This is a genomic window from Campylobacter sp. BCW_6460 (genome assembly GCF_001762705.1).
Classification (GTDB): Bacteria; Campylobacterota; Campylobacteria; order Campylobacterales; family Campylobacteraceae; genus Campylobacter_D; species Campylobacter_D jejuni.
The window spans coordinates 1-208,325 of the sequence record NZ_MJXI01000003.1; the positions used below are offsets into that span (position 1 = coordinate 1).

191 protein-coding genes, 2 tRNA genes, 1 other RNA gene and 8 pseudogenes are annotated in these 208,325 nt (G+C 30.0%); 71 read left to right on the forward strand and 131 right to left on the reverse strand.

Translation table 11 applies throughout. The features are described 5' to 3' along the window. The 9 genes and pseudogenes from AJ881_RS01865 to AJ881_RS01905 all read right to left on the reverse strand — a co-directional run. A pseudogene (locus AJ881_RS01865) lies at positions 1-362 on the reverse strand (motility associated factor glycosyltransferase family protein); the annotation flags it as partial. A gap of 9 nt (positions 363-371) precedes the next feature. Beyond that, on the reverse strand, positions 372-1,613 hold the full coding sequence (locus AJ881_RS01870) for a DUF2920 family protein (RefSeq protein ID WP_070285334.1): 1,242 nt from the start codon (positions 1,611-1,613) through the stop codon (positions 372-374). Next, positions 1,613-2,128, reverse strand: a complete 516-nt coding sequence (locus AJ881_RS01875; RefSeq protein WP_070283218.1) for a type II secretion system protein — start codon at positions 2,126-2,128, stop codon at positions 1,613-1,615. The genes AJ881_RS01870 and AJ881_RS01875 overlap by 1 nt, the downstream gene beginning before the upstream one ends. After that, a complete protein-coding gene (gene tsaD / locus AJ881_RS01880; RefSeq protein WP_070283217.1) occupies positions 2,129-3,136 on the reverse strand; it encodes a tRNA (adenosine(37)-N6)-threonylcarbamoyltransferase complex transferase subunit TsaD in 1,008 nt (335 codons plus the stop codon). Next, positions 3,133-4,527 carry a M99 family carboxypeptidase catalytic domain-containing protein gene (locus AJ881_RS01885; RefSeq protein ID WP_070283216.1) on the reverse strand — a complete coding sequence of 465 codons (1,395 nt, stop codon included), beginning with the start codon at positions 4,525-4,527 and terminating at the stop codon, positions 3,133-3,135. The genes tsaD and AJ881_RS01885 overlap by 4 nt, the downstream gene beginning before the upstream one ends. 1 nt (position 4,528) lies before the next feature. Then, positions 4,529-5,599, reverse strand: coding sequence for a 1-deoxy-D-xylulose-5-phosphate reductoisomerase (gene dxr / locus AJ881_RS01890; protein WP_070274852.1), 1,071 nt, complete (start codon positions 5,597-5,599; stop codon positions 4,529-4,531). Then, positions 5,596-6,321 (reverse strand): phosphatidate cytidylyltransferase, encoded by a 726-nt coding sequence (locus AJ881_RS01895; RefSeq protein ID WP_070283215.1) that lies wholly within the window; start codon positions 6,319-6,321, stop codon positions 5,596-5,598. Before AJ881_RS01895 ends, dxr begins: the two co-directional genes overlap by 4 nt. Before the next feature lie 8 nt (positions 6,322-6,329). Beyond that, positions 6,330-6,668, reverse strand: a complete 339-nt coding sequence (locus tag AJ881_RS01900; protein ID WP_002855905.1) for a hypothetical protein — start codon at positions 6,666-6,668, stop codon at positions 6,330-6,332. A gap of 1 nt (position 6,669) precedes the next feature. Beyond that, positions 6,670-7,977, reverse strand: coding sequence for an NFACT RNA binding domain-containing protein (locus AJ881_RS01905; RefSeq protein WP_070283214.1), 1,308 nt, complete (start codon positions 7,975-7,977; stop codon positions 6,670-6,672). Positions 7,978-8,038: 61 nt separating this feature from the next. On the opposite strand from AJ881_RS01905, the gene AJ881_RS01910 reads away from it, so the two are divergent. The 6 genes from AJ881_RS01910 (at position 8,039) to ceuB (ending at position 13,342) form a co-directional block, all read left to right on the forward strand. Beyond that, positions 8,039-8,614 (forward strand): molybdenum cofactor guanylyltransferase, encoded by a 576-nt coding sequence (locus AJ881_RS01910; RefSeq protein ID WP_052778358.1) that lies wholly within the window; start codon positions 8,039-8,041, stop codon positions 8,612-8,614. Further along, on the forward strand, positions 8,611-9,600 hold the full coding sequence (locus tag AJ881_RS01915; RefSeq protein ID WP_070209793.1) for a phospholipase A: 990 nt from the start codon (positions 8,611-8,613) through the stop codon (positions 9,598-9,600). The genes AJ881_RS01910 and AJ881_RS01915 overlap by 4 nt, the downstream gene beginning before the upstream one ends. An 85-nt stretch (positions 9,601-9,685) precedes the next feature. Then, positions 9,686-10,654, forward strand: coding sequence for an ABC transporter permease (locus AJ881_RS01920; protein WP_070252630.1), 969 nt, complete (start codon positions 9,686-9,688; stop codon positions 10,652-10,654). Further along, complete coding sequence (locus tag AJ881_RS01925; protein ID WP_070252631.1) at positions 10,647-11,585, forward strand: iron chelate uptake ABC transporter family permease subunit; 939 nt, start codon at positions 10,647-10,649, stop codon at positions 11,583-11,585. The genes AJ881_RS01920 and AJ881_RS01925 overlap by 8 nt, the downstream gene beginning before the upstream one ends. After that, positions 11,582-12,337: an ABC transporter ATP-binding protein gene (locus AJ881_RS01930; RefSeq protein WP_044780298.1), complete on the forward strand. Its 756-nt coding sequence runs from the start codon at positions 11,582-11,584 to the stop codon at positions 12,335-12,337. The genes AJ881_RS01925 and AJ881_RS01930 overlap by 4 nt, the downstream gene beginning before the upstream one ends. A gap of 12 nt (positions 12,338-12,349) precedes the next feature. After that, positions 12,350-13,342 carry an enterochelin ABC transporter substrate-binding protein CeuB gene (gene ceuB / locus AJ881_RS01935; protein WP_053872858.1) on the forward strand — a complete coding sequence of 331 codons (993 nt, stop codon included), beginning with the start codon at positions 12,350-12,352 and terminating at the stop codon, positions 13,340-13,342. A gap of 72 nt (positions 13,343-13,414) precedes the next feature. On the opposite strand, the gene AJ881_RS01940 is transcribed toward ceuB, so the two are convergent. The 4 genes from AJ881_RS01940 to nrfH form a co-directional block, all read right to left on the reverse strand. Beyond that, a tRNA-Ser gene (locus tag AJ881_RS01940) sits at positions 13,415-13,504 on the reverse strand. A 64-nt stretch (positions 13,505-13,568) separates the two neighbouring features. Next, positions 13,569-14,123, reverse strand: coding sequence for a hypothetical protein (locus tag AJ881_RS01945; RefSeq protein WP_070283213.1), 555 nt, complete (start codon positions 14,121-14,123; stop codon positions 13,569-13,571). 136 nt (positions 14,124-14,259) lie between these two features. After that, a complete protein-coding gene (locus AJ881_RS01950; protein WP_070283212.1) occupies positions 14,260-16,092 on the reverse strand; it encodes an ammonia-forming cytochrome c nitrite reductase subunit c552 in 1,833 nt (610 codons plus the stop codon). Between the two features lie 14 nt (positions 16,093-16,106). Then, positions 16,107-16,622, reverse strand: a complete 516-nt coding sequence (gene nrfH / locus AJ881_RS01955; protein WP_070283211.1) for a cytochrome c nitrite reductase small subunit — start codon at positions 16,620-16,622, stop codon at positions 16,107-16,109. Between the two features lie 188 nt (positions 16,623-16,810). On the opposite strand from nrfH, the gene AJ881_RS01960 reads away from it, so the two are divergent. After that, complete coding sequence (locus AJ881_RS01960; protein WP_070283210.1) at positions 16,811-18,895, forward strand: RNA degradosome polyphosphate kinase; 2,085 nt, start codon at positions 16,811-16,813, stop codon at positions 18,893-18,895. 141 nt (positions 18,896-19,036) lie between these two features. Here AJ881_RS01960 and AJ881_RS01965 read toward each other — a convergent pair whose 3' ends face one another. The 3 genes from AJ881_RS01965 to AJ881_RS01975 all read right to left on the reverse strand — a co-directional run bounded on the left by AJ881_RS01965 (position 19,037) and on the right by AJ881_RS01975 (position 22,275). After that, on the reverse strand, positions 19,037-21,304 hold the full coding sequence (locus AJ881_RS01965; RefSeq protein WP_070283209.1) for an autotransporter outer membrane beta-barrel domain-containing protein: 2,268 nt from the start codon (positions 21,302-21,304) through the stop codon (positions 19,037-19,039). Positions 21,305-21,505: 201 nt separating this feature from the next. Continuing rightward, positions 21,506-21,864, reverse strand: a transfer-messenger RNA (tmRNA) gene (gene ssrA / locus AJ881_RS01970). Next, positions 21,865-22,275, reverse strand: a complete 411-nt coding sequence (locus tag AJ881_RS01975; RefSeq protein ID WP_002783915.1) for a hypothetical protein — start codon at positions 22,273-22,275, stop codon at positions 21,865-21,867. Positions 22,276-22,365: 90 nt separating this feature from the next. Here AJ881_RS01975 and ruvB point away from each other — a divergent pair, with 90 nt between their 5' ends. Beyond that, positions 22,366-23,373 carry a Holliday junction branch migration DNA helicase RuvB gene (ruvB, locus tag AJ881_RS01980; protein WP_070277615.1) on the forward strand — a complete coding sequence of 336 codons (1,008 nt, stop codon included), beginning with the start codon at positions 22,366-22,368 and terminating at the stop codon, positions 23,371-23,373. 3 nt (positions 23,374-23,376) lie between these two features. Beyond that, positions 23,377-24,420 (forward strand): AI-2E family transporter, encoded by a 1,044-nt coding sequence (locus tag AJ881_RS01985; protein ID WP_070243123.1) that lies wholly within the window; start codon positions 23,377-23,379, stop codon positions 24,418-24,420. A 28-nt stretch (positions 24,421-24,448) separates the two neighbouring features. On the opposite strand, the gene fumC is transcribed toward AJ881_RS01985, so the two are convergent. Genes fumC through AJ881_RS02005 form a run of 4 tightly spaced genes read right to left on the reverse strand, consistent with a single transcriptional unit; the run spans position 24,449 to position 33,173 of the window. Beyond that, positions 24,449-25,840 (reverse strand): class II fumarate hydratase, encoded by a 1,392-nt coding sequence (gene fumC / locus AJ881_RS01990; protein WP_070283208.1) that lies wholly within the window; start codon positions 25,838-25,840, stop codon positions 24,449-24,451. 56 nt (positions 25,841-25,896) lie between these two features. Beyond that, positions 25,897-29,022: a S8 family serine peptidase gene (locus tag AJ881_RS01995; RefSeq protein ID WP_070274169.1), complete on the reverse strand. Its 3,126-nt coding sequence runs from the start codon at positions 29,020-29,022 to the stop codon at positions 25,897-25,899. A 2-nt stretch (positions 29,023-29,024) separates the two neighbouring features. Next, the gene (gene glmS, locus AJ881_RS02000; protein ID WP_070283207.1) at positions 29,025-30,821 is read right to left on the reverse strand and encodes a glutamine--fructose-6-phosphate transaminase (isomerizing); all 1,797 of its coding nucleotides are present in this window, start codon (positions 30,819-30,821) and stop codon (positions 29,025-29,027) included. Between the two features lie 3 nt (positions 30,822-30,824). Next, positions 30,825-33,173 carry a hypothetical protein gene (locus tag AJ881_RS02005; protein WP_002862041.1) on the reverse strand — a complete coding sequence of 783 codons (2,349 nt, stop codon included), beginning with the start codon at positions 33,171-33,173 and terminating at the stop codon, positions 30,825-30,827. 142 nt (positions 33,174-33,315) lie between these two features. On the opposite strand from AJ881_RS02005, the gene mqnE reads away from it, so the two are divergent. Genes mqnE through AJ881_RS02035 form a run of 6 tightly spaced genes read left to right on the forward strand, consistent with a single transcriptional unit; the run spans position 33,316 to position 39,960 of the window. Then, positions 33,316-34,380 carry an aminofutalosine synthase MqnE gene (mqnE, locus tag AJ881_RS02010; RefSeq protein ID WP_002862042.1) on the forward strand — a complete coding sequence of 355 codons (1,065 nt, stop codon included), beginning with the start codon at positions 33,316-33,318 and terminating at the stop codon, positions 34,378-34,380. A gap of 9 nt (positions 34,381-34,389) precedes the next feature. After that, entirely contained in the window at positions 34,390-35,709 is a 1,320-nt protein-coding gene (locus AJ881_RS02015; RefSeq protein WP_070283206.1) for an NCS2 family permease, read from the forward strand. Positions 35,710-35,723: 14 nt separating this feature from the next. Beyond that, positions 35,724-36,167, forward strand: a complete 444-nt coding sequence (locus tag AJ881_RS02020; RefSeq protein ID WP_002853580.1) for a phosphoribosyltransferase — start codon at positions 35,724-35,726, stop codon at positions 36,165-36,167. 44 nt (positions 36,168-36,211) lie between these two features. Then, positions 36,212-36,910 (forward strand): VacJ family lipoprotein, encoded by a 699-nt coding sequence (locus AJ881_RS02025; protein ID WP_070283205.1) that lies wholly within the window; start codon positions 36,212-36,214, stop codon positions 36,908-36,910. A 9-nt stretch (positions 36,911-36,919) separates the two neighbouring features. Further along, a complete protein-coding gene (locus tag AJ881_RS02030) occupies positions 36,920-37,489 on the forward strand; it encodes an ABC transporter substrate-binding protein (protein ID WP_002893960.1) in 570 nt (189 codons plus the stop codon). After that, the gene (locus tag AJ881_RS02035) at positions 37,489-39,960 is read left to right on the forward strand and encodes an efflux RND transporter permease subunit (RefSeq protein ID WP_070283204.1); all 2,472 of its coding nucleotides are present in this window, start codon (positions 37,489-37,491) and stop codon (positions 39,958-39,960) included. Before AJ881_RS02030 ends, AJ881_RS02035 begins: the two co-directional genes overlap by 1 nt. A 24-nt stretch (positions 39,961-39,984) precedes the next feature. Here AJ881_RS02035 and rdgB read toward each other — a convergent pair whose 3' ends face one another. Beyond that, positions 39,985-40,593, reverse strand: coding sequence for an RdgB/HAM1 family non-canonical purine NTP pyrophosphatase (gene rdgB / locus AJ881_RS02040; protein WP_070283203.1), 609 nt, complete (start codon positions 40,591-40,593; stop codon positions 39,985-39,987). A gap of 166 nt (positions 40,594-40,759) precedes the next feature. Here rdgB and AJ881_RS02045 point away from each other — a divergent pair, with 166 nt between their 5' ends. Beyond that, the gene (locus AJ881_RS02045) at positions 40,760-42,061 is read left to right on the forward strand and encodes an MFS transporter (protein ID WP_070283202.1); all 1,302 of its coding nucleotides are present in this window, start codon (positions 40,760-40,762) and stop codon (positions 42,059-42,061) included. 2 nt (positions 42,062-42,063) lie between these two features. On the opposite strand, the gene AJ881_RS02050 is transcribed toward AJ881_RS02045, so the two are convergent. Then, positions 42,064-43,737, reverse strand: a complete 1,674-nt coding sequence (locus tag AJ881_RS02050; RefSeq protein WP_070283201.1) for a 4Fe-4S dicluster domain-containing protein — start codon at positions 43,735-43,737, stop codon at positions 42,064-42,066. Positions 43,738-43,814: 77 nt separating this feature from the next. Here AJ881_RS02050 and selA point away from each other — a divergent pair, with 77 nt between their 5' ends. From selA to AJ881_RS02070, 4 genes are read left to right on the forward strand one after another with little or no spacing between them, the layout of a single operon-like run. Beyond that, positions 43,815-45,137 carry an L-seryl-tRNA(Sec) selenium transferase gene (gene selA, locus AJ881_RS02055; RefSeq protein WP_070283200.1) on the forward strand — a complete coding sequence of 441 codons (1,323 nt, stop codon included), beginning with the start codon at positions 43,815-43,817 and terminating at the stop codon, positions 45,135-45,137. Continuing rightward, the gene (selB, locus tag AJ881_RS02060) at positions 45,134-46,939 is read left to right on the forward strand and encodes a selenocysteine-specific translation elongation factor (protein ID WP_070283199.1); all 1,806 of its coding nucleotides are present in this window, start codon (positions 45,134-45,136) and stop codon (positions 46,937-46,939) included. The genes selA and selB overlap by 4 nt, the downstream gene beginning before the upstream one ends. A 48-nt stretch (positions 46,940-46,987) precedes the next feature. After that, positions 46,988-47,698 carry a thioredoxin fold domain-containing protein gene (locus tag AJ881_RS02065; protein ID WP_002855861.1) on the forward strand — a complete coding sequence of 237 codons (711 nt, stop codon included), beginning with the start codon at positions 46,988-46,990 and terminating at the stop codon, positions 47,696-47,698. Positions 47,699-47,703: 5 nt separating this feature from the next. Continuing rightward, positions 47,704-48,234: a hypothetical protein gene (locus AJ881_RS02070; RefSeq protein WP_002930951.1), complete on the forward strand. Its 531-nt coding sequence runs from the start codon at positions 47,704-47,706 to the stop codon at positions 48,232-48,234. A 44-nt stretch (positions 48,235-48,278) separates the two neighbouring features. Here the strand turns inward: AJ881_RS02070 and fldA are convergent, their stop codons facing one another. The 3 genes and pseudogenes from fldA to AJ881_RS02085 all read right to left on the reverse strand — a co-directional run bounded on the left by fldA (position 48,279) and on the right by AJ881_RS02085 (position 49,783). Beyond that, positions 48,279-48,770: a flavodoxin FldA gene (fldA, locus tag AJ881_RS02075; protein WP_002871975.1), complete on the reverse strand. Its 492-nt coding sequence runs from the start codon at positions 48,768-48,770 to the stop codon at positions 48,279-48,281. Continuing rightward, positions 48,770-49,466: pseudogene (locus tag AJ881_RS02080) on the reverse strand (hypothetical protein). Before AJ881_RS02080 ends, fldA begins: the two are co-directional and overlap by 1 nt. Positions 49,467-49,468: 2 nt before the next feature. Further along, positions 49,469-49,783 carry a DUF2325 domain-containing protein gene (locus tag AJ881_RS02085; protein WP_002870622.1) on the reverse strand — a complete coding sequence of 105 codons (315 nt, stop codon included), beginning with the start codon at positions 49,781-49,783 and terminating at the stop codon, positions 49,469-49,471. A gap of 170 nt (positions 49,784-49,953) precedes the next feature. Here AJ881_RS02085 and AJ881_RS02090 point away from each other — a divergent pair, with 170 nt between their 5' ends. Together AJ881_RS02090 and AJ881_RS02095 are read left to right on the forward strand one after the other, a co-directional pair. Then, a complete protein-coding gene (locus tag AJ881_RS02090; protein ID WP_052950116.1) occupies positions 49,954-51,378 on the forward strand; it encodes a catalase in 1,425 nt (474 codons plus the stop codon). A gap of 56 nt (positions 51,379-51,434) precedes the next feature. Next, positions 51,435-51,905: a Cj1386 family hemin-binding protein gene (locus tag AJ881_RS02095; protein ID WP_002862058.1), complete on the forward strand. Its 471-nt coding sequence runs from the start codon at positions 51,435-51,437 to the stop codon at positions 51,903-51,905. On the opposite strand, the gene AJ881_RS02100 is transcribed toward AJ881_RS02095, so the two are convergent. Beyond that, complete coding sequence (locus tag AJ881_RS02100) at positions 51,902-52,561, reverse strand: transcriptional regulator (RefSeq protein WP_002862059.1); 660 nt, start codon at positions 52,559-52,561, stop codon at positions 51,902-51,904. The genes AJ881_RS02095 and AJ881_RS02100 overlap by 4 nt on opposite strands. 166 nt (positions 52,562-52,727) lie before the next feature. Between AJ881_RS02100 and AJ881_RS02105 the strand changes: the two genes are divergently transcribed. From AJ881_RS02105 to feoB, 7 genes are all read left to right on the forward strand, one after another. Continuing rightward, positions 52,728-53,090 (forward strand): RidA family protein, encoded by a 363-nt coding sequence (locus tag AJ881_RS02105; RefSeq protein ID WP_002862060.1) that lies wholly within the window; start codon positions 52,728-52,730, stop codon positions 53,088-53,090. 3 nt (positions 53,091-53,093) lie between these two features. Continuing rightward, complete coding sequence (gene dcuC / locus AJ881_RS02110; protein WP_070252642.1) at positions 53,094-54,533, forward strand: C4-dicarboxylate transporter DcuC; 1,440 nt, start codon at positions 53,094-53,096, stop codon at positions 54,531-54,533. 12 nt (positions 54,534-54,545) lie between these two features. Then, positions 54,546-55,709, forward strand: a complete 1,164-nt coding sequence (gene metC / locus AJ881_RS02115) for a cystathionine beta-lyase (protein ID WP_070283198.1) — start codon at positions 54,546-54,548, stop codon at positions 55,707-55,709. A gap of 9 nt (positions 55,710-55,718) precedes the next feature. Then, a complete protein-coding gene (purB, locus tag AJ881_RS02120; RefSeq protein WP_070285335.1) occupies positions 55,719-57,086 on the forward strand; it encodes an adenylosuccinate lyase in 1,368 nt (455 codons plus the stop codon). A gap of 8 nt (positions 57,087-57,094) precedes the next feature. Further along, positions 57,095-58,435, forward strand: coding sequence for an MmgE/PrpD family protein (locus tag AJ881_RS02125; RefSeq protein WP_070283196.1), 1,341 nt, complete (start codon positions 57,095-57,097; stop codon positions 58,433-58,435). Positions 58,436-58,515: 80 nt separating this feature from the next. Beyond that, positions 58,516-58,740 carry a ferrous iron transport protein A gene (locus AJ881_RS02130; RefSeq protein ID WP_002779147.1) on the forward strand — a complete coding sequence of 75 codons (225 nt, stop codon included), beginning with the start codon at positions 58,516-58,518 and terminating at the stop codon, positions 58,738-58,740. Continuing rightward, positions 58,737-60,578: a ferrous iron transport protein B gene (gene feoB, locus AJ881_RS02135; RefSeq protein WP_070261100.1), complete on the forward strand. Its 1,842-nt coding sequence runs from the start codon at positions 58,737-58,739 to the stop codon at positions 60,576-60,578. Before AJ881_RS02130 ends, feoB begins: the two co-directional genes overlap by 4 nt. On the opposite strand, the gene AJ881_RS02140 is transcribed toward feoB, so the two are convergent. Genes AJ881_RS02140 through gap form a run of 5 tightly spaced genes read right to left on the reverse strand, consistent with a single transcriptional unit; the run spans position 60,575 to position 65,771 of the window. After that, entirely contained in the window at positions 60,575-62,068 is a 1,494-nt protein-coding gene (locus tag AJ881_RS02140; RefSeq protein ID WP_070283195.1) for a hydrogenase small subunit, read from the reverse strand. The genes feoB and AJ881_RS02140 overlap by 4 nt on opposite strands. A 3-nt stretch (positions 62,069-62,071) precedes the next feature. Next, entirely contained in the window at positions 62,072-62,896 is an 825-nt protein-coding gene (fabI, locus tag AJ881_RS02145) for an enoyl-ACP reductase FabI (RefSeq protein ID WP_070283194.1), read from the reverse strand. A gap of 3 nt (positions 62,897-62,899) precedes the next feature. Further along, positions 62,900-63,571: a triose-phosphate isomerase gene (locus AJ881_RS02150; RefSeq protein ID WP_070283193.1), complete on the reverse strand. Its 672-nt coding sequence runs from the start codon at positions 63,569-63,571 to the stop codon at positions 62,900-62,902. Further along, positions 63,568-64,770, reverse strand: coding sequence for a phosphoglycerate kinase (locus tag AJ881_RS02155; RefSeq protein WP_070283192.1), 1,203 nt, complete (start codon positions 64,768-64,770; stop codon positions 63,568-63,570). The genes AJ881_RS02150 and AJ881_RS02155 overlap by 4 nt, the downstream gene beginning before the upstream one ends. A 2-nt stretch (positions 64,771-64,772) precedes the next feature. Then, positions 64,773-65,771 (reverse strand): type I glyceraldehyde-3-phosphate dehydrogenase, encoded by a 999-nt coding sequence (gene gap, locus AJ881_RS02160; protein WP_002866687.1) that lies wholly within the window; start codon positions 65,769-65,771, stop codon positions 64,773-64,775. Positions 65,772-65,830: 59 nt separating this feature from the next. On the opposite strand from gap, the gene nadD reads away from it, so the two are divergent. Together nadD and rsfS are read left to right on the forward strand one after the other, a co-directional pair. Continuing rightward, the gene (gene nadD, locus AJ881_RS02165) at positions 65,831-66,376 is read left to right on the forward strand and encodes a nicotinate (nicotinamide) nucleotide adenylyltransferase (protein WP_002862071.1); all 546 of its coding nucleotides are present in this window, start codon (positions 65,831-65,833) and stop codon (positions 66,374-66,376) included. A gap of 27 nt (positions 66,377-66,403) precedes the next feature. Further along, positions 66,404-66,730 carry a ribosome silencing factor gene (gene rsfS, locus AJ881_RS02170; protein WP_070283191.1) on the forward strand — a complete coding sequence of 109 codons (327 nt, stop codon included), beginning with the start codon at positions 66,404-66,406 and terminating at the stop codon, positions 66,728-66,730. 30 nt (positions 66,731-66,760) lie between these two features. Here the strand turns inward: rsfS and AJ881_RS02175 are convergent, their stop codons facing one another. Then, positions 66,761-67,138, reverse strand: a complete 378-nt coding sequence (locus AJ881_RS02175; RefSeq protein ID WP_002932559.1) for a DUF1090 family protein — start codon at positions 67,136-67,138, stop codon at positions 66,761-66,763. 47 nt (positions 67,139-67,185) lie between these two features. Then, a pseudogene (pgmL, locus tag AJ881_RS02180) lies at positions 67,186-68,575 on the reverse strand (phosphoglucosamine mutase PgmL). Positions 68,576-68,677: 102 nt separating this feature from the next. On the opposite strand from pgmL, the gene fliL reads away from it, so the two are divergent. Then, positions 68,678-69,214 carry a flagellar basal body-associated protein FliL gene (gene fliL, locus AJ881_RS02185; RefSeq protein ID WP_002855429.1) on the forward strand — a complete coding sequence of 179 codons (537 nt, stop codon included), beginning with the start codon at positions 68,678-68,680 and terminating at the stop codon, positions 69,212-69,214. Next, positions 69,215-69,562, forward strand: a complete 348-nt coding sequence (gene acpS / locus AJ881_RS02190; RefSeq protein ID WP_002866684.1) for a holo-ACP synthase — start codon at positions 69,215-69,217, stop codon at positions 69,560-69,562. It begins immediately after the preceding gene. Here the strand turns inward: acpS and AJ881_RS02195 are convergent, their stop codons facing one another. From AJ881_RS02195 to AJ881_RS02350, 32 genes are all read right to left on the reverse strand, one after another. Next, positions 69,563-69,982 carry a hypothetical protein gene (locus AJ881_RS02195; RefSeq protein WP_002862076.1) on the reverse strand — a complete coding sequence of 140 codons (420 nt, stop codon included), beginning with the start codon at positions 69,980-69,982 and terminating at the stop codon, positions 69,563-69,565. It lies immediately after the preceding gene. Then, a complete protein-coding gene (locus tag AJ881_RS02200; protein WP_070283189.1) occupies positions 69,979-71,340 on the reverse strand; it encodes a cytochrome P450 in 1,362 nt (453 codons plus the stop codon). The genes AJ881_RS02195 and AJ881_RS02200 overlap by 4 nt, the downstream gene beginning before the upstream one ends. Next, on the reverse strand, positions 71,337-72,458 hold the full coding sequence (locus tag AJ881_RS02205; RefSeq protein ID WP_052794922.1) for a hypothetical protein: 1,122 nt from the start codon (positions 72,456-72,458) through the stop codon (positions 71,337-71,339). Before AJ881_RS02205 ends, AJ881_RS02200 begins: the two co-directional genes overlap by 4 nt. 71 nt (positions 72,459-72,529) lie before the next feature. Next, positions 72,530-73,714: a capsule polysaccharide modification protein KpsS gene (gene kpsS / locus AJ881_RS02210; RefSeq protein ID WP_022552397.1), complete on the reverse strand. Its 1,185-nt coding sequence runs from the start codon at positions 73,712-73,714 to the stop codon at positions 72,530-72,532. Then, positions 73,711-75,780, reverse strand: a complete 2,070-nt coding sequence (locus tag AJ881_RS02215; RefSeq protein WP_070283188.1) for a capsular polysaccharide biosynthesis protein — start codon at positions 75,778-75,780, stop codon at positions 73,711-73,713. Before AJ881_RS02215 ends, kpsS begins: the two co-directional genes overlap by 4 nt. Positions 75,781-75,857: 77 nt before the next feature. Then, positions 75,858-77,111 (reverse strand): cation:proton antiporter, encoded by a 1,254-nt coding sequence (locus tag AJ881_RS02220; protein WP_070278635.1) that lies wholly within the window; start codon positions 77,109-77,111, stop codon positions 75,858-75,860. A 9-nt stretch (positions 77,112-77,120) separates the two neighbouring features. Then, on the reverse strand, positions 77,121-78,080 hold the full coding sequence (locus AJ881_RS02225) for a pyruvate kinase (protein WP_032590092.1): 960 nt from the start codon (positions 78,078-78,080) through the stop codon (positions 77,121-77,123). Between the two features lie 10 nt (positions 78,081-78,090). Continuing rightward, positions 78,091-79,137, reverse strand: a complete 1,047-nt coding sequence (locus AJ881_RS02230; RefSeq protein WP_070278637.1) for a sulfate adenylyltransferase — start codon at positions 79,135-79,137, stop codon at positions 78,091-78,093. Continuing rightward, positions 79,138-79,671, reverse strand: a complete 534-nt coding sequence (locus tag AJ881_RS02235; protein WP_070283187.1) for an adenylyl-sulfate kinase — start codon at positions 79,669-79,671, stop codon at positions 79,138-79,140. After that, positions 79,661-81,475, reverse strand: coding sequence for a DUF2972 domain-containing protein (locus tag AJ881_RS02240; RefSeq protein WP_070283186.1), 1,815 nt, complete (start codon positions 81,473-81,475; stop codon positions 79,661-79,663). Before AJ881_RS02240 ends, AJ881_RS02235 begins: the two co-directional genes overlap by 11 nt. A gap of 12 nt (positions 81,476-81,487) precedes the next feature. Continuing rightward, on the reverse strand, positions 81,488-82,162 hold the full coding sequence (locus AJ881_RS02245; protein ID WP_070283185.1) for a nucleotidyltransferase family protein: 675 nt from the start codon (positions 82,160-82,162) through the stop codon (positions 81,488-81,490). Next, entirely contained in the window at positions 82,150-82,755 is a 606-nt protein-coding gene (gene gmhA2 / locus AJ881_RS02250; protein WP_070283184.1) for a D-sedoheptulose 7-phosphate isomerase, read from the reverse strand. Before gmhA2 ends, AJ881_RS02245 begins: the two co-directional genes overlap by 13 nt. After that, on the reverse strand, positions 82,743-83,762 hold the full coding sequence (gene hddA, locus AJ881_RS02255) for a D-glycero-D-manno-heptose 7-phosphate kinase (RefSeq protein ID WP_070283183.1): 1,020 nt from the start codon (positions 83,760-83,762) through the stop codon (positions 82,743-82,745). The genes gmhA2 and hddA overlap by 13 nt, the downstream gene beginning before the upstream one ends. After that, positions 83,759-84,790, reverse strand: coding sequence for a GDP-mannose 4,6-dehydratase (locus AJ881_RS02260; protein ID WP_070283182.1), 1,032 nt, complete (start codon positions 84,788-84,790; stop codon positions 83,759-83,761). Before AJ881_RS02260 ends, hddA begins: the two co-directional genes overlap by 4 nt. Next, the gene (locus tag AJ881_RS02265; RefSeq protein ID WP_070283181.1) at positions 84,787-85,950 is read right to left on the reverse strand and encodes a DegT/DnrJ/EryC1/StrS family aminotransferase; all 1,164 of its coding nucleotides are present in this window, start codon (positions 85,948-85,950) and stop codon (positions 84,787-84,789) included. Before AJ881_RS02265 ends, AJ881_RS02260 begins: the two co-directional genes overlap by 4 nt. Then, positions 85,951-86,997, reverse strand: coding sequence for a GDP-L-fucose synthase family protein (locus tag AJ881_RS02270; protein WP_070283180.1), 1,047 nt, complete (start codon positions 86,995-86,997; stop codon positions 85,951-85,953). Next, a complete protein-coding gene (locus AJ881_RS02275; protein WP_070283179.1) occupies positions 86,997-87,557 on the reverse strand; it encodes a dTDP-4-dehydrorhamnose 3,5-epimerase family protein in 561 nt (186 codons plus the stop codon). Before AJ881_RS02275 ends, AJ881_RS02270 begins: the two co-directional genes overlap by 1 nt. After that, positions 87,541-89,451 (reverse strand): hypothetical protein, encoded by a 1,911-nt coding sequence (locus tag AJ881_RS09530; protein WP_261660171.1) that lies wholly within the window; start codon positions 89,449-89,451, stop codon positions 87,541-87,543. The genes AJ881_RS02275 and AJ881_RS09530 overlap by 17 nt, the downstream gene beginning before the upstream one ends. A 137-nt stretch (positions 89,452-89,588) precedes the next feature. Next, positions 89,589-90,725, reverse strand: a complete 1,137-nt coding sequence (glf, locus tag AJ881_RS02285) for a UDP-galactopyranose mutase (RefSeq protein ID WP_070283178.1) — start codon at positions 90,723-90,725, stop codon at positions 89,589-89,591. Between the two features lies 1 nt (position 90,726). Continuing rightward, complete coding sequence (locus AJ881_RS02290) at positions 90,727-91,611, reverse strand: NAD-dependent epimerase/dehydratase family protein (protein WP_070283177.1); 885 nt, start codon at positions 91,609-91,611, stop codon at positions 90,727-90,729. Beyond that, on the reverse strand, positions 91,608-92,231 hold the full coding sequence (gene rfbC / locus AJ881_RS02295; RefSeq protein WP_070283176.1) for a dTDP-4-dehydrorhamnose 3,5-epimerase: 624 nt from the start codon (positions 92,229-92,231) through the stop codon (positions 91,608-91,610). The genes AJ881_RS02290 and rfbC overlap by 4 nt, the downstream gene beginning before the upstream one ends. Before the next feature lie 2 nt (positions 92,232-92,233). Next, a complete protein-coding gene (gene rfbG / locus AJ881_RS02300; RefSeq protein WP_070283175.1) occupies positions 92,234-93,304 on the reverse strand; it encodes a CDP-glucose 4,6-dehydratase in 1,071 nt (356 codons plus the stop codon). Positions 93,305-93,316: 12 nt separating this feature from the next. After that, positions 93,317-94,117 carry a glucose-1-phosphate cytidylyltransferase gene (rfbF, locus tag AJ881_RS02305; protein WP_070283174.1) on the reverse strand — a complete coding sequence of 267 codons (801 nt, stop codon included), beginning with the start codon at positions 94,115-94,117 and terminating at the stop codon, positions 93,317-93,319. Between the two features lie 12 nt (positions 94,118-94,129). Continuing rightward, a complete protein-coding gene (locus AJ881_RS02310) occupies positions 94,130-95,974 on the reverse strand; it encodes a DUF4422 domain-containing protein (protein ID WP_070283173.1) in 1,845 nt (614 codons plus the stop codon). Next, complete coding sequence (locus AJ881_RS02315; RefSeq protein WP_148123007.1) at positions 95,961-97,763, reverse strand: DUF4422 domain-containing protein; 1,803 nt, start codon at positions 97,761-97,763, stop codon at positions 95,961-95,963. The genes AJ881_RS02310 and AJ881_RS02315 overlap by 14 nt, the downstream gene beginning before the upstream one ends. Then, positions 97,751-98,737 carry a galactosyltransferase-related protein gene (locus tag AJ881_RS02320; RefSeq protein WP_070283171.1) on the reverse strand — a complete coding sequence of 329 codons (987 nt, stop codon included), beginning with the start codon at positions 98,735-98,737 and terminating at the stop codon, positions 97,751-97,753. The genes AJ881_RS02315 and AJ881_RS02320 overlap by 13 nt, the downstream gene beginning before the upstream one ends. Then, complete coding sequence (locus AJ881_RS02325) at positions 98,734-99,681, reverse strand: SIS domain-containing protein (protein WP_070283170.1); 948 nt, start codon at positions 99,679-99,681, stop codon at positions 98,734-98,736. Before AJ881_RS02325 ends, AJ881_RS02320 begins: the two co-directional genes overlap by 4 nt. A gap of 9 nt (positions 99,682-99,690) precedes the next feature. After that, positions 99,691-101,349, reverse strand: a complete 1,659-nt coding sequence (locus tag AJ881_RS02330; protein ID WP_070283169.1) for a polysaccharide biosynthesis/export family protein — start codon at positions 101,347-101,349, stop codon at positions 99,691-99,693. A gap of 1 nt (position 101,350) precedes the next feature. Further along, complete coding sequence (locus tag AJ881_RS02335) at positions 101,351-102,469, reverse strand: capsule biosynthesis protein (protein WP_070283168.1); 1,119 nt, start codon at positions 102,467-102,469, stop codon at positions 101,351-101,353. Then, positions 102,469-103,131 carry an ABC transporter ATP-binding protein gene (locus AJ881_RS02340; protein WP_070283167.1) on the reverse strand — a complete coding sequence of 221 codons (663 nt, stop codon included), beginning with the start codon at positions 103,129-103,131 and terminating at the stop codon, positions 102,469-102,471. The genes AJ881_RS02335 and AJ881_RS02340 overlap by 1 nt, the downstream gene beginning before the upstream one ends. After that, positions 103,128-103,910 carry a capsule polysaccharide transporter KpsM gene (kpsM, locus tag AJ881_RS02345; protein ID WP_002871866.1) on the reverse strand — a complete coding sequence of 261 codons (783 nt, stop codon included), beginning with the start codon at positions 103,908-103,910 and terminating at the stop codon, positions 103,128-103,130. The genes AJ881_RS02340 and kpsM overlap by 4 nt, the downstream gene beginning before the upstream one ends. Positions 103,911-103,981: 71 nt before the next feature. Then, entirely contained in the window at positions 103,982-104,389 is a 408-nt protein-coding gene (locus AJ881_RS02350) for a hypothetical protein (protein ID WP_002877416.1), read from the reverse strand. A gap of 74 nt (positions 104,390-104,463) precedes the next feature. On the opposite strand from AJ881_RS02350, the gene ciaI reads away from it, so the two are divergent. The 3 genes from ciaI to AJ881_RS02365 are packed head-to-tail and all read left to right on the forward strand — an operon-like array spanning position 104,464 to position 106,467. Beyond that, the gene (ciaI, locus tag AJ881_RS02355; protein ID WP_070283166.1) at positions 104,464-105,027 is read left to right on the forward strand and encodes an intracellular survival protein CiaI; all 564 of its coding nucleotides are present in this window, start codon (positions 104,464-104,466) and stop codon (positions 105,025-105,027) included. A 35-nt stretch (positions 105,028-105,062) separates the two neighbouring features. After that, positions 105,063-105,752 (forward strand): dUTP diphosphatase, encoded by a 690-nt coding sequence (locus tag AJ881_RS02360; RefSeq protein ID WP_070278671.1) that lies wholly within the window; start codon positions 105,063-105,065, stop codon positions 105,750-105,752. Position 105,753: 1 nt separating this feature from the next. Next, a complete protein-coding gene (locus AJ881_RS02365; protein ID WP_070283165.1) occupies positions 105,754-106,467 on the forward strand; it encodes an EI24 domain-containing protein in 714 nt (237 codons plus the stop codon). On the opposite strand, the gene tilS is transcribed toward AJ881_RS02365, so the two are convergent. Both tilS and rimO read right to left on the reverse strand, forming a co-directional pair. Beyond that, on the reverse strand, positions 106,450-107,415 hold the full coding sequence (gene tilS / locus AJ881_RS02370; protein WP_070278673.1) for a tRNA lysidine(34) synthetase TilS: 966 nt from the start codon (positions 107,413-107,415) through the stop codon (positions 106,450-106,452). The two genes, AJ881_RS02365 and tilS, sit on opposite strands and share 18 nt — an antisense overlap. After that, a complete protein-coding gene (gene rimO / locus AJ881_RS02375) occupies positions 107,405-108,724 on the reverse strand; it encodes a 30S ribosomal protein S12 methylthiotransferase RimO (protein ID WP_070278674.1) in 1,320 nt (439 codons plus the stop codon). Before rimO ends, tilS begins: the two co-directional genes overlap by 11 nt. Before the next feature lie 73 nt (positions 108,725-108,797). Here rimO and prfB point away from each other — a divergent pair, with 73 nt between their 5' ends. The 7 genes and pseudogenes from prfB (at position 108,798) to AJ881_RS09535 (ending at position 116,731) form a co-directional block, all read left to right on the forward strand. Further along, positions 108,798-109,895, forward strand: a complete 1,098-nt coding sequence (gene prfB, locus AJ881_RS02380; RefSeq protein WP_070283164.1) for a peptide chain release factor 2 — start codon at positions 108,798-108,800, stop codon at positions 109,893-109,895. A 13-nt stretch (positions 109,896-109,908) separates the two neighbouring features. Next, positions 109,909-110,814, forward strand: a complete 906-nt coding sequence (gene cysD, locus AJ881_RS02385; protein WP_070283163.1) for a sulfate adenylyltransferase subunit CysD — start codon at positions 109,909-109,911, stop codon at positions 110,812-110,814. Then, positions 110,814-112,229: a sulfate adenylyltransferase subunit CysN gene (gene cysN, locus AJ881_RS02390; protein ID WP_070283162.1), complete on the forward strand. Its 1,416-nt coding sequence runs from the start codon at positions 110,814-110,816 to the stop codon at positions 112,227-112,229. Before cysD ends, cysN begins: the two co-directional genes overlap by 1 nt. Continuing rightward, positions 112,226-113,938, forward strand: coding sequence for an SLC13 family permease (locus AJ881_RS02395; protein WP_070283161.1), 1,713 nt, complete (start codon positions 112,226-112,228; stop codon positions 113,936-113,938). The genes cysN and AJ881_RS02395 overlap by 4 nt, the downstream gene beginning before the upstream one ends. Positions 113,939-113,945: 7 nt before the next feature. Continuing rightward, positions 113,946-114,545, forward strand: a complete 600-nt coding sequence (gene cysC, locus AJ881_RS02400) for an adenylyl-sulfate kinase (protein WP_070283160.1) — start codon at positions 113,946-113,948, stop codon at positions 114,543-114,545. Continuing rightward, positions 114,538-115,268: pseudogene (gene cysQ, locus AJ881_RS02405) on the forward strand (3'(2'),5'-bisphosphate nucleotidase CysQ). The gene cysC and the pseudogene cysQ overlap by 8 nt, the downstream one beginning before the upstream one ends. A 2-nt stretch (positions 115,269-115,270) precedes the next feature. After that, positions 115,271-116,731 (forward strand): hypothetical protein, encoded by a 1,461-nt coding sequence (locus tag AJ881_RS09535; RefSeq protein ID WP_261660173.1) that lies wholly within the window; start codon positions 115,271-115,273, stop codon positions 116,729-116,731. A gap of 46 nt (positions 116,732-116,777) precedes the next feature. Here AJ881_RS09535 and truD read toward each other — a convergent pair whose 3' ends face one another. Further along, on the reverse strand, positions 116,778-117,896 hold the full coding sequence (gene truD / locus AJ881_RS02415; RefSeq protein WP_002862113.1) for a tRNA pseudouridine(13) synthase TruD: 1,119 nt from the start codon (positions 117,894-117,896) through the stop codon (positions 116,778-116,780). Next, positions 117,865-118,686, reverse strand: coding sequence for a thiamine-phosphate kinase (locus AJ881_RS02420; protein WP_070283159.1), 822 nt, complete (start codon positions 118,684-118,686; stop codon positions 117,865-117,867). The genes truD and AJ881_RS02420 overlap by 32 nt, the downstream gene beginning before the upstream one ends. Before the next feature lie 86 nt (positions 118,687-118,772). Between AJ881_RS02420 and AJ881_RS02425 the strand changes: the two genes are divergently transcribed. From AJ881_RS02425 to AJ881_RS02470, 10 genes are all read left to right on the forward strand, one after another. Beyond that, positions 118,773-119,846 (forward strand): DUF5644 domain-containing protein, encoded by a 1,074-nt coding sequence (locus tag AJ881_RS02425; protein WP_070283158.1) that lies wholly within the window; start codon positions 118,773-118,775, stop codon positions 119,844-119,846. Beyond that, positions 119,843-120,226, forward strand: a complete 384-nt coding sequence (locus AJ881_RS02430; protein WP_070278682.1) for an ornithine carbamoyltransferase — start codon at positions 119,843-119,845, stop codon at positions 120,224-120,226. Before AJ881_RS02425 ends, AJ881_RS02430 begins: the two co-directional genes overlap by 4 nt. Continuing rightward, the gene (rsmD, locus tag AJ881_RS02435; RefSeq protein WP_070283157.1) at positions 120,219-120,902 is read left to right on the forward strand and encodes a 16S rRNA (guanine(966)-N(2))-methyltransferase RsmD; all 684 of its coding nucleotides are present in this window, start codon (positions 120,219-120,221) and stop codon (positions 120,900-120,902) included. Before AJ881_RS02430 ends, rsmD begins: the two co-directional genes overlap by 8 nt. A 58-nt stretch (positions 120,903-120,960) precedes the next feature. Then, positions 120,961-122,007, forward strand: coding sequence for a flagellar basal body P-ring protein FlgI (locus AJ881_RS02440; protein WP_070278683.1), 1,047 nt, complete (start codon positions 120,961-120,963; stop codon positions 122,005-122,007). Next, entirely contained in the window at positions 122,007-122,348 is a 342-nt protein-coding gene (locus tag AJ881_RS02445; protein ID WP_002862122.1) for a hypothetical protein, read from the forward strand. Before AJ881_RS02440 ends, AJ881_RS02445 begins: the two co-directional genes overlap by 1 nt. 62 nt (positions 122,349-122,410) lie before the next feature. Continuing rightward, a complete protein-coding gene (gene flgM, locus AJ881_RS02450; RefSeq protein WP_002792053.1) occupies positions 122,411-122,608 on the forward strand; it encodes a flagellar biosynthesis anti-sigma factor FlgM in 198 nt (65 codons plus the stop codon). Positions 122,609-122,649: 41 nt separating this feature from the next. Continuing rightward, complete coding sequence (locus AJ881_RS02455) at positions 122,650-123,084, forward strand: flagellar protein FlgN (protein ID WP_070283156.1); 435 nt, start codon at positions 122,650-122,652, stop codon at positions 123,082-123,084. Positions 123,085-123,093: 9 nt separating this feature from the next. Further along, the gene (gene flgK / locus AJ881_RS02460) at positions 123,094-124,920 is read left to right on the forward strand and encodes a flagellar hook-associated protein FlgK (protein ID WP_002870892.1); all 1,827 of its coding nucleotides are present in this window, start codon (positions 123,094-123,096) and stop codon (positions 124,918-124,920) included. Between the two features lie 16 nt (positions 124,921-124,936). Continuing rightward, complete coding sequence (locus AJ881_RS02465) at positions 124,937-125,701, forward strand: TIGR02757 family protein (protein ID WP_044778882.1); 765 nt, start codon at positions 124,937-124,939, stop codon at positions 125,699-125,701. Positions 125,702-125,704: 3 nt separating this feature from the next. Beyond that, a complete protein-coding gene (locus AJ881_RS02470; protein ID WP_070283155.1) occupies positions 125,705-126,469 on the forward strand; it encodes a TSUP family transporter in 765 nt (254 codons plus the stop codon). On the opposite strand, the gene AJ881_RS02475 is transcribed toward AJ881_RS02470, so the two are convergent. From AJ881_RS02475 to AJ881_RS02620, 30 genes are all read right to left on the reverse strand, one after another. Next, entirely contained in the window at positions 126,462-127,643 is a 1,182-nt protein-coding gene (locus AJ881_RS02475; protein WP_070283154.1) for a type II secretion system F family protein, read from the reverse strand. The genes AJ881_RS02470 and AJ881_RS02475 overlap by 8 nt on opposite strands. Next, entirely contained in the window at positions 127,640-129,199 is a 1,560-nt protein-coding gene (locus AJ881_RS02480) for a GspE/PulE family protein (RefSeq protein WP_070283153.1), read from the reverse strand. Before AJ881_RS02480 ends, AJ881_RS02475 begins: the two co-directional genes overlap by 4 nt. Continuing rightward, positions 129,189-129,776 carry a hypothetical protein gene (locus AJ881_RS02485; protein ID WP_002870888.1) on the reverse strand — a complete coding sequence of 196 codons (588 nt, stop codon included), beginning with the start codon at positions 129,774-129,776 and terminating at the stop codon, positions 129,189-129,191. The genes AJ881_RS02480 and AJ881_RS02485 overlap by 11 nt, the downstream gene beginning before the upstream one ends. 3 nt (positions 129,777-129,779) lie before the next feature. Beyond that, the gene (locus tag AJ881_RS02490) at positions 129,780-130,388 is read right to left on the reverse strand and encodes an ATP-binding protein (RefSeq protein ID WP_002862129.1); all 609 of its coding nucleotides are present in this window, start codon (positions 130,386-130,388) and stop codon (positions 129,780-129,782) included. Further along, entirely contained in the window at positions 130,381-131,793 is a 1,413-nt protein-coding gene (gene mshL, locus AJ881_RS02495) for a pilus (MSHA type) biogenesis protein MshL (RefSeq protein ID WP_070283152.1), read from the reverse strand. The genes AJ881_RS02490 and mshL overlap by 8 nt, the downstream gene beginning before the upstream one ends. Next, a complete protein-coding gene (locus AJ881_RS02500; RefSeq protein WP_002862131.1) occupies positions 131,771-132,082 on the reverse strand; it encodes a hypothetical protein in 312 nt (103 codons plus the stop codon). The genes mshL and AJ881_RS02500 overlap by 23 nt, the downstream gene beginning before the upstream one ends. A 23-nt stretch (positions 132,083-132,105) precedes the next feature. Beyond that, positions 132,106-135,666, reverse strand: a complete 3,561-nt coding sequence (gene nifJ / locus AJ881_RS02505; protein ID WP_070283151.1) for a pyruvate:ferredoxin (flavodoxin) oxidoreductase — start codon at positions 135,664-135,666, stop codon at positions 132,106-132,108. Between the two features lie 92 nt (positions 135,667-135,758). Next, the gene (locus tag AJ881_RS02510; protein ID WP_053872338.1) at positions 135,759-136,400 is read right to left on the reverse strand and encodes an HAD family hydrolase; all 642 of its coding nucleotides are present in this window, start codon (positions 136,398-136,400) and stop codon (positions 135,759-135,761) included. Then, positions 136,400-137,359, reverse strand: a complete 960-nt coding sequence (cadF, locus tag AJ881_RS02515; protein ID WP_002921288.1) for a fibronectin-binding outer membrane protein CadF — start codon at positions 137,357-137,359, stop codon at positions 136,400-136,402. The genes AJ881_RS02510 and cadF overlap by 1 nt, the downstream gene beginning before the upstream one ends. Positions 137,360-137,484: 125 nt before the next feature. Then, entirely contained in the window at positions 137,485-137,874 is a 390-nt protein-coding gene (rpsI, locus tag AJ881_RS02520; protein WP_002851459.1) for a 30S ribosomal protein S9, read from the reverse strand. Positions 137,875-137,876: 2 nt separating this feature from the next. Next, positions 137,877-138,302, reverse strand: a complete 426-nt coding sequence (gene rplM, locus AJ881_RS02525; RefSeq protein ID WP_002779321.1) for a 50S ribosomal protein L13 — start codon at positions 138,300-138,302, stop codon at positions 137,877-137,879. Between the two features lie 83 nt (positions 138,303-138,385). After that, positions 138,386-141,151 carry a RecB-like helicase gene (locus tag AJ881_RS02530; protein ID WP_070283149.1) on the reverse strand — a complete coding sequence of 922 codons (2,766 nt, stop codon included), beginning with the start codon at positions 141,149-141,151 and terminating at the stop codon, positions 138,386-138,388. Beyond that, positions 141,148-143,514: a PD-(D/E)XK nuclease family protein gene (locus AJ881_RS02535; RefSeq protein ID WP_070283148.1), complete on the reverse strand. Its 2,367-nt coding sequence runs from the start codon at positions 143,512-143,514 to the stop codon at positions 141,148-141,150. The genes AJ881_RS02530 and AJ881_RS02535 overlap by 4 nt, the downstream gene beginning before the upstream one ends. Then, entirely contained in the window at positions 143,511-144,032 is a 522-nt protein-coding gene (locus tag AJ881_RS02540; protein WP_002862138.1) for a FixH family protein, read from the reverse strand. Before AJ881_RS02540 ends, AJ881_RS02535 begins: the two co-directional genes overlap by 4 nt. Then, positions 144,019-144,621: a hypothetical protein gene (locus AJ881_RS02545; RefSeq protein WP_070283147.1), complete on the reverse strand. Its 603-nt coding sequence runs from the start codon at positions 144,619-144,621 to the stop codon at positions 144,019-144,021. The genes AJ881_RS02540 and AJ881_RS02545 overlap by 14 nt, the downstream gene beginning before the upstream one ends. Further along, positions 144,618-144,719: a hypothetical protein gene (locus AJ881_RS02550; RefSeq protein ID WP_002858872.1), complete on the reverse strand. Its 102-nt coding sequence runs from the start codon at positions 144,717-144,719 to the stop codon at positions 144,618-144,620. The genes AJ881_RS02545 and AJ881_RS02550 overlap by 4 nt, the downstream gene beginning before the upstream one ends. Beyond that, positions 144,716-144,937, reverse strand: a complete 222-nt coding sequence (locus tag AJ881_RS02555; RefSeq protein WP_072223679.1) for a DUF4006 family protein — start codon at positions 144,935-144,937, stop codon at positions 144,716-144,718. Before AJ881_RS02555 ends, AJ881_RS02550 begins: the two co-directional genes overlap by 4 nt. Then, positions 144,934-145,797, reverse strand: a complete 864-nt coding sequence (locus AJ881_RS02560) for a cbb3-type cytochrome c oxidase N-terminal domain-containing protein (RefSeq protein ID WP_002870877.1) — start codon at positions 145,795-145,797, stop codon at positions 144,934-144,936. Before AJ881_RS02560 ends, AJ881_RS02555 begins: the two co-directional genes overlap by 4 nt. Further along, the gene (locus AJ881_RS02565) at positions 145,797-146,060 is read right to left on the reverse strand and encodes a cytochrome c oxidase, cbb3-type, CcoQ subunit (protein WP_002851307.1); all 264 of its coding nucleotides are present in this window, start codon (positions 146,058-146,060) and stop codon (positions 145,797-145,799) included. Before AJ881_RS02565 ends, AJ881_RS02560 begins: the two co-directional genes overlap by 1 nt. 4 nt (positions 146,061-146,064) lie before the next feature. Beyond that, positions 146,065-146,730 carry a cytochrome-c oxidase, cbb3-type subunit II gene (gene ccoO, locus AJ881_RS02570; RefSeq protein ID WP_002870875.1) on the reverse strand — a complete coding sequence of 222 codons (666 nt, stop codon included), beginning with the start codon at positions 146,728-146,730 and terminating at the stop codon, positions 146,065-146,067. Positions 146,731-146,742: 12 nt separating this feature from the next. Next, a complete protein-coding gene (ccoN, locus tag AJ881_RS02575) occupies positions 146,743-148,209 on the reverse strand; it encodes a cytochrome-c oxidase, cbb3-type subunit I (RefSeq protein ID WP_002862142.1) in 1,467 nt (488 codons plus the stop codon). A 125-nt stretch (positions 148,210-148,334) separates the two neighbouring features. Next, a complete protein-coding gene (gene bumR / locus AJ881_RS02580; protein ID WP_002862143.1) occupies positions 148,335-149,015 on the reverse strand; it encodes a butyrate response regulator transcription factor BumR in 681 nt (226 codons plus the stop codon). Positions 149,016-149,017: 2 nt separating this feature from the next. Next, entirely contained in the window at positions 149,018-150,229 is a 1,212-nt protein-coding gene (bumS, locus tag AJ881_RS02585) for a butyrate sensor histidiine kinase-like phosphatase BumS (RefSeq protein WP_002862144.1), read from the reverse strand. Further along, positions 150,226-150,885, reverse strand: a complete 660-nt coding sequence (locus AJ881_RS02590) for a sulfite exporter TauE/SafE family protein (RefSeq protein ID WP_002870873.1) — start codon at positions 150,883-150,885, stop codon at positions 150,226-150,228. The genes bumS and AJ881_RS02590 overlap by 4 nt, the downstream gene beginning before the upstream one ends. Continuing rightward, a complete protein-coding gene (gene carA / locus AJ881_RS02595; RefSeq protein WP_070283146.1) occupies positions 150,882-152,000 on the reverse strand; it encodes a glutamine-hydrolyzing carbamoyl-phosphate synthase small subunit in 1,119 nt (372 codons plus the stop codon). Before carA ends, AJ881_RS02590 begins: the two co-directional genes overlap by 4 nt. Next, positions 152,000-152,551 carry a DUF507 family protein gene (locus AJ881_RS02600; RefSeq protein WP_002851269.1) on the reverse strand — a complete coding sequence of 184 codons (552 nt, stop codon included), beginning with the start codon at positions 152,549-152,551 and terminating at the stop codon, positions 152,000-152,002. The genes carA and AJ881_RS02600 overlap by 1 nt, the downstream gene beginning before the upstream one ends. Positions 152,552-152,643: 92 nt before the next feature. Next, a complete protein-coding gene (locus AJ881_RS02605) occupies positions 152,644-153,162 on the reverse strand; it encodes a MotE family protein (protein ID WP_002851265.1) in 519 nt (172 codons plus the stop codon). Further along, a complete protein-coding gene (locus AJ881_RS02610) occupies positions 153,155-153,583 on the reverse strand; it encodes a flagellar export protein FliJ (RefSeq protein WP_070283145.1) in 429 nt (142 codons plus the stop codon). The genes AJ881_RS02605 and AJ881_RS02610 overlap by 8 nt, the downstream gene beginning before the upstream one ends. Beyond that, positions 153,580-154,830: an adenylosuccinate synthase gene (locus AJ881_RS02615; protein WP_002855302.1), complete on the reverse strand. Its 1,251-nt coding sequence runs from the start codon at positions 154,828-154,830 to the stop codon at positions 153,580-153,582. Before AJ881_RS02615 ends, AJ881_RS02610 begins: the two co-directional genes overlap by 4 nt. Positions 154,831-154,858: 28 nt before the next feature. Further along, positions 154,859-154,956: transfer RNA gene (locus tag AJ881_RS02620), tRNA-Sec, on the reverse strand. A gap of 139 nt (positions 154,957-155,095) precedes the next feature. Between AJ881_RS02620 and yedE the strand changes: the two genes are divergently transcribed. Continuing rightward, positions 155,096-156,304 (forward strand): selenium metabolism membrane protein YedE/FdhT, encoded by a 1,209-nt coding sequence (yedE, locus tag AJ881_RS02625; RefSeq protein ID WP_070283144.1) that lies wholly within the window; start codon positions 155,096-155,098, stop codon positions 156,302-156,304. A 3-nt stretch (positions 156,305-156,307) separates the two neighbouring features. Continuing rightward, the gene (gene yedF / locus AJ881_RS02630; protein WP_002867050.1) at positions 156,308-156,535 is read left to right on the forward strand and encodes a sulfurtransferase-like selenium metabolism protein YedF; all 228 of its coding nucleotides are present in this window, start codon (positions 156,308-156,310) and stop codon (positions 156,533-156,535) included. A 15-nt stretch (positions 156,536-156,550) separates the two neighbouring features. Here yedF (AJ881_RS02630) and putP read toward each other — a convergent pair whose 3' ends face one another. The 13 genes from putP to nspC form a co-directional block, all read right to left on the reverse strand. Next, complete coding sequence (putP, locus tag AJ881_RS02635) at positions 156,551-158,020, reverse strand: sodium/proline symporter PutP (protein ID WP_070283143.1); 1,470 nt, start codon at positions 158,018-158,020, stop codon at positions 156,551-156,553. A 17-nt stretch (positions 158,021-158,037) separates the two neighbouring features. Continuing rightward, positions 158,038-161,526: a proline dehydrogenase family protein gene (locus AJ881_RS02640; RefSeq protein WP_070283142.1), complete on the reverse strand. Its 3,489-nt coding sequence runs from the start codon at positions 161,524-161,526 to the stop codon at positions 158,038-158,040. Positions 161,527-161,656: 130 nt separating this feature from the next. Next, complete coding sequence (gene selD / locus AJ881_RS02645) at positions 161,657-162,679, reverse strand: selenide, water dikinase SelD (RefSeq protein ID WP_079264256.1); 1,023 nt, start codon at positions 162,677-162,679, stop codon at positions 161,657-161,659. A gap of 10 nt (positions 162,680-162,689) precedes the next feature. Further along, a complete protein-coding gene (gene yedF / locus AJ881_RS02650) occupies positions 162,690-163,262 on the reverse strand; it encodes a sulfurtransferase-like selenium metabolism protein YedF (RefSeq protein WP_002870867.1) in 573 nt (190 codons plus the stop codon). A gap of 110 nt (positions 163,263-163,372) precedes the next feature. After that, positions 163,373-165,475, reverse strand: coding sequence for an aspartate chemotaxis receptor CcaA (ccaA, locus tag AJ881_RS02655; RefSeq protein ID WP_052794949.1), 2,103 nt, complete (start codon positions 165,473-165,475; stop codon positions 163,373-163,375). A gap of 113 nt (positions 165,476-165,588) precedes the next feature. After that, the gene (locus tag AJ881_RS02660; RefSeq protein ID WP_002870865.1) at positions 165,589-166,326 is read right to left on the reverse strand and encodes a winged helix-turn-helix domain-containing protein; all 738 of its coding nucleotides are present in this window, start codon (positions 166,324-166,326) and stop codon (positions 165,589-165,591) included. After that, entirely contained in the window at positions 166,319-167,101 is a 783-nt protein-coding gene (gene fdhD / locus AJ881_RS02665; protein WP_053872807.1) for a formate dehydrogenase accessory sulfurtransferase FdhD, read from the reverse strand. Before fdhD ends, AJ881_RS02660 begins: the two co-directional genes overlap by 8 nt. Positions 167,102-167,273: 172 nt before the next feature. Continuing rightward, positions 167,274-168,206 (reverse strand): formate dehydrogenase subunit gamma, encoded by a 933-nt coding sequence (locus AJ881_RS02670; RefSeq protein ID WP_070243195.1) that lies wholly within the window; start codon positions 168,204-168,206, stop codon positions 167,274-167,276. Then, complete coding sequence (gene fdh3B, locus AJ881_RS02675; RefSeq protein ID WP_002851264.1) at positions 168,203-168,844, reverse strand: formate dehydrogenase FDH3 subunit beta; 642 nt, start codon at positions 168,842-168,844, stop codon at positions 168,203-168,205. The genes AJ881_RS02670 and fdh3B overlap by 4 nt, the downstream gene beginning before the upstream one ends. Then, positions 168,841-171,645, reverse strand: a complete 2,805-nt coding sequence (locus tag AJ881_RS02680) for a formate dehydrogenase subunit alpha (protein ID WP_079254195.1) — start codon at positions 171,643-171,645, stop codon at positions 168,841-168,843. Before AJ881_RS02680 ends, fdh3B begins: the two co-directional genes overlap by 4 nt. Beyond that, complete coding sequence (locus AJ881_RS02690; protein ID WP_002851537.1) at positions 171,645-171,836, reverse strand: twin-arginine translocation signal domain-containing protein; 192 nt, start codon at positions 171,834-171,836, stop codon at positions 171,645-171,647. Before AJ881_RS02690 ends, AJ881_RS02680 begins: the two co-directional genes overlap by 1 nt. After that, positions 171,811-172,524, reverse strand: coding sequence for a molecular chaperone (locus AJ881_RS02695; protein WP_024088174.1), 714 nt, complete (start codon positions 172,522-172,524; stop codon positions 171,811-171,813). Before AJ881_RS02695 ends, AJ881_RS02690 begins: the two co-directional genes overlap by 26 nt. A gap of 303 nt (positions 172,525-172,827) precedes the next feature. Continuing rightward, the gene (nspC, locus tag AJ881_RS02700; RefSeq protein WP_070283141.1) at positions 172,828-173,976 is read right to left on the reverse strand and encodes a carboxynorspermidine decarboxylase; all 1,149 of its coding nucleotides are present in this window, start codon (positions 173,974-173,976) and stop codon (positions 172,828-172,830) included. Between the two features lie 123 nt (positions 173,977-174,099). Here nspC and cueO point away from each other — a divergent pair, with 123 nt between their 5' ends. Genes cueO through AJ881_RS02720 form a run of 4 tightly spaced genes read left to right on the forward strand, consistent with a single transcriptional unit; the run spans position 174,100 to position 177,505 of the window. Next, positions 174,100-175,641 carry a multicopper oxidase CueO gene (cueO, locus tag AJ881_RS02705; RefSeq protein ID WP_070285336.1) on the forward strand — a complete coding sequence of 514 codons (1,542 nt, stop codon included), beginning with the start codon at positions 174,100-174,102 and terminating at the stop codon, positions 175,639-175,641. 1 nt (position 175,642) lies between these two features. Beyond that, positions 175,643-175,864 (forward strand): MoaD/ThiS family protein, encoded by a 222-nt coding sequence (locus tag AJ881_RS02710; protein WP_002779488.1) that lies wholly within the window; start codon positions 175,643-175,645, stop codon positions 175,862-175,864. Continuing rightward, positions 175,865-176,311 (forward strand): molybdopterin synthase catalytic subunit, encoded by a 447-nt coding sequence (locus tag AJ881_RS02715; protein WP_002862166.1) that lies wholly within the window; start codon positions 175,865-175,867, stop codon positions 176,309-176,311. A gap of 3 nt (positions 176,312-176,314) precedes the next feature. Further along, entirely contained in the window at positions 176,315-177,505 is a 1,191-nt protein-coding gene (locus AJ881_RS02720) for a molybdopterin molybdotransferase MoeA (protein WP_070283140.1), read from the forward strand. 368 nt (positions 177,506-177,873) lie between these two features. On the opposite strand, the gene cas2 is transcribed toward AJ881_RS02720, so the two are convergent. The 3 genes and pseudogenes from cas2 to cas9 all read right to left on the reverse strand — a co-directional run bounded on the left by cas2 (position 177,874) and on the right by cas9 (position 182,123). Beyond that, on the reverse strand, positions 177,874-178,281 hold the full coding sequence (gene cas2 / locus AJ881_RS02725) for a CRISPR-associated endonuclease Cas2 (RefSeq protein ID WP_070285337.1): 408 nt from the start codon (positions 178,279-178,281) through the stop codon (positions 177,874-177,876). Further along, positions 178,274-179,164, reverse strand: coding sequence for a type II CRISPR-associated endonuclease Cas1 (cas1, locus tag AJ881_RS02730; protein ID WP_044780406.1), 891 nt, complete (start codon positions 179,162-179,164; stop codon positions 178,274-178,276). Before cas1 ends, cas2 begins: the two co-directional genes overlap by 8 nt. Then, positions 179,161-182,123, reverse strand: a pseudogene (gene cas9 / locus AJ881_RS02735) (type II CRISPR RNA-guided endonuclease Cas9). The gene cas1 and the pseudogene cas9 overlap by 4 nt, the downstream one beginning before the upstream one ends. 205 nt (positions 182,124-182,328) lie before the next feature. Between cas9 and dcuC (AJ881_RS02740) the strand changes: the two are divergent. Next, a pseudogene (dcuC, locus tag AJ881_RS02740) lies at positions 182,329-183,814 on the forward strand (C4-dicarboxylate transporter DcuC). A gap of 20 nt (positions 183,815-183,834) precedes the next feature. Here the strand turns inward: dcuC (AJ881_RS02740) and purM are convergent. Beyond that, positions 183,835-184,824, reverse strand: a complete 990-nt coding sequence (gene purM, locus AJ881_RS02745; RefSeq protein WP_070283139.1) for a phosphoribosylformylglycinamidine cyclo-ligase — start codon at positions 184,822-184,824, stop codon at positions 183,835-183,837. Positions 184,825-184,884: 60 nt separating this feature from the next. Between purM and coaE the strand changes: the two genes are divergently transcribed. Genes coaE through AJ881_RS02760 form a run of 3 tightly spaced genes read left to right on the forward strand, consistent with a single transcriptional unit; the run spans position 184,885 to position 186,942 of the window. Beyond that, positions 184,885-185,490 (forward strand): dephospho-CoA kinase, encoded by a 606-nt coding sequence (gene coaE, locus AJ881_RS02750; RefSeq protein WP_002826882.1) that lies wholly within the window; start codon positions 184,885-184,887, stop codon positions 185,488-185,490. Continuing rightward, entirely contained in the window at positions 185,487-186,236 is a 750-nt protein-coding gene (gene dapF / locus AJ881_RS02755) for a diaminopimelate epimerase (RefSeq protein WP_002855997.1), read from the forward strand. Before coaE ends, dapF begins: the two co-directional genes overlap by 4 nt. Further along, a complete protein-coding gene (locus AJ881_RS02760) occupies positions 186,211-186,942 on the forward strand; it encodes a glucosaminidase domain-containing protein (protein WP_070283138.1) in 732 nt (243 codons plus the stop codon). Before dapF ends, AJ881_RS02760 begins: the two co-directional genes overlap by 26 nt. On the opposite strand, the gene AJ881_RS02765 is transcribed toward AJ881_RS02760, so the two are convergent. The 7 genes from AJ881_RS02765 to tupB all read right to left on the reverse strand — a co-directional run bounded on the left by AJ881_RS02765 (position 186,939) and on the right by tupB (position 194,531). Next, entirely contained in the window at positions 186,939-187,976 is a 1,038-nt protein-coding gene (locus AJ881_RS02765; protein ID WP_070283137.1) for a DUF4143 domain-containing protein, read from the reverse strand. The two genes, AJ881_RS02760 and AJ881_RS02765, sit on opposite strands and share 4 nt — an antisense overlap. Positions 187,977-188,040: 64 nt before the next feature. Further along, complete coding sequence (locus tag AJ881_RS02770) at positions 188,041-188,490, reverse strand: Dps family protein (protein WP_002871127.1); 450 nt, start codon at positions 188,488-188,490, stop codon at positions 188,041-188,043. A gap of 127 nt (positions 188,491-188,617) precedes the next feature. Beyond that, positions 188,618-189,838, reverse strand: coding sequence for a glucose-6-phosphate isomerase (locus tag AJ881_RS02775; protein ID WP_044780403.1), 1,221 nt, complete (start codon positions 189,836-189,838; stop codon positions 188,618-188,620). Further along, entirely contained in the window at positions 189,832-190,656 is an 825-nt protein-coding gene (gene galU, locus AJ881_RS02780) for a UTP--glucose-1-phosphate uridylyltransferase GalU (protein WP_070283136.1), read from the reverse strand. The genes AJ881_RS02775 and galU overlap by 7 nt, the downstream gene beginning before the upstream one ends. Positions 190,657-190,736: 80 nt before the next feature. Then, positions 190,737-192,710: an acetate--CoA ligase gene (gene acs / locus AJ881_RS02785; RefSeq protein WP_070283135.1), complete on the reverse strand. Its 1,974-nt coding sequence runs from the start codon at positions 192,708-192,710 to the stop codon at positions 190,737-190,739. 137 nt (positions 192,711-192,847) lie between these two features. After that, positions 192,848-193,843: a tungstate ABC transporter ATP-binding protein TupC gene (tupC, locus tag AJ881_RS02790; RefSeq protein ID WP_044780401.1), complete on the reverse strand. Its 996-nt coding sequence runs from the start codon at positions 193,841-193,843 to the stop codon at positions 192,848-192,850. 1 nt (position 193,844) lies between these two features. Continuing rightward, entirely contained in the window at positions 193,845-194,531 is a 687-nt protein-coding gene (gene tupB, locus AJ881_RS02795) for a tungstate ABC transporter permease TupB (RefSeq protein WP_070274650.1), read from the reverse strand. A 78-nt stretch (positions 194,532-194,609) separates the two neighbouring features. Between tupB and tupA the strand changes: the two genes are divergently transcribed. From tupA to AJ881_RS02815, 4 genes are all read left to right on the forward strand, one after another. Beyond that, a complete protein-coding gene (tupA, locus tag AJ881_RS02800; protein ID WP_044778915.1) occupies positions 194,610-195,419 on the forward strand; it encodes a tungstate ABC transporter substrate-binding protein TupA in 810 nt (269 codons plus the stop codon). A gap of 139 nt (positions 195,420-195,558) precedes the next feature. Further along, a complete protein-coding gene (locus tag AJ881_RS02805; RefSeq protein WP_002882426.1) occupies positions 195,559-196,326 on the forward strand; it encodes a LamB/YcsF family protein in 768 nt (255 codons plus the stop codon). Positions 196,327-196,335: 9 nt separating this feature from the next. After that, a complete protein-coding gene (pxpB, locus tag AJ881_RS02810) occupies positions 196,336-197,076 on the forward strand; it encodes a 5-oxoprolinase subunit PxpB (RefSeq protein ID WP_070283134.1) in 741 nt (246 codons plus the stop codon). Continuing rightward, a complete protein-coding gene (locus tag AJ881_RS02815; RefSeq protein ID WP_070283133.1) occupies positions 197,057-198,022 on the forward strand; it encodes a biotin-dependent carboxyltransferase family protein in 966 nt (321 codons plus the stop codon). Before pxpB ends, AJ881_RS02815 begins: the two co-directional genes overlap by 20 nt. Here the strand turns inward: AJ881_RS02815 and AJ881_RS02820 are convergent. After that, positions 198,019-198,915, reverse strand: a complete 897-nt coding sequence (locus tag AJ881_RS02820) for a DMT family transporter (protein WP_002921812.1) — start codon at positions 198,913-198,915, stop codon at positions 198,019-198,021. The genes AJ881_RS02815 and AJ881_RS02820 overlap by 4 nt on opposite strands. Before the next feature lie 32 nt (positions 198,916-198,947). Further along, positions 198,948-199,526 (reverse strand): NAD(P)H-dependent oxidoreductase, encoded by a 579-nt coding sequence (locus AJ881_RS02825; RefSeq protein WP_002867872.1) that lies wholly within the window; start codon positions 199,524-199,526, stop codon positions 198,948-198,950. 99 nt (positions 199,527-199,625) lie between these two features. Between AJ881_RS02825 and rrpA the strand changes: the two are divergent. After that, positions 199,626-199,972, forward strand: a pseudogene (gene rrpA / locus AJ881_RS02830) (MarR family transcription factor RrpA). Then, positions 199,960-200,409 carry a lipocalin family protein gene (locus tag AJ881_RS02835; protein WP_070283132.1) on the forward strand — a complete coding sequence of 150 codons (450 nt, stop codon included), beginning with the start codon at positions 199,960-199,962 and terminating at the stop codon, positions 200,407-200,409. Before rrpA ends, AJ881_RS02835 begins: the two are co-directional and overlap by 13 nt. Position 200,410: 1 nt before the next feature. Here AJ881_RS02835 and AJ881_RS02840 read toward each other — a convergent pair whose 3' ends face one another. Then, entirely contained in the window at positions 200,411-201,487 is a 1,077-nt protein-coding gene (locus AJ881_RS02840; RefSeq protein ID WP_070283131.1) for an NAD(P)-dependent alcohol dehydrogenase, read from the reverse strand. Between the two features lie 441 nt (positions 201,488-201,928). On the opposite strand from AJ881_RS02840, the gene AJ881_RS02845 reads away from it, so the two are divergent. Then, entirely contained in the window at positions 201,929-202,774 is an 846-nt protein-coding gene (locus AJ881_RS02845; protein ID WP_261660178.1) for an aminoglycoside 6-adenylyltransferase, read from the forward strand. Positions 202,775-202,954: 180 nt separating this feature from the next. Here AJ881_RS02845 and AJ881_RS02850 read toward each other — a convergent pair whose 3' ends face one another. The 5 genes and pseudogenes from AJ881_RS02850 to AJ881_RS02870 form a co-directional block, all read right to left on the reverse strand. Then, positions 202,955-204,232 (reverse strand): hypothetical protein, encoded by a 1,278-nt coding sequence (locus AJ881_RS02850; RefSeq protein ID WP_070283130.1) that lies wholly within the window; start codon positions 204,230-204,232, stop codon positions 202,955-202,957. A gap of 54 nt (positions 204,233-204,286) precedes the next feature. Then, positions 204,287-205,041 (reverse strand): annotated as a pseudogene (locus AJ881_RS02855) (carboxymuconolactone decarboxylase family protein). Between the two features lie 109 nt (positions 205,042-205,150). Then, positions 205,151-205,570 (reverse strand): cupin domain-containing protein, encoded by a 420-nt coding sequence (locus AJ881_RS02860; protein ID WP_070283129.1) that lies wholly within the window; start codon positions 205,568-205,570, stop codon positions 205,151-205,153. Positions 205,571-205,628: 58 nt separating this feature from the next. After that, positions 205,629-206,606, reverse strand: a complete 978-nt coding sequence (locus AJ881_RS02865; protein ID WP_070283128.1) for an aldo/keto reductase — start codon at positions 206,604-206,606, stop codon at positions 205,629-205,631. A gap of 129 nt (positions 206,607-206,735) precedes the next feature. Continuing rightward, positions 206,736-207,161 carry a MerR family transcriptional regulator gene (locus tag AJ881_RS02870; protein ID WP_052858453.1) on the reverse strand — a complete coding sequence of 142 codons (426 nt, stop codon included), beginning with the start codon at positions 207,159-207,161 and terminating at the stop codon, positions 206,736-206,738. 214 nt (positions 207,162-207,375) lie between these two features. On the opposite strand from AJ881_RS02870, the gene AJ881_RS02875 reads away from it, so the two are divergent. Further along, on the forward strand, positions 207,376-208,325 hold a 950-nt coding region (locus AJ881_RS02875), incomplete at its 3' end, for a cache domain-containing protein (RefSeq protein ID WP_222550988.1).

Consider the following 208,325-nt stretch of genomic DNA (forward strand, 5'->3'; position numbering starts at 1 on the left):
AGCTCTTCACTCAAATCCAATGCACTTAAAGCTAGGATAAAAAGTTCTATTTCGCTTTCAAATACAAAAAGATGTTTATAGTGTTTAGCTAAATTTTTAATAAGCAAGGCATTGCCTATACCATAAATACATACGAAAGGATATCTAGGAGTTTTTTCTAAAATACTTTGATAGAAAAAATTTAATTCTTCTTCTAAATTTTCATACATAAAAACATTATGAGTTTTATCATAGATATTTAAATTTTCATCTATATTAAAACGAGAACAAGTTTTATTTTGTATGAAATTTAAAAGTTTATTTCCTAAGGGTTCATTTACCCCACTTAATAAAGCTTGTATGTTTTTTTCTAATATAGTCATGAAATTTCCTTAAATTTTATCTATTTTGAGTGATATTTTGTCATCTTTTTCACTAAATTGATACAACAAATCCTCACAAGGATAAGAGATGCATTTTTCTTTACAATCTTTTTTTGGATTTTGTTTTATTTTTTCTAGCATTAAAGGAAGTTCTTTCTTAATCAAAAGTTTTACTGGAATTCCCATGCCGTGATTTAAGTTTTTAATAAATTTTCCATCAACTTGAGATTCTTTAGTAATAGAACACAAAGTTGCATCAAAACCAAGTTTCTCAAGTTCTTCATAAAGCATGGTTTTTTCTTTTAAAGAAACATACTCATCATATAATGAATGATAACTTATAAAGCAAGTTTTTAAACATTTTGATTGTTCTAAAAGATGATCTTCTTCTAAAAGATTTCGAATTTTTCTTCTTGCGGGAGAAAAAAAATGAGGCGATGAAGAATTACTTGTCCAAAAAGTTTTTGTCGAACAATGTGTTTTAATATGACGAAAAAAATCAAAAGTAGAAAATTCGCTATACTGCATAAAATCTATTTCCTTTCCAAAACCTACAACTCTCCATAAAAACTTAGCACCACTAGAATTATCTATCACTCCATCTACCAACCAAGGTGCAATCTTAGCGGCTAAATGTGCCAAATATCCCCCATGAGAACCCCCTATCATGATAACTGGTATACCCCCCCCCATAGTATCAAAAGGAGCATGTTTTTTAAGATAAAGTGCAACATTTAAAAGATCTTGAGCTTGCATGATTCCAAAATTTTGATATTCATTTTTTGTAGGTTGCAAACTTACATGTAAATTTAAAAAATAATTTGGTGTAAAATTACCTTTTTGCTTGCCTTCAACTATTTGATTATTTACAAAATGAAAAATTTCACTCATTTGTTCATAGTCTTGAATTTTATCAACATCACAAGAAAGCTTGATATCTGCAGCTTCACAACTTACTTTTAAAATAAGCTTGTCTATATCATCTAAATAAAAAGTTGATCCAGTTTGAGGACGATTACCAATACAATGATAATTTACTCCAACTACAGCAGTATTAAATTGCCTTACCATATAATCGCCAACATATTGGATTGATGATATATCATCGCCCATACCTTGCACCACAAATACTAAGGTTTCAGGTGTTTTTTCATCATCATACCAAAGCTTAAATTCAAGCTTTGATTCTCTTTTTATACCAAGTTCTACATCATCACAAGAGTCAATCTCATAAGTTTTACTCACTATCATTACATTCCCCCTATTAAAAGATAAGTTTTACTCGCTAGATTTTTAAAATTTTCATTCTTACTTAAGATCACGCAAGCTTTATTGCTTGAAGAGCTTGTAAAGTCTATATTTTCTAAATCTTCATGAGTCTGATTGGCTGCGTTGATGATAGCATTTTTACTTGCTTCATTGCTTGAAATTCCCATGAGTATAAAATCAGCTTTATTTATAAAAACAAGTTTTAAGCATTCTTTATCATCGCCTACGCGAAAATTTACTTCTTTTGTGCCGTTAAAATTACCAAGATCAGCATTTTCAACCCCGCTTACATTACTCATCGTTTTCATAAAACTTAAATGGTCATTTTTTAAAGTATAAATGCTTATATCATTGATCAAAGTTTTAAGGTTATTTAAAGACTTACTAACTTCAGCTTCATCCTTGCTTGAACTCATTTTTGGTAAAGCAATAGCAGCTAAAATTCCCAAAATAACGATCACAAAAACAAGTTCTAATATAGTAAAAGCTTTTCTCATCTATATCCTTGAAAAATTTTTATTTTTAGGGCTTAAAATATCTTCTTCTATGCTTACAAATTCCTTTTTTTCATAAGCATCAACTGCAGCTCTTGCTATCATCAAAGCATTATCGGAGCAGAATTTTAAAGGAGCTAGTTTTAAATTTGCATTATATTTTTGACATAAATTTTGCAAACGCGAACGCAAGTTAAGATTTGCACTAGCTCCGCCTACAACGCCAAAATTTTTAAATTTATAAAGATTAAAAATTTTTTCTAATTTATCCATGATATGATCACAAGCCGTATTTTCAAAGGCATAAGCTATTTCAGCTTTTATCTCATCGCTTAAATTTTCATGCTTTAAAATTTCTAAACGCACTGCATTTTTAAGCCCTGAAAAACTGAAAGCAAGTTCTTTAGAATGCTTTAAAGGTATATTAAAAGAGATATTTTTAAGTTTGGCATTTTTTGCTAAATTTTCTATGATGACCCCACCAGGATAACCTAAATTCATCATTTTAGCCACTTTATCAAAACTTTCTCCAAAACTATCATCATTTGTGCTTGCTAAAAGCTCTAAGTTTGCATCATCTTTAAGATAAATCACCATAGTATGCCCACCACTAACAAGCAAAATTCCCATATCTAAAGAAATTTTTTCTTCTAAAAAAAGACTATAAATATGACCTTTAAGATGATTTATAGGGATTAAGGGTAAATTTAGAGCACTTGCTAAGGTTTTTGCCATGGAAATTCCACTGAGCAAAGAAACGCTAAGCCCGGGTTCATTTGTCACAGCTATGGCACAAAGATTTTTAAAATGCTCTTTGCATTGCTTAAGTATCTTTGGTAAAGCCTCGCTATGAAGTCTTGCAGCAAGTTCAGGTACCACTCCCCCATAGATACTATGATCTAATTCTTGGGAAATTTTTTTATGAAATTTACATTCTAAGGTATTTTTATCAATGATAGCTATAGAACTATCATCACAAGAACTTTCTATAGCTAGGATAAGATTTTTCATTCAAATTCCACTAAAATAGAACCTAAGAATTTATCTTTTGATCTTGCCATTTTAAGAGTGTTTAAATCCAAATTTTTAGCATTTTTGATCAACTTGCTATTGGTATTTGCCTCTAAAAGTTGTTGCAAATTTGCTCCTCTTAACTCATAAAATTCCACTCTATAAATTTTACCTGCCATATCTAAAGAGTATTGTGTTTGCATATTTTTTTTATGAACTAAAATATCACTTTCATCTTTTCCATGATCAAAGCCTATGATATTTACGCGCACATTAGCTATCTTTGGGATAAGAAAATTCTCTTTTACTTTCACCTTGGTTCCAAAAGGAACGGTGGTTTCATTGCCATCAACTTGAAAAGTTACCTCATTAAAAGCATCACTAAATTCTAAATACTCAGGATATAATCTTGTTTGAAAACGATTGCCATACTGGATATAAAAAGAATTTCCTTCTGCGATAACAGCGGTAAGTTCATTGCTTGTATTATAATTTAACTCTTTATTTACTGGAAAAGGCACATAATTGATAACCTTTCTTGGATTTTTTAAAGAAAGTAAAATTCTATCATTAAAAAGTTTCACTTCAAGCTCTTTATTTATGGCTTTATCAACCCCTTGTGGGGTAAGTTCAAAATCTCTACTAAATTCAATTCCTGCGGTTTTTAGATAATTTTCAATTGCCAAAAGATGATAATAAGCTCTTAAATTTACAGGCAGATTTTTACTCGCTTCATTTGCAAAAGCAGCTTTGTGATTTGAAATCACAAAATAAGTTAAAGCTTTAAGCATTTCCGTATCACCAAGCTCTTGGGTTTTGGTGTTTTTAAGATGATAAGCATGCTTTGGATCAGCAAGTGAAGAATTGACACTATTTACGGTTTGAGTAGCGATATTTTCAAGATCAGGGTATTTGCTTGCATTGATTTCGCTTGTGTCAATCACGCTTGAATTTCCCCAACGCTTAGGATTTTGCATCGCATCGATATAAGTAGGTTTATAAAAACCCCAACCATCGTGAAGATTGATCACCATACTAACTTCAGGAAGTAAAATAAGCTCTTTAATGCGTTGAACTCTTTTATAATCAGGATCCTTTGGGCTAATACTTGCAAATTTACGGTTTAAATCCCCATTATTCCCACGCGAACGCTTGATAATGCTATCAAAAGCTAAATTTGGAGCCACTATAATCTTACCCTTAGTAATATTATAATCACTCAAAAGCAAACTTGCCGCATGAAATCCACCAGGCTCATCGCCTTGAATTCCACCAAAAATCAAAACTGTATTATTATCATCTAGGCTTTTTCCATTTTCTCCTACGCTAAAGTCTAGTTCTAAAGCAAAAATACTTGTTATAAAAAATAAAATTGTTAAAAAAAATTTCATTTTAACTCCTTAAATACTCTCTTGTTTTAAAATCATACTCAAAAACTTCTTCTATGCTTGAAATTTTAGGTACTCCAAAGTGATCAAGAGCTTTAAAAATGTATTTAGCAATGTCTAAAAATCTACTTTTATTTTCTAAAAAATTATAAACACCAACTTCATTAGCAGCATTGATGATAACACCTAAATTTGGCTCTTTTAAAAATGTATTTTTAAGCTTAAAAATAGGATATTTTTTTGTGCTAATTTTATGAAATTTTAAAGCGGGCATTTTGCTAAAATCAACAGCCTCTAAAATAGGTGTATCTTGTTTTTCAAATATAGCATCTGAAATAGCTAGTTTCATATCTGCTTTTGAAAAATACGCCGTGCTAGCTCCATTTTTAAATTCACACATTGCATGCACTAAAGATCTTGGTTCTATTAAAGCATCAATTTCTTTAAAATCATATAAATGATAAGCCTCTATAATCTCAAAAAGCTTATTTGCCATAGTCGCACTATCTATAGTGATCTTTGCTCCCATGTTCCAATTAGGATGTTTTAAAGCATCTTTGACACTAACTTGATTTAAATCTTTGATTTTGTACTTATAAAAAGCTCCACCACTTGCTGTGATATAAAGTTTTGCTATATTTTTTTTACCTTCGAGTAAAAATTTTAAAGCCGCATGCTCACTATCAACGGGTAAAAATTTAGCCCCTTTTAAAAAACTCCCAGCCACCACAAGACTTTCTTTGTTAGCTAAGGCTATGTTTTTGCCAAGTTCTTTAGCCTTTAAAGTGCTTTTAAGTCCTGCAAAACCTACAATAGCATTGAGCAAAAGTTTGTCTTGGCATTCTGTTAAAATTCGCTCTAAACCTTCTTGCCCTATAAAAACTCTATCGTGTTTAACTAAATGCTTATTTTTTGAATCTTTTATGGCAACAAATTTAGGCTTAAACCTTGCGATTTGTTCATTTAAAAGAGCGATGTTATCTCCACAAGCTAAAGCAGAAATACGAATGTTTTTTAAAGCAGCAAGTTTAAGAGCATTTACTCCTATACTACCCGTACTTCCAAAAAGTATCATAAAAGAGCAACCATCACAAAAGCAGCAATGATCACCGCATCGATCCTATCAAGCACACCCCCATGACTAGGGATAAGATCTCCACTATCTTTTACACCTGCTTCTCTTTTAAAATAACTCTCAAGCAAATCCCCAATCACTGCAAAAATCGCTACAAAAAACGAACAAAGCAAAGAAAGCCAAAAACTATAAACAAAAACTCCCAAAATAGTTCCAATAACACTCGCACAAATCAAGCCACCTATAACACCTTCTAAGGTTTTGTTTGGACTTGTTGGAGAAAAAGGAGTTTTACCCATAAGTTTTCCGATAAAATACGCCCCACTATCACAAGCTGCAACGATAATGATAAGCCAAAAAAGCGCAAACATACCCTGATCTAAATACACTTGCCAAAGTGCTAAAATAGGCAAACTAGGATACATATAAATAAGAGCTGGTTTTAAGGAAGCCTTTTTATAAACCAAATATCCAACAACTAATAACAAAGCTAAAATCCCAAAAAACAAAGCTTTATGCGATAAACTTCCCAAAATAAAAACTATAACCAAAGGGATAATAGAAATATTTTCTAAAGCAAAAAGTTTTTTTGCTTCACTAAAAGATAAATACAATAAAACCGCAAAAACGATAAAATTGATAAAAAATTGATCAATCAACGCGATAATAATAATAGCCCCTATCATCACAAGAGCTGAAATAATTCTAGTTGTATTAAACATATTTTTCCTTATATACTAATATCTAAGCGATGAATGCTTTGTGCGTCTTTAAAATTTGGATCTTTAGACTCATCTTCTTCATTTTTCTCATCATCGCTAGTTTTAGCCTCTTGATTGTGTTTTTTCTTTTTTTCTTCTTGTTCGGCTTTCTCTTTGATCTCTTCTTTGATTTCATGAGTCTCATTGACTTTTTCAAGCTTGTTTAAAGTTTTTTCTTTTTCATTAAATTCAGCCATATTTAGCGTAGCTGCAAAACCTTCTTTTGCAAGCTCATTGCTTGCTTGTGTAGCTGGATAAGCCATATTTTGATTTATATAATTGACATTTCCTAATGGGCTAACTGGCATTTTAATCCTTCGTGATATTAATACTTTTAAAATTTGTATAATTTACAAACGCCTTTTGCTGAACCTTAACAAAATTTTTTAAGGTATAATCGACCCAATACGAACCTTTCTTTAACTTAGAAAAGCTTACACAAAGCCTTGCAGCAAATTCTATCACATCAAGGCTGATTTTTTGCTTGTTTGATACAATCAAAGTATGTGCACTAGGAATATCCCTTACATGAAGCCACAAATCATCTTTTTTAGCATTTTTAAGTAAAAATTCATTGCCTTTTTCATTTTTACCCACGCAAATTTTAAACTCATTAAAATAAAAATTTGCCACAAGATCTTCTTGTTTATGATCTTGATTTTTTTTGCTATTTTTTTTAGGTAGTAAAATTTCAAGCTCTATCTCGCTCTTAGCTTGAAGCAATAATTCTTTCAAACTCAAGGTAAAATCTAATTTTTCTTTTAAATTTTGCCTTTGTATGTTTAAATTTTTAGCTTTTTGTTCTAATTTTTTAGCATTTTTATAATATAAATTAGCACTTTGCTTAGGACTAAATTCAAGCTTAAATTCAAGCTCTTTGCCTTCAAAATCATCAAGCTTAAATTCCCTTTCATAACCTTTTAAAATACTCAAATTTGCAAACAATACATCAGCCCTTTTTCTGTATTCTAAAGCTTTTAAGAGTAAAGAATTTTCTTCATCTAAACTAGAAAAAAGTTCTTGTAAATTTTGTATTTTTTTATCCACTTGTGCAAGTTTTAAATTTTTTATTTGTTTGATTTTACTCTCATAAATGCTTATAAATTTACAAGAAAAATAATCTGCAAAGTCTTTAATTTCCTCAAAACTTTCATCCATTTTATAAGGCTTTAAAGACTCTAAAATCACATTAGGTTTTACAACACGATAACTTTTATCAATGTGCCTTAAAGCCTCTATGATCAAATCTTTTTCATCTGTAAGAATAACATTAGTATTTTTACCCGTAAATTCAAAATAAATCTTGCTCTCATAGCTTTTATAAGCCTTATTAGCTTTTACACTAAAACATAAAATACGATTGCCTTCAAGGACTTTAACTTCCTTTATAAAAGCATTACTAAAATACTTTTTAAGCATAAAATCAAAAGGTGCATTATAATTTTTTGCATTAAATTTAGCTGTATAAATCGCACTCATTGCACGAGTGAGATCAAAAATAAATCTTTCTTTATCAAAACTTAATTCCAAAATATTGTCATTAATACGCTTGATAAAATCGATTTTTTTAAACTGAGAAAAAAAAGTTTGCAATTGTAAAAGTTCTGTGTATTTCATAAAAGAAATTATAAAATATTTTAGCGAATTTGTGGTAGAATTACATTAAAAAAGGAAATTTATGCAGCTTAATGAGCTAAATTGCGTGATTTTATGTGGTGGCAAATCTAGTCGTATGGGACAAGATAAAAGCAAATTGATTCTTAAAAATCAAAATTTAACTCAATTTCAAGTAGATAAATTTTCTAAAATTTTTAAAAATGTCTATGTGAGTGCAAAAGAAGACAAATTTGAAAACCATTTTAGCTTGATAAAAGATTCTTTAGAATTTGAAGTTTACTCTCCTATGCTTGCACTTTATTCTATACTTTCAAATTTTAAAAATGAATTTGTTTTTGTTTTAAGTGTAGATAGTCCTAAAGTAGGTGAAAATGAACTTTTAAAAATGCTTCCTTTTTTAGAGCAAAACTATAAAATAATCATAGCCAAAACCCCTTTACATAAACATCCCTTGTGCGGCTTTTATCACAGCTCTTTAGCTCAAACTTGTAAAAATTTCTTAGAAAAAAATGAACAAAAAATAGGACTTTTATTTTCTGAGATTAAAACCAAATTTGTGGAATTTGAAGATGAAGATGCTTTTTTAAATCTTAATTTTTATGAAGAATATGAAAAATTTAAAAGTGAGTTAAAATGAGAAAAATTGCTTTATTTTTAAGCTTATGTGTTCTTATATGGGCTAGTGATTTGCAACAAGCTTTAGAGTATGAAAAACAAGGCGATTATAAAAAAGCTATGGAAATTTACAAAAAACTCGCTTTAAAAAATTCACCTGTTTTAATTTCTCAAGAACAAAATAAAACTAAACAAACTACTCAAAATGAAAAATCTATTATTGCAGCCAAAGAAGAAAGACAAGATTTTGCTCGTCTTGCCTTGGCAAATTATCTTGAAGAAGATGAATACTTTAACCCTCTTGGCATTAGTGCTTATAAAATGAATTATTTTCTACCTTTGGCTTATAGTTTTAACTCTCTGGAAGAAAATCACAATAAAAGTGAAGCTAAATTTCAACTTAGCATTAAAAAAAGACTTTTTGAAAATTTACTAGGACTAGATGAAAAATATTATATAGCCTATACCCAAACTTCTTGGTGGCAAATTTATGAGCATTCTTCTCCTTTTAGAGAAACCAACTATCAACCAGAATTTTTTATAGATTTTCCTTTGTATCTTAAAGATTATGAATTTTTTAACAACCTACGCGTAGGTATATTACATGAAAGCAATGGCAAGGGAGATGAGAATTTGCAATCTCGCTCATGGAATAGAATTTATGTATCTACAGCTATTTTATATAATAAATTTTTATTTGTTCCACGCCTTTGGTATAGAATTCCTGAAAGCAAAAAAGATGATGATAATCCTGCCATCTTGCATTATATGGGAAATTTTGATGTGAATTTAGCGTATTTAGGCGATGATTATTTTATCAATCTTATGCTAAGAAACAATCTTAAATTCCACGATAACAAAGGCGCTATACAAGTTGATCTAGGATATGATATTTTTAACAATGGAATTTATTGGTATTTACAATACTTTAATGGCTATGGAGAAAGCCTTATAGACTATAACAAACACTTGCAAAGACTTTCCACTGGATTTTTGATTTCTTACTAAAATATCCTTTGTAGTTTTATCATTTCTTAAAACAAATTTCATTACAATTTCATTTTTGATAATTATTATTACTATAAGGAAAGATTTGTTTTTTAAGCATATATTGAGTTTAAAAGTGCTTATAGCTTTACTTTTATTCTTTGGAATGATAAGTTTATTTATAGGAGTTATCAGTATCAATGTAAAAGATATTCTTAATCTTGACTCCACTCAACTAGAAATCATAACTCTCACAAGAATTCCTAGACTTATAGCGATTTTACTCACGGGAATGAGTCTTGGTATATGCGGGCTTATCATGCAACAACTCACGCAAAATAAATTCGTTTCCCCAACTACAGCAGGAACTATGGATTGTGCTAAATTTGGCATACTTGTTTCTTTAATATTTTTTGCTGGAGCGTCTTTTTTCACTCAAGCTATCATTGCATCTGTATTTGCGCTTTTGGGTTCTTTTATATTTATCCAAATTTTAAGAAAAATCAAACTCAAAGATGTGATTTTTGTACCTTTGATAGGCTTGATGTTTGGAGGCATTATTAGTGCTATAACCACTTTTTTTGCCTATGCTTTAAATTATATACAAAATATCCAAGGCTGGTTACAAGGCAGTATGGCAAATGTTATGCAGGGAAATTATGAATTGCTCTACATTTCTTTACCACTTTTTATACTTGCTTATTTTTTAGCTCATAAAATCACCATAATTGGCATGGGCGAAGATATAGCTTTAAATCTTGGAATCTCTTATAATGGTATATTATTTTTAGGCTTGATGATTGTAAGCATTATCACTAGTTTAGTGATTGTAAGCGTTGGGATTATCCCTTTTTTAGGGCTAATTATCCCAAATTTAGTAGCTCTTTATCTAGGTGATAATCTTAGAAAAAATCTTATCTATATAGCACTTTGTGGAGCTCTGTTTTTACTTGTTTGCGATATCATTTCAAGACTTGTCATCTTTCCTTTTGAAATGCCTTTAAGTATCACTACAGGTGTTTTAGGATCTTTAATCTTTATCTTTCTTTTGCTAAAAAGGAAAGTTTATGCGTAAAAAAATGCTGATTTTAAGCTTTTTAACACTTGGTATGACAGGGATTTTTATACTTGTGGGTTTAAATGGCTTTGATGAGTATGCCTTAAAAAGTCGTTTTTTACAAATTGCAGCTATTATCATAGTAGCTATTTGTATCGCTGTTTCAACAGTAATCTTTCAAACTTTATGCAACAACAAAATTCTAACCCCTGCTATCATAGGATTAGATTCTTTATATATGTTGCTTCAAAGTGCTCTTATCTTTTCTTTTGGTGCGGCTAATTTAAGTGTTTATAAAAACGATATTAATTTTTTAATCACTCTGGTTTGTATGGTAGTTTTTTCACTAGGACTTTATAAAATTTTATTTAGTAGCGACAGAAGCATTTATCTTATCATGCTTTTAGGCTTAGTTTTTGGAACACTTTTTAGTACTTTAAGCTCTTTTTTTGAAGTATTAATCGACCCTGATGAATTCATGGTAATACAAGGAAGAATGTTTGCTAGCTTTGATAATATTGCTTTTGATGTTTTAATTCTTGCTTATATTATTAGCTTTTTAAGTTTTATATGGATTTTTCGCTATATGAAATTTTTAGATCCTTTAAATTTAGGCAAAGATTTAGCGATAAATTTAGGGATAAATTATCAAAAAATTTCAAAACAATTGATGATTATCATAGCTATTTTAACTTCTATTAGCACCGCACTTGTAGGTCCTATAACCTTTTTAGGACTTTTGGTAGTAAATATCACTTATGAGCTATTTAAAACTGCAAAGCATAGTATTTTGCTAAGTGCTTGTATACTCATTAGCATTTTAGCTTTGCTTGGAGGGGTATTTTTTGTCTCTAGAGTTTTTGATTATAATGCCACTATAAGCGTGGTTATTAATTTCTTAGGTGGGATATATTTTATCTATCTTGTATTAAAGGGTAATAAATTATGATTAAACTAAAAAATATCACCAAATTTTATGACAATAAAGCCATTATTTCAGATCTTAGCCTTGATTTTCATAAAGGCAAAATCACTTCTATAATAGGAGCCAACGGTGCTGGAAAATCCACTCTTTTAGCTCTAGCAAGTCGTTTGATAAAACCTAGTAGCGGAGAAATTTATATCGATGGAATGAATTTAAAAGACTATAAAGAGCAAATCTTAGCACAAAAAATTTCCATTCTCAAACAACAAAACAATATCAATTTAAGATTAAAAGTTGAAGAATTAGTCGCTTTTGGGCGTTTTCCGCATTCTCAAGGAAGACTTAATGCAAACGATAAAATCAAAATCAATGAAGCTTTAGAATACATGGGGCTTAGTAACTTAAGAAATGAATTTTTAGATACATTAAGCGGCGGACAAAAACAAAGAACTTTTATAGCCATGATCATCGCTCAAGATACTGAATTTATAATGTTTGATGAACCTTTAAACAATCTTGATATGAAGCATAGCGTACAAATCATGCAACTAATGAAAAATTTAGTCAAAGACTTTAACAAAAGTATAGCTGTTGTATTGCATGATATTAATTTTGCTTCGATTTATTCTGATGAAATCATAGCCTTAAAAGATGGGAAGCTTTTAAAACAAGGTTCAAAAGATGAAATCATCAATCAAGAAAATTTAAAACAAATTTATGATATGGATATACCCGTAAGTCAAATTGATGGTAAGAAAATTTGTATTTATTTTTAAAAAGGAGACAATATGAAAAAATCTTTAGTTTTTGCATTTTTTGCATTTTTTTTAAGTCTATTCTTAACTGCTTGTAATTCAAACTCAAATGAAAACAACGCAAGCTCTACAACAAAAACCAACACTGCTACGGTGAAAATTTTGCCTATCAGCATGAGCGATGAAGGTGATAGTTTTTTAGTAAAGGATAGCCTAGGAGAAAATAAAATCCCTAAAAATCCTTCTAAGGTAGTGATCTTGGATCTTGGAATTTTAGATACTTTTGATGCTTTAAAATTAAACGATAAAGTCGCAGGCGTTCCTGCTAAAAATTTACCAAAATACCTACAACAATTTAAAAACAAACCTAGTGTAGGTGGAGTGCAACAAGTTGATTTTGAAGCCATTAATGCTTTAAAACCTGATCTTATCATCATTTCTGGACGCCAAAGTAAATTTTATGATAAGTTAAAAGAAATAGCTCCAACTTTATTTGTAGGTCTTGATAATGCAAATTTTTTAAGCTCTTTTGAAAATAATGTCTTAAGCATTGCAAAACTTTATGGTTTAGAAAAAGAAGCTTTAGAAAAAATTTCAGATATTAAAAATGAAATTGAAAAAGCCAAAAGCATAGTTAATGAAGATAAAAAAGCTCTTATCATTCTTACAAATTCTAACAAAATTTCAGCCTTTGGTCCTCAATCTCGCTTTGGGATTATTCACGATGTTTTAGGGATTAACGCAGTAGATGAGAATATAAAAGTAGGCACACATGGCAAAAGTATCAATTCTGAATTTATACTAGAAAAAAATCCTGATTATATTTTTGTTGTTGATAGAAATATCATTGTAGGCAACAAAGAACGCGCTCAAGGCATACTCGATAATGCGCTTGTCGCTAAAACCAAAGCAGCACAAAACAAAAAAATCATCTATCTTGATCCAGAATACTGGTATTTAGCAAGTGGAAATGGACTAGAGTCTTTAAAAACTATGATTTTAGAAATCAAAAACGCTGTAAAATAATACAATCTCGCAAGAGCTAGTCTCTTGCTTTAATACTTAATAAAATACTTGGAATTTTCAAGAAAGTTTTAGTGGCGGACAGAGAGGGATTTGAACCCTCGAGACCCGTTAAGATCTGCACCCTTAGCAGGGGTGTGGTTTCAGCCGCTCACCCATCTGTCCAATAAAAGTAAAGTATGATTATACAAAAAAATAAATAATACCTAGCTTAAAAAGCTAGGAAAAATCAAAGGCTAAGATAAGCCAAAAGCAAAGTTACAACAACCCCTACTCCAAGAACTGCAAATTGTTTACTTCTATCTTTTTTATTTACAAACAAAGTAATCATAAGCCCTGAAATATAAAGCATAAATAAAGTAATACCAAAGCCTACGCTAAGCACAGAAAAATACCAAGCACCCTTATCTTTATGAAGCATAATCATATCTCCAAGTAAAGATCTTGTTTTTAAGGTAATGTTGTATTCATTAGTAGAATTTTGAGTTATATTAGCACTATAATGAGTTCCGCCTATTGTTATGCCTTTATCTTTACTTTTAATGATATCTGTATTAGATGGCACTTTTAAACCATTTGTTTTTAAGTACTCTATTAAAGCTTCTCTTTCTTTACCACTTTCTATAACTTTTGACAATTGATACTGCTCAACTTTCAAACCCACATCTTGATTAATACCAAAAATATACGCTATACCTGTTAAAGCAAAAAGCAAGGCGCAAGGCAAGAAGAACAAACTAAGATAGATATGAACCTGTCTAAACAATTTATTTTTATTGATCATTTTAAATCCTTTTTGATTATCAAAATTTGTGATATTTTGACAAAACAAAGTGAAGTAAAAGTGAACTTCAAATAAAAAGTTTATATTTTTTAAAACAAATAAAAGAAAAAGCCCTATGATTTATAGGGCTTAAGAATTATTTTTTATCAATCACTTGATAATTATAAGGAGCAAGCTCTTTATCATGCTCTAAAAGTTCTTTTGGAGGATTACCATTAACATCTTTTTCATCTGCATAGTAACGCTCTCCAGCTTTATGGCCATTAACATCTACTTTATAGTAAAGCTCTCCTGGATTAAATTTTTGAATATCTTCAAAACCTAAATTTGAAGTTTTAAAATCTTTAATTCCGTTTGCTGTCGCAATTTCTACAAGTTTAGTTTGTCCCATTCTTGCCATATCAACAGCTTGCAATAACATTCTTGAAGCTTCGCGAGGATTATGGAAACCAGTTGAGTTTTCAGCATTAACAAAATCCGCTCTCATTTGGGCTTTACGATGAAGTTCTAAAACTTCTTTTAGTTCTTCGCTAATTTTTTTTACATCAGCTTTTCCATCGCTTTGGAATTTTTCCATATTGCCTAATTCATCGCGTAGTTTTTTAGTATCCATAATCAAACTAACAATTGCGTACTCTGCAGTTCTTTGATCATGTGCAACGCTATTTTGTATGTCAAGTACTTGAGCTTTTAAATAATCTTCGCTTTGTTTATGACAAGACTTACAAGCAGAGTTAATATCTCTTAAAGGAGAAGTGATATTGTGTTGAGTAACCTTTTTAGCCCCTTCTCTAACATAAGGCATATGACAATCCACGCAACTTACTCCATTTGCAGCATGCACACCGCCACTATAAAGTTCACTTTCTGGGTGTTGAATTTTAATAATTTGTGCCCCTGTTAATTTATGAGTAAAATCAGCTCCAAATACTCCACGAACTTTATCATAATAATCATCTAGCATTTCAATTCTAAATGGTTGTCCTTTTTTCCACTCACTCCAAGGAAAAGTTAAAACTATACCATCGGTTTCAATCTCTTTAGCTTTATTTCCATCTCTCCAAAATTCATACTCATCATAATTTTTCTGAGTTCCATTCCACCATTTTTTAGAACTATCATCTACAATAGTTTCACCCATTACTTTTACTTTTTCCCCTGTTGGTTTAAAATAGTATTCAACATGGCATTGAGAGCAAACTAAAGTTCTCATTTCCTCCCTTGTAGCTTTTACACCTTGTACTGGATCTTTTTCATATCCCCTAGAAACTAAAGCATTAATAGCTGCTGGACGAGTAAGTCTTAAACTCATATCATTTGGATTGTGACAATCTGCACAAGTTACGCCCATTCTTTTACCACCATGTGGGCCTGCATGTTCAGGTGAATTTTCTACTATACCATCAACAGCTGGGATATTTTTAATCATAGTCCAATAATTTGTAGAATTAAAAGTAGTAAAATCCCCTTTAGCAACATTTTTTATAAGCCATGGAGTCCATCCACTATGACAATTCATACAAGCTGCAGGTTGACCTTTAAAAGCAGCAAGTCCATGGGCATTAAGAAAATCTTTGTTGTTTCTTGCTGTTTTCATTTGATCTACTTGAACCCAAAAATGCCCTCTTTCTTCATTGAAATCAAGACTAAAAGGATATCCTGCCCAAAGTATGGTTAATTGAGGAAAGCGAATTAATTTTGAATAAGCTAAATTACCACCAAATTCAGTAGCTTTAGGCTCTTCTTTTTCAACTGTTAAATACATTTTTAGCTGCTCTGGAAAAACCTTACCCCATTTTTCAAAATTTGGATCATCATCACTAAGCAAAGAAAAATCAGCATTTGCTGCAATAGCATTTTTATTTGCTTCATCTTCTTTTTTTTGATTGATATCATTATTTAGCCATAAAACTCCCGCTATAAGTAAAACCAAAACAACAATACCCAAGCGTAAAATATTTTTTTTCATTCATCTTCTCCTTATTAAATTCCGTGTTTATGTCCAACATCTTTATGACAAGAAGCACAATTTAATGACTTGTCTGCATGTGGATTTGTTGTAGCATTGATAGCTGTTTGAACAAAATCTGCATGACAGCGTATGCAGTTTTCTTGCACCATTTTTCTGCTTTTTTCAGTCGCACTCAAATTTGTAGGCAACTCATCAAGTTTAAAAGTAAAAGCATAAGCATGCCCTAAACCACTTTGAGCTTTAGCTATCCACTTAGCTACAAAATTATGTGGCAAATGGCAATCCACGCAAGTTGCCCTAGGTTCGCCTTTGACTTTTTGAGAGTGCGGCCCTGCCATGTATTCATTATAAACTTCATTCATAATATGGCAGTTATTACAAGATTCGCTTGCATTGCTTAAATAAGATGTGCCCTTAGCGTTATAAAAAGTATAAAACCCAACCGCAAAGAAAACAAAAAGCAAAACAAGAAAAATAGTAAAAAGATTCGAAGTTTTCTTCAAAATTTTCCTCCTTAAAATTATCATTTCTTAAAATCTTCAATGAAACAACAATGTCACAGAATTTCCCAGAAATAAATTTTGTGATTCTAACATAGATGAATTTAATATAATTTTAAAGATATATTTACTCTTAATTAACCTAAAAAATTTTAAAACTTTTATTCAATAATTTCAAAATAAATGATAAAATATAACAAAAAAAGGAAAAATTAATGCAAACAAGTCCTGATATGTTTATCAATCGCGAACTTTCTTGGCTTCGCTTTAATTCTCGTGTTTTAGACCAATGTTCTAAAAATTTACCCTTGTTAGAAAAATTAAAATTTATAGCTATATATTGCACTAATTTAGATGAATTTTATATGATACGCGTCGCAGGCTTAAAACAACTTTTTTCAGCTGGAGTTAATGCAAGCAGTAGCGATGAAATGACCCCGTTACAACAATTAAAAGCCATACGCAAATATTTACACCAAGAAAAAGAACTTTTGGAGCGTTATTTTAATGAAATCACAAGTGAATTAGAAAAAGAAAATCTTTTCATAAAACATTATGAGAATTTAGATGAAAATTTAAAACAAAAATGTGATGAGTATTTTTTCTCTAATATTTTTCCTGTTATTGTTCCAATAGCTGTTGATGCTACTCACCCTTTTCCGCATTTAAACAACTTATCTTTTTCACTAGCGGTTAAAATTTGCGATAAAGCGCATCCTGAACTTGTAAAATTTGGAATGATTAGAATTCCAAGAGTTTTACCTCGTTTTTATGAAGTAAGTGCAAATATTTATGTTCCTATAGAAAGTATAGTCCATCAACACGCAGAAGAAATTTTTCCAGGCTATAAACTCTTAGCTTCAGCAGCATTTAGAGTGACTAGAAATGCAGATATGGTAATAGAAGAGGAAGAAGCTGATGATTTTATGATGATTTTAGAACAAGGCTTAAAACTTCGTAGAAAAGGAGCTTTTGTAAGATTACAAATTCAAAAAGATGCAGATGAGCAAATCGTAGAATTTCTTAATACTCACATGAAAATTTTTCATAAAGATGTTTATGAATATTCTATTTTACTCAATCTCCCTAGCCTTTGGCAAATCGCAGGAAATAAAACCTTTACGCATCTTTTAAGCCCACTTTACACACCTAAAACTTTACCACCTTTTGATGAGAATTTATCTATTTTTGATGCTGTAGAAAAAGAAGATATACTCATCATACAACCTTTTGAAAGTTTTGATCCAGTTTATAAATTTATCAAAGAAGCAAGCAAAGATCCTGAAGTAATTTCCATAAGAATGACACTTTATAGAGTTGAAAAAAATTCCAATATAGTTCAAGCTTTAATTGATGCTGCAAGTGATGGAAAACAAGTAACTGTGATGGTAGAATTAAAAGCGCGCTTTGATGAAGAAAATAATCTTCATTGGGCGAAAGCTTTAGAAAATGCCGGAGCTCATGTTATTTATGGCATTACAGGTTTTAAAGTCCACGCTAAGGTTTCTCAAGTCATACGCAAACAAGGAGATAAACTTAAATTTTATATGCATTTAAGCACAGGAAATTACAATGCAAGCAGTGCTAAAATCTATACTGATGTGAGTTATTTTACAAGCAAAGTAGAATTTGCAAGAGATACGACAAGCTTTTTTCACATCTTATCGGGCTTTAGTAAAAATCGTCGCCTTCAAACTCTTTCAATGAGCCCAAATCAAATCAAAGAAAAAGTTTTAGAAATGATACGCATTGAAACAAGCAAGAAAAATGAAGGTGTGATTGTAGCTAAAATGAACTCTCTTGTGGATAGTGATATCATACAAGCGCTTTATGAAGCAAGTATGGAAGGAGTGCAAATCGATCTTATCATACGCGGAATTTGTTGCTTAAAACCTGATGAAGAATACAGCAAAAACATACGCGTTAGAAGCATCATAGGAAAATACTTAGAACATGCTAGAGTATTTTATTTTAAACATAGTGAACCAAATTATTTTATATCGAGTGCAGATTGGATGCCAAGAAATTTAGAGCGTCGCTTAGAACTTATGACTCCTATATATGACGAAAGAAGCAAAGCTAAATTAGCTCAATTTTTACGCTTGCAACTTAGCGATAATGTTTTAGCTTATGAGCTTAAAAATAATGGAGAATATGAAAAAATTCCTTCTTCTGAAAAAATCATAGATTCTCAACAAACCTTAGAAGAATATGTAAGTAAAATTTATAAAACACTTAAAAAAGATACAGATCAAAGTCGTGCAACGCACTTAGCTTCCAAACTTTTCAAAGAAAACTAAAAGTTTTTAGGGTTTTTACTCTAAAGACTTATTTACTTGTTTGTTATAAAAAAGGGCTTTAAGATAAAGCCCTAGGAGATTTCCCATAGAAATAAACAATCATTTCTAAACTATAAAAAGATTTAGAAATGATTTTTAAGATTAAAATTTATACTTAAGTCCTACTTGACCACTTAAGTAAGTTTCATTTTTATTATCTACTTTACCTGCTAGTATTTGTTTAGCACCAAAGCCAAGATTCATACTGAGTTGATTTGTAAAATCCACATTACCCCCTACGATAATTTGTCCGTATGTTTTTTTCTTGTTGTTAGCTTCTACACTAGTAAAGAAAGCATTATTTACAGCTAGGTTAGCTGTGTAATCATCACCACTATTGATAACAAATTGTTCTATTTTTGGAGTTACAAAAATATAAGAGTTTTCATTCATATATTTTCTAAATTCAACACCCACTTCAACACTTACAGAATTGTTTTTCATAGAATCAATATCTTTAGCAATAGCACCATTTTCTGTATGAGATGGAGTATAACTAAAATAATAATTTATCCCTGCAAAAGGTTTAATAAATAAAGTATTATCACTAAAGTCAAACACACGACCTACATTAGCACTAAATCCTAAGAATTTGCTTGTATAATCTGAGTTGTATGCACCATCTGTTTGAATATTGTCTTGTTTAGTTGGAGAAACTTGAGCATAAGCTTTAAGATTAAGTTCCCATTGTGGAGCTATATTGATAGTAGAATACATACCTAATTGGAAGTTATCGCTTTTTTGTTCTAAATTATTGTCTTTGATTTTAGCATTTGCATAAGTAAAATAAGCACCCCATAAAACATTATCATTAGCTTGTTTATCTACCCCTACGGTAGCACCATACATTGCACCACTATCTCCATCGATAATGTTAGCACCACCAAAAGCATTAGCCCAAATACTATTGGTATATTCATTTACATAGCTTGGTCTCATATCACTATCTAAAGCAGCAAATTTAAGGCCATTCATTTTAGAAGCATAAGTTCCAAAAGGATTGTTTAGCATTGCTACACGAGAACCTATAGAAACATCATTAGAAATATTCATAGTGGTATTTACTGCACTAGAAGCTGAATTGAGATTGGATACAGATTTACCTGTATTGTCTGTGTCTTTTTTGATTTGTAGGGCTAGTTTTACACCTTCTCTACTTGCTAAATCTGCTCCTATACTTCCTAATTGTTCTGTAATAGAACGAAGTGCTAGGATAGAAGCTTTATCATTAGCACTAAGATTTAAATTTGAATTTTTATTTACTAAATCAATGTATTTTTCATCATCGATTTTACCACCGTTTTTCTCAGCTTCTTGTTTGAGTTGTTCAAGTTCAGTTTTTTGTTTTTCAAGGGCTTCTTTGGCTTTTGTCCATTCTTCATCTTGATCGGAATCAAATTCATTTTTAAGTAATTTATCGATAGTATCTATATCTACTTGAAGTTGAACTAGCTTATCTTTAGCTGCTGCAGTAGCACCTCCATTAACTACCAAGCATTTATTGCCACCGCAGTTTTGAACGCTAAGTTTATAATCTACTAAACCTCCGCTATATTTGTCATCAGTGATATCCAGTACAGTTCCTGCTTCCAAAGGATCTTTGCCTTGAACATTGGTTGAGATATAATCACTTGCGAATTTTAAAAGTAATGCACCCGCGTTATTATTTGATTTTTCTTCTAAGATATCTTTGTTAAAATCTTTAGCTTGAACCATTACTACATTATTTGCTTCTAAGTCTGTATAAGAGCGCTTCATAAGTCCAAAATTTGAATTTGTAAGATTTGCAGTTCCATTTACCTTAACAAAATTTCCATAAGTAGCAAAAAGGGTTTTATCGGCGGTAAAATTTCCATTTATAGTTAAACTACCATTAGCACTTTTTCCTTCAACTGTTCCATTATAAAGAATTATACCCGAGCCTTTTTTTTCATCCTCGGTAATGGCTTCATCTAGTGAACTAGTCATAGTTAAATCTCCATTAATCACCGAAGGTGCAAAAGCTTGTAAAACTATATCTGTTGTTTTAACCTCTTTAGCAGTAGCGTTTAGATTTGTTACATAAGCAGGATGTTCGCCATTATTGTGTTTGAAGCTTAAAGTATTGTTTTTGCCGATATCAATATTAAATCGATAATCAGCGCTATCATAATCATCGTTTGGTAAATCCCAAACACCCATTGTGATACTTAAATCTTGCCCTTTGTAATTATCAGGATTTTTGAGATTGATATCCTTACCATTTTCTTCAAAATAATTTCCTATATCTGAAGACTCTGTAAGATTGATTTCTTGTGCAAAAGCACCCGAATAAAGCAAAGTTGCTGCACCTAAGCTTAGCAATATCTTGCTCGAAGCATTTTTCTTCATAAGTTTCTCCTTCAATAAATTTAAACTAAAGAAGAAATTATACCCCCCTAAAAATAAGCTTAAAAATAAAACTATAATTTTTAATGAAAAATTATAAAACTTAATATATCAAAGTTTTAAGGGTAATAAATCGATCTTAACTTCATATAAAAAATTCTAAAAATTTGAAATAAACTTATGATTTACTTAACATTAGCGTGATGGTGGAAGCGAGGGGAATCGAACCCCTGTCCAAAAATAATCCCACAAAGATCTCTACATGCTTAGCAAAGATGACTACTTCACCCTACTTCGCTCATCTTCCAAAACTCAAAAGCAAGGCTAAGACTTTATTTCACCTCAACGCTTGTCAAACGCAAGGCTACACTATCAAAAATGACCGAAAATTAAGCTAGATAGTATGACTTAAATTTCAGGCTCGACTGAACTTACGCAGCTTTAGCGTAAGCAGGAGCGAATTTAACGTTGTTTGCGTTTAATTTTATTTGGGCTTTTTACGCTTTGCCCAAAGCGACATGCCATCTAAGCAGACTTACTCCTGTCGAAGCCAAGTCGCTCCCTTATTTAGAAATAATATTTGGAACATTAACAATTAAAGGATTAAAAACCGCTAAAACAGAATCATCATTTTCATATGAACGACAATATTTTTCAAACTGATCACTCATCAAAAGCATCCAATCCGTAAATTCATCACTAGCAGGCCCGTTAAAGCGATTTGCTTGTGCCATCATCTCTTCGCAAAATACGCAAAAATCAGTCACTTCTTCAAGATTTAAACGTCTTGCTGCCCAAGCGGTATTGTGTGCTAAAGTTTCAAGCTCTTTTATAGCTTCTTTATAACGCACACTATCGCTTCCAAGCTTGATGATTAAAGGTTCAAACCTATCACACATGGTTCTAAAAAATTGTAAAAATTTTTCTATATCGTCAATTTCATAATCTAATTCTAATTTTGTTAAAATTCCCATTTTTAAACCATAATCATTAAAGTTTAATATAAATTCTAGCAAATTTTAGCTAAAATCTTATTTTAATTTTTCCAAAATATAAGCAAAGATATGGATAGAATAGTAGAAATAGAAAAATACTCCTTTGATGAAACTTACGAAACTTCGTTGCGTCCTTCAAATTTTGATGGTTATATAGGTCAAGAAAGCATTAAAAAAAATTTAAATGTCTTTATAGCTGCAGCTAAAAAACGTAATGAATGTTTAGATCATATACTTTTTAGTGGTCCTGCAGGACTTGGAAAAACAACACTAGCTAATATCATCTCCTATGAAATGGGTGCAAATATCAAAACAACCGCCGCTCCTATGATAGAAAAAAGCGGGGATTTAGCCGCTATTTTAACCAATCTTAGCGAAGGAGATATACTTTTTATCGATGAAATTCATCGTTTAAGCCCTGCTATCGAAGAAGTACTTTACCCTGCGATGGAGGATTATCGCCTTGATATTATCATAGGTAGTGGTCCAGCTGCTCAAACCATAAAAATCGATTTACCAAAATTTACTCTTATAGGGGCTACAACGCGTGCAGGTATGCTTAGCAATCCTTTGCGCGATCGTTTTGGTATGCAATTTAGATTAGAATTTTACAAAGATAGTGAACTTGCTCTCATCTTGCAAAAAGCAACTTTAAAACTTAATAAAACTTGCGAAGAAAAAGCCGCACTTGAGATCGCTAAAAGAAGTCGTTCAACCCCTAGAATAGCTCTAAGGCTTTTAAAAAGAGTTAGAGATTTTGCCGATGTTAATGATGAAGAGATTATCACAGAAAAAAGAGCTAATGAAGCCTTAAATTCTTTAGGAGTTAATGAGCTTGGTTTTGATGCGATGGATTTAAGATATCTTGAACTTTTAACCGCTGCTAAGCAAAAACCTATCGGGCTTGCAAGTATTGCTGCGGCTTTAAGCGAAGATGAAAATACCATAGAAGATGTAATCGAGCCTTATTTGCTTGCTAATGGCTATATAGAACGCACTGCAAAAGGGCGTATAGCTAGCACAAAAAGCTATAGTGCTTTAAAATTAAACTATGAAAAAACTTTATTTGAGGAGTAAATTTTGCAAAATGGAAAAATCTTTCTTATAAGCTTTATTTTAGTTATTTTATTTCTTTTGCTTTATCTTTTTAAAGGTTTTTTACTTGTGATTATCATAGCTAGTTTAATGGCGGTAGCTACCTCAAACATCAATGCAAAATTTTTAAATCTTACTAAAGGACATAAATTTTTAGCTTCCATTCTTACAACAGCTTGCATGGTTTTGCTTTTCTTTGCACCTTTTGTTTATGCCATGATAGAACTTGCCAAAGCTTTAAAGAATTTTGATATTAATTTAATTACACAAACACTTGATTATGTCAAAAACTATCAATTTACCTTGCCTGAAAGCTTTAATTTTTTAGAACCTAAAATCAAAGAATTTTTAGCTTCTATAGATTTAAATAGCATTTCTAAACAAATTCTAAGTTATGCTTCAAGTTTTACAAAATCAGGAGCTAAATTTCTTATAGATATGGTTTTAATTTGTGTGTTTTACTTCTTTGCAAATTTATATGGAACAGAACTTGTTATCTATCTTAAATCCATCATTCCTATTGATAAAAAAGAACTCGATGATGTTTTAAGTGAAGTGGGTAATGTTATGGCTGTTGTGCTTTACTCTATGGTGATTGTAGCGATATTTCAAGGTGCACTTTTTGGTTTAATCACAATGTTTTATGGTTATGATGGAATTTTAATGGGAGTAATTTTTGCTGTAAGTTCTCTCATACCTGCTATAGGAGGAGCTTTAATTTATGTGCCTGTAAGTCTTTATGAATTTGCCTCAAACAATCTTAACTCAGCTCTTGTTATTTTTATTTATTCTGTAATTGTAATTTCTTTTATAGCAGATACTTTAATCAAACCTTTAATCATCAAATGGATCAACAAAAAACTTGTAAAAACCCCAACCAAAATCAACGAACTTTTAATTTTCTTGGCTATGATAGCAGGAATTTCTACCTTTGGTTTTTGGGGTATTATACTAGGTCCTGCAATTTTAACCTTTTTTGTATCAACTTTAAGAATGTATGTGATTTTAAAAGATAAGAATTTAATTTAACTTGCCTTAAAAAGGCAAGTTTTATGTTTTAAGCTTTTGGGCCTATCATTTTAGTAGGATCAACAAATTTATTGAAATCTTCTTCGCTAACCAAACCAAGCTCCATTGCACTTTCTTTTAAAGAAATACCTTTTTTATGGGCATTTTTGGCTACTTTAGCAGCATTTTCATAACCTATGTGTGGATTTAGAGCGGTAACTAGCATTAAAGAATTATGAAGATTATGATCGATTTTTGCACGATTTGGTTCTATACCTACAGCACAATGGATATTGAATGAATGCATAGAATCAGCCAACAAATCAAGACTTTGCAAGAAATTATAAATAATCACAGGCTTAAACACATTAAGTTCAAAATTTCCTTGACTTGCTGCAAATCCAATAGCTGCATCATTTCCCATCACTTGTACAGCAACCATAGTAACAGCTTCGCACTGGGTAGGATTTACCTTACCCGGCATAATCGAACTTCCTGGCTCATTTTCAGGGATGATAAGCTCACCAAGACCGCATCTTGGGCCTGAAGCTAACCATCTTATATCATTTGCAATTTTCATTAAATTTGCAGCCAAACCTTTCATAGCTCCATGAGTAAAATTGATCGCATCATGACTTGTTAAAGCATGAAATTTATTTGGACTTGAAACAAATTTCGTACCTATAAGTTGAGTTAGTTCTTCGCTTACTTTTTGACTTAATTCTGGATGCGCATTAAGCCCTGTTCCTACTGCGGTTCCTCCTATGGCAAGTTCTCTTAAAGTTGGTAAAGAAGCGATGATTTGCTCTTTTGAATGCAAAAGCATAGAAAGATATCCACTAAATTCTTGTGCTAGAGTAAGTGGCGTAGCATCTTGTAAATGCGTGCGTCCTATCTTGATAATACCATCAAATTCTTTTACTTTTTTTTCAAAAGTTGCAATAAGCTCATCAAGCGCAGGGATGAGCTTTTTCTCTACTTGCTCAACCGCAACAATACTCATAGCAGTTGGAAAAGTATCATTTGAACTTTGACTCATATTAACATGATCATTTGGATGTACAAGCTTTTCTTTGCGAAAATCCCCGCCCATGATTTCAGTGGCACGATTTGCAATAACTTCATTCATATTCATATTGCTTTGCGTACCTGAACCTGTTTGCCAAATCGCAAGTGGAAAATTATCATCAAATTTACCTGCGATAATCTCATCACAAGCTTGAACTATAGCATTTTTTTTAGCATCATCAAGTTTGCCAAGTTTGTTATTGACTAAAGCTAAAGATTTTTTAAGATTTGCAAAAGCATAGATTAAAACCTTTGGCATTTTCTCACAACCGATTTTGAAATTTTCAAAACTTCTTTCAGTTTGCGCTCCCCAATATTTGTCATTTTGGACCTTAACTTCACCCATGGTATCATGTTCAACTCTGTATTCCATAATTTTTTTCCTTTGATTAAAATTTTATTTATTATAAGCTAAAAAAATAAATACTTTCAAAAACGTTTTCCTATTGAACTCATTAAATGCAATTCATAGGCATTATGAGAAAATCTATTCATTAACATAAACTGCCAAAATACATTGTTTTTATATAAAAATTCTGAATTAAAACCTTGACTTAAAATATTATCTTTTAATTTATATTTTTGAATAAAAGCAATAGGAAAATCAACAAAACTAGCCTTATTTTCTAAAGTTCTTCCATAAATTCTTTTTTCAAAAATTACAAAACTAGAAAAAGAAGCTTGATAATCATCTTGCTCTATATTTTTAGCAAGATTAAAACCTAAATTTGCATTTATGCTATGATGTTTTAAACTTTCGTAATTTTTAGCAAAAGGACTTTTATTTTCTTTAAAATCTTCTTGATAAAAAAAACTATGTGTAAAATACATTAAAGGATTAAAAATAAAATCTTGACCTAAAATAATATCTTTAGTTACACCAAGCTGGGCTGAAGTTTGCAATGTTTTATACTTGCCTTCAATTGGCTGTTCTACTACAAAACGATTAAGAGTATTAAATCCTACACCTATACCTAATCCACTTAATATTTTTATAAAATCTAAATCATGGTTATAATTAAACAATAAGTCCATATTATAACTCTTCAAATCACTACCATTATTAAAATTAAATCTAGCGCTAGAAAGAGATAAAGCATAAGCTAAAAAGCCTGATGAGAAATTTTCTCCTAAAGAGATATTAGCACCTGTTTTTTGACCTGAAAAATCTTTATCTTTATAGTATTTATAGCTTGGAGTAAGGTGCCAAAAATATTCTTCATTACTAAAAATTCTAGGTAAATAAGCACTAGCAAGTAACATATTATTGTTTTGTGCAAAATTATTAATATTAAGAGGATGAAGAGTAAACAATATGTTATTTTGTATCAAATTAGATTGATTATGATTACTAAAAGTGCTTAAATACTCTGAACCTTCTATTCTATTTAATTTAGTCTTTACATCTATTCCATTATCTAAAGAAGCAAAAAATTCCTGATAAGTCCGACTCAAGTCTGCTCTAGATCGCAATTGTCTTAAAGCATTTCCCAAGCTTGTATTAGGAATTTCATAAGCATTGGGTTTTAAATTAGGTTTTATTAAGGTTTTATTAATACTCACTAAATCATCACTTAAAACAAAGTCAAAATTTAAAGCATAAGTATTTTGCACCAAAACATGATTAAAAGATGATAAACTTTTTTCCAAATCTCCTAAATTAATTTTCACTGGCTTATTTAAGATATAGTATTTAGGTAAAGGAATATATTCTAAATTCCCGCTCTTAATATCATAAGTTTTTGCAATCAGTTTAGAATTTTTATAATTACCAAAATCAAGTTGTAATTTAGAGTCAACTCCTTCTTGAGTATAAGTTCCTTGCACGGTTAAATCACTCAAATCTTCATTTCCAGGTCTAACTATGCCTTTATTGTTTAAATTTTGCCCTACAATACCATTACCGCTTAGCATTGCTTCTTGTTCTACATAAGCATTATTTTTAACTTTTCCTTTGAGCTTTAATTCTCCTTGTTTGATTAAAGTTGCACCCTCATAAGTATTTTGACCACTGATAATCAAAATACCTTCACCTTCTTTAGATAATCCTATGTTAAGATTAGCTAAATGTGTAGGTTTATTAATAGCGCTTGATAAATGAGTACTTTCATCCCATTTTCTTTGACTAATATCATTAGAAAATTCAGCATCATAACCTGCAGTATTTATAGTATAATAAGCTGTATTAGGTTCTTGATCATATTTTAATACATCCTGGTCACTGAGTCTGTTTGCATCTAAAATACTCAGTCCTTTTAACGCCTTTTGTGCATCTAAAATTCCTTGTCCAAATAATTCTTCTTTTTCAACCCTAACTACTCCATTAATAGAACTAATAGTGGAAGTATTAAGTTTTTGCGACTGCGCACTATCTCTATTATCCCAAATATAATCACTATAATCAATCCATTGTCCATTAACTTGAACTTGCATTCCATTGTAAAGCTGTTTTAAATCCCGTTTTATTTCATCTTCTATCTTAGGTGGATCTTGCGAAATATACACAATAAGAAATTTAGGTTGATTTGTTCCATCGGTTACTTGTTTAACAGTAAATTTTGGAGCCTTATAATTTTTATTTGCTGTACTTAACAGTATATCAGCAATTTGCTTACCATCCAAAAAGGGGAAATTTTGCTTGACCAGTGCCGCTGTTCCACTCACCATAGGTGCTGCCATAGAAGTTCCACTTTTTTTTGTAAAGTTATCATTAGTGCTTGAATCAACATTATTAATATTTACTCCAGCAGCAACTAAAGAAAAATTCGTAGCTCCCTTAAAACCATTACTAAAATCGGCCAAACCTTGACTTTTAATTGTTAAAGTCCCATCTGATTCTAAAGTAATCTCATTTGCATCCAAAGCTCCAACAGCCAACCAAGCTCTTAAAGATTCATCATAACTTGGTAAAATCGCATGCAAAGCAGGGCTAAGAATTCCTTCATTACCAGCAGCAAATACATTTAATACTCCCTTATCCTTGCTAAGCCTCATCATATCATTAGCAACTTTATCTGCTTTCATAACATACTCCAAAGGAGTATTACAGATATTATAGCTTTTCCCTTGATTAGTTTGAGTACAATCTACTAATCCAGAATTTGAAGCCCTAAGATTAAAATAAGGATAAAATTTAATACCCCAGCTATTATTAATAATACTCACATTTTTGAAAAAATTATAAATATTAGGATTTTGAGTGTAAGAGCCATTTGGAAACACCCCAGCTCCATAAAATTTTGCCCCATAAGCCACTCCATAAGGTTTACTATCGTCTATCTTTGCTCCAACAGCTATACCTGCTACATGACTTCCGTGTGTTGATTTTTGCAAATCAGGTATAAGCTGTTTCCCAGCTGTATCAGTAGGATAAGTAGACTTTAAAATCTTATCCTTTAAACTAATATGATCTTGATTAAAAGCATCATCGGCTACACCTATTATAATAGTATCTCCACTATACCCTAGCTTATGTACTTTATCAATATGATGAAGTTCAAATTCACTTAAAGCAAAAAGTTTGCAAACGAAAGTTAAACAAAAAAATTTTTTCATTTCTATTCTACCGTTACGCTTTTAGCCAAATTTCTTGGCATATCCACATCATTACCAAGTCTTATAGAAATTTCCATTGCTAAAAGTTGAGTAATTATCATCATTTCAAAAAATTCACACATATAGTGATCTTGCTCATTGGTTTTTATAAAATCATCACTCAAATCAAATTCTAAAGGCGAAATGCTAAGCACTGTAGAATCCCTAGCTATAAGCTCTTCAACATTTGATTTTGTTTTTTCATAAAGCATATGCTTTGGCATTAAAGCTATAGTATAAAGTTTAGAATCAGCCAGAGCAATAGGGCCATGTTTCATCTCTCCTGCAGGATAACCCTCAGCGTGAAGATAAGATAATTCTTTAAGTTTTAAAGCTCCTTCTAAGGCCAAAGGATAAAACACATCTCTACCTATAAAGAAAAAGCCATGTCCATCTAAATAACGCTTGGATAAACGATGAATTTTTTCATGTAAAGCCTGTTTTACACTCACACAATTTGGAGTATGTAAAAGCGCTTTAATTTCAGCAGAAACATTTAAATTTCTTTTTTGCGCCATAAAAATAGCAAGCATCCAAAGTGTTAAAACCTGAGTGGCAAAAGCTTTAGTTGAAGCAACTCCTTTTTCTATGCCCGCACGAGTTAAAAGACTTAGGTGTGCTAAACGTACTATATTAGAATTATCCACATTACAAATTGCAAAAGTCTTAGCGCCCTGCTCTTTTGCAATCTTTAAAGCCTCTAAAGTGTCTGCTGTTTCTCCACTTTGAGAAATAACGATAAATAAAGAATCTTTTTTTATAATTGCTTCACGGTATCGAAATTCACTTGCAATTTCTACTTTAGCTTTAACTTTAGCAATTCTTTCAAACAAATAAGCACTTGCCATTGCAGCATGATAGCTTGTTCCACAAGCACAAAGCGTGATTTCATCTACTTGACTTAAATCTTCATTGCTTAGCTCATCAAAAACGACTTCATCGCCTTGAATACGTCCCATTAAAACTTCACTCATCACGCGACTTTGTTCATAAATTTCTTTTTCCATAAAAAAACGAAAGCCGTCTTTTTTTGCATAAGCCTTATCGCCTGAAAGCTTAGAAAAACAAAGTGATTTTAAAACATCATTTTCATAAACAACAAGCTCATCTTTACTCGCGTATCCCAAGCTTAAATCTTCAAGATACATTACCTCATCACAACTTCCTATCAAAGGTGCATCACCTGAAGAAAAATACCATTCTTTATTTGCATTTTTACCGATAATCAAAGGAGCAGCATTTTTTGCAAAATACACATGATTGGGATCTTTTTTTGTTACTAACAAAGTAGCAAAAGCACCGCGAAGTTCTTTGATGGTTTTTTGCCAAGCTTCAAAAACTCCCAAATTTCTTGCGTAAAATTCAAAAAGCTGGACAATAACTTCAGTATCGGTTTGACTTAAAAAACTCACGCCTTCTTTTTCAAGTTTATCTTTGATTTCTTTATAATTTTCTATAATACCATTGTGAATCACACAAGAATACTGTCCTAAATGAGGATGTGCATTGATTTCAGTAGGCTTACCATGAGTTGCCCATCTTGTATGACCTATAGCAAAACCATAACCTTGACTTTCAAAATCCGTGCATTTATTCGCCAAATTTTCAAGTTTTCCTACAGCTTTAAAAAAACTAAGCTCTCCTTCTTGCATCACTGCCATACCCGCACTATCATAGCCACGGTATTCTAATTCTTTAAGTCCATTTAGTATAATTTGTTTTTTTTCATTATTTCCTATATAGCCTACAATTCCACACATTTTTTACTCACTTATTAATAAATTAACTAACTTTTGCTCGCTATGTTCTAATTTTTCATTCTTTTGAAAAATAAAAATATTACGCGTCCTTTGTCTTATGGTTTGAATTTTTGCTGCACATAAAACAAGTTCAAGTTCATTAAAAACATTCATCAAATACGCCATTAAACCTTGCTGATCTTTGGTATTAAGACCTAATTTGGCATACATTTTAGAATAGTTTAAGTCTAATTTTAACTCATCTTTTTTAATGACTGGCTTTTTAATTTTTTTCAAATTAAAACCAGAAAGATTTGAATTTAAAAGCTCGCAAAGTTTTAGTTTTTGCTCATCGCTGATAATATTATCATATTCAAATCTTAAATAAATTTTATCATCAAAAAGTTCAAAAAAATTCATGAAAATAAGATTTAAATTTGTTAAAGAACTTAAAATAATGGCAATATTAAAATGAAGTGGTGCAACAATTTGCAAACTAAGATTTGTTTCATTACTAAACCAAAATTTAAAATCATTTTCTTTGGCTAATTTAGAAATCATAACAATATCTTCAAAAGTATTTTTTATAATAAAAAGATTTGATTTGATATGTATGATTTTATCTTGCAAAATTTCATCTTGCTCTAAAAAAATCTTACTTCTTTTAAGTGTTAATTCTTTTTTTACTCTTCTTGCACTTTCTTCAAGTAGATTTTCATCTTCAAAACCTTGTTTTGCATTTTCTAAAAGTTTATCAAGAACTCTAAAATAAAAAGCATTGTAATTTAAAGCCTTAGCCTTTAGCCAAGTTAAAGTGTATAAAAGCTCTAAATTTTTTAAATTTTCTAGTTTAGAAACCAAGCTACTTACAACAATAGGATTATATATATCTTCTTTTTCTACAAGATCTTTTAAGGCATTATTGTTTTTAAATATTTTAAGACCCCATTCTAAAATTTCATTCTTTAAATCAAATTTGGAGCAATACGCTCTATATATGCCTGCTAAAGAAATTTCATTTTCACTTTCTATAGCGCTTAAAAGTATCACAAGCTTTAAAATCATTTTTTCATCGGTTTTAAGTTTTTGGAGTATCTCAAGCTCATCTTCGTATTTTTCAAATTCACTTAACATAAGAAAAACTTGCTCATCAAAACTATAATTTCCTTCTTCATCACTTAAAAAACGAACTGTCCAAAAAGGCTTGCATAAATCTTTTAAAATTCCACTATCAAGCAAAAGCTTTAAAACACAAAAACTATGCCTTTTATAAAAAATTTTCTCAAAAAGCATTAAAGCTTTTTCTATATCTTTTTTACCGTATTTCAATCTTCTTAGGGCAAAAACCAAGTTAAGATCGAAAATAACCTGTTTATCTTCAAGTTTTAATAAGTATTCTAAAACTTCCACAAGAGTTTTAAATTTATATTCTTGTTTAAGAGTATGATTTAATCCATCTTGAATTTGCTTTGCTAGAAAGTGTGTATAAAAACCTATAGTATGCATACTTTGCAAAGCCTTTTGAACCAACAACTCATTTGCTCCAAAATGTTTTTTAGCTTTTTTATACATTAATTCACTCAAGTCATGAACATTAATAAGTAAAAACTCATCCTCATCTTTAGCACTTAATAAATTCATCGCTGATTTTAAAGAAAGTAAAAAGTCTCCAGCTAAACGTAACTCGCTTAAATTTTTTTCATCTATAAAATTTAAAGCATAATTTTTTGGAGAAGTCTTAAAAAGAACAAGCAAACCCTCTAAGGATCTTAAATGATTTAATCCGCCAAAATCTTTTAAGATATTAAATTCTTGCTTTATAAATGGAATATCAAATTCTTTAAAATTTTCTAGCAAAAGCTTGGCAAAATCATTTTTATTTTCTTTTAAAATACTCTCAAATTTTGTCTTAATCCCTTTAAATAAAATCCTAGAACCACATATGAAACGAGTTTGTATTATAGAAGTCTTAAGCTCATTGCTAGCATTATAAAGTCCATTAAATTCTAAGACAACCGAATTAATTTGCAAATGCGCATCATTTAAAATTTCGATAAAAGCCTTAATCATAGGTTTTAAATGAAAAGCCTTAATATCTTTATAAACAAAAATCAAAGAAATACTTTCATTAAAACAAAGACTATTGTTTGCATATGCTTTGCTTGCTAAAACACAAAAAGGGATATTATCACTTGGAGGTGAAAAATCATCAAAATAATCTTTAAGAACTATATCATAAGCTTTTTTTATGAAATTATCCATATTTTTAGAATGATATAAGCTAAACGCCCCTTGCTTAAGAAAAAATTTTCTACAACTTTGGGTATAGGAACTAAGATTTTTTTTAAAAATTTCTAATTCTTTATTTAACAAAATTTCCACTCTCTTTAAATTTTAATATTTTAATAATAATCTTAACAAAAATATCTTTTATTTTGGCTTTTTCTATAAACTCTTTTTCAGTAAGCAAAAATTATAATGCTTTATTTAAAAACAGCAAAAGAGTAAAATTAAAATGAAAAATTTAATTACCAAACTAGAAAATGAAGAAAGATTAAACCAAGAAGAAGCCAATGCACTTTGGGATTTAGATCTTTTTACCCTAGGCAAATACGCTCACAAAAAACGCACTAAACTTCATGGAAAAAAAGTCTATTTTAATATTAATCGCCATATCAATCCAACTAATATCTGTGCAGATACCTGTAAATTTTGTGCCTTTTCAGCACACCGAAAAAATCCTAATCCTTATTTGATGACTCATGAAGAAATCATGAAAATTGTTGATGAAACCGTAAAACGAGAAACTAAAGAAGTGCATATCGTTTCAGCTCACAACAAAGATACAACTTGGCAGTGGTATTTAGAAATTTTTAAAATGATAAAAGAAAAATATCCCAATCTTCATGTGAAAGCTATGACTGCTGCCGAGATTGATTTTTTACATCGCCGTTTTAAAATGAGCTATGAAGAAGTGATAGAAAAAATGCTTGAATACGGCGTTGATTCTATGCCTGGGGGTGGAGCTGAAATTTTTGATGAAGAAGTGCGTAAGAAAATTTGTCATGGAAAAGTTAGCAGTGAAAATTGGCTTAAAATTCATAAACTTTGGCATGAAAAAGGCAAACAAAGTAATGCTACCATGCTTTTTGGGCATATAGAAGAAAGACATCATAGGATCGATCATATGTTAAGACTGCGTGATCTTCAAGATCAAACCGGTGGATTTAATGCTTTTATCCCTCTAGTTTGGCAAAGGGATAATAGCTTTATACAAACTGATAAAATCATGGATAGTGAAGAAATTTTAAAAACCATTGCCATTGCTCGTTTAGTGCTTGATAATATTAAAAATATCAAAGCTTACTGGGCAACAATGACTTTAAATTTAGCCATGGTAGCACAAGAATTTGGAGCTAATGATTTAGACGGTACCATAGAAAAAGAAAGCATACAGAGTGCAGGTGGTGCAAAATCTGCTAAAGGCACAAGTTTAAAAACTTTTATCGATATGATAAAAACTTCAAATCTTATTCCTGTAGAACGCGATAGTTTATATAACGAGCTAAAAACCTACTAAGGAGAAAAAATGGACTTTTTTAAACTCAAAGAAAACAATACGAGTTTTAAAGCCGAAGTTATAGCAGGGCTTACTACTTTTTTGGCTATGGTTTACATTATCCCTGTAAATTCTAGCATAGTAGGAAATACAGGAATGCCTATAGAAGCTTTAATCACCGCAACAGCTTTAATCACCATAGTTGCAAGTGCTTTTAATGCTTTTTTTGCCAATACTCCTGTAGCTATGAGTGTTGGAATGGGTTTAAATGCTTATTTTACCTTTGCAGTTTGTTTAGGTCAAAACATAGCTTGGCAAAGCGCCTTAGGAGCTGTTTTTATTTCAAGTATTATTTTTCTCATACTTTCCTTTACGCATTTTCGCCTTTGGGTAATCCGCAATATCCCAAAAGATTTACGTCTTGCAATTTGTGCCGGTATAGGTTGTTTTATTGCATTTTTAGGCTTAAGTCAAATGGGTGTGATAATGCATAATAAAGATACTTTAGTCAGCATAGGAAATTTCAAAATCCCCCATGTGTTTTTTGGAATTTTTACTCTAGCTTTAATCATCTTTTTTTGGGCTATAAAACTTCGCGGAGCTTTTATTTTGGGGGTATTAGCAAGCTCTATTATCGCTTGGATTTTTCATTTAGATAATGCAAGTTTTCCTGTGCAAATCTTTTCTTTGCCAAATTTTAGCATGGAAAATGGTTTAGGAGCCATCTTTTTACAACTTGATATCAAAAGTGCCTTAAATATTACTATGATACCTATAATTCTTACTTTTTTTATCACTCAACTTTTTGATAGTATAGGAACTATCACAGGTGTGGGTGAAAGAGGAAAGATTTTTAATGATCCCAAAAATGGAGAAAAAAAACTAAGCAAAACCTTAATGGCAGATGCAACAGGATCAGCCTTAGGAGCTATGACAGGTACTTCTACAGTTACTGCTTTTGTAGAAAGCACTACAGGGGTTGAAAGCGGAGGAAGAACGGGGCTTGCAGCTTTAGTTGTAGCTATTTGTTTTGCTTTTACACTTTTTTTACTGCCACTTTTTAAAGCCATTCCTGCAAACGCAATATACCCCGTACTTGTAATGGTTGGAATTTTAATGTTTATGGAAGTTAAAAATATAGATTTTAAAGATAGTGCTATAGCTGTAGCAAGCTTTTTTACTATTATCATGATGCCTTTTACTTACTCCATTACCACAGGTTTTGCTTTTGGTTTTCTTTCTTATTTGCTTGTAAGAATTTTTAAACGCGAATGGGATAAAATCAATCTTGGCATTATAGTTTTAAGTTTATTATCTTTGGGTAATTTTTTACTTATGGCACTACAATAAATTAAGGATATATAATGATATTTTACTCCTATGAAGAATTTAAAGAAGATGTAAAAATTCTTGCTAAAGAAATTAAAAAAGATTTTAACCCCGATGCACTTTTAGCTATAGCAAGAGGAGGGATGAGTTTAGGACACTCTTTAGCAGTGGCTTTAAAAACACGTCAGCTTTTTGCTTTAAACTCAATTCATTACGATAATACAAAAAAACTTGATACTATTGAAATTTTTAACATTCCTGATTTAAGCAAGCACAAAAAAATTCTACTCATTGATGATATAGTAGATAGTGGAGAAAGTTTAGCAGAAATAAAAAAAGTTTTGCTTGAAAAATTTCCTCATATAGAACTTAAAATTGCAACCATTTTTTATAAAAAAACTGCTCTTTTGGAGCCTGATTTTAAAGTAAAAGAGGCTACTGAATGGGTGGATTTTTACTGGGATATAAATCTTGATTAAAAATTTGCTATAATCTTACTTTTAAAATTTTTAGGAGTTTTTGCTTGAGAATAAAATTTATATCTTTTATTTTAATTTTTTTTACTATTTTTGCTTTTGCTAAAGAACAAAATTTAGATGATTTTGAACAAGAATACCAAAACTATCAAGTAAACGATCCACTTTCAGGATATAACAAAGCTATGACAAGCTTTAATGTGGCTTTGTATGATTATGGTTTGCGTCCCGTTCTTAAGGGCTATAACGCCATGACCCCTGAATTTATAAGATTAGGAGTAAGAAATTTCTTTAATAATTTACTTGCTCCTTTGCGTTTTGTAGGCAATGTTTTGCAGTTTAAATTTGAAGAAGCTGGAGAAGAATTTAAAAGATTTACCGCCAATACCATCATGGGTTTTGGTGGACTTATGGATGTGGCATCAAAAATGGGTCTTAAAAAACATCCCTCGGACTTAGGAAGTGTTTTAGCTCACTGGGGTGTAGGAAGCGGTTTTCATATTGTCTTACCTATACTCGGCCCTAGTAATCTTAGAGATACTCTTGCTTTACCTGCAACTTGGTATGCAACTTTTACTGCTTACATTGATCCTACTTGGGCAAGTATAGCTATAAGTGCTTATGGATTTGGTAATGAATTTAGTTTTAGACTTGATGAAATTGATGAAATTTATCACAACACGCCTAATTTATATCCATTCTTGCGTGATGCTTACGAGCAAAGACGCAATGAACTTAGCAAATAAAGGAAAATAATGAAAAAAATATTTTTAATCTTGGCTTTATTTTTTAATGCTTTTGCCTTACAACTAGATGAAATTTCTAGTACTATGCAAAAAAACATTGATGCAAGCTTAAAACTTTTACAAGATAGCAAAGAAGACAAAAAACAAGCTGCTGATGGAATTTTTAAACTTTTTGATAGCATAATAGATTATAAACTCATGGCAAAACTCAGTCTTTCGAAAAATTATTCTAAATTAACCCCAAAAGAACAAGAAAAATTTACCACAGCCTTTGAAACAAGTCTTAAAAAAAGTTTTACCGATAAACTCAGTCTTTATAAAGATCAGGTTTTAAAGGTCAAAAATGGTGAGTTAAAAAATGAAAAACGCTATTTTTTAACTACTTCTATGGTAGTAGATGGGGAAGAAAAAAATATCATTTTCAAATTTTACAATGATAATAACAACTGGCTTATTTATGATGTAGATGTTTTAGGCGTGAGTATAGTACAAACTTATAGATCACAATTTGGAGATATTTTAGCCAACCAAGGCTTTGATGCCCTGCTTCAAAAACTTGAAAGTATTGTCATAGAATAATGTTTGCAAAGCTTTTAAAGTTTTTTATTTCTCGTCCAAAAAGTACTTTTTTTGGAACCTTGTTTATATGCCTGTTTTTAAGCTTTTTTGCTTTTAAGCTTAGTGTAGATGCAAGTGCTGAAAGTTTACTTTTAGAAGATGATGCAGATTTAAAAACTTTTAGAGAAATTTCAAAACATTATAAAAGTGATAATTTTTTACTTTTAGCCTTCAAACCCTATGATGAAAAACCTTTTTCAAATGAAAATTTAGCCAAATTAAAAAAACTTCATGAAGAATTAGAAAAGGCTCCTTTAGTAGAACGCGTTTTTAGTATCATCAATGCCCCTTTGCTTCAAAGTTCGCAAAATACGGATTTAAAAGAACTTTTAAAAAATATCCCAAATATAGAAAGCCTAGACATAAACCGCACAAAAGCCCAAAATGAAATTTTAAATAGTCCCTTTTATAAAAATAATATCATCTCAAAAGATGGAAAAGTAACAGGGCTTATTATTTACTTAAAGCCTGATACAGTTTATAATAATCTTATAGAAAAACGCGATCTTGCTACCGATGAAAAAGAAAAAGATCAAATTCGTCTTGCCATAAAAGAACATCAAGACAAGCAAAAAGTTATCACGAAACAAAGTCTAGATACTATTAAAAGCATAGTTCGCACTTATGAAAAAAATAAAGATACGCTCTACCTTGGTGGTGTAAGCATGATCGCTGATGATATGATAGCTTATATAAAATCTGATCTTGTGCTTTATGGTGTTTCTCTTGTATTTTTACTAGGACTTGCACTTTATTATTTTTTCCGTTCATGGCGTTTTGTTTTTTTACCTCTTTTTATTTGTTTTATAAGCTTAAGTGCGGCTAGTGGAGTTTTTGCACTTTTAAATTTTCAAATCACAGTTATTTCATCAAATTACGTTGCTTTAGTTTTAATTATCACCTTAAGTGTAGTTGTTCATTTGATCACGCATTTTATCGAAAGCACCCAAAATCATCCCAAAGCTAAAGTTGAGCGCATAGTGCTTGAAACCTTACTAGCCAAAGCAAATCCTAGCCTTTATGCCATTGTTACAACGATGATAGGATTTTTTTCTTTAATCCTATCAAATATCGAACCTATCATAAAACTTGGCATTATGATGAGTATAGGTATAGGTTTAGCTCTTATCTTTAGTTATTTGTTTTTAGCAAGTATCTTAGTTCTTTTAAAACCAAAAAATTATCATAAAAAAGAGTTTAAATTTAATCTTTTAGCCTTTTGTGCCAAAACCGCTCTTGATCCTAAAAAGCGTCGCATGATTTATGGAATTTCAGTTCTTGCTATAATCTTAGCTTTAATAGGCATTTCAAAACTCAGAGTTGAAAATTCTTTTGTCAATTATTTCAAAGATGGTAGTGAAATCAAAAAAGGACTTTTGGTTATTGATAAAAATCTAGGTGGAACCTTGCCTTTAGAAGTGATCATTCGTTTTCCAAATAATAAAAACGATCAAAACACAAGTGATACTCTTGATAGTTTTGAAAGTGAATTTGAAAATTTAGCCACACAAGAAACTTATTGGTTTGACTCTAAAAAAACACGTATTGCAAAAAAAGTTCATGAATTTTTAGAAAACAAAAAATTTGTAGGCTCGGTTTTAAGTCTTAATAGTCTTTTAACCCTAGGGAAAAATATCAACGATGGAAAAGAGTTAGATGATTTTGCCCTTGCGTTTTTAAATGAGAATTTACCTGCTAAATTTAAACAAGACTTGCTTTCACCTTTTGTAAGCATAGAAAATAACGAGTTAAGATTTAGCATGCGTATTGTTGATTCTGATCCGAATTTAAGACGTAATGAGTTTTTAATAGATCTTAAAAAACAGCTCAACGAGCTTGTAAAAAATGATGGAGTAGAAGTTCAAATCACAGGCATAATGGTGCTTTATAATAATATGCTTCAAAGTCTTTTTTCATCGCAATTTGATACTCTTATATTTGTAATTTTAGCTATTTTTATACTTTTTATCATTGTTTTTAGAGATTTAAAATTTTCAGTTGCGGCTATATTGGTAAATGTTATTCCTTTAAGTGTGGTTTTTGCTCTTATGGGGCTTTTAGGTATTCCTTTGGATATGATGAGTATTACTATAGCTGCTATTGCTATAGGTATAGGCGTTGATGATGCCCTGCACTATATTTATCGTTTTGGGGAAGAAATTAAAAACAAAAGCCTAGAAGAAGCCATTATGATTTCTCACCTTAGTATAGGTTCGGCACTTTATTATACCACCATTAGCATAGTTTTAGGTTTTAGTGTTATGATGAGTAGCAATTTCATTCCAACAATTTATTTTGGAATTTTAACCGTTTTTGTAATGATTTTGCTTTTAAGTGGAAGTTTGTTCTTATTACCAAGCTTTTTAATTACTATTTATTCTAAGAAAACCAAGCTTCTAAACCAACATAAAGAGCATATATTAAAACAATAATAGCTATATATTTTAAAAAATTTTTCATTTTTTATCCTTTATTAAAATCTTTAAAATGATTTTTGCAAGCTCTAAGGCTTTAAAACGATGAGAGATGTTATTCTTCTCATTCACGCTAAGCTGAGCCAAGGTTTTATCAAAACCCTTTGGAATAAAAAGGCTATCATAACCAAAACCATTTTCACCTTTTTCTATATCTATTACTTTTCCATGCATGGTTCCATGCGTGCTAAATTCCCCCATCAAACCTACCATAGCAATAGCAGCAACATAATGTGCCTTACTTTGTTTAAAACCTTTTTTTACCATTTCATTGACAAGTTTATCACGGTTACTTTTATCATCGCCCTTACCACTAAATCGAGCAGAATAAATTCCTGGATTTCCTTCTAAAACATCTACGCAAATGCCGCTATCATCACTTAAAGCGATAAAATCTTTTTTTTGCTTTTCATCTAAAGCATTAAAAACTGCTCTTGCTTTAATCAAGGCATTTTCTTTAAAAGTTTTTCCATTTTCTTCAATCTCAAAAGGCGTTAAAACTTCATCAAAAGCATAAATTTCAAAATCTTTCAAAATTTCTTTAAGTTCTAAAACCTTATGCTTATTGCTCGTAGCTAGGATAATCTTCATAACAAAAGCTCCAAAATAATATCAAAAACAAAAATATGATTTTATAAAATTTATCCTTGTGCATAGCTTTTAAATATCAAATGATAAAACGATGTTAATCAATGCTTAATCCATTTCATAGTAAAATTATCCTAATTTAAATTTCAAATTTAATAGGAAATTGATAATGCTAAATAATGTCTTACCCTTATCTTTCATAGTTGGAACAAGATTTTTTGGGCTTTTTATAGTTTTGCCAGTTTTAAGTCTTTATGCTTTAAAACTTGAAGGTGCTAATGAATTTTTAGTGGGACTTTTAGTTGGTGTTTACGCCTTAACCCAAATGATTTTACAAATGCCTTTTGGGATTTTAAGTGATAAAATTGGTCGTAAAAAAACCATGCTCATTGGACTGATTATTTTTATAATAGGCTCTTTAATCTGCTCTTTTGCGGAAAATATTTACACCATGCTTTTAGGGAGAATGCTCCAAGGTGCAGGAGCTATTGGAGCAGTAGCTACAGCAATGATAAGTGATTTTATCACAGAAGAAAATCGTGGTAAAGCCATGGCGGTAATGGGTTCTTTTATAGGACTTAGTTTTGCAGCTTCTATGGTGATCTCTCCTTTAATGAGTGCAAAATGGGGTTTATCCAGCCTTTTTGATCTTAGCGCAGCTTTGTCTCTTTTATGTATAATTTTGCTTTATACTGTTGTACCTAAAGAAAACAAAATCACTCATGAAAATGAAAAAACTCCTTTTTTTCATCTTATTAAACAAAAAAATTTAGCCCTTATGAATCTTACTAATTTCATGCAAAAAATGCTTATGAGTATAGCATTTTTAAGCATTCCTATCATTCTAGTAAAACATTTAGGCTTTGCTTCTGATAAACTTTGGATTGTTTATAGCGCTTCTATGGTGGCAGGTTTTATCGCTATGGGCTTTGCTGGAAGCTTAGGCGAAAAAAGAGGTTTAGCTAAACAAATTTTACTCTTAGGAATTGTTTTTTTCATACTTTCTTATCTTTTTTTTACTTTTAGTAATTCTATAGATTTTTTTATCATAGCAGTTGTGATTTTTTTTATAGGTTTTAATTTACACGAGCCTATTATGCAAAGTTGTGCATCAAAATTTTGTAAAGTTCATGAAAAAGGCGCAGCATTAGGATTGTTTAATGCTTTTGGATATGGCGGAAGTTTTACAGGTGGTATTATCGGGGGGATATTTTTGCATCTAGATGCCTTAAATCTTTTGGCTATTATTTTAGTAATTTTAGCTCTAATTTGGCTTGTAGCATTATTTTTCTTAAAAAATCCAGCTGATTTTAAAAACCTTTATCTACCTTTAGAAACACCTTTAAATTTCAGTACTTTTAGCGAAAATTTAGGAGTTGTAGATATTTATAAAAACTCTAAAAATCTTGTTGTTAAATTTGATAGCAAACTTACAAATAAAAAAGAATTAGAAGGCAAAATTAAGATCTAAATCTAATTTTGCCCCGCAAAACCCATTGCTTTTATCATCACTTTTGCCTTGCAATCTGCACAGCAATAAAGTGTTTTGATTTTATTTTCATCATTACCAAATTTAGGCTTCATTAAATTGGCTATTTTTTCTACAGCTTTTTTGGTGGCAAATTCTTTACCACATTCTATACAGGCAAAAAGCTCATCTTTTGCCATGGTTTGATATTCAAAATAAGAAGCTCTAAACTCCATTCCACTACGAACTAATTTTAAAGTATCTTTTTCGGCACAACTTAACTCACAATACCCACAAGTCGTACAAAGAGAAGCATTAAATTTCAAAGCATTTTCTTGTTTATCAGCGATTAAAGCTCCTACATTACAGGCACCCACACAAGAAAGACAAAGCGTACAGGTGTTAGGATTGATTTCTACCTTGCCATAACGCAACCATTCGCCACTTTCTATACTGCCAAAATCTTCATTTTTTATCATTTCTTGCATTCTTTTGGCAAAATTTTCTCTTGTAGTTAAGGTGTTGTTATGAAAATCATATTTTAAATCTTGTATGAATTCTTGCTCTTTTAAAACATTTTGCAATTCTTTTTCATTTTTAGCAACAAAAATAGCTTTTTTTTGAAATTTTCTTTCAAAAAAAGTATTTAAAAGTACAATAGCCTCATTGCTACCACGAGATACAAAGTCCGTATAAAAAACCAAATTTGCTCCACTATTTTGCAAAAGTGTTAAAAAATGCATAGAAGAAAGCCACTTTTCACCCTCTATCATAAAGGGTAAAACATCTTTTGGTAAAGCAAGATTTAAATTTTCTAAAGACATTTTTTTAGGAATGATTAAAATTTTTTTATCTTTATAAAACTCACAAAGGGTAAAAAAACTTTCTCTTGGCATGGGAGCATAATCAAGTGATCCACTAGGACATACACTAATACACCCTCCACAACCCAAACAATCCACTTGAGAAAATTCTAAATGCTTTTTTTCATCATCTTTTAAAATCGCCACAGTAGGACAAATTTCAGCACATTTTGCACAATGCTCACTGCGTCTTTCGTGGTATTGACACACGCTAGCATTATAGCTAATATAAGTTTTATAATGATATTTTGGACTTTTGCTTTGCAAAAACTCTAACAATACTTCAAGATTTTCAAAATTTAAAAGATTATAACATCCACTTTGTCTTGTAAAATCTTTACGCACAACGCTTAAATCCTTAGCTTTAAAAAGCAAAAAATCAAAATCTATTTCCACTTCTTCGCCTTGATTTTTAACCACAGCACAAAGTTCCCCTACACTTCCAAAAACAGCTAAAATTTCTGCACTGCTTAAAGCAATAACCTTAAATCCATGTTCTTTTAAAAACTCTACGGTTTGAGTATCGCTATCTACTAAAATCAAACGATTTTTCACTTCTTTGCTTTGTTCCAAATCAAGCCCTAAGTCATAAACGCTAGCTCTTGCTTCATAAAGCGTTAAAACATTTTTACTTTGCTCTAAAATTTCATCTTGAGAATTTTTAAGATAAAAATTAATCTCAGGGGCATAAATTTGTGCTTTTTGATTTTTATCATTGCAAACTAATGCTTCTTTATCATTTGCCTGATCTAAAATTTCAATAGCATCAGGCAAAGGGATTAAAACATCATTTTTTATATAAACAAAATCTTGCATTATCTTCCTTAATCTCTTTAAAACATCATTTTATAAATTCTATGTTAAAATAACCAAATATTTTCTTAAGGCTTAAGATGAACAAATTTAGAACTTTTCCACAAATTAACACTCTTATTGAAGATGAGAACTTAAAATCCTATCCTTTTTATATCAAAGCATTTTTTTGTAAAAAAGTTGTCGCAAAACTAAAAGAAAATTTTTCCCAAGATGAAATTTCTAAAAATAAACTACTTTTAGAAATCAAAAAAGAAATCAAAACTTTTTACCGTAAAGACTTACAAAGTGTGATTAATGCAAGCGGAGTCGTTATACACACAAACCTTGGCAGAAGTGTAATCCATGAAGAACTTTATGAAGCGTGTAAAGATATCATTTGTAATTATTCTAATGTAGAGTTTGATTTAGAAAATGGAAAAAGAGGCTCTCGCTATGCTTTGGTGCTAGAAAAACTTAAAATGCTTTTTGAATGCGAAGATGCTTTAGTGGTCAATAACAACGCTGCGGCAGTTTTTTTAGTACTTAATTCTCTTTGTTACAATAAAGAAATCATAAGCTCAAGAGGAGAACTTGTAGAAATTGGTGGCAGTTTTCGCGTGCCTGAAGTAATAAAAGCTGCAGGTGTAAAGCTTTGCGAAGTTGGAACTAGCAACAAAACACACTTAAAAGACTATGAACAAGCTATCAGTGAAAATACCGCTCTAATTTTAAAAACCCACAAGTCTAATTTCGCTCTTATGGGTTTTCACAGTGAAGTAAATATAAAAGATCTACATGAACTAGCAAAAGAAAAAGGACTTTTGAGTTATTATGATCTAGGTTCTGGCTGGTGTGAAAATTTAAATGAAAAACTGATTAAAAATGAACCTAAAATCAAAAAACTCGTGCAAGAATGTGATATTTTAAGTTTTAGTGGAGATAAACTTTTTGGTAGCGTACAAGCAGGCATTATACTTGGAAAAAAAGAACTCATAGAAAAACTTAAACAAAATCAACTTTTAAGAATGCTAAGAGTGGATAAATTAACCCTATCTTTTTTAAACGAAAGCTTAAAAGCTTATTTGCAAAAAGATTATGAAAAAATTATTACCTTAAAACTTTTAAATGATGACTTATCCTTTATAGAGAAAAAAGCTTTAAGAGTGCAAAAAGAATTAAAATTTCAAACCCAGCTTAAAAAAAGCAAAAGTTTAGTAGGAGGAGGCTCAATGCCTGATAAAAGTTTAGATACTTATATACTAACTTTTCAAGGAGATGCTTTAAAACTACAAACTCGATTTAGAAAAGAAAATATCGTAGGACGCATTGAAAATGATGAATTTGTTCTTGATTTTAGAACTATACAAGAAAGTGAACTTCAAAAACTTATTCTTACAATCAATCAAATGGAAAACTTATGAAATCTGTTATTATAGGAACTGCAGGACATATTGATCATGGAAAAACTTCACTCATTAAAGCTTTAAATGGTTTTGAAGGCGATAGTTTAAAAGAAGAACAAGAAAGACAAATCACCATTAATTTAAGTTTTTCAAATCTTAAATTAAAGGATAAAAACATTTCTTTTATCGATGTTCCAGGACATAAAGACTTGGTTAAAACTATGGTAAGTGGAGCTTTTGGCTTTAGTGTTTGTTTATTTGTCGTAGATATTAATGAGGGTTTAAAAGAACAAAGTTTAGAACATTTAGAAATTTTAAAAATTCTTGATATTAAAAATATTATTTTAGTACTTAGTAAATGCGATCTTTGTGAAAATATAGAGCAAAAAAGTGTAAAAACTTTAGAAGAGTTAAAAAATTTAAATTATCCCATTTTAAAAGTATTTCACACCAGTATAAAAAATAATCAAGGCATAGAAGAATTAAAAAATTATCTTTATACCATAGAAAACAAAGAAAACGATGAAGAACTGATTTTTCATTATTATATCGATAGAGTTTTTTCTCTAAAAGGCATAGGAACTGTCGTTACAGGCAGTCTTAATGAAGGAAGCATCACTTTAAATGAAAAAATCATCTGTTTAGACACTCAAAAAGAACTCATTGTTAAAAATATACAAAACCACGATACTAATTTAGAGCAAATCAAAGCTTGTAACCGTGTGGCTTTAAGTTTAAATTGTGATTATAAAGAGTTAAAAAAAGGTTATTTACTAAGTAAAAAAGGTTATTTTAAAGCCTTTAAAGAATGCGATACTTTAGTTAAAGCAAAAAATTTACAAAATAGCAAAATGATTTTTTGCGTGGGTTCAAGACAAATAGAATGCAAAATAAATATATTAAAAAAACTAGAAAATGATGAATTTTTTGTGCATTTTAGTTTTGATAAAAATGTATTTTTAAGTTTTGATGAGGCTTTTATTTTATTACAAAACAATCGTGTTATAGGCGGTGGTAGGGTTTTAAATCCTTTAAGCGAACCTTTAAAAAAAGAACAAAAAAATAAATTTTTAATGTTTTTGAAAAATAAAGATTTTAAAGCGGCTTTTTCCTTCTTAAAAGACGCACACAAATATGGCTTTGGCTTGCTTTCAAGTTATCAAAGATTTAAACTCTCTCATCAAAAAGCATTGAAATTAGCAAAAGAATTAAATCAAGTATTTGTCGATGAAAAAAATCTTAATGTATATCATTTACAAAGTCTAGAAGAAATTAAAAATTTCATCAAATTCATACTTGAAAAAAATCCTTATGCCATGCTTTCAGCACATTCTTTAGCCTTAAGGATTACTTGGGCAAGTGAAAATTTTTGCGAACTTGGGCTTAAAGAAATGTCAAATTTATTGGATTTTCAAAATGGAATTTATTTTAAAAAAGGTATAGATTTTGAAAAACTTCAAGAAAAAAACAATAACCAAATGTATGAAATTTTAAAAAAACAAGGTATTAAACCCGAAGCTCCTTATAATCTTTATGATTTTTTAGAACTTGATAGAAAAAGCGGAGATAATATACTCAAAAAACTTACCCAAAAAGGCTTGGTTGTAAGACTTTCACACAATCTTTTTATAGAAAAACAAGCTCTTGAAAAACTTATGCAAGAATGTTTAAATTTATTAAAAAATCAAAGTCTTGATGTGCAAAGTATGAAAGAATATTTTAATCTTTCAAGAAAATATGCTATTGCTTATTTAGAATACTTAGACAAATTTCCTCAAGTAAGTAAAGAAGCTGAAAAAAGATTTTTAACAAACATTTAGAAAATCATTATAGAATTAAACATAATTTATTTAAAGGATTTATAAACTATGAAAAAATTAAGTTTAATTCTTGCCTGTTCAGCATCTTTGTTTGCTGCAAGTAATTCAGAAATTAGTGATTTTTATTCAAAAAGCATTAAAGCACAATTTCCAAATGCTACCGTTAGTGTATCAAATCGTCAAAAGGTTGGTAATACGGGTTTTGAAAGTGTTATTGTAAGCGTTGAATTAAATGGACAAAAACAAGAAAACATTCTTTTTACAAAAGATAGTCTTATTACCCCTGATCTTATCGACTTGAAAACGGGAATTTCTTATGCTCAAGAATATGAAATGAAAAAATTTCAAGAAGCAAGAGAAAATTTTACAAAAAATGCTAAAGCTGTAGCACAAAAAGAAACCATGGTAATAGCTTTGGGAGATAAAAATAAACCTGCAATTTATGTTTTTTCGGATCCTGAATGCCCTTATTGTAGAGAACATTTAGCTCAAATTGATGATGAACTTAAAAACTATCAAGTTAATTATATTTTAACTCCAGTACATGGAAAATCTGCTTTTGAAAAATCCGCTCTAATCTACAAAGAAGCAAAAAAAGCAAAAAATGATAAAGAAAAAATCGCAATTTTAAACAAATACTATGATGCAAATATCAAAAATTATCCAAAAGTAAGTGATGCAGAATTAAAAGAAGTTTTTTCCTTATATGAAAAATATCGCTCATTAGGTCTTAGCGCTACTCCAACTATTATTAAATAAACCTAATGTCTAAATTTGCTTTAATTTTAAGCTTTTTTATAGCACTCTTTATGAGTGCTTGCACCAATGCAACTTTCATACAAAGCTTTATTCAAACAAGCAATGAAGGCATTTTTATCAGATCACAAAAACAACAAAGTTTTAAAATTTCCTTTCAAAATCCTAGCCAACTTCAAACTACTTTGGATAGAGATTTGGCTTTAAAACTTAAAAATTTAGGCTTAAAAGAAGTAAAAGAGAATGCAGATTATGAAATTTTAATCAATCTTGTAGATATGAAAAAGCATTCTTATGCTCAAAAAATCACAACTTCAGCAAGATTTTTTTATGATTTTGATCCTTTGGAAAGCGATGGAGAATGGATGGTGGAAAACTACTATACTATGCAGGTTAATTTACAAATCAACTCTAAAAATCACAATTCTCAAAAAACAAGTCTTCTTGCAAGAACGGCTTATCTTGGAAATAAAGAACGCTGTCAATTATCTTTAGAAAATAAAATTATAAATCAAATAGTGAGTTTTTTTTATTTTTAAGAAAAGACAATCAAGAGTATAAAGACTCTTGATTTTAAGAATTATTAAGCAAAATAAGGTTTAATTTGTTCTACCCAAGCATCAATTCTTGATTCAGTTTGATCTTCTTGATTATCATTGTCAAGAGCAAGTCCAACAAATTTACCATCTACAACCGCATCGCTTGCTTCAAATGTATAACCATCAGTTGAAACTTCTCCCACCAAATTTGCACCTGCATCTTTTAAATTTTGAGCTAATTTACCCATGCCGCCACAAAAAGTGTCAGAATAACTTTCACTATCACCCATACCAAATACAGCTACAGTTTTTCCACCAAGACTAAGCCCTGAAAAATCAAAACCATCCCAATCATCTTGCAAATCACCACTTCCCCAAGTTGAAGTTCCACAAATTAATTTATCGTAAGAATTTATTTTAGATGCATCAATATCTGAGATATTAAAAACATCGCTAATTCCAAGTTTTGAAGCAATTGTATTAGCCGCTCCTTCTGTATTCCCCATAGCACTACCATAGATTACTGCTACTGACATTATTTTCTCCTTATAATTTGATTTGATATTTTATACGGAACTAATTTTAACATAGTTTTGTTTAAATCACACAAAAAATGTTTTATTTCAATAAAATGTGTGAAATTTTTGTTACGCGGACAAACAATATAAAATTTTTCAAAATTATTTTCTTTTATTAAATCCAATAATCCATGAATTTCATTTTCAATTTTTAAATTATGTATATTAATCTCTTTGCAAAGTGGTAAAATTGCAAATTTCTTATCTATTATAATAAGATCACCATCTTGATCTATATTTTTTCCATTATTTTGAAAAGAAACCTTATCATAAACATAAGAGCTAAATAAAATTTGCGCATCAAAACAAATGCCATAAAGATAAATTCTTAAAAGTCTTAAAAGATCGATATTCTTAGATATTTTAGTATTAAAAATTAAGCTTTTTCTTTTTTGAAAGTAGAAAGCGTATGTATTAAGCTTGATATTTATATTTTGAATCTTACCAAATGAAACATGCATTATATCATGTAAAAAATTTCCAAATATCATTTTTAAACTCTTGGTATTTTTTGCATATATAAAGAGGAATTTTTAGAGCGCTATCAACGCTCGCATTATATTGAGTTAAAAAAGTCAACATAAGCTCTTGATTGTTTAAATAGCGATAAATTTGCGGTATAAATTCTCGCTTATCATCAAATCCAAATAACATCTTTAACCTTTATAGCAAGAAAATTCTTTATTAAGATTAAAAATTTTACAATATTCACAATACACACAACTTACACTTCTTTTTGCACAAACTAATGGAATTTTACGCTTTTTAGCTTCACTTTTGATTTTTTTCATAGTATTATGATTTAAAAAGCTTGTTAACATTACTATACATTCTGTATCACAAGGAATCGGCTTGCGATTAACTCTATTTTCATTACGCGCATCCCAGTGTTCTATTTTTTTAGCACCTAAATCATGTAAAACAGCTCTAATAGGAGTGATTTCATCTGCACCAATAACCAAAACTGACATAAATTCTCCTTTGTGATTTTTAAAATATATTTTGATAATTATTATTATAATATAAAAAAACTAAATTTATTTTGAAATTTATTATTAATAAAATGCAATTATTCAGTTAATTTTAATTTTTAATAGATATAATTTACTAATTAATAAATTTTATTATTTAGGAGAAAACAATGAAAAAATTGACTAACGATTTTGGAAACATTATAGCCGATAACCAAAATTCATTAAGCGCAGGCGCAAAAGGACCTTTACTTATGCAAGATTATCTTTTACTTGAAAAACTTGCTCATCAAAATAGAGAAAGAATTCCAGAAAGAACCGTTCATGCTAAGGGAAGTGGAGCTTATGGCGAAATAAAAATTACGGCAGACTTAAGTGCTTATACCAAAGCTAAAATTTTTCAAAAAGGCGAAGTTACTCCATTATTTTTACGCTTTTCAACAGTAGCAGGTGAAGCAGGTGCAGCAGATGCTGAACGCGATGTGAGAGGTTTTGCTATTAAATTTTACACCAAAGAAGGAAACTGGGACTTGGTAGGAAATAACACTCCGACATTCTTCATCCGTGATGCTTATAAATTCCCTGATTTCATCCATACTCAAAAAAGAGATCCAAGAACACATTTAAGAAGCAATAATGCTGCTTGGGATTTTTGGAGTTTATGTCCTGAAAGCTTACATCAAGTAACCATTCTTATGAGTGATAGAGGAATTCCTGCAAGTTATCGTCATATGCATGGATTTGGAAGCCATACTTATAGTTTTATTAATGATAAAAATGAAAGATTTTGGGTGAAATTCCATTTTAAAACCCAACAAGGGATTAAAAATCTTACCAACCAAGAAGCTGCAGAGCTTATAGCAAAGGATAGGGAAAGTCATCAAAGAGATCTCTATAATGCTATAGAAAATAAAGATTTTCCAAAATGGAAAGTTCAAGTTCAAATTCTTGCTGAAAAAGATATAGAAAAGCTTGGATTTAATCCTTTTGATTTAACAAAAATTTGGCCTCATAGTCTTGTACCTTTGATGGATATAGGCGAAATGATTCTAAACAAAAATCCTCAAAATTATTTTAATGAAGTTGAACAAGCTGCCTTTAGTCCAAGCAATATCGTTCCTGGAATTGGCTTTAGCCCTGATAAAATGTTGCAAGCTAGAATTTTTTCATATCCTGATGCACAAAGATATAGAATAGGAACTAATTATCATCTTTTACCAGTAAATCGTGCAAAAAGCGAAGTGAATACTTACAATGTCGCTGGTGCTATGAATTTTGATAATTATAAAAATGATGCTGCTTATTATGAACCAAACAGCTATGATAACAGCCCAAAAGAAGATAAAAGCTATCTTGAACCTGATTTAGTCTTAGAAGGCGTGGCACAAAGATATGCTCCACTAGATAATGACTTTTATACTCAACCAAGAGCTTTATTTAATCTTATGAATGATGATCAAAAAACTCAACTTTTTCATAATATTGCTGCTTCTATGGAAGGAGTTGATGAAAAAATTATCACTAGAGCTTTAGAACATTTTGAAAAAATTTCACCTGATTATGCAAAAGGAATTAAGAAAGCTTTAGAAAAATAATTTTTACTTGCCACTTTTGGTGGCAAACTAAAGATTATAATAATTAAGGAAAAACAATGACAACTCTTAGTTTAGAAGAAGAAAAAAGATTTGAAGAGCTTTGCAAAATGGCTTTTAATTTTGCAAGAAATAATGAATGTGAAAATCTTAAAATCATGATAGAAGCGGGTTTAAATGTAAATTTAAAAACTCATAAAGGCGATAGCTTACTTATGCTTGCAGCTTATAATAATTCTTATGAAAGTGCTAAAATGCTTTTAGAAAAAGGTGCAAAAGTAGATGAAAAAAACGATCGTGGACAAACCCCATTAGCAGGAGTTTGTTTTAAAGGATATTTACCTATGTGTGAACTTTTAGTTAAATATGGAGCAAATATTGACGAAAACAATGGTTTAGGAATGACACCTTATACTTTTGCTATTATGTTTGGACGCAAAGATGTGGCAGAATTTTTACTCAAAAAATCTAAAAATAATTTTTTAAAGAAAATGAGCCTAAAAATACTAAAATTTATCAAAAAATTTTAGTATTTTTTAAATTTCTTCAGATACCTATAAACACTAGGTTCTGAAATTTTTAAAAATTTTGCTACGATAGGAACCGCTCCTTTTATATTAAAAATACCTTTTTCATATAGCTTTTCAGCAATTTCTTCTTTTTGAGTAATACTTAATTGATAATCAGAATTTAAATAACTAGAATCTACACTTTGAACTAAAATATCCTCTATCGAGTGACTTAATGTTTCTATGTTTGAATCATTTTGAGAAAAACTAATATTTCCTAAAATATCACCCATATCTCCAATTTTTTCTAAATCAATCATCTTGCATATTAAATCTCTCATAATGCTAGTATCATGATTGATACACAAAATACCTACTAATTTATCATGATTTTTAATAAAAAAAGTAGATCCTCTAATTAATTTTGATTTTCCAACAAGAGCCTTATAATCACATAAAAAATCTTTTTCTAAATATTTTTTATTTTGCATAAGCTCACTTGCAAAAGCAGTCAAGGGAGAATCTAAACTTCTCCCACTAATGTGATTATTAGCAATTGCCGCAATATAAGCTCCATCTTCAGTAATTACATGAAACACTATCTCATATTGCTCACCTAGGACTTCTCCTAAAAAATATGTCAACTTTATAAATTGTTGTTTTTGTCCCTCATCCATAAAACCGCCTTCAATAAAAATTAATATAATATTAAATTCTACTCTTTATACTTTAAAACATTTCTTAAAAATAAAATTTTATTATTATAATAATAAACTATTGACAAGTTATTATTGTAGTGATAAAATTCACTCTGCTTAATCTATATTCAACAAAGGAGAATTCATGTCAAACTATCCAAAAGCTATTGGTCCATACTCAGCTTACAGAGAAGCAAATGGACTTTTATTTATATCAGGACAACTTCCTATCAACCCTGATTCAGGCGAAATAGAAAGCCATGATATCAAAGAACAAACCAAACAATCTTTGAAAAATATCGGTGCTATTTTAGAAGAAAATGGTATCAGTTATGATAAAGTGATTAAAACCACTTGCTTTTTAGCCGATATTAATGATTTTATAGCATTTAATGAAATTTATGCTGAATTTTTTAAAGATCCTTATCCAGCAAGAAGTGCTTTTGCGGTAAAAGATCTGCCAAAAAAAGCTAAAGTAGAGATAGAGATTATCGCTCAAAAAGGCTAAAATATGCTAGGTATTGTTTTATCTCTATTTAGCATTTTTTTACTTGTTTTTATGCTTTATAAAAAAATCAATGCTCACATGGCATTGCTTTTAAGTGGCTTGCTTTTACTTTCCTTAGCTGCTATTTTTGGACTTTCTCCACACATTGTTACCAAAGATTCTTTAAATTTAGGTTTTTTTGATATTTTTCAAGTTTTTAATCAAACCATGTCAAGTACATTAGCAGGGCTTGGACTTACACTTATGACTATAGCAGGTTTTTCTGCTTATATGGATCATGTAGGGGCTTCTTATGCACTTTTTAAAGTTTTTGAAAAACCTTTAAAAGTCGTAAAATCTCCTTATGTTTTACTCATAGTTGCTTATTTTATCGTGCAATTTTTAGTTCTTTTCATCCCTTCTCACGCAGGCTTGGCACTTTTACTTATGGTTACTATGTATCCTATACTTGTACGCTCTGGTGTTTCAAAACTTTCTGCCTTAAGTGTGATTGCTATTTGTCAATATATCGATCATGGACCTGGGAGTGGAAATGTGATCATGGCGTCAAAAGTAGCTGAAATTGATCCTGCAATTTATTTTGTTCATTATCAACTCCCTACAACCTTGCCTATCATTATAGCTGTAGGTATTGCAATATATCTTTGCAATAAATTTTTTGACAAAAAAGATAATTTTGTCTTCAATGCACAAGAAATTGAAAAAGAACTAAATGAAAATGAAGGCAAAGAAAAAGAACTTAAAAAACCTCCTAGAATTTATGCGATTTTACCTATAATTCCTTTGGTTTTAATCCTAGGATTTAGTTCAGTACTCGATAGCATCTTGGTTTTAATGGGAATAAATAGTGCTGAAGAAGTCAAAGCAGCTGCTAGTACCGCAATTAAAATGAATGTTCCAGTAGCAATGGTTATTTCAACTTTTGTGGCTATTATTTTTGAAATGATACGCTATAAAAGTATAGTAGAAACTCTTAATTCTATTATGATTTTCTTTAAAGGAATGGGACATTTATTTGTTATCACAGTTTCACTCATCGTTTGTGGTCAAGTATTTGCAAGTGGTCTTTTATCTGTAGGTTTTGTAGATACTTTAATAGAATTTTGCAAAAATGCAGGATTTGGAGTTTTGGCTATTATTATCGTCGTTTCAATCTTGCTTGCAGTTTGTGCTTTCTTAATGGGTTCAGGAAATGCAGCATTTTTTAGTTTTGCTCCACTTATCCCAAATATAGCAAAACACTTTGGAGTTGAAACTATCACCATGATAGCACCAATTCAAATCATGACGGGCTTTGGAAGATGTGTTAGTCCTATTGCACCAGCGATCTTAGCTATTTCAGCTATTGCAAAAGTAAGTCCTTTTGCCGTGGTTAAAAGAACAGCTATTCCTATGCTTGTAGCGGCTATTGTAAATATTGTTATGACTTATATCTATCTTTAAAAAGGAGAAAAAATGAACTCAAAAACTAAACTTATTCATTGTGGTAGAGGCGATCAAGGTGCTGAAGTAAGATCAGTTAATCCTACACTTATGCGTGCATCAACCATACTTTTTAAAGATCACGCAACTTGGCAAAAATACAGAGAATTAAGAAAAACAGATCGTGTTTTAAGCTATGGAGCTAGAGGAACAACAACCAATTTTGAACTTGAAAAACTTATTTGCACTCTAGAGGGTGGCTATAGAGCACAACTTTTCCCAACAGGACTTGCAGCATTAGCTATGGTACTTTTAAATTATGCAAGCAAAGATGCACATTTTTTAATCACCGATGCAATTTATGGGCCTGTAAGAACGATTTGCGAATTATTTTTAGAAAAAATGGGTGTTGAAATTGATTTTTTAAAAGCTGATGCAAGTGATGTAGAAGAAAAAATCAAACCTAATACCAAGCTTATCTTATGTGAAAGTCCAGGTTCTATACTTTATGAAATCATAGATTTACCAAAACTTTGCAAAATTGCCCATGCGCATAATATCCCTGTAGCTATTGACAATACTTATTCTAGTGGATATTTTCTAAATCCTTTAGAACTTGGAGTGGATATTTCAGTTATCGCTGCTACAAAATATCTTAGTGGACACTCTGATGTAACCATGGGTATAGTAGTAATCAACGAAAAAGAATGGAAAAATTTTGACAAACTTCCAGAAGCTTTAGGCTTTACAACAAGTCCTGATGATGCTTACTTAGTACTTCGTGGTATGAGAACACTAGATGTAAGAATGAAAGCTCATGAAAAAAGTGCTGATGAAATTGTAGAGTTTTTACAAAACAGAAAAGAAATTAAAACAATTTTCTATCCAAAACTCAAATCCCACCCAAATCATGAAATTTTCATGCGTGATCATAAAGGTGCAAATGGTATGATTACCATAGAATTTGCAGAAGGTTATAGCAAAGATGATGCTATTAAATTTGTAGATAAACTAGAATACTTTTCAATTGGTGCTAGCTGGGGTGGATATGAAAGCTTAGCCACCGTAACTACTCCACCTAGAACTGCAACAAATTGGAGTGCAAGAGGACCATTTGTAAGATTTCATATAGGTCTTGAAGATACTAAAGATTTAATTGCTGATTTAACACAAGCTTTTGATAGTATTAAAAAATAAGGAGATAAGATGACAGGAATTAGCGTATTTGATCATAGATTACTAGCAGACTCATGGAGCACGCAGGAAATGCGTGCTATTTTTTGCGAACAAAACCGCATACAAAAATGGCTCGATGTTGAAGCAGCTTTAGCAAAAGCACAAGCAAAACTTAAAATTATCCCTAAAAAAGCAGCTGATGAGATCGCAAAAAAAGCTCATTATAAATTTATAGATATGGACTTTATCTTTGCTGAATTTAAAAAGACCAAACACCCTTTAGTTCCTACTGTAAGAGGATTAGAAAAAGCTTGCGATAATAATTTAGGCGAATATGTACATTTTGGAGTAACCACTCAAGATATCATCGATACAGGACTGGTTTTACAATTTAAAGAAGCAATGACTCTTATAAAAAGCGAATTAAAAGCTATCGCAAAAGCCCTAGCAAAACTAGCTAAAACCCATAAAAATACTGCTATGATGGGAAGAACTTTGGCACTTCAAGCTTTGCCTATTACTTTTGGACATAAAGTAGCTATTTGGTTAAGTGAACTTGAGCGTCATTTTGAAAGAATACTTGAACTTGAAAAAAGACTTTATGTAGGTAGTATAGTAGGCGCTGTAGGAACTAAAGCAAGTTTAAGTGATGAGTGCAATGAGGTAGAAAAACTCACTTTAGAAAATTTAGGACTTGATGTGCCTAATATTTCTTGGCAGAGCGCACGTGATCGCTTTATAGAACTTGGTTTTGTACTAGGTAATATCAACGCAACCTTTAACAAAATCGCTCATGAAATTTTAATCCTTTCGCATAATGAAATTGATGAAGTTGCTGAACCTTTTGGCAAAGGACAAGTAGGATCAAGCACTATGCCACACAAAAGAAATCCTGCGGTAAGCGAAAATGCAGTTACAGTAAGCAATGCTTTTAAAGCAAATTTAGCCATTTTAAGTGATATTGAAAGACATGAACATGAAAGAGATGGTCAAGTTTGGAAAATGGAATGGAAGCTTTTACCTGAAATGTTTTTAATGCTTTCTGTGGTTTTAGCAAACATGAAATTCGCTCTTAGCGATTTAGAAGTAAAAAAAGATAAAATGCTTAAAAATTTAAATACTCTTAATGGTTTTGTTTTAGCCGAGCGTGTTATGTTTGCATTAAGCGATCATTATGGAAAACAACATGCCCATGAAATTATTTATGAAAATGCTATGCTAGGTATAGAAAAACAAAAAACTTTTAAAGAAGTTTTACTTGCAGATAAAAGAGTATCTAAGGTATTGAAAGAAAAAGAAATTGATGCTTTGCTTGATGCAACAACCTATGTAGGATATGCACCAAAACTTGTAGATGAATTTTTGGCAAAAATCAAAAATAGCGCTATCTTAAAATAGGAAAAATCATGTTCTATAGTGAAATTTTAGCGGATTTTATTTTCAATCTTAAATATGAAAATATCCCTAATACAGTTGTTCAAAGGGCTAAAGAGCTTATACTTGATAGCCTTGGAACAGCTATAGCAGCAAGCAAAGAAGAATGTGTTTTAAATGCTTTTAAAGCTTTTAAAAATTTAAGTACAGAAAAAAATACTCCTATTTGGGTAAATGATCAAAAATTAGATCCTATATACGCAGCTATGCTAGATGGCATTGCTTCTCATGCGTTAGATTTTGACGATACGCATACAGAGGCGATTTTGCATGCAAGTGCGATTTTAACTCCACTTTGTTTAAGTTATGGTTTTCATGTTAGTAAAGATGCAAAAAAAATCATCAAAGCTTTTATAATAGGCTGGGAAATTGCAGCTAGAATAGGTATTGCAAGTAAAGGCACTTTTCATAAGCGTGGTTTTCATACCACTGCTATTGCAGGAATTTTTGGAAGTGTGAGTGCAAGTGCAATCTTGCTAGATCTTAACAAAGAACAAATCATCAATGCTTTAGGACTTGCAGGAAGTTTTGCAAGTGGGGTTAATGAGTTTTTATCCAATGGATCCAATTCAAAAGTTTTACATATTGCCAATGCTATTAAAAACGGCATTATGGTAGCTCATTTTGCTAAAAACAATATGAGTGGACCTTTGAGTATTTTTGAAGGTAGGGATAATATCTTTAAATGTTTTGGTATAGAAGAAGAATGCGATAAAACAGAACTTAGCAAAGCCTTAGGAGAAATTTGGCAAACTATGCAAGTTTCAATCAAGCCTTATCCAAGTTGTCATTTTGCTCATGGGCTTATTGATTGTGCCATTGCTTTAAAAAATGATGGTTTAAAAGCTGATGAAATTAAAAGTATTCATTGTTTTGTAGATGAAGTTCCTATTTCTTTTATCTGCGATCCTTTGGAAGTAAAATACACTCCAAATAGTGCTTATGAAGCTAAATTTTCGATGCCTTTTTTAATGGCTCTAGGATTCTTTGATGGTAAAATCACTCTTGAATCTTATGAAAATTTAAAGCGTGAAGAAGTACTAGAATTTGCTAAAAAAATCAGTTACGAAAAAAGAAAATCTCAAGGCTTTCCAAAATATTTTCCAGGACATTTAGAAGCCAGTTTGCAAGATGGACGTATAATCCAAAAAGATGTTTTTATCAATAAAGGTAATTTTGATAATCCACTAAGTTTTGAAGAATTAAAAGCTAAATTTTTAGCCAATGCACAAATTTACCTTGATAATGCTAAAGCTAACAAAATTCTAGATCAAATCATCAATCTAGAAAATTTAAACCGCTTTTCTTTTTAAATATTAATCCTTCTTTTTACAAGAAGGATATTTCATTACACTTTTTTATTATAATATTTATTATTAATTTAGGAATTACAATGACTTTAAACGAGTTAAAAGATGGACAAAAGGCTATTATTGTCAATTTAAACGCTCACAAAGAACTCAAAAATAGACTTTTAAGCTTTGGATTTATTAAAAATAAAAACTTGAAAAAAATTCACTCCTCTTTAAAAAATGCCACCATAATGGTAGAACTTGATACAAGTTGTGTTATCCTAAGATCTGATGAAGCTAAAACCATAGAAGTGAATCTTATATGAAAAAAATCAAAATAGCCCTTGTAGGTCAGCCTAATGTAGGCAAAAGTCTTCTTATTAATGCGCTTTGCAAAGCTAATATGAAAGTAGGAAATTTTAGCGGAGTTACTATAGAAAAAGCAAGCGCAAAAACTTTTTACAAAAACTATGAATTTGAAGTCATTGATTTACCAGGAACTTATTCTTTAGATGGATATAGCGAAGAAGAAAAAATCACACGTCATTTTTTAAATCAAAATGACTATGATGTTATTGTTAATGTTTTAGATGCCACCAATTTAGAACGTAATCTTATCCTTAGTGCAGAACTTTTAAGCCTTAATAAAAAAATGCTTTTAGCTTTAAATATGTGCGATGAAGCCAAAAAAGAAGGTATAGAGCTTGACACTTCTGTTTTAAGCCAAGAATTTCAAAGTCAAGTTGTTGAAATTTCAGCAAAAACAAAAGAAAATTTAGAACTTTTGCTGCAAAAAATTATTATTTTATTTGAAAATAAATTTATTCCAAGATCCCAATTTTATACTCCGCTTTGCGAAAAAAGTCCAGAAAAAGAAGATTTATTATATTTTATTAATGAACTTTCAAAAAAAATTATTACACACAAAAAAGAAGAAAGAAATTTAACCAAAAAAATCGATGCCTTACTTATCCATAAATTCTTTGGCTTACCTATATTTTTATTTTTAATGTGGCTTTTATTTCAACTCACCTTTAGCTTAGGACAAATTCCTATGGATTATATAGAATCAGGCTTTAATGCCTTAGGTGAATTTGTTAAAAACAATATTTCTAATACCTTTATCGCTTCAGCTTTGGCTGATGGGATTATCGCAGGTGTTGGCGCTGTGATACTTTTTTTACCTAATATAATGATTTTATTTTTAGGCATAGCTCTTTTAGAAACCACAGGCTATATGTCAAGAGTAGCTTTTTTACTTGATGGGATTTTACATAAATTTGGTTTGCATGGTAAAAGTTTTATTCCACTAATCACTGGCTTTGGTTGTTCGGTACCTGCTTTTATGGCTACACGCACTCTTAAGAACAAAAGAGATAGGCTTTTAACTCTTTTTGTGATCAATTTTATGAGTTGCGGGGCAAGACTTCCTGTATATGTGCTTTTTATCGGTGCTTTTTTTCCAAGTGAAAAAGCAGGAAATTATCTTTTTGGAATTTATATTTTAGGTGCGATTTTAGGACTTTGTGCTGCAAAATTTTTAAGAATGACAGCATTTCGTGGACTTGATGAACCTTTTGTTATGGAAATGCCAAAATATCGTATGCCAAATTGGCATTTAGTTTGGTTTATGGTTTATAATAAAGCCAAAATGTATCTTAAAAAAGCAGGAACTTTCATACTTTTGGCCTCTTTGCTCATATGGTTTGCTAGCAATTTTCCAAAAAGTGAAGAAAATTTAAATGATTTTAATGCTCAAGAAAGAGCTATAGAACAAAGTTATTTAGGACAATTTGGCAAAGGCATAGAACCTATTTTTAAACCCCTTGAGTTAGATTGGAAATTAAGCGTATCTTTAATCAGTGGTTTGGCTGCTAAAGAAGTGATGATCTCAACTATGGGCGTGCTTTATTCACTAGGAAAAGATGTAGATGAAACAAATAATGATTTAAAAGGAATTATCGCTAAAAACATACCTATACCAAGTGCAGTGGCTTTTATTTTATTTGTAATGATTTATAATCCCTGCTTTGCAGCAACTATAGTTTTTTCAAAAGAAAGTGGAAAGCTAAAATACACTCTCTTTCTCTTTCTTTTTACCTGCACAAGTGCTTATATAGTAGCTTTTATAGGGCTTCATATTGCTAAAATTTTATTAAATTAACTTGCTTTTAATGATGAAATTTTAGTAATATTATCTTCAAAAGCTTTTAAAATACTATAAGCAATACCTTCAAAATCAAGCCCACCGCAAAGATAGATTAAAGTCATACGAAAAGATTTACTCACATCAAGCTTTGGTTTTTCAGCGTTTATATTTAACTTAAAATCATAAGGACTTGCATGTTTAAAAGCATAATTTTTTGCCGCAATTAAAAAATCATTCTTATCTTTTAAAAATGCGCCTTTAACCAAAATAAAACTCATCTCAAGATATTTCCAAAAATCTTTTGAAGGCATAGGATTTTCATCAAAATTTTGTTCTATAAAAGCATAGTTTTTCTCAAAAGATTTTTTATAATTTTCTACAAGCAAAGCGCCTAATTTATTTTTAGCTATATTTTGTAAAATAAGTTTTATATTGCTTTCAAATTCAAAATCTATTTGTTCTAAAATTTTAATTTGCTCTTCTAGAAAAAATTCTTGTTTTAACTCTTCATTACAAAGTTTAGCGTAAGAAAAAATACTTGCCATAGGCTTTTCATAATTCCCAAACTCATCCCAAAAATTTTTCTCACTACAGGCTATACAACCATGTCCTGCAGCCACTGGCCAAGAAGTTTTAGCATTGAATTTCACTTTAGGGCAGTTGTTGTAAGTATAAGGTCCTTTACAACCTATCTTAAATAAACAAGCTCCATTCTTTGCAGCTTCATCATCAAAATGTTCAGCAAAAATCCCACTTTCAAATTTCGCCTTTCTTTCACACATATCATGCAAACATTTACCATAAGCCCACATAGGACGATTTTGCTCATCAAGTTCAGGCAAAACTCCAAATAAAGCAAAAAAACTTAAAGTCGTAATGATATTTACATCACTTGGAGGACAACCTGGGATATTTACTACTTTTTGACTTAAGACTTCACTAATACCACAGGTTTTACTAGGATTTGGATAGGCAGCTTGAATACCACCATAACTTGAACAAGTACCCACTGCAAAAATAGCCTTGGCTTTAGCGGCTAGTTTTTCTAAAATTTCATAGCCACTCTCTCCTTGTGCTCCTATAGTAAGAAAAAAGGTATCAATCGCTGCAACACCACCTTCAACCGCTAAAATAAAATCTTCTTCTAAAACATGCTCTAAAAGCTCTTCGGCTTTAGTACCATTTGCTGCCATTAAAGTTTCATGATATTCTAAAGAAAAAAAATCAAAAATAAACTCATCAAAACTTGGCAACTCAGAACGCAACAAACTCTCACTACACCCTGTACATTCACAAAGATGAAGCCATACTAACTTTGTTTTAGGTGCGATTTGAAAAAATCTTTGAGCAAGAGCTGGAATTTCATTGCCTAAAGATAAATGCCTAGCAAGAATTTTTACACTTTCTTCATTGATAACCTTATCCTCTTTTAAAGTAGAATTCTCAAGTTTTTTAATGCGATCTTCAAGTATATTTTTTAATTCTTCATTGCTAAGCTTTGCCATTTTTTATCCTTTTTGATTATCCCAACAAAGAACAGTTTGCCCTTCTTCATTTTTTTCAACATCACCCATACCCATGATGTTATATCCTGCATCAACATAATGTATTTCACCTGTAACACCATTTGCCAAATCGCTAAGTAAATACATAGCCGAATTTCCTACATCTTCTATACTAATATTGCGTTTTAAAGGAGAATTGATTTCATTATATTTTAAAATCATTCTAAAATCCCCTATTCCACTTGCTGCTAAAGTTTTAATAGGACCTGCTGAAATAGCATTAACACGAATTCCTTTTACCCCTAAATCTCTTGCTAAATAACGCACAGAACTTTCAAGTGCAGCTTTTGCTACACCCATAACATTATAATGAGGTACATATTTAACCCCACCAAGATAACTTAAAGTCAAAATCGAACCCTTATCTTTTAAAATAGGTAAAAGCGCACGTGTTAAAGAAAGTAAAGAATACACAGAAGTTTGCATAGCTATATCAAAAGCTTCTTTTGAAGTTTCTAAAAAAGAATTTTCTAAAGCTTCTTTTGGAGCAAAAGCAACCGCATGCACTACAAAATCAATCTCACCTAAATCTTTTTTGATTTTTTCAGCGATAGAATCTAAATGCTCATTATTGTTTACATCAAGCTCATAAACAAAATTAGAATTAAACTCTTGTGCTATAGGTTCTACACGTTTTTTTAAAGCATCATTTAAAAAAGTAAAAGCAAGCTCGGCTCCTTGATCAAAACATGCTTTTGCTATGCCATAAGCAATAGATTTATTATTTGCAACCCCTACAATAAGGCCTTTTTTACCCTTCATAATCATCTTTTATCCTTTGATTAATTTTATAAAATTTTCTACTTTTAAAGCTGCAGAGCCTATCAAAACTCCACCACAATGTTTTACACTTAAAATTTCTTTAATATTATTTTCATTCACACTTCCACCATAAAGCAAAGGTGCCTTAGTTAAACTCGCTAAAAATTCAAGCACTTTAGCGATATCTGTACTTTGTGCGCTCACTCCCGTTCCTATAGAATAAATAGGCTCATAAGCGATAATGAGTTTTTCATAATTTAAATCAATCATTTCAAGTTGTTTTTTTAAAAACTCTAAAGTCTTGCCTGAATTTTTTGTATCTAAATTTTCACCTATACAAAAAACAATTTTATAGCCATGCTCTTTAGCGAAATCAAATTTAGTTCCAATAAGCTCTTCATCTCCTAAAATTCTTCTTTCAGAATGCCCGATTAAAACACATTTGATCCCAAATTCGTCCAAATGCTCTTTTCCAAGCTCGCCTGTAAAAGCACCATTAACACAAGGATAAAAATTTTGGGCTCCTTGTATGAAGTTATTTTCATTTTCTAAAAATGCTACACTAGGTGGGAAAACGATAATATCATCGCATTTTGCTCCCATAGTTTTATTTAAAATTTCAGCATAAATTTTAAAGCTTGCTCTTGTGTGATTGCATTTTAAATTTGCAGCAAAGATCATTCATTTTCCTTAGATCTTAAAGCTTTTACACCTGGAAGTTCTTTACCCTCTATAAGTTCAAGAGAAGCACCACCTCCAGTGGAAATAAAAGTCATTTCATCTGCATCACCTGCACGCGCAACCACATCAGCCGTATCACCGCCTCCAACAACAGAAGTTGCATGTCCTTCGCTGATATAATGACTCATTTTAATGCTACCTTTTGAAAATTTATCAATTTCAAAAACACCCATAGGTCCATTCCACCAAATCGTTTGCGCATCAGAAATCACCTCTTTAAAAAGTCTCACACTCGCAGGTCCTATATCTAAACCCATCCAACCATTTGGAATTTCTTGCGCTGGAACAAATTTCATCGGCGCATCTTGTGAGCACGCAGGAGCGGCTACAACGTCTACTGGAAGATAAATTTTCACTCCTAAATTTTTACCCTTGGTAAGAATTTTATTAGCTTCTTCTAAAAGTTCTTCTTCTAAAAGCGAATTTCCTATATCATAACCTAAAGCTTTTAAAAAAGTAAATGCCATACCTCCGCCTATGATTAATTTATCTACCTTTGGTAATAAATTTGTCAATGCTTGAAGTTTTCCACTTACCTTTGAACCTCCAACAACAGCAACAAAAGGACGTGCTGGATGTTTGATAAGATTGCTTGCAAAATCAATTTCTTTTTGGAGTAAAAATCCTGCACCTTTGTGTTTTTCATCAAAGAATTTAGTAATAGCCTCCACGCTAGAATGTGCTCTATGGCATACTCCAAAAGCATCATTAATATAAACTTGAGCCATAGAGGCAAGTTCTTTGGCTAAATTTTCATCATTTTTAGTTTCGCCTTTTTCAAAACGCAAATTTTCAAGAAGTAAAATTTCACCCGCTTTTAAATTCATAGCTTTGGTTTTTGCATCTTCGCCGATAACATCTTTTGCCATAATAATTTCTTTATCTAAAAGTCTAGCAAGACGCTTAGCAACAGGTTCTAAAGAATATTTAGAGCTAATTTCTTTTGGACGCCCTAAATGAGAGGCTAAAATCACACTACAACCATTATCCAAACAATATCTTATCGTAGGAATAGCTGATCTTATGCGTCTATCATCAGTGATGTTTAAAAAATCATCTTGAGGAACATTAAAATCACATCTTATAAAAACTTTTTTCTTAGTTAAATCAATATCTTTTATAGAAATAATATCACTCATGATTAAGCCTTATTTGCAATATATACTGCCATATCTACTAGACGACTTGAATAGCCCCATTCATTATCATACCAAGCAATCACCTTGATAAAATCATCCGCAATCACTTGAGTTAAATCACTTGCTACAATAGCTCCATAAGAACAAGTGATAAAATCGCTTGAAACTCTTTCATCATCATCCACCATTAAAATGCCTTTTAAATTTGTAGCTGCAGCTTTTCTAAAAGCTTCATTGATTTCATCTTTGCTAACTTTACGGCTTAGTTGTGCAGTTAAATCCACGCTTGATACATCAATCACTGGCACACGCATACTTTGTCCATGAAGCTTGCCATTAAGTTCAGGCATAACAAGTTTCATAGCTTTTGCTGCACCTGTAGAGGTTGGAATGATATTTTGTGCTGCAGCACGAGAACGGCGTTTATCTTTAGCTTTAGCATCAATAATACTTTGTCCATTTGTATAAGCATGTATCGTTGTCATAAGTCCTTTTTCGATACCAAAATTATCTTGTAAAACACGACAAACAGGACCTAAACAATTTGTTGTACAACTTGCATTAGAAATAATGCTTTCACCCTTGTAAAGTTCTGAATTTACTCCTAAAACATAAGTAGGTGTATCATCTTTTGCAGGAGCACTCATGATCACTTTTTGCACTCCCATATCTATAAATTCTTGACATTTTGCCATAGTTAAATGTGCTCCTGTGCACTCTAAAACAATTTGTGTGCCGTATTTTGCAAAGTCAAGATCTTTTACATTGCGACTTTTAAATACTTTGATTTTTTTACCATTTACCACTAAATCATCGCCTTCACTATCAACACTGCCTTTAAATTCACCATGCACTGTATCGTATTTAAAAAGGTATTTTGTAAGTTCAATATCCGTAGTATCATTTATCGCCACAAGCTCAATATCATTTCTTTCTAAGATGATTCTTGCAACACATCTGCCTATGCGTCCAAAACCATTTATAGCAACTTTTACAGCCATTTAATTTCCTTTTGCAAAATATAATGTTAATATTCTACAAAAAAAAGGTTAAAAATTTAATGAAGATAGCACTTTTTGGTGGCAGTTTTGATCCACCACATAATGGTCATAATAGCGTTGTTTTAGAGGCTTTGGAAAAATTAGATATTGATAAGCTTATTATTATGCCTACTTATATCAACCCTTTTAAACAAAGTTTTAGTGCTGATGAAAAGCAAAGATTTTTATGGGTTAAAAAACTTTGGGGACATTTGCCAAAAGTTGAAATTTGCGATTTTGAAACCAAGCAAAAACGCCCTGTTCCTAGCATAGAAAGCGTTAAGTATCTTTATAAGCTTTATAATCCTAGTAAATTTTATCTTTTAATCGGCGCAGATCATTTAGAAAAACTTCATCTTTGGCATGATTTTGAAAAACTTAATTCTTTAGTAGAATTTGTTATTGCCAATCGCAATGATATAGAAATTCCTAAGAATTTCAAAGATTTAAAAACCGATAAAAAAATCGCTTCTTCTTTCATACGCAATACTTTAAATACAAATGAAGTTTGTGAAGAAATTAAAGATGAAGTAAAAAAATATTATGAAAAATTACAAAAAAATTGATACAATTTCAAAAATTAAAGGAAAAGAATGCAAGAAAGAATAGATTTAATCGTTAAAATTTTAGATGAAAAAAAAGCTGAAGATATCAAAACCATTGACATGAGCGAGCAAGAATACTTTGTAAAATATGTCATTATCGCAGCTACTTTAGGAGAAAGACACGCTCTATCTTTGATCGATGAGCTTAAAACACAACTTAAAGCCAAAGGTGAGGAATTTTTAAACATAGATAGTAATGAAGAATGGAGCGTGATTGATCTTGGTGATATTTTAATCCATCTTTTAACACCAGAACATAGAGGAATTTATAATATAGAAGAATTATTAGAAAATCTTAAAAAAGGTAGGGTTTAAAAAGGCTAAATTTAATTAGCCTTTTAATTTTTAGAGATTATCAATATATTCTTTAATTTCTTTTTTGATTTTCTCTTTTTGTTCTTTTAAAGCTTCTTTTTTAGCTTTATACTCAGCCTTACTCATATAATCTTTTTGTTCTTTTAAAGCATCAAGTTCTTTTTCGATTTTTTCCACTTCTTGTTCTTTAAGTTTTTTAGCTTCTAACTTTTTATCATAAAACATAGGATCTTTAGCACAATCATTTTGTACTTGTTTTAAAGCAAGCTCTAAGCTTAAGGTTCTAGCTGTATCATTATGCGCTTTAGAAAAACTGATTTCTTTATTGATACGATCGATTTTTCTATCACATTCACTTGCACCAAAAGCAAAGGCACATAACGAAAGTAAAACAAGTATTTTTTTCATTTTTAATTCCTTTTTAAAATAAATTTAAATCGCAAAATATTATCTCATCAATTCTTAAGCCTAGCTTTTATATCATCAAATAAAGTAAATACCATACTTTCAAGCTCTTTTGCTCTTTCTAAAGAAGTTGCTTCAAAGCGTGTGATAAGATAAGGGCTGGTGTTAGATGCACGAAGCAAAGCCCATCCATCGCCAAAATCTATCCTAGCTCCATCGATTTCACAAAGACTTTTAACACCTTTTAAAGCTCCTTTTTCAATCTCTTTTTGAAATTCTTCCACAAGTTTAAATTTTTCTTCTTCATTTACAGGAATTTTAATTTCAGGCGTAGTATAAAGTTTTGGTAAAGCTTTAATCATACTTTCTAAATCAAAACCTTTATAAACAAGTTCTAAGGCTCTTAAAAATGCGTAAATTCCATCATCATAACCAAAATATCTATGTTTAAAGAAAATATGTCCGCTCACTTCAGCAGCCAAATCAATATCTTTTTCTTTCATCATTTTTTTGATATTAGAATGTCCTGTTTTTCCCATAAAAATAGTTCCAAATTTAGCCACTTCATCAAAAAGATTTTTAGAACATTTTACCTCACCTAAAATGCGTGGATTAGGAATATTTTTAGCAAACAAATAACAAAGCTCATCCCCGCAAAATACATGAGTTTTACTCAAAGCAACCATTCTATCAGCATCCCCATCAAAAGCAAAAGCTAAAGAATAATCTTGATTTTGATTTAAAAACTCTCTAATTGCACTTAAGTTTTCTTCTTCTGTAGGATCTGGAGCGTGGTTTGGAAACTGTCCATCAGGCTCTGCAAACATTACATGAGCTTTTAAATTTAAAGCCTTGATTAAAGGCTTTATCACCACTCCAGCCGCACCATTTGTGCAATCAACACCAAATTTATAATTAAAATCCTTTAAAAAACTAAATTGCTCGCACATAAATTTCACATAAAGGCTTAAAATATCGTATTTTTCTACTTCTAAATTTTCTTCAATCTCATCATCTAAATGCTTATAAACTTCTTTTGAAAACTCTTTTAATTCTACACCAAAAAAACTTTCTTTATTGATAGTGATTTTAAAACCATTATAATCTTTTGGGTTATGAGAGCCTGTTATCATAACATTTGCATCAAATTTCAAGCCCTCATAAAGACTAAAATATCCCAATGGAGTTGGTACAAGCCCTATATCATAGATTTTTATTCCCGCTTTGTTAAGTCCACTTACTAGATAATTAAAAAGTTCATTTGCACTATATCTTGCATCATAGCCCACACTTACATTTTTACAGCCTTTATTTAGAATGGTTTGTCCCAAGCAAAAACCTATAGCCTTAACACTTTTTTCATTTAGTTCTTTGCCATAAAGCCCTCTTATATCATATTCTCTAAAAATCACATCTAACATTTTTTTCCTTTAAATTCATCTCTTCTTTAACCTAAATTTATCGTTTTTCTAAAGCAAATTTGGATAGAAAAGAAATTTTTGCTACAATTTTACATTAATTTCACTAAATGAAGGAAAATTTATGGATGAAGAATTAGAAAACGAAGAAACGAAAAAGAAAAAAGGCGGTTCACTTGTAATTATTATTGTTATTTTACTTTTTGTTTTACTTCTTAGTATTATGGGAGTGATTGCTTGGCTTATTTCAAGCAGTTCAAGTGATGAAAGTGAAGTCAAAGAAGCTCCAAAAGAAGAAGCAAAAGCTGATAAACCTAAAGTTTCAGCTCCTACTCAGCGAGGTAGTGATTTTGCTAATATAGGTCCTATGTACCCACTTGATCCTTTTACCCTAAATTTACTTAGCGATAGCGGCTCAAGATATGTAAAATGCACTATAGAACTAGAACAAAATAGCGAACTTTTAAAACCTGAACTTGATAAAAAAGTCCCGGTGATTCGTGATATTATTATTCGTACATTAACAGCTAAAACTTTTGAAGAAGTAAGTACACAAAAAGGCAAAGAACGTTTAAAAGATGAGCTAGTTGGAAAAATCAATGAAATTTTAACCGATGGCTTTATTAAAAATGTTTATTTTACGGATTTTGTAGTTTCTTAAATGCGTGTAGGCTGTGATATCATCGCCATTTCTAGGATAGAAAAAATTCATTCTAGACATGGCAAAAATTTTTTGGATAAATTTCTAAGCCCAAAAGAACAAATACTCATTAAAAATCCAGCAACTCTAGCAGGTCTTTGGGCTGCTAAAGAAGCTGCTAGCAAGGCTTTGGGTGTTGGAATTTGTGAATTATGCAGTTTTTTTGATATTGAAATATCAAAAGATGAAAAAAACGCGCCTAAATTAAAATATTCTCAAAAAATTACAAAAAATTTTAATATCACTCAAACTTCCCTAAGCATTTCTCATGATAATGGTTTTGCTATAGCCATAGTGGCTATAGTTTGATTATTTTCCTATAGTTTGCTTGTCTAAATTTCTTGAAAGTATGAAATCTACCACAGGTTGTTCTCTTTTATTTGCTCTTTTACAATGATCTTTTTGAAAAAAATCTGTGATTTTTATAACAATCCTTGCCCATTTTTTACGATTTCTTTCACGCCACGCATGAGAAGAAACGCTCTCCCAAGCATAGCCATTAAACAAGCTTGCATTTACAAAATGATCTAAGGCTCTAACACCCTGTCTTGCTCGTGCGGTATTAAAAAAAGTTCCTATAATCACGATAAAAAGATATCCTAAAACTGCTAAAGGTACTATTGCACAAAGCAGAATAGTCCCTGCTAATTTTTCTTTTAAGCTTCCTTTTAAAGTGCGTTTTACACGACGACGAAAATTGGCACGAATTTTAGTTCTAACTCTTTTCATAACTCTCTTTTGCTAAATTTTATCCTCATACCATTAGCCGAACGCACCGTTAAACGGCCTACTACATCAGGTACAAAACCTTCTTCAAGTTCTAGTTTGTAAGTTTTTAAAATATTAGCCAAAATCAAAATCGCTTCTTGCATAGCAAAACCTTGTCCTATGCAAATTCTTTCCCCTACACCAAAAGGCAAATAAGCATCTTTTTTGTATTCTCCTTCAAAACGAGAAGGATTAAATCCATGTGGATTTGTCCAAAATTCTTCATGTCTGTGTATCAGCCAAGGAGCAATCACCACCCCAGAACCTTTTTTAATAAGCTTATCTCTAACTTGGGTATCTTTTTTTGCCTCTCTTGCAAAAAATCCAACAGGAGGATAAAGTCTTAAAGATTCTTTAAAAATATTTGTTAAGTATTTAAACTGTCTTAGATGCGAAATTTCAATGGCTCCACCCTGTAAAACCTGAGTAATCTCCTCATAAGCTTTTTCTTGCTCCTTAGGATAAAGACTAAGCAAATAAAGCGTCCATGTCAAAGAACTTGCTGTGGTTTCATGTCCTGCTAAAAAAAGCATAGCCACTTGATCTAAAATTTCCTCAAAAGAAAAACGCTTATTTGTATCCGCATCCACTACTAAAAGCAAAGATCCTAAAATATCTTCAAATTCTGCATTATCTGCCGTATCATATCTTGGCTTTATGATGTCACTTAAAACCTGCCTAATCACATCTCCGGCCTTAGCACGCTTACGATCTCCTAAAACATAAGAAAGCCATTTTGGAAAACGAAACATACGACGCATGGCTGTATGCACACTTTGCTCTTGAAAAGTCACAAAGGCATTTAAGATTTTTTTACCTTTTTCCTCATCGAGTTTTGAAGACATAATGGTACGAAAAATCACATCAGCGGTAATAAAAGTCATAGCTTCATCTACTTCAATAACAGCATGATTTGGATACTTGCTAAAACGATCCATCATATCTGCCACGGCTTCACTCATAAGATTAAACACTTTATTGATACGAGTCATTTCAAAACTTGGACGCAAAAGCTCTCTTTGCTTTTTCCAAACTTCACCATTTGTAGTAAAAATGCTCTCTCCTAAAAGCGGACTTAAAAGCTCATGCAAAAATGCACTTTTAGGAAATTCTCTAACTTCATCAACCATCATTCTTTTAACTTCTTTAGTGTCATTTATAACATAAAGATCAAAATTTGGCATCTTCACATAGCCTGTTTGCATTTTATAACTACGCTCATAAAGCCCATCAAGCCAAGATCTACGCTTTAACAAAAAAGTTAAAAGTGTAGAAGCCTTATTTTTATAAGGTTTTGGAAAAAAGGGACATTCGCTCATATTTTTACCTTTTCTTCTAAAAATTTAGGCATTATGATGAAAGAAAAAAAATCATAACCACCTTTAACACTAATGCTATAAAGATATAAAAAGTGTGCTTTGTTTTTATCTCTTTTTATTTTTTTATACTCATGTTTTTCATATAAAGTGTGAAATTTAGCACTTAAAAATGGGGGTGTAAATTTAGCATTTACACCACTCGTGCGGAAAAAATCCACTTGAGGAAAACATGCTCCATCAATAATCGATGTGTAATCATACCATTTTAAATCAAACCTTGAAACAAATTCAAGCTTCTTTCTAAATTCACCTGCTTTTTTTTGATAACTCACTAAAGGTATGCATTCTCCTAGAGTAAGAATTTTTAATTTACAAAGTAAAGATAAATCTAAATTTTGTCTTAAAATACACTCCAAAACTTCTATACAAACTATAGTTCCAACACTATGCGCTACTAAAATAAGTTCATAATCTTGTTTGCTTTCGTTTTGTTTTAGCTTCTCAACTATAACATTTGCAAAAAGCTTGATTCTTTCTTGCATAATGCCTTTTTTTTTATCTTGCCAAGTAGCACAAAAAGCACAAATTCTTGCTATCCAAAATACAGCTAATTTCTTACCTAATTTAAATAAAAAATGATTTAGTAAAAATCCTAAAAAACATCCTATGATGATAGCTAAAGAAAAATGCATATAATTTTGCAAAAAAGCAAAACTTCCAAAAGCTAAAACCAAAGAAAATAGTAAAGAAAATAACACATAAAAAAAAGGATAATAACCTGTGATAAGTTGATAAATCGACTCTTTACCAAATTTGATAAAAAGTCCTGTGATAGTATAAATTCTAAAAAAACTATAACAATCCGCTAAAGCATCTTTGTAATTTTCTGACCAATTTTTCTTAACAATATCATTCCATGTTAAAAAATGATATTTAGTTTGCACTCCCTCGCAAGAAATTTTAAAAAAAGGAAATTGCTCATTTTTTTCAATTTTACTTAAATCAGTCTTAATGTTAAAAGCATGAGAATAATCTTTTAGGTTTTTTTTAAATAAATCATAATAAAATCTATAACTTTTAGGATCATATCCTGCTATATAAAATACTTCCCTATCCATACAATATTTCTTTTTACTTTTAATTATAACAACTTTGCTTTAAAAGCTCTCTTAATCAAAGCTTTTTAGTCTTATTTATCTAAAAAGAAATTTTTGTAAAAATTGCCGTTGAATTGATTAGTTTGTAAAAGGTATTTCTTAAAATTACATGCCAAAATAGGATTGGGTTTATAAGCATGAGCTTCACGCCAAAAAAATTGAAGCTTCTTTGGATAAGATAAGCCTTCAAAATCATAAAAAGCATTGCCACAAACCTTAGTCGGACAGCCTTCTAAAATAGCACTAAGGCCTACTGTTGAATTTATAGTAATACAACCTAAAGCCTTTCTTAAAAGAACTGGCAAGTGGGTATCATGAACATATAAAACCCTTCCTTCTACATGATATTTTTGACTTAAATCATTTATGAGTTTAGAATAATTCTTATAACCCCTATCCATGGGATGGTGTTTAAAAACTAGATAAGATTTAGCTCTTGCATGGTTTGCAAAAGAAAGTATGGTTTCCTCTATAAAGTGCTCTATGCTTTTTTTGTAATGATATTTAATTTGCGTATCGCTATAAACTTGTAAAATCGCCAAAAAGTACTTTTTTTCTAAATTATAAATCTTTTCATTTAGTTTTTTTTCTGTAATCTTGTAAAGATATTTTCTGTATAAAGATCTAAACCAAAATAAAAATTCAAAAGGATATAAAGTGCGATGATGAAGTTTGTTGTTAAAAAATGGGGCCAAAATAAAAGCAAACAACCAATACAAAAAGGCATCAAAAGCCATAAATTTAAATCCACCTGGAATTTCTTTTATGCTTTCTTTGGTAAAAATATTTTGAGAAAGATAAAAATTTTTATCACGCGGTAAAGAAGAATTTGCATTCACCCCATCTTTTTCCAAAGTAATACAATAAGGCCTTAAATATCCTTCTTCAAAAATCCATATTTCAACTCCTAATTCTTTAGCCACTTTAATAGCCTTAGCATGGATAATACGACAATCATTATACATTAAAATAGCATCGATTTTTTTGCTTTGAAAAAAATCTCTATAGAAATTTTCAAGATCTTTTTCATCGCACTTACACCTCGTTCCACTAGGATAGAAAAAAAAATCTCCACCGTTAAAATTGAGTTTAAAAACTTTGGTTTGTTTTTTTTTCATTTTTATTGCAAGAAGGTGAAAAAAATTTCCCACAGGTCCTTGCAAGAGTAAAACATTTTTACCGCTAAATTCTTTTTTAATTTTGGTGCTAAATCTCATTTCTTTGCTAAAAATTCATAAAATCTTCTTATTTTTCTAAGTATAAAAGTTTTAAAATCTATTGCCAATTTTATATATTTTTTTGAAAAATAAGCTTTTTGTAAATTTAGCATTATATCTAAACAAACTTCAATTTCACATAAAGTTTTTGTTTTAGGATTTATATATCTTGGATATGTGATCAAAGCACCTGCTACAAGCTCTTCTAGGCTTAGTTTTCTTGTTCTTCTTTCGCATCTATATTTATCTTTTGTTAAACCCCAGCCCGCATAAAAAGGCATGCCATAAGTAAAAACTTTTTTAGCTCTTAAAAGAGCATCAAAACCACTTGTAGAAGTAATAGTGTGAATTTCATCAGCAATTTTTATAGCACTATCAATACTGCAATCTTTTACAATCTCATCACAAAATTCCAAGATGAGTGTTTCATCTTTTAAACCTACACGGTTGCCGCTTAACACATCAGGATGGGGTTTAAAGATGATATAAGCATCTTGATTTTTAGAACGTACCTCCTTAAGCAAATCAAGAGTAGATAAGCCAAAACCTCCTAAAATCATCGAAGCATCATCTTCAACTTGAGCGGGGATTAAAATAACCTTTTGTCCTATTTTGGCATTGATTTTTAAGTCTTCATGCTTTAAACCATTATATTTTGAAAAGCGGTTCTCAAGTAAGGTTTTTATAATATTTTTTGCCCTATTTAGCATATTTTTATCAAAAATTTCATTTTGCAAAAGTTCTTCTAATTTGCTTACTTTATTTGGATCTATGTAAAGTCCTTTATCATCAACGATTAAAGAAAAAGGGCGCGTAAGATCAGAACCTAGTGAAATTGAGCGGATAAAACCATCTTCCACTAAAGAAACTTTAGGGGTAAAACTAGTTAAATTTTGCTCTTTTGCCTTTACTAAAAGCAAATTTTTAAGAGTATTTTCATCATATTTTTTACCCCAAATAAAGAATTTATCATCTTCTTTAAGCTTGTATCTAGCTAAAGATTTAATAGAATTTAAAAAAATAATTTCATTATTTTTAGCCTTAAAAAAAGGCTTGATAAAATACCTTTTCCATAAGGTAAAGCCTAGCATAAAAAGTCTATTAGAATTTGCCTTTTCTATATCTTTATATTTTGCTAAAGTTTGAATAGTATCAAAAATATTACTTTTTTGATTTAAATAAGGATTAAAATACTCGCTATAAAGTATATAAGCAGCATAGAAAACTTCTTCTAAACTTCTTTTTTGCATCCTTCTTTTACACTCTAATTTATCTTTTGTTAGACCCCAACCTGCATAAAATGGCATGCCATAACAAACACACTCGCATTCTTGTATCAAAGCTTCAAAACCCATACCAGAAGTTTTAGTATAAACCTTATCAAAAAACTCAAGCAAGGCTATGGGATTAAAATTTTCACTGATTAAAATACATTCTTTAGGTAAGGAATTTATATCTAAATCACTTTGTTTTTTACCACTTAAAACATCAGGATGGATTTTTATATAAATTTTAGAATCAGGATTTTCTTTTATGGCATCTTTTATCATATCGACAGTTTTAAAATCTTTAGCAAGCCCAAATTCAAGAGAGGCATCATTGGCCGTTTGAGCAATAATTAAAACACGTTTTTCATCTTTTTGAAAATAATCATCTGGGATATCAAGATTGTTATTATACTTGCTAATTTTATATTTTTTGATAAGCTCTATAGCTTTTTTAGCTTGCTTGATTTCTTCACCTTTAAATTCATAAGTATTTAAAAGATTTTCAAGTTTTGAAGGCATTGTTGCATCATAATAAATGCCTATATCATCTTTAACCATAGAAAAACTTGGGCTATTTTCAACCCCTAAGTTTAATGAGCGGATAAATCCATCTTCTAAAAGTATGAATTTAGTATTATATTTTTTAGCTAAATTCATAGCTTTTAAACCTGATTTTTTACGTCCCCAGCCAAAGAAAAGATCATCTTTGTTGATTTTTAAATTTTTCTTATATAAAAAAATGGTATAAAAATTTTTAACATTAGTGATAAGTTTTTTTGATGTTGAGTAATACTTCATAAATATTTCTTTTAAAAATATTTTTAAAAGAATTATAACAAATTTTTTATATCAAAAATTCAATTCTATAATTTTTATCAAAATTCAGAAAAAATATTTATATTTTTATTTTTTTGATATCTCAACCAATAACCCGCCATCATCGAAGAAATTAAAACAGTTAAAATAAGTGTTGTAAAAAAACTTACATTAATAATCTGATAATAATAGGCAACACTCGCTAAAACTATTCCTGGACCACCTCTAGCATTCATAGTAATTGCAAAATTAATTCTTGAAATATTAGAAATTTTAACAAAATTTAATCCTATATAACAACCTAAAAATTTCAATAAACACGCAAGAATTAGGAAGAATATAAACATACTAAAAGAAAATTCATGTATAATATTTAATTGAATACCGATTAAAGCAAAATAAATAGGAATAAAAAATGAAAAAGCCATATCTGAAATACCGTTAACTTTTTCTCTTAATTCTTGATGATTATTTAAAATATTTTTTATTAAAAAACCTACAAGAAATGAAGTATACATAGGGTTGATATGAATCATATTTAAAAAAGCTATAGATAAAAATAACACAACAAAGCTTAAAGTAAAAAAATCAATTGTACTCATGCGAAAAGAAATTTTTTCAAAGAAATGAGAAATTACCTTCACAGCTATAAATAAAAATAAAGTAAGAAAAGCGGTTTTAAGATTGCTCATTAAAGTTAAATCTTGATTTGTTGCGGCATTAATAGTAATATTTAGTAAAATCCATAAAAACAAATCTTGTATTGTTGAAGTGGTTAAAACTATGCTTGCAAATCTTGTTTTAATCACTCCTATATCAAAAAATATTTTTGATATCACAGGTATAGAAGTTACAGCAATGGCTATTAAAAAAACCAAATCAAAAGATAAATCATTCCCCTTTATTCCAATAAAACTTTCTTTAAAATAATCAATAAAAAAATATCCCACACCAGCAGATAAAAAAGTACCACCTAAAAATAAAGTAGAAATAATCTTAATATTTTGTTTTTCAAAACTAATTTGCGTATTAAACCCTGCAATAAACATTAAAAATATCAAACCTAATTGATAAAAAATATTTAATATCTTCCCTTGCTCGTTAAATCCATTAAAGATATCTGTAAGTAAATCAGGAGCAAAAATATACAAACCACTTGCCCCCAAAACAAAACCACCAAAAATTTCACCAATTACTTTTGGGGCTTTAAATAAAGTAAATAATTTTCCAAAAACAAAAGAAGAAAATAATAAAACTCCTAAAGATAAAAATATAATACTAATATTCTCAGGACTTAAAGATTCAAATTTCATATTGCTTTCTTAAAGAATGATTTTTTCATTATTGATTTCATCTTGTATTAAATTTAAAATCTTAACACATTCTTCTACATAGTGTCCTACAGCTGTTTCTTCAGAAAGTTGCACACCAAAAACTCCACTTTTTGCGATATTATATAAATCATCAATTTCTGCAATAGTAGGAATGGGTTTTTCTTCCATATTTTTTAAAATTTGTGTAGCTAAAAATACTTTAATTGCATTATGATGTGCCATTTCTACAATATAATTTTGAAAACGTGGAATTTTTTCTATACCAATTTCTGTGGATAAATCTCCTCTATCAATTAAAATATATTCTACTTCTTGCAAAATACTGTATAAATTATTCACTGCTTCTAAAGTTTCAATTTTAGAAATAATCTTAGTATTTGAATGAAGCACTTGTTTTAATTCTTGTATATCACTTGCTTTTCTTACAAAAGAAGCTCCTACATAAGCTATATCAAACTCATTGCAAAGCTTTATAAGTTCCTTGTCTTTTTCAAATAAAAAAGGAATATTATCATGCAAATTTCTTACATGCATACCCTTATTATTTAAAAGCAATCCTGTGCTTTTAGATGTAAATATAATTTCTTTATCGTTAACTTCTTTTACAATAAATAAAAACACACTATCATTTGCATAAACCTCCATACCTGGTTTAACAAGCTTATAAAATTCTTTATAGTTAAATTGATCAATTTTTAAAGAAAAATCCTTATCTTTTTCTACTTGAATAGCCTCGCTAATGCCTGAAGTTCTAATTTTATTTCCTGGTAAATCAATCAAAATATCAATATCAGTTTTTTGTTTTCTTAAATTAATAATAGTATTTTTAATACTCTCTATATCTCCATGTGCCCCATTGATTCTATAAATAAATTTATCTTGATGAATTTGATTAAGATTTATCTTTCCACCTAAACTAGGGCCTGTTGTTAAAATAAGCTTCTTCATTGTCAATCCTTTAATTGATAAAAATATTTCCTCTACCTAAAGCAAGTATACTAGCAGAAATTTCTGAACGCATCATAAGTTCGCTAGGAATTTTACCCTCACTTAAATCCTTTCTAATTTGCGTACCACTAATTGCAATTCTATGTTCTTTATAATGTGCACAATTTTTTTCACTCACAATTTTTTGACATTTAGAACAATAATAAGGTTCTTTTAAAAGTAAAAAATCTATACCTAAATCATAACGCATTGATAGATCTTTAGCTAACTTTTGTGCCTCGTAAATTCCGTAATAATCTCCCACTCCTGCATGATCCCTGCCAATGATAAAATGGGTACAACCCATATTTCTTCTAAGTAAAGCATGAAAAATAGCTTCTTTAGGACCTGCATAACGCATAGCAGTTTGTAAACCTTGAATATAAACTCTATCTTTAGGATAAAACTCATCAAACATAGTTTTATAAGCACTCATCACTGCTGCTTCGGTAAAATCCCCTTGCTTTTTCCAGCCTGTTAGAGGATTAATAAACAAAGCATCGCAAATTTCAAGCGCAATTCTTTGCAAATGTTCATGAGCTCTGTGGATAGGATTTCTTGTTTGAAAACCCACTATGGTCTTAATATCAGCATTAAAAACATCTTTTAAGATATTTTTATATAAAGAATCTTTATAAAATTCTTCTTTAAGTTCTATCTTTCCACCAACACGCAAAGAAGAGCGTTTTTTTTCTTTTATAATACCAGGATGTTTTTCATCTTTAGTTTGAAAAATTTCATAAAGATCCTGATCTTGAACGCAAAATTTATCTTCGATTTGAATATTTCCTATAAATTTGTCTTGATAATATAAATCTTGCTTTTGTCCTACATAAATATCTTTAAAATCATCCACTTCCAAAGTAATAGGCAAGGTCCATATTTCACCATTTAAAAGTTGCATTTCATAAATTACTTTTTTATATTCTTCATAATTCATAAAACCTTCCAAAGGATAGAACACACTGCTAGCAAAATATTTTAAATCTAGGAAATTTTCATGAGTAACTTGTAACATTTATTCGCGCTTTGAATTATCTAAATTTTGAGAAAGTGCTGTTAAAATAAGGCAAACCTTATCATCAAGCGCTGTCATTTGGGTATTATCAATCACTAAATCAGCCTTTGGTTCATCATACGGAATGTCTACACCCACGACATTTGAAATTTCACCCTTTAAAGCTTGGGTATATAAATTCTTTTTATCGCGTCTTTTCAACTCTTCAAATTCACATTTTATATAAATTTCAAAATAATTTTTTAAATATTTGCGGTTATACTCATAAATTTCATTCCACATAGAAATCGCACTTACGATAACTATCATTCCTTGATTACTTAAAAAACGAGCAAAATCGGATCGTTTAAAGGATACATCCATACGACCTTTTTTATCATAGGAAAAACATCCCAAAAGCTCTCTTAACTCATCTCCATCAAGATAGATAACATTGTCATATTTCTCTTTTAATTTTCTATACAATGCTTGTGCTATATAACTTTTACCACTTCCTGCTAAACCTGTAAGCCAAATAGTTAAATTATGTTTCATTACACATCTGCTCAAATTTTTGATAATATTTCCATTGTTTTAAATGCTTTGGATAATTTATTTTTATAAAATTTAATTCTTCATCTAAAATATCTTTTAATTTTAATCGCAAATCTTTTCTCATTTGTAAATATTGCAAAATTTCTTCTTCTGTAATAAGATTGTTTTTAATCTTTATCTCATTCTCTTCAAACGCATCCATATAACCGTTTAAATATTTTTTGCTATCTATAAAACATTTTTGATTATTCTTTAAAATATTATATTCTTTTTGTTTTATTAACAAAATAATATTATCAAACATTAACTTTCTTTCTTTAAAAATTTCAGAAGTAATGTCAATATAGTCTTCATCTGTCATCTTAGGCTCTAAAGAATTAAAATACATAAGATTTTTTGTAGTAATTACTATATTAATACAAATTTCACCTATAACAATAGAATATACAACTGGAAGCACAACCAAATCACCTTGATGGCGATTAATTCTTTTAGAAAAAAAAGAATAATCGCATTTTACATTAAAAAATTTATCAGCTATAAAATCAAATGTTTTTCGAGCATTTAAACCAGAGATTTCATTAAGTTCAAAACACAATACATCTTTTTTTAAAATTTTAATTCTTTGATATGATTTAAAGTAAAGTTCATAATTATCTAAAACTTTTATCAAGCTATTCAATTCAGGTTTGCTTGAATTGGAATACCAGTAAAGTATTTCTGGAAAAAGCTCTTTAAAATTTGAATTTAAAGTTATCTGTTTCATCATTGGTTTTATTTTGCTATTTTGGTCACCTATATGATTTATTGCATGTCTGATAATTGATATTGGATCTCTACATATATATAATAAAGGAACATTGCTAGTAAATAAATAATAAATTTTATCATTATTTTCAAACACTCTTGGAGCTATTGCTACATGTGTTTTTTTGCTTAATATATACGTATAATTATCGATATAAACTTTTTTTTCATCTTCCCAACCATTTGCATTAATAGTTGAAATACCTGAATAATTAAAAAATGTATAAATAGCCATTGTTCCACTACATGCAGCCCATAGCCATATTAATTTATAATTTTCAGGCAATGGTAAATTCATTTTCCAAGCTAATTCGCCTGAAATATTATGATAATTTATTTTTTCTGCTTGATCATTAAGTTTTTTAGGGTCAAGTAAAGAAGGATAAGGATGATTTACATCTTGAAATCTTTGCTTAAAATCACTTGATAATAACCATTCTTGTATCATTTCCAAATGATTTAGCGTATAATTAAAATTTTGAAAAATAACTTTTAATGCTGGTATATAATTTTTATGTAAGTCTAAAATAATTTTCAAATTATCCAAATTACACATGAATAAATTTTTATTTTCAGCAAGTATAATATAAATATTTTCTTCAAACTTTTTAGAAAGATCTAAAATTTCTTTTATTATTTTATAATCTTTTTTAGTTTGTTCTATATTTTTAAAAAGAAAAAAATACCCATCTTTAAACTTATTCATATCAGCCTTGATTAAAACTTCTCCCAGCATATAAGATAAATGAAATTTATATCTTAGAGATTCACTATAATCAGGACATGTTTCCAAACTTGGATATTTAAGTTGAGGAAAGATTTGTATGGTTTGTTGATAAATTTGTTGTTCTTTTTTATGTTGTTTTTTAATTTTATAAAGTTTTTTAAATAATGCTATATACCCCCCCCCATTTTGTTTAAAATCAATTAGAGCTTGACCCAATTTATAAGCTAAATGATTTTTTATTCTTTCTATAGCTGAGTTTGGGTTATACATAGGATTTCTCCTTTAAAAATGGCTTTGGTTGATTGTAAAATTATAATAATCCTCAGGCACACCAATATCTATAAAATAATCATCAAAAATACAAGCTCTAGCCTTTAGTTTTTTATAATTTTCTTGTAAAAACTCTTCAAAAGAAAATTTTTTCTCTAAATCAAATTCATTAAAAATATCTTTAGCTAAAAGATAAATTCCACCATTGATTAAACCCTGATTTTTAAATATTTTTTCTTCAAAAGAAATTACAAGACCTTGATCATCAACATTTACCGTGCCGTATCTATCAAAATCATTCATTTGTTTTAAAGCGAGGCAAATTCTATTTCCATTTAGCTTTAATTTACTTAAATCTATATCAAAAAAAGTATCGCCGTTTAAAACATAAGCTTCATTTTTTATAAATTTCAAAGCCTCTTTTATAGCTCCACCTGTTCCTAGAGGCTCTTTTTCGATGCTGTATTTTATTTTTATACCTAAAAACTCATCTTTAAAATACTCTTTTATCACTTCATATTTGTATGATACTGCTAAGATAACTTCTTTTATGCCTTGTTTTTTAAGATACTCAAAAATAAATTCTAAAAAAGGTTTATTATTTATCGGTGCCATAGGCTTTGGAATATCCTTTATAACACTTTTAAGTCTTGTTCCTAAGCCACCACAAAGTATTATTGCTTGCAAAAAAAACCTTTACCGAAAAGCTCTTCTTCAACTATAGCACAAATAATATGCCCTATTAAAATATGTGCTTCTTGAATTCTTGGCGTGCAAGTTGAAGGCACTTTTATACAATAATCACAAAGTTCATTCATCGCTCCACCGCTAGCTCCGCTTAAGCCTATACTTATGATTTCTTTTTGCTTGCAAAGCTCTAAAGCTTTTAAGATATTCTTACTATTTCCACTTGTAGAAATTCCTATAAAAACATCTCCCTTAACTCCTTGAGCTTGCACTTGTCTAGCAAATAAATTTTCATAACCATAGTCATTGCCAATAGCAGTTAATATACTCGTGTCCGTTGAAAGTGCAATACTTGCGATACCAGGTCTATCAAAATAAAACCTACTTACAAATTCCCCTGCGATGTGCTGTGCATCTGCTGCGCTACCACCATTTCCCGCAAGCAAGGTTTTATTACCATTTTTATAAGCTTTTATGACTTCTAATGAAGCATTTTTAATAAGAATTATTAAATTCTCATCTTTTAAAATTTGCTCTTTTACTAAAATAGAATCTGTAAAATGTCCTTTTATATAGGAATTTAAATTCTCCATGATTTAACCCCCTCTTTTGTAAATGAAAAATCCTGCACATAACCTTGCTCTTTGCTTAAAGCTTTGATTAAGTTGTATTTTTTAGTAGGATCTACAAAGAAAAACATAAATCCACCAGCTCCTGCTCCGCTAGTTTTGCCGCTATAAGCTCCATTATCTATGGCGAGTTTATAAATTCTTTCAAGCTCATCATTACTAACAATTTCTGAGATGATTTTTTTTGACTGCCAAGACTTACCTAAAATTTGTGCCAAAGTATCAAAATCGGCTCTAAATAAAGCTTCTTTCATCTTGATGGCATCTTGTTTTATCGCGTGCATGGCCTCTAAAGACTTTTCATCTCCTAATTTTCCTTTTTTATGCTCTTCTATATCTTTTGCTTCTCTTGTGATATTGGTAAAATAAAGCACGGTTCTAGCTTCAAGCTCACTAGCTATCCAGTTTTTTATACGCAAAGGATTAACAATAACTCTTTTATTATCATAAAATTCCATAAAATTAAATCCCCCAAAAGTTGCGGCGTATTGATCTTGTGCTCCACCTACTATACCTAAATCTTCTCTTTCTATCTCATAAGCAAGCCTAGCGATTTCATATTCCCCTAAAGGTAGATTAAGCCATTCTGCAAAAGCTTTTATAATGCCTACAACTAAAGTTGAGCTTCCACCTAAGCCGCTACCACTTGGTACATCTGAGTATGTATGCAAAGAAAAACTCAAAGGTTTTTTTACAAAATCTTTTACAATGCGATTATAAATACTTTTAAAAATATCTAATTTTCCATCATTTCCTAAGAATTCTTTACTTTCGTACTCAGAGTAAGAATTTGTATCAGGAGAATCAAAAATGATTTTTCCATCTTCTCTTTCAATCAAAGTGCAATGTATATATAAAGATATAGTTGCATTTAAAACATAACCTGTGTATTTATCACAATATAAATTTATATCAGTCCCCCCACCTGCTAAACCAAGGCGAAGAGGAGTTTGCGTGCGTATGGTTTTCATCTATTTAATGGAATCCTTCCTTTTTTTATCTCATCTCTCCAATGATTTAATAGATCCTCAAACATTTGTCTGGCTGGAATTTCTGGCTTCCAGTCAATAAAACTTTTGATTTTTGTATTATCAAACATTTGATAATCCGCATCAATTGGGCGTAATCTTTCTTCATCTTGTTCTACTTTAATATCTTTTCTTGTAGAAAAAGATAAAAGTATATCTACAACTTCAGGGAGCTTAAAAGCCTCTTCTCCTGCTATATTAAAAGCTTCCCCACAAGAAACTTTTCCATTTTGGCTTTCTAATGAAAGTAGATAATAGGCCCTTATAGCATCACGACAATCTTGAAAGGTTCTTACACTCGAAAGATTTCCAACCTTGATAACAGGCTCTTGATAACCCGCTTCAATTAAAGCAATTTGTTTTGCAACTGTGCTTTCAAAAAACACATCACTTCGTCTTGGGCCACTATGTGTTCCCATTCTTGTAACAAAAGTGCGAATGTTATAGGCTTCGCCATAAAATCTTCCCAAATAATCAGTGCCGATTTTGCTTATGCTATAAGGACTTGCTCCATGAAAGGCTGTTTCTTCGTTAAGTTTTATGCCTACTTTTGCCTTGCCATAAACTTCACTTGAAGAGCAAACATGCACTACAGGATCATAGCCATCTTTTGCCTTTAAAATTCTAATGTTTTCCAAAATATTTGCTGTGCCTATGATATTTGTTTGTAATGTTTCTATAGGTATATCAAAAGAAGTTTTTGGATAAGATTGGGCTGCCAGATGAAAAATCACATCAGGTCTTTGGCTTTCAAAAAGCTTTTGAAGACTAGAGTAATCATTTAAATCTGCATAAAAAATACTAATTCTATCTTTTTTATTAATCCTATCACTTAAATGATAGATATTGTCCATAGGTTCTTGCCAACGCATCATACCCATAACTTCATAGTCTGTGTTTGCAAGCAAGAAATCTGCCATTTGTGAGCCAACTTGACCTGTAAAACCTGTAATTAATGCTATTTTTTTCATAGACTATCCAATACTTTTTTAAATAAACTAATTTGTTCGCTAATACTAAATTGGTGATTGCCTACAAAAAATCCTTTTTCATGTATATATCTTGCATTTTTTAATTCTTGATAAATTTCATAGTCAAAATACTTAATTACCTCATTTTGCGTAAAATCACCAGTAGCTATAGGACGATACTCTATATCATTTTCTTCTAGTTTTTTAATAATATCTTTTCTTTGTAATTTCGAATTTGGTCTAATCATCAAAGAAAATCCAAACCACGAACTACTTCCTATTTCTTTTTGTATAATAAATTCAGGATGATTTTTAAAATATTCACAAAACAGTTTAGCATTTTCTCTACGGTACTTTAAAAACATAGGTAATTTTTTAAGCTGTTCTATACCTATAGCTCCACTCATTTCCACTGGACGAACATTGTATCCTGGCAACACAAAACGAAATGACTCACTAAACCAATCATCACTTTTATTAGCAACTTTATTTTCTTTTGGTAAATTTCTAGTCCAACCATGTGCTCTTAAACATAGCAAAATATGATACAGCTCATCATCATCCGTGACAACAAAACCACCTTCCATTGTGGCCATATGATGAGAAAAGAATGTTGAAAAAGTTCCCATGATACCAAAAGTTCCAGTTTGCTTTCCTTTATACTCTGCACCCATTGATTCGCAATTGTCTTCAAGTAAGATAATATCTTTATCTTTTATCATATCTTTAATTGCATCAAAATCATTAGGGTTTCCTAATAAATTTACAATCATGATCATTTTTGTTTTATCGCTAATGGCACTACTTAAAGCATCTAAGTCATAATTTAGTGTTTCCAAATCTATATCTACAAATTTTAATTTCAAGCCATACTGGTAAAGCGGATAATAAGTAGTACTCCATGATACTGCAGGGACTATAACTTCGTCTCCTCTTTTTAATTTAGGATTTTTTGTATAAAACAAGGCCGCTGTTGCTATCAAATTTGCAGTTGAACCCGAACTTGTCATAACCGCATACTTTGAGCCTGTAAATTTAGCAAAATCTTTTTCAAATTCAGCCACCTTTTTACCCATAGTAAACATATCGCTTTTGATAACATCTTGTATTGCTTGTAATTCCTTTTCATCCCAAGTTGATGAGGCTAGTGTGTATTTCATTTATTCTCCTTTATTTAAATACCAATCATACATCATTTTAATACCATCTTCAAGTTCAATTTTGTGTCTCCAACCCAAAGAATGAATTTTAGAACAATCCATTAAACGATCCATTGTGCTATCTGGTCTATTAGGATTAAAAATCAATTTTCCTTTAAATCCGACATTTTGCTTAACCATTTGAGTAACTTCTGCTATACTATAATCAATACCTGTTCCAATATTAATATGCGTATTTTTTATTTTTTCATCTTTATTATATAAATCAGAAAAATTTACATTTTCCATAACATAAATAGCAGCATCAGCCAAATCATCACTATGTATAAATTCTCTTCTAACCTTCCCTGTCCCCCAAATTTCCACACAGTCTTTTGAAATACCAAAATTAGCTAAATACTTCTTCGCTTCAACAAATGATTTCATTTTTAAATCTTTTAAAATTTCACCCTCTCTTTCCTCTTCTAGTAGTTTAGCTAGATGAAATTTTCTAAGTAATGCCGGCAATACTCTAGACTTTTCAAAGTCAAAATTTGCTCTTGTTCCATATAAATTATTTAAAGCTAAAGTTATAAAATTGGTTCCGTATTGAATATTATATGATTCACACATTAATGCACCTGATATTTTTGCAACACCGAACGAGGTTGCATTATATTCTAATATATCAGTCAACATACTTTCTTCTTTAATGGGATTAAGAGTTTTTTCAGGATACATATAACCTGAACCAAAAAAAATTAATTTTTTTACTCCAAATTTGAAAGATTGATGGATAATATTATTTTGTATAGTTGTATTTTCGTATATAAAATCTGCTCTTTGAGATACATTAGCAGCGCCACATGGCAAAACTGCTGCTAAAAAAACATATTCTGGTTGCTCGTTTTTAAAAAATTCAATCACAGATTGTTGATTTAACAAATTAAGTTCTTGTCGTGTTTTAAGAATTAAATTTTCATATCCTCTTTTTTTTAAGTTTTCTACTAAGGCAGTACCAGCTGTACCTTTGTGTCCTGCTATATAAATTCTAGAATCTTTATTCATTAAAATCCTTTAGTATGATCATTAATTGTTGCATCAATATCCCTATCTGATAATATAGGGTTGCTTGTTGCCCAATCTATAGCAATTCTACTATCATTCCATGCGTAAGTAAATTGATCTTTAGCGTCAACATACTCGCCCTCATAAGCCCACTTGTAATAATATAAAGCATCACTTTTTGAGCTAACATACTGCGCATTTCCAAAATAAGGTGGAATTAAAATTAATTTCTGATTATTTTGATTGATAATAAATTTTTCCCACTTTAGATAAGTAGGAGAGTCTTTTCTACAATCAACCACCACTTGATGCACTTCTCCATACACACAAGTTACCAATTTCCAAGACTTGTGATCTCCATGAATTCCTCTTAAAACATTTGGTTTTGATAAAGTAAATTTATCCAAAACAAAATTTAGGTTATCAGGAAGCAGATGCTTTAAACAATCTTCAGAAAATACCGACCAAATTTCTCCTCTTAAGTCCCTAAATTTATTAGGAGTTATTATATATACCCCTTTTAAAATTTTTGATTCTTGTATGTCAAATTCTATTGCCATTATTATTTCTCCTTTCTTGTTTAATTTTCATTTTCAATCTAGGCACATCTTTGAATATAAATTTAATATACCCCCCTTTGTACCAATTTTTACTCGCCTTAATAAAAGCTTCGCCTAATTTATAAGTAAAACATTCTTTTTCTTTTAAAGCTTCATTATAATCTGGATAAGTTTCTAAAGGAGGTAAGGCTAAATTTGGATTTTGTTTTATTTTTTCTTCATAGGCTTTTTGTTCAAATTTGTGTTTGTCTTTTATATAAGATAATACATAAGGCATTCTTATATAGCCTAATATACTTTTCGAATTGTCTATCAAGGCTTGCCCCAGTTTATAAGATAGATGATTGTGGATTCTTTTTTTAATTGAAATATTAAATTTAATAAAATTATTATTTTCTTTAATTTGTATATAATCTCTCCACTTCACTAAATTACGATTTATAATATGAATGCAAACATAATCAATGTAAAAAAATCCAAATCCAAAAAAGTTTAAAAATAGAATCTGCTCTTCCTTAAAATTACGCCCTATTTTTTCTATAAATATAAAATCAATAAACCCATTAAATCTATTTTCATCTTTCAATATTTTTAATCTTTCGTTTGCACTGCAACAATCATTTTGAATTAAATATTGCTTAATTAACTCCAACTCAAAGCAAAAATTTTTAGTAAAAAAACTTGCTTTTTTGAGATAAAATAAAGTTTGTTCTAGATTAACGTTTAGTTGCTGAGAGTATAAGTATAAAAATGCATGAGAAATTCCTTTAAAAAATGCATTTGTTTTATAAATATCTATCCTATTTTTTAATAAATCATACCGTTCTTCTATATTAATAAAATTTAAATTTTGCAACTCACTTTTTTTTCCAATCCTAGCTGCTAAAACTTTATACATTGAACTACTTGTGCCAAATATAATATCCGCATGAGACATTAATATTAAATCAAAAAAGTCTCGCTCAGCGTAACTATACTCGTCTCTGTAAAAATCTACAGAAAAATAAATATTTTCATTATTGTAATAATTTTGTTTCACTTGCTTTATACTTTCGATATCTCCAGCGAAAAAAATAACCTTATAGCCCTTTTTTACAAACTCATCAGCAATATATAAAGCCAACTCGATAGGAAAAATATAATGGTATAAATTAGCCTTGAAAAAAAAATCAGTAAAATCAAACAAAGAATCACCATTTCTTAAATGTATCGCCATGATATTATTATTTTTAAATTTCAATTCAATAATACTATTAATATAGCTTATAATTGATTTATAACGCTCCGAAAATTTTATTTCACTCCATAATTTTGGAAATTCTAAAATATAATCCTCATAATCTACATCTGCAATAATTTGTTGTAGATCACCCCAATAATCCATAAAATGTCCATATTTTTTTGGCATAATACTATAATCAACATCTTTAATGCTTTTTAAAGATGTTGAATTTGAAAATAAATTTTGCTGCAAACTTGTTGGGTATACATATTTGCTCACAAAATTTAACTCAAAAATATTTTCAGCATCATCTATTGCTATATGATTATTTGAAATATTATGTTTTGCTATAAAATTCTGAACAGGCCATATAAAACCAAATTTTAATTTAGTCTTCTTAGAAATATATAATGCATTTATAATAGAAAATATTCTTGAGGCAAATCCATCATATCTACAAGATAGAATTAAACCTGGATGTTTTCTAATATACAAATCAATACTATCGAGTAAAGACGAATTAAAATTTACTAACTTTAGAAAAGAGAAAGAATACTTTTGAAACAATTCCAATTCAACTTTATTAGATTCAACATTTAACAAAGAATAATCTAATAATTTATAATTTAAATTATCATTAGAATAGTAAAAATGAATATCACTGATATTCATTTTTAATTTAAAATGAAATAGGATAATTTCAGGTATGATTTCATCAACAAAAGAAATAACTAAGTCATCATTGCTTTGATTAATATTTTTAATTTTATGATTAATTTTTAAAATATCACTCTGCTTCCAAAAAGAATTTAAATTTTTAAACATTTCATAACCTTTAAAGCTTGCTCCAAAGCCTGATCCATATTATAGTATTTAAAATTTGCCAATCGACCAACTGGATAAAGATTCTTAACAAACTTGGACTCTTGTTTATATTTTTCATAAATATAACTACTATCTTGTGTCAATACAGGGTAATACGGCTCATGTCCTTTTTCTTTATTATATTCTAAGGAATACTCCAACGCATAACTAGTTCCTTGAACTTTTTGATATGGTAATTTCTTATATTCTGTAATTCTAGTATAGCACTCAAAAGGATAGGCTACAACAGGAAATGGTTGTTTACTTTCTATATTTTCATGCCTCCATTCAAATTCTAATGTTCTATATGGTAATTTTCCATATTTATAACCAAACAACTCATCAAGAGCGCCTGTATAAACAACAGGAATAGTAATTTTATTTCCATATAAACTTACGTTATTTCCAATAATCCTGAGACTATCCAAAGCATCTTTATTTAAAACAACTTTAATATTTTTATGTTGTAATAAATTTTTGAAAAAGTAACTATAACTTATTTTTGGCATAATCTGAAATTTATCATCAAAATACCCGTTTTCATAAGAAAGATTCAATGGAACTCTCTGAAATATACTAACATCAATCTTATCTAAAGGTATTCCCCATTGTTTTGATGTATAAGGCTTGTAATCTTTCTCAAACAAAAAATTAGCATATACTTTAATTAAATCACATTTAGAATTTAATGCCTCAAATACTGTAATCTTTTTTCTTTCACCAAATTCTTCTTTTATTTTTTGCTTTAAAAATTTAGACTCATCCTTGTTATAAAAAGTATCAATAGTATGAAAATTAAAAGGAACTGAAACTATTTTATCATCAATCTTAGCTCCGCAAACTAATTTATAATCAATCCATTCAGAATATTTTAATACAAAATCATATAAATATCTTTTAGATGTATGGAAGGTATGTGGTCCATATTTATGCACCAATATTCCATGCTTGTCTACATAATCATACATATTTCCACCAATATGATTACGTCGCTCCCATATTGTAACATTGTTTCCTTTTTCTGCCAAGATTCTTGCTATAGTAGCTCCAGTAATACCTGATCCAATAACTAAAATATCCATTTTAAAGCTCTTTTAAAAAATTATTTAAACCTTCTTGTAAGGAAATTTTTGGTTTCCAATTTGGCAAACGCATTAACTTAGATGATGATTTGCTAGAAATAGGCTCCATAATTTCATTGGGAGAATATTCACGAGCACCCCATTTAATATTTATTTTTCTTTTTGTATATTGTTCAAATAAATTAGCTAATTCTTTTAAAGTATATCTTGTATTTTCTAAAGTATAAATTTGATTATTGATAATCTTTTTCTCAATGCACATTGATATTAAAATATCAAAGCCATCAATAACATCATCTATATGAGTTATATCAATCTTTTGTTCCCCAGGACTCATATCTAAAATTTCTTCATTCAATGATATTTTTTTCCAAAAATTAAAAATTTTAAGCCTTATATCATTATTTCCATAATTATCATAGATCATTAAATTTACAATATCAAAATAAGAAGAATAAAAATTTGTTAAATCCATAAAAGCTTGCTTTGTTGCATCATATAAAGTCTTGGGTTTATAATGAATACTATTAGCGAATTGACTAAAAGTAATAGTATTAATAAAAAAACCAATTTTTAATTGCACAAAGATATCTAACAATTCTAAACCAAATAAAATATTAGAATTAAATATTTTTTTTACATCAGATGGAGAGTGTTTAGAAAAATATAAAGTAGCCAAATGAACAACCCCTTGTATATTTTCTTTTTGCAAAAACAACAATAATTTATTAATATCTTCATCATAAGTATAAACCACACATTTATCTTTAATATTACTTATATCACTATTTTTTCTTACCAATGCAATAATATCATATTTATTATGATATTTTCTAATAAAATTTGATCCTATAAAACCCGTTCCCCCGGTAATTAAAATTTTCATATTTCTATCCCTATAAAATTATTATCTATATATTGTCTATCTAAATCTTTTCTCGATATATTCCCGCTCCCTAAAGGCCATTTTATCCCCCCCCCCTCATAATTCTCAAATACATTGTGTCTATTTCTTTGATAAAAGTTATTTGTTGATATTATTGCTTTATCAAAAGGATTTATACCCCTATCAGCACTCGAATTAAATTCTTGAGTCACAAGATATAAGATTTCAGCCTCATCACTTAAAACTTGAAAACCATGTGCAAATCCTTCTGGTATATAAAGATATTTGTTATTTACTTCATTAAGCTCTATACTAAAATATTGTAAAAAAGTAGGAGAATTTTTTCTTATATCTATTGCTACATCCAAAATCGATCCCTTAAGACATCTTACAATTTTTGTTTCACAAAATGGCGGTATTTGATAATGCATTCCTCTAATAGAACCCTTTCCTATCGTTTTGGAATGATTTATCTGAATTATAGGTTTTTTCATCCCTATTTCTTCGAAATCATTGGTGCAAAAATAACGTTCAAAATAACCTCTTTCATCACAGATAGGTTTAGGTTTAATAATATACACACCTTCGATACAAGTTTTCATAAAATTAAATCTGCTCATTATTACAACCCTTCAATAATTTTTTTTAATTGTTTAACGCTTATAAGTTCCTTTTTATTATAAAAACTTTTATACCACTCTATTGTCATTTTAATACTTTCTTCAGCTGTTAACAATGAATTCCAAGATAACATCTTTTTTGCCTTTGAGGTATCTAGCATTAATAAATTTGCCTCATATGGAGCATTTAAATCAATCTTGTACTGATAAGAAATTTTATCCCAAAAATTTTTTGCTATTTTCAATACTTCCTCCACTCTTAAATTTCCACTTACTTCTGGCCCAAAATTAAAACTTGTAGCAAACTCGGTATGTCCTTGTAATAATTTTGTCCCGAGTAGTAAATAACCATATAAAGGTTCAAGGACATGTTGCCAAGGACGAGTTGATTTTGGATTTCTAATTTCAACTATTTTATTGCCAATACAAGCTTTAATAATATCAGGTATCAACCTATCCTCGCTCCAATCGCCGCCACCAATTACATTTCCAGCCCTAGCAGAAGCAATTAATATTTGATGCTTACTACCAAAATCATTAGCATTAAAAAAACTCTGTCTCATAGAATCAATAACAAGCTCGGCACAAGCTTTGCTAGCACTATAAGGATCATAACCACCCAAAGTATCACTCTCTCTATATCCCCAAAACCATTCTTTATTTTTATAAACTTTATCAGTAGTTATTAATACAATTGCCTTTAAATTTTTAAGCTTTCTAGAAATGTTTAAAATATTTAATGTGCCAATTGTATTTGTTTGAAAAGTATTATAAGGATCTTGATAGCTTTTTCTTACTAGTGGTTGAGCCGCCAAGTGAAAAATAATCTCTGGATCGCTATTTATCAAAGCTTTTTCTAACTTTATCGCATCATTAATATCTGAAAAATAACTATTTTCATAAAGTCTTTCACCACCAAGAAGGTCGAAATGATTAATCTTGGCATTTGGTTGCAAAGAATAACCATCAACCTTAGCACCAAGATTATGCAACCATAAACCCAACCAAGAACCTTTAAAACCCGTATGACCCGTAAGAAAAACTTTTGTATTTTCATAGATTTTAAACAACATAGCAACTTTTTCCTATCTATTAAGCCATAAAGCCCAAGGGGCTTTATTATTTATCCACATGCGTGTTAAGTCATTCTTATCTTTTAAAGTATCCATACATTTCCAAAAACCATAGTGCTTATAGCTATAAAGTTCGCTATCTTGAGCTAAATTTCTTAAAGGATCTTGCTCAAAAACAGTTTTATCTCCTTCTTTTATATAGTCAAATATCTTAGGTTCACACACAAAAAAACCTCCATTAATCCAACCTGTATTATTTAAATTAGTATCACCTTTAGGTTTTTCTGTAAAATTTTTTATACAATTTGTATCATTATCTATATCTAAAGCTCCAAATTTTCCTTCAGGCAAAACAGAAGTCATTGTAATAGCCTTACTATGGCTTTTATGAAAATTTATCAATTCTTTAATATTCACATCACTTACCCCATCGCCATAAGTAAGCATAAAAGTTTCATTACCCACATAAGGTTTTGCATATAAAATTCTACCTCCTGTCATAGAATCTTGTCCAGTATAAAGCATAGTAACTTTCCATGGTTCATGCCTAGTATTGTGAATTTGAACAGAATTATCTGACATATCTACTGTTATATCACTATATTGTGTATAGTAATTTATAAAATAATCTTTTATAATGTGACCCTTATAGCCTGTTAAAATAATAAAATCATTAAAGCCATAATAGCTATAAATTTTCATTATATGCCACAAAATAGGTTTACCGCCTATTTCAACCATAGGTTTAGGCTTTAAACTTGTTTCTTCTGAGAGTCTTGTCCCTAAACCACCTGCTAAAATTAAAACTTTCATAAATTACCATCCTTATTTAAATAATTTCTTATATATTTCATATACAATTCTTCTTCGACTACCAATAGGAAAAAAAAACTTAACAATTTTTTTCCTATATTTTACAGATAATTTTAAATTATTTAATAACATATGATTTACGAGATGCCAATTTTTTATGTGCAATAAATGCTCATAATAAGGACTTTTTCTTGCATATTTCCAAAATTCAATATCAAAATCGCAATCAACCCACCATGGCTTTGGATGGCCAGCAAAATGTATTATTTTTGGATTCTTTCTAGCGTTAATATAAGCCAAATAATTTTTTAAAGGGGCGAGTTTTATACTCTGCTCAATAAAAGCATTTGAATATGTATACACATTCCATCCTTCATCAAGAAAATAAATATCCTGTTGATATAAAACATTGATCATATCTTGTTCATATATTCTATAATTACTTTTTTCTATGCAATTTAAAATATATTCTAAAGTATATTTATCTCTAGCCTTTGAACAGTTAAAAAGCAAAATCCCTGTATTGCAATAATTATAAGGATTTTTTAAAATTGTTTTGTAATACTGTAAACTATCTTTAAGCTTATCGTTTAGCCATCCTAATAAAACAACATCTTTAACCGCACCAAGAATACAATTTTTCAGATCTATCGAATATAATTCCGATAAATCAACATTGCATATGGTATCACAATCTATAACAATAACCTTATCATACTCACTTAAAATGTATGGGATTATAATCCTAACATATAAATCTTTAGAATAAACTGGATTATCAACAAATAATTTTATACGATCCAAGTAAATAAAAGGATCATAGAATGTAATCTTGATATTTAAATACATATTATACTCTTCTACAAGTTTTTCTAAAATTAATTTATTGGTATTGCTAATATCTTGGCTTAAAATTATATACTCATATTTATTATCTTTACTCAATTTTTCTAAAGAAGAAATTAAAAATGAAGTATAAACTGGAACATATTCATTATTAAAATTTGAAACAATTGTAATTTGATTTTTATTGAAAAATGGAATTAGTTTTCTTTGTCTTTTAGGATAAGTAATAAAAATTAAAGGTCTTTCAGATACTTTAAATTTATTTTCTTTTAAATACATGATATAAATACCAAAAAGTCTTTCACCAATAGTACCAAAAGTTCTATATTTTTGAATTCCATAATAACTAATATCAACCCTTTTCTCAAGTTCAAATAAAATATCAAACAACCATTTTGAATAATCAAGAAAGATATTTTTTTTCATAATAAAACAATTATACAACCTACATCTATGACCTTTCATATATTTTTCTGCTATATTAAACATTTTAGGATATTTTTCTTTAATAATATTCATAGCCTCTTGCATATCTTCAATGTTGTGATACTCTGGAGATCTTAACATTGCATCATAGTTATTACTATTCCCTAGATCAATATCTGAACATACTACAACATCGTTTTCTAAAATTATTTTTTTCATCTTATTTTTGTTGATTTCATATCTATTTAATATTTCATCAGTAATATAATCTTCAACTATACAACCATTATTTGATTCTGTTTTTCCTCTTGATAGATTTAATGCATTATCAGAAAATGAAAAAAATCTTCTATAATGGCAAAGTCCATAATATTCCGCATTAACATTTTTCCACATCCAATATTGTACTGTTAATTCGCAATAACTATCTCTTTTAAAAGATATATTATCTCCAACATCATCTCGAAGCAGATCTGTCGTTTTTTTAAAAAAGGAGCCACATTCGATATGATAAGCAAATGGCATATTAACCTTTTCCGCTTCTAAGTCAATTCTATGTGATAAAAAAATCTTAATATTTTCCATATTTTTTCCTTAATTTAATTAAAATTACATTGTTTTGTATTTTTATTAATTTTCTAATAAAAAAACGCTTAATATTTTTTCTATATACAAGCAAATAAGTATTATATTTTATAACCATATTTATAAAAAAATAATAAATTGTAGAAAATCTATTTTTTGGTATATCTTTATATAAAAATGAATCTTTTGCATATTGCCAAAAAATATATTTTAAAAATTTATTACCACTCATCCAAGGTTTATTATTTTTTTCCCATTTTATTATTATTAAATCTTTTTTATCTTTAAAATATTTATTATATATAAATAAAGGATAATTTTCAATTCGCAAATCTATTTTATAATCTAATGTTATATTCCAAGAAAAGTCCAAATAATAAATCAAATCAACAAATAGTATATTAAAAATATTTTTATTATATATTGATAATGTATTTTGAATATCTTCGAAATTATATATTCTACGTATTAAATTACAATTGAAAAACATTACCGAAGTATCAATACAATTCTCAAATGTATGCGAAAAATTTATATTCGAAACAGCTAGAATTGGATGGGTTTTTTTCTGAAATATTAAAGAAAAACAATTATTTATTATAGTATTAGAATTTATAATAAATAATTGTTCTGTATGCAATATAAATGGGAGTAAAATTTTACAATAATCTAATTTTTGTTCTAAAGATAAAACACATGGTAAATTATTATAATATCTATTTAACAAAATATCAATATTAAAATAAAAAAAATTAATATTAAAATATTTACTTTTTATTAATGAAAAATAATCTTTATCTATAATTGAAAAATCATTAACAAAAATAATAATTTCATATTGCTTTTCACAATCCAAATTTTCCAAAATAGATTGTAAGCACACATATAGAGCAAAATTATAAAAACCAGCTTCAAACTTATGAAAAAGTACAATTTTATATGAAGAATTACTAAAGCTGCATTGAGAAATATCAATATCTGTATTTTCCAAAAAACTAATCTCCATTTCTTTTATTTTAACACCATGTATCTGTTTATATGTTATAAATATAGTTAATAAACATTCACCTAAATATCCCAAAAATCGCATATCTTCCTTGGCATATACTGAACTATCAATTAAATCATCCAATTCTTTTAATATTGAAAACAAAAAATTACTATATTCCACAAATAAAACTTTTCTCATTATATACATATTACACACATACATAATATTATTTTCAATAAAAAGATTAATTGCTTTTTTAAAATGAGGATATTTTTTTAAAACTATATCAATCATTAAATCATAATTTTCAATATGCTGTCCTTTTATAGCACCATAATTATTCCTTATTTTTCCATGTGGAAAATACTTTGCATCATATCCACAAGGTAATATAATATCATTATCATCAATCTGTTTTAAAATAATATTATTATTAAAATTATTTTTATAATTATAGTCAATCTGTTTAAATCTTTTAAATCTACTCTTATAAAGCCAAGTACTTTTTTTCTCAGTAAAATTATAAAATAAAAAATGTCTCCGATGGTGCATAAAACCTATGTAATCTAAATTTTCAAGATTATAATTTTTCCAAACCCAATATTGTGCAGTTAATTCACAATATTTTTCATTTAAACAAGATATATTTTTCCCTTTATCATCTCTTAACATATTATCAAATTTTTGATTTGATAAAGCACAACCAGTTTGAATCGGAATAATTAAGTCGCTTTTAAAAATATAACTTAGATATTTATATGAAACAAATATTTTTACATTCATTACTAGATCATCCAATTTCTTTGAATAAAAAGATATATTTTTTCTATTTTACTTAAATATATCTTGTGCTGATCGAATAAAACGGCATATTTCTCTGTGCTAACATTATATTTTTTACAAAGTTGTTCATAAAAATTAAGAAGACTATAACTATCTTCCTTTAAAATATTTTTTAATTTAATTTCTTCTTGTAATAAAGTAGAATTTTTATCATATTGTTTAAAATACTTATGTGATTTATTTCTTTTATGGTAAATATGAAATACAATCTTTTTTTCAAAAAAATATGGCAGACTATTAAAGCTAAGATATTTTCTGAAACCTTCGCTCAAAAGTGGTGCTTTATAAAATTTATCAACCATTAAATCTTTAGTTGGTTTGATTACATTTTTATAAAGTGCAAGCTTTATCATAAATTCAAAATCTTCTCCACCATGACCAATAAATTTTTCATTAAACCCACCTACATTGAAATAATCAATTTTTCTTACAAATATATTTGCACTTGGAGAAGCTAAATGCAAATATAAATCTCTTCTAAACATAATATATTTATCAAACATCTCTTCTCTGTTATGCTTAAAAACCATTCTTGACCCCTTTCTTGAAAGATATAAACATGGTAGAATAACAAAAGGCTTCTCTTTATTTTTAAGCTCATCTATACAATAATCAGCTAAATTTTCATCAAATAAACAATCTACATCCATAAGATAAATAAATTCACTAGAACATTGTTCTACTGCCATATTTCTAAGCAAACTTTGACAAATCAATTTTGCATAGAATCTTCCTGAAACTAATTTTACATTACTTTTCTTTGCGCAAATTTTCCTAAGATATTTATCAAATATACTTCCACGATCATTATGTCCAAAAACAATCTCAACCTCATCGCTGGATCTTTTTAAAATACTTTTAACTTTTTTCAGTATATCAAAAGGTCTAAGATCTAAATCCACAGGGACAATAACACTATATTTACTCATGCATTCCCTATCGCATAAAGTTGAATAATACCTACAACCCTTTCTTCTTTCCCTACTATAATTTCTTTGATTTTATATTTTAACATGATCTCCTCTGCTTCACTTGCCATAGCATCAGCATCAACTACTTTAGGATTTGTACTCATGATTTCTTTGGCCTTAAAATCAAACCTTGGTTTATCACTTGCTTTTAAAGCACGACGCAAATCCCCATCAGTGATAATGCCAACTAATTTTTCATTTTTAAGTACCACACAAAGCCCTAGTTTTCCACTAGTCATCACATCAACAAGATCGTTAAATTCGGTATCAGGATGCACTATAGGAAGGTTACTTGAAACCATAAGATCTTTTACCTTGGTTAAAAGCTTACGCCCCAAACTCCCCCCTGGATGAAAAAGGGCAAAATCATCAGGCTTGAAATTTCTTACCTTCATCAAAGCAGCAGCTAAAGCATCTCCCATAACTAAAGTTGCCGTTGTCGAAGACATAGGAGCAAGCTGCAAAGGACAAGCTTCCTTTTCCACAGCTATATTTAAAAATATATCGCCTTGCTTTACAAGGGTGGAATTTTTTTTACCACACATTACTATAAGTGGAATTTTACGCTTTTTTATAGCTGGAATGATTTTTAAAATTTCTTCAGTTTCTCCTGAATTTGAAATAGCGATTAAAACATCTTCGGGAGTTAACATTCCAAGATCTCCATGCAAAGCCTCTCCTGGATGGATAAAAAAGCTTGGCGTTCCTGTGCTTGCTAAAGTAGCTGCTATCTTAGCACCTATATGGCCTGATTTACCCATACCACTAACTATACAACGCCCTTTAGTATTTAACATCAAATTTACAGCTTGATTAAAATTTTCATCTAAATTTGTAGCCAAATCCAAAATAGCTTGTACTTCTTTTCCAAAAACTTCTTTGGCTATTTCAAGAGTATTCATTTTTAAACCTTAAAGATTAAGCACAACATTGGTTGCGATAGCAATTTGATAAAGAATTTGAGTTAACATTGAGAAAATTTGCAAATTCTCACTATCCACTTTTGGCAATACCAACACAGAATCGCCTGGTTTCATATCTATACCACTATGATATTTTTCAGCTTTTCCATTGCTTCGTATCACCAAAACTTTTGAAGTATCCGCTCTTTCTCCATAACCTCCTGCAAGATTGATATAATATCTTAAATCTTTTCCCTTATCATACACAAAAGCCCCAGGTAAAGAAACCTCGCCTTGAACTATGATGAGATTATTCTTACTTGGTACATTGATAGTATCACCATCTTCTAAAATAACCGAATTATAAGACTTTGGATTATCGATGACAATTTGGCCTTTTGGTTGTACTTGCTTAGCTCTTTGGATAAATTCTAAAATCGTTTTTGCTTGTTGAGCTCTTATAGCTGCACCTTGAGCTGTAACAGAACTGCTAGTTAAAGCTAGAGTTTCAAGCTCTTTAAGCTGAGCATTGATAAGCTCTTTTTGAGTTCTAGCTACACTTTTTCTAAATACTTGCAAAGCTTGCATGTTTGATTGCGGATTAGCTTTGATTAGTTTAGAAATATCTTCTAAAGTCGTTCCTTTACCCACAACCAAAGTTTTTAAACCATTATGCTCACCATTTACACTTATAGTTATATTTTCAGAAACATACTCAGGGTGAAATTCTACCTCATCTCCCGTTCTAAGTAAAACTTTTGAAAATTGCATTTTATTATAAGCACTGACATCAAGTTTATGATCTTCACCATAACTTTTTACGATAGCATTAGTTACGATAGGTTTAGCACCTGATACTCTAGCCAAGTCAGCTAAAGTTTTAATATCATTTGAAAGTTCAAAACGAAAAGGTCTTTGCACATCACCGTTAACAAAAGCGTAATTTTGAACATTTCCTACTAAGATAACATCTCCGCTTCTAAAAGGAAAAAGATCCATTTGCCCTTTTAGCAAAAAATCATATAAATCGATATTTTTTATCACGCTGTTATTGCGCAAAATTTGAATATCTCTAAAACTTCCATATTCTAAATTTATACCCCCTGCTTTATCAAGATACTGGATCACTGAATCCGAACTAAGTCCTTGATAAAGTCCTGGAGCATTAACACTTCCTGTTACAAAAACACTGACATTTTGATAAGCATTCATATCTGCATAAACAAAAACATTGCTTTTGTAGATTTTATTAACACGTGCTTTTATAACACTTACAAGGGCACTATTTTTCACACCTAGTAAATTTACAGCTCCTACTTTAGGGATAAAAATATTTCCTTGAGAATCCACCACTAAAACTTGCGAAAACTCAACAGCTCCCCAAATTTTAAGACTGATTTGATCACCAACTGCGATCTTATAATCTGGGTTATAAACTCTTTGATTGTAATTTTTAAAATTTCCATTAAAAAGATGAGCACCAAATACTAAAATTTGATGAATTTTTGTAAGATTATTTTCTTTATTTGCTATATCATAATTTGAGCTTAAATTTTGATCTACGCTAGTTGTAGTAGAACCTTGATCCTCTGCTGAAATAATTTGTGAAACATCCACAGCTCCAAAACATAAAATACAACTAAAAAATAAAATCAATATTTTTTTCATTTTAATACTTATGCTCCTCTATTATCATTCTAATAAATTTAACAATCCCAAAAATCAAAGATAATACAATAAACGCTGTTAAAATATCATAAATTCTTTCAGGATATTTTGCGCTTTCTGGGATATCTGGACTTTGGATGATGACAAGTTGTTTTATTTTTCTTAATGCTTCTATTCTAGCACTTTCATAAGCTTTTAAAGCTGCTTCATAAGCTTTTTGCGCAAAAGTAGCTTCTATAGTTAAATCCTGAAATTTAGCAGCCAAATCATTAAGCTTTTGAGAAGAATTGTTTGCTGAAATTTTAGATTTTTCCCTTAAAAGTTGTTTTTTGATTGCTTCAATTTCTGCTTTAAGTGCTACCACTTCAGGTGCTACATCATTCATATAGCTTTGTAAAGTTAAAAGTTTAGCTTCTTTTTGGGCTAGATTAGCCTCAATTTGCGCAACCAAACTCGCTTTAGTTTCAGCTTGCTTTAAAGGGTCAAAAACTCCATATTTATTTTGAAAAGCAATCAAATCATTTTGTGCTTTTTGATATCGTTCTTTGTATTTTTGTACTTCATTTTCAGCAAAAGCCATTTGCTCTCTAGCTGCTTTATGAGAGATTTCGTTGATAAACTTTTCGCTTTCTTGCATAATAGTTTGAGCAATCAAATGAGCTGATTTAGGTGTAAAACCCTCTACTTCAACTTTTAAAAGTTTAGTGGTTTCATCCGTATGAACCTTAACTCTTGCTTGGTAGTATTTAAGATAAGATTCTATCGAGCTTGAATCCCAAATTTTAAAAGGTAAATCTATATGTTGCTCTTGATAAAGATTTTTAAGTTTGATTTTTTCATCCAAAATCTTTAACATATCGCTTGATTCTATATAACCTTTTAGATAATTTAAATCTTCACTTGCTGTAGAAGTGCTACTAAGCAAAGACAAGATTCCATTTGTTTGAGCACTTTCTCCACTTGTTGATCTAACATCTAAAATCATCGTGCTTACATATCTTGGTGCTGCAATCAATGTATAATAAATCACAACAAAAATCATTATAAACCAAACAATTTTAAAAGAATCAAATATGCTTAAATCTTTGATTTTTTCTAATAAAGTTTTATTTTCTTCCATTAAGCTTTTCCTTGATATACAGCTATTCCTTCGTCTATATCATCATAAACCGTAATTTGTCCATTTTTCATATAAATTATTTTATCACACCATTCTTTAATTTCAGCTACATTATGAGATACCATAATCACTTTTGATTTGCTTAATCTTTCTTTATATAATTTCACGCTTTTTTCCCTAAAAGCAGGATCTCCAACAGCTCCTGCCTCATCGATCAAATAATAATCAAAATCAAAAGCCATACTAAGTCCAAAAGCTATCCTAGCACTCATTCCCGAAGAATAAGTCTTCATAGGCTCATCAAAAAATTTCCCAAGCTCTGCAAAATCTTCTACGAATTTTACTTTTTCTTGAAGTTCCTTGCCTTTATAACCATACACTCTAGCTACAAATTTAGCATTATCTCTAGCGGTTAAAGAACCTTGAAAAGCTCCATTTAAACCCAAAGGCCAAGATAATTTTTTATTAGTAATTATCTTGCCACTATCAGGAAGCTCTGCTCCACTTAAAAGTCTCATGAGAGTGGACTTGCCTGCGCCATTATATCCCATTAAACCTATGCTACAATTTTCAGGAAATTCAAAAGTAAAATTTTTAAAAACATAATGCCTTCCACCACTAAATAAAGGATAAGATTTAGTTAGATTAATTAGCTTTATCATTCTTTTTTTGCCGCCGTTAGAGCTTGTCTATTATAGTAGTAAATAAAAAGCCCTATAAATAAAACAAGTAAAATCCAAAATATAGCATAAAAATAACTATATTCATCTTGCAAAGGATAATTTTCAAAAAAATTAAATCTTAAAAGCTCCATTATGTGAAGCAAAGGATTGTAATAAAATATATCAAGTAAAGGACGAGGAGTTAACCAGGTGGGAAATATAATCCCAGAACTCCAATAAAATACTATACTAAAATAAGCTAATAAAGTTCTTAAAGGTTCTACAAAGTGCCAAACAATAGCAAAACAAATCCCCAAAGCAAAAGCTGAGCATATGAGTAAAAAAATACAAAATAGAACTCCAAGCAAATGAACAGGAAATACATCGAGTCTAAAGAACCATCCTGCAAAAAAAAGCACAGTGATAAAAATCACAAAATAAATACAAAATTCAAGCAAAGTTCTAGCAATAAATACATGTATAGGTTTTACAGGTTTATAGGCAAACAAAGATAAATTTGCCCCTATTCCATTCATAAGCTGAGTTACTATACTTCTAAACATAAAAAAAGGCATAATGCCTGAAATCAAAAACATAAAAATAGAAATTCCTTCAGGCATAACTTGATGATGATATTCCCTAATAACAGTTCCTATAATAGTCACCAAAAGCACAACACTCATAGGCTCTCCAACTACCCATATATATCCAAGATACCTATTTTTTCCAAATCTAGTTTTTAACTCCCTAAAAAATAAAGCGTGAATTACATTTAACATTTATTTTCTATACCTAATAATTTACATAAACTATAATCATAACTCATTTTTTTAAACAAAATCATAAAAATTTATTTTTTACAAAATTCAAGCTTTTTACTAAGTCCTAAAGCATTGTTAGTAAATTTAAGCCAAAAAAGCTCTAAGGTATAAATTTTTGCACTTTTATCAAGCTTAGCAAAGGGGAATTTAGAAAAATAAATTTTCATTTGCTCCTTGCTTGCCATTTTAAACTCGGCCTTAGCTTGCACACCTTTTAAAAAGGCTATTTTACTTTCTTTGGCTATATTAAGTGCTATACTTGAATTTTCACTAGCTAATCTTATATGCTTAGTATCTTCATGAGAAGCGATAATAAAAGCTAAATTTTTCTCATCAAAAACATAAAAAGCACTAGCTGTATAAACACCTTTTTCATCAATCATAGCCCAAGATAAAAGCTGCTCATTTTTTATAAATTCTAAAATTCTTTCATCCATATTGTAAAAATTATACTAAAATATTTTTAAAAATAACCGATTTTTAATTTAAACTATAAATATAAGGGGAAGAAATGCAAATTAATGCTAGCAAAAACCAAAGTTTTTCGATGGATTATACAACAAAAAGTGGCAAACACTTAGCCTTATCTATGTATGATAATCAAAGCGTGAGTTATGCAAATAATGAAGAAGGTAAAACTCTTAATCTTAAACATCAGTATGGTTTTAGCTTTACTTTTGAAGGCTCTAAACTCACACAAAATGATCTTGATGAGATTAAAAATGCTATGAAAGAAGTTGAACCTATGATCAAAGATTTTTTAGCAAATTCTAAAGTTGGAGAGTTAAAGCCAAAGGAAATTATCGAATCAGCTATGCAAATGGCAAATGTTCTACCAACTCCAAATGATGAAAACCATCAAAATGCTATTATGAATAATTTTACAAATAAACTCAGTGATTTACTAAAACAAAATCAAACAGATGATAAAGATATCAATGCTTCTATGCTTGAAGATAGCAAAAAACTTCTTGATGAAGTTTTAGAACAAATGAAAAAACAACTTGAAAAACAACAAGAAAAAGCCAAGGAAAATCAAGATAAGACAGATGATAGTTTAAATCTTTACGCTTAAATCATATAATATTAAAAATTATCAAGGAGTTTTAAATGACAAATATCGAAATTTTAGAAAATATGCTTAAACTCCAACAAAAACTCAACGACGAAACAAACGGCTTAAATTGGGAAAATGGCTATACCAAAGAAGGAAAACTGATCAGTTGGAGACGCTGTATTTATATGGAATGTGCAGAACTTATAGACTCTTTTACATGGAAACATTGGAAAAACATTTCAAGTCCAACAAATTGGGAAAATGTACGCATAGAGATTGTCGATATTTGGCATTTTATCTTAAGTCTTTTACTTGAAGAATATCGCAATAAAAATGGAAATGATTTTAAAATTATAGCCAATGAAGTGATTTCAGTAAGTGTATTTCAGGATTTTTGCAAAGAAGAAGAGCATCCTAATGAGAGTGATATTTATAGTATTTTAAATGATATAGAGCTTATTATCCATAAATGCAGTGGCTTTGGATTTAATCTTGGAGAATTGCTTTCAACCTATTTTACCCTAGCTATTAAATGCGGGCTTAATCTTGAAATTCTTTATAAAACCTACATAGGTAAAAATGTTTTAAATATTTTTAGACAAAACCATGGCTACAAAGATGGTAACTATAAAAAAACTTGGAATGGTAAAGAAGACAATGAAGTTTTAGCTCAAATTTTAGAACAAGAGCTTGATTTTGATGCTATTTATAAAAAACTAGAAGAATGCTACAAAAAGGCATAATTTGGATATTTTAAAACTTGCGATCAAAGATTTTTTAAGTCTTAAATTTTTAAAATTTGCCTTAATTCCTTTGATTTTTAGCCTTATATTTATGCTTTTTTTAGGAGCACTTGGCTTTTCGGCTTTGCTGGATTATTTTAATTCTTTATTTAGTGTTGGAGAAGATTCGTTTTGGGCGTGGTTTTATGCCCTTCATTTTGTACAAATTTTAATCACCATTATAAGTTTTTTATTTTCAGGTTTTATTGTTGTTTTTGCTTCGGTTTTTTTAGCCCTTTTTATCACTTCTTTTCTTAGCCCTTTTATCGTTAAAGAAATCAACCAAAAATATTACCATTATAATAATACAAATGAAGTTTCAACCCCAAAAGTCATCTTTGAAAGTTTTAAAATTTTTATTAAATTTGGGATATTTTTTATACTTTGCACCTTGGCTTTATTCTTACCCTTTATCAACCTTTTCATCTATTATCTTGTGTTTTATTATCTCTTTCACAAACTTTTAATGCTTGATATTACTAGCACGATTTTAGATAAAGAAAGTTTTAAAAATTTTCATTCTGATTTTTCACCTTTAGAGTTTAAATTTAGCACTCTTTGTTTTTATCTACTCTCATCAGTGCCACTTTTAGGACTTTTTTTGCAAGTGTTTTTTGTGATTTTTCTCACACATTTAGCCTATCAAAGAATTTTAAAATTAAAAGCTAAGGCTTGAAATATCGATTTTGTGATTATACAAATAAGCTCTTAAAAGTCTTGGAATTTTAGCTATTCTGCACTCTTCTTTGAAATTTTTGGGTAATTTTTGACAAGTTTCATACTCAAAAACAATAGCTTGTTCGTTTTTATACACAAGTGCTATTTTGCCACCTAAAACACAATCACCTTTTAAAAGCTCCTTTCTTTGCGCTGCACTTAAAAGCAAGCCTTTCATTTTTACCGCTCTAGCAATCAAACTTTCATTTTTAGAGCAAATAAGAAGCCCTTGAACTTCTTTGATATTTTCAAAATCATAAAGTTTTTTCCTATCTTTACTAAGATAAGAAAAACTTCTTTTTAAACCCTGATGAAATTCACTCACAAAGGCATTAGAGAAATTTTTTCTTATATAATTTCTAAAATATTTTTCATTTTCATTACTCTCATCATGAAAATGAAAAATATCTTTTTCTTTTAAAAAAGATGAAATTTCATCTTTACTTATAAAGAGTAAAGGGCGTAAAAGTGTATAATTTGAGCGTTTTTCATACTCTTGCATACCTAAAATTTCAGCCAAACCTGCGCCTCGTGAAAGTTGCATCAAAAACCATTCAAACTGATCGTTTAAATGATGGGCTAAGATAAGATGATCATAATCTTGCTCAAGACAAATTTTTTCAAAAAAATCATAGCGAAAATCTCTGGCTTTTTTTTCAAAATTATTTTGAAATTTAGGAGCGTGTTTTATAAAAATTTTTTTATGAAATTTTAAAGCAAGTTCTTTAGCTTTTAACTCTTCTAAATCACTATTTTTTCTAGTTTTGTAATTTATCATCACAAGATCAAAGTCGATCTTTTCTCGCATTAAAAGATAAAAAAGTGCACTAGAATCACTTCCATAAGAAAAAGCGAGTAAATTTTTACCCCTTTTTAAAAGGGATAAAATTTCATCTTTAATTTGCATCTACTTTTCTTAAAGCCTTAGCAAGGAGCTTTTTATCAAGGTTTTGTAAAATTTCACATTCATAAATTTGCCCCATTTCTAAATTTCCACATTCGCTTTCATTGATAAGAATTTCCCCATCAATCTCTCTATCCCATCTTAAATCTTTAGCTGCGATGAAAAACTCTCCCTCGCTACTTTCTCCCGTGCAAACTACTAAACGCTTTTGCCCTACTTCTTTTTCAAAACTTTTTTCTATGACTTCATCAACAATTTTTTCTATGATTTTAAGCCTTTTATTGATCACTTTAAAAGGCACTTGCTCCATATCAAAAGCGGCCGTATCTTCTTCCTTGGAATACGCAAAAACGCTCACTCTATCAAAACCAAAGTCTTTAACAAATTCACAAAGCTCTTCAAAATCCGCTTCGCTCTCACCTGGATGCCCTACGATAAAGCCTGTGCGTAAAAAGCTATTTGGCGCACTTTTCATTAAATTTAGCATTTCTTTAAGTCTTGTGCTATTTGCCCCACGCTTCATGATTTTAAGCATATTATCACTTATGTGCTGCAAAGGCATATCAAAATAATTTACAAAAATTTCAGAAGCTATAATGCGTTTGATCAAAGCTTCGCTCGCACTCGTAGGATAAAGATATAAAATTCTAGCTGCTCTTATGCCTTTGATTTTTTCCACCTCATCAATTAAGCGTATAAGCCCATCTTTTTTACCCTTATCAAACAAATAAGAACTCGTATCTTGTGCGATAAAAGAAAAGTCCTTATAACCTCTAGCTACCAAATCTTTAAGCTCAGCTATAATACTACTTATTTCGCGAGATTTTAACTTACCTTTAAAACTTGGGATGGCGCAAAAAGAACATTTTTGATTACAACCTTCGGCGATTTTTATAAAAGCATGGGAATTTGAACCTGTAATAATGCGTTTGGAATTTTCACTCTGCAAATAAGTCGAATTTGAAAATAAATTTGTTTTTTTAAGTATCATTTCATCGACTCTTTCATAATCACCCACACCTGTGAAAAGATCAACCTCAGGAAGTTCTTTCATAAGTTCTTCGCGGTAACGCTGCATCAAACAACCCGTAACCACCAAAAGAGAATCTTTTTTTCTTTGTTCGTGCAAATCCAAAATCGCATTAATGCTTTCTTTTTTTGCACTATCGATAAAACCACAGGTATTTACGATTAAAACATCAGCATTGTTTGGTTCATCGCAAAGCTCATAAGCACTAAGGCGTCCTAGCATGATCTCGCTATCGACTAAATTTTTATTACAACCTAAAGACATAAGATAAAGTTTTGGCATTTTTTTCCTATATTAAAGTTTTCTTTTGATATAATTTTTGATTTTAAAAATATAATTATAGCAAAGAAATTTTATGGATAATTACGAATTTAGCGAACTTTTAAAAACTTTAAAAAACAAAGTCGGCAACATAGCCTCCATCATCAAGCCTGAAAATATCAAAACAAGGCTTAAAGAAATCGAAGAGCTTGAAAATTCTCCTTCTTTTTGGAGTGATGTCAAACAAGCAGGAATCATAGGCAAAGAAAAAACCAAAATCACCAATCTGCTTAAAAACTATGAAAATGCTTTTAATGCCCTAAATGACGCAAGTGAACTTTTCGATCTAGCCAATAGCGAAAACGATACAGAAACACTTGAAGCTTTATTTAATGACGCATCAAAACTTGAAGATACTATCACAAGTCTTGAAATTTCCATGCTTTTAAGCGGAGAAAATGATGGTAAAAATGCCATTGTTTCCATTCATCCTGGTGCAGGCGGAACAGAAAGTAATGACTGGGCAAGCATACTTTATAGAATGTATTTAAGATTTTGCGAAAGAGAAGGTTTTAAAGTCGAAACTCTAGACTTTCAAGAAGGCGAAGAAGCAGGGCTTAAAGATGTGAGCTTTTTAGTTAAAGGCGAAAATGCTTATGGTTATTTAAAGGCTGAAAATGGCATCCATCGTTTGGTAAGAACTTCTCCTTTTGATAGTGCAGGACGCCGTCATACAAGCTTTTCAAGTGTTATGGTAAGCCCTGAACTTGATGATGATATAGAAATTGAAATCGAAGAAAAAGACATAAGAATAGATTATTACAGAGCAAGCGGTGCAGGCGGACAACATGTCAATAAAACAGAATCAGCCGTGAGAATCACACATTTTCCAACCGGCATAGTTGTACAATGCCAAAATGATAGAAGTCAGCACAAAAACAAAGCCACTGCTTTTAAAATGCTAAAATCTCGCCTTTATGAGCTTGAACTCATGAAACAACAAGATAGTGCTAATGCCGGAGAAAAAAGCGAGATAGGTTGGGGACATCAAATCCGCTCTTATGTGCTTTTCCCTTATCAACAAGTCAAAGACAATCGCAGCGGAGAAGCTTTTTCTCAAGTGGATAATATCCTTGATGGGGATATTAAGAAAATGATAGAAGGCGTTTTGATTGCTTTAAAAGCAGAATGATAAAAGGATTAAAATGACTTTCAATCTTACCCATTTAAGACAACTTGAAAGTGAGTCTATTTTCATAATGCGTGAAGTAATATCTGAATTTGAAAAGCCAGCTATGCTTTATAGCATAGGTAAAGATAGTTCAGTGATGCTTCATCTTTTACAAAAAGCTTTTTATCCAGCCACTCCTCCTTTGCCTTTAGTGCATGTAGATACGACTTGGAAATTTAAAGAAATGATAGAATTTCGTAATAAAAGAGCTAAAGAACTCGGTATGGAACTTATCGTTTATACCAATCCAAAAGGCAAAGAAATAAATATATCCCCTTTTACACATGGCTCAAATATGCATACAGATATCATGAAAACTCAAGCTTTAAAGCAAATGCTTGATTTATACCAATTTGATGCTGTTTTTGGAGGAGCTAGACGCGATGAGGAAAAATCGCGAGCAAAAGAGAGAATTTATTCCTTCCGTGATGAAAATCACACTTGGGATCCTAAAAATCAACGTCCAGAACTTTGGAATTTATATAATGGACGCCATAAAAAAGGAGAATCCATAAGAGTTTTTCCGCTGAGCAATTGGACTGAACTTGATATTTGGCAGTATATATACCTTGAAAATATTCCTCTACCAAGTCTTTATCTTGCCAAAAAAAGACCTATAGTTGAATACATGGGAACAAAAATTTTAGTTGATGATGATAGAATACCAAAAGATTTAGCAAAAAATGCTAAAGAAGAAATGGTAAGATTTAGAACCTTAGGTTGCTATCCTCTAACCGGAGCCATAAATTCAAATGCCACAAGTGTTTTAGATATCATAGAAGAACTACTTCTAGCTACAACCAGTGAAAGACAGGGAAGACTTATAGATAGTGATGAAGAAGCTAGCATGGAAAAGAAAAAACAACAAGGATATTTTTAATGCAAAGTGTAGAAAATTATCTAAAAGAACATGAAAATAAAGAACTTTGTCGTTTTATCGCTTGTGGTAGCGTTGATGATGGAAAATCCACTCTTATAGGAAGATTGCTTTATGATACTAAAGCTCTTTTTAGTGATCAATTAAGCACTTTAGAAAAAGATAGTAAAAAAATGGGGAATGCCGGAGATAAACTTGATTTTGCACTTTTAGTAGATGGACTTGCAAGCGAAAGAGAACAAGGCATTACCATAGATGTGGCTTATAGATTTTTTACCAGTCATAAACGCAAATTTATTATAGCTGATACACCAGGGCATGAACAATACACTAGAAACATGGCAACAGGAGCAAGTACAGCAGATATTGCTATTATTTTAATTGATGCAAGAAAAGGGGTTTTAAAGCAGACTAAAAGGCATTCTTATATAGTGAGCTTACTTGGTATTAAAAATTTTATCATTGCCATTAACAAAATGGATCTAGTTTCTTACGAAGAAAAAATCTTCAATGATATTTGTAAAGATTATGAAAAAATCATCCCTTATTTGCAAGAAGGTATCCAAACACATTTTATTCCCATTTGTGCTTTAAATGGTGAAAATATCATTCAAAAAAGTAGAAATTTATCTTGGTATAAAGGCGAAACTCTACTTGCACTTTTAGATGAAATTAAAATAAATAAAATCATTCAAAATGATTTTATCATGCCTGTGCAGTATGTTAATCGCCCACATTTAAATTTTCGTAGTTTTTGCGGAAATATAGCAAATGGTTATGTAAAATTACAAGATGAAGTTATAGTCTTGCCTTCTATGCAAAAATCTAAAATTAAAAGTATCATTACAAATGATATTAAAGATTTAAGAGCTTTAGATGAAAATGAAATCATTCCAAGTCAAAATGAAGCTTGTGTTAATATGACCGTAAGTTTATGTTTAGAAGATGAAATCGATATTTCTAGAGGCGATATTTTGACATCTATCAACCATGATCTTAAAATGAGCAATGCTTTTGAAGCTATGATTATATGGATGAGTCAAAAACAATTAAATCTTAATGAAAATTATCTTATAAAAAGAGCTCATAATCTTTGCAATGTTAAATTTGAAAATATTAACTATAAAAAGGATATCAATACTTTTAAAGAAGAAAATGCCTCAAATTTAATACTTAATGATATTGCAAATTGTACTTTAAAACTAGATAAAAATTTAGCACTTAAAGAGTATAAAGATAATAAAACCTTAGGATCATTTATTATCATCGATAAATATAGCAATGAAACCTTGGCCGCAGGTATGATAATAAAAATTTTAAATTCACAGCAAAGCCAAAGAATTTACACTCAAGCTGAAATAGAATTTAACGCTTTTATAAGAAAAAACTATCCAGAATGGGGGTGTAGAAAAATATGAAAATCATAGTAGGTATCACGCTTTTAATTCTACTTATATTGCTCATACGCAACAAAATAAAGCCTGCTGTTTTATTTGGAAGTTTGGCAGGATTTTACTACGCTTTAGGTTATCTTGATTTTAAAACTTGGATAAGTTCTTATACAAATGATTCTTTAATTTCACTCATGTTGCTACTTTTAGTTTCTATCGCTGTCGAAAAAACTATCATTATAGAATGGGCAAGTAAATTTATCATAGGAAAAAACTATAATCTTTCTCTTTTGAGACTAGGTGTAATTACTTGTGCGGTTTCAGCCTTTTTAAACAATACCGCAGTAGTAGCAAGCTTTATGGGTATAGTAAAAAACAATAAATTTCAAGCTCCCTCAAAGCTTTTAATCCCTCTTTCTTATTTTGCCATAGCAGGTGGTGTTATCACTCTTGTGGGAACTTCTACAAATTTAATCATCAATTCCTTTGTGGTACAAAATGGACTACCGAGTCTTAAAATGTTTGATTTTTTTTATATAGGTATAGCTTTAAGCATAGGAATGATTTTGGTTTTGATGATTTTTAGTAAATTATTGCCTCATTATGAAAATAAAGATAAAAATATAAAAGAACATTTAATCGCTTTAAAAGTTTTAGAAAATAGCTCTTTAATAGGTAAAAGCATAGAAGAGAACAAACTTAGAAATTTAGAGTTTTTATTTTTAGTAGAAATTCAAAGAAATAATCGAAGCATCACTCCCGTTTCACATAATGAAATCATAAATGCAAAAGATACACTTATATTTAGTGGAGATATTTCACAACTTGAAACTCTAAATAAATTTGATGGCTTAAAACTTGCAGATGGTTACGAGTTAAAAGAAAGTAAATTTATCGATGCAATCATTTCTCCAACTTCTAATTTAATTGGAAAAAGCGTAAAAGAAGCTAATTTTAGATCTAAATTTGACGCAGCTATTATTTCTTTACAAAGAGGAGATGTGCATATCAAAAAAATTGGCGAAAGTGTTTTGCAGGCTGGAGATAGAATGATTTTAGCTGTGGGTAAAGATTTTATCCTAAGGGATAATTTGGCTAAAAATTTTTATTTACTTTCAAATATCAAACAAAACGAAAAACTTGATGCCAAAAAAAGCTTATTGACTATAATGGCTTTTTTAAGTGTTATTGTTTTTTCGGCTTTAAATTTTATCTCTTTTACCAAGGCCTTGCTTATTTGTTTAGGCTTTTTACTACTTTGCAAATTTATCAAGCTTGATGAAATAAAAAGGCGTTTTCCTTTTGATATTTTTATCATAGTAGGCTCTTCTTTAGCAATTACTAAAGTACTTGTAGACAGCGGACTTGCCAAAGATTTAGCCCAACTTATCACAGGTTTTTTTGGACATTATGGAGTTTATGGAAGTTTTATAGGAGTTTATCTTTTAACCCTACTTTTAACCGAATTTATTACCAATAACGCTGCTGCGGCCTTAGCCTTCCCTATAGGTTTTGTCACAGCTCAAGCCTTAGGAGTAAATCCTTTACCTTTCATCTTTGCTGTAGCTTATGGGGCTAGTGCTGGGTTTATGATACCGCATGGATACCAAACTCATTTAATGGTTAGCTCGCTTTGTGATTACAAAATGACAGATTTTATCAAAATAGGCGCCATTGTTTCTATCGTGTATAGTGCTATAGTTCTCATAGGTGTACCTTTAATCTTTAATTTTTAGGATATTTATGGATAAAAATCTTACCTGGCATAATACAAATATCACCAAAGAACAAAGATCAAAACTTAAAAATCAAAAACCTTGCGTACTTTGGCTAACAGGACTTAGCGCAAGTGGAAAATCAACCATTGCCAATGCCTTAGAACAGAAATTACACGAGCTTGGTTTTCATACTTATTTACTTGATGGAGATAATATTCGCTTGGGTTTAAATAAAGACTTGGGCTTTGATGAAAACTCAAGAGTGGAAAATATAAGACGCATAGCAGAACTTTGCAAACTTTTTGTTGATAGTGGTTTGATTATACTAAGCGCTTTTATCTCGCCCTTTAAAAGCGATAGAGTTTTAGCAAGATCTTTGGTAAAAAAAGATGAATTTATAGAAATTTTCGTAGATACACCTTTAGAACTCTGTGAAAAAAGAGATCCTAAAGGACTTTACAAAAAGGCAAGAAATGGAGAAATAAAAAATTTCACAGGTATAGACAGCTCTTATGAAAAACCTCAAAATCCTGAAATTCATTTGCAAAATTCCAAAGCCAAACTTAATGAAAATGTAGATATAATCTTAAACTATCTTAAAGAAAATGGATATATTAATGCTTGAAAAAATAAATTTAGATGAGATTAAAAGCATAGCCTTAAAGGCTGGAAAAGCTGTTATGGAAATTTATAATAAAGATTTTAAGGTTTCTTATAAAGATGACAATTCTCCTTTAACTGAAGCTAATCTTGTATGTAATTCTATAATTTGCAAAGAACTAGCTAAATTTAATCTCCCTATACTCTCGGAAGAAAATAAAAAAATTTCTTTTCAAGAACGTAAACATTGGGAATATTTTTGGTGTATTGATCCTATAGATGAAACTAAAGAATTTATTAAAAAAATGGAGAATTTACCATCAATATGGCTCTAATTTACAAAGATACTCCTGTACTTGGAGTAGTCTATGCTCCTGCTATTATACCAAAAAAGGGTTTTGGGGCTTTTAAAAACGAAATGGTTTTACCTTTAAAACTTAATCATCAAACTTATAAAATAGTTGCTAGCAAATCTCATATGAGCAAAGAAACTAAGAAATTTATAGATAATTTACAAGCACCATTAAAAAAAGAACTTATAATTATGGGCAGTTCTTTGAAAATTTGTCTTGTTGCTAGTGATGAAGCGAAATGCTATCCCCGTCTTTCTCCCACTATGGAATGGGATACAGCCGCCGCTGATACCATAGCAAGGGAGAGTGGAAAAATAATTTATAAATATCAAAATAAAAAAGTTTTATTATATAATAAAGAAAATTTAAGAAATCCTTATTTTATAGCGGGGTAAAGATGACTTGTTATTTGCACATAGGAATGCCAAAAACAGGAACTACAAGCATACAAACATTCTTAACTAAAAATAAATTTTTACTCTTAAAACAAAATTATTTATACCCTGAAAGTATTCTTGAATGGGGGCATCAGCATATTACTTTAGTTTGGATCATTAAATCATTAAAATTAAATAAAAAATTATTATTTCTTAAAAAAGAATACAAACAAATATTAATAAACTTCAGAAAAGAACTTCAAGAAAACAAGAATAAAAATGTTATATTGTCAACAGAAGGATTAACTTGGGATTTTAATAATCCTACTTATGTGAAAATTTTATATAAAATATTAAAACTTCTTGGATTTAATACAATTAAAATCATTGTATACTTAAGACAACAAGAAGATATGTTAAGTTCTCTATATTCTGAAAATACCAAAGGCAATTATAATGTTTTTAACGGCTCTTTATCTATTAAAAATAATACATTAAGACATATTTTCAACTATAAATATATATTAAAAAGTTATTCTATGGCTTTTAAAAAAGAAAATATCATAGTAAAAATTTTTGATAAAAATATATTTTATAAACAAGATTTAATAAAAGATTTTATATATACTTTGGGTATTCAATGGAATGATAAATTTTCTATTGGAGCCAATCAAAATCAAAGCATTGATCTAATAGGCATTGAATTGCAAAATCGCTTAAATAGTTTAGGTTTAGGAGGTTATCATAATTCCAATAGCATACTCAATTTTACCATAAAACATTTCCAGAATAAAAATATATGCTTTATTCCGGAAAAAAAATACTACCTAGAATATTATAATTTTTTCAAATGCCATAATGAATGGGTTAGAAAAGAATTTTTTCCACATAAAGAAAGATTATTTCCCAAAAAAGATATGAGCACTTATAAAGAAAACTATGAGCTTAGAGAAATGAAACCAGAATATTGGGATAAAATAGCTGAATTTATAGCAGATATTATCAAAATAAAAAACGAAAATATTCTTAGTCTTAATCAAACTTTAGAAATTAAAAATCAAGAACTCAGTAATCAAACTAATCAAATTCATAATTTAAATACATCCTTAGAAAATAAAGAAAACCTACTAAATTTCCAAAATAATTACGGAAAAGCCAAAGCTCGTATTCAAAACCAACTTTCTTATAAACTAGGACAAGCTTTGATTTTAAATTCTAAAAGTGTATTAGGTTATCTATCTTTACCTTTTATAATATTAAGCATTGTTGTTTCACATAAACAAGAACAAAAGGCTTATAAATTTAAAGCAAAGAAAAATCCAAATTTAGCTTTACCACCTTTAGAAACTTATCCTGATTATAATGAAGCTTTAAAAGAAAAAGAATGTTTTACTTATAAATTAGGAGGAGAATTTATAAAAGCAAGTAAAAATTGGTATGGGGGGGGGGTATATCAAATTTATACTCAAAGATGTGCCTAGGTTGAAGAGAGAGTACGAGAGAAAAAGATAAAATATATATTAACACTCACTCAAACAAATTTTTATGCAAAATTTCTTCTAAAACCACAGTAGCATAAGAGCCTTTTTGCAAGAAAAACTCTATACAAAAATGAGCTTTTTCTTCATCATAACGCCATTTTAACTCTTCTAAATATCCCCACATAAAGCGTCTTGAACCTTGCATTTTAGCCTTAAACTCCAAAGCATCTTTAAAAATTTCATTTTCTAAATTTAAAGCCAAACCTTCTCCTGTTTCATAAGCCTTAGCACCGATTAAAAGTCCCATAGCACTAATGTCTCTTGCTCTAAAACGCTCAAGCTCAGCACTCAAATCCTCACATAAAAAACACTTTCCAAAAGGATAATGCCCTAAAACCTCGCCTTTTAAAAGCTTAAAAAATTGTTCTTGTTTTTTAAGTTCCTTAGCTTCTTCTTTAGAAATTTTATAAATTTGGATCAATTCTTTTTCGCTAAAATCATTTGCAAAATGTGATAACTCCACTCTTTTACTCAAATAGCGATTAAAAAGCTCGCTTTGAAAAGCTGAAATTAAAAACTCTTTCATTTTTACATTTTTCATCTTTTTGCCACGCAAAATTTCAAGCCCTTCTTTATAATTATCCCCAAATTTTCCAAAACGCTGATAGCCAAAATAATTCGCAAAACCTTGTTTATCCAAATTCATCAAAGCTTGTTCTAGTTTTAAGGCATCGCTTGGTAAAACTTTTTTTAAGCGTATGAAAAAAGAATTTCCTTTTAAATGCCCTATTCTTAGCTTGTTTTCGTGGGTAAAAATTTCTAAAATTTTAAGTTTAGGATGAGAAAAATTTGACAAAAAACTCTCAAATTTTTTAGGCATAGAAAGGTATTGAAAGGTTGATCCTTGCTTGTCTTTAAGCCCTGCATAACCAAAATCTCTTATTTTAACCCCGCTTGCTTCACTTAAAATTTTTAAAGCTTCATTTGCGGTTAAATCTTTTTTATTGATATGCAAAATAAGATGCTCGCCCTTGCCGCTAAATTCATACAAAGGCCTTTCACGCACTACAAAATCATCGCTATTTTTACTAAAATACGCATTAATAGGACTGTGTTTTAAACTATACAAAGGCTTAAAAATGATGTTCTCTTCCGCTAAATTCATATTTTCCTTTCACTGCTTTTCCAAAGATATTTAATTTCACGCCGTGTTTTTTGGCTATTGTTTCTATATTTTGCCGTTCTTTTTCATCAAAAGCAAATAAAATTTCATATTCTTCTCCGCTATAAAGCGTATAATCATCAAGTTTTTTAAACCAAGAAATACCGCATTTATTTAAGACTAAAAGTCTTGATAAATCCTTACTTAAACCATCTGAAATATCCATAGCACAAGAAATTAAAGGTGCGATTTCATAAAAAAAACTAGCTCTTAATTTTGGCTTTATAAATACATGGTTTGGTTTTAAAGTACCCCCATTTTGTAAAATTTCAAGCCCTTTTAAACTTCGCCCTAATTTTCCTGTATAAGCAAGTAAATGTCCTTTTTTTAAACCTTTTCTAAAAACGGCTTTATCGTTAATCTTTGAAATGATAGTAAGACTAATGTCTATTTTATCATTGCTTATAGTATCGCCGCCTATGATTTTTATATTAAATTTCCTAGCTGTTTTTAAAAAACCTTTTTGCAAAGCTTTGATCTCATTTTTGCTTAAATTTTTTGGTAAAGCAAGTCCTAAAAGTGCGTATTTTGGTACAGCATTCATCACAATGGCATCTGAGATATTAACAAGCATTGCTTTTGTAGCGATTTGCTCTAAGCTAAGCCACTCTCTTTTAAAATGCACATTTTCAAAAAACAAATCCTTGCTAAAACACCAATCATTGATAATAGCTCCATCATCGCCATTTTTTTCATTTAAAAAAGCTTTGATAATAAAATCTTCTTTGTTCATAATGCGTGATTTTATAAAATTTCCTTTTAAATTCTAGTGAATTTTAGAAAAATTTTATATAATATAGAAATATTTAAGGAAAAACCATGAAAAAATTAGAATTAAGAATTTTTAGATTTGATAAAACCAAGGATTATGAGGCTTATTATAAACCTTATATTTATGATAATTATGAAAATTTTGCAAGCTTTTATGATCTGCTTTTGCAAGTTCAAGATGATGATATTTATTTTGATTTTGATAAAGATGAAGATACTTACATAGTTGTAAATAAGCAAATCATACCACTTTTTACACCTTTAGAAAAAATAGCAAAAGAATTTGATTTTAATCTTTGCATCGAGCCTTTAAGTACAAAAAGAGCTATTAAAGATCTTATCATTGATAAAAATGATTTTTTAGACAAATACAAATATCTTGAAAAATTTGGCGATGAAGAGGATAAAAAGCTTTATGCAAAATATGATTATTTATATTATGCAAGTGAAATTTTAGACTATCTTCCTGAATATATGGGCGATGGAGTGTTTTATTTGGCTTCAAAAATGATAGAAAAATATCCTGAAAAAAAGATAGAAATTTTAAAAACTCTAGCAGATAAAGAAAAGGGTATTTTTTATCACCTTGAAAGCAAAAATGAAATTTTAGAAACAACGATTAAAAACCTACAAAATGAAATTTTAAATTTAGGATTTTTTGATAAAAATATTTTACACTTTGATTTACCTAAAACCAATGCTTTTGATAATGAGATCAAAGAACTTAAGGAAATTAAACATAATTTTAAAGATTTCAATATAGCTTTTTATGGTTTTAATGCTTGCGATACTTTAAAATCCAAACTTGAGACTAAATTTATTTCCTATGAAAACAGTACAAAAAATAATGGCTTTACTTTGCTGAATTTAAATCCTACACTAAGCTATAAAATGGCTGCAGATATTGTTTTGGACGCTTATGATAGCGGGGCTGATTTTATGGTAGTAAAAGAAGAAAAGGATTTTTATCTTTTTGATACTTGTGCTAAAAAACTTATGCAAACAAGCAAAAGAGATTTTGAAGACTTTTATATTTTAAGTCGTTTTGAGTTTTTAGCCCTTATCCAAGGCATACAAGCTCCATCATTAAAAAATCACACTTTAAAGGTTAATTTGATATGAAAATCTCTTTAGAATGTAAAGATCTCATCATAGAAAAAACTTTAGAACTTTTTTTAAAAGATCATTTGGTAATGAAAAAAGATTGTGATTTTATCATTAGTGATGAAAAAATTCACACCGCAAAACCCTTATTTATCATCTCTAAGAACTCTCCATTTTTAAGCGTGCCATTTAGCAAAGAAGCCTTGTTTGAGTCTTTAAATGAATTTGACAATGCCTTAAAAGCAGCAGCTTTGCAACTTGCGCTTGAACAAAAAAGACTACTTGAAGAAAAAATTGAAGCTATTGCTTTGGAATTTAAAAAAGATTATGAAAATAAAATCGATCTTGCCATAAAAGATCTTAAAAACAAACTCGTAAAAGCACTTAATGATGAATGATGAATTTATAAGCGTTAAAGACTTTTTTAATCACAATGAAAAAAGAAAAAAATTTCTTCAAAAACAAGAAATTACTTCTCCTAAAGAAAAAATAAAAAAAATCAAAGAAACAAAGCTTTATACAAATATAGAAAGTGGTAAATACAAAGGAAAAAAACTACTTTTACCTAGTCTTACAACAACAAGAAGCACTAAAAGTATAGTAAAAAGTTGTGTTTTTAATGTAATAAGGGAAGATTTAAGAGATAAAATTTTCATTGAAGCCTTTGGCGGAAGTGCTTTGATGGCGGCCGAAGCACTAAGCAATTATGCTTTAAAAGCTTATGCTATAGAACTTGATGTAAAAGCCTATAAAATTGCTTTAGAAAATGCTAAAAACATAGATCCAAATTTAGAAGTGATCCACGCAAATACTTTTGAAATTTTACCCCAACTCATAGAAAATTCAAAAAATGAAATCATCTTATATCTTGACCCGCCTTTTGATATCAGAGAAGGTTTTAGCGATATTTATGAAAAAATTTATCATTTTTTAGAAAATTTAGATTTAAAGACTTTAAATTTAATCATTTTTGAACACCACTCAACCATAAAAACTCCCGAAAAAATCCAAAATTTTCAAAAAATTAAAGAAAAGAAATTTGGATCAACTAACTTAAGCTTTTACACTTCTTAACTTACTTGGAACACTTCTTGCTTGATCTATCATCAACAATAGATTAAAGGAAGAATCCATGAGAGTTTTAACGATATTTTTACTCTTTATGACAAGCATTTTTGCAGTGCAAATCAAGGATGTAGCAAACACTGTAGGTGTAAGAGATAACCAACTTATAGGTTATGGACTTGTTGTAGGGCTTAATGGAAGCGGCGATGGAACAAGCTCTAAATTTACACTACAATCCATCTCAAACCTTTTGCAAGGTATGAATATCAAAGTAGATCCTAACGATATCAAATCAAAAAATACCGCAGCTGTTATGGTTACAGCCAAACTTCCGGCCTTTGCAAAAAGCGGAGATAAACTTGATATTACCGTTTCATCTATGGGTGATGCAAAATCTTTACAAGGCGGAACACTTTTACTGACTGCACTTCGTGGGATTGATGGTGAAATTTATGCTATAGCACAAGGCTCTATCTCAACAGGAGGTTTAACACCTAGACCAGGAGGAGCAGGTTCTCACTCAACTGCTGCAATCGTAATGGGCGGAGCTAATGTAGAAAGAGAAATTCCACAAAATTTTAGTCAAAATAATGATCTAACCTTAAGCTTAAAAGTAGCGGACTTTAAAACCGCAAATGATATAGAAAGAGTTTTAAATACTGTCTTTGGCGAAGAAGTGGCTAAAGCCATCGACTCTCGCACAGTAAAACTCAAAAAACCTGAAGATCTTTCAAATGTTGATTTTATGGCAAGAGTTTTAGAACAAGATATAGCTTATAAACCACAAAGCAAAGTTATCATTGATGAAAGAACAGGAACAGTGATTGCTGGAGTTGATGTAGAGGTAGAACCTGTTTTAATCACTCATAAAGATATCACCATAAAAATAGATCCAAACAATAACGCAGTAGCTAATCAAAATGAAATCGATATGAAAGATGGTGGTTTTGTAGATCCAAGTTCAAATACCTTAAGAATCAACAATGCAAAAAGTACAGTTGCAAATATAGCTAGAATGCTTAACAAACTTGGAGCAACCCCAAATGACATTATCGCTATTATGGAAAATTTAAAGCGCGCAGGTGCAATTAACGCGGATTTGGAGATCATCTAATGAAAATCGATAATTTTTTAAATACTTATAGTATGAATAGTGCTTTACTTGATCGTGCAGCTAAAGCAAGAAGTTTAGAATCAAGCATCAAAATAAATGATAATGATATAGTTACAAAGAGCAAAGAAGATGAAGCCTTAAAAGAACAAACAGATGCTTTTGAGGCATTTTTTTTAAAGCAAGTTTTAGACGTATCTTTAAAAAGTCAAAATTCACTCTTTGGAAAAGATGCCAGTGATGAAATATACTCTTCCATGTATAACGATACCATGAGTAAAGCTTTAAGTGGAGGTATGGGTTTTTCAAAATTATTATACGATTTTTTAAAAGAAAGGGGTTAAGTTTTTTAAATTTGGGTCGATATGGTTTGTAGAGGATTATAACTAAGATCAAGGAGGCAGAAATGATCAATCCTATACAACAAAGTTATGTGGCAAATACCACATTAAATACAAATAGAATAGATAAAGAAACTAAAACAAACGATACTCAAAAAACGGAAAATGATAAAGCGAGCAAAATTGCAGAGCAGATTAAAAACGGTACTTATAAAATTGATACAAAAGCTACAGCTGCTGCGATTGCTGACTCTTTAATCTAAAACTTTCATTCTCCTTTTTTTGAGAGAGAAAAGGAGAAAATATGCTTAAACAAAGACTTGATGAAGTAAATGCTATCTTAGCAAAACTTATTGCTTTAACCGAAGAAGATATAGAAAATATCAAAGTGGCTAAACATGAGAGTGTAACGCCAAGTGTAGAAGAAAAAAACAAACTTATCGCCGAATTTATTACAGCTAAAAAACAACTTGATGTTGCCTTGGTTGAGCTAAATAATAGCTCTACAAAAGGGCTTAGTGAACTCTTAGATGATGAAGATAAACAAAAACTAGATCTACTTAAAAAAAATCTTCAAAACCTTCATAGTAAAAACAAAGAGTATGCTAAATTTATTCTTATTGTCAAAGATTTTCTTGATGGCTTAGTAAATAAAATGTTTGATATCAATGATGGAACAAATAATGCTTATGGAGATAAAAAGACAAATCCAGAGTCAATTTTCAAGATCAATGTATAAGGATTTATAATGGGTATTTTTGGAACATTATACACAGGTGTTACAGGCTTAAAGGCAAGCGAAGTTCAAATCGCAACAACTGGAAATAATATCTCAAATGCTAATGCAACTTTTTATACACGCCAAAGAGTAGTGCAAACTACAAATGGGTATATTACCACAGGTGGAGTTCAAGTAGGCACAGGAACTGCTATAGAAAGTATAGTGCGTTTGCATGATGAGTATTCTTACTATAAATTAAAAGGTGCATCAAACCAACTAGAATACACTAAATATATGGCTTCAACCTTACAAGAAATCGCTCAGCGTTTTCCAGACTTACAAAATACTGGAATTTTGAAAGATTTAGAAAATTATAACAAAGCTTGGAATGATTTTGCATCTAACCCTAATGAAAATGCCACAAAAATAGCCCTTGTAAAAGCTTCTCAAACCTTAACAGAAAGCGTTAATAACACTTTTGCAACCTTGGATAAAATCCAAAAAAAAGTAAATGATGATATTAAAAATACGGTTGATGAGATTAATAGAATCGGTGAAGAAATTGCCACTATAAATAAACAAATTTATGGACAAGAAGCCTTACCAACAGAACACGCAAATGAGCTTAGGGATAGAAGAGATGAACTTGAACTTACCCTTTCAAAGCTAGTTAGTGCAGTTGCAAGCAAAAATGAAATCAATCAAGACAATCGCCTTGATACAACCATCACTGATCCAGGACATCAATACAATCTAAGTATAGAAGGTTTTAGTATAGTAGATGGGATAAATTTTCATCCTTTAAAACTTGATTATGATGATAAGAATAAATCTTATAGCATTTATTATGAAACTCCTGATGAAAAAGTTCGCGATCTTACTGCAAAGATTAACGGTGGACAGCTTGGTGCTCAACTTGACTTACGCGGTAGAAACTATAGCAAAAGCGAAGGAAAATATGAAGATGGAATTATCCAAGGTTATATGGATTCTTTAGATACTTTTGCTAAGACCATGATCAACGAAACTAACAATCTTTATGCGAGTTCTGCGAAAAGTTCTGTTACTTCTGATTATCTATCTGGACTTAAGGGAGATATTCCTTTAGTTAATTACGACAGAACCATACAACCAGGAAGTTTTGATATAGTCATTTATGATGATAAAGGCGATAAAAAACTCACCAAAACCATCACCATAGATGTAAATACAACCATGAATGATATCATGCGTCAAATCAATGCTAATACAGATGATAATAACGATCACAATGCAAATAATGATGTTGATGATCATATCAATGCAAGTTTTAGCTACGATGCAAAAACTGGAGATGGTTTATTCCAAATCAATGCAAAATCAGGCTTTAAGGTAGCCATTGAAGATAAAGGCACAAATTTCGCAGGTGCGTTTAGCATAGGTGGTTTTTTCAGCGGAACCGATGCAAGTGACATGAAAGTAAAAGATTCTATCTTAAATGATCCAAGCACAGTAAGAGCAAGCTCAAATGGGGTTGATAGTGGCAATGACATGGCAAATAAAATCATCCAACTTCAATATGATAAAGTTAATTTTTATAATGAAGATGGCACTATTGATAATCTTACCATGGAAGAATATTACCGCAAACTTACAGGTAAAATAGCCTCAGATGGTGAAAATAACAATGTTGTAAATTCAAGCAATGAAACTCTTTATAATTCTGTTTATAGCGAGTACCAATCTAAAAGTGGTGTAAATACAAATGAAGAATTAGCCGCTCTTATACAATACCAATCAAGTTACGGTGCTGCAGCAAAAATCGTCTCAACTGTAGATCAAATGCTTGATACCTTACTAGGACTTAAATCTTAAGCTCTAGTAATATCAAGTGAAAAATTTTATCCATCTTAAAGCCAAGCTTGATTTTTTAGCCAATCAAAAAAACACCAATCATTCCCTTTTTGAAACTCCAGATCCTTTGCAAATTGCTAAAATTCACAATGATGAATTTACTGCCTTAATTTGTGCTTTATTTGCCTATGGAAATGCTAAAAATATAGTAAATTTTCTAAAAAAACTTGATTTTTCTTTATTAAACCTTCAAGAAAAACAAATAAAAAAAGAACTTAAAAATTTAAAATACCGCTTCCAAAATGAGAAAGATATACAAGAAATTTTTATCACTCTTTCAAGACTTAAAAATGAAATTTCACTCTACGAACTTTTTTATCAAGCCTATCAAAAAAGAGAAAATACCACAGATGCCATCTTAGCTTTTATGCAAAAAATCAAAACCTTAAATTCATATTCAAGTTATGGGTATGATTTTTTCTTTGGAAAAATTTGGCAAAACACCCCTACTTCACCTCTTAAACGCTATAATATGTATCTAAGATGGATGGTTAGAAAAGATGAACTTGATCTTGGACTTTTTACCAAAATTCACACCAAAGATCTTTTAATTCCACTTGATACACATACACATAAAATTTCCTTGACTTTAGGACTTCTAAAGCGTAAAATATATGATTATAAAAGTGTTTTAGAACTCACGCAAAATTTAAAAAAATTAGATGCAAATGATCCCATAAAATATGACTTTGCACTCTATCGTTTAGGGCAAAGTAAGGAAATTGACAAATTTAAGGAGTGAAAAATGGGCTTTGAGCACTTAGATACAATTTATTATTTTATACTTTTTTTTGTAGCTCTTTTTGCTGGTTTTATAGATTCTATTGTAGGTGGAGGAGGGCTTATTACTCTACCAGCGCTCATAGCCTGTGGGATTCCTGCGCATTTATCTTTAGCAACAAACAAACTCCAAAGCGTCTTTGGTTCTTTTACGGCTACTTTAACTTATTTTAAATCCACCACTCTACCTCATCTTGCTTGGGGTGTTTTTTTTACAGCCTTAGGAGCAGCTATAGGAAGTTATAGCGTTCTTTTTGTAAAAGATGAGCAATTAAAGCTTATTATCTTAATCTTTTTAACTCTTACTTTCTTATATACAGCCTTGCGTCCTAACTTAGGTAAACACGAAAGCGAACCTATAATAAAAAATATCAAAATTTTTCATTTAATTTGTGGCTTAACTTTAGGATTTTATGATGGATTTTTAGGGCCTGGAACGGGTTCATTTTGGATTTTTGCTTGTGTGATGCTACTAGGTTTTAATATGAGAAAAGCAAGCATTAATACTAAAATTTTAAATTTCACTAGTAATATCATTGCTCTTGCTATATTTTTATGGCAATACGAACTTTTATGGGCTGTAGGCTTGCTTATGGGCGTAGGACAAGTTTTAGGAGCTTATTTAGGCTCAAAACTTGTATTAAAAACTAATGGAAAGTTTATAAAAACTTTATTTTTAATCGTTGTAGGAGCTACTATCATTAAAGTAGCTTGGGATTATTTTAGTTAAAATTGACCCCTGAGCTAAGCTCCCACATAGGTAAGAATATACCTAAAGCCAAAAACAAAACTAAAAGCGCTACAAATAAAGTCATCATAGGTTCTAAAAAAACCAAAAATCTATCCATCAAATTTTCGCTTTTTTGTTGATAATATTTGGCAATTTCTTCACTTAATACTTCAAGTCTTCCACTTTTCATCGCAACACTAAGCATAGAAAATACCAAAGAATCAAAAATATCAATCTTTTTAAAAACCTGACTTAACTCAAGACCAGAATCTATAAAACTAAAAAGTTTTTTATACTGAAAAATTAAAAATTTATTTTCAAGCCCTATAATAGCTAAATCAAAAGCTTTAGATATTGAAATTCCATTTTTTAAAAGTAAAGAAAAAACCATAAAAAAATAATAATTTTGATTATAAATAATCAAACGAGAAATCAAAGGTATTTTTAAAAATAAAAAATCGCAAGAAAAAGCAAAAGAATGAAAATTTTTATAAGCTAAAATAAGCATAACAATAAAAATAACAAACAAAAATGTGCAAAAAATTCCATAGCCATCTAAAAAATTATAAATTTCTAACATTACATGCGTGATAAAAGGCAAACTCACGCCTAAATTTTCAAATAAATCTTTAAAATTAGGCACTACAAAAAGCATTAAAAACAAAAATGCTCCGATAATACTTAAAAAAACCAAAGTAGGATATCTAAAAGCCTTTTTTAATTGTTTTTGAGTCTCTAAGCTTTTTTCTCGAAGTTTAGAAATTTGACTAAATACTTCACTGATTTTTCCTGTCTTTTCAGCCGTTTTAATCAAAGCTAGCTCCGCACGATTTAATCCAAAATTAGCATTTTCAAAAGCTTGATTTAAATTTTGGGCTAAAATTAAATTGTCTAATATTTTTTTCATAATCTTGCAAGAATGCATAAGATATAATTCTCTAATCGCTTCTTGAACACTTAATCCAACTTCACACAACAAAGCCAGCTCTTTAAAAAAGAGTATGAAATTTTCTTCCTTTAATCTCTGAAAATTAGATTTTTGAATTTCTTTTATATCAATGATTTTCCAATTCTTTGATAAGGCTTTTGCTTGTGCTATATTTAAATTTTCAGCTTTTATAGTTTTTGTATATTTTTGATTGTTTTTAAGAAATTCTACTTCATAAAATTTCATCTTACAACCCTTAAAAGCTCATCTATACTTGTAAGACCTTCTTTGGCTTTTTTTAAACCTTGTTCAAACATAGTTTGAAAGCCATATTTTTTTGCAAGCTCCATTAAAATCGTTTTATCTTGATTTTCCCTAATTGCACAAGCTAAATCTTCATTGATCTCTAAGCACTCAGCGATTAATTCTCTGCCAAAAAATCCACTATGATGACAACGCTCACATCCTTTTGGTTCAAAAAATTCACCTTCAAATTCAATATAATGTTTTTTGCTTTTTTGCTTACACCAAGGACAAAGTTTTCTAACCAAACGCTGTGCTATAACAAGACTCAAAGCCGATGCTATCAAGTAACTTTTTGCTTGCATATCCAAAAGCCTATCAATGGTACTAAGAGCATCATTAGTATGCAAGGTGCTTAAAAGCAAATGACCTGTTAAAGAAGCTTTAAGTGCAATATCTAAACTTTCTTCATCGCGAATTTCTCCTATCATGATAATATCAGGATCTTGCCTTAAAATTGCTCTTAAAATACTATTAAACTCGACTCCAACTTTTGAATTAAGCAAAATTTGCTGCACTAAAGGAATTTTATACTCTATAGGATCTTCTGCGGAAATAATCTTTTTTTCAATACTTTTCAACTCGTTTAAACACGCGTATAAAGTTGTGCTTTTACCACTACCTGTAGGGCCGGTTAATAAAATCATTCCATTGGGACGATGTAAAATCTTTTTTAAAATTTCTAAATTTTTATCTCCAAGATTTAGTTTATACAAATCCAAAATTTCTTTATCATGTTTTAAAATTCTTATAACAACACTTTCGCCATAAATCAAAGGCAAACATGAAACACGAAAATCATATCTTTCATTTTCAAAATCTAATTCAAAACTTCCATCTTGTGTTTTTCTTGATTCAGCTAAATTCAAACAAGCTAAAAATTTGACATGAAAAACCAAAGCTTCATAAACATCCTTCTCAAAAATAGCAAATTCACGCAAAATTCCATCAACCCTAAACCTAATCAAAGCATCATCATTCCTTGCTTCTATGTGAATATCACTCGCATGAAAAGATAAAATTTCATGTAATAAAAAATCAAAAATTTGACTGATGCAACTTTGATCATCTCTTTTTTGATTTTCTTGCCATTCAAGTCTAAGCTTAATGCTTAATCTTTTAATCTCCTCTTGAATACGAATTTGATTTAAAATTTTAGCTATCTTTAATTCATCGGCAATTGCAGTGACGATTTTTTCACAAATCATAAAAGTCTTAACTTGCTCTAAAAGCTCTAAAGAACAAGGTTTGGATCTAATAATCATAAAGCCGTCATTGTTTTTAATAAGCAGAAATTTAAATTTTAAAAGTAAAGAAAAAGGTATACCTTCATAAATAAAATCATTATCTTCATCTAAATCAACAAAATGTAAATTACAAAAATTTGCTAATTTTTTAAAAAAATCCCAAGAAGTGATATTAAATTTAGTGCAAATTTCATCAAGACTCATTTCATTATCAATATAAGCTTGAAAAATTTTATCCATTCTACTTTCCATCTAATTCCATTAAACCATAATAATTTATATAAGCATCTAAAGCACTTTGAGCTTCTTTTTCTTCACCTAAAGCTCTTTTAGCCTGAGCAAAAATCAGCCAAGAATCTTGTTTTTGCTTGTCAAGTTCATTGGCTTTTAAAGCCCAAAATATTGTCTTTTGATAGGCTTTAATATCAAAATACTTCTTAGCTAAATTTAATGCCTTTTCATAGCTTGGATTTCGATAAAAAGATTTTTTTAAATCAGAAATATTTAAAATTTTAGAATCAATTTCTATCTTACTAATATGTGTATTTTCCTGCACCGCTTTAACTTCTTCTAGTTCTTTATATAACTTTTCCCTAGAAATCTTATTTTTTTCTTGTAAAATTTGTGCTTGAAGAATCTTTTGCTCTAAATGCTTTTTATGTTCAATAGCTTGCAAATAAATATTTTTTTGCTTATTATATTTTTGCATTAGCACAAAAAAACAAAATGCTATTGCTAAGATTAAAACAATTAAAAATAAATATTTTAAATATTTTTTAAGTAAAAAATATTTATACCTAAGCTCAAGCTCTTTAATTCTTTCTTGCATATCTTACCTTAATAAGCCATTCTCTAAAGCACTAAGCTTTAAAATATACTCTTGACTTTTGTTTTTATCAAAAAAACTATTTATCTCATAAAAACTTTTTAAAGTTTTATCAATATATCTTAAATTTCCTTGAGAAATTTTTTGTAAAAACTTAAGACATTTATTTGAAAAATTCATTCCGAATTTCAATTTAATATAATCATCAAGCTCTAAAAGACTAATATTTTTCAATTCAAAACAAGCACTTAAACGACTTTTAAAATGCTCTTTTTTAAGTATATTTAACTTTTTATGAGAACTTAAAACAAAACTTATAGAATCACTATAAATCCTGATGCTTTCTAGCATTGCATAATCATACATTCCCACTTCATCAAGAATAATTAAACTCTGGCCTTGTGAAATCAAAAACTCAATTTTTTCTTTTAAGAAACTCTGATCTTTAAAATTTTCATTAATAAAATCAACATTATATTTTTTTGCCAATCTTTGCAACAATACACTTTTACCACTACCGCTTTTTCCCCATAAAAAAATAAAAGCTTTTTGGCTTTCTAAAATTTGATTGATTTGATGAAAAATTTCTTCTCTAAATGGAATAATTTTACTCATAATGCTTAAATCCTAGATCTTTAAGACTTGGAGCCTTTACACTATCTACTATACTTGGAGTGATAATAAAAACAATTTCAGTTGCTTTAGAATTTAAAACTTCTCCTTCAAACAAAGAACCTAGGATTGGAATTTTTGATAGAAAATTGATAGAATTTTTCTCATTAGATTTATCGTGAGAAATCAATCCACCTAAAATTAAAGTTTGATTATTCTCCACTTGCACAACACTAGAAAGCTTTTTTTGTATAGTATCAGGAGCAATAGTTCTTGGCTCTTTTTGTCGTTTATTATCTTCTGGATACTTAAAATCACTTAAGCTTGGATTAATCCTAAGCATTATTTTTCCATCATCAGAAATTTCAGGCAAGATATTGAGTAAAATGCCTACAAAAATAGAATAATTATTATAACTTTCACTAACAGTAGTCCCATTTTCAGTACCTTTAGAACTTTCTTTGACTTGATAATTTATAGTATCGCCTACAGAAATAATGGCTTGTTGGTTGTTTAAAGCCATAAGCTTTGGATTAGAAAGCACGCTAGTTTTTCCATTTTGAGAAAGAAAGTTAATAATAGAATCAAAATTTAAATTTGCCCTTAAACCCAAATTCTTAACAAAACCTTGCCCATTTTGAAACTGAATAAAAGAATTTTCATTATTTACTTGTGAATTTAAACCTATATTAAAATTTTGCCAATTAATCCCACTAGAATGGCTTTCATTTAAACTCACAGCAAGTATGCTAACATCGATAATAACTTGTTTTTTAAGACGATTTTCTAGTTTTTGCAAATAATTTTTCACACTTTTTAACTGAGAATTTGTTCCAGTTACTATAATAAGACCTGCATTGGGGTTTATGATGGGAGTTTTAGCCTCATAATCTTCATGAGAATTTTTTAATAATACAATAATCTCTTTTTCTATATTTTGCCAAAAATCAAATTTTTCCATACTTTTAATCATATTGTCTTCTGCATCATCAAAACTACCGCTATATTCACTTTGCCTTGGTTTAGCGTCTACAGACGCTTTAGTTATGCTTTGTCCTTCTCTGATAGAAGTGATATAACTTATCTTAAAAATCTTCGTATTAATACCTGAAATTCTTAAAATTTTACCATCAAAATCATAGCTAAGATCATGCTCTTTGATAAAAAAATTAAAAATTTCGTCTAAACTCATTTGATGAATATTGACAGAATTTTGCAATGTTTCTAATTTTTCTTTGGCAATTTTATCTTTAACAATAATACTAAAAGAACAATATTTTGCAAGCTCATCAAGACTTTCTTGTATGCTTAATTTTTCATTAATACTGATATCAAAAAGACGCTTTTGACAATCTAAAGCATAAAGATAATGGCAAAAAAGAATGTTAATTAATATTAATCTTATCATTTTTATTTATTTGGATTGCAATTTCTAAATTATCATATTGGAATTTAATCTCTTTAGTATTTATTTCATGTATTATAGCATCATCAATCATATCACCTTTTTTATACCATCGATCATAAATTTTTACTTTATCAAGCATAATTGCAGTAATTTTAATATGTCTTAATTTTTCAAAAGTAGGATTCACAAATGGGTTTTGAAGAGTATTAAAATTTATGCGATTTTCTTTATCTATAAGTTTAAAATACTCTTCAAAATTATCTTGTGCAAACAAAGTGCTAAAACACAATGTAGCACTAAAAATATATTTTATCAGCTTTCAACCTCATTACTATAATCAGCCATAGCGATACGCTTAAGCTGTCTATAGCGACGTTGAGCGTCTTTTTTATTGCGTTCAAAAAGCTCAGCAGCATGTTCAGGATTTGCTTTTTTAAGTGAATTATAACGCACTTCATTCATCAAAAATTGCTCATATAAATCCCAATCAGGCTCTTTTCCTGTTAGAGTTAAAGGATTTTTTCCTTGTTCTTCTAAACGAGGATCAAAGGTATAAAGTGGCCAATAGCCACACTTTGTAGCAAGCTCACCTTGCTCTCCTGAGTAGCCCAGCCCACCTTTAATACCATGAGCTATACAAGGAGAATAACAAATCACCAAAGATGGTCCATCATAGGCCTCAGCTGCAGTGATAGCTTTGATAAGATGAGTATAATTTGCCGTTGAATTTACTTGTGCTACAAAAATATAACCATAAGTCATAGCAATTTGACCCAGATCTTTTTTCTGTATAGGTTTGCCTGCTGCTGCAAACTGTGCTACAGCTCCTGTTCTAGAAGATTTTGAACTTTGACCGCCTGTATTAGAATAAACTTCTGTATCAAGCACTAAAATATTTACATTTTCTCCACTTGCTAAAACATGATCAAGTCCGCCATAGCCTATATCATAAGCCCAACCATCACCACCAAAAATCCAGTGAGATTTTTTACTTAAATACTGTTTAAGCTCTAATATATCTTGTACGGCTTTAATATTTTTATTTTGCTCTAAAATAGGGATCATTTTATCTTTAATTTCCACAGACATAGCACCATTGTCTTTATTTGCAATCCAATCTTTAAAAAGGGCTGATAAAGCATTTGGAACTTCTTGCATACTTTCATTCATGATATATTCAATGCGGTGTCTTGTATTTTCAGTTGCGATTTTCATACCCAAACCAAACTCAGCATTGTCTTCAAAAAGTGAATTTCCCCAAGCAGGACCGTGTCCATTTTTCACACTTTTTCTATAAGGAGTTGATGGAGCTGAACCCCCATAAATAGAACTACAACCTGTCGCATTAGCCACAATCATTCTTTCACCGAACAATCTTGTAATTAAAGTAATATAAGGAGTTTCTCCACATCCAGGACAAGCTCCATGGAATTCAAATAAAGGTTGGGCAAATTGTGCTCCTTTTGTAGTTTCTTTATTTAAAATATCATCTTTGTATGTGATTTCTTTAAATAAATAATCCGCATTTTCTTGCTCACCAAAATCCATCTCTTCTTGAAGTGGTACCATAACCAAAGATTTTTCTTTAGTAGGACACTCATGAACACAAAGCTCACAGCCTGTACAATCAAGTGGAGAAACTTGAATTTTAAAGCTTAATTTTTCTCCTTTGGTTCCTTTAGCTTCTAAAGCATGATCTTTTACACCGCGAGGTGCATTTGCCATTTCTTCATCATTAATCAAAAATGGCCTGATAACAGCATGCGGACAAACTGAAGCACATTGATTACATTGGATACAATTTGCCTCTATCCATCTTGGTACCATAACCCCAACACCGCGTTTTTCGTATTCGGTTGTGCCGTGTTCAAAACTTCCATCTTCATAACCTAAAAAGGCTGAAACAGGTAAATCATCACCCTTAGCCGCATTCATAGGTTTTACGATTTTTTCAACAAATTCAGTACCTTTATAGGCATTGGTTTGTTCTTTTTCTTTAAGCTCTAAATTTTTCCAATTTGGATCTACTTCAACTTTTACAAGTCCATCAGCACCCACATCAATAGCCTTGTAATTCATTTCTACAATAGCATCGCCTTTTTTACTATAAGATTTATACGCAAGCTCTTTCATGTATTTTTGTGCGTCTTCATAAGGAATGATTTTTGCAAGTTTGAAAAAGGCTGATTGCATAATGGTATTTGTACGATTTCCCAAACCTATATCACGAGCTAGTTTGGTTGCATTGATGATATAAAAATTTACTTCTTTTTCAGCTAAAGTTTTCTTTACTGCATCTGGAAGTTGTCTTATGGTTTCTTCAGCATTCCAAATACTATTTAAAAGGAAAGTTCCTCCTTTGCGAATTCCTGCTAAAACATCATAAATTTCCAAATAAGCCGCTACCGAACAAGCGATAAAATGCGGAGTTGAAACAAGATAAGTTGAACGGATAGGTTTTTTAGAAAATCTTAAATGGCTTCTTGTATAACCCCCTGATTTTTTAGAATCATAAGCAAAATAAGCTTGAGCGTAAAAATCCGTTTTATCTCCGATGATTTTAATCGAGTTTTTATTTGCGCCCACAGTTCCATCAGCACCAAGTCCGTAAAATAAACATTCGATCGTACTTTCATCTCCAAGTGAAATTTTCTCTCCAGCACTCAGTGAAGTATGAGTTACATCATCAACTATACCTACAGTAAAGCCATCTTTTGGATTATCAAGTTTAAGATTTTCAAATACTGCTATCATTTGAGCAGGATCAACATCCTTTGAAGAAAGTCCGTATCTTCCACCCACTATAACAGGAGCATTTTCTCTTCCATAGAAAGCTGATTTTACATCAAGATAAAGTGGTTCTCCAAGACTTCCTGGTTCTTTGGTTCTATCTAAAACTGCGATTTTTTTCACTGATTTTGGCATAACATCAAAGAAATATTTTAAACTAAATGGGCGATAAAGATAAACTTTTAAAATCCCTACCTTTTCACCCTTGGCATTAAGATAGTCCACCACTTCTTCAAGTGCTTGAGTTACAGAACCCATAGCAACAATCACGCGCTCTGGCTCTTTGTGACCATAATAAGTAAATGGTTTGTATTCTCTACCTGTAATTTTTGAAATTTCTTGCATATATTCATTAACAACATCAGGTAAAGCATCATAAAAACGATTGCTTACTTCTCTAGTTTGAAAATAAATATCATCATTTTGTGCTGTTCCACGTGTTTTTGGATTTTCTGGATTTAAAGCATTATTTCTAAATTCAAGCAAAGCTTCTCTATCTAATAATCTATCAAAATGCGCATAATCCATTACTTCAACTTTTTGAATTTCATGGCTTGTTCTAAAACCATCAAAAAAATGTAAAAATGGCACTCTTCCCTTAATTGCAGCTAAATGTGCTACACCAGCTAAGTCCATGGTTTCTTGCACAGAATGCGAACAAAGCATAGCAAAACCAATTTGTCTTGCCGCATAAATATCTTGATGATCACCAAAGATAGACAAAGCTTGAGCAGCCAAAGAACGCGCTGCTACATGGATTACACAGGGGAGTAATTGACCTGCTATTTTATACATATTTGGAATTTTAAGGAGTAATCCTTGAGAAGCCGTATAAGTTGTAGTCAAAGCCCCGGCTTGTAAAGATCCATGCACACTACCTGCAGCTCCTGCTTCACTTTGCATTTCTACGATTTTTACAGGAACTCCAAAAAGATTTTTTTTTCCTGCAGCTGCCCACATATCGGTGTAATCAGCCATAGGAGAACTAGGTGTAATAGGATAAATTCCAGCAACTTCAGTAAAAGCATACGCAGCGTATGCAGCAGCCTCATTTCCGTCCATAGTTTTCATAATTTTACCCATTGAGACCTTCCTTTATATTGATAATTTTTATAATTTTTTAGCTATCAATTTACTATAAATTCTCTTAAAAGGCGTTTAACGAAAACTTGAAATTAGTTTAATCTAGCTATATAATTAACAGCCTCATATGCATTTAAAAATACCATAGAATGGGCTTTTAATTCATTTTCATTGCCATAGCCGCAAGTTAAGGCCAAAGGAGTGATATTAGCAGAAATTGCAGCTTGAATATCTAGTATTGTATCGCCTATCATATAGGCATTTTCTTGAGTTTTATTGAGTCTTTTTAAGGCTAAAATTATAGGTTCAGAACTTGGCTTTGGATTTGTGACATCTTCAAGAGTAATTAAAGTTTTAAAGAATTTTTTAACTCCCAAATAATCAAGTAGAATCGGAGTAAATTTACCTCCTTTTGTTGTAACTATACCAAGATCTGCAATTTCACTTCCAAGCTCTAATGCTTCTTTTGCTTTAGGTAAAAGAGTGGTTTGTTCTAAATAAATTTGTGCATAAATTTCACGATAAGCTAATACAAATTCTTTACTTAAAATTAATTTATCTGGATAAAGCATTCTAAACATTTGCTCTAAAGGATAACCTATGAGATTTTTGATTTCTTCATTATTTTTAGAAGTTAATCCAAGGGCTTTAAAAGCTCCTTGGAAAGAATTTAAAATAGCATCAGTAGAATCAATTAAAGTGCCATCTAAATCAAATAAAATAGTTTTATTCATTATCTTAAAATAAATTTAGCATCCACTCTTCTATTATCCGCTCTACCTTCTTTAGTGTCATTGCTTGAGCGAGGATTATCTTGACCATAACCTACTGTTTTGATGCGACTTTTTTCTACACCATATTTTTCAAGTTCATTAGCAACACTTTTAGCACGTCTTTCAGAAAGCTTTTGATTATAAGCTCTTGAACCGATATTATCTGTATGTCCTTCAAGAATAGTATCATATCTTTCATTTTCATCTAAAACTTTTGCAATTTCTTTGATTTTTTCTTGAAAGGTTGGATTTATAGTAGTTTTATCAAAACCAAAATGACCTTCCAAAGAAATAGTTTTTTCGCAACCATTTTCATCTAACAAAGCACCTTCTCTTGGTTCAACAGGACATTTTGCTTGTGGAGCTGGACGAGTATCAGCAACTTCTTCTACAGCTTTTTCCTTTTTGCCACCAAAACCAAAACTAATACCTAAAGTTGAAACCCAATTATGGTTTGCATGATTAAAATTAATTTGATCTCTAGTTTCAAGTCTTAAAGCCAAAGAATCACTAAGACGGAATTTTACACCCGCGCCATAATGTCCAAATCCACCGCTTTTATTATCATAAGCAGCATTTGAAAAATCCTCATATCCTCCACCTGCTAAACCATAGAAATAAAATTTCTCACCTACATCAATACCTTTAATAGCACTCAAATAAGTTCTTGTAATATCTGTAGTTTTATTTGTATTTGTATATTTAACATCAGAATAATGCTCTAACCCAAATTCTAATTGATCAAGCCAAAAATCGTCAAAATGATAACCAAGTCTAATCCCTGGTGCATAACGATTATCCATATCTAAATTACCCTCAAAGTAATTATAGTTTAAAGTTGGAGTGATTTCAAATTTTACATTGTTATCAGCACCGAATAAAACACTTGCCAAACCTAAACATAATAATATTTTTTTCATAGAAAAAACCTTTCATTGTGTTATAAAATAAAAATTTAAATTTTGCAATTATATCATAAATGACAGAAAAAAGGATGAGTTTTATAAAAAATTGTAGAAAGGTGGGAAAATCCCACCAAAAAATATTAACGTTTAGAGAATTGTGGGCTTCTTCTTGCTTTGCGGCGTCCATATTTTTTACGCTCAACAGTTCTACTATCTCTAGTAAGAAGTCCTTTGGGTTTTAATAAAGCTCTAAAATCAGCATCCATAGCTGCTAAAGCTCTTGAAATTCCATGTCTTAAAGCTTCAGCTTGAGCACTATAGCCCCCGCCTAAAGTGGTTGCTTTAATATCCATTGAAGTTTCTTGTTTAGTCACAAGTAAAGGTTGAACCACTTTAAGCTTAATCGCCTCGTGTCCACCAAGCCAAGTGTTTAAATCAACACCATTAACACTAATTTTACCACTACCTGGTTTTACCCATACCTTTGCGATAGCAGTTTTTCTCTTACCTGTTGCGTATGTTGTTGCCATGATTATTTTCCTTCTTTAGCAATTTGCGCAGTGTGTGGGTGCTCACTACCCGCATAAATTTTTAATTTTTTAAGCATAGCTCTGCCCAAATTTGTTTTAGGAAGCATACCTCTAACTGCTAATTTATATAATTTTGCAGGATTTTTTTCAAGTAAATCACCAAATTTTTCGCTTTTTACACTTCCAAAATATCCTGAATGTCTATGATAAAGCTTATCTTCTGCTTTATTAGCACCTGTAAATACAGCTTTTGAAGCATTGATGATAATTACATAATCACCACAATCAACATTTGGAGTAAAGCAAGGCTTGTTTTTACCTCTCAAAATTGTTGCTACTTCAGTTAAAAGACGACCAAAGCGTTTGCCTTCTGCGTCTAAAACAATCCATTCTCGTTTTACTTCGTTTGGCTTTGTTATCTTTGTCATAATTTTTACCTTTGCCAAAAATTTAAAATGTGATTGTATAAAAAATAATATTAATTTTTACTTAATTTAAGTAAAAATAAAGTTTATATTTCCAAAATTTGAATTTCATTTTCCAAACAATAAACTATAAAAGCACGCACTTTATCTTTTTTTAAAATTTCACTAATGGCAATCTTATAAGTTCTTACTTGCTCTTTATGTTTATCTTGCATAGCAAGACCTGTTTTATAATCAATTATGAAAGCTTCTTCATCTTTTAGAGTAAGCAAGTCTAATTGTTTAATTTCTCCATTAAAACTCAAAGCTTGCTCTTTTAAAAGCTTTCCATCGCTAATTAAATTTTGAAATTGAGTATTTTTCAGCAAAATTTCAATTCTTTTAAAAAGCTTTTCAAAATCACTCTCATCTAAAAAATGCCTAAATTTGCTCTTGCATCTTTGAGTAAGTATTTGAAAATTTTCACTCTTAGGGAGTTTTAAATTTTGCATAAAAAAATGAAAAGCATTTCCAAAATATAACTCTTTACTATCAAGCCTTTCTTCACTTTGAACTTCTTGTGGGCTAATTTTTTCAAATTTTTGTAAAGCTTGAATACTTTCTTTTTTAACACTTAAAATTTGTTCTTTGCTTTCTAAAAAACCTCTTTCTTGAGAGTGTATATTTAAAAATCCCCCCTTAAAATAACTTGGATAATTTCCATTTACACTTTCTTCGTTTCTTTTTATGATAATCAAACTTTCCTTAGCTCTTGTAAAAGCCACATAAAGTTTATTGATATTATCTTCATAATTTGCTCTTGTAATATTTTCTTTAAAAAGGGTATAAATAGGCTCTTTAGTAAGCTCTCGAATTTTATCTTTAATATGGAGTTGCCAACCTTGATTGATATCATATTCAAGCATAATGTCTTCATTGTTTGAATTGTTTTTAGATAAACTATCTAGCAAAATCACATGATCAAATTCCAAACCCTTAGATTTATGCACACTCATAATACTAATACCCATATTTTGTTCGCTTACTATTTTCAAAGTACAAGGCTCAAATAAAAGCTTTAAAAAATTTTCCTTAGTTTTAGCATATTCGATAAATTGTATTAAAGCGATATCATTTAAATCAAGTTTTAATTCCTTTATTAAAAAAAGTACATTTTCCATAGCATTTTTTGAAAAATCAAGAGTGATTTTTCTCGGCTCAAAACCTAAAAGTTCTTTTAAAAATACCAAGTAAAATTCATCACCAAAAATACAATATTTAGCATATTCTAAAACAAGTCTTACACTTGCTTTATTTTCAAGTAAAACATTACTTTGAGTAAATGCGGGAGTATTTTGTTCTCTTAAAAAATCCAAAACCATATCTGCATCGCTATTTTTCCAACACAAAATACAAATATCATCATAAGAAATGTTTTTAGATCTTAAAAAATTAATTTGCTCAAGTAAAGTTTCCAAAGTCTTTTCTTTAATCTCTTGAGCTTGATTTTTAACCTTTTGTTCTTTAGATTCCACAATACGCACAAAACCGCCTTTTTTACTTTCTAAGGCAAATTGCTCTTTATAATCTTTGATTTTTTCTTTAAAAGTTTCATTAACAAAATCAACCAAAAGCTCTTTGGAACGATAATTAGTATTTAAATTATCACTTTTAATTTGACTAAATTCTTGTTTTAACAAATCAAATAATTCTTTTTTTCCTTTACGAAAGCGATAAATACTTTGTTTTTTATCTCCTACATAAAAAAAAGTGCGATTTTTCTTAACCCCTTCTCCTGAAACAAGCTCAGCGATCAAAGGGCGTAAAATTTGATATTGGATCACGCTTGTATCTTGAAATTCATCAATAAGCAAATGCGAAATAAAACCATCTAAACGAAAATAAATCATATCCTTAAATTCACTGGTTATTAGCTCATAAACTTTTTTACTCACATCTTGGAAATTTAAGGTATTTTTATCTTTATGAAATATATTTTTAGCTTCACTATAATGATTTAAAAGATTCATTAAATTAGCAATTTTATAATTTTCAATCTCTATAGCATAAGTATTTAAAGCATTTATAAGCTCCATTCTCTTTGCGCTAAAATGCAAGTTAGTGCTTTCTAAATCTTGTAAATATTTTGTACTTTCAAATTTTGTCATAAAGCTTGATTGCATAAACACGGATAAATCTAAAACTTCGCTTTTAAAATTGTCACACAAATTTTTATAATTTTTTACATGAGTAAGACCCAAACAATAACTTCTTAACTCACTATAAACTTTATTGATATAAGCTTTAGACGGATTTGGAATTTTAGGACGATTTTGAAAATAAGCATTCTCATAAAATTTTTCAAGCTCGTTAAAAAAATTTTCTTTCTCATCAACTAAATTAATATAATAAGCCAAATCTTTTAATTCATCTTTTTTAAGAAGTTTTAAAAAAATCTCTCTTACATCAAGCCTCTCTTCACTCATTGTAAAATCACTACTTAAGCCCAAATTTAAAGCAAAAACACGCAAAATTTTTCCGAAAAAAGCATCAAAAGTACTGATTTTTAACTCTGTTCTTAAAAATTCTTCTTTTTTAGCATCTCTTAAAGAAATAAGCTCTTCTTTATCTTTACCTAAAAGCTTGCAAAGTTCATTGCATTCACTGGTTTTATTTTCTTTTTCTAAGTTTAAAAAAGTCTCAATAATTCTTTTTTGCATTTCATTAGCAGCTTTTTTGGTAAAAGTCAAAGCTAAAATTTCATTAATCCTAGCTCCTTTTAAAATAAGTGCTACAAAACGCACACTCAGGGCAAAGGTTTTTCCGCTTCCTGCACTCGCTTCTAATGCCAAAAAAGGCTCAAATTGACTCATTTTAATTCCTTTTTATAAATGAGTTTATAAGGACAATACTCATCTTGTTCATTTTCAAACTCTATTTCTTCCTTACTCATAAGAACCAAATCTTTAAGTCTTTCTTTCAGCTCATCTAAACTTTTAGCTTTTTGATGCAATATTTGCATACTATTTAAATCATAAAAACCCACGCTTGCATTTTCATCATATAAAGCTTGGTAAAAAGCAAGTTGATAAGAATTACTTGGCACTTTTCCACTTTTATAATCAATAATCAAATTACCTTCTTTTGAACTATCGATACGATCTATAGTACCCTTAAGTTTTATACTATCTGTTCCGAGCTTTAAAATATTGTTTAACTCAAGCTCTGTATGTGCGACATAAAAGCCTTTTGAAAAATGCTCTTTTTCATTTTTAGCAAATTGTATAAATTTTAATTTAAATACTTCAAGATCAAGTTCACTGATATTATATTTTTGATATTCTTTATCCAATAAATTTGCAAAAACTTTTATATCAAAATCATTATTTACATAATTTTTATAATAAATTTCAAGCATTTTATGGATGAAATTTCCTTGATTTTTCGCTTTACTTTCCTCACTTAAAACCCTAGGTTCTGCTAAATTTAAAATATAACGATAATAATAAGTTCTTTTTTGATTTTCCAATAAATTAAAACGACTAAAAGAAAGCGGAAACTCGAAAGGATTATACTTTAAAATAGGAGCTTTTATAGGAGTTAGATTAGGTTTTATGCCTTCATAGTCTAATTTTAAAGCATTAAGATAAGCTTTTTGGTGGATATGGGTTTCATAAAAAAAATCAAAATCAAGCTCATCTAAAAAACGTGATTTGCTTTTTTCTTCATTTTCCACAAAGCAAATACTTACTTCTAAAGCATTCTTCATCAAGCTTTCATAATAAAATCTTTGTAAATTTTCTCTTCTATCATAGCTAATCAATCCTGCTTTTTTACGCACTTCATTGTTTAAAAAAAGTTCATTAACACTTCTTTTAGGAATAAATTCTTCATTAAAATCAACCAAAATCACCCCATCAAAACAAAGCCCACGACTTTCTAAAAGTCCCATTACCGTAACCTTACCTCCACCTACATCACTAAGGGAAAGTTGTGAAATTTGCATGAAAAAAAGATGGATCAACTCTTTAAGAGTTAAAGACTGATTTTTCAATAAATCTTTAATAAAATAAAGTTCTTTTCGTATCAAATAAATAAGCTCTTGCTTTTCATTTTCTAAAAATAAAGCAAGTAATTTTTCAAAATATTCAAAATCACATTTCTCATCAAAATACTTTTTAAACTCTATAAAATCAAGCTTTAAAGAATGTAAAAGCGTATTGTGATAATCAAAAATCATCTGCGTGTCTTCAAAATAATCCTCTTGATTTTTATAAACAAAAGAAGCACTACTAGCACTTTCATAAAGTGCTTGAAATTTTTGATAAAATAAACTTTCTTTAATACTAATCCCACTTGCAAAATTAAGCATATTGTCTTTATCAAAAAGTCTTAAAAACTCACAAAAACTTTCATCTGGAGTTATAACTACAATATTTTCAGACTTTAAACCTTTGCGTACAAAATGTGAAATTTCATCCATAACAAAAGCGCATTGTAAAGCCCTTAATTCAAAAGATTTGAGTTTAATTTTTGAATTTTTTATTTTAAAAATTTCTTCTTTTAAAATCTCTTGTTTTGAAAGATTGATTTCATAATGAGTGTTTATTTTTAAATCAAATGTTTTTAAAAAATCAAGTTTTAAAAGATATTCGAGATTAAATTTACTCGTTTTAAAACTTAAAACCACTTCTTTAATCTGAGAAATTTCACTTAATAAATTTTCTTCAAATTTACTCAAAAAACCTTGCAAATCATAAACTATAGCTTCATACTCATCTAAAAAATCTTTATTAAGAGTGTAATTTTTAGGCAAAGAAAGATCATCATAAAAAGATTTCTTTTCAAGCAAAGCAAGATAATTCTTATATACCTCATCTAAAATTTCCAAATGTTCATTATAGGTGGCATAATAATCATTATTTTTAAGATCTTCTATGCTTTTTTTTTCTAAACTAAGTTCTTTGAAAAAGGAAAAAAGATATTCGTTGTTTTTCAAAAAAGCAAAAAATTCTACCGAAATTCCTAGTTTTTTTTCTAAATCCTTACTTTTTAGACAAGCTTCTTGCATTAAAAGCAAGCTTTCATAAGAACTTGCCTTATGAAAATTACTCAAACAAACTTTATCTAAAAATTCACCTATATGAATAGCACTATCTAATAAAGCATTTTGCTGTTTTTTTTGGTTATAATACTCTCTAATTTGTCTTGAAGAACTAAAAATTCTTAATTTCATTGAGCATTTAATTCGTAGCTAAAAAAACCCACTGTTTCTTGATTTGCATAAAACTTTAGCTTAAGCTCCCATCTGCCTTTATCTAATTTAGGCAAAGCGATACTTAAAATTCCATTTTTAACTTGTCCTTCTAACTTTTGATCAAAATTTTTAGTGAATGGTCTTGTAAGAAGAACTTGAACTTTTAAATCATCAGAATTTATATTTTGCAATGCAGAAATTTTAAAATTTGCAACATAGGAATTTTGATCCACTTCATAACTAGGAATTTTTCTTTTACCTATAAAAGTGATTTTATCATTTTGAAAATTTACTTTAAAAAATTTATCAAAATTTACTTGTTGTTTTTGTATTTGATTGTAATTATTTTCAACATTTTGATAAGAGTCAAAATAAAAATCATCCTCATATACAGGATGGTGACTTGCTATAAAAATCGTTACAATACAAGCAATAATTATAGCCAAAAGTGAAAGCAAAATACCATAAGGCCAAAAACTTCTTTTAGTTTCTAACATTTTTTTTCCTCTTTATTCTTCTTTGTGCATAGTATAACAATGCAAAGCAAATAAATCCATAGATAAGTATTCTTAAGATATTGATAGTATCACGATTTGCATTACCTATAGAATGTTCTAATTGTAATCCCAAGGATTTTGCCACACGATCTACAATATCTGCATAACCATTAAGTATAGCAGCATTATAAATATCACCTTTATTTGTAGCTAATATCGGCAAAATAGATCCTGTTCCAGGATAAGGACTAAGCACGGCTTCTTTATCAATCAAAGCTAAAGCACCTTTTGAGCCCACTATATCAACTTTGTGAGAATTTTTTGACAAAAGAAGCAATATATAAGATTGAGGAAGTTCTTTTTGTTTATTTAATAAAGTTTCAATTTCAGTTTCATTACCAACCATAACGCCGATAAAAATATTACTTTTTTGGTAAAGCTCTTTTCCTATAAGATTAATTTCATTACTTACTTTTTGACTTAAAATATTTTCATTAAAAAGTACAGCATCAAGAGCAAAAACCCTAGAAGGCAATAAAACAAAGAAAAAGATGGCTAAAAAAAAGCCATCTTGTAATATTTTTTTCATCCTATATGAAGATGATTTACAGTTAAAACCGACCAAGCGGTGATTGCAGCAGCAACAACTAAACCAATAACAATTAAATATTCCAAAGCCTTACTCATTGTGCTTCCTTTATACTTCTATGATCTTGTTCTTTTGAACCAAACATCTTTACACTTTGTGCATCTTTAAGACTATATGGCTTTTGCATCACTTCTTGCTGAGCTTTAAGACCCCAAATAGTTAAAACTACTAAGATAGCAAGTAATAAAACCGTAGCAATTAACATACCTGTAACACCTGAAAGAGAAAACACGCATCTATTATTATTTTCCATCATTCACCCCTTGAAAGAGAAATTACATACTCGCCAACAGCTTCTTTTTGAATATCATTAAGTGTTGGAAAACTCGGCATTGTTCCTATAAAACCAGCCTTACCACTATGTAAAACATCTACTACAAAAGCTGCAGAACCGTATTTTGTAAGATCTGGGAACATTCCATCTTGACCTTTTCCATCTTCTCCATGGCATGCTGCACAAGTTGCATAAGCTTCTTTACCTTTTGCTACTAAATTTTCATTTGCAGTTTTCTTAATAGCTGAAAGATCTTTTGCTACATAAGCAGCAATAGCAGGAATATCTTCTTCTGCCACACCTAAATCAGCAGCACCAAGCATTTCTCCACCTGGAAAATTCATACCTTTTGAACCATGTTTAATTACATTGATTATACCTTCTTCGCTACCCCAAATATTTAAATTTTGAGCTTTACCATTGATACCATCGCCTGTAATTCCATGACAAGCTGAACACTGAACTAAAAAGATATTTTGACCCATTGCTATTTTATCTTCAGGAGATAAATTTTTAAATTTTTCTTCAAATTTTGTATTATGAGTTGCTACTTCTTCATTGTATTGACCTATACTTGAAAAAGAATTTAAAGGATATCCCCATAGAAAATACCAAATAGCCCAAACAATAGTCAGGAAAAATACCACAGCCCAACCAGTAGGAACAGCATTTTTATACTCTCCTATTCCATCCCAACTATGTTCACTAAGCTCTGACTCGCCTTTTTTTTCTTTCATTTGCTTAAACATTCTACTCACAATAACTAGTGTGATTAAAATGATAAGAATAGCTCCAATTAAAGATAAGAGATTAACATTATCTTCTAAATTTAACCATTGCATTAAGCACTCCTTTTACTTTCTAATACACTATCATCAATATCATCTTTTAAGGCAAGGTTTGCATAATTTTCATAATTTCTCTCACCTTTTTTTTCTGTTCTATATAAATGATACCAATACGCATATAATACTATTGACAAAAACATAACGAGTGCAAAAAAACCATAACCTTGGAAAATCTCCCACTCATGTTTTTGGACTGTTGCTAAATCAAATGTGATTAAATTTTTAATCACATCAAAAACTATTGATAAATGTTCCATCATCTTACTTTAAGCTATTTAAATAAGCGATCAAAGCAACTATTTCTTTGATTTCACCTTTAGCAAAAGCATCTTTTACTTCTTGATTTTTCATTTGATCAACTATAGCCTGAGCTTCAGCTTTTACTTCAGCTTGTGCATCCTCCCAAGAACCAAGTTTTGTTCCATTTTCTGTATCATAAGGAACATTGAAAACTTTTTTCACAGTTAAAGCCTCAGCATAAGCAGTTTCAATATCTGCATTATTTTTAAACATATGCTTATATGAAGGCATAATAGAATCTGGAACAACAGAAGTAGGATCCCACATATGATTTTCATGCCAATCAACTGTTCTATAATTTCCTACACGAGCAAGATCAGGTCCTGTTCTTTTTGAACCCCAAAGAAAAGGTCTATCATAAGCAAATTCACCACTTACAGAATACATACCATAACGATCTGTTTCTGATTTAAATGGACGAATAAGCTGTGAATGACAAGCATTACAACTATCTTTAATATATACTGCACGCCCTGCAAGTTGTAAAACCGTATAAGGTTTTTTACCTTCAATTGGTCTTGCATTTTCTGCAAAATTTGGTAAAACTTCAACTATGCCTGCATAAGCAATCACTACAAAAACAGCTACAGCAAAAAAGAATGGATTTTTTTCTAACCAACTAAACATATTTTCTCCTTTTTATGCTGCCATAGGCGAAGCGCTTTTTGGTTCTTTATCAAGCACTCTTCCACAAGCAATTGTTTTGTAAATATTATAAGTAAACATAAAGAAACCGATAAGATACAACAATCCACCAATCGCTCTAATCCAATAATAAGGAACAATAGCTACAACAGTATCAATAAAGCTATAAAGCAAGTTACCATACTCATCTGTCGCTCTCCACATCATACCTTGAGTAATACCCGCAATCCACATTGAAGCAAAATAAAGAACTATACCTGTGGTTTGGATCCAAAATTGAGCTTCCATTAAAGATTTGCTATAAAGCTCTCTTTTGAAAACTCTAGGAGTCATATGATAAAGAGCAGCCATAGTCATAAATCCTACCCAACCTAATGTTCCATCATGAACATGTCCTGGAATCCAATCTGTAAAGTGTGCTAAAGCATTAACAGACTTAATTGAAAGAATTGGCCCTTCAAGTGTTGAGAACATATAGAAAGTTGATGCCAAAATCATAAATTTAATCAATGGACTCTCGCGAAGCTGGCTCCACTCACCTTTCATAGTAAGTAAGATATTAATCGCTGAACCCCAAGAAGGTAAAATCAATACTATAGAGAAAACCGAACCCATAGTTTGCATCCAATCAGGTACAGTTGAATAAATCAAATGGTGACCACCTGCCCAAAGATAAACAAACATTAAGCCCCAAAATGCAAATAAAGAGAGTTTATAAGAGAAAATCGGCTGACCACTTTCTTTTGGCAAGAAGTAATAAATTTGAGCAATAATACCCACAGTAAATACAAATGCCACAGCATTATGTCCATACCACCATTGTACTAAAGCATCATTTGTTCCTGCATACATTGATACACTATGCCACCATTTACCCATTCCAGTAACAAAATAAGTTGGTACTTCCATGTTGTTAAAAAGATAAAGCATAGCTATACCTAAAAATGTAGCTATATAATACCATAAAGAAATATAAAGAGTTTTTTCACGGCGAATTCCAATAAGTCCAAAAATACTTACACCCCATAAAACCCAAACAAGAACAACAAGAATATCTAAAGGCCACTCAAGCTCTGCATATTCTTTAGATGTAGTCACACCCATAAACAAAGATATAACAGCTAAAACCATAGTAAGCATATAAAGCCAAAAATGAAGCTTACCAACAGCCATTAAAAATCTTGACTCAGCCATACTTACCTTAAGAACACGCTGACCTATATAATACCAAGTTGCCCAAATCCCTGAAAGCATAAAACCAAAAATCACACCTGAAGTATGAAGTGGTCTAAGTCTTGAAAAAGTAGCATATTCTCCTGCTAAATAATTTAAGTTAGGATATGCCATTTGAAAAGCTATAAGAGTTCCTATAGCCATACCAACAATGCCAAACAATACGGTTGTAAACATAAAATATCTTGCAACCGTATAGTCGTAATTTAATACATTACCTGGATGCATCGACTTTCTCCTTAAAATTTTTGATAACAAGAGAATATTATAGAATATTAATTATACATTTTTTCTTAAAAATGATAATTTTGTTAATCATTTGTTATGCTTTATATTTTAAGGCTAAATCAGTCTTATTTATTGATATTTATCTTATAACCTAAACTTGGTACATTTTTTATAAAATCTTCACCCACTTTATCTCTTACTCTTTTAATAAAAGTTCTAACAGCAGTATCACTTACATGTTCACCTATCCAAACATTTTTCTTTATATCTTCATGCAAAACCAAAGCCCCAGGTTGCTTTAAAAGCAAAGAAATAAAAGCTAATTCTTTTTTAGTTAAAACAATTTCTTCACCATTGTAAATCAAAGTTCTTTTAGTTTTGTTAAATTGATATTCTTCAGAAATTTTTACAAGCATATTTGCTTCAATTTTTTCACCTATCAGATAATCTAAAACTTTAAACAACTCTTCTATATCAACAGGTTTAATCAAATATTTATCTATACCAATATCAATAGAACGCAAAAGTCTCTCTTTCTCTGAATACGCACTAAGAACAACAATTGGGACATCATCTGAAATTTCCTTAATCTCTCTTGCCATATCAAGCCCATCCATAATAGGCATAGCAATATCTGTGATAACTAAATCCGGCTTAAATTTTTTAAATTTTTTAAGCCCCTCATCTCCATTTTGAGCTCCGATTACTTTACTAAAGCGTTCGCTTAATACATTAATCAATGATTCTCTAGTCTTAATTTCATCTTCAACTACTAATATTATCAATTCTTTACATTCTTGTGACATTTCTACTCTACCCTCTCTTTTAGTTTTAAAAATACCTCAAAACAAGCCCCATCTTTTCCGTTCTTAACTTTTATTTTTCCTTGGAAACTTTCAATAATTTGTCTACTTATATAAAGTCCTACTCCTATACCCTGACTGGGATGTTTTGTTGTAAAATAAGGTTGAAAAATTTTATCTAAATTTTCTTTATCAATCCCACCAGCATTATCTTTTATTGTAATTTTCAGATAGTTTTTTCCAAATTTTGAAAAATTTATTGTTATGATTTTCCTTTTTTTGTTTTTAAATGCCTCTATTGAATTTAAAATCAAATTAAGAAAAACTCTTATTAAACCATTCTCATACGCCAAAACTTCATAATCACTTTTCGAAACAATATTAATATTTACATGATTTTTTTCTATAGTTTCAAAAGCAATTTCTAAGGCTTTATTTAAAGTCTCTTTTATAAATACACACTGCTCTACTCCTTTGTTAAACAAAGTTCTAAACACATCAATTGTTTCTGACATATTTTTAATCATATCTTTTGATTGTGAATAAATTTCAGCAAATCCTTTTTCATCTTTAAGATTTTGCTTCATTTGAAACATGGCAATACCAAGCTCATTTAACGGTTGTCTCCATTGATGTGCTATATCACTAATCATTTGTTCTAATGAAGATTTCAAAATCTCTTCATATGCTATTTTAATATCTTTTTCATTTTTTTCCAAGGCAATTTTCATTTTTTTCTCAAATTTTTTACCTAACTGTATAAATTCTTGTTGGTGATTTTTCACTGTATTTTCAAGATTAATACTTAATTCTCTTAATTTAGCGTGATTTAAAGCAAGCTCTTCATTAAGCTTAAAAGAATTACTGACATCATGAGAAAGTGCTACTATTTCTATTAATTCATTATTTTTATCCAATATGGGGATTAACAAAGTTTCAAGATAGAAGGTTTTGCCTAATTTATCAATATTTTTAAAAATAACCTGATAAGGCTTTTTATATGAAAGATCTTTTAAAAGCTTCTCAACATAACATTCATCAACATCTGGATGTTTAAATATTGAATGTTTTTTTCCTATAAGCTCTTTTTTGCTATATCCACTTATTTGACAAAGCTTATCACTGACAAAAATTAAATTTCCTTGCACATCAGCTCTTGAAAAAATTGTATTTTTTTCCAGAGCTTTAAAAAACTGATCTTTAAAAAAATCTTTCATTGAAAAGCCTTAAAACCTATATAGGCAAGATTTATACCGTAACAAACAATAATGCCATACGATAAATAATTAAACAAATTTTTCAAAAAATCACTAAAAAATTGTGAAATTTTAGAAAAAAATAACATCGCAGGTAAAGTTGATATTCCAAAAATCATCATTACCAAAATACCTTCAAAAATATTTTGCTTACTTATTGCATTGGCTATAAAAAAATACACCAATCCACAAGGAACAAAACCATTTGAAAATCCTAAAAATATAGCTGATTTTAATCCTTTAAAATTTTTAGATTTTTTAATAATTTTCTTTACAAAACTATCAAAAAAAACATTATTTTCAATAAAAGATAACATATTGCCTCTAAAAATAAGAGCAAAACCCAAAATCATCATAAATATACCAAGAATAAAAAATGACAAACTTTGAACCTTAGCATTGATTGCCAAGATATTCCCAAAAGTCCCAAAAATTATCCCTAAAACAATATAAGCAAAAATTCTAAACAAATGATAAATAAAAGTTAATAAAAATAAATTATTGCTTTTTGAATTTAAATTTATAAAAAGTAAATTAAAACCACCACACATAGAATAGCAGTGTCCAAAACTAGATAAAAAAGCAACGCTGATAATAGCTAAAAAATCTATACTCACATCAAATTCATAAATTCTTTAAAAATGTACTTACTTTCATGAGGACCTGAAGAACTTTCCGGGTGATGTTGCACTGAAATAATAGGATAGTCTTTATATCTTACTCCTTCAACATTATCGCCAAATAAATTTCTATGAGTGATATGAGCCACTTGAGCTAATTCTTCTGGAACATTATAATTATGATTTTGTGCGGTAATTTCTACCGTTTTTGTATCAAGATTGATCACAGGATGATTTGCTCCATGTTGTCCAAATTTCATTTTATAAGTTTCATATCCAAAAGCATTACTTAAAAGCTGGTGACCTAAACAAATTCCAAGCATAGGAATTTTAGCTTCTGCAAGTTTTTTAATCTCTGCAATCTCTTGTTTTAAAATTCTTGGCTCACCTGGACCATTAGAAAGAAACACACCTTGAATTTCACCTTTTTTATACAGAGTAATCAACTCATTTGCTTTAATATTATATGGATAAACTTCTACTTCAAAACCTACTTCTACGAGTTCATTTAAGATATTTGTTTTAACACCATAGTCTATAACAGCAACTTTTTTCTCGCCTCTTTTAGCGTCATTAAATTTTTGAAAACTAGCATTCCAAACGCCTTGTTTGTGAGAATAATTTTTCTTAGTGCTAACTTCTTTTACAAAATTTACTTCATCAATTTTTGCTGATTTTTCTAAGGCGATTTTTAAATCTTCTTTATTTGAAATTTCAGTTGAAATTACAGCTCTTAAATTGCCATTATTTCTTATCATTTTTACTAGATATCTCGTATCAAGTTCATAAATTCCTATTTTTCCATGTTTTTCAAGATAATCTTGCAGACTTTCTTTAGCGCGAAAATTTGAAAAACTGGAACTTAATTCACGCATTAAAACACCACTTGCAAAAATTTCCTTACTTTCATTATCATTTTCATTGGTTCCCACTATACCAATTTCTGGCATAGAAAATACGATAAATTGCCCTGCATAAGAAGGATCTGAAATAATTTCTTGATACCCTGTTAAAGAAGTGTTAAATACAAGCTCTCCAAAAAAAGTACCACTCTTTCCAAAAGCCTTAGCACTTAAAAAAATATCATTTTCTAAATAAATATAAACCTTCATTAAAACATACCTTTTTTTCTAAGCTCTTCTTGATAGAGTTTTTCAAAGATAAGATCGTATTCTTCACTACCTGGAATAGGTTTTGTTTTATAATTGCTAATTTTCTCATAAACCTCATCTTCAAGTTTTTCATAAATTTTAAGATAAGACTCTATGCTTGAAAAGATTAAATTTTTAACTCTATTTTCGCTCACTATAAAATTAATATAATCATTCTCTACAAGTTCTTCTAAAATTTGATGCGCTAGATGATTATGTCTATCTTCAGAATCTAAAATCACATTAAATTCGGGAGCTAACTTTTTCTTCACAAGCCAAAACATATTTTTACGATCTACTTGCATAAGTTCCATTTCATCTTCTTGTTGCTCTAAAAGTTCTTTTACTCTTTCATCTAATTTTCTTTCATTTAGAATATCTTTCTCTAAAACTTCTATTATACATACCTTAAGCTTTTCTAATTGATCTTTAATTTCTACAAAAGAAGAATTAGCTATATCTAACATCATTTTATTTGCGATATAAGGAATATGTGGTAATTTTATACGCATCTTGAAAACCTTTTATTTAATAATGTTTGAAATAATAGCTTATTTTTGGTAAAAGAATGTTAAAAATGAAAAATTTTCATTTTTTTAATCACCTAATTACTAGCATTATTATCTAAATTTTTTAAAAGTAAAGTAAGCTCGCTGGCTTTTTTTGGATCCATTTTAGATAAAACACCTGAAATTTTACGCGATTCCAAAGAAAGCATTATTTTGCTTGCATCCTCTGCATCCATTTGACTTAAAACATCTGCAATGGCTGCATCTTTCATTTGGGAGTAAATTTCTTTAACCCTACCTTGAGTTTTATCATTGATTGAATTTAAAATCTTTTGTTGTTCTTCTACAAGCCTTGCGTTTTCAAGTTTTAATTCTTCAATTTTTGCCAAAGTCGCATTAACCTCAGCCTCTTTTTTTTCTAAATTTTCAAGCCTTTCTTTTTGCAAAGCTTCAAAAGAGGCTTTATAAGCTTCTAAAGATTGTCTTGCTTCATCAAATTCTCTAGTTTGCAATTCAATTTGAGCTTTTCTAGCTTCAAAATATTGTTCACAATCTTGTTCAGCTCCAAAAACTACACTTGAAATAAAAACTAACAATATAAATTTTTTAATCATCTTTTTCTCCTTTGAAAAAACGACTGATTGCAATTTCATCTAAAAATTTTTCTTCAGCCTTGGCAAGTTCTTTTTGCTTTTGTTTAATTTCCTCGGCTTCTAAAACCTTCATTTTTTCATAATCTAAATGTGCTTTTTGATATAAAAACTGATAATGATTCATTTCTTTTTTAGAAAGTTCTACTTTCTCCTTAGCTCTTGCCAAAGCCTCGTGTCCTACTTGTGCCATACTTAAATTCGATCTTAACTCTGCTATAGATCCTGATTTTGGCAATACGCCTAAACTTTCACACTCTTGGCGTGAAAGTTCATAAGCTTTTTCATGTTCAAGCTGTCTTTGTTTAGCTTGATTAAGATTTGATTCTGCTTTATCAAGTTGTTGTTTTCTTACCTTTACAACAGAATTATATTTACTTTTCATAAGATGATAGTATCATCTCTTTCAGGGCTAGTAGAAATATACTTTACCTTAACCCCTGCAAGCTCTTCAAGTCTTGCTATATATTTTTTAGCATTTTCTGGCAATAAATCATAATCTTTTATACCAAAAACTTTATCCCAACCATCCATTTCTTCATAAATAGGTTGAACATTTTCTAAATCACTTGGTATATAGTCGATTTCCATACCCTTATATTCATAAGCACGACAAATTTTTATCTTTTCAAAACCATCTAAAACATCAAGCTTCATCAAAGATAAAGCATCAAGACCATTAAGCCTTGCTGTATATCTTACAGCAACCGCATCAAACCATCCACAGCGTCTTTTGCGTCCCGTGCTTACGCCAATCTCTTTTCCAATTTGCGCAATTTTTTCTCCATCTTCGCCCTTATCCTCAGTAGGAAAAGCTCCATTTCCCACACGCGTTGCATAAGCTTTTACAATACCTATAATATTTCCCGCTTCTTTAGGATTTAACCCAAGTCCTGTTAAAGCGCCTGCTGAAATAGTACTTGAACTTGTAACATAAGGATAAGTTCCATGATCAATATCAAGCATAGAGCCCTGAGCTCCTTCTAAAAGTACTCTTTTATCTTCATCTAAAGCCTTCCAAAGCATTCTTGTAGTATCTGTAATATAAGGAGTTAAAATTTCATTAAAACGTTTTAAATCAGCAAGCAATTCTTCAGCACTTGGAATTTCAATTTCAAGCATTTCAAAAAAAGTTTTATTAGCTTCAAAATCTTTTATCAAAGCCTCGCAAAGTCTTTGTGGTTCTAAAAGCTCTCCAACTCTATGTCCTGTACGATTAATCTTATCTGCATAAGAAGGTCCTATACCCTTACCTGTTGTTCCTATGGCATTTTTGCCTTTGAGCTTTTCTTTTGCAATGTCTATTAAAGAATGATGTTTTAAATTTAAATGAGCTCTATCGCTGATATATAATCTACCTTTTAAATTTTCAAATTGAGCCATTTCAGCAATCAATACTTCAGGAGAAACCACAACTCCATTTCCGATAATATTAATACATCTTGGATGCAAAACTCCACTTGGCATAAGATGAAGCGCATATCTTACACCATTTACCCAAATCGTATGTCCTGCATTGTGTCCACCTGCACTTCTGCAAACAAAATCATAATTTTCACATAATTTATCAACTACCTTACCTTTTCCTTCATCGCCCCATTGAATGCCGACAATAATATCTGCTTTGCTCATAAAAATTTCCTTGATTTTACTTTAATATTGGCGAGAAGATGAGAGAATCGAACTCCCCAAAGAATAGTCAACTATCCTTTCATCTGATTTGAAGTCAGTGGCGATCACCAGATACGCTAATCTTCCAAAGCGATAATTATAGCGATTTTTAATGAAAAACAAAATAAATTTATCAATATTCTTTTTGACTTCATATTAAATTTAAGCTATAATCTCACTCTTTTTTAGCATCAAGTTTTGATGATTACATTTTTAGGATCTTTCTTTGAATTCTTTTAAACAAAAATATTTAATCAATTTTTGGGACAATTCCCGTTCTATGATTGCACTTGGAATTTTAAGTGCAGTGTATTTTGGGATTTTTGGTGGCGTTTGGGCTGTTACTGGAGAAATGACGCGTTGGGGTGGTGAGTTTTTAGAGTTTTTAGGTATGAATTTAGATGGATATTCTTATTACCAAAAGCAAAATTTAAATGGAACCCCTTTAACAAGAACTGATGGTATTATGCTCATAGGTATGTTTATAGGTTGTTTAGTAGCCGCACTTTTAGCTAACAAAGTCAAATTTCGTCTACCTGCTAGCAATATAAGAATTTTTCAAGCAATAGTAGGTGGAATTCTTTCAGGATATGGAGCAAGACTTGCATTTGGATGCAATTTAGCTAATTTTTTTACAGGTTTACCTTATTTTTCTTTACACACTTGGCTTTTTACTGTTTTTATGGTTTTAGGAATTTATCTAGGAATGAAAATTTGCAACACTTCCTTTTTTAAACCTAAAGCTAAATTAGAACGGGTAAATAAAGAAAATTTGCCGTTAAACAAGCAAAGTTTGCGTACAAAATTATATTTTAACTTAGGCATATTGCTTTTCATAGCCTTTTTAGTTTGGGTGTTTTATCTTGTTTTTACAAATGGCAATATCAGCACACAAAACAAACAAAGCCTTCTAGCTTTAGCGCTGATTTTTGGTTTTGTTTTTGGCTTTGTTATTTCTAGAGGGCAAATTTGTTTTACTTCTTGCTTTAGAGATTTATTTTTATTTGGTAGAGATAATGCTATAAAAGGCGCATTAATCAGTATGATTATCGCCTCTTTAATCGCTTTTGCTTTTATCTTGCAAGGTCATACTAGCAAACTCATAGAACTTTCTCCTGCTGTAGCTGTAGGAGCATTTTTGTTTGGTTTTGGTATAGTTTTTGCCGGAGGTTGTGAGTGTGGTTGGGCTTATCGTGCCTTTGAAGGACAAAGTCATTTTATGATAGTAGGAATTGCAAATATAATAGGAACTATGATTTTAGCTTTAAGTTACGACTTTTTACCAAAAGCTTTTAAAGAAGGTATAAAAATCAATCTTTTAACTGAATTTGGAAATTTAAATGGATTTTTTATCAATCTTATTTTATTCATCTTAATGTTTGTTTTTGTAGTATTTTACAAAAAACACTTCTTTAAAAATCAACTTAAAGGATAAACAGTGAAAATTACTTATAGTTTAAATTTACAAGGTGAAGCTTGTCCTTATCCTGCTATAGCAACACTTGATGTCTTACCTAAGCTTCAAAGCGGAGAAATTTTGGAAGTGCTTTGTGATTGCCCACAAAGTATCAATTCCATACCTCAAGATGCAAAAAACCGTGGTTTTAAAGTGCTTGAAATCGATCAAAGTGGACCCACGCTAAGATTTTTAATACAAAAGCCTTAAAAAAGGCTTTTGTTCTCAAAGCTCTTTTAACATCTTTTCATAAGCTGCTTTAGTTCCAGATCTTACATTTGTAAACAAACTTGCAATAATAATCACCACCGAAGCTACTAAAAATCCTGGAACTATTTCATAAAGACCCGAATTTGCAAAATTCTTCCAAAGTACCACAGTAGCAGCTCCTGTTATCATACCTAAAATCGCTCCTACTCTTGTCATCCTACTCCAAAATAAAGAAAAAAGCATTACAGAACCAAAAGAAGCTCCAAATCCAGCCCATGCATAAGAAACTATACTCAAAACACTTGAATTTTTATCAGTAGAAATCAAAAACGCTATTACAGCTACCAGTAAAACACCTAATTTACCTAAATTTAATACAACATGACTTGGCGCATCTTCTCTAAAAATCTTTTTATAAAAATCTTCCGCTATAGTAGAACTTGAAACCAGCAATTGTGAACTTGCCGTACTCATAATAGCCGCTAAAATAGCACTGAGTAAAATACCTGCTATCCAAGGATTAAATAAAAGTTGCGACATCACAATGAAAATCTTTTCAGGATCTTGCAAACTTAATTCAAATTTATGCACATAAGCTATGCCCAAAATACCTATCATACAAGCACTTAAAAGACAAACCACCATCCAAGCAATACCTATAAAAGTGGCCATAGGAATATCCTTAGTAGAACGAATCGACATAAAACGCACTAAAATATGTGGTTGACCAAAATAACCCAAACCCCAAGCAAGTGCAGATATAATGCTTACAACTCCTACTCCTTCGCCCATAGATAAAGCTTGTAGTTTAATTTCTTTAACTATATTCATCGCTTCGCCAAAGCCACCTAAATGATAAAGCATAACCAAAGGCACAATGATTAAAGCCATCATCATTAAAAGCCCTTGTATCATATCCGTCCAACAAACCGCCTTATATCCACCTAAAAAAGTATAAGCAACAATAATAATCGTTCCAGTAGTTAAAGCATAATCATATCTGATACCAAAAGTACTTTCAAAAAGTTTTGCTCCACTTACAAGCCCTGATGAAACATAAAAGGTAAAAAATATCAAAATTACCACCGCACATACGATGCGCAGTATATGTTTATCATCATCAAAACGAGTTTCAAAATAATCAGGAATAGTCAAAGAATTTGCAATCACGCTGGTATAAATTCTAAGTCTTTTTGCCACAAAAATCCAATTTAAACTAGCTCCTATAGTAAGTCCAATTGCAATATAAGAATCTATAAAACCACTTACATATAAAGCTCCTGGTAATCCCATTAAAAGCCAACCACTCATATCAGAAGCCCCTGCGCTAAGTGCAGATATCACAGGCCCCATAGTACGCCCACCTAAAAAATAATCTTCTGAATTTTTATTTTGCTTATAAAAATAAAAACCTATATAAAGCATCAATAAGGCATAAACTACAAACATCACTGCTATTGGGGTATTAATTTGAACTACTTCCATCAATCTCTCCTTGATCATTAAGATATTGCTCTAATGCCTAAATTTCCATAGCGATGAAAAGATATACTTAAAGCTTTTTCATTAAAATAATTTAAAAGTTCAAAACGACCATTTAACAATGGCTTTTCTCTTATGATGATTTTAGCAAGCTTTGCAGCCTCTTTATAAATCTCATCATTTACATCTGGCTTTGCCAAATAACGCACTCTTTCATATTCTTTAATACTCTTGATAAAATTTTCTTTATTTTCTTTTAAAAATAATACTTTTGCTCCTATGCTTTGAACAATTCGTTCTATCATACTAACATCTTGTTCATCATAACTGATACTTAGATCAATATTTACAATATTTGCACCTAAAATCACCCCTAAAACATCTTTTAAGCTTTCATTTCCACAAAGTCTTAAAACCATATTCTTTATTTTAGTATAAGAAAAAAGATTATCTTCTCCACGAATATTGACATAATCTTTTGAAACACTAAACTCATTTTTATAATGATAAGCATAAGATTGAGACATTTCAATTAAATCGTTCATAAAATCTTGTGATTCTTTTAAATCTATTTGTGCTAATTTTTTTGAAAATTTATCTTCAATTAAATGATCATCAAAATCTTCTTGCTTAATCTCTAAAAATTGAGTGATATAATTATAAATTCCTACTTTTCTACCCAAACCTATAGCTGATTTTTTAATTCCACCAAAAGGTTGGCGAAGCACTATAGCCCCTGTGGTTGGTTTGTTGATATAAATATTTCCTGCTTCTATATGAGTGTGAAAATACTCCCATTCTCTTTCATCTAAGCTTTCAAAACCTGCAGTTAAACCATAACCTGTGGAATTTACTATATCAATAGCTTCTTTTAAGTCTTTAGCCTTCATCACACTTAAAATCGGCACAAAAAGTTCATTCATATGGGTAAAATCACCCTTTTTAGTGCCGTATTTTATGCCTGGAGTCATTAAATAAGGATTATCCTCTAAAAACTTAGGTTTTAATGCCCATTCTTCATAAGGTTGTAATTCATCTAAGGCCTTTTGAACTTTAGAACTTGGCTTATCAGCTAAAGCACCTAATTTATTTTTAAATTCAAAAGGACTGCCCACCGCCATAGAACTTGCAGCATCTACTAAAGTCTTTTTAAATTCTTCATCATGATAAACCTCTTCTTCTAAGACTAGCAAAGAAGTAGCTGAACATTTTTGACCGCTATTGCTAAACGCAGAATGAATGATATTTTTAATCGCACTATCACGATCAGCAAATTTAGAAACTATAGTCGCATTCTTTCCTCCCGTTTCAGCACTTAAAAGCAAGGTTGGATTAGCTTTTAACATAGCATAAGCAGTATCCTCTCCTCCTGTAAGAATTGAAAATTTAATCGCTTCATCAACAAGTAAATATTTAGAAATATCGCTTCCTTTTGAAGGTAAGAAAATCAAAGCGTCTTTTGGAATACCTGCATCCCAAAAACACTTACAAAGCATATAACCTGTTAGGGTTGAAAGTGAAGAAGGTTTATAAATCACCACATTACCTGCAGCTAGTGGTGCAGCTATAGTACCTACTGAAATCCCTATAGGAAAATTCCAAGGAGCTATGGTAACCCCTATGCCTTTAGGTGTGAATGTAACTTTTGGATTTTGTTTTTTAAGCTCTTCTAAAGAGTGCGGATAAAATTCTATAAAATCAATAGCCTCACTCACTTCTGGATCGATCTCTAAAAAGGTTTTGCCCACTTCTAAAGCCGCCAAACCTATCAAATCCCCTCTTCTTTCTCTCATAAGTTTTGCACTTTTGGCTAAAATTTGATAAATTTCATCATGACTTTTTTGTATAAATTTGGAATTTTTAGCTACCTCTAAAGCTTGTTTGATTTCTTTTTCTCCGGCTAAATAAGCCTTTCCTATCACTCTATCTTCAATCTTATCTTTAACTTCTAAAACATTTAAATTTTCTGCTTTAAAATCAAGCTCACCTATGACAGGATAAACATCATAATCTTTTAAATTTTCATATTTAGCTTTAATTTCTTTAGCCCATGCTCTATTTTGCGCTAAAATAAAATCCGTATCACTTTCGTTGCTAAATTTTTTACTTTCATAAGAACTTGTGATATTTAATTCTTTATTTCTATCTTGCTTGCGATGCGTAGTGTTATCAAGAGTTTTTATGCCTTCTAAAGATTTTAAAAAAAGTTCTTTTTGGATATTCCAGTTTTTATCTCCTACTTTAAGATTGAAAAAATAACGCATAAAATTATCTTCACTTGTATTTTCATCAAGGCGTCTTACAAGATAAGCAATGGCATTGTTAAAATGTGCTTCATCGCAAACTGGGGCATAAAGGATTAAATCATGCATTTTAGATAATTCATAAGAACATTGCAAACTCATACCTTCAAGCATTTCAAAAGTAAAAGAATCTAAAGCACCCGCTTCACTTATGCGTGTATAAGCATAAGCAATCTCAAAGATATTATGACTTGCAATTCCTATGTTGATGTATTTATAATTATCTCCTTCAAGAATAAAATCAAGCATTTTATTATAATTGCTATCAGTATCTATTTTTTTGTAAAAAGTAGGAAGCTCCCAGCCTTTTTGAGATGCAATAGTTTCTTCACTTTCCATATTAGCACCCTTAACAAAACGGATCTTAATAGGCTTCATACCTTTTAAAACCCTCTCTTTTGAAAAAGCAAAAAGTTTTTTAAGATACTCATAAGAATCAGGAATATAAGCTTGCAAAACAATCCCCGCTTTAATATCAAATTTAGCCACACTTTCCATAAAAGCTACAACGGTGAGTTCTAAATCTCTAAATTCTTCCATATCCAGATTGATAAATTTAGATACACCTTGTTTTTTCTCTTCTTCCAAGGCTAAAGCATAAAGATAATCTAGTCTTTTTACTACCTCTTCTTTGGAATAATCAAAATCTATAATATTAATTTGTGAAAAAATAGTAGTAATTTTTATGGAAATATAAGTGATATAACTTGATTTTAAAGCTTCTTCATATTTTTGTATGCGATATTTACTCTCAGCTTCACCTAAAACCTCTTCACCGATTAAATTCACATTTAAGGTAATTTTATCTTGCTCTTTTCTTTTCTTAATATGTGGTTCTAAAACACTAGGATTTGCATCTAGAACCATAGCTTTAGTATCTTCTCTTAAATGTTTGACAAAAAAAGGCACACTTAAATTAGGAGCAAATTTTCCAAAATTTAAAAAGCTAAAAAGTAGGAATTTTTCAAAAGTGCTAAAAAAATCCGCTATGCCATATTTACTCAAAGTATATTCTATAAGCTCAAAACTTGCATTTTTATCTTTACATCTAAAAGAACGATCTAAAAGTTCTATAAGCATAACTTTATTTTTGGGATTATTAAGAAGTTTTTGCATTTTTGAGTGAAATTCTTTTTCAGAATTTGAAATATTAGCTTCTATTTGTCCTTGCAATTCTTCAGCTAAGGCTAAAGCTTTTTGTATCATTTCGTATCTCCTAAGATAAAATAAATTTTAATAAATAATATATAAATAAGATAAAAAATAATATTTTAAATCATAGAAAATGTATAAAAAATGATAAAAAAAATTTTAATGGGTATATAAGTAACAAAAATTAAGAAATGATAATATCATTTTCTTGCTTATTTGCAACCTTAGCAATAATTTTAGCTTGAATATTTTCATCTTCTAGTTTTTTTAAACATTCTAAGGATTCTTTTTCACTTATAGAAATTAAAAGTCCTCCTGAAGTTTGCGGATCACAAAGTAATAATTTTTCTTCATTTAAATCAGGGATAAATTCTTTTATAAATTCTAAATTTTTATAAGCTCCAGCAGGGATTAAACCCATATTAAAATACTCTTTTACTCCATCTAAAAAAGGAAGTTCACTTTCAAAAATTTCAAAAGAAATATTTTTATTTAGCATTTCTTTTAAATGTCCTAAAAGTCCAAAACCTGTAACATCACTCATGGCACTTGGGTGAAATTTAAGAGCAATTTGACTGGCTTTATAATTTAACTCCATCATACTTTTAAGCAATATATCTAAATGTTTTTGATTTAGCATTTGTGCCTTTAAAGCTGTACTTAAAATTCCTGTTCCTAAAGGCTTGGTTAAAATGATACAATCTCCAACTTTAGAAGTATTATTAGCAATAAATTTACTAGGATGTACTTTCCCTGTAACACTAAGTCCAAAAAAAAGCTCAGTGCTTTCTATAGTATGGCCACCCACAACTAAAGCATTGCATTCTTGAACCTTATCATTTGCACCTTCTAAAAGCTCTTTTAAGATATTTAAATCATGATTACAAGTATCAAAACCTACTATATTTAAGGCATTAATCACCTCTGCACCCATAGCAAAAACATCGCTTAAAGCATTTGCTGCGGCAATAGCACCAAAATGATAGGCACTATCTACTATAGGAGTGATAAAATCAAGCGTTTGCACCAAAGCTAAATCGCGGCTGATTTGATATACACTTGCATCTTCATTATTTCCAATATCGCTAAGTAAGGCAGGGGTTTTTTGCATGAAATTTAAAATTGTTTTAAGACCACCCGGGCTTAATTTCGCTGCTCAGCCTGCTGCTTTAACAAAATGCGTTAAATTTTGATTTTTATATTGCAGTATTTTTCCTTTACAAAGTAATAATTTTTGCTTTACCAAAAAGCTCATTTAAAATTTCATAAGCATTGCCTATATTTCCTATTTTAAGTTCTTTGCTTTTATTAAAAAATTCCAGACAAGCTCCACAACTTATGATCTCAATACCTAAATTTTCAAGTTCTTTCATAGCTAAATGTGCTTTATGATTTTCATCAACATTGATTAAAACACTTTCATTTACGCAAAGAATTTTACTTGGAGCATGATCTAAATTTTTTAAGGTACTTAAAAATCCTACAAGTAAATTTTGTCCCAATTCACCCTCACCCACTTTGTCGGTTTTTAAAAATAAAACATTATAATCGTGAATATTTATTTCACTAGAATTAAAATTCTTTTTTTGTACTTTGATGCAAAACTCTTGTGCATTTTCATCTATAATAGGATTTAAATTTAAAGAGTTAAGAAATTTTACAACATTATTTTTTGAAATAATAGAATTTAAAACAATTTCCAAAATTTCATTTTCTTGAAGTTTTTCAAGAGCGTTTTTTGTTTCAACTATAGGCTGAGGACAAGAAAGATTGCGACAATCAATTTTCATTATTTTTCCTTAATATTAGCTTTGAAAAATAATATTATTTTATTACTTGTTTTGTGTTTAAAATTTTAAATAATATAGAAAAAATTCAAAAGCTCAAAAATGAGCTTTTTTTAAAATCTTTTTTTATTCACATCTTCAAGAATTGCTGCAGCAATTTGATTGACTTCATTTGTTATATTATTGGTAACATTTGCAACTTCGACATTTTCCTTAGTTACAGTTTCAAGTTGTGCTATAGCATCGTTAATCTGTGTGATTCCTGCTGTTTGTTCTTTTACAGATTCTGCTACTTCATTTACGCTTTGAACAAGTATATTAATATTTGCCTCGATTTCAGATAAGGATTTTCCTGTTCTTTCCGCAAGCTGTCTTACCTCATCTGCAACAACTGCAAAACCACGCCCATGTTCTCCAGCACGTGCAGCTTCAATAGCTGCATTTAAAGCAAGAAGATTCGTTTGCTCAGCGATATCTTTAATCACATTGACAATATTTTTTATATCATCAGCTTGCGAAGCAACCTCAACTGTTTTTCCACTTACATTTTGCATAGAAGAATTAATCTCCTCTACAGCTGCAGCCGATTGTTCTAAAGAACTCGCTTGTGCATTAGAGCCATCAGCAAGTTTTTGCATAGAATTTTTTAACTCTTCTGACTGATTGGCTAAATCTTTAGCAAAATTTGAAGAAGCTAGAAGCATCTTTTTAATTTCTTTACCTAAAATATTAGTTGTAATCTCAACTTCGCCTTTAGCATCAAGCACCTCTGTGCTAAAATCAAGCGCTTTATAACTATCAAAAACTCTATTAATTTCATTCATATTAGAACCAATTTTATTTTGTAAAACATCAAGCATTCTATTAAGAACATTTTTAAGTTCTACTAATTGAGGGTTTATAGGATTTTTAGTAATTCTTGCAGTTAAATTACCTTTTTCGATTTCTCTAGCAGTTTGCACTGATTCATCTACAGCATTTTGATCTTGTTCTAAAGATATTTGAATCTTTTCAATATTTTCATTTATGATTCTACCCATTGCCCCTAATTCATCATTAGCTCGAATTTTAATTAATTTGAGTTCAATTTTTTCATGATTTAAGAAACGGAAAAAAGATTCTAAAGAATTAAGAATAATTGGTAATCTTGTTGCAACAATTTTTCTTACGCAATAATAAACCACTCCCAAAACAACAAAAATAAAAATAAAAGATGCGCTAATAATAATTAATTGTAATTTTTTCAAAGGTTCAAAAACCGAATATTTAGGTGCAGTTACCAAAACTGTCCAAGAGCTATCTTGCACTTTAAAACTATTAATCGCGGCATAAGAATCATCACCATCAGAAGCTATATAGTCAAAAACTCCATTTTTTCCTTCGCTCATAGCCTTATAAGTCTCTTGTGCACCTTTGTTAGGATTGACATCTTTTAAATTTTTTAAAACCAAATTTTTATTAGGATGAATCGCAACAAATCCATCTGAATTTAAAAGAACTCTTAACTCTCCATCATATTTTTGACTCTTGGGATCTAAAAGATAAGTAGCAATAGCTGAAAAATCCAAAGTCATACCGATAACACCTACAACTTGATTCTTTCGGTCAAATATAGGCATAGCAATATTTACAGCATCAAAATCTTGACCTTCTAAATTCATCCTAATAGGACGTCCTATATATACTTTATTTTCCCCATATTTTGCTTTTTTTAATATATCTTGCACAACTTGTAAATTAGCTATTTCATCACTAGCTTGTATTGCTTTTATCCCGCCTTTATTATCCTTTTCTTCATCAACATAAAGCATAACAAATTTTCCACTTTGAGTATTGAAAAATTTACTTTCCTCTTTAAAATATTCTGGCGGATCGATAAGATACAAATAAGTAAAATTAGAATAAGCACTATTATCAAAAGTATTGGTTATAATATTTGTTATACTATCTATATCTAAATTTTCTTTTGAAGTTGATCTAAACATTTCTGTTAAGGTACCTGAAATACTTTTATTTAAAGCAATCATTTCCCCAAAAATTCCTTGAGTTTGGGTAGCATATTCTTTTGTAATAGAAGCTAAAATATCTTCTGTATTTTCAATAATATTTTGACTTACTTGTTTGGTAATCAAGGAAATTAAAATAATAAGCCCAATAACAACAACAGTTGCTACAGAAAAAATAAGTTTTAAACCTATATTTAAAGATTTAAACATCTTAATAACTCCTAAAAAATAAAATTTTGGATTTTATATTTTAACATATTTTTTAAAAAAATACCATTAATTAATTATAAAAATATTATGTATTAGTATTTTTTGTGAAAGACTTATTTTTTTCCTTTTAAAAACAATTCTTTAAAGCGTTTATTAGCATATTCTTCTATGTCTTTTTGCAAAATAGAGTAATTTTCCATTAATTCCAAAGCTCTAGGAGTAAGTTTTGTTCCTGATTCTTTAGAGCGTCCTTGTCTTGTGCTAACTAAAATTTCTTGAGAATTTTTTTGTAAGGTTTGTAAATGCATCCAAGCTTTTTTATAATTAATCCCCATAAGTTTAGAAGCATGCAATAAACTACCTGTTTGTCCGATAAGTTCTAAAAGTTCTGTTTTTCCTCGTCCAAAAAGCAAATCTCCATCCGCATTTTCAATCCAAGTTTTTGTTCTTACTATAAATTGCTTACCTTTTTTTTCTTTAAAACAACCAAGTTGACAATACTTTACATCAACCTTATAAGCTTTTAAAGCTGAACGCATACTTTTAAGTCCACAACCTTCTTTAGCAATATCTCTTGCATCTTTACAAAAAATTCTACGCTTTTCATCTAAACTAGGTTCTATTTTTTTAAGCACTTCAATCTTTGCTTTTTCAAAATCTAAATATCCAAATTGCCCCAACTCGCAATTATCAATTCTCATGTGATTTTCATCGGCTAATTGTCCGATTTTTTCTATATTTACATTAAATTTCTTTGCAATTTTAAAAGCCGTACCACAATCTAATTTTTCATTACTATTTAACAATTCTCTCATGTATGAGATGATTTCTTTTTCTTGGTTTTTATCCATGAATTCTAAATTCTCCACTATAAATATTAATCTTATTTTCTCTAGCAAAACCACAAAGCGTTAAATCAAATTTTCTTGCTATCATAACTCCTAAACAAGTAGGAGCCGTGCGTGAAACAAGGACTGGAATTTTATGCATAACTGCTTTAGCTACCATTTCAGAACTTAGCCTTCCACTAACCATTAAAAAACATTGACTTAAATCAACCCCAGCTAAACGTGCTTTTCCTAAAGCTTTATCTATGGTATTATGTTGAGCTATATCTTCACCTATAAAAAAAGTTTTCTCATTTACAAAAAGCTTAGCCGTATGCACACAGCCTGTTTTCTCATAAAGCTCACATTGAGTATAAAAAGTACTCATTTGTTTTAAAATTTCATCTTTGCTAAATTTTACATCAGAACTAATTTTACTCGCTTCAATGGCTTCTAAATCGATATTTGCAGTATGTGCTCTACCACAACCACTTATAACTACGCCTTCAGCATTAAGCTTTGCTAAATTTTCTTTATCAATCTTTGCTTTGATATGCACACTCATACCATCATCTTTTGTTTCTATGTTCTCAATATCGCTTACTTTTGCAATGATATTTTCGCTCATTAAATACCCTATTGCTAATGCCTGTTCATCTACAGGAGTTGCCATTAAAGCACCTACTCTTTCATTATTAATAAAAATTTCAAGCTTAATTTCACGCACTAAAGTATCATCGCATGTAAAAGATTCATCACCTTTATATTTTAAAATTTGGGTTGTAAATAAGGGTTCCATAAGCTTTCTCTTTTCGCGTTATTTTAAAAATTTAATTATATCAAAAAAACATAAATAACAAATTTATATATGGAAAAATAGATTTTAGATTCAACTTATAAAATAAAATTCGTTCTATTTATTTCAAAAAAAGCTTAAAACTACCGCTATGCAATAACATAGCGGTTAAAGATTAAATTTTTACATTAGGATCATAAGAAAAACTAGGTTCAATTTGCTTTTTATTGCTTAATTCTTTATACCAATAAGAATGTAAAATATAAACCTCTTCTTCTTCTTTATAACCACTAATCATAGAATGGATGCTACCTTTGATTGCAAATACTGCCATATAAATATGCACACCAAAAAATACTGCACACACTATACCCAAGAAATTATGCACTATAGCTGAAATTCTTAAAAGTTCAATTTGAGTTAAACCAAAAAGACCTTGAATTGCCGTGGAATTAAAATCAAGAAAATACATAAATCCACCTGTAATTATCATCAAAAATCCACCAAAAACAGCAATATAATACCAAGATTTTTGACCAAAATTAAACTTACCTGCAGGTACAGGACGTTTTACTTTGCTTAAATAACCACCTACTATCATCATCCATCTGATATCATAACTTGCAGGAAGCATTCTTTTAATCCACCATAAAAACATAGGGATTATAGAGATGATAAATAAAACCGTTGCAAAAGCATGTAAATTTTTACAAACCCTTACAAAAAGTCCGCCTCCAAAAGTCGCCCCAAACATCATCACAAAACCAGTTGGCACTAAAATCACCCAAGAAATTGCCGCGATAAAATGAAAAAGTCTTTCAAATAATGTAAAAGCATAAATTTTCTTTCCATCGTGTGAAAATTGCTTAGGTCCTATAACCATATAATGCAAAGCAAATGCAGACAACACTGCAATAACAGCAATTAAAGCTATAGTAGCTATATATTCACCTTGCAAAGTTGTCCAAAGTTTGCCAAAAGTATCATAATTTGGAATATTTGTAATACGATGAAAATCCCAAATTTGAGTATCTTGTCCCATTCTCTCGCTACCATAAGCAAATAAACTTACCACGCTTGACAAAAGCGTTACAAATACTTTTCTCATAAGCGTTCCTTTCCTGTGTAAGCAATCTTCCACTCCAAACTTTCTGAAGGATTTGGAATGCCATAATTTCTATTCATAAGTCTATTATGATAAATCTCTTCTATTTTAGAACTTTCACCTACTAAAAGTGCTTTTGTCGAACACATCGCAGCACATACAGGAACTTTTCCTTCTGCGATACGATTTTGACCATAAAGTTCTCTTTCTTTTTCTGAATTCGTTGCTTCAGGGCCACCTGCACACATAGTACATTTATCCATAATGCCTTTATTTCCAAAAACACTATCTTTTGGAAATTGTGGTGCACCAAAAGGACAAGCATAAAGACAATATCCACAACCTATGCAAATTTCTTTATCGTGCAAAACAATACCATCAGCACGGATGTAAAAACAATCCACAGGACAAACGATAGAACAAGGAGCATCATCACAATGCATACAAGAAATAGAAGTTGAAACTTCTTTTCCTTGAATTCCTTCATTTAAAGTAATTACACGGCGGCGGCGAATATGAATAGGAAGCTCATGTGCTTCATCACAAGCTACCGCACAACCATTACAATCAATACAACGCTCATTATCACAAAAGAATTTCAAGCGTTCTTTTTCTAAATTTGCAAAATTTACCTTACTCATTTTCCATCCTTACTGATTCTACAAAGCCCACCTTTAGTCTCTGGAATCTGACACATGATATCATAACCATAATTTGTTACCGTGTTAGCACTTTCTCCGCTTGCATAAGGCTTAGTTCCTTCTGGGAAATTGTGCGTTAAATCCACGCCTTGCATAACTCCTGTAAAATGGAAAGGCAAGAAAATCATATCTTTTGCTACACCTGGATTAACCTTCACTCTTACATGAATTTTAGTGCCTTCTGGAGAATGCACCCAAATCATATCTCCTGCTTTAATGTCTTGCTCTTTTGCTAATTCAGGATTGATCTCACAAAACATTTCAGGTGTTAAACGCGTTAGATACATAGATGCTCTATTTTCCATACCTGCACCATTTAAATTCACAAGTCTTGCAGTAACAAGATTAAGCGGGAATTCTTTAGAATAATCCTTAGCTTGTTGCACAGACACAAATTTAGTATCCACGCGGTAAAGCGCTTTTTGATCTTCAAAACTTGGATATTTTTGCACCAAATCGTTTCTTGGGGAATGTAAAGGCTCACGGTGGAGTGGAATTTTATCTTTAAAAGTCCAAACTACAGCTCTAGCTTTAGCATTTCCATAAGGAACTATGCCTTTTTCTATACATTTAGTTGCTATGATATTGCTATCATCATAAGACCAAGTTGATCCCATTTTTTCTTTTTCTTGAGCACTTAAAGTAATACCTAAAACTTTTTCTATATTATCTTTAGTAATTTGTGGATAACCTGTATCAATAGGTGAATTTAAAGGTGCATTTTTAGCAAGTAAACTCTCTCCTTCATACTCGAGTCCAAAATTATTTCTAAAGCCCATACCACCTTTTGCTACTTCAATGTCGGTATTATAAAGTACAGGAGAACCTGGATGCTTATCACTCCAACAAGGCCAAGGAAGCCCGTAATACTCGCCAGCAACTTCGTCTTTTCCTTCTAAAGTTACCTCATCAAATTTATCCCAGTATAAAGTATGCTTTTTAAGCCTTTCAGGACTCCAACCATTAAGCCCTATACTTCTAACTGCTTTTGCAATTTCTCTTGTTGCATTTTCAGGCCAAACAATCTCACCTTTTTCATCGCGTAAAGTCTTAGTAAAGTCTTCATAAAAGCCTAATTTTTTAGCAAGCTCAAATAAAATTTCTTGATCTTCCATGCTTTCATAAAGTGGATCTACAACTTTAAATCTCCATTGTCCGCTACGATTTGTTGCTGTTACACTTCCGCTTGTTTCAAACTGTGTTGCTGCAGGTAAAAGATAAATTCCATCTTTTCTTTCTGCAATAATGCCTGCTTCATTTACAAAAGGATCAGCCAAAACTAAAAGCTCTAAAGCTTCCAAGCCTTCTTTAACTTTTACTTGTTGTGCAGTCGAAGTGATACCATTTCCCATAACTACTAAAGCTTTTAAAGGCGTTCCTGCATTATCGATAGCATCATTACCATCTTTTCCATTTAAAGCTGCTGCCCACCATCTAGCAAGTGAAAGCCCAGTTTTATGCATCCAATCTTTGCTTACAAAATTTCCTAAAAGCCACTCATAATCCACACCCCAAATTTTGGCATAGTATCTCCAAGTCGCTTCATTTAAAGGATAATAACCTGGTAAATTTTCGCTCAAACAAGCCATATCTGAAGCACCTTGAACATTATCGTGTCCGCGTAAGATATTAACCCCACCACCAAATTTACCTATATTTCCAAGTACCATTTGCACAATAGGTGCTAAACGTGTATTTGAAGTTCCTACAGTGTGTTGAGTTAAACCCATAGCCCAAATAAGCGTAGTTGGTTTGTTTTTAGCTACTTCGTGAGTGATTTGCACCAAAAGTTCTTTAGAAATTCCCGTAACATTTTCTACTTCTTCAGCTGTCCATTTTGCTGCTTCTTCACGAATTTTATCAATTCCAAAAACTCTTTCATCAAGATATTTTGTATCTTCTAAGCCTTCATCAAAGATGATTTTTAGCATTCCATACATGAAAGCAATGTCAGTTCCTGGACGAATTCTTGCATAAATATCCGCTTTTGCCGCACTTTTTGTAAATCTAGGATCTACAACGATAAGCTTTGCACCTTTTTCTTTTGCTTTTAAGAAATGTCTAAAACCCACAGGGTGATTTACCGCTGGATTTGCTCCAATGATAATGATGCATTTACTTCTTTGGATGTCTCCAAGATGGTTTGTCATAGCGCCATAACCAAATGTATTCGCCACACCGGCGACTGTTGCGCTGTGTCAAATTCTAGCTTGATGATCTACATTGTTCGTTCCAAAAAATGCTGCAAATTTTCTTATATAATAAGCTTGTTCATTATTAAGTTTTGCAGAACCTAAAAACATAACACTTTCAGGATTTTCTTTACGATAAGCAGCTAGTTTTTCTCCGATCTCACTTAAAGCTTGCTCATAACTTATGCGTTTCCATTCTCCATTTTCTTTTTTCATAGGATATTTTAAACGCACATGTGAACGCACCATATCGATCATATCAGATCCCTTGCAGCAATGTCCACCTGAACTCACAGGATGATCTTGAGCGATTTCTTGACGCACCCAAACACCATTTTGCACTTCTGCAATAATCCCACAGCCTACAGAACAGGCTGTACAAACTGTTTTTACTTTTTTACTACCTTCATAAGCTTCTTTAAGCTCATCAGCACTCGCTTCTCTTAAAGTTTCACTTCTAGCAAGCAACGGTGTTGCTAGGCTTGAAAGTGCTGCCATTTTAAGAAAAGAACGACGCGTAAGCTTGATATTTTCACCTACACTTGACATTACTCAGCCTTTATATAATAATTTTCCCAATTAGCACTTCTTTGAAAAAGCACTTCTTTTTTCTTACTTTTACCTTTAACCAAATCTTTTCTTTCTTCATCTTTAGCTAGAGCTAAAGTTGTGCTACCAAGCACTCCGGCAGCCCCTAAGGCAAAAGCGGATTTTTTAAGAAATTCCCTGCGATTTTTCACGAGTCCTCCTTTGTTTATTTGCTTCTCTTCTTAAAAATTCTGAACGCGATAGATCGTTTTGCACTTTTTTAGAATTTATTTTTGCAGGTTTTTCCACTTCAAAGCAAAGTCTTTCAAATTCCATAAAAGCCAATGCAATACTTGCAATTTCCTTATATAAATTCGCATTTTTATTCATGAAAACATCGCCTAAAAACTCATCAATGCTTTTATTGATCACTTTTTCAAAAAGCTCTTTGGCTAAATCATCTTCATTTTGCCTTAAAAATTCACTCATTAACAATAAACAAAATCCAACACTATCTTCACTTTCTTTAAAAAATTTTTCATTGCGTCTTATTTTACTTTTGACTAAAATTTGACGCACGCAAAGTAAAGGATTTGAATTTTCAAAACCTTCTTCTATGTAAGAAAAAGTCGTTGGAATGCTATTTTTAAGACTTAAAAAAAGCAAATCATATTCTTTAAAAAATGCTTGTATAGAATTTTCATCATCTAAATGCTTAAGCAAGATATCAAAATTTGATTTTAAATTTTCATCAAATAAACATTCTTGCATTGTCTTTAAATACTCTTGTAATTTTGACAATCTTTCTTCAGAAAATGAAAAAACAAAAAGCTCTCCTAGACATTGATAATAAAGACTTCTAGCTAATCTTAATTTTTCCAAATCCATTAAAGCCCCCATGCATTCAAAATTTTCAAAAATAGCTTTAAATTTTGCTTGAATGAATATTATGCAAAATATACCTAATATTCATTTTAAAGCCGATTTTTAAATCGATTTATCTTAATACTATTTGATTTAAAAATCACTGAATTTCAATAAAATTCCACAAGGATTTAAAATATTAAAAAATCATACCAAAATATTGAAAATTAGATATTTGAGTTGATTTTATATTTGAAAAAATAAAATACTTTGCATAAAATTTATATCTTTGATTCTCTTCCAAATAAAATTAACATTTTATGCAAATTATAAATAATACTAATTTCTTAAAGAATAATCCTTATAAGAAAATTCTCTTATCATTTGAAGTTCATTTTTTGCATTTAAAAGCATGAGATTTGGAAGTCTTATACCATTAAAAGTTGTGTTTTTTACAATGGTGTAATGAATTTGATCTAAAAAAACAATTTTATCGCCGATTTTAAGCTTTTTATCAAAGGCGTATTCTCCCATTACATCACCCGCTAAACAAGTATTTCCAGTAAGCAAATAGGAAAATTCGTTCTCTTTTAAGTCTGAAATTTTTTCATTTTCTCTTGTGGCTAAAATTCTAGCATTTAAAACTTCACTTGTATAAGGCATGATGATAGTATCTGGCATATGTGCTTCGCTTGAAGTATCTAAAATAGCAATTTGTTTTTCATTTTCTATGATATCTACTACACTAGCCACCAAATTTCCTGTTTGCCAACCCACCGCTTCACCTGGTTCAAGATAAACTTGTACACCATATTTATCACTGAAATTTTTACACAAAGCAATAAGTTTTTCAACATCATAGCTTTTTTTAGTGATGTGATGTCCTCCTCCAAAATTCACCCATTTCATTTGCCCTATCCATTTACCAAATTTCTCTTCAAAGACCTTTAAAACAGCTTCTAAAGCGTCAGCACTTTCTTCACAAAGTGCGTGAAAATGAAGTCCTTCTATAACATTTAAATCCACATTTTCAAAATCTTTAGCACGAATTCCAAGTCTTGAGTATCTTCCACAAGGATTGTAAAGTTCTTTTGGGGCTAGAGAAAATTCAACATTACAACGAAGACCTAAGGAATTTTTTTGTGTTTTGCTTTGAAATTTATGAAATTGAGCTAAAGAATTAAACACTATATGATGAGATAAACTGGCTATTTCACCTATTTCATCTTCTTTAAAAGCAGGTGAATAAGTATGAATTTCTTTATCCATGTATTCTTTAGCAAATTTTGCTTCCCAAAGTCCGCTACAAGTACAACCTTTTAGATATTCTCCAACAATTTTCATCGCTCCTGAAAAAGCAAAACCTTTTAAAGCTAAAAGCACTTTAGCACCACTTTTTTCGCCAACACTTGCTAAAAGCTCACAGTTTTTTCTTAATTTATCTTCTTCTAAAATATAAGCTGGAGTTTGAATTTTTTCATAAAACATTATTTTTCCTTGATTAAATTGCTAAAATCATAACAAAATTAAACCAAATTTTCAAAATAAATATTTACTAAAGTTAAAAAAATAATGACTATAATATAAAAAATCAAGCAAAAGGAAAAACTAATGAATAGAAGAAATTTTTTAAAATTTAATGCACTCACTCTAGCAAGTATGGGTGTAGCCTATGCAAATCCTATGCACGATATGCACTCCATGCATAAAAATCATTCTATAAATCATGACTTAGATACTTCTTTTATAAACTTTGCTCCAAAAAATTTAAAGCTTTTAGATCCAAAACAATTCCCCCAAGGAGAAATTTTAAAAGCCTTGCCTTTACTCAAAAATGAAAGTAAAGAAAAAAATATTTTTCGTGCTACCCTAGAAATCAAAGAAAATCATATAGAGCTTATCAAAGGTAAAAAAACCTTATTTTATATTTACAATGGCCTCGTGCCTGCTCCAAAAATAGAAGTTTTTGAAGGAGATAAACTTGAAATTTTAGTCAAAAACAAACTCAAAGAAGCTACAACTATACATTGGCATGGCGTTCCTGTGCCACCTGATCAAGATGGAAGCCCACATGATCCTATCTTAGCAGGAGAAGAAAGAATATATCGTTTTGAAATTCCTCAAGATAGCGCAGGAACTTACTGGTATCATCCACATCCTCATTATACGGCTTCTAAACAAGTTTTTATGGGTTTAGCAGGGGCTTTTGTGATCAAAGCAAAAAAAGATGCTTTAAGTCATTTAAAAGAAAAAGATTTGATGATTAGCGATTTGCGTCTTGATGAAAACGCTCAAATTCCAAACAATAACCTAAATGATTGGCTAAATGGTAGAGAAGGAGAATTTGTACTCATTAATGGACAATTTAAACCTAAAATCAAACTCGCCACAAACGAACGCATACGCATTTATAATGCTACTGCGGCAAGATATTTAAATTTACGCATACAAGGAGCTAAGTTTATACTTGTTGGTACTGATGGTGGACTTATAGAAAAAGCTATTTATAAAGAAGAACTTTTCTTAAGTCCTGCTTCTCGTGTAGAAGTTTTAATCGACGCTCCAAAAGATGGGGAATTTAAGCTAGAAAGTGCTTATTATGATAGGGATAAAATGATGGTAAAAGAAGAACCTAATACCCTATTTCTAGCCAATATTAACCTAAAAAAAGAAAATGTAAAACTTCCAAAAAAATTAAAAATTTTCAAACCTTCAGAAGAACCTAAGGAATTTAAAGAAATAATCATGAGTGAAGATCATATGCAAATGCATGGTATGATGGGAAAAAGTGAAAGCGAATTAAAAATCGCTCTTGCATCTATGTTTTTAATCAATGGCAAAAGCTATGATTTAAAACGCATTGATTTAAGCTCCAAACTTGGAGTAGTTGAAGACTGGATAGTGATAAACAAATCTCATATGGATCATCCTTTCCATATACATGGCACGCAATTTGAACTCATCTCATCAAAACTCAATGGCAAAGTTCAAAAAGCCGAATTTAGAGCCTTAAGAGATACTATAAATGTGCGTCCTAATGAAGAATTAAGACTTAGAATGAAACAAGATTTTAAAGGGCTTAGAATGTATCATTGTCATATTTTAGAACATGAAGATTTAGGAATGATGGGAAATTTAGAAGTAAAGGAATAAAATGGTAAAAGTGGAATTTTTAGGCCCCATAAATAAAGAAAATTTAGAACTTGAGGTAAAAAATTTAAAAGAATTAAAAGAAATTTTGCAAAAAGATGAGAGTTTAAAAGAATGGCTAGAACTTTGTGCCGTATCTTTAAACGATGAAATCATTTTTGATGAAAACACTAAGTTAAAAGATGGTGATAAAATAGCACTTTTACCGCCAGTTTGTGGGGGTTAAATGAAACATTTTACACTTTATCAAGGTTCTTTAGATATTCCTAAAATTTATAGACAATGGTATGAATTTGCCAAGGATAAAAACTGCGGTGCTTTACTGACTTTTTGTGGTATTGTGCGTGAAGAAGAAGGCATTGAGGCACTTAGTTTTGATATTTATGAACCGCTTTTAAAAAAATGGTTTAATGAGTGGCAAAAAAGAGTAGATTTTGATGGTATTAGCTTGCTTTTTGCTCACTCTATAGGCGATGTGGCGGTTCATGAAAGCTCTTATTTTGCAGGAATTTTAAGCAAACAAAGAAAATTAGGACTTAAACTTCTTAATGAATTTGTTGAAGATTTTAAAGCAAGTGCACCCATTTGGAAGTATGATGTGATAAACAAAGAAAGAATTTATGCCAAAGAAAGATCAACCAAACTTTGCGGTGCAGGACTTTTAAAAGGATAAAAAATGTTAATGTCTTATGAAGAAAGTTTAAAAATTTTACACTCTCATATCAAAACTTATGAAAAGATTGAAAAAATAGCTCTTACAGAGTGTTTAGGATGCATTTTAGCTCAAGACATAAAAGCCCTTAAAAATCAGCCTGAATTTCCAACTTCGGCTATGGATGGTTATGCGATCAAATTTGAAGATCAAGATAAAGCTTTAAAAATTTTAGGCCTCACACCTGCAGGCACTATGCCACAATTTAACGTGCAAAATGGTACTTGTGTAAAAACCTTTACAGGCTCACTCATGAGCGAAGGAAGCGATACTTTAGTCCCTGTTGAAAATGTACGCGTAGAAAATGATACTCTTTTTATAGAAAAAAAAGTTCCCCAAGCTTTTGCCGTGCGTGCGGTAGGAGAAAACTATAAAAAAGATGAAATTTTACTCAAAAAAGGCACAAGGTTAAATTATAGCGAAATAGCTCTTTTGGCTGAACTTGGATTTTTTCACATTAGTGTGTTTATAAAGCCTATTGTAGGAGTTTTAAGTAGTGGAAGTGAGATCAAAGATCTAGGAGAAGCCTTAGAAAATCCTGCTCAAATCCGCTCTTCAAATCATATCGCCATAGCTAATTTAGCTAAAAATTTAAATTGCGATACAAGGGTTTTTCCTCTTTTAAAAGATGATGAAAAAGCCACTTTTTCTACCCTTGAAAGTGCTTTGCAAAGTTGTGATATTTTGGTTACAACAGGCGGGGTTTCTATGGGAGATTTTGACTTTTTAAAAAAAGCCGTCAAAGAATACGAAATCATCATCGATAAAGCCGACATAAAACCAGGTAGACATATCAAAATAGCCAAGGCTAATGAAAAATTCATTATCGCCTTACCAGGTTTTCCTTACTCGGCTATGGTAATGTTTAATCTTTACGCAAGAGAGATTTTAAACTCTTGGTTACTTCAGCCTAAAGACTATATTTGCAAAGCCTTCTTACAAGGAAGCTACAAGAAAAAAACACCTTATTTGGAATTTGTCGCTTGTAACATAAAGTTTGAAAATGGACGCATTTTAGCTAATCTTGAAGGTAAAAAAGAAGGCTCTAGTGCGATTATAAACAATCTTAACAATAAAGCTGCCCTTATGGTGGTGCCAAAAGAATGTGAAATGTTAGAAAATGAAAGTTTAGTGGATATTATCTTTATGCCTTAAAATTATTTAAATAATTTTATTTCGATTTTAATCAACCATAAATTTCAATAAATTTCAAATTTGCAACCTCCTTTTAGTGGAGTAATTAGCCCTAGCGGAGTTTCAATCCACTAGGGTTTTTAGTCCCTTTTTAAATTTCTTTATGGTAAAATTTTTCTAGGTTTTGGGTTTCTTTTTTAGCTGTTTTAGTCCCTTTTTAAATTTCTTTATGGTAAAATAGATATTTACCAGATAATGAAAATTTCAGGTTTTTTTAATAAAAATAGCAAAAATTATGCTATAATCTCATAAGAAATTTAAAAAGGGACTAAAATAAAGAGTTTGCGGGACTCTGCGGGGTTACAATCCTCTAAAACCGCTTTTAAAATTCAAATAAATTTTGCTGGTGATATTTTTCTTGTTTTTTGTTTATTTGAATTTTTGTATTTAAATTCTCCATGACTATCTATATCAAAAAGCGTTAAATTAGTTTCGTTATTAACTTTTTCGTTAAAAACTATGCCACCAAGCAAAAGCTCCATTTTATCAAACTGCTTTTCAGTGATGATTAAAGCCCTTACATTTCCATAAGGTGGCAAAATCTTTTTTACATTTTCAATAGAACTTTTTGCGGAACTTAAACCCTTGCAAATACGCATATAAACGCTAAATTGCAGCATAAAATAACCTAATTTTATAAGATTGTTTCTAAATTTACTTGCTAGTTTTTGCTCTTTTTTACTTTTAGTTGGCACATCAAACATCAAAAGCACACGCATAAATTTATCTTCAATCATCAAATTTCACTATCTTTAGTTCATCTTCATACAATAAAGCATTTTTAAAATTTGCCACATAATGATTTATCGCTCTATTTAAAGGATAATTTTGCCCATCAAAATTGATTTTGCTTTGTAAATGACCAATCAACGCTCTTTTGTCATCTTTGTTTAAAAACTCACTTTCACCCACAAGTTCTAAAACACAATCATCAACACTAGCCCTAAACACTTCTATCAAATCATCACAAAGCGCAAAAGAATTATAAATATTATTGTGCTTTATGCCAAGCCAAGGCAAAAGTCCACTGATACAAACTGCTCTAATAATACAAGCCCTAATGATTGCATAGCCATAATTTAAAGCAGAATTTTCAAAGCAAAGCTCATCTCTTGAAAAAGAAGCACCAAACAAAGTTTTAAAATACAACACCGCCGCAACAGCTTCAATATTTTTACTATCATTTAAGGTTACTTTTTTAGCCAAATTTATAAGCTCATTGCTTTGCTCTATTTTATTGTGTTTTTTCAAAACAAAGGCTTGATTTAGGATTTTGTTTTTAATGATTTTTTGCCATAAAATAGCCTTTTTTTGAGCACTTACATTCATTTGCTCTTTTGCGATTTTTGCACTTTGAAAATGCCCTAAAAAAGGAGTAAAAACACCATTTATACTATGAGTTTCATCACAGGTTAGCAAGATGATTTTATGCTTTGCAAAAGCGTTAAAAAGTGCGGAACTCAGGCTTGCTTGCAAGCTTTCTAAAACGATGATGTTTATATCTTTTAAAAACAATTTTGCTACATTTTCATCTTGCTTAATCACAAGATGATTTAGCTCTAAATTTAGCTTGGCATTAGAGCTAATAAGCAGTGTTTTAAAAGCTTCATCGTAACTCATTTTTTAAAATCTTCTCTTTGTCTAAACTCAGCCTTTGTCACTTCTCCAAGTACTGAAACTATGTATTTTTCAAATACTTTTAGATTTTGAATTCCTATGCTTTTTGCGATTACTTCTTTTTCATTTGCATTTTTAAACAATATTTTTTGATTTTTGCTTAGCGTTTCAAATTTATTATCGTGTTTTGAAACAGTTAGGCTAGCATTTGAGCTATCTAGCCTTTCATAATAAACAAGTTCTGGCTCTTGCATATCTTTAGTTTGAATTAAAATCAAACTATCTTTGTATAAAGAAAAGCAAAACTCATAATTTTCATCCATTAAAATCCAATCTTTTATAAGACCTGACTTTTTATCTTTACCTTGCACCACGGCTTTATTTGGTAATACTTTTAAAGCAAAATCCATGGTATAAATTGGCACAGCATAAAATTTATTTGTCTTTTTGTGTTTAAAAATATCCACTCTAAACATATCACCATTGCTAACGATTTTACCATTTACTTTGCGGATTTTACCAAGCTCTAGGGCTTTTAAAACTCCTTCTTTTCCGCCGTATGATTGATAGAATTCTTCTTCTTTTCTAAATGTTTCTTCATGTAAAGCTCCACTTGGCTTTTTTCTCTCAGGTTTTGAGACAAAAATTTCATCAATTTTATCTAAAAGCTTTTGCCTAAAACCACTAAAAGGCTCAAAAAACTTCCTTTTGTTTTTATAATCTAATTCACTAATTTTTTTTGCATAAAGTTCTGCAGTGTTGCTTTCTTGCTCTTTTTTAAAATCTGAAAAAGCCTTTACGATAGAGTTGTTTGCATAAGCAATAATTGCTGCATCGATGGCATGATGAAGATGGTTATTTCTATCCTTAGTGCTAAAGCCCCAAGTGTGTCTTAAAGTGGATGTTAGCATACCGCTTTTTGCTTCTACATGCACTTTTGAGCCTTTTTGTGTGTCGTTTAATTTTGTATTTTCATCATCGCTTAAAGGTAAAAAATCTAAATAATCTTTAGTGTAGTTTAAAACAAGCCTTGCGATGTAGCGAGTATCGTTTAGATTTCTATCTTTAAAGTCTTTTTGCTCTTTGTCTTTGTAGTTTTTATCTAAAATTCTTTTTTGCTTTTTAGTAGGTAAATTTTTTGCTAAAACTTCAATTTTCTGCCATTTTACTCTATCATTGCCAAAGGTTTCAAAGGGGGTTTTATTAAGTTTTTCTTGATTTTGCTTGGTAAAAACTAAAACTTTATTCATATAAGAATCATCAAAACTTCTAGAATAAGGGTAAATATGGTCAATTTCAAGCATTTTTTCATCTTGCAAATCACTAATTTTAATCTTTTCCCCACTATAAACACAAAATTCTTTTTGTTCTTTAAATAATCTTAATTTTAAAATATTTTTGCTATTTATTTTTAAGCCTAGTTTCTCACATTCAAGTTCGGCGTCTTTTTTGGCCTTGTAGTTTTCGTTTTGCTCTTTTTCTATTTTAGCTCTTTGACTGTGATTTTTACCTACTTCTCTTGCTAATTCAATGTTTATTTTATGCACTTTACCGTATTTTTTAAGCAAGGCATTTAAGATTTTTCTATATTCTTTAATCGCCCTTAAAACCACAGGATTAGTTACTTCATCTTTGTAATAAGTTTCATTAAATGCGGGTAAAAAGTCTTTTTTATCTTCATTAATTGCTACTTTTAAATTAAGCTCATTGCAAGCTTCATCGTATTTTTTACCTTCAAGCATTAAAGGAGTGATAAGTTTTAAGGCTTTAAAACTTATATTTAAATGGTCTTTAAATTCCAATTTGCTTAAGCTATCAATTTGATTTTGATTTAAATCATATTTTGCTAAAGCCTTTTTAAGTTTAATCTCATCTTTTATAAGGGTAATATCTTTTGCTATTTCATTTAAATCATCTTGGCTTAAATTATGCTCACCTAGGGCTTTTACAAATTCTTTGTATTTTTGAAACTCAATAAAATAAGTTCCTTTTTCTCCTTTAAACTCATAATCATTACTTAAGCCCAAAAGCTTTTTTGTTTGTTTATAAGTTAGAGTGCCGTTTTTTAAAACTTCATTTAAAAGCGTGTTTAAATCATCTTTTGTATATAAAATTCCTTCAGTATTTTTAAGATTGTTTAAAAGATTGATAATTCTTGTAAGCGCTACAAACATAAAAGCTAAGGGCGAATTTTTTGGCGCTCTTTTTTCATCAGTAAAAAAACTACAATTTCCCACCAAATGAGAAAAATCTTTTAAAGCCCTTTTATAAAATGCTACACTAAGCACTTCTTCTTCAAATTTCTTTGAGAAAGAAAAGCCAAATTCTCTTTGTTTTTGAAAAATAAGCTTTAATTCGTCTTTTAAAAAACTTTGCGCTATGCAGCGTTCATAACTTTCTTTTTTATTTCTAACATTTATAAATTCTTTGGAATTTTCTTTGAATTTTTGAAAATACTCTTTATAAAGATACTCGCCTACACTTTGATAACTTACTAATTTTTCTTCATTTTGCTTGATAGCTTTTAAAATCTTGCCTTTTTCTTCATCACCATTATTTTTAATATCATCATAGCCACGCCTTTTTGCAATATGTAAAATCACTCTTGCAAAATCTTGCTTACTTAAAAGCTCGTTTAAAGCTCTAAATCTTAACTCATAAGGGCTAATTAAAGAGCCTTTATAGCCTTAGCTAAACTTTCATCAAAGCTTTGATAATCTTCGTAATTTAACTTAAATTCATTTGCGATTAAATGTTTTAAGTGATTTAGCCTTGCTTTGCGTCTAGCAAGGCGTTTTCTAGCACTTCTTGCAAGGCGTCTTGGTAAGGCTAGGGATTCTCCTGTTTTAGGATTTTCAGCCTTTGTAAAAATCCTAACTCCGCAATCTTTTAACTCATCATTTTCGCTAAATGCCCAACCAATAGAGCTTATACCTATATCAAATGCCAAAATTCTTGCCACACTAGATCCTTTTTAATATTTATAATTTGTTTATAATTATAATATAAAAATCATTTTTTATACAAACATAAACTTTTCAGTAATCAAACTATACATATTATTAATTTTATAATGTAAAAAATAAGTAAAATTTTAAATGAAAAATATTTATTAGTTAAATTTTAGCCAAAATAAAATAAAAGCTAATAATAACTTTAGAGAAATCATGCCGATTTTTATGATATGTTCTACACTTTTAACGGTAATTGTTGTTGCTTATTATATACTCAAAAAATACAATCCCATTTTTGTATTTTTTCTTTCAGGTATTATCTTGCTTATTTTTGCTTTTTACATCACAGGAACACCTATACCAAAAGCCCCGAGCAGAGAACATACAAGCTTTTTGAATATTTTAGCTTTTATCACAGCAACTTTTAAAAGCCAGCTTTCTAGAGTAGAGCTTATTATCATGAGTGTGGCAGGTTTTGCTGCTTATATGAAACATATCAATGCTTCGGCAAAACTTGCTTTTTTAGCAAATAAACCCTTAGGAAAATCAAAAATAAATACTTGATTTAAGTGGAACTTTTGTTGTTGAAATAGCTTAAAAATCATCATTTTTAGCTATGCTGGATTGCTTTTACTTTTGTTAGCATGTATTTATCCTGTTTTAATCTCTGTTTTAATCTCTGTTTTAATCTCTGTTTTAATCTCTGTTTTAATCTCACTTAAAATCCGTCCTATTATAGCTATATGTGTGCTTTCTTTAATTGCACTTGATTATGGTCCAAAAGATGGAAATTCAATCAATATGGCAGATATGGTAGGACAAAGTGATAATGTCGTAGGGCTTTTTTAAATTACCAAATTTATAGTGTGATTGCCTATGTTGTAGTTATTACCATCTTGATTCCTTTTTATTTTGCTTAGATTGATAAAAGAGATAAAGAAAAAGGTGTTTTAAATGATGAAGTTGAAATTCCGCAAATCATTGATCCTAAATGCCCTACTTTTTACATACTCTTTCCTTGGTTACCTGTTGTATTTTTATTTACAGCGTATTTTTTTACTATCAAGCTCGATGTTGTGACAGCAAATTTTGTAAGCATTTCTTTAGTTTTTCTTGTTGAATTTGCAAGACACAGAAATGCTAGAAAATTAGGCGAAGATATGATGGTGATTTTAAAAGCTATGGCTGAAATTTTTATCTCAGTCGTAAGCATAATCATCGCCGCTGGAGTATTTGCTGAAGGCATTAAAGCACTTGGTGGAGTTAAATCCTTGCCAACGCGGTTTCAAGTCTTGGAACAGGAAATTTTGCATGGTTTGGAATTCTTTTGAGTATAGCTATTTTAAGCTTTTTAGTTTATTTTGCCACAGTGATTATGGGAAGTGGAATTGCCGCTTTTAATGCTTTTGGAAAACTAGCTCCTGATATAGCTACAAAATTAGGCGTTGCACCTATTACTCTAGTTTTACCTATAGAAATTGCATCTTGTTTAGGTCGCGCAGCTTCACCAATAGCAGGCGGAATCATAGCTTTAGCTGGATTTGCAAAAGTAGCTCCAATGGATATTATAAAACGGACCACTCCTCTTTTACTTATCGCTATGCTTGTAAATGTGCTTGTAGCCTTTTATCTAGCACAAACCAATCCTTTGCCAAAAGAACAAAACACTACAAAAATAGAACTTAAAATACACAAATAAAGCGTATTGACGCTTTATTTTCATTCTAAAACAATACCTTCATTAATGCAAATTTCGCCGATAATAAAGGCATCTGAATTTTCTAAAACCTTACTTACATTAGAAGGATCTACAACCATTACCAAACCTACTCCCATGTTAAAGCTTCTATACATTTCGCTTTCTTCTACAGCCTGTCCTATAGTATAAAAAATTTCAGGAGTTTTAAGATGGTGTTTGCGTATAGTTGCACCCATACCACGAGGCAAAACGCGTGGTAAATTTTCTACTAAACCACCCCCTGTAATATGTGCTAGAGCACTGATATAAGGCTTTAGTGTAAGAAAATCACGCACATAAATCCTTGTAGGTTCTAACAAAATATCAATTAAATTTTTACCCTCTATCTTGTCATCAAATTTTAATTTTAAACTTTCAAAAAGTACTTTTCTAGCTAAAGAATAACCATTTGAATGAAGTCCTGAACTAGGAAGTGCCAATAAAATATCACCATTTTTAACAAATTTACTTCTATCAATCTCATCTTCTTCAGCCATACCCACTGCAAAACCCGCAAGATCAAAATCATCTTTTGCATACATTCCAGGCATTTCAGCAGTTTCTCCGCCAATTAATGCACAATTTGCCATCTTACATCCCTTGGCAATGCCTGATACAACAGCCTTTGCTACTTCTACTTCGAGCTTGGCTGTAGCATAATAATCTAGGAAAAACAAAGGCGTAGCAAAATTACAAATCAAATCATTCACACACATTGCTACTAAATCTTGCCCTATAGTATCATATTTTTTAGCATCAATTGCCAAGCGAAGCTTGGTACCAACCCCATCTGTTGCACCTAAAATCACAGGCTTTTTAAAACCACTTGGCATTCTAAAAGCACCAGCAAAAGAACCAATTCCGCCTACAACATTATCATTAAAAGTTTCTTTAACCAAAGGTTTTATAGCCTCTACAAAGGCATTTCCATTATCTATACTTACGCCTGCATCTTTATATGAAATTTTCATTTATTTTCCTTTAAGAACTAAAAAGGTATTTTAACGAAAAAAGTTTTAATAAGGCATAAGATGAAAAATGCTTTTTTTGTAACCGCTTCAATTGCTTGCGGTAAAAGCACTTTTATAGAAATAGCGAATTCTTTAGGCTTTAAAAGCATTAGCGCAGACAAAATCGCTCATAAAATTTTAGATGAAAATGCTTTAGAACTTGAAAAGATTTTTTCTCCCTTTAGTTTAAAAAATTTACTCACAAAAGAAAAGAAAATCGATAGAAAAATCCTTGGAGAAATTGTTTTTAACAATAAAGAAGCTAAAAAAATCTTAGAAAATTTCACTCATCCTAAAATTCGAGCTAAAATTTTAGAACAAATGCAAATTCTAGATAAGGAAAATAAAGCTTTTTTTGTAGAAATTCCTCTTTTTTTTGAAAGCGGTGCTTATGAAAATTTAGGCAAAGTCATTGTAATTTACACACCTAAAGAATTAAGCCTTAAAAGAATCATGCAAAGAGATAAGCTCAGCTTAGAAGCTGCAAAAGCAAGACTTGATTCTCAAATAGATATTGAAGAAAAACTTAAAAAAGCAGATTTTATCATTAAAAATACTAATTCTTATGCCGATTTTAGGCAAGAATGTGTTAAAGTAATACAAGAAATTTCTAAAGGAAAAATGTGAAATTTTATAAATATTGTGCAAGTGGGAATGATTTTGTCATAACAAATGCTGATAGAAAAGAAGATAGAAGTGCTTTAGCTAAAGAACTTTGTAATCGTTATGAAGGCATAGGTGCGGATGGCTTTATCGTGATATTGCCTCATGAAAAATACGACTTTGAATGGGAATTTTATAATAACGATGGCTCAAGGGCTGCTATGTGTGGCAATGGCTCAAGGGCTGCGGCACATTTTGCACATCATATTAACAAAATAAATCCTAACATGAGTTTTTTAACCGGTGCAGGAGTAATAAAAGCAAAGGTAAATCAAGATAAAGTTGAAGTATCTTTAGGCAAAATAAAAAGTGTACAAAATACTTTTGAAGAATTAGGAAAAACTTGGCAACTTTGCAACACTGGAGTTCCACATCTAGTACATTTTTGTCAAAATTTAGATGAATTTGATACAATGCTTTGTCAAAAAATGAGACAAAAATATAATGCCAATGTTAATTTTGTAAAAATTTTAGATGAAAATCATTTAAAAGTTCGTACTTATGAACGCGGAGTTGAAGATGAAACCTTAGCTTGTGGCACAGGAATGGGGGCTTGTTTTTATCTGGCATTTTTAAATAAAAAAGTACAAAATAAAGTTAAAATAACTCCTAAAAGTGGTGAAGAGGTAGGGTTTGCATATAAAAATGAAGAATTGTTTTTTGAAGGAAAGGTAAAGTATTGTTTTGAAGCCAATTATAATTTTTCTTAGTCTTTTTCTAATCCCACTTTTTGCTGATGATCTAAAGAGTGGATTTGGAGAAGAATATTACAAACTTGATATAGATCAAAAAAGACAAATTTTTTTTATAAAAATGAATGAAATGTTTGATCAAAGCTTTAAAAAAATTGAACAAGAAAGAGCCTTTATCGAAGCCTTTTTTAAAGATGCTTACAAAACAGGCTTTAGGACTTCAAACCAAATAAATCTTGAAAAACTTATCACGATAAAAAACAAATATCGCATTGGAAATCTTTATGATTTTGCAGAATATAAAAAACGTATTCAAAAAATTCCAAAATCCATGGGTATAGCCCAAGCTTTAGTTGAAAGTGCTACAGGTACCAGTCGCTTCGCAAGAGAAGCAAACAATCTTTTTGGAGAATGGACTTGGGGTGAGAAAGGTTTAATTCCTGATTTAAGACATCCAGATAAAAAACACAAAATTAAAATTTTTGATAGTCTGCAAGATAGTGTTGACTCTTATGTTTTAAATTTAAATCGTCATTTTGCTTATGAAAAGTTTCGCGATGCAAGAGCTAAATTTGAAAGCGAAGGCAAAGAGATAACAGGGCTAGAGGCTATTAAAACTTTAGATTCTTATTCTGAACGCAAGGGATATTATATCAATCTTATTGCAAAAATCATCAAACGATACAACCTTGAAAAATACGATACAAAATCAAACAACGCCTAAAATCCAAGTGAAAATTTATCAAAAGATATGATTTCAAATTTAACCCCTTGCTCAAAAAAACTATCCTCGCTTGAAAGAGTGATAAAAATCACATGAAAAATTCCAAGTTCTAAAGCCTTTGGTAAAATTTTCTTAGCACGTAATTTAATCAAATCAATATCTAAAGTTGGACTTGAAATATAAGCAATTTTAGATATTTGGCTATAAAAGTTAAAGTATTTGTTATAAAAAAATTCTTCTTTAAATTTAAACAACTCGCTTAAAACTAAATTTTCAAATAAATGTGAAAAATCCTTTGAAATACAAAGATTATTTCTTAGGCCAAAATCTTTAAAATAAATCTTTTGAAGTTTTTTTTCATCATGTTTTAAAATATAGATCACATAAGTATTTTCTAATTTTTTTATAGCTTGATAAACACTATCTTTTGAAGTTTTTAATCTTTTTTTGAGTTCTATAAATATCTTAGAAATACTGATTTGCTGACCCAAATTTAAAGCTAAATACTTTAAAATTTCTAATTCTAAAAGAGTGAAGCTTTGTCTTAGAAGTATATTTTTTTCTCCAAATTTACTGCGTCCACTTTGTAAAAAAAGACCTACTAAATTATTTATAGGTAAATTTTTCTTACTTACACTAATAAATTCTTCAAAATCAAAATAATCAAGTTCAAGTTCTTCAAACCCATTTATATTTAAATCTTTTATATTTGTACTTAAGATGATGGGAATTTTAATTTTTTCTAAATTAGGGATAAAATCCAAATTATAAAGGCAAAGAATTTTAATTTGTAAATTTTCATTCAAAAAATCAGCAAGTCTTTCTAAACTTTGTTTTTCAAAACGTGTATCATATAAATCTAAAAACAAAATTTCACTTGCTTTAAATTGAGATAAAAAATTAAAAATAAGCGTTTTTTTACCACAAAATCGTGGGCCTTTTATGATAATATTTGGTTTTGAAATTTGAATTTTTCTTTCATAACTTACTTCAAATTTAGGGTGGTTTTCATAAAAAAAATTAAGTACTTTCAATTTTATCCTTTAAAAAAGGATATTATAACCTAGTTTGTATAATTGGGGCATAAAGCCCCTTAAATTACATTTTGCAAGCACCTTGTAAAGTAGCGCCTATCATCCAAAGACTTTTTTCATATTTTGCGATATTTTCTTGCGCAAAAGCAGCTGTTGTGGTATCACTTTCTTTTTCTGCTGCTTCATTGAGTTTTTTAAATTCTGCTAAAAGATATTCATAATCTTGTTTGATCAGTTCTATGACTTCAAGCGGAGTAAAGCAATCTTTTGTAACTTTTGGACTTTTTGCATTTTCCATTAAAACTTTTTGGCAAGTGATAGCTTTTTCGCCAAGTTGTAAAACTCTTTCAGCACAACTATCAAAAAGTTCTGCCATTTCTTCATAAGCTTTTTCTGTGTACTCGTGTATAGAAAAAAATTGCAAACCTTTTACATTCCAATGATAATTATGAAATTTAACCCATAGATGATGGGCATCTGCTTGCATTTGTAATAATTGTTTTGTAACTGACATGATTGACTCCTTTTTTTGATTTTTAAAATTATAGCATAAAATTCTTAAATAATAATTATTATTAATTAAAAATTTTTATTATAATTTTAACTTAAAATCATTATACTCTTTTTTTAATGAATTTTGATTAAGAATTTAATATATTTTTTAAGATCAACTTTCCAACTTCCACACCAGGTTGATCATAAGTGTTAATCCCTAGCATAACACCGCAAGTTGAAGTAAAAAGTTCATAATAATACATCAAATATCCCGCATGCCAAGCGTCAAGTTTTTCAAGTTCTATCACATCAACACTCAAATTTTCAGCGATTAAAGCATGCATAGTTGCATCACATTGAGCGTTTAAAAGTTCGTGAAGATTGACTTTATTACTTAAAGAATCTAAAAATTTAAAATGAATATCAGGGATAATAGGTGCTTTTTGAGCGTCTTTGATTTTTAAAAAAGTTACAGTTTTATTTTTAGGTCCATCCATGATGAGTTGTAAAAAACTATGCTGATCTCTTGCACCAATGAGTGCAATAGGAGTTAAACCTATGCGTTTATAGCCTTGCTTTTTACCTAAACTTTCAGCAATAAGCTGGATATACCATTCGTTAAAGCCTTTAAAAGCATCACTATATGAAAAAAGCACATTGATATTGGCATTTTTGTGTGTGCAATAATGATAAGCCTTTTGTAAAATTTCATCTTTTTTGCGAGTAAAAAAATCTTCAAAACAAGCTTTAGCTCCTTCTAAAAGAGCTTTGGCATTATAGCCACAAAAACAAAGTGGAACTATACCCACGGCTGAAAGTATGCTAAAACGACCTCCTACATTTGCAGGGATAAAAAAGCATTTAATACCTAAATTTTCACCTTCTTTATGAAGTTTTGAATCCTTATCGGTAATAAAAACAAAGTATTTTTTTAATTCTTGCATATCAAGTTTAAAATGTTCAATAAGAAGTTTAAAAAGTGATACGACTTCTATAGTGCTACCTGTTTTACTGATGATTAAAAACAAACTTTCTTCAAGCTTGATTTTTTCTAAAGTCTTATTAAAAGAATGTGAGCTTGTGTTATCGAGTATAAAAAGCTCTCTTTGGTTGCTTTTTTCATTAAAAAGCATATCACGCAAGGCTTTTACACCACAACTTGAACCTCCCATTCCCACTAAAACGATATTTTTTACATATTCTTTATCTTGAATAAATTTCAAGCTCTCATCGATTAAATTCAAACTTGTGTCAATAAGATGATAATACCCTACATCTCCACTTTTTACCTCATCATTAATACGATTTGCATAAGAACTTATAGTGTGAATTTCACTTTGCTTAAAAAAAAGTGTATTGTTTAACATTTACTTTTCTCGTAAAAATAATTTGTCGCCTCTACAAAGCCTTCTACGCTTCCACAATCAAAGCGCTTCCCTTGAAATTTATAAGCTAAAACCATACCATTGGTTGCTTGAGTTAAAAGCGCGTCGGTAAGTTGAATTTCGCCATTTTTTCCTGCTTTAGTATTTTCTAAAATTCCAAAAATATCAGGAGTTAAAATATATCTTCCTATGATAGCAAGACTACTTGGAGCTTCATCAGGACTTGGTTTTTCTATCATAGAATTAACCATAATAAGATTTTCTTCTACAAAATTTCCAGAAATTACTCCATAGTTTGAAACTTGTTCTTTTGGTACTTCCATCACAGCTATGATGGTGCAGCGATATTTTTCATAAATTTTTACCATTTGAGCCATAACATTTAAGCCTTCTTCATTAACACACAAATCATCAGCCAAAATTATGCCAAAAGCTTCATCGCCAACTAAAGGTTTACCTTTTAAAACCGCGTCACCTAAACCTTTCATTTGATTTTGTCTTGTAAAAGTAAAGGTGCAACGATTGATTAAAGAACGAATTTCATCAAGTAAGTATTCTTTTTTTGTACCTGAAATTTGATGTTCAAGTTCATAAGAAATATCAAAATAATCCTCTAAAGCTCTTTTTCCACGTCCTGTTACAAATCCCATATTTTCCATTCCTGCTTCCAAAGCTTCATCAACCCCATAATGGATCAAAGGTTTGGTTAAGATAGGTAACATCTCTTTAGGTAAAGTTTTTGTTGCAGGTAAAAATCTCGTCCCATAACCTGCCGCAGGGAAAATACAAGTTTGAAGCATAAAAATTTCCTTTTATTTTTTTATCATTATAGCTTATTTTTATGAATTTTTATGCAACAAGGCAAAGTTCTTTTTGCTTGTTATTCAAACTCTGCCTTAGCTAATTTAACAATGGTTTCTACTACTCCAGAATCTTCGAGCGTTGAAATATCTTGTTTGATTTCTTCACCTCTTGCTATAGTTCTTAAAATTCTTCTCATTATTTTACCACTTCTAGTTTTTGGTAAACCTGGAGTATAAAGAATTTTTTCTATTTTAGCTATAGGTCCTATCTCTACTCTTAAAATGTCATTAAGTTCTTTTAAAGTTTCTATAGCTCCGCCAAGATCACAACTGGATGTAGGACTTAAAACCACAAAAGCAAACAGTGACTCGCCCTTAATCGCATCCAAAATACTCACTACAGCTGATTCTGCTACACTTGGATGTTTAGCAATAGCGCTTTCAATTTCAGCCGTTCCTATACGATGTCCTGCAACATTAACCACATCATCTGTTCTTCCTGTGATGGTAATATAACCATTTTTATCGTAAAAAGCACCATCGCCACTAAAATATACAGCTTTTCCATCTTTTTTAGCTTGAGAAAAATAACTTTCTATATAACGTTCATCATTACCCCAAATTCCACGAATCATCGAAGGCCAGGGTTTAGTTATACAAAGCAATCCATTTTCACCTTCATCTTTTTTATTGCCTTCTTCATCAATAACTTCTGCAAAAATTCCTGGTAAAGGCAAGGTGGCACAACCTGGTTTTAAAGGAGTAGCGCCTGGCAAAGGCGTGATCATATGTCCACCTGTTTCTGTTTGCCACCAAGTATCGACTATAGGACTTTTAGTTCCCCCTATTTCATCATAAAACCACTTCCAAGCACTAGGATTTATAGGCTCTCCAACCGTTCCAAGCACTTCAAGCGTACTTAAATCATATTTTCTTGGCTCATCAGGTGCATCAGCATGAAGCATTCTTATGGCAGTTGGCGAAGTGTAGAATTTGCTTATTTGATACTCTTCTATCATTCTCCACCAACGCCCAGAATTTGGATAAGTAGGAGTCCCTTCATGCATTATAGTCGTTGCTCCACATGCTAAAGGCCCATAAACTACATAAGTATGTCCTGTAATCCAACCCACATCAGCACTACACCAATAATTATCATAATCTTTAATATCAAAAACCCATTCCATAGTCATTTGTGCCCAAAGTATATATCCTGCACTTGCATGCATAACTCCTTTTGGCTTGCCCGTTGATCCTGAAGTGTAAAGCAAAAACAACAAATCCTCGCTATCCATGATTTCGGGTTCACACTTATAAGATTCATTTTTCACAAGTTCGTTATAAACATAGTCCCTTCCTTTAATATATTCTATAGGCTCATTATTGCGTATAACTATAAGTACTTTTTCTACACTTTCACACCCTTCACTTAAAGCCTTATCTACTGCAGGTTTTAACATATAAGGTTTGCCACGACGAAAAGCACCATCAGCCGTTACCACAAGTTTAGCTCCTGCATCTATAATTCTATCTCTTAAGGCTTCAGGAGAAAACCCTCCAAATACCACACTATGAATAGCCCCAATCCTTGCACAAGCTAACATTACTATAGCTGTTTCTGGAATCATAGGCATATAAATTACAACCCTATCGCCTTTTTTTACTCCGAATTTTTTAAGCAAATTGGCTGCCTTGCAAGTTTCATGCAATAATCTTCTATAAGTATAAACTTCATAATCCCCCATTTCACCTTCAAAAATCAAAGCAGCTTTATTGCGTCTTGTTTTCATATGACGATCAAGACATTGATAGCTTACATTTAAAGTTCCACCTTCAAACCATTTATAAAATGGAGCTTTATCCTCGTTTAGCACTCTTGAAAAAGGCGAAAACCACTCGATCTTCTCAAGTGCTTGTCTTTTCCAAAAACCTTCAAAATCTTCTTTAGCTTCATCGCATAAATCATAGTATTCACATAAATTTTTTATACGAGCATTACGAGAAAATTCTTTACTTGGCTTAAAAAGCTCTTGATTATTTTGATTAAGCATAAAAACTCCTTTATGGTTATTTTTAAACATTATATAAGAGTTTATTTATATTAAATACAAATTTAAAAAATAATTAAGATAAATTTTATAAAAAATGGGAATATTTGTAATATTTTATTTAAATTTTATAATGTATGTTAATTTAAGAAACATATTGCATCTTCATAAAAATAAAGACTGAGTTCTTCGTATAATTTTAAATCGAATTTTAAAAATTCTTGTTTTTCTAAAGCAAATTCTAAAATTTTATCCATACAACTTACCCTTATAAAAACATCACTTTTCCTACTTCTAAGTGCTATAATATAACATTTTTCTAAAATAAACTCATAATTATTTTTTGGGATATTTTTAGAATTAAAAAAAGAAATTTTATAAGGATCAATCGCAATTTTACTTGGAGGTTTTTTAAAATCTTTATATTTTTTACAATTACTAAAATCTATAAAATTACAAAATTTCACACCTTGATTTTCTAGCTCAAAAACATTAGTATTTTCAAATTCTAAAATTTCTCCACTGTGTAAATAAAGTTTTTTTTGAGCCAAAGAATCTAAAAAATGTTTATCATGACTTGCGATTAAAAAACCTGTATTGAAATTTTCGTGCATTTTAAGAATAGCTTTTTTAAATAAAAGCGTAGTATTTTTATCCAAAAAAGCACTCGGTTCATCAAGTAAATAATACTTCGCTCTTACGCTTAAAGCTATAGCAAAAGCTATTTTTTGACTTTGTCCTGATGAAAGTTCATTAGGATATTTACTTAAAAGACTTTCATCTAAATTTAAAAACATCAAACTTTCTTTTATGCGTTCTTCGATATCTTCTTTAATCCCATAAGTTTTTAAAGTAAATAAAAAATTTGCCCTTACGCTACGATTTAACAAAATAGGCTCTGGAAAAAGCAAATAAATTTCACGCTTTTGTTTATTATTAAGTTTAAAATTTCCAAAATAAGAAATATTTTTTGAAAAATCTCCTTCTAAAAATTTTAATATTCTTAAAAATGTAGATTTTCCACTTCCATTCGTTCCCATTAAGATGCTAATTTTACTAGTATCAAGTTTTAAATTTTTAATTTTTAAAACTTCTTTGTTTTGATAGTTGAAAAAAAGATTAGAAATTTCTATCATTTTATGTTCTTTTAAGTTTGTGTGTAATGAAATTTAAACAAAAGGCAATGAGAATTAAAACCAAAGCCAAAGCTATACCGCTAGCAAATTCGCCTTTGTTGGTTTCAAGAGAAATAGCTGTGGTTATGGTTCTAGTGTCGTATTTAATATTTCCACCCACTATCATCGCTACTCCTACTTCTGCTACAATGCGTCCATAAACTAGTGCAACGACGCTAATCAAAGCAAAGCGTAATTCATAAATCATCATTAAAACAAGTTTTAAAGGACTTAGGTGAAAAGATTTTATAAGTAAAAAATGTTTTTTATTCATATTTTCTATCAAATTTGAAAAAAGTGCGATCGCTATAGGAAGTGCTAAAATAAACTGCCCTAAAATTAAAGCCTTTATAGTAAAAAGTAGTCCAAATTCTCCCAAAGGTCCTCGACTTGAAATCAGTGCATAAAGTATAAGTCCTACCGCAACTGTTGGAAAAGAAAGGCTAGTATCTATGATAAGTTTTATAAAGCGTTTGAATTTAAAATCAAAAAAGCCCAAGATAAATCCCAAAGGAAAACCTATGAGCAAAGCTAAAACTATAGAAATACTTGAGCTTAAAAGTGTAGTTTTTATAGCTGAAATTACACTTTCATCAGCATTAAAAAGTAAAAATAAAGCTTGTTTAAAACCATCAAAAATATAATCCAAAAATATCCTTTTTAAAATAAGTAATTTTAGCATAATTATGCTAAAATATTTTTTTATGTAAATTTATAAGGAGAAAAAATGAAAAAAATCATTTCTTTAGCTCTTGCTTTAGCTTTAAGTGCAAGTGCAGCAGAACTTAAAATGGCAACCACAACAAGCACTGACAATACAGGACTTTTAGATGCTCTAAAGCCTCTTTATGAACAAGAAAGCGGCAATACCTTAAAATGGGTTGCAGTAGGAACAGGTGCGGCTTTAAAAATGGGTGAAGATTGCAATGCTGATGTACTTTTTGTGCACTCTCCAAAAGCAGAAAAAGAATTTATAAAAAAAGGTTTTGGCGTGGATAGAACCCCTGTGATGTATAATGATTTTATCATCATTGCAGATAAATCAATAGCTTCTAAATTTAAAGGCAAAAATTTAAAAGAAAGTTTAGAGCTTATCAAAAATGAAAAACTCACTTTCATCTCAAGAGGCGATAAATCAGGTACTGATAATAAAGAAAAAAGTCTTTGGAAAGATCTTGGTGGTGTGCCTGAAAAAGAAAACTGGTATCAACAAAGTGGACAAGGTATGCTAGCAAGCATTAAAATCGCTGAAGAAAAAAAAGGTGTGATTTTAACTGATCGTGGCACTTATATCAAATATGAAGCCAGTGAAAAAGGAAATCCAAGTTTAGTCATTGTAAATGAAGGTGATGATAGCCTTAAAAATTTTTATTCTGTTATAGCAACAAATCCTAAGCATTGCAAAAATGTCAATTATACTGAAGCTAAAAAATTTATCAATTGGCTTACAAGTGACGATACTTTAAGTTTTATTAGCGGATTTAAATTGCTCTATAAACCTTTATTCGTAGTTGATGCAAAAACAAGGAAGGATTAAAATTAAGCAGGTTTTAGCCTGCTTAAAATATTATTTTTACTTATTGTAACTTTTTTATTTATTTTTCAATACTTTTAGCTTATTTAAATTTCTTCTTTAGATATAATAAAATCAATAATTAAATATACAAGGTCAAATAATGTTCAAAGTGGATTTAAATAGTGATTTAGGGGAAAGTTTTGGCGCCTATAAAATGGGAATGGATGAAGAAATTTTAAAATTTGTAAGTTCAGTAAATGTCGCTTGTGGCTTTCATGCGGGTGATCCTTGTGTGATGGATAAAACCTTAAATTTAGCCAAGCAAAATGGTGTTTGCATAGGAGCACACCCATCTTATCCTGATCTTTTGGGTTTTGGAAGACGCAATATGCAAATAAGCTTTGAAGAGGCTAAAAACTATGCCTTGTATCAACTAGGAGCTTTATTTGGCTTTGCCAAGGCAAAAGGTATGAAAATACAGCATTTTAAAGCCCATGGTGCACTTTATAATATGGCAGCTATTGATGAAAATTTAGCCTTAGCACTTTGTGAGGCAGTGGCGAGTTTTGATGAAAATATTATTTTTCTAGGGCTTAGTAATTCTGCTATGAATGAAGCGGCTAAGAAAAAAGGTTTAAGATATGCTAATGAAGTTTTTGCAGATCGTGCTTACAATGATGATGGCACTTTAGTTTCAAGAAAATTAGAAGGGGCATTAATACACGATGAAAATTTAGCTATCAAACGCGTGATAAAAATGATAAAAGAAAGCAAAGTTACAAGCATAAATGGCAAAGAAATTGATTTAAAAGCGGATAGCATTTGTGTTCATGGGGATAATGTAAAAGCTTTAGAATTTGTTAAAAAAATCAAAGAAAATTTAGAAAAAGAACAAATTCAAATTTGTGCTTTGGAAAATTTTATATAGGTTTTAGCAATGTTTAGTGTGCATTTTAGCGGAAGCAAGGCTTTGCTTTTACGTTTTGAGCAAGAAATTTCACCTCAAATCAATGCTTATGTTTTAAGTACAGAACAAAGGATACAAAAAGCCCTAAAAGAAGGTGAAATTTATGGTATTGATGAGTTAGTAAGTGCTTATGCAAGCTTGCTTATATATTTTAATCCTTGCGTGCTTTCTTTAAATTCCTTGCTTGATTTTTTGGAAAAAATTAAAAAGGATATTAAACTTACAGAGCAAAACTCGAGTCTTTGCATAGAAGTTCCGCTTTGTTATGATGAAGAATTTGGACTGGATTTAGAATTTGTGTGCAAACACAATCAAATTTCAAAAAAAGAGCTTATATCTCTTCACACTAAGCCTTATTATCTTGTTTTTATGCTAGGTTTTATGGCGGGTTTTCCTTATCTTGGAGGTTTAGACGAAAGGCTTTTTACCCCACGCCTTTCAAGCCCTAGAACAAAAATAGAAGCTGGAAGTGTAGGCATAGCTGATAAGCAAACAGGAGTTTATCCTATATCAAGCCCAGGGGGTTGGCAAATCATTGCTAGAACACCTTTGGAATTTTTTAATAAAGAAGATGAAAAAAATCCCACTCTTTTAAAAGCGAGTATGTTTTTAAAATTTAAAGCCATTTCAAAAGATGAATTTTTTGAGATCCAAGAGCAAGTTGCTAAAAAAGTCTATCAAAAGGAAATTTATGAGTATAAAAATCATTGAAGCATCTATAAATTCAAGTTTGCAAGACTTTGGTAGAAAAAAATTTGCTAAATTTGGCATAGCAAGAAGTGGAGCTATGGATGAAGATGCTTTAAGAATGGCAAATATCTTGCTTGGAAACAAACAAAATGAAGCAGGAATTGAGCTTTGTTTAAAAGGTGGAAAATACGAATTTTTAGATGAGAATTATTTTGTTTTAAGTGGAGCTGAATTTGAGGCAAAGCTTAATAAGGAAAAAATCAAAACTTACAAGGTATATAAAGCAAATAAAGGCGATATTTTAGAACTTGATTTAGCAAAAATAGGTTTTCGTGGATATTTATGCGTAGCGGGTGGCTTTGAAGTAAAAAGCTTTTTAAACTCTAAATCTAGCGATGCTAAAATGGGAGTTGGAATTTTTGAAGGAAGAGCTTTGCGAAAAGATGATATTTTAAATACTCATAATACTTTTATACCTTTTAATTTAGAAACTAGAGAATGTGAAAATCCTCTTTTTAAAGGTTCTAAAGAGCCTATCATACGCGTTATTTTAGGAACAAATGAAGATGCTTTTACTCAAAAAGGCATAGATACTTTTTTAAATACTACTTATAAAGTAGGTTCAAAAAGCGATAGAATGGCAATTTACGCAGAATCTAGTGAAAGTATAGAGCATAAAAACTCAGCAGATATCATCTCAGATCCTGCGGTTTTTGGAAGCATACAAGTGCCAAAAAGTGGTATTCCTATCATTTTAATGGCAGGAAGACAAAGCACAGGAGGTTATACAAAAATAGCCACGGTTATAGAAAATGATCTAAGCTTACTCGCACAAGCTAAGTTAGGCTCTAGCTTTAAATTTCAAAGCATTAGTATGCAAGAAGCTTTAGAGCTTTATAAACAAAGAGAAATGAAATTTAAAGCTATGGATCAAAAAATCAATCTTGATTTTGAAAATTTGATTTAAGCTTTTTTACCATAAATATTGATAAAATATATAGCACCTATAGCCAAGGCACAACCTAACAAGGTAAGTGCATTTGGCACCTCATCTAGTATAAAATAACTACAAATTAAAGCACTAGCAGGAGTGATTAAAACAAAAGAATTTGCCTTAACACTCCCTAAAATGTGAATCCCATAATAATAAATACTAGTACCTATAATAGTTGATAAAAAAGCCACGACAAACATACTGATCCAAAATTTAAATTCAAAATGAAAAATTTCATAACTTTTTACATCAAACAATACCCAAGAAAACATTAAAACAGAAATGAGATTAATATAAAAGTTAATCGCCAAAGGGTGAGCTCCTTTGGCTTTATGATTAAACACTGCTATCAAAGCCCAAATAAAAGAACAAGTTAAAAACAAAATATTAAATTTACCAAATAAATCTTCTAAACTCCCTAAATTTAACAAACAAAATCCAGATAATAAACCTAAAAATAAGCCTAGAATTTCACTCTTTGTGATCTTGTGAGTTGATTTTTTATCTTTTTGAAATAATATTGCTATCATAAATATCAAATAAGAAAAAATAGGAATCATAGTTGTAACCAAAACACCGCCTTTTCCAGCTAAACCATGCTTAATGGCAATAAAAAATACAAAAGTATAAAGCCCATTTAAAATTCCTGCTATCAGCACCCATTTTAAAATAGATTTTTCAAGCCTTAAAGGAATTCTTAAAAAGCCTAATACCATCAAAGAACCTAGCAAAACAAAGAAAAAACGCCAAAAAGTAATCACAGAAGTATCAGCATAAGCTGATAAAATCTTAGAAGTAGGCCAAGATGAGCCCCATAAAAACATAGCTAAAACAAGCAAGATATACAAATACTTTGTTCGAGTCAATGTTACACCTTGAAATTTTTAAGTCAAATTTTTTAAAAAATTTTTTTCAAGTGTAGTTCATACTCGTTTAGATATTTTTCCACTTGAGGATTTTTTACCACATCATTACACATAAAAGTTGGTAAAGCTTTCATACCTATAAATTCATGAGCCTTATGCAAATGCCAATACACCATATCTACACCCTTTCCTTCAAAAAATTCATTTTTATCATTAAAGGCTTCAAGAGGTGCATTCCAAGTGAGAGAAAACATGTATTTTTTACCATGATCTAAACCACCTTTTCCGTAGTTTTTACTAGGATTTTCATGAGTTCTTCCATCATTTTTAAAAAGCACTCCAGCACCCAAACCAAACACTTCATCGATATATTTTTTAACTATCCAAGGCTCGCCCATCCACCAAGCTGGCATTTGATAGATCACAGCATCAGCTTTTATAAATTTTTGTATCTCTTCTTTAGGATCATATCCTTGATCTATGTGAGTTTGATCTACTTCGTATCCTAATGTTTTTAAAATTTCTAAAGCATGATTATGCAATGTCAAATTAAGCTGTCCTTTTGAACTTCCAAATTCTTTAGCACCATTAAGCAAGAGTATATTTTTCATTTTTATCCTTTTTTAAATTTTATGATACAATTATAACTTAGCATAATATCATTTTCAATACAGAAAATAAAGTAAGATACTATACTAAAGGAATGTTAAATGACTAAAGAGAATTCTCAGTGCAATTTCGAAGAATGCGGATTTAACTATACTCTAGCATTAATTAATGGAAAATATAAAATGAGTATTTTATACTGCTTATTTCGCTATGAAATCGTGCGTTATAATGAACTCAAACGCTTTTTAAGCTCCATATCTTTTAAAACTTTAACCCATACCTTAAGAGAATTAGAAAGCGATGGTTTAATCACCAGAAAAGAATACGCTCAAATTCCACCCAAGGTAGAATATAGCTTATCCAAACGCGGACAAAGTTTAATTCCCATTTTACAAGCTATGTGCAAATGGGGCGAGAAAGACAAAAAGGGAAAAAATGCTTGAATTAATTGGCGAACTTTCTTTGCAAAATTATATGGGAGAATGGCTTGAAATGGCTAGAAAACCTGCCTTTTTTCAAAAATCTTGCCTAAATTCAAAGGCAAAATACGAGCTTAAATATAAAAATGGCGTTCCTTATGTAGAAATTGAGAATTTTTGCAGTAAAGAAAATGAAATTTCAAGCATAAAAGGCAAGGCAAAAATCGTTTCAAATAGGCAATTAGCAGTGAGATTTAATATCTTTATGAACCTGTTTAATAAGGTAAATTATGAAATTATTTTTGTTGATAGCGAGTATAAAGTTGCCATTGTGGGTAGTCCTGATAAAAAATATCTTTGGATTTTAGCAAGAAATATAATAGATGAAAAAAGTATAAAAGAGCTTTTAAACATCGCTAAGCAAAGGGAATTTGACATTAGCGATGTGATTTTTGATAAATATTAAATTATTCTTTACTCATATCAATAACATAGCGAAATTTAGCCTTTCCTGAGGTTAGATTTTCATAAGCCTTATCGATTTCATTTGGCTTTATAAGTTCAATCTCTGGATAAATTTGATGCTTTAGTGAAAAATCAAGCATTTCTTGAGTCTCAGCAATTCCGCCTATTAAAGAACCATAAACTTTTTTTCCAGCTTTAAATATAAGTTCTTTTATATTGATATTTATTTCATTTTCTAAAGGAGGAAGTCCAACAATAGCCATTTCTCCACCAAATTTAAGTAATTCTATATATACAACAGGATCATAAGCAGTTGGTATAGTTGAAATAATAAAATCAAATCTTTCTTTTACGATATTTTTATCAGTGCTTGTATAAAATGAACTAACACCCATTGCTAAAGCATCAGCTTTTTTATTTTCATTTCTAGCAAAAACACTTACTTTTGCACCCATTTTAATAGCATATTTTACAGCCATCATACCAAGTCCGCCAAATCCTGTTATAGCAACGCTTGAGCCTTCTTTTATCTTAGAAAATTTTAAAGGCGAGTAAGTGGTAATGCCCGCACAAAGTAAAGGTGCAACCTTATCCATCGGTGCATTTTTTGGCACACAAATGGCAAATTTTTCACTTACAACTATGTTGTTTGAGTAGCCCCCATAAGTGTTTTCATTGCCGTGAAATACATCGCAACTATTGTAAGTAAAGATGGTTTTGCCATTTTCGCAAAACTGCTCTTGCGAGCGTTTGCAAGCATCGCACTCACCACATGAATTTACCATACAACCAACCCCTGCATAATCTCCTACTTTAAATTTACTCACATTTTTACCCACAGCAATCACTTCTCCTGCTATTTCATGCCCAGGCACGCAAGGATAAGTAGCTTCTCCCCACTCGCTTCTTGCGGTGTGAATATCGCTATGACAAATGCCTGCATATAGGATTTTAATCAAAATATCATTATCACCAATAGCGTGGCGGCTAAATTCAAAGGGTGTAAATTTCGCATCCTTGCTAAGCATTGCATAACCTTTACTTGCAATGCGATTGTTTTCTAAAATTTTGTATTGCATTTTTGCTCCTTTTTTGATTTTTTATAATTATAAAACATTAGAGTAGCTATAAGTCAAGAGAGAAAATAATTTTTTAAAAATTAGAAAAATACTTGATATGTTAAAATTTTTTGATTTTTTTAATGTATTTTTTATAATGTTAAAAATCTTTAGAAATTTAAAATATAAAAGAATTTATACCGCCAAAACTACTTCTAAATATAAAGAAATTGTGTGATAAAGGAGCGATTTTAAATGAATGGAATATATAAAATAAAACAAATTTTTATAGCGAAGATTTCTTAGAGCTTTTATTTTCTTATCCTTAAACAAGGATAGAATTTTTAATAAAATATTAAAAATTTATAAAAATTTAATATTTTTAAAGTATATCAAAATGGATAAAAATCATTATTATATAAATATAAAACTTTTAAGATTTTTTTTAAAAGGAATTTTTAGATGCAAAGCGAAAAAAGAATTTTAGAAAAAATTAAAAATATTGCTTTTATTTATAAACAAATTCATCTTATAACACTTGAAGGTTCAAGAGTAAATAAGAAAGCTAAAAAGGATAAATATCAAGATTATGATATTTCATTTTTTCTAAAATCTAAAAATTTGAGAAAATTATTAAACCTAAACAAAAGCAAAGATATCAAAAAAGCAAAATTACCTAAATTTATTAAAAATTTTGGAAAAATTTTATTTTATCAAGCGCCTGAAAGCTTTGAATTCTATAAAGCTGATTTACCTAAAAATTGGGTGAGTTTTTTGGTAATTTTTAAAAATGGAGTGAGAATAGACTTTAAATTTATCCCCTTAAAATCATTGAAACATTATTATAAATTTGAACCTTTAAGCAAAGCGCTTATAGATAAAGATCAAAGATTTAAGAAAACTCAAAATGAGAATGTTTTTTGCATTAAGAAACCAACAGAAAAAGATTTTGATGAAATATGCAATGAGTTTTATTTTACTTTTACAAAATTAGAAAAAGCTCTTTTAAGAAAACAATTTATAATGTCAAATTATTTGTTAAATTCTATGCGTGAAACACTTTTTGATATGCTTAGTTTTAAAGTCGGACTTAAATTTGGTTTTGAAATTTGGCTAGGTAAACAAAATACTGATATTCTAAACTTTTTAAAGCAAAAAGAAATAAAAATTATCTTAAATTCTTTTAATACTACTTCATTTAAACAAATTAAAAAAACAAGAAAAAAGCTTGAAAATTTATTTCACAAAAACACTAAATTTATACAAAAAAGAATGACTTTAAGCTTTTTTCTTATCGAAAAAATGTAAAAAATATTGCAAAATTTTAAGAAAATTTTAAAGTTATTTTATTCTTCTTTAATAGAAACTGCTTTTATTTCGCATTTTTATAGTCTTTAAGTTCTTTTAAACTGATATATTTAAAAATAAGTGCAATTTATACTAAAGTAAATATTTTAATATACTTTGCACTTTAACTTTCCTTTTTTATCAAAAATCTTTATCTAAAACATATTTTTTATCTATTAGAAATGACTTTTTTAGTTTCTTATTTTCTTCTTTTTTGCTTTGTATATAATATACATCTTTTGCATCTGAAAGAATATATAAATCTTTTACTTTTAAACCTTCTTCATTTTCAATAAAGCTGATATTATTATCTAATAATTTATTTTTTACAATTTTATTTTTACTTAGTGTCATTTCTTCTACCTTAAAATTGCCTATTTTCAAATAAGAAGTAATATTTTCATTTAAAAACATAATAGATAAAAATAAGATAATAGTGTTAATCAAAGCAAAAAATTTAAAACTTTTAAAGTCTTTAAAACACAATTGAAGACTAAAAAATATAAAAATAATTAAATAACCAATACCCAGATAAATATAATTAACTTCTTGAGATTTAATGATGATAAAAACACTAATAATAGCAATAGCTATATATATTACAAATATTAACATTGTTTGTGTTGCAAAAATTTCAAAGTTATTTGATGAAATTCTATATTTTTTTCCAAAAAAATATAATGCACCATTTGCAACTATAAATACAATAGCAATAGATATTAATAATAATATATTGGGTTTCTGTAATGTGATAAAAGTGATAATGGATGAAGTGATATAAATTATAAAAGGGATTCTTTTTGGTATTTTAAAATATTGTTTATATAGTTCTCTTGAAAAAGAAAATATTCCCATGTAGAAAAAACTAAAAATTCCTCCAAATAAAACTCCTGTAATTGCCAAAGCAGTTGCCTTTTGGCTATCCAAAAAAGGAATGGTTTTTGTTTGCAAAGAATGTAGAATGAGTATAAAAATAATTATGGAAAATCCAGCCAAAATTGTAACTTGAAATAAATCTTTTGAAGTTTGCAAAATTGATTTTGAAAGTTTAATAAAATCTTTTTTATCTTTTCTTGTCTCATAGCGTTCTTCATATTTTTTAAATTCAACTTTAGAGTTAAACTCAAGCTCTTTTAACTCTAGTTTGGAAATATTTATCATATATAAATCAAAATAAAAATAAATTTCATCTTCTAAATCATCAAATTCTTGGGGATTATTTTTAAATTTTTCATATTCTAAATTTTCAAAAAATAAAATTTCTTTTTTTATCAATTTTTCTAATTTTATATTTATTTCTTTTATATTTTTACAATTTGCAATTTCATAATTGCTTCTTTCCTTTTCAAGCTTTTTTATCAATTCTTGGCATTCTTGTAATCTTTTTTCTTTTATATTCAATAAAGTTTTAAAGTCCATTTTTTAATCCTTTCATTCAATAAAAATGCAACATAAATTTTTAACATAAAAAAATTATAAAGTCAAACTATCTAACACAGCAATTGCATTTAAAGCCTTTGGATAACCGATATATGGAATAAGAGCTGCAATGATATTTAGCAAATCTTTTCTACTTTGCCCCATGTTAAGATTGCCTTGTATGTGAGCTTTTACTTGATTATCTAGCCCACCAAGTGAGATAAGATATACAAGGGTTAAAAGCTCCCTAGTTTTTAGATCAAGTCCCATGCGTGTTAATAATCTCCAAAACAATTCGCACTCAAAAAATCATTTATAAAAGCTTTATCTTCTGGGGTAGATTCTATCATTTTAGTGATATTAGCTTCACCAAAAATAGCATTTTGTATTTCCCTGCCTTTTATTTTGCGATTTTCTTGCGTAGTGGCGTCTTGTGAAGTCAAAGATAAGGCAATATTTAGTTTTTTAAATGCTTTATTACAAAGGCTTAAAAAATCACATACTCTAGCAAAACCCACATAAGGCGTAGCTTGATAAATCACTTCTTTGATGACAATAGGACTTATATCATTCTTGATTGCACCTTGAAGTAAAGCTTTAAACTCTATTTTTCCACCTACTGCTAAAGTAGAAGCAAGGGTGATTAAAAAATATTTTTGTGTATCCAAATTTGCTTTTACAAAACTCTCGCCAAAAGTAAAATTTATGTGATTGATAAAATACTCTTTATCACTTGCAAAAAGTTGATCCTTTTTTGCTCCTCCTAAGAGTTTTTCAAAAATTTCTCTTACTTTTTGTCTTAATTGCATGGTTTTATCCTTTGTGGTTTTTAAAATTTGCGAAAAAAGAACATTTAAAATACTCCAAAAAAAACATAAAAGTTTTTATAAAATTTTTGCGTTTTATTTACAAATTTCTTTACTCTCTTGCTTCTTTTAAGGCGTTTTCATATTCTTCATCGTTTACAAGCTCAAGCCATTCTACATTTTTACCTTCTTTCTCACCCGTAAGCGCTATGTGTGCTCCACTACTTGTATTAGTTGCACCATGAAAATGCTTTACTCCTATAGGACAGCTTATCACATCGCCTTTTTTGGCTATAAAGGCTTTTTGACCTGGAACTTTTGTGATGATTTCACCCTCTGTTACGATTAAGGTTTGTCCTTGAGGATGAGTATGCCATGCACTTCTAGCACTGGCTTCAAATTCAACCAAAGCTCCACTAAAATTTCTCCACTCATTTGATTTAAACATCATAGAAACTTTTACATTTTTGCTAAAAAATTTACTATCACCTTTAAAACTTCCATGAATTCCTTTACTTTCAAGTTCTTGCATTTACACTCCTTTAACAAAACTACATAAAACCATTACAATAAGAAATAAACCAAACTTTTTATTTCCCAACTCTAAGAGCTACTTCACCGGCATACCGATCCCCTTTGATTATTATTTTTTCTAAAATACTCTTTAAATGATTTAATTCTTCTTGAGTAAAATGAGTATTAACAGCATTAATATTTTCTTCTAACCTTCGTAAATTTGTTGTTCCAAAAATAGGCACAATAAATGTTTTTTGCACCAAAACCCAAGCAAGAGCAATTTGTGCTAAAGTAGCATTTTTAGCTTTTGCTATATCTTCTAATGCATAAACTAAATCCAAATTAGCTTTTAAATTCTCGCTTTTAAAACGTGGAACTTGTGATCTAAAGTCATTATTTTCAAAAGTAGAATTTGCATCAAATTTACCTGCTAAAAATCCTTTTCCTAAAGGAGAAAAAGGAACAAAACCTATATTTAATTCTTCCAAAACTTTTAAAAGTTCTTTTTCTGGTTCTCTCCACCATAAAGAATACTCACTTTGAACCGCACTAAGCGGAAATACTGCGTGAGCTTTTTTAATACTTTGCACCCCTGCTTCACTCATACCCCAAGCCTTAATTTTTCCTTCTTTGTAAAACCCGCTCATTAAATTAGCAACTTCTTCAACTGGAACATTTGTATCAACCCTGTGTTGATAATAAAGATCTATACAATCTGTTTGCAAACGCTTCAAACTACCTTCTAAACTTTGTCTGATTTTATTAAGCGTACTATCAACAATTTGCTTAGCACCCTCAATCCTAACGCCAAATTTTGTCGCTAATATCACTTCATTTCTAAAAGGTTTTATTGCTTTGCCTACTAATTCTTCATTAATAAAAGGACCATAAACTTCGGCTGTATCAAAAAAATCAATACCAAGATCCTTTGCCTTATGAATGAGTGTTATCATCTCTTTTTCATCTTTAGCTTCTCCATAACCAAAGCTCATACCCATACAACCAAGTCCTAAGACGCTCACTTCCAAATTTCTTAATTTTCTTTTTTGCATTTGTTTTTCCTTTTTTATTTTTTATTAAAAACTAATAGTTCTTAACTATTAAAAACATTTTTCTATACATGTTAATTAAAAGTATAAAACCTAACATCTGGTGTAAGTCAAGAATAAAATTAAATATTTTTAAATTTTTACTCGTTTTTTTCGTTTAATATAATCTTTACTTAAAGGATTTAGCTCATCTTTATTTTCCATAACCATTTTTTCATAATAATCTATTTTAAAATCAAGTTTTTTTATAATATTCTCCAATTTTTTCATATCCTTTAGTGTTTTTTCTTTTAATTTTAAAATAATCTCTAATCTCTCTTTTGCCGTATCTTTACCCTTAGCACATAAAAAAATATATCTTTTAAGATCCTCGATACTCATGCCAATTTGTCTATAACAATCCACCCAAATCACCCATTCTAAATCTTTTTCACTAAAATAACGCACTCCATTTTTATCTTTTTCCACAAAGGGAAATAAACCTTTATCTAGCCAAAACCTAAGTGTTCTACTAGAAACTCCTGTTTTTCTTTCTACCTCTATGATCGTATAAGCCATTCTAATCCTTTATAAATATAAATTTCATACAATTCAATTTTTAACTAAATATTTTATTATTTTATACTAAATGCTACTTTTTGATATGGTTCTCAATTAATATAATTAAATTTTTAAATTTTCAAGATAAAAATCAAAAAATATTTTATATTTTTTGATAGAATAATACTAGATTTAATTCTAAATTAAAAATAAATACAAAAAAAGGAAAAGAATGAATAGTATAAAAATCAAACTTTCACTTATTGCAAATTTAATTGCAATTTTTGCCTTAATTATTTTAGGTATTGTGAGCTTCTACTTTACAAAACAGTCTTTATATGAAAGTACACTCATTAATCAATCAAACTTGCTTCGAGTTGCACAATCAACGGTTAAAGATTTTAGAACCAAAAATTTATCAACTCTTAATAATTTAGTGCAAGATATTCAAAGTTTACCTATGTCTTCATTAGAAACGCAAGAAGAAATTTTTAATAATGTTGCACCTATACTAAAAAATTATCGCCATAGCTCAGATGCATTAGCTGTTTATATTGGACTAAATAATGGAAATAGTATAGTCAGCCAAAAAGAAAGTGACGATAAGAAAGTAAATGCAATAATTAATGGCAAAGCTAATAATTATGATGCAAGAGAAAGAAAATGGTATCAAGAAGCCTTAAAAACGAATCAGATCTATATTAATCCTGTATACTTAGATCCTGTGAGTAATAAACATGTGCTCACTTATTCTAAAGCTCTTTATAAAGATGGTAAATTTATAGGGGTAGTAGCTGTAGATATACTATCAGAAAATTTACAAGAGGCATTTGCAGCAACTCCTGGAAATACATTTTTATTTGATGGAGAAAATAAAATATTTGCAGCAACCAATAAAGAATTATTAAATCCATCCATTGATCATTCTCCTGTTTTAAATGCATATAAAGCTAACGGAGATTATAATTTTTTCACCTATGGATTAGAAGGACAAGAAAGACTTGGAACTTGTGCCAAAATTTTTACTTATACAGCTTGTATTACCGAAAGCGCTGATATTATAAATGGACCTATTCATAAAGTCGCATTTATTCAAGCTATTGTTGTCATTATTGTGGTTATTATTAGCGTCATTCTCCTTTATTTCATCGTATCAAAATACCTCTCTCCACTTGCAGCTAT

Coding starts and splice junctions, on each gene's coding strand:
- AJ881_RS01870 (WP_070285334.1), bottom strand. CDS start 1,613: ATGATAGTGAGTAAAACTTATGAGATTGACTCTTGTGATGATGTAGAA.
- AJ881_RS01875 (WP_070283218.1), bottom strand. CDS start 2,128: ATGAGAAAAGCTTTTACTATATTAGAACTTGTTTTTGTGATCGTTATT.
- tsaD (WP_070283217.1), bottom strand. CDS start 3,136: ATGAAAAATCTTATCCTAGCTATAGAAAGTTCTTGTGATGATAGTTCT.
- AJ881_RS01885 (WP_070283216.1), bottom strand. CDS start 4,527: ATGAAATTTTTTTTAACAATTTTATTTTTTATAACAAGTATTTTTGCT.
- dxr (WP_070274852.1), bottom strand. CDS start 5,599: ATGATACTTTTTGGAAGTACGGGTAGTATAGGAGTAAATGCTCTTAAA.
- AJ881_RS01895 (WP_070283215.1), bottom strand. CDS start 6,321: ATGTTTAATACAACTAGAATTATTTCAGCTCTTGTGATGATAGGGGCT.
- AJ881_RS01900 (WP_002855905.1), bottom strand. CDS start 6,668: ATGCCAGTTAGCCCATTAGGAAATGTCAATTATATAAATCAAAATATG.
- AJ881_RS01905 (WP_070283214.1), bottom strand. CDS start 7,977: ATGAAATACACAGAACTTTTACAATTGCAAACTTTTTTTTCTCAGTTT.
- AJ881_RS01910 (WP_052778358.1), top strand. CDS start 8,039: ATGCAGCTTAATGAGCTAAATTGCGTGATTTTATGTGGTGGCAAATCT.
- AJ881_RS01915 (WP_070209793.1), top strand. CDS start 8,611: ATGAGAAAAATTGCTTTATTTTTAAGCTTATGTGTTCTTATATGGGCT.
- AJ881_RS01925 (WP_070252631.1), top strand. CDS start 10,647: ATGCGTAAAAAAATGCTGATTTTAAGCTTTTTAACACTTGGTATGACA.
- AJ881_RS01930 (WP_044780298.1), top strand. CDS start 11,582: ATGATTAAACTAAAAAATATCACCAAATTTTATGACAATAAAGCCATT.
- ceuB (WP_053872858.1), top strand. CDS start 12,350: ATGAAAAAATCTTTAGTTTTTGCATTTTTTGCATTTTTTTTAAGTCTA.
- AJ881_RS01945 (WP_070283213.1), bottom strand. CDS start 14,123: ATGATCAATAAAAATAAATTGTTTAGACAGGTTCATATCTATCTTAGT.
- AJ881_RS01950 (WP_070283212.1), bottom strand. CDS start 16,092: ATGAAAAAAAATATTTTACGCTTGGGTATTGTTGTTTTGGTTTTACTT.
- nrfH (WP_070283211.1), bottom strand. CDS start 16,622: ATGATAATTTTAAGGAGGAAAATTTTGAAGAAAACTTCGAATCTTTTT.
- AJ881_RS01960 (WP_070283210.1), top strand. CDS start 16,811: ATGCAAACAAGTCCTGATATGTTTATCAATCGCGAACTTTCTTGGCTT.
- AJ881_RS01965 (WP_070283209.1), bottom strand. CDS start 21,304: ATGAAGAAAAATGCTTCGAGCAAGATATTGCTAAGCTTAGGTGCAGCA.
- AJ881_RS01975 (WP_002783915.1), bottom strand. CDS start 22,275: ATGGGAATTTTAACAAAATTAGAATTAGATTATGAAATTGACGATATA.
- ruvB (WP_070277615.1), top strand. CDS start 22,366: ATGGATAGAATAGTAGAAATAGAAAAATACTCCTTTGATGAAACTTAC.
- fumC (WP_070283208.1), bottom strand. CDS start 25,840: ATGGAATACAGAGTTGAACATGATACCATGGGTGAAGTTAAGGTCCAA.
- AJ881_RS01995 (WP_070274169.1), bottom strand. CDS start 29,022: ATGAAAAAATTTTTTTGTTTAACTTTCGTTTGCAAACTTTTTGCTTTA.
- glmS (WP_070283207.1), bottom strand. CDS start 30,821: ATGTGTGGAATTGTAGGCTATATAGGAAATAATGAAAAAAAACAAATT.
- mqnE (WP_002862042.1), top strand. CDS start 33,316: ATGAAAAATTTAATTACCAAACTAGAAAATGAAGAAAGATTAAACCAA.
- AJ881_RS02015 (WP_070283206.1), top strand. CDS start 34,390: ATGGACTTTTTTAAACTCAAAGAAAACAATACGAGTTTTAAAGCCGAA.
- AJ881_RS02020 (WP_002853580.1), top strand. CDS start 35,724: ATGATATTTTACTCCTATGAAGAATTTAAAGAAGATGTAAAAATTCTT.
- AJ881_RS02030 (WP_002893960.1), top strand. CDS start 36,920: ATGAAAAAAATATTTTTAATCTTGGCTTTATTTTTTAATGCTTTTGCC.
- AJ881_RS02035 (WP_070283204.1), top strand. CDS start 37,489: ATGTTTGCAAAGCTTTTAAAGTTTTTTATTTCTCGTCCAAAAAGTACT.
- rdgB (WP_070283203.1), bottom strand. CDS start 40,593: ATGAAGATTATCCTAGCTACGAGCAATAAGCATAAGGTTTTAGAACTT.
- AJ881_RS02045 (WP_070283202.1), top strand. CDS start 40,760: ATGCTAAATAATGTCTTACCCTTATCTTTCATAGTTGGAACAAGATTT.
- AJ881_RS02050 (WP_070283201.1), bottom strand. CDS start 43,737: ATGCAAGATTTTGTTTATATAAAAAATGATGTTTTAATCCCTTTGCCT.
- selA (WP_070283200.1), top strand. CDS start 43,815: ATGAACAAATTTAGAACTTTTCCACAAATTAACACTCTTATTGAAGAT.
- selB (WP_070283199.1), top strand. CDS start 45,134: ATGAAATCTGTTATTATAGGAACTGCAGGACATATTGATCATGGAAAA.
- AJ881_RS02065 (WP_002855861.1), top strand. CDS start 46,988: ATGAAAAAATTAAGTTTAATTCTTGCCTGTTCAGCATCTTTGTTTGCT.
- AJ881_RS02070 (WP_002930951.1), top strand. CDS start 47,704: ATGTCTAAATTTGCTTTAATTTTAAGCTTTTTTATAGCACTCTTTATG.
- fldA (WP_002871975.1), bottom strand. CDS start 48,770: ATGTCAGTAGCAGTAATCTATGGTAGTGCTATGGGGAATACAGAAGGA.
- AJ881_RS02085 (WP_002870622.1), bottom strand. CDS start 49,783: ATGTCAGTTTTGGTTATTGGTGCAGATGAAATCACTCCTATTAGAGCT.
- AJ881_RS02090 (WP_052950116.1), top strand. CDS start 49,954: ATGAAAAAATTGACTAACGATTTTGGAAACATTATAGCCGATAACCAA.
- AJ881_RS02095 (WP_002862058.1), top strand. CDS start 51,435: ATGACAACTCTTAGTTTAGAAGAAGAAAAAAGATTTGAAGAGCTTTGC.
- AJ881_RS02100 (WP_002862059.1), bottom strand. CDS start 52,561: ATGGATGAGGGACAAAAACAACAATTTATAAAGTTGACATATTTTTTA.
- AJ881_RS02105 (WP_002862060.1), top strand. CDS start 52,728: ATGTCAAACTATCCAAAAGCTATTGGTCCATACTCAGCTTACAGAGAA.
- dcuC (WP_070252642.1), top strand. CDS start 53,094: ATGCTAGGTATTGTTTTATCTCTATTTAGCATTTTTTTACTTGTTTTT.
- metC (WP_070283198.1), top strand. CDS start 54,546: ATGAACTCAAAAACTAAACTTATTCATTGTGGTAGAGGCGATCAAGGT.
- purB (WP_070285335.1), top strand. CDS start 55,719: ATGACAGGAATTAGCGTATTTGATCATAGATTACTAGCAGACTCATGG.
- AJ881_RS02125 (WP_070283196.1), top strand. CDS start 57,095: ATGTTCTATAGTGAAATTTTAGCGGATTTTATTTTCAATCTTAAATAT.
- AJ881_RS02130 (WP_002779147.1), top strand. CDS start 58,516: ATGACTTTAAACGAGTTAAAAGATGGACAAAAGGCTATTATTGTCAAT.
- feoB (WP_070261100.1), top strand. CDS start 58,737: ATGAAAAAAATCAAAATAGCCCTTGTAGGTCAGCCTAATGTAGGCAAA.
- AJ881_RS02140 (WP_070283195.1), bottom strand. CDS start 62,068: ATGGCAAAGCTTAGCAATGAAGAATTAAAAAATATACTTGAAGATCGC.
- fabI (WP_070283194.1), bottom strand. CDS start 62,896: ATGATTATGAAGGGTAAAAAAGGCCTTATTGTAGGGGTTGCAAATAAT.
- AJ881_RS02150 (WP_070283193.1), bottom strand. CDS start 63,571: ATGATCTTTGCTGCAAATTTAAAATGCAATCACACAAGAGCAAGCTTT.
- AJ881_RS02155 (WP_070283192.1), bottom strand. CDS start 64,770: ATGAGTGATATTATTTCTATAAAAGATATTGATTTAACTAAGAAAAAA.
- gap (WP_002866687.1), bottom strand. CDS start 65,771: ATGGCTGTAAAAGTTGCTATAAATGGTTTTGGACGCATAGGCAGATGT.
- nadD (WP_002862071.1), top strand. CDS start 65,831: ATGAAGATAGCACTTTTTGGTGGCAGTTTTGATCCACCACATAATGGT.
- rsfS (WP_070283191.1), top strand. CDS start 66,404: ATGCAAGAAAGAATAGATTTAATCGTTAAAATTTTAGATGAAAAAAAA.
- AJ881_RS02175 (WP_002932559.1), bottom strand. CDS start 67,138: ATGAAAAAAATACTTGTTTTACTTTCGTTATGTGCCTTTGCTTTTGGT.
- fliL (WP_002855429.1), top strand. CDS start 68,678: ATGGATGAAGAATTAGAAAACGAAGAAACGAAAAAGAAAAAAGGCGGT.
- acpS (WP_002866684.1), top strand. CDS start 69,215: ATGCGTGTAGGCTGTGATATCATCGCCATTTCTAGGATAGAAAAAATT.
- AJ881_RS02195 (WP_002862076.1), bottom strand. CDS start 69,982: ATGAAAAGAGTTAGAACTAAAATTCGTGCCAATTTTCGTCGTCGTGTA.
- AJ881_RS02200 (WP_070283189.1), bottom strand. CDS start 71,340: ATGAGCGAATGTCCCTTTTTTCCAAAACCTTATAAAAATAAGGCTTCT.
- AJ881_RS02205 (WP_052794922.1), bottom strand. CDS start 72,458: ATGGATAGGGAAGTATTTTATATAGCAGGATATGATCCTAAAAGTTAT.
- kpsS (WP_022552397.1), bottom strand. CDS start 73,714: ATGAGATTTAGCACCAAAATTAAAAAAGAATTTAGCGGTAAAAATGTT.
- AJ881_RS02215 (WP_070283188.1), bottom strand. CDS start 75,780: ATGAAGTATTACTCAACATCAAAAAAACTTATCACTAATGTTAAAAAT.
- AJ881_RS02220 (WP_070278635.1), bottom strand. CDS start 77,111: ATGAAATTTGAATCTTTAAGTCCTGAGAATATTAGTATTATATTTTTA.
- AJ881_RS02225 (WP_032590092.1), bottom strand. CDS start 78,080: ATGAAGAAGCTTATTTTAACAACAGGCCCTAGTTTAGGTGGAAAGATA.
- AJ881_RS02230 (WP_070278637.1), bottom strand. CDS start 79,137: ATGTTACAAGTTACTCATGAAAATTTCCTAGATTTAAAATATTTTGCT.
- AJ881_RS02235 (WP_070283187.1), bottom strand. CDS start 79,671: ATGAAACATAATTTAACTATTTGGCTTACAGGTTTAGCAGGAAGTGGT.
- AJ881_RS02240 (WP_070283186.1), bottom strand. CDS start 81,475: ATGTATAACCCAAACTCAGCTATAGAAAGAATAAAAAATCATTTAGCT.
- gmhA2 (WP_070283184.1), bottom strand. CDS start 82,755: ATGGAGAATTTAAATTCCTATATAAAAGGACATTTTACAGATTCTATT.
- hddA (WP_070283183.1), bottom strand. CDS start 83,762: ATGAAAACCATACGCACGCAAACTCCTCTTCGCCTTGGTTTAGCAGGT.
- AJ881_RS02260 (WP_070283182.1), bottom strand. CDS start 84,790: ATGAAAAAAATAGCATTAATTACAGGTTTTACAGGTCAAGTTGGCTCA.
- AJ881_RS02265 (WP_070283181.1), bottom strand. CDS start 85,950: ATGAAATACACACTAGCCTCATCAACTTGGGATGAAAAGGAATTACAA.
- AJ881_RS02270 (WP_070283180.1), bottom strand. CDS start 86,997: ATGAATAAAGATTCTAGAATTTATATAGCAGGACACAAAGGTACAGCT.
- AJ881_RS02275 (WP_070283179.1), bottom strand. CDS start 87,557: ATGGCAATAGAATTTGACATACAAGAATCAAAAATTTTAAAAGGGGTA.
- AJ881_RS09530 (WP_261660171.1), bottom strand. CDS start 89,451: ATGAATATCAGTGATATTCATTTTTACTATTCTAATGATAATTTAAAT.
- glf (WP_070283178.1), bottom strand. CDS start 90,725: ATGGATATTTTAGTTATTGGATCAGGTATTACTGGAGCTACTATAGCA.
- AJ881_RS02290 (WP_070283177.1), bottom strand. CDS start 91,611: ATGAAAATTTTAATTACCGGGGGAACGGGTTTTATAGGATCAAATTTT.
- rfbC (WP_070283176.1), bottom strand. CDS start 92,231: ATGAGCAGATTTAATTTTATGAAAACTTGTATCGAAGGTGTGTATATT.
- rfbG (WP_070283175.1), bottom strand. CDS start 93,304: ATGTTGTTTAAAATCTATGAAAATACAAAAGTTTTTCTTACGGGTCAT.
- rfbF (WP_070283174.1), bottom strand. CDS start 94,117: ATGAAAGTTTTAATTTTAGCAGGTGGTTTAGGGACAAGACTCTCAGAA.
- AJ881_RS02310 (WP_070283173.1), bottom strand. CDS start 95,974: ATGGAAAATATTAAGATTTTTTTATCACATAGAATTGACTTAGAAGCG.
- AJ881_RS02320 (WP_070283171.1), bottom strand. CDS start 98,737: ATGAGTAAATATAGTGTTATTGTCCCTGTGGATTTAGATCTTAGACCT.
- AJ881_RS02325 (WP_070283170.1), bottom strand. CDS start 99,681: ATGAATACTCTTGAAATAGCCAAAGAAGTTTTTGGAAAAGAAGTACAA.
- AJ881_RS02330 (WP_070283169.1), bottom strand. CDS start 101,349: ATGAAAAAAATATTGATTTTATTTTTTAGTTGTATTTTATGTTTTGGA.
- AJ881_RS02335 (WP_070283168.1), bottom strand. CDS start 102,469: ATGGAAGAAAATAAAACTTTATTAGAAAAAATCAAAGATTTAAGCATA.
- AJ881_RS02340 (WP_070283167.1), bottom strand. CDS start 103,131: ATGATAAAGCTAATTAATCTAACTAAATCTTATCCTTTATTTAGTGGT.
- kpsM (WP_002871866.1), bottom strand. CDS start 103,910: ATGTTAAATGTAATTCACGCTTTATTTTTTAGGGAGTTAAAAACTAGA.
- AJ881_RS02350 (WP_002877416.1), bottom strand. CDS start 104,389: ATGGATGAAAGAATTTTAGAATTTATAAAAAATGAGCAGCTTTTATCT.
- ciaI (WP_070283166.1), top strand. CDS start 104,464: ATGCAAATTAATGCTAGCAAAAACCAAAGTTTTTCGATGGATTATACA.
- AJ881_RS02360 (WP_070278671.1), top strand. CDS start 105,063: ATGACAAATATCGAAATTTTAGAAAATATGCTTAAACTCCAACAAAAA.
- tilS (WP_070278673.1), bottom strand. CDS start 107,415: ATGCAAATTAAAGATGAAATTTTATCCCTTTTAAAAAGGGGTAAAAAT.
- rimO (WP_070278674.1), bottom strand. CDS start 108,724: ATGCCAAAACTTTATCTTATGTCTTTAGGTTGTAATAAAAATTTAGTC.
- prfB (WP_070283164.1), top strand. CDS start 108,798: ATGGATAATTACGAATTTAGCGAACTTTTAAAAACTTTAAAAAACAAA.
- cysD (WP_070283163.1), top strand. CDS start 109,909: ATGACTTTCAATCTTACCCATTTAAGACAACTTGAAAGTGAGTCTATT.
- cysN (WP_070283162.1), top strand. CDS start 110,814: ATGCAAAGTGTAGAAAATTATCTAAAAGAACATGAAAATAAAGAACTT.
- AJ881_RS02395 (WP_070283161.1), top strand. CDS start 112,226: ATGAAAATCATAGTAGGTATCACGCTTTTAATTCTACTTATATTGCTC.
- cysC (WP_070283160.1), top strand. CDS start 113,946: ATGGATAAAAATCTTACCTGGCATAATACAAATATCACCAAAGAACAA.
- AJ881_RS09535 (WP_261660173.1), top strand. CDS start 115,271: ATGACTTGTTATTTGCACATAGGAATGCCAAAAACAGGAACTACAAGC.
- truD (WP_002862113.1), bottom strand. CDS start 117,896: ATGAATTTAGCGGAAGAGAACATCATTTTTAAGCCTTTGTATAGTTTA.
- AJ881_RS02420 (WP_070283159.1), bottom strand. CDS start 118,686: ATGAACAAAGAAGATTTTATTATCAAAGCTTTTTTAAATGAAAAAAAT.
- AJ881_RS02425 (WP_070283158.1), top strand. CDS start 118,773: ATGAAAAAATTAGAATTAAGAATTTTTAGATTTGATAAAACCAAGGAT.
- AJ881_RS02430 (WP_070278682.1), top strand. CDS start 119,843: ATGAAAATCTCTTTAGAATGTAAAGATCTCATCATAGAAAAAACTTTA.
- rsmD (WP_070283157.1), top strand. CDS start 120,219: ATGAATGATGAATTTATAAGCGTTAAAGACTTTTTTAATCACAATGAA.
- AJ881_RS02440 (WP_070278683.1), top strand. CDS start 120,961: ATGAGAGTTTTAACGATATTTTTACTCTTTATGACAAGCATTTTTGCA.
- AJ881_RS02445 (WP_002862122.1), top strand. CDS start 122,007: ATGAAAATCGATAATTTTTTAAATACTTATAGTATGAATAGTGCTTTA.
- flgM (WP_002792053.1), top strand. CDS start 122,411: ATGATCAATCCTATACAACAAAGTTATGTGGCAAATACCACATTAAAT.
- AJ881_RS02455 (WP_070283156.1), top strand. CDS start 122,650: ATGCTTAAACAAAGACTTGATGAAGTAAATGCTATCTTAGCAAAACTT.
- flgK (WP_002870892.1), top strand. CDS start 123,094: ATGGGTATTTTTGGAACATTATACACAGGTGTTACAGGCTTAAAGGCA.
- AJ881_RS02470 (WP_070283155.1), top strand. CDS start 125,705: ATGGGCTTTGAGCACTTAGATACAATTTATTATTTTATACTTTTTTTT.
- AJ881_RS02475 (WP_070283154.1), bottom strand. CDS start 127,643: ATGAAATTTTATGAAGTAGAATTTCTTAAAAACAATCAAAAATATACA.
- AJ881_RS02480 (WP_070283153.1), bottom strand. CDS start 129,199: ATGGAAAGTAGAATGGATAAAATTTTTCAAGCTTATATTGATAATGAA.
- AJ881_RS02485 (WP_002870888.1), bottom strand. CDS start 129,776: ATGCAAGAAAGAATTAAAGAGCTTGAGCTTAGGTATAAATATTTTTTA.
- AJ881_RS02490 (WP_002862129.1), bottom strand. CDS start 130,388: ATGAGTAAAATTATTCCATTTAGAGAAGAAATTTTTCATCAAATCAAT.
- mshL (WP_070283152.1), bottom strand. CDS start 131,793: ATGATAAGATTAATATTAATTAACATTCTTTTTTGCCATTATCTTTAT.
- nifJ (WP_070283151.1), bottom strand. CDS start 135,666: ATGGGTAAAATTATGAAAACTATGGACGGAAATGAGGCTGCTGCATAC.
- AJ881_RS02510 (WP_053872338.1), bottom strand. CDS start 136,400: ATGAATAAAACTATTTTATTTGATTTAGATGGCACTTTAATTGATTCT.
- cadF (WP_002921288.1), bottom strand. CDS start 137,359: ATGAAAAAAATATTATTATGTTTAGGTTTGGCAAGTGTTTTATTCGGT.
- rpsI (WP_002851459.1), bottom strand. CDS start 137,874: ATGGCAACAACATACGCAACAGGTAAGAGAAAAACTGCTATCGCAAAG.
- rplM (WP_002779321.1), bottom strand. CDS start 138,302: ATGACAAAGATAACAAAGCCAAACGAAGTAAAACGAGAATGGATTGTT.
- AJ881_RS02530 (WP_070283149.1), bottom strand. CDS start 141,151: ATGAGTCAATTTGAGCCTTTTTTGGCATTAGAAGCGAGTGCAGGAAGC.
- AJ881_RS02535 (WP_070283148.1), bottom strand. CDS start 143,514: ATGAAATTAAGAATTTTTAGTTCTTCAAGACAAATTAGAGAGTATTAT.
- AJ881_RS02540 (WP_002862138.1), bottom strand. CDS start 144,032: ATGTTAGAAACTAAAAGAAGTTTTTGGCCTTATGGTATTTTGCTTTCA.
- AJ881_RS02545 (WP_070283147.1), bottom strand. CDS start 144,621: ATGAAAAAAATATTACAAGATGGCTTTTTTTTAGCCATCTTTTTCTTT.
- AJ881_RS02550 (WP_002858872.1), bottom strand. CDS start 144,719: ATGAGTAAGGCTTTGGAATATTTAATTGTTATTGGTTTAGTTGTTGCT.
- AJ881_RS02555 (WP_072223679.1), bottom strand. CDS start 144,937: ATGATGGAAAATAATAATAGATGCGTGTTTTCTCTTTCAGGTGTTACA.
- AJ881_RS02560 (WP_002870877.1), bottom strand. CDS start 145,797: ATGCAATGGTTAAATTTAGAAGATAATGTTAATCTCTTATCTTTAATT.
- AJ881_RS02565 (WP_002851307.1), bottom strand. CDS start 146,060: ATGGAACATTTATCAATAGTTTTTGATGTGATTAAAAATTTAATCACA.
- ccoO (WP_002870875.1), bottom strand. CDS start 146,730: ATGTTTAGTTGGTTAGAAAAAAATCCATTCTTTTTTGCTGTAGCTGTT.
- ccoN (WP_002862142.1), bottom strand. CDS start 148,209: ATGCATCCAGGTAATGTATTAAATTACGACTATACGGTTGCAAGATAT.
- bumR (WP_002862143.1), bottom strand. CDS start 149,015: ATGTCACAAGAATGTAAAGAATTGATAATATTAGTAGTTGAAGATGAA.
- bumS (WP_002862144.1), bottom strand. CDS start 150,229: ATGAAAGATTTTTTTAAAGATCAGTTTTTTAAAGCTCTGGAAAAAAAT.
- carA (WP_070283146.1), bottom strand. CDS start 152,000: ATGAAGGTTTATATTTATTTAGAAAATGATATTTTTTTAAGTGCTAAG.
- AJ881_RS02600 (WP_002851269.1), bottom strand. CDS start 152,551: ATGCGTATAAAATTACCACATATTCCTTATATCGCAAATAAAATGATG.
- AJ881_RS02605 (WP_002851265.1), bottom strand. CDS start 153,162: ATGATTAAAAAATTTATATTGTTAGTTTTTATTTCAAGTGTAGTTTTT.
- AJ881_RS02610 (WP_070283145.1), bottom strand. CDS start 153,583: ATGAAAAGTAAATATAATTCTGTTGTAAAGGTAAGAAAACAACAACTT.
- AJ881_RS02615 (WP_002855302.1), bottom strand. CDS start 154,830: ATGAGCAAAGCAGATATTATTGTCGGCATTCAATGGGGCGATGAAGGA.
- putP (WP_070283143.1), bottom strand. CDS start 158,020: ATGGAAGTAGTTCAAATTAATACCCCAATAGCAGTGATGTTTGTAGTT.
- AJ881_RS02640 (WP_070283142.1), bottom strand. CDS start 161,526: ATGATACAAAAAGCTTTAGCCTTAGCTGAAGAATTGCAAGGACAAATA.
- yedF (WP_002870867.1), bottom strand. CDS start 163,262: ATGAAAATTGATTGTCGCAATCTTTCTTGTCCTCAGCCTATAGTTGAA.
- ccaA (WP_052794949.1), bottom strand. CDS start 165,475: ATGTTTAAATCTTTAAATATAGGTTTAAAACTTATTTTTTCTGTAGCA.
- AJ881_RS02660 (WP_002870865.1), bottom strand. CDS start 166,326: ATGGATAAAAACCAAGAAAAAGAAATCATCTCATACATGAGAGAATTG.
- fdhD (WP_053872807.1), bottom strand. CDS start 167,101: ATGGAACCCTTATTTACAACCCAAATTTTAAAATATAAAGGTGATGAA.
- AJ881_RS02670 (WP_070243195.1), bottom strand. CDS start 168,206: ATGAGAAAAGTATTTGTAACGCTTTTGTCAAGCGTGGTAAGTTTATTT.
- fdh3B (WP_002851264.1), bottom strand. CDS start 168,844: ATGAGTAAGGTAAATTTTGCAAATTTAGAAAAAGAACGCTTGAAATTC.
- AJ881_RS02695 (WP_024088174.1), bottom strand. CDS start 172,524: ATGGGGGCTTTAATGGATTTGGAAAAATTAAGATTAGCTAGAAGTCTT.
- nspC (WP_070283141.1), bottom strand. CDS start 173,976: ATGTTTTATGAAAAAATTCAAACTCCAGCTTATATTTTAGAAGAAGAT.
- cueO (WP_070285336.1), top strand. CDS start 174,100: ATGAATAGAAGAAATTTTTTAAAATTTAATGCACTCACTCTAGCAAGT.
- AJ881_RS02710 (WP_002779488.1), top strand. CDS start 175,643: ATGGTAAAAGTGGAATTTTTAGGCCCCATAAATAAAGAAAATTTAGAA.
- AJ881_RS02715 (WP_002862166.1), top strand. CDS start 175,865: ATGAAACATTTTACACTTTATCAAGGTTCTTTAGATATTCCTAAAATT.
- AJ881_RS02720 (WP_070283140.1), top strand. CDS start 176,315: ATGTTAATGTCTTATGAAGAAAGTTTAAAAATTTTACACTCTCATATC.
- cas2 (WP_070285337.1), bottom strand. CDS start 178,281: ATGATTGAAGATAAATTTATGCGTGTGCTTTTGATGTTTGATGTGCCA.
- cas1 (WP_044780406.1), bottom strand. CDS start 179,164: ATGAGTTACGATGAAGCTTTTAAAACACTGCTTATTAGCTCTAATGCC.
- purM (WP_070283139.1), bottom strand. CDS start 184,824: ATGAAAATTTCATATAAAGATGCAGGCGTAAGTATAGATAATGGAAAT.
- coaE (WP_002826882.1), top strand. CDS start 184,885: ATGAAAAATGCTTTTTTTGTAACCGCTTCAATTGCTTGCGGTAAAAGC.
- AJ881_RS02770 (WP_002871127.1), bottom strand. CDS start 188,490: ATGTCAGTTACAAAACAATTATTACAAATGCAAGCAGATGCCCATCAT.
- AJ881_RS02775 (WP_044780403.1), bottom strand. CDS start 189,838: ATGTTAAACAATACACTTTTTTTTAAGCAAAGTGAAATTCACACTATA.
- galU (WP_070283136.1), bottom strand. CDS start 190,656: ATGCTTCAAACTTGTATTTTCCCTGCGGCAGGTTATGGGACGAGATTT.
- acs (WP_070283135.1), bottom strand. CDS start 192,710: ATGCTTAATCAAAATAATCAAGAGCTTTTTAAGCCAAGTAAAGAATTT.
- tupC (WP_044780401.1), bottom strand. CDS start 193,843: ATGATAGAAATTTCTAATCTTTTTTTCAACTATCAAAACAAAGAAGTT.
- tupA (WP_044778915.1), top strand. CDS start 194,610: ATGAAAAAAATCATTTCTTTAGCTCTTGCTTTAGCTTTAAGTGCAAGT.
- AJ881_RS02805 (WP_002882426.1), top strand. CDS start 195,559: ATGTTCAAAGTGGATTTAAATAGTGATTTAGGGGAAAGTTTTGGCGCC.
- pxpB (WP_070283134.1), top strand. CDS start 196,336: ATGTTTAGTGTGCATTTTAGCGGAAGCAAGGCTTTGCTTTTACGTTTT.
- AJ881_RS02815 (WP_070283133.1), top strand. CDS start 197,057: ATGAGTATAAAAATCATTGAAGCATCTATAAATTCAAGTTTGCAAGAC.
- AJ881_RS02825 (WP_002867872.1), bottom strand. CDS start 199,526: ATGAAAAATATACTCTTGCTTAATGGTGCTAAAGAATTTGGAAGTTCA.
- AJ881_RS02835 (WP_070283132.1), top strand. CDS start 199,960: ATGCTTGAATTAATTGGCGAACTTTCTTTGCAAAATTATATGGGAGAA.
- AJ881_RS02840 (WP_070283131.1), bottom strand. CDS start 201,487: ATGCAATACAAAATTTTAGAAAACAATCGCATTGCAAGTAAAGGTTAT.
- AJ881_RS02845 (WP_261660178.1), top strand. CDS start 201,929: ATGCAAAGCGAAAAAAGAATTTTAGAAAAAATTAAAAATATTGCTTTT.
- AJ881_RS02850 (WP_070283130.1), bottom strand. CDS start 204,232: ATGGACTTTAAAACTTTATTGAATATAAAAGAAAAAAGATTACAAGAA.
- AJ881_RS02860 (WP_070283129.1), bottom strand. CDS start 205,570: ATGCAAGAACTTGAAAGTAAAGGAATTCATGGAAGTTTTAAAGGTGAT.
- AJ881_RS02865 (WP_070283128.1), bottom strand. CDS start 206,606: ATGCAAAAAAGAAAATTAAGAAATTTGGAAGTGAGCGTCTTAGGACTT.
- AJ881_RS02870 (WP_052858453.1), bottom strand. CDS start 207,161: ATGGCTTATACGATCATAGAGGTAGAAAGAAAAACAGGAGTTTCTAGT.